Below are 230,686 nucleotides of genomic sequence, written 5' to 3' on the forward strand. Positions count from 1 at the left end.
CTGGACTGAGTGCGCACCGTGCGCCCCATGGGCCTGTACGCCGGGGTGTGCCAGGGCGTGCAGGCGCCCCAGCAGCGGCGCTGCCAGCAGTGCACACAGCAGCCAGGCCAGCAGCACGCGCCCGCCACCCCACCCAGGCGCGCGGCGTGGTGCCGCAGCGCTGGCGCGGGTGTGCCGCAAGGCGTGCGGCAGGGTGCGGGCGGGCAGATGCATGCCTTAGAACGTGTTCATGGTCTTACTTGACGGGCACCGCGTCCACCAGCCGGTAGAACAGGCCGTAGGGGTCGTCCTTGAGCAACTGCAGGCGCCCCTGCACCACTACGGGCTCCAGCCCGTAGCGCACGGGCAGCTTGGCGCGCACTTCGATCATGCTTTCGGGCCCGCCGGGTATGCAGAACGAGCAGGTCAGCGGCACGGTGGTGAGCAGGAAGTGCACCTGCAGCTCCTTGGCGTCCAGCGGCACCATGAAGCCCTGCACGCGCTGCACCGTGCCGTGCAGGGCCTGCTGCTCAGCGCTGAACTGGGGCACGACGCGGGTCTTGGTGGTCTTTTTCTCCAACTGCGTGAGCGTGGACCAGGGCAGCACGTCCTCGCGCTGGGGCAGCGGCTTGATGGGGCTTTGCGGGCTGTGGTAGCCCGCGCCGGTGCCCTGCGGCAAGCCCGCCGCACCCGGCTGGGCGGTGCCGCTGGGCACGGGCGAGGTGAGCACAGGCGCCCCGCCCTGCCCCGCTGCGGGGGCCTGGGCGGCGGCGGGCAGCGCGCCCAGGGCCAGGGCGGCGGCGCACAAGGCACGCCACAGCGCACCCAAGGGGCTACCAGGGCACCCGTGGATCAGGCTCCGCCCGTCCACCGGGTGCGTCCCCCCTCCCGCATCGCGCAGCGGTGCGAGAGAGGGGGGAAGGCGCGCAGCGCCACAGGGGGGTGCTCCCTCAATGCGCATGTTTCATCCCGCAGTATTTGCCAATGGCCAGCCCTTTGCACGCGGCCTGCAGCTCCTTCATGCACTGGTCGTGGCCCTTGCCAGCCTTCAGGCACTGGGCGGCAGCCTCGTGCGCAGCGGCCATGGCGCGGTGGCGTTCGATGTCTTCCTGGGTTTCCTTGTCCTTGTGGGCTTGTGCCTGGGCCGCAGTGGCACCCAGCAATGCCAGGGCCAGGGTGATGAGGTACTGGCGTTTGAACATGGTGTTTCCTTTCAAGGGTTGGAGGTCAGGCGTGGGCCAGCAGTTCGGCCACATCGGCGCGGTAGGCCTGCAGCGCAGGCAGCAGCGCAGCCAGCAGGGCCACGCCGGTGGCCAGTGCGGGCACCAGCCATTCCGTGGCCAGCCACAGGCGCCCGGTCACGGGCAGCAGGCCCTGGGCCTGCAGCAGGTAGCCCATAAGTTCGGCCAGGGCATGGCCCAGCAGCAGGCCCAGGCCGGTGGCCAGCAGGGCCAGCCACAGGGCTTCGCACCACAGCAGGCCCGCCACGCGGCGCGGCGGAGCGCCCAGCATGCGCAGCATGGCCAGGTCGGCGCGGCGCTCGCGCACGGCGTTCCACAGCGCAATGAACACGCTGAGCGCGGCCACCACCAGCAGCACGGCGCCAAAGGCGCGCAGCACGTCGGCGCCCACGCCCAGCAGGCGCAGCAGGCGCGTGATTTCCATGGCCGGGGCGGCGGCCTGCAGGGCCGTGTCGCTGTTGATGAGGCGCGGCAGCGTGACGGCGGCCAGCGGCGTGCGGTAGCGCAGCAGGGCCACGGTGACTTCGCGCTCCTCGCGCAGGGCCTGCAGGTCGTCGGGGGTGTCGGCATGGCCGCTTTCGTGCACCTGCCAGACCGATTCGGTGCCGGTGAGGATGAGCCGGTCCAGCACGCAGCCGCAGGGCGCCAGCACGCCGGTCACGGTGTAGGGGTGATCGCCATGCGCGTGCCCGCCGCCGCCCAGGCCATGGCTGCCCACAAACTGCGCGCCCAGCAGGCGGGCATCACCCTGCCCGCCGAGTGCCAGCGCCTGCGCGGCGCTGGCGCCCAACACGGCCTCCATGGGTTGCTGCCACAGGCGGCCGTGGGCGGGCGTGGCGGCGTAATGCGCCACGTAGGTTGGCTCGGTGCCCACGATGCGGTGGCCCAGGTAGCTGTCGCCCAGGCTCAGCGGGATGACCTGCTCCACCATGGGGTGGGCCTGCAGGCGCTGCACTTCGGCCAGGGGGATGTTGCCGGTGGGCACGTCGATGTGGAACACCCCCGCCAGGATGAGCTGCAACGGGCTGCCCTTGGCGCCCACCACCAGGTCGATGCCGCGCAGGTCGCGCTCGAAGGCCCGGTCGATCTGCGTGGCCACCAGCAGCACCAGGGTGATGGCGGCCAGGCCCAGCGTGAGCAGCAGCAGGTTGAGTGCCGTGGCCAGCGGGCGCGACCACAGATAGCGCCAGGACAGGCGGGCCAGTTGCGCTATTGTTTTCATAGCTGCTTGCGCCCGTCCTGATTGCCTTGGAGGCCGATTTCATTCAAATCCAGCACCTGGGCGCCGGGCAGTGCCTGGTGCACGCGCCGGTCGTGCGTGGCCACCACCAGGCTGGCGCCGCAGGCGCGGCAGCATTGCTGCAGCAGGTCCAGCGCCTGGGCGGCGGCTTCGTCGTCCAGGCTGGCGGTGGGCTCGTCGGCCAGCAGCACCGCCGGGCGCAGCAGCACGGCACGGGCCAGGGCCACGCGCTGCGCCTGCCCGCCCGACAACTGCGCCGGATAGCGTGCGCCCAGGTCGCCCACGCCCAGGGGGTGCAGCGCCTGGGCGATGGCTGCATCGTCGCGCGGCAGGCCGGCGGCAAAGTAGGCCAGCGCCAGGTTGTCGTGCACGCTCAGGGCGTGGCTCAGGTGCAGGCGCTGGGGCAAGAAGCCAATGGCCCTGGCACGCCAGGCGTCCAGCGCGCTGCCGCGCAGATCCGTCAGCGCCTGGCCCGCCACGCACACCTGCCCGGCACTGGGCGTGCGCAGCCCGGCCACCAGCGACAGCCAGGTGGACTTGCCGCTGCCCGAGCGCCCCTGCACCAGCAGGCGGCCGCCCTGGGGCAGGTCCACATCGGGAAAGCGCAGCGGCTGGGCGCCAGCGTAGTTGCACGCCAGGCCCTGGGTGCGGATCATGCGCCGCGCTCCGGGTGGGCGCAGCCCGCGCACAGGCCGTGCACGGCAATGTCCACGCTCTGCCCCTGGTGGCCCGAGCGCGCCAGGGCGCGCAGCACCTGCTGCAGGGCGCCTTGCAGGCGGTCGGCACCCTGGTCGAGGCGGAACTGGCGGTGGCAGCCGTCGCACTCAAAACGCGGTGCGCCTTCCTGCTGCGCCGGGTCGGCCAGGTGGTAGCGCGTAACGCGGGCACTGTCGATCTGGCGGTGCAGCAGGCCTGCGGCAGCGCAGCGGTCCAGCAGGCGGTACACGGTGACGCGGTTGACCGCCACCCCGGCCTGCACCAGTGCGGCCTGCACTTCGGCGGGCGACAAGGCCGCCTCGGGCCGTGCGCGGTACAGCGCGGCCAGGGCGCGTGTGGCCTTGGTCGCACGCATGCCAGCGGGCAAGGTCCAGGCGGTGGAGGAAGGTGCGGAGGGGGTCGGCATAATGCAATCGGGTTGCATTATGCCGTGGCGGCGCAGCCCGGGCTTTACTTCAGGTACTGCGCAAAGGTCTTGCGGAATTTTTCGACCTTGGGACCGACCACGTAGGCGCAGTAGCCCTGGTGCGGGTTGTGCGCAAAGTAGTCCTGGTGGTAGTCCTCGGCGGCGCTGTAGTTGTGCAGCGGCAGCACCTCGGTCACCACGGGGGCGCCCAGGCCGCCGTCACGCTCCAGGGTGTGGATGATGTCCCGCGCCAGTTCGGCGTGCTGAGGGTCTTCAAAGTACACCCCGCTGCGGTACTGCGGGCCCACGTCGTTGCCCTGGCGGTTGGGGGTGGTCGGGTCGTGGATGCAGAAGAAGATCTCCAGCAGCTCACGCGCGCTCACCTGGGCGGGGTCGAACTGCAGGCGCACCACCTCGGCATGGCCGGTATCGCCACGGCAGACCTGCTCGTAGCTGGGCTGCGGCACATGGCCGTTGCAGTAGCCCGACTCCACCGCCACCACGCCGCGCACGCGGCGGTACACCGCGTCCAGGCACCAGAAGCATCCGCCGCCCAGGGTGAGGGTTTGCAGAGGCTGGGCGGTGGCGGCGTGGGTCATGGCGGTGCTCCTTGGTCTATGTCAGGCGACATTCAAGTCTGACACCTGCACCATGGCGGTGTCGGCAGCGTGCTCAACCACCATTTTTCGCACACGGTCTTGCCACAGCGCGCCAAAGCGGGCCAGTTCTGCGGCGCTGGCCTGGCCGGAGATGGCCTTGGGCATCAGGGCTTTCATTTCATCGGGCCAGGGCACCATGCTGCCATCGAGCCGGACCTGCACGGCCTGGCCTGTGTCCTTGCGGCGCAGTCCCAGCACGCCTTGCAGGCTGCCCGCGCCAAACACCAGCAGGTTGTTGCGCGCAAAGCGGTGCGCGGAGCCGATGCCCTGAAAGCCGGTTTCGGGCGCCGCGCCGGTGATCAGTTGCGCCACGGAGGCGATGACGCCGGTCACGCCGCTGTCGCGTGCGTCGCGCATCAGCACCTCGACCTCGCCACGCACCGGCATGTCGCTGCCGTACAGCGCACGCAGGCCGTGCAGGGTCATCAGCCAGGCGCCTGCCACCGTGGGGCAGGAATGGCCTGCCAGGCGCACGGCGTCGGCATAACGGTATTCCATGACGCCATCCTGCGCCGCACCCAGGAACTGGGCCAGCGGGTCGCGCAGGCTGATGCTGGGGGCTTGGGCATAGAAGGCGGGCATGCCCTGGTCGCGGGTTTCGGTGGTCATTTCGGTGGCTCCTGCGCCGCCACTGGCTGGCATTCCCAGCGCCGCGATGACCGCCAGGCCCGTGCCTGTCTTGGTCCAGTCGCGCCGCCGAAGCCGTGCCTGGACGGATGGTTCGGTGTTCAAAGAGTGCATGCTGTGGCTCCCTAAGCTGAAAACCCGCATGCCAGTGCGAACGATTGTCAACCATTCGCATTCCTGGGAGGGCAATCCGGTTTTGACGCGGCGCAACCCTGGGGCCGATGATCGACTTGGCGTGCTGCCATCACCCTCCATTGACCCACTGGAACGCATTTGCTACATTACTAACCAGTCAGTCATTAACTTGGTTCCGATTTGCCCGATTCTGCTCTCCCCTCCTCCCACAGCAAACGCGAGCGTCGCAAGGAAGCGCGCCCCGGCGAGTTGTTGGACGCCGCGCTCGACCTGTTCGTCGAGAAGGGCTATGCCGCCACGCGGGTGGAGGAAGTGGCCGCACGGGCCGGGGTGTCCAAGGGCACGCTGTTTCTGTACTTCCCCAGCAAGGAAGAGCTATTCAAGGCCGTGGTGCGCGAAAACATCGTGGGCCGCTTTGCCGAGTGGCGCAACGAACTGCTGCACTACGAGGGCAGCACCGCCGACATGCTGCGCTATGGCTACCGCACCTGGTGGGAATCCATCGGCTCCACACGCGCCTCGGGCATCACCAAGCTCATTCTGAGCGAGGCCTGCAACTTCCCCGACATCACGGCCTTTTACCAGCAGGAAGTCATCCTGCCAGGCCAAGAAATGATCCGCGCGCTGCTGCAACGCGGCATCGACCGGGGCGAATTCCGCCCGGTGCCATTGGAATATGCGGTGTTCACGGTGCTGGCGCCCATGATCTTCCTGATGCTGTGGAAGCACTCGGTAGGCGCCTGCGTGCCGGTGGACATGGAATTCGATCCCGAGCGCTACATCGCCAGCCAGGTCGAGACCCTGCTCCATGGGCTGCTGGCCAACCCTCCCTCCCCTACCCAACCCTGAGTTCCCCCATGAAACGCTGGATTCCCTGGACCGTCGCCGCCGTTGTTGTCGTCCTGGTCGGTGCGGGCACGCTGCGCGCCCTGGGTGCGCGCAAGGCACAGCAACAAGCGCTGGCAACCGCCGCTGCCCCGGAAGTGGTGATGCAGATCGCCAGCAACGAGTTGTGGGTGGCGCGGCGCCAGAGCCTGCCGCTGACCGTGCCCCTGACCGGCACCGTGCGTGCCGTGCAGACGGCCTTCATCAAGGCGCGGGTGCCGGGCGAGGTGCAGGGCCTGACCCTGCGCGAGGGCGACAGCGTGCGCAGCGGCCAGGAGGTGGCGCGCATCGACCCCACCGAGTTGCAGGCGCGCGTGCGCCAGGCGCAGCAGCAGGCCGACGCCGCACGCGCCCAGGTGGACATTGCGCAACGCCAGTTCAGCAACAACCGCGCCTTGGTGGACCAGGGCTTCATCTCGCGCACGGCGCTGGACACCTCGCAGGCCAACCTCGGCGCCGCACAGGCCAGCCACCAGGCCGCACTGGCCGCCGTGGACGTGGCCCAGAAGTCGCTGGCCGACGCCGTGCTGCGCAGTCCGTTGGCCGGACAGGTGGCGCAGCGCCTGGTACAGAACGGCGAGCGCGTGGCCGTGGACACACGCATCCTGGAGGTGGTAGACCTCTCGCGCATGGAGCTGGAAGCACAACTGGCACCGGCCGATGCGCTGGGCGTGCGCGTGGGCCAGAAAGCGCAACTGGTCATCGAAGGCAGCGGGCAGACCGTGCAGGCCACGGTGCTGCGCATCAGCCCCAGCGCGCAGAGCGGCAGCCGCGCCGTGCCGGTGTACCTGGGCGTGGAGCGCGGCCCCGACACGCCAGCGCTGCGCCATGGCCTGTTTGTGCAGGGACGGCTGGATGTGGGCCAGGCGGAGCGCCTGGTGGTGCCGCTGGAATCGGTGCGCATCGACCGGCCCGTGCCCTATGTGCAGGTGGCCGACCAGGGCCGCGTGGCCCATGTGACCGTGCAGCAGGGCGAACGTTTCGAAGCCCAGGGCCAGACCTTGGTAGCCGTGCAGGGCGTGCCCGAGGGCGCGGCCGTGCTGGCGGGGCGCGTGGGCGCGTTGCCCGTGGGCACGCGGCTGCGCCTGCCCGAAGCGGCTGCAGCGCCCTCTTCTGCCCCAGCGGCGACTCCCGCTGCCAGCGCAGCAGCACGCTAAGGACGCAGCATGTGGTTCACCAAGGTCAGCCTCAAGAATCCGGTGTTCGCCACCATGGTCATGCTGGCCATCGTGGTGCTGGGAGCGTTTTCCTACCAGCGCCTCAAGGTGGATCAGTTTCCGGAGATTGATTTTCCGGTGGTGGTGGTCACGGCGGACTACCCCGGTGCCTCGCCTGAAATCGTCGAGAGCGAGGTCACAAAAAAGATCGAGGAAGGCGTCAACTCCATCGCGGGCATCAACGCGCTGACCTCGCGCAGCTACGAGGGCTCGGCCGTCGTCATCATCGAGTTCGAGCTGCACATCGATGGGCGCCAGGCCGCCGAGGACGTGCGCGAGAAGATGGCCACCGTGCGCACGCAGTTTCGCGACGAGGTCAAGGAGCCGCGCGTGCTGCGCTTCGACCCGTCCAGCCGCCCGGTGTGGTCGCTGGCCGTGCTGCCCGATGGCGACGCCGCCACGCGCCAAAGCGCCGTGGAGCTGACCACCTGGTCCGACCAGACCCTGAAAAAGCGCCTGGAGAACGTGCGCGGCGTGGGCGCCGTGACGCTGGTGGGCGCCACCAAGCGCGAGATCAACATCTACCTGGACCCCAAGGCGCTGGAGGCCTACGGCATCACCCCCGAACAGGTGGCGCAGGCCGTGCGCACCGAGAACCAGGACCTGCCGCTGGGCTCGGTGCGCTCGCTCACGCAGGACCGCATGGTGCAGATCGACGCCCGCATGCAGCGGCCCGAGGACTTTGGCCGCATCATCGTGGCACGCCGGGGCGGCCAGCCGGTGCGTGTGGACCAGATCGCCCGCGTGCAGGACGGCCCGCAGGAGGCCGAAAGCCTGGCCCTGTACAACGGCGAACGCACGCTGCTGCTGCAGGTGCAAAAGGCCCAGGGCGAAAACACCATTGACGTGGTCGATGGCCTGAACGCCGCCGTGCAAACGCTGCGCAAGGAACTGCCCCCTGGCGTGCGGCTGGAGACCATTGGCGACAGCTCGCGCCCCATCCGCGTGGCCGTGAACAACGTGCGCCAGACGCTGATCGAGGGCGCCATCCTCACGGTGCTGATCGTGTTTCTGTTCCTCAACTCGTGGCGCTCGACCGTCATCACGGGGCTGACGCTGCCGATTGCGCTCATCGGCACGTTCTTGTTCATGCACATGTTCGGCTTCACCATCAACATGATCACGCTGATGGCGCTGAGCCTGTGCGTGGGCCTGCTGATCGACGACGCCATCGTGGTGCGCGAGAACATCGTGCGCCATGTGCAGATGGGCAAGGGGCCCTACGCAGCGGCCATGGACGGCACGCAGGAGATCGGCCTGGCGGTGCTGGCCACCACGCTGTCCATCGTGGCGGTGTTTCTGCCCATTGGCTTCATGGGCGGCATCATCGGCAAGTTCTTCCACGAGTTCGGCATCACCATCGTCGCGGCGGTGCTGATCTCGATGTTCGTGAGCTTCACGCTCGACCCCATGCTGTCGAGCGTGTGGCACGACCCCAGCATCCATGCCCACGGCCAGAAGGTGACGCCCGTCACCTTCTACGACAAGACCATAGGCCGCGTGACCGGCTGGTTTGACCATGCCACCGAAGCACTGGCCGAGTTCTACCAACGGCTGCTGCGCTGGTCGCTGGTGCACAAGCTCAAGACCCTGGCGTTGGCGCTGGGCATCTTCGTGCTCAGCGTGTTCATGGTGCCCATGTTGGGCACGGAGTTTGCGCCCAAGGCCGACTTTTCCGAGACCATGGTGAACTTCTACGTGCCGGTGGGCGCCTCGATCGAAGCCACCGAAATGAAGACCCGCCAGGTCGAGGCCGTGATCCGCGAAATGCCCGAGGTGCGCTACACGCTCTCGACCATCAACACCGGCACCACGCAGGGCAAGATCTACGCCAGCATTTACATCCGGCTGACCGACCGCAAGGACCGCCAGCGCAACGTGGACGAAATGTCCGCCGTGCTGCGCGAGCAATTGCGCGCCATCCCCGGCATCACCGTCACGCACGTGGGCCTGCTCGACCCCGTGGGCGGGCAAAAGCAGATCGAGTTTTCGCTCCAGGGCCCGGACCAGCAGGAGCTGGCACGCCTGACGCGCGAGATCAGCGCCAAGATCCGCGACATCCCCGGCCTGGTGGACCTGGATTCGAGCGTCAAGCCCGACAAGCCGGTGATTGCGCTGGACGTGCGGCGCGATGCAGCCTCGGACCTGGGCCTGTCGGTCATGTCGATGGCGCAGTCGCTGCGCACGCTGATTGCCGGGCAGACGGTGGGCAACTGGAGCGCGCCCGACAACCAGACCTATGACGTGAACGTGCGCCTGGCGCCCGAAGCCCGCGACAACCCACAGGACCTGGAATACCTGCCCTTTGCCCTGAGCGCCGCCGATGGCAGCAGCCGCATCGTGCGCCTGGGACAGGTGGCGCAGGTGCGCGAATCCACCGGCCCCAACCAGATCAACCGGCGCAGCCTGACGCGCGAAGTGGCCGTCAACGCCAACGTGCACCAACGCTCGGCGGGCGAGGTATCTGCCGACATCCGCAAGGTGCTGGACAGCACGGCCTTCCCGCCGGGCTACCGCTACCAGTTTGGTGGCTCCACCAAGAACATGCAGGAGTCGTTCACCTACGCCGTGTCGGCCCTGGCCATGGCGATCATCTTTATCTACATGATCCTGGCAAGCCAGTTCAAGAGCTTTTTGCAGCCGCTGGCACTGATGACCTCGCTGCCGCTCACGCTCATCGGGGTGGTGCTGGCCCTGCTGATGTTCCGCTCCACGCTGTCCATCTTCTCGGTCATCGGGGTGGTCATGCTCATGGGGCTGGTGACCAAGAACGCGATCCTGCTGGTGGACTTTGCCATCCGCGCCCGTGACGAGCACACCGACGACCAGGGCCGCACCGTGCCCGGCCTGCCGCGCGCCGAGGCCCTGCTGCTGGCGGCCCGCGTGCGCCTGCGCCCCATCCTGATGACCACGCTGGCCATGATCTTCGGCATGGTGCCGCTGGCCTTTGCGCTGAGCGAAGGTTCCGAGCAGCGCGCCCCCATGGGCCAGGCGGTGATTGGTGGGGTGATCACCTCGTCCCTGCTCACCCTGGTGGTGGTGCCGGTGGTTTATTGCTACATGGACGATCTGGCGCAATGGGCGCGCCGCCATTGGGGCAAAAACCAGGCAAGCCCGACTTAAAATCAAGGGTTTGTCCCGATCCGCCCCCCCTATTCCTCTTTGGAGCCCCGCCATGAACATGCCTCTGAACACGACCGCCGACACCAGCTGCCCCATCACGCAGGCACGCTACAACATGATCGAGCAGCAGATCCGCACCTGGAACGTGGTGGCCTCTGCCGTGCTGGAGACGCTGGACCAGGTGCACCGCGAGGAATTCGTGCCCGAGGCCTACCGCGCCATGGCGTTCGTGGACATGGAAATCCCGCTGCAGGGGGAGCCCCAGGCCGCGCTGCGCAGTGGCCAGTGCATGCTCAAGCCCAACGTCGAAGCCCGCATGCTGCAGGACCTGCAACTGACCAAGGACGACCGCGTGCTGGAAATCGGCGCCGGTTCGGGCTACATGGCCGCGCTGATGGCATACCAGGCCGCCCAGGTGGTGACGCTCGAACTCGACCCCCAACTGGCCCAGATGGCACGCGACAACCTGGAGCGCGCGGGCATCACCAACGCCAGCGTGCGCCAGGCCGATGGCGCCGTGGACTCCCTCCCTGAAGGCCCGTTCGACGCCATCGTGCTCAGCGGCTCGGTGGCCGAAGTGCCTGCGCGCCTGCTGGCCCAGCTCAGCGACCGTGGCCGCCTGCTGGCCATCACGGGCCAGGAGCCGGTGATGCGCGTCACGCTGGTGCGCCGCAAGGGTGACCGTTTTGAAGTCTCCTACCCCTGGGACGTGAATGCTGCCCGCCTGCAGCATTTCGAAGAGCCCTCGACCTTCCAGTTCTGACCCCCGGCGCATCCCACAGCTTTATGGTTGATCTGGTCCGGCCCGCTGAACTGCTCTCCTGGTTTGCCCAGGAAGGGGACGCCCGTCCGCTGGTGCTGGATGTGCGCGAACCCTGGGAATGCGCCCTGGCCAGTGTGTCGGCGCAGGGCTTCGAACTGCTGGCCATCCCCATGGGCAGCCTGCCCGCACGGCTGGCTGAACTGGACCGGGACCGCCCCATCGCCTGCCTGTGCCACCATGGCGTGCGCAGCATGCACGTGGCGGCCTGGCTGGCCCAGCAGGGGTGGGATTGTGTGGCCAATGTCGAAGGCGGCATCGACGCCTGGGCCCGAGAGCACGATCCCCAGGTGCCCCGGTATTGAAAGGCCGTCTGTCCCCAGGCCCCGTCTCCTTCTCTTGCAGGCAACCCTAGAAAGACCCATCCCATGCAGCTGTTCCGGATGCTCCCCCTGACCCTGGCGCTCGGCGCCGCACTGGCCGCCCCGGCACAGGCCCAGAGCCTGATCGAACTGGTGGAATCGGCCCGCGCCTACGACTCCTCCTGGCAATCGGCCCAGGCCCAACTGGAGGCGGCCCGGCGCCGTGCCGACCAGGCCCGTGCCGGCTTGCTCCCCTCGGCAGGCCTGTCGGCCGGTGTGAGCCGCTCCAACACCGAGATCACCGTCCCGCCCGTGGACCGCAACACCAGCGCACAGAACCTGGCGCTCAGTGCCTCGCAACCGCTGTACCGCCCGGCCAACCGCATTGGCTACGAACAAGGCCAGCGCGGCGTGGACGTGGCCCAGGCCCAGCTCGACGCCGCGCAACAGGACCTGCTCGTGCGCGTGAGCCAGGCGTATTTCGACGTGCTGGCCGCACAGGACACCCTGACCTTTGTGCAGGCGCAAAAGTCGGCCGTTTCCGAGCAACTGGCCGCTGCCAAGCGCAATTTCGAGGTGGGCACCGCCACCATCACCGACACGCGTGAAGCGCAGGCCCGGGCCGACCTGGTCACGGCCCAGGAAATCGCGGCCGAAAACGATTTGCGCGTCAAGAAGCTGGCGCTGGACCAACTGGTGGGTATCCAGGGCACCAAGCCGCTGGCGCTGGCGCAGCCCGTGCAGCTGAGCCCGGTGCAGCCCGACAGCGTGGACCACTGGGTGCAAACCGCCCATGACCAACAACCTGGCGTGCGCCAGGCCGCCCTGGCGCTGGATGTGGCCCGCCTGGAAACCCAGCGCGCCCAGACCGGCCACCTGCCCACCGTGGACCTGCAGGCCAGCTACAGCGTCACGCGCAACCCCAACGGCACGGTGACCACCCCCAACGTCAACACGCGCACCAACAATGCCACCGTGGGCGTGGCCCTGAACCTTCCGCTGTTTGCCGGTTTTGCCGTGCAGAACCGCGTGAAGGAAACCCTGGCGCTGGAACAAAAGGCCGAGGCCGACCTGGAAACCGCCCGCCGCAACGTGGCCCAGGCCACGCGCAGCGCCTTCTTCGGGGTGCAGTCGGGCATGGGCCAGGTCAAGGCCCTGGAGGCCGCCGAGCAATCCAGCCAGAGCGCATTGGACGCCAACAAGCTGGGCTACCAGGTCGGCGTGCGCATCAACATCGATGTGCTCAATGCACAAAGCCAGCTGTTCCAGACCAAGCGCGACCTGGCTGTGGCACGCTACAACGTGCTGCTGGGCCAGCTCAAGCTGCGCCAGGCCGTTGGCACGCTCACGCTGGACGATGTGAAAGCGCTGAACCAGCAGCTCGTCAAGTAACGGCGTCGGGCAGGCCCTCGCCCTGCCCTGCGCCCGTCATGGCGCCCATCCATCCAGGGCCTGCGCCAGGTCGGCCACCAGGTCGTCAGGGTGCTCGATGCCCACGCTCAGGCGCACCAGGCCCTCGGTCACTCCGGCCGCATCGCGAGCCTGCTGCGAGACAAAGCTGTGCGTGGTGCTGGCCGGGTGGCATGCCAGGCTGTCGGTGTCGCCCAGCGAGACGGCCTGGGTGAACAGTGCCAGGCGGTTGAGCACCGCCGCCACGGCACTGCGCTCGCAGCGCTGGAGTTCAAACGCCACCATGCCGCCAAAGCCGCCCTGCATCTGGCGCTGGGCCAGGGCGTGTTGAGGGTGGCTCTCCAGTCCGGGGTAGTGCACCACGCGCACGGCAGGATGCTGCTGCAGAAAACGGGCCACCGCCAGGGCACCCTCGCAGTGCGCCGCCATGCGCAACGGCAAGGTCTTGATGCCACGCAAGAACAGGAAGGCCTCCTGCGGCGCAAGGTTGCCGCCGACCTGGCCCAGCCCGGTTTTGCGCACCGGGGCCACCAGGGCATCGGCACCAGCAACGATGCCGCCCGTGGCATCGCCATGGCCGCCCAGGTACTTGGTCATGGAATGCATCACCAGGTCGATGCCGCACTCCAGCGGGCGCACCAGGCACGGGGTGCAGAAGGTGTTGTCCGCCACGGTGGTGATACCGCGTGCACGCGCCATGGCAGCCACGTCCGCCAGGTCGTGCAGGCGCAGGGTGGGGTTGGTGAGCGTTTCGACCCAGACCATGCGCGTGGCGGGCGTGAGGCTGGCCTCCAGCCCGGTGGCCGTGGCATCGACCACACGGATGCCCCAGCGTTCGCCCAGATTGCGCAGCAGGCCCTCGGTGCCGCCATACAGCGGGCCCAGAAACACCAGCTCATCACCGGGGCGCAGCAGGCCCAGCACCAGCGACGCCGTGGCCGCCGTGCCACTGGCAAAGGCCACGGCTGTCTGCGCCCCTTCCAGGTCGGCGAGCTTGGCTTCCAGCGCAGCCACCGTGGGGTTGGCGAAGCGGCTGTAGCGGTAGCCTGGCACCTCGCCCGCAAACAGGGCCGCGCCCCGCTCCAGCGTGCCATAGCCAAAGGCCGTGGTCTGGGTGATGGGCGTGGCGATGGCGCCGGTGGTGGGGTCGGGCTGCTGTCCGGCATGGACGGCGCGGGTTCTGAGGTGGGTCATGTGTCTTCCTGGGTGCGCAAGGGCCGGGTCAGTGCCCGTGGCCCAGTCCTTGGTGGCAGGGCCGATGCGCTACCAAAAGTGTAGCTACTAACGCAAGCGCATCAAGCCATAGAGGCATTTTATTTATTGACATTTTTTCGCCTGGGGAGTCGCTTCGCCATTATGCGCTCCGCTATACTGCCTTTTTTTCACCCCTGTCCTGCGGACCCCGGTTCGCCAGCGAATTCCAAGCAAAGGTGACTCATGCAAGCAGTCAATGTGCTGTGCATCAAGTGGGGCAACAAGTACGGCCCCGAATACGTCAACAAGCTGCACAGCATGGTTCGGCGGCACTTGCATCGCCCTTTCCGTTTTGTCTGCCTGACCGACGACGGCGCGGGCATCGACCCGTCCATCGAAGTCAAGCCGATTCCGATGATCGGCTTCGACGAGTTCGATCAGCGCAAGCCCTGGACCTTTGGCCACGGCTGGCTCAAGCTGACCAGCTTCGCACCGCAGTTGTACGACCTGCAGGGCACCACCTTGTTCCTGGACCTGGACATCGTCATCCTGGACAGCCTGGACCCCTTCTTCGACCAGGCCGGCGAGTTCATCGTGATCAAGGAGTGGGACAAGAAGGACGGTACGGGCAACACCTCGTGCTACCGCTACACCATCGGGGCCCACGCGGATGCGCTGGAACACCTGAAGAACAACTACCCCGCTTCCATCGGCGACGTGCGCAACGAGCAGGAGTTCATCACGCACTACCTGTCGCGCCAGGGCAAGCTGAGCTATTGGCCAGACTCCTGGTGCCGCAGCTTCAAGCGCCACTGCCTGCAACCGGGGCTGATGGGCTGGTTCAAGCCACCGCAGATCCCTGAGGGCGCCCGCATCATTGCCTTTCATGGCAAGCCCAACCCGCCCGATGCGATTGCCGGGGAAAGCGGCAAGTGGTACCGCAAGGTGCTTCCCACCCAGTGGGTGGCAGACCATTGGCAGTGAGATTTCCGGCACCTGCCCAGGTGGCGTACAGGCTGCTGCTGTGGGCGCTGAGCCCCGTGCTGCTGGCATGGCTGTGGTGGCGTCACCGCAAGAGTGATGCAGCCAATGGCCACGTCGGGCAACGTCGGGGGTACATCCACCCCGCGCCCGGCAGCATCCATGGCCTGTGGATCCATGCGGCCTCCGTGGGCGAAGTGCAGGCCGCGGAGCCCTTGATCCGGGCCTTGCTCGCGCAGTGGCCTGCGGCCAGCATCACTGTGAGCACGCAGTCGCTGACGGGCGCCCAGCAACTGCGCCAGCACTGGGGCGCACAGGTGCAGCACCTGTTTCTGCCCATCGACACCCCTGGCGCCACCGCGCGCTTTCTGGACCGCCTGCAACCCCGCCTGCTGGTGCTGATCGAGCGTGAACTGTGGCCTGAACTGCTCCTGCAGTGCCGCCAGCGCAGCATTCCTGTGGCACTGGTCAACGCCCGCCTGTCGGAGCGCTCGGCCCAGACCTACCAGCGCTTCCACGCGCTGATGCGCCCTGTCTGGAACCAACTGGCCCTGGTGGCCTGTGCGGACAAGCCCAGCCGGGAGCGCCTGGCAGGCCTGGGCGTACCCGCCCACCGGCTGATGGACACCGGAAATCTCAAGTTCGACCTTCCCACCGGCACCGCCCTGCCCCCTTCGCTGGATTGGCTGGCAAGCCGCAGCGCTGTGCTGGTGGCAGGCAGCACCCATGAGGGTGAAGAATCTGCACTGCTGGCCGCCTGGCCCGCTTTTGCCCAGCAGCACCCGCGCTGCACGCTGGTGCTGGTGCCGCGCCATCCCGAACGTTTTGACGCCGTAGCCCGGCAGATCGCCAGCGCCGGATTTCCCGTGCGTCGGCGCAGCCTGGGCGACAGCCTGGGCCCCGACGATTCCGTGTACCTGGCAGACACCATGGGCGAGCTGCGCACCTGGTACGCCCACGCCACGGCATGTTTCATTGGCGGCAGCCTGGCGCCCATCGGAGGCCACAACGCCCTGGAAGCCCTGGCCTGCGCCAAGCCCGTGCTTTTTGGCCCGCACACCCACAACTTCCAGAGCCTTTACGAAGCCATCCAGGCACAGGGCATCGGTGCCTTGGTGGCCAACGCCAGCGAGGCACTGCACCAGCTATCGCGCTGGCTGTCCGATCCCCAGGCGCTGGCGCAGCTCGGCCATGCGGCCTCCGCGTTTGTGCAAAGCCAGCAAGGCAGCAGCGCCCGCACCATGGATGCGCTGATGCCTCTGTGGTCACCGCTGGCCCCCAGGCAACTCGCACCAGTGCAGGCGGTCGAGCTTGCGGGCCAGTCCATCTGGTTCAACCCGGCCTGGATGCCGGCTGCATCTCCCGAGGTGTTCGAACCCCCACCCGAGGCCGTGACCCTGGCCACCGGCAGCGGGCGGGGACAGGCACACCGCGTCCGCCTGCAAGGGCGCGAAGCCGTGCTGCGCCACTACCGGCGCGGTGGCGCCATGGCCCGCATCAGCAAAGACCGATTTGCCCCGCAAGCCCCGGTCCAAAGCCGTGCCATGGCCGAATACAGCCTTCTGCGTCTGATGCACGCGTGGGGCTTGCCCGTGCCGGAACCCGTGGCGGCAAGGCAGGTGCGCCACGCCTGGGGCTATGGCGCCGATATTCTGGTGGCCATGATTCCCCAGACACGCAACGTCGTGCAGGCACTGGCACAGGCCCCACTGCCGCCAGCGGCCTGGCAGGCCCTGGGGCGTGCCATCCGCCAACTGCATGACCACCAGGTTTTCCATTCCGACCTGAATGCCCACAACCTGCTGATCGACGACCAGCAACATGCCTGGGTCATCGACTTTGACAAATGCGGGCTGCGCTGCGGCAACGAATGGAAAGCCGCCAACCTGCAGCGTTTGCTGCGCTCCCTGCGCAAGGAGCAGCAGCGCTGCCATCCATTCCATTGGGACGAGTCGCAGTGGCCCCTGCTGCTGGCGGGCTACGAAGCCGGTGCTGCCACAACCCCCCCGCCCCTTTTCCACAACGGACCCGCGGGCTGACCGGCGCTTGCGGCTGCTTTCAGCCGCCGGGTGTGCCGCTCAATGCGCGGCCGCGCCCACCTGGGCGTCGGGCTTGACGCGTTGGAGCAGCGCCAGCATCGCCGCCTCGATGCGGTGCAGTGCCTCGGGCGTGTGGCCCTCGAAGCGCAGCACGAGCACGGGCGTGGTGTTGCTGGCGCGGATCAGGCCGAAGCCGTCGGGCCAGTCCACGCGCAGGCCGTCGATGGTGTTGATCTGAGCGGGTGCCGCGAAAGTGTCGGGCGCCAGGGCCTGCAGCTCGGCGGTCAGGCGGTGCGGCTCGCCCTCGGCGCAGGCCACGTTGAGCTCGGGCGTGCTGTGGCTGGTGGGCAGGCCTTGCAGCACGGCGCCGGGGTCGGCATGGCGGCTCAGGATTTCGAGCAGGCGGCAGCCAGCGTAGGTGCCGTCGTCAAAGCCGAACCAGCGCTCCTTGAAGAAGATGTGGCCGCTCATCTCGCCGCCCAGGGGGGAATCAAGCTCCTTCATGCGCGCCTTGATGAGCGAGTGGCCGGTCTTGTACATCAGCGGCTGGCCACCGGCCTGCGCAATGGCGGGCGCCAGGCGCTGGGTGCATTTGACGTCGAACAGAATGGTGCCGCCGGGCACGCGCGAGAGCACGTCCTGGGCAAACAGCATCATCTGGCGGTCGGGGAAGATGTTTTCGCCGCTGCGCGTGACGATGCCCAGGCGGTCGCCGTCGCCATCAAAAGCCAGGCCCAGTTCGGCGTCGCTTGCCTGCAGTGCGGCAATCAGGTCGCGCAGGTTTTCGGGCTTGCTCGGGTCGGGGTGGTGGTTGGGGAAGTCGCCGTCCACCTCGGAGAACAGCTCCGTCACCTCGCAGCCAATCGCACGCAGGATTCCGGGTGCCGAGGCACCGGCAATGCCGTTGCCGCTGTCCACCACGATCTTCATGGGGCGGGCAAGCTGGATGTCGGAGACGATGCGCTCGCGGTAGGCAGGCAGCACGTCGGCCTGTCGGATGAAGCCGCCCTGGGCCAGTGTCCAGCTTTGCTCCTCGATGCAGCGGCGCAGACCCTGGATCTCGTCGCCATAGATGGCGCGGCCGTTCAGCACCATCTTGAAGCCGTTGTAGTCCTTGGGGTTGTGGCTGCCCGTGACCTGGATGCCGCTGTTGCACAGCGTGCTGGCCGCAAAGTACAGCATGGGCGTGGTGCTCAGGCCAATGTCGATGACCTCCATGCCGCTTTCGGCCAGGCCCAGCATCAGCGCCTGCGACAGCAGCGGGCCGGACAGGCGCCCGTCGCGCCCGACGGCGACAACGGATTCGCCCTCGATGCGGGCCGCCGTGCCAAAGGCGCGGCCCAGGCAGCGGGCCACATGTTCGTCCAGGGTGCTGGGGACAATGCCCCGGATGTCATAGGCTTTGAAGATGGCGGGAGCAACTTGCACGGTGGGGGGCTTTCTGCACTGCGTGGATTTGGCGCCGATTGTAGGCGGCCCCAGTGGTCAGACCGGGCGCAAAGCACATGTCCGAAAACGGCCAGCCAGCGCACCCCCAATCCCTATGATGTGCCCATGCCCGCCCCAGCCCCGCTCCCCGCACCCGACGACAGCCGCTACCTGGCGCTGTGCTCGCGCGATGCCCGCTTTGACGGACAGTTCTTTACCGGTGTGACCAGCACCGGCATCTACTGCCGCCCCGTCTGCGCCGTGCGCACACCCCGGCGCGAGCACTGCCGCTTCTTCACGCTGGCAGCCCAGGCCGAGAGTGCGGGTTTTCGGCCCTGCCTGCGCTGCCGCCCCGAGGTGGCGCCACAGGCGCTGGCCTGGTCGGTGCAGGACGCGAGCAGCATCCTCGTGCAGCAGGCGCTGCGCCTGATCGACACCCCCCAGGCCTGGGACACGCCCGAGGGCCTGGGCGTGGCCCGGCTGGCGCAGCGCCTGGGCGTGAGCGACCGGCACCTGCGCCGCATTTTTGAAGCGGCGCTGGGCGTGTCCCCCCTGCAATACCTGCAAACCCGGCGCCTGCTGCTGGCCAAGCAGTTGCTGACCGATACCCGCTTGCCCGTGACCCAGGTGGCGCTGTCCAGCGGATTTGGCAGCGTGCGTCGCTTCAACGCGGCGTTTGCGGCGCATTACGGCCTCAACCCCAGCCAATTGCGCCGCGCGGGCGCGCCAGCAGCCCCCGGCGATGCAGGGCTGTGCGGCAGCATCCGCCTGGCGTACCGGCCACCGCTGGATGTGCCAGCGCTGCTGGCCTTTTTTGCGCAGCGCCAGTTCACCGGCGTGGAATGCGCCGCCCCCGCCAACGGCACCTTGCGGCGCACCGTGCGGCTGCAGGCCGGTTCCCGGGAGCTGACCGGCTGGATGGCGGCACGCTTTGACACCGCACGCCACCAGGTGTGGCTGCAGACCAGCGAACACCTGGCCCCCGCACTGGCCCAGGTGATTGCACGGGTGCGCGCCATGCTCGACCTGGACGCAGACCCTGCCGCCATCCATGCGGTGCTGGGCGCGGCCTTTCCGGGCACCGAGGGCCTGCGTGTGCCGGGTGCCTTTGATGGCTTCGAACTGGCCGTGCGCGCCGTGCTGGGCCAGCAGATCACCGTAGCGGCCGCGCGCACGCTGGGCCAGCGGCTGGTGGAGCGCCTGGGCGAACCCGTGGCCACGCCCTGGCCCGATCTGCAACGGCTGTTTCCCTCCCCCGCCACGCTGGCGCAGGCCGAAGGCGAGGTGCTGGGGCAGCTGGGCATCGTGCGCCAGCGCCAGGCCGCCATCGTGGCGCTGGCGCGCGCCGTGGACAGCGGCCAGCTCGCCCTGCACCCCGGCGCCGACGTGGCCGCCACCATCCAGGCGCTGTGCCAATTGCCCGGCATTGGCGACTGGACGGCGCAGTACATCGCCCTGCGCGCGCTGCGCTGGCCGGACGCCTTTCCGGCGGGCGACGTGGCCCTGCACAAGGCCCTGGGCGTGCAAGGCCAGCCACAGCCGGCACGCGCCGCCACCGCGCTGGCGCAGGCCTGGCGCCCCTGGCGCGGCTATGCGGTGCTGCGGGCCTGGGCGACGGGCTGCATCAGTTCCGCTTCACTATCAAAAGCATAGCTGCTTGCGCTTACCCCGCAAGCGTAAAAGCCAAAAATCGCTTTTAATCAGGGCCCATCACCATGCGCTTCCATCCTTCCACCGTGCAATCCACCACCGACACGCCCCTGGGCCAGGTCTGGCTGGCGGCGTCGCCCCTGGGCCTGTGCGGTCTGTGGTTCGATGGCCAGCGGCACCTTCCCAATGCACTCCCCACCTGGCCCCAGGCGCCGCAGCACCCGGTGCTGCGCGAAGCCGCCCAGCAGGTGCAACAGGTGTTGCGTGGCGAGCGGGCAGGCTTTGACCTGGCCTTGGACCTCGGCGGCGGCACGCCCTTCCAGCAGGCGGTGTGGCAGGCCCTGCTGCGCATTCCGCGCGGCCAGACGGCCAGCTACGGCGCGCTGGCACGCTCCATCGGCAAAACGCAGGCCGTTCGTGCCGTGGGTGCGGCGGTGGGGCGCAACCCGCTGAGCGTGGTCGTGCCCTGCCACCGCGTGCTGGGGAGCGACGGCAGCCTCACGGGCTATGCCGGTGGGCTGGAGCGCAAGCAGGCGCTGCTGCGCCTGGAAGGCATTGCCATGAAAGTCTCTGCATGAGTTCTGCTGCATCCACCACCCGCCCCGTGTCCGAATGGATCGGCGAGTTTCTGCTGCTGTCCGCCCTGTGGGGGGCATCGTTCCTGTTCATGCGCCTGGGCGCTGCGGAGTTCGGGCCGCTGCCCACGGCGGGCCTGCGCGTAGGGCTGGCCACGGTGTTCCTCTGGCCCATCCTGCTGCACCAGGGCCAGTGGCCGGCCTTGCGGCGCCACTGGCGGCCGGTGTTGTTGTCGGGGCTGCTCAACTCGGCCATACCGTTTGCGCTCTATGCCTGGGCGGTGCTGCACATCACCACCGGGCTGGCGTCCATCCTCAACGCCACGGTGCCGCTGTTTGGCGCACTGGTGGCCTGGGTGTGGCTGGGCGACCGCATCCAGCGGGTGCGCTGGCTGGGCCTGGGCATTGGCTTTGTGGGCGTGGCGCTGCTGGCCTGGCGCGCGCCCGGCGGTGCGGGCATCAAGTCGGCAGCGGCGCCCTGGGCCATTGCCGCCTGCCTGGGTGCCACCACCTGCTATGCCCTGGCGGCCAGCTTTGCGCGGCGCTACCTGCAAGGGGTTCCGCCCCTGGCCACGGCCACCGGCAGCATGCTGGGCGCCGCACTGGCATTGCTGGTGCCCATGGTGTGGTTCTGGCCCGCGGTGATGCCGGGGCTTCGGGCCTGGGCGGCCATTGTGGCGATTGCGGTGCTGTGTTCGGGCATTGCCTACATCCTGTATTTCCGGCTGATCGCCCATGCCGGGCCCAGCCGGGCACTGGCGGTCACCTTCATGGCACCGGTGTTTGCCGTGTTCTACGGCGCGGTGTTCCTGGGAGAACCGGTCACCGGTTGGATGCTGGGGTGCGCCGCGGTGATCGTAGGCGGCACACTGTTGTCAACAGGACTCATCCGGAGGCGCTCCAAGGCTGCACAAGGGGTGGAACGGCCCTAAACTCGGGGGCATGTCCGCCGCGCCGTTTCCGCCCAGTCCTGCTCCGCTGTCTGCGCAGGCCTCTGGCATGGAGCACGGCACTACGCCATCCGCACCCCGCCCGGAACATTTCAGAGCCATCTACGATGCGTTGCCGGACCCGGCGGGCATTACCCGCGTGGCCGACGGCATGTACCTGGAGGTCAACCCAGCGTTTTGCCAACTGCTGGGCCTGTCGCGCGAGCAGATCCTGGGGCGTACGTCCACCGAACTCAGCATCTGGGCCACCAACCAGGAACGCAGCAAGCTGGTGACCACGCTGCAACGCGAAGGCAAGGTGCTGAACCTTCCGCTGAACGCACAGCGCAATGGCGAACTCATCCCCGGCCAGATGTCGGCCCAGCCGGTGCGCATTGGAGACGAAGACTGCCTGGTGTTCGTCTTCCACGACACCAGCAAGGAATTGCGCATCCGTGATGAACTGCTGGCCAAGAACGCCGCGCTCGATCAGGCCGGGCGCATGGCGCAGTTGGGTTACTGGGTGGACGAGCGCGGCAAGGGCCTGGTGTTCTGGTCGGACGTCTGCTACGACATCCACGGCCTGCCCAGGGGCTCCGCCCTGCCCAAGGACTACATCAACACCTGCGTGACGCCGCGCTGGCGTGACGAAATGCGCCGACGCATTATCGACTGCCTGCGGCACCACACGCCCTGGAGCATGGACGTGGAGATCCAGCGGCCGGACGGCACGGTCATCTGGGGCCGCGCCCGGGGCGAACCCGTGATCGAGAACGGCCGCGTGCTGTGCATCCGCGGGGTGATGCAGGACATCGACGAACAAAAACGTGCTGAACAGCGCCTGCGCCAGTCCGAAGAGCGCTTTTCGCGCATCTTCCAGATGCTGCCCTATCCCATGGGAATCTCTCGGCGTGACGACGGGGTGTACCTGGAGCTCAACCCCGCCTGGGAGGCCATGTTTGGCTACTCCCGCCAGGAAGCCCTGGGGCGCAGCGTGACGGAGTTGGGCATTCTGGGTGCACAAGACCGCGCAGAACTCTTGGTCGCAGCGCAGAGCAGCCAACTGCTCGAGTCCTACGAACTGCAAGTCACCCTGCGCAACGGCGAGCGGCGCACCTGCCTGCAGTCCATGCGCGCCACCGAGTTCGACGGCCAGCCCTGCTGGCTGTTTGCCTTGCAGGACATCACTGGCCGCAAGCACCAGGAAGAGGAAGTGCGCGAGCGCGAAGCCTTGCTCTCGCTGACCTTGTCCACGGCCGCGGTGGGCCGTTGGGACTGGAACCTGCACACCGGCATGATCTCCGGAGACGAGCGCTGGCGCAGCATGCACGGTCTTCCTGCGGGGACCATGAAAGGCCCCGCCTTCCTGTGGACCGAGCCGCTGGGCCCCGAAGAAGTGCTGCGCGTGACCACCGAAGTGACGCGCCACGTCAACCAGCCCGAGACCCCGTTCGACACCACCTTCTGCATCCGCAGACCGCACGAAAAAGAGCGCTGGATACGCAACCTGGGCAAGGTGGTGAGCCTGGACGCCGAAGGCCAACCCGAGCGCATGCTGGGCATTGCATTGGACGTCACCGCCCAGCACGAGCAGGAAAACCTGCTGCGCCGCCTGGCGCACTACGACACGCTCACCGGCCTGCCCAACCGCGTGATGCTGGCGCGCAAGCTGGCCGACGCCATGGATCAGGCCCATTCCGTGGGCGCGCTGCTGGGCGTGGCCTACCTGGATCTGGACGGCTTCAAGCCCGTGAACGACCGCCTGGGCCACGATGCCGGTGACCGCCTGCTGGTGGTGGCCGCACAACGCATGGTCCGCTCCTTGCGCCCGCAGGACTGCGTGGCCCGCCTGGGGGGCGATGAATTCGCCATCCTGCTGCCGCAGGTGCACAGCGTGCAGGAGTGCCGCCAATTGCTCCAGCAGGCCATGCAAAGCATTGCCTCGCCCTACCAGTTGGGCAGGCACCGCGTGGGCGTGACGGCCAGCATTGGCTACACGCTGTACCCGCAGGACGATGCCGACGCCGACACCCTGCTGCGCCATGCAGACCAGGCCATGTACGCGGCCAAACAGGCCGGACGCAACCGGCTGCACGAGTTCGACACCTCCCAGGAGCGCCAGTCGCGCAAGGTGCGCGAACAGATCCAGCGCCTGCGCGAAGCGCTGGTGCGCGGCGAGTTCGAGCTGTTCCTCCAGCCCAAGGTGGACATGCACCGGGGCACCGTGGTGGGTGCCGAGGCACTGGCCCGCTGGCGGCACCCGGAGCAAGGCGTACTGGCGCCCGGAGCCTTTTTGCCCCAACTGGAAGGCACCGAGCTGGAAGTGCCCTTTGGCGCCTGGGTGCTGCAGGCAGGCCTGCTGCTGGCGCGGGCCTTGCAGAACCAAGGCCTGCCTTTGCCCGTGAGCGTGAACGTGTCCGCACCCCACCTGCAGCAGCCGGGGTTTGCACGCTGGGTGGCGGCCGAACTGGCGCGCCACAGCGATGTGCCCCCCGACATGCTGGAGATCGAGATCACCGAAACCGCCGCGCTGTACCACATCGATGCCGTGGCACAGACCCTGGCCGACCTGCGCCAACAAGGCGTGGGCGTGGCGCTGGACGACTTTGGCACCGGCTACTCTTCGCTCACCTACCTGCGGCGGCTGCCGCTGTCCACGCTCAAGATCGACCAGAGCTTTGTGCACGGCATGATGGACGACGCGGGCGACCTGGCCATCGTGCAGGGCGTGATCGGGTTGGCACGCTCCTTTGGCTACCGCGTGATTGCCGAGGGCGTGGAAACCGTGGACCAGGGCCAGATGCTGACGCAGATGGGCTGCCACCTGGCGCAGGGCTACCACATCGCCCGCCCCATGCCGCTGGGCGAATTTGTGGCCTGGAACCGCCACTGGCAGTGCCCGCCGGAATGGAAGCGCTGACGCAGCGCCACACTCCCACACACACAAAAAAATAGCTGCTGGCGCCCGTGCATAGGACGCAAGCAGCTATTGATTTGATAGCAAAATCAGGCTTCGACCAGCGCCTTGACCTGTTGCAGTGCGGCGGGGTCTTCCATGGTTGTCAGGTCGCCGGGGTCACGCCGCTCGGCCACGGCCTGCAGGGCACGGCGCAGCAGCTTGCCGCTGCGCGTCTTGGGCAGCGTGGTCACGAAGTGCACACGGGCCGGGCGGGCCACGGCGCCCATCTGGCTGTCCACCAGCTTCATCACCTCGGCTTCGAGCTGGGCGCGCGCCTCGGTGGATTCCATCGCGGCCGCGTTCTTGGGCACGGCAAAGGCCATGGCCACCTGGCCCTTGAGCTGGTCGGCCACGCCCACCACCGCCACCTCGGCAATGTTGGCGTGCGAGGAAATGCACTCCTCGATCTCGCGCGTGCCCAGGCGGTGGCCGGCCACGTTGATCACGTCGTCGGTGCGGCCCAGGATGAAGTGGTAGCCGTCCGCGTCGCGGATACCCCAGTCAAAGGTGCTATAGACCAGGCGGCCGGGAATGCTCTTCCAGTAGGTGTTGACGAAGCGCTCGTCGTCGCGCCACACGGTCTGCATGCAGCCGGGGGGCAGCGGCCCCTCGATGGCGACCACGCCCTTCTGGTTGGCGCCGGTCAGCTCCTCGCCCGTGGCCTCGTCGATCAGCTTGACGTTGAAGCCGTACACCGCCTTGCCGGGGCTGCCAAAGCGCGTGGATTGCTGCTCCACCCCGTTGCACAGGGTGAGGATGGGCCAGCCGGTCTCGGTCTGCCAGTAGTTGTCGATGATGGGCACCTGCAGCGCATCGCTGATCCACTGCGCCGTGGGCTCGTCCAGCGGCTCGCCCGCCAGCCACAGGGCCTTGAGGCTCTTGACGTTGTACTTGGCCAGGTAGGCCGGGTCCTGCTTCTTGAGCACGCGCACCGCCGTGGGTGCCGAGAACATGTGCGTGACCTGGTACTTCTCGACAATGCTCCACCAGATGCCTGCGTCGGGGCGGATGGGCAAGCCCTCGTACATGATGGTGGTCATGCCCGCCAGCAGCGGGCCGTAGATGATGTAGCTGTGCCCCACCACCCAGCCGATGTCGCTGGTGGCAAAGTAGGTCTGGCCCGCCTGGGCGTTGAAGATGTGCTTCATGCTGGCCGCCAGCGCCACAGCGTAGCCGCCCGTGTCGCGCTGCACGCCCTTGGGCTTGCCGGTGGTACCGCTGGTGTACAGCGTGTAGCTGGGGTGCGTGGCGTCCACCCACTCGCAGGGCACGGTCGCATTCAGGTGCTGCTCGCGCAGCGTGGCCCACAGGTGGTCGCGCCCCTGCACCAGATCCATGGGCACCAGGCCCCGGTCCACCAGCAGCACGCTGCTGGGTTTGTGTTTGGACAGGCGAATGGCCTCGTCCAGCAGCGGCTTGTAGGGCACGCCCTTGCCGCCGCGCGAGCCCGCGTCGGCACTGACCACCACCACAGGCTCCGCGTCTTCGATGCGCGAGGCCAGCGAACCCGAGGCAAAGCCGCCAAACACCACAGAGTGCAGCGCGCCAATGCGCGTGCAGGCCAGCATGGCAAAGGCGGCCTCGGCGATCATGGGCATGTAGATCAGTACGCGATCACCCTTTTTCACACCCAGCGACAGCAGGCTGGCGGCCATGCGCTGCACCTCGGCGTGCAGCTCGGCAAAGCTGTAGCTGCGCTCGGAATCGGTTTCGGTGGAAATGGCCACCAGGGCGGCTTGGCCGGCGCGGTCCTTCAGGTGCCGATCCACCGCGTTGTGGCACAGGTTGGTGGTGCCGCCCACAAACCAGCGTGCAAACGGCGGGTTGCTGTAGTCGCAAATTTGCTGGGGCGGCGTCTGCCAGTCGATCAGGCGGGCCTGCTCGGCCCAGAAGGCGTCGCGTTGGTCGATGGAGTTGCGGTGGAACTCGGCGTAGCTGCTCATGGGTGGGGTCTCCTTGGCCTCGAATCCTGCCGGTGACGCAGGTTTTGAATTCATAATTATTCATGACGGGCTTGCGGGAATCTGACGGGACAGGGCCAGCGCCCTGCCCATCCGCACCCTCAATCGCCCAGACAAATGCCCAGGTCGCGTGCGGTCTGTACGGTGTCGCCGTCCAGCGGTACGCCTTTCATGCGGCCGGCCACCTCGGCCAACGGCACATACTCCACGTTGGGGAACGCGAGCGACACCATCACGCCGGACAAGCCCTCTTCGAGCGCGCGCACCGCCGCCGTGCCAAAACGCAGCGCCGCCAGCCGGTCGAACGAGGTGGGCGAGCCCCCGCGCAGCAAATGGCCCAGCACCACCACGCGCGCATCCTTGCCGGTGCGGTGCGCCAGTTCGCGCGCCACCTGCTCGCCCATGCCACCCAGGCGCTCGGCATGCCCGGCCTCCGCAGGTGCACTCAGCGCCCGCTGCCCATCGCGCGGGAAGGCCCCTTCGGCCACCACCACCAGCGAATACATGCGGCCCAGCGCATCGCGGGCCTGGATCTGATCGACCACACCCGCCAGGTCGAACGGGATTTCGGGCAGCAAAATGGCATGCGCCCCCCCGGCAATGCCCGCGTGCAGCGCAATCCACCCGGCATAGCGCCCCATCATCTCGACCACCATGATGCGCTGGTGGCTCTCGGCCGTACTGTGCAGGCGGTCCAGGCATTCGGTGGCAAACGACACCGCCGTGTCAAAGCCAAACGTGGTGAAGGTCTTGTCCAGGTCGTTGTCGATGGTCTTGGGCACGCCCACCACACGCAGGCCCTTGCGGTGCAGCTCGTGCGCAATGGAGAGTGAGCCATCGCCGCCCACGGTGACCAGCGCATCAATGCCGTTTTGGGCAAAACACGCCACCAACTCATCGGAGCGGTCGCGCTCGCCCATGCTGCCGTCGGGATTGCGCACCGGAAAGTGGAACGGATCGCCCTTGTTGGTCGTGCCCAGAATGGTGCCGCCCAGGTGTGAAATGCCGCGCACCCGCTCGTGCGTGAGCGGCACCAGCCCGCCCTGCGGGTAGCGCTCGGGCACCAGCAGGCCGTTGTAGCCGTCGCGGATGCCCACGCACTCCCAGCCCCGGCGCAGCGCAGCCGACACCGTGGCGCGGATCACGGCATTGAGGCCCGGCGCGTCCCCGCCCCCGGTGCTGATGGCAATACGCCGGATCGGTGCGCCCGTCATCGCTGTTGCCGCGCCCAGAACCAGCGCAAAAAGGCCACGGCCCCCAGGTCAGCCGCCCCAGTCAGGCCCAGCGCCAAGGCAAAAAACGGCGCCGTCTGCGCATCCAGCCACGCCGGCGGTTGCAGCCAGAACCACAGGGCGCCAGCGCACATCAGCACCGCGCTGATGACCAGCACCCCCAGGATGAGGCGGTACTGCGGCGCCAAAGCGGGCTGCTGCATCTGCAACGCAGCGCGCGGGTCACGAAAATCCACTGTCATACCTGCTCTCCCCTGGTGATCCTTGGACAGGTTCACACGGTACAACGCCCGGCCTTATTTGACCAGCGCCAACACGTCCTTGAAAGCCGGGTGCTCACACGAGCGCAGCCACTCGAAGCACACCATCTCGGTGGTCACCAGCTCGGCGCCCGCACCGGCCAGGCGGTCGTAGGCCGCGTCGCGGTTGCGCTCGGTGCGCGAGCCGCAGGCGTCGGTCACCACCCACACCTCGAACTCGTCCTCGATCAGCTCCAGCGCCGTCTGCAGCAGGCACACATGGGCCTCGCACCCGGCCAGCACGATGCTGGGGCGCTCGGGCTCGCTCTGCGCGGTTTTCTGCAAATGCTTGGGCAGGCTGCGCGCATTGCCCGCGGGCGGACGCGCCGGGGGGCGCAGCAGCGCGGCCAACCCGTCGGGCGCGGCGCTGAAGTGCATCTTGGGCAGCGTCTTGCGGCACAGCGCGCGCAAGTCTGCGTCGTTGGGCCCAAGGCGCGTGGGGTTCTGCTCCGTGCCCCACACGGGCACATCCAGCAATTGGGCCGCCTGCGCCAGGCGCCGCGCATTGGTCAGCACCGCCGCACCATCGTGGATGGCGGGCATGAGCTTGGCCTGAAAGTCCACCAGCACAAGCTGGGATTCGGTGGCATCGAGAAGCATGGCAGGTTCTTTCTGTCAGAAGGTGCAATGGGACGATTGTCGCAGCCAAGGCGCCCCGCCCATGGCCTTGCGCCTGCTGCGCACCCGCCGCGCACGCTACATGGCCCAGCGGAACGGCGCCTGGATGCGCCTGCCAGCCACCTCCAGCGAGGCGCGGCTGCCGTGCACGGTCAGCGTGAAAGGCTCCACCCGCCCGTCGCCACCGCCATAGACCAGCACCAGTTCCTGGCGGCGCGGGTCAAACACCTGGACCCTGAAATTCCCACGCAGGACAACGCCTTGCGCGTCCCCCAGCCTGTGGAACGTGACACTGGCCACCACGGGGCGGTCGGTATCGCCGATTTCCAGATCCAGCCCCCGCCGTCAAACGAGAGGGACGAAGTCGCGTGGGCCGCCAGGCAGAAGGTGGCGATGGCGGTTATCCAAAGGTGCTTGCGTGTGAGAAACAGAGCGGCCTCCTGTCCGGCACGTTTACAAACACGACCTGCCAACGTCGAAGCTCAGCGGGCGGCGAAGCCGTCCGCTGGAGCGAAAGGTTGAAGCGTATGTCAGCGGAGGCGTGTGCCATCTGGGTTGATCGCATCTTCATCGCGCCTTGTTGGGTAGTACCGCTTCTTGTGATCCATCTCGTAGAAGAGAACTCCGTGGATTCCATTCACCTCGGCCTTGGCAACTCGACGCTGCCAAATTGCGGCGAACGCATGGTCCAGCTCCCTCCGTGATGCACGTGCCATCACTTCGTCAATGAACGCCACATCTTGCCCGGCCAGAAAAATCATTGCGAACTCGTCATCGGTCGCAGCAAAGATGTCGTAAACCGCGTTGTCCGCGCCGTCGATGACTTGGATGTTCTTCATACGCTTCAACTTTGATGTAAACGGCAATTCACCGGATATACCCAGCAGCCGCCGGATAACGTGGCGCCGAGAAAACCGAAAAATCTTTTGATTTCATGCGTTTACGCTCGCAAGCTGGATACATGAACAGGCAACACAAAACCACCAAAGTCGCCGCAGCGCCGCCCTTGAAGTCCACACATTTGCTGGATCAGATTCACGAGCGCATCGGTGATCTGCACTATAGCCCCGAGACCGAAAAAACCTGCGCCACCCCCCGCGCCAGTTCCGTCGCCATAGGCACGGTGTTGGTCGGATGCGCCACGCAATCCGTGCTCCAGAACTGCCCCACGCCCGCCGCATGCAGCGCGGCCAGGGCGTCGGCGTCGATGAGGGCATGGGTGACCGCCACGTCCACCGAGGCCGCGCCCGCCTGCAACAGCAGGCGCGTGGCCTGGGCCAGGGTGTGGCCGGTGCTGGCCATATCGTCGAGCAGCACCACCGCCCTGCCCTGCACGTCCAAGGGCGGTAGGTGGATGGTGACGCTGCGGTCGCCGTGGCGTTCCTTGGTGCAGACGGCGTGATCCAGGCCGTGGCGGGCGGCGGCCTGGGCCACCCATTGGGCGGATTCGCCATCAGGCCCCACCAGCAGCGCGCCGGGGCGCTGCTGCACGATCCAGTCGGCCAGCAGCGGTGCGCCGCTGAGCACCACGGTTTGCGCGGCGGGCACGGCCTCTTGCAAGGTGGCCACGCGGTGCAGGTGCGGGTCCACGGTGACCACGGCGTCGAACAGGCTGGCCAGGAAGGGGCCGACGATGCGCTGGCTGACCGCCTCGCCGGGGTGGAAGGCGATGTCCTGGCGCATGTAGGCCAGGTACGGCGCCACCAGTGTGAGGTGCTGCACGCCCAGGCCGCGCGCGGCGCGGGCGGCGAGCAGCAGTTCGATGAGCTTGTCGTTGGGCTGGTGCAGGCTGCGCAGCAGCACGGCGCGCTCGGGCAGGTGGCCGCTGGCGTCCACGGGCAGGGTGAGCTTGAGTTCGCCATCAGGAAAGCGGTGGCGGGCGATCTCCAGCGCTGGCAGGCCGCAGGCCTGGGCCAGGCGCTGGGCGGCGGCGCGCTCGTCGTCAAAGTGCAGCAGGCAGGCGGCTGGGGCAGTGGGTGACGGAACCATGCTCAGAACTCCACAAAGACGTGGGGCACCTCATCGGCGCCGCCAATGCGGTAGCCGTTGGCGCGGTGGCAGGCCTGGCGGGCAAATTCCAGGTCGGCGGGGAAGTCGGCGTGCACGCGGTACAGGGGCTGGCCGCTCTGCACGGTGTCGCCCAGCTTGCACAGCAGGTCCACGCCCGCGCCCTGCACCTTGGGCGCACCGGCCAGGCGGGCGATGCGGGCGATCTGCTGGTTGTCGATACCGGCCACCACACCGGCAGCGGGGGCGCTGATCTCAAAATGCAGCGCGCCCAGGCGTGGGGCGTTGTGGTCGAACTCCTTGGCGCCCTGTGCGGCGATGATGGCCTCCATGCGCGCCAGGGCGCGGCCGGAGTCGAGGATGTCGCGTGCGATGCCGTAGCCGTCGCCGCCGCGCACGTCGGGGTCGCATTCAATCAGGCGGCCCGCCAGGCGCAGGGCTTTCTGGCGCAGGTCGTTGGGGGCGCGGGGGTCGTTTTCGAGCACGCGCATCACGTCGCGCGCCTCCAGCACCGGGCCGATGCCGTTGCCGATGGGCTGGCGCCCGTCGGTGATCACCACGTCCAGCGACAGCCCCAGGCGGTGCGCCACGTATTCGAACAGGCGGCGCAGGCGCTGGGCCTCGGGCATGGAGCGCACCTTGGCCGTGGGGCCGATGGGGATGTCGAGCACGAGGTGGGTGGAACCCGCCGCGATCTTCTTGGACAGGATGGACGCCACCATCTGCCCCGGCGAGTCGATGGACAGGGGCCGCTCCACGGAAATCAGCACGTCGTCGGCGGGCGAGAGCTGCGCCGTGCCGCCCCAGGCCAGGCAGCCGCGGTGGTCGCGCACCAGGGTTTGCAACTGCTCCAGCGGCAGTTCCACATTGGCCAGCACCTCCATGGTGTCGGCCGTGCCCGCGGGCGAGGTGATGGCGCGCGACGAGGTTTTGGGGCACAGCATTCCGTGTGCCGCCACGATGGGCACCACCAGCATGGAGGTGCGGTTGCCCGGAATGCCGCCAATGCAGTGCTTGTCCACCACCAGGGGCTCGTGCCAGTCCAGCCGCTGGCCCGTCTGCACCATGGCGTCGGACAGGAAGAACACCTCCTCGCGGTCGAGTTCGTCGCGGTTGCAGGCCACGACGAAGGCGGTGAGCTCGATCTTGGAATAGCGGTGGTCGGCAATGTCGCGCACGATGGCGCGGAAGTCCTCGCGTGCCAGGCGCTCGCCGGCAATCTTGCGGAACAGCGCGCCCATGGATTCGGGCGGCTCGGCCTGCGCCACGGCCACCTTGTAGCCCGGCTCCACGCCCAGTTGCGCAAAGGCGTCTTCCGACAGACCCAGCTCGTGGCAGCCGACGATGGCCGGGTCGTCCACCACGTTCACCGTGGCCAGGATACGCCGACCATTGGCGCGCACCTCGATCTTGGACAGGGCCTGGAAGCCCTCGGCACGGTACACGGCGCAGTCGCGGTTCAGGTAGGCCACGTTCTCGCGCCAGGTGTCTATGGCCACGCGGCGCACGGCCAGGCGCGAGACTGCGGCGCTCTCGCCATTTCCATTGCCGGAGGCTGCTGGCGGGGGGGAATTCACAGGGGTCGTCATACGGCAAGCCTACACCCGAAATCCCCCCTGGGCACCCCTTGGGTACCCCTGGAGCCCCCCTCGAAACCCCCAGGATATGCTGAGTCTGCTATATTTTTAATAGCTGCTTGCGCAATACACATAAGCGCTGAAGCCATATTTTTATCAGTATGCGTTTACCCTGTCTGGAGCCTCCGCGCAGTCGTGGTACCCTTGCGCCCCATGTCACGCTGGCTTTACATCCTGGTGCTCGCCCTCAGCACCACCGCCCATGCAGCCCCCGGTTCCGCGCCCACAGAGGCGCAAGAGCCCTTCCAATGGGACAAGAATCTGCGCAGCCAACTCGCCGAGTTGGGCCACAACGTGGCCGACCAGGCCCATGTGGTGGCAGACCGCACCACAGACTTGGTGACCACCGCCATGGGTTTCCTGGGTGTGCCCTACCGCCGTGGCGGCAACAGCGCCGAAACGGGTTTTGACTGCAGCGGCTTTGTGCGCAACATCTACCAGCAGACGCTGGGCCTGTTGCTGCCGCGCCAGGCGTCCGAACAGGCCGCCAGCACCGAAAAGATCGACAAGAAAGACCTGCAGCCGGGTGACCTGGTGTTCTTCAACACCATGCGCCGCGCCTTCAGCCATGTCGGCATCTACGTGGGGGACGGCAAGTTCATCCACTCGCCGCGCAGCGGCGGCAAGGTGCGCGTGGAAGACATGCAGGAAAGCTACTGGCAAAAGCGCTTCAACGGCGCCCGCCGCGTGGCACCCGAGGCCCAGGCGGGCAATGCACAGGCCGCCGCGCTGCAGGCCGCAGCAGCCGAAATCCAGGCCACCCCCACCCCGCGTTAAGGCGCTGTGTGCGCCGCCTCCCCACTGTGGCCTCGCACAAGACTCCCCCAGCGCTCTCTGGCGGCATTGCCCCTCGCGCACACGACCGCCAGACCCTGCAAAGTCTGCTGACCCAACGCAACCAGCAACCCGAGCAGCGGGCGCAGATCGACGAGGCCATCACCCAGGCCTTTGTGCGCCCGGTGGCCATGCTGGTGCTGGACATGTGCGGCTTCTCGCGCATCACAGCCAGCCACGGAATCATCCACTTCCTGGCGCTGATCCACCGCATGGAGCATGCCGCCCGCCCCGCCATTGCGGCCAACGGCGGCGAAGTGGTCAAGCAAGAAGCCGACAACCTGTTCGCCGTGTTCACCCACCCCCAGAACGCCCTGGAAGCGGCACTCGACATCCTGCGTGCGCTGGACGCCATGAACACGGTGCAGCCACCCGAATCGCAGCTCCTGGCCAGTGTGGGCATTGGCTACGGGCCCACGCTGGTGGTGGCGGGCAAGGACCTCTTTGGCCACGAGATGAACATGGCCTGCAAGTTGGGCGAGGACATCGCCGGCCCCGGCGAGGTGTTGCTGACCCAGGCCGCCTGCCGCGACCTGGAGCCTGGCCGCTATCTGCTCTACCCGCTGCAGGAACGCATGGGCGGCATGGACATGCCTGCATTCCGCTATGTGGCCAGCCTGCACGAAAGACCCTTGCCCGGTGCGCCCATCAGCGACGCCTGACGCGCACATGTCGCAAGGCTGCGCTACGCTTGAGTCTCTTTTTGAAAGGACGCTCCATGCTCTCTGTGATTGGTTCCCTGCTCATCGGCCTGGTGGTGGGCTTCATCGCACGCGCGCTCAAGCCGGGGGACGACAAGCTGGGCTGGATCATGACCGCGCTGCTGGGCGTGGCAGGCTCCTTCGTGGCCAGCTACGCAGGCCAGGCCCTGGGCTGGTATGGCCCAGGCGAGGCGGCGGGATTCATCGCCTCGGTGGTAGGTGCCATCGTGCTGCTGGTGGTGTACGGCCTGGTCAAGGGCAAGGGCTGAACCACAGCCTCCACCACCCATGGCCCTGAAACCCCGCACCCGCAAACCGTCGCGGCAAGACGGCCCGCCGGACGACCCGGTGGAGGCCTCTGCCGACCCCGCCCTGCTGGCCGCCGCCCAGCGCGCCCGCAAGCTGCTGCACCGGCGCGCGCTGACCGCCGCCGCCGCCAGCGTGGTACCCGTGCCGGGCCTGGACTGGGCGGTGGATGCCGCCCTGCTCTCGCGCCTGCTGCCGCGCATCAATGCCGAGTTCGGGCTCGCGCCCGAGCAGATCGACCGGCTGGACCCCAGCCAGCGCGAACAGGTGCACAAGGCCGTGGCGCTGGTGGGCTCGGCACTCATCGGCAAGCTCATCACGCGCGACATGGTGCTGCGCCTGACCAGCGCGGTGGGCATGCGCCTGACCACCAAACAGGCCGCCAAGTACGTGCCGCTGGCGGGCCAGGCACTCTCGGCCACACTGGGCTACGCCACGCTGCGCTACCTGGGCGAGCAGCACATCCGCGACTGCATGCAGGTGGCACAGGCGGCGCATCTGCAACTGCCAGCGCCAGATGCTACAAAATAAATAGCACCCAGCGCTTGCTGAATAAGCGCCAGATCCTGATTTTTAATACATTGCCATGTGCCGTACGCGGCGCATAAAACCGGCGCGGCCCAGGCCAGCAGCCGCCGTGCAAGGGCCGCCCCGCCGCACGGGCGGCGTCCCCCTTCCCGGCGACAGCCGAGAGAAGGGGGAAGCAGCGCAGCCGCTCAGGAGGTTGTTCGCTTCTTCAAGCCCACTCACACTCGCAGGTGAAGTGGCGCAGGAACTTGGGCTGCTTGGTGATCTTCACGCCGCGGATGCTGGCGGCCTTTTCCTTCACCTCGGCGATCACCTCGGCGGCGTAGTCGAAGTGGCTCTGCGTGTACATGCGGCGCGGGAACGCCAGGCGCACCAGCTCCATGCTGTGGAAGGTTTCCGTGCCGTCATCCAGCCGCTTGCCGAACATCACCGAGCCGATCTCCACGCCCCGAATGCCGCCTTCGAGGTACAGCGCATTGCAAAGCGCCCAGGCGGGGTATTGCTCCACCGGCATGTTGGGCAGCACGGTCTTGGCGTCGATATAGACGGCGTGGCCGCCCGTGGGCTTGACGAAGCCCACGCCCGCCGCCTCCAGGCGCTCGCCCAGGTACTCGGCAGTGCGCAGGCGGTAGCGCAGGTAGTCCTCCTCCATGCCTTCCTCCAGGCCCACGGCCAGGGCTTCGAGGTCGCGCCCGGCCATGCCGCCGTAGGTGGGGAAGCCTTCCATCATGATCAGGCCGTTGCGCACGGCGTCCAGCCATTCCTCGCTGCGCAACACGATGAAGCCGCCGATGTTGACCATGCCGTCCTTCTTGGCGCTCATGGTGGCGCCGTCGGCGTAGGAGAACATTTCCTTCACGATGTCCTTGATCGGCGTGTTCTCGTAGCCTGGCTCGCGCATCTTGATGAACATGGCGTTTTCCGAGAAGCGGCACACGTCCATGATGAAGGGCTTGCCGTATTTCTTGAGCAAGGCGGCGTAGGCGCGGATGTTGGCCATGGACACCGGCTGGCCGCCGCCCGTGTTGTTCGTCACGGTGATCATGCCGAAGGGGATGCGGTGGCCCTGGTCCTTGAGCACGGCTTCCACGCGCGCCAGGTCGATGTTGCCCTTGAACGGATAGTCCAGCGCAGGCTGCAGGCCCTCGGGGATCACCAGGTCCACGGCCTCCACGCCCATGTATTCGAGGTTGCCGCGCGTGGTGTCGAAGTGGCAGTTGTTGGGCACCAGGTCGCCCGCCTTGCAGGTGGCACCGAACAGCACCTTCTCGGCCGCGCGGCCCTGGTGCGTGGGCACGAAATACTGCATGCCGGTGATGTCCTGGATCACTTTTTCAAGGCGGTAGAAGCTGCGCGCGCCGGCGTAGCTTTCGTCGCCTTCCATGATGGCGCCCCACTGCCTGGAGGACATGGCGCCGGTGCCGGAATCGGTCAGCCAGTCGATCAGCACGTCCTCGGCGCGCAGCTTGAAGACGTTGAGCTTGGCCTCTTCGAGCAGGCGCTCGCGCTCGGCACGGGTGGTCATGCGGATGGGTTCCACACTTTTGATGCGGAAGGGTTCGATCAGGGTTTTGGGCATGTGTGCTCCTGGTTTGTCTTGGTCAGGGGCGCAAAGTTATCACCGCGAAAAAACCCATGGTGTCGGTTATTTCCAACGCCCACCAAAAAATTTCGGGCCCTGCCTCCACCGAGGTCAGCGCCCGAAAAATCAAGATCAAAACCCGCCGAAAAGCTCGCAAATATTGCGCAAGCAGCTATCAATAGTATAGCAATCAGGCCGCGCCGCGACGGCACTGGCCTATGCCAGTGGTTGTGCCTGCGGCTGGCCCGTCATGCGTTGCACCAGCCCTTGCGCGAGCCGGTTGACGATGCCGTAGATGGACAGTTGCGGGTTCGCGCCCACGCTGGTGGGGAACAGCGAGCCGTCGTGCACCGAGAGGTTTTCCACCTGCCAGTGCACGCCATCGGGCCGCACCACGCCCCGCTTTTCGTCAGCGGCCAGGCCGCAGCCGCCCATCACATGGGCGCTGACCACCTTGGTCAGCAGCGGCTTCATGGGCAGTTGATCGATGGCGGCCTTGGCCTGCGCCCAAGTGGAGTAGAGCGTGGCCATTTCGTGCACCGGCAGCACCTGCTGGGCCCCGGCAGCAAACTGGATTTCGGCCATGGCCAGCATGGCGCGGCGGGCGCCGTCCATCACGTAGTCGGTCAGCGGGTAGTCGAGCACGGCCGAGCCGTCGCCGCGCAGCTTGACGCGCCCGCCCTGTGCCTGCTCGTGGAAGCCGTCGCGCAGCAGCGCCAGCAGCACATGGGTGTGCGGGAACTGGCGCAGCAGATCGGCCTGGGGCTGCCCCATGCCGGGCATGGTGGTGGCCAGGATCAGGGGGTGCAGTGGCGGCGCCTCCAGCTTGAAGCCCATGGGGCCGTCGATGGCCTGGGCTTCCAGAAAATGGTCGGTGCACAGCGACTGCGGGGCACCGGTCCAGCCCTCCACGCGCTGCTGCATCAGTGCGGCGGTCATCACCACCGGGTGCAGGAAGGTGCGCTGGCCCAGGCGGCCATGCGGGTCGGGCGCCTGGGAGCGCAGCAGCACGGCGGGCGAGTTGATGGCCCCGCCCGACAGCACGTAGTGCTTGGCCGTGATGCGCGTGCGTGCTGCATCGCCCGCCACGGTGCTGTTGAGCTGCACGCCCACGCAGTGCAGGGCCTGCACCTTGCCCGAGGCCACCTCCAGGCGCTCGGCCCTCGTTTGCACCAGCAGCGTGGCGCCCTGCTCCAGCGCCACGGGCAGCGTGGTGACCAGCATGGACTGCTTGGCGTTGGTGGGGCAACCCATGCCGCAGGAGCCCAGGTTCCAGCAGCCCTGCACGTTGCGCCGGATCGATTCGACCGGAATGCCCAGCTTGACCGCCCCGGCGCGCAGCAACTCGTTGTTCTCGTTGGGCGGCATCTGCCACGAAGACACGTTGAGCCTGCGCTCGGCCTGCTCGAAGTACGGCTCCAGCGCCTGCTCGTTGTAGTCCTTGAGCCCAAAGTGCTGCGCCCAGAAGCCCAGGGTGGAAGGCGGCGTGCGGAAGGAGCTGGTCCAGTTCACCGTGGTGGAGCCGCCCACGCAGCGCCCCTGCAGGATGGAGATGGCCTTGTCCTCGGTCTTGCGGCTGGCGCTTTCCTGGTAGAGCTGGGGGTAGGCTTCGGACTCGCGCTGGCGGAAGTCGCTGCTGCTGCGCAGCGGGCCTTCTTCGACGATGACCACGGACAGCCCGGCACGCGCCAGCAGTTCCGCCGTGATGCCCGCGCCCGCGCCGGAGCCGATGATGGCCACGTCACAGCTCAGCGTTTCGGGCACCGCGCCGTGCGGACCGCCGCGCACTTTCCAGCCGCGCTGCAGCCCCTCGCGGATGGGGTCAGGTAGTTTGCTCATGGGATGAAAGGCTCAGATGTCCTGGGGACCGGGGTAGCCGACCACGGCCCAGGTGGTTTCTTCGGAGAAATACGCGCCGCCCACGATCTCGTGCAGCGCCTGGTAGGCCTGCTGGCGCAGGGTCAAGCGCGAATAGCGCATGTCGTTGAGGGCCGCCATCACCTGCTCGGGCGTGGCCTCAAGCCAGCCCGTGGAGAGCCCGGCCAGCGCCACCCGCCCGGCACTGCTGCCCAGCAGGCCCACCAGTTGCGACAGCTCGTCCACCACATGCGGCGGCAGGTTCTGCGCCAGGATATCCACCCGGTCGGCCATGCCCTCCAGGGCTTGCCGCTGCTCCGCTGGATCTGGCGGCAGCGTGCCCTGCAAAATGGCACGGCCCACACCGATGAACAGCGCGCGCCCGGCGTCCGTCAGGCGCCGCTGCACCAGGCCAGGCTGCACCAGCATGGCGGCACCACCCGCGAGCGCCAGCACCGTGCCCGAGACCAGGCCCAGCTTCAAAAGGGTTCGTCTTTGCATCGTTCGACTATCGCACGCACCAAAGCCAAGGCTCTAGACGCAGGCGCCTAGAGGGGATTGGGGTTTTCATCGATGACGCAGCCATGGCCTGGGGAAGCCCACGACCCTCTGAAAAGCCCATCGCACCATCGCTTGCGCCGCGCCATGCACAATGGGACACCCGCAGTTCTGTTGCCCTGCGGCATGTCACCCACACCCCATGCTTGCTTCAGACCGACCACGCCATTGGCTCATGAAATCCGAGCCTGCCGAGTGCTCCATCGACGACGCGCTGGCCGCCCCGCAGGCCACCGTGCCCTGGATCGGCGTGCGCAACTACCAGGCCCGCAACTTCATGCGCGATGCCATGCGCGTGGGCGACGGCGTGCTGTTCTACCACTCCAGTTGCGCCTTGCCCGGCATTGCGGGCATGGCCCGTGTCGCGTCGCTCCCGCGGCCCGACCCCACGCAGTTCGACCCGTCATCTACCTACTTCGACCCCCGGTCCAGCGCCGAGAAGCCACGCTGGGTGCTGGTGGACGTGCAGGCCCTGCGCAAGACGCGCACCATCGGCCTGGCCGAGCTGCGCAGCATCCCGTCACTGGCGGGCATGGGCGTGCTGCAAAAAGGCAGCCGCCTCTCGATCACCCCGGTCAGCCCACAGGAGTGGGAGACCATCGTGGCACTGGCAGACCATGGCTGAAGACTTGTCCAAGTCGCTGCTCGTGGTGTACCACTCGATGACCGGCGGCACCCGCCAGATGGCCCAGGCCTTGTGCGACGGCGCGGCGCAAGAGAGCGGCGTGGCCGTGCGCCTGCTGCATGCCTCGCAGGCCCATGCGGCGGATGTGCTGGCCGCCGATGGCCTGGTGTTTGCCACACCGGAGAACCTGGCCGCCATGAGCGGCCAGCTCAAGGACTTTTTCGACCGCTGCTACTACGACGTGCTCGACCAGGTGAACGGCCGCCCCTACGCCACCCTGGTGTGCGCGGGCAGCGACGGCCAGGGCGCCGTGCGCCAGATCGAGCGCATTGCCACCGGCTGGCGCCTGCGCGCGGTGGCACCCGCACTGGTGGTGTGCACGCACGCACAAACGCGCGAAGCCATTGCGGCCCCCAAGCACATCGCGTCAGACGACCTGGCGCGCTGCCAGGCGCTGGGCGAAGCGCTGGCGGGCGGGCTGGCACTGGGCGTGTTCTGATCGGCGTGCTCTGATCGGCCAGGCGGGCTCTACCCCGGCATGCCCGTCCACTGCCTGCGGCTGGTGCGCAAGCGAAAGCGCTGGCGGTAGGCACCCGGCGTGACGCCCGCCACGCGCGCAAAAATGCGCCGAAAACTCCCCACGTCGCCATAGCCACACTGCTGCGCCACAGCCTCCACCGTGAGGTAAGTGACCAGCGCCGAAACCCAGGCCCTGGCGCACGGCTATGTGGCGGGCTACAACCGCTACCTGACCGACCATGGCGCCCAACTGCCCGAGGCCTGCCGGGGCAAGGCCTGGGTGCAGCCCATGACGCTGGCCGAATACCGCCGCATGGCCGAGATCACCGCCGTACAGGCCGGCGCTGCCGCACTGGCCGACGGCCTGCTGGGCGCGCAGCCGCCGCAGCCCGCAGCCAAGGCCGCGCAGGCCAGCACCCAGCCGGTGGACCTGGCCGACGCCGCCCAGGCCATGCGCGAGCTGGGCCTGCTCGACTCGCCCCTGGGGTCCAATGCCTGGGCCTTTGGCAAGGAGGTGACCGCCAACGGCAACGGCATGCTGCTGGGCAACCCGCACTTTCCGTGGAGCGGGCCCAACCGCTTCTACCAACTGCACCTCACCATTCCGGGCCAGATCGATGTGATGGGCGCGGGCATTGGCCCCTACCCCATGGTGTCCATCGGCTTCAACAAGGACGTGGCCTGGTCGCACACCGTGTCCACCGGCAAGCGCTTCACGCTGTACGAGCTGCAACTGGCCGAGGGTGACCCCACCACCTACCTGGTGGACGGCAAGCCCGAGAAGATGACATCGCGCACCATCGCCGGGCGCACGCTGTGGTCCACCCGCTGGGGGCCGCTGGTGGTCATTCCACGCGCGGGCCTGACCTGGAACGCCCAAACCGCCTATGCCCTGCGCGACGCCAACGTCGGCAACACCCGCATGGTGGACGCCGCCCTGGCCTTTGCGCGCGCCCGCTCGGTGGAGGACATGCGCCAGGCGCACGCAGGCCTGGGCCTGCCCTGGGTCAACACCCTGGCCGCAGACCGCCACGGCCGCGTGCTGTACGCCGACGTGAGCGTGGTGCCCGATGTGGACGCGGCACAACTCGAACGCTGCACGCCCAGCAAGCCCGCCGCCGCGCTGCGCATGGCCGCCGGGCTGGTGGTGCTCAATGGCGCGCGGGCCGACTGCGCCTGGCAACAAGACCGCCGCTCGCCCGTGCCGGGGCTGATCCCCATCGAGCGCATGCCCATCGCCCTGCGCACCGACTGGGTGCACAACAGCAACGACAGCTTCTTCTACACCCACCCGGCGCAGAAGTTCGAGGGCATCTCGCCCCTGGTGGGCGACGCCCGCCTGACGCGCCCCCGCACGCGCGCAGGCCTGGCCGAGATCCCGGAAATGCTGGGCCGGGGCAAGGTCACGCTGCAGGGCATGCAGGAGCAACTGTTCCAGAACCGCAACTTCATGGCCTCGGTCATCGTGCCCGACCTGCGCGCCGCCTGTGCCCAGGCGCCCAGCAGCGAGGCGCGCGAAGGCTGCGCCGCCCTGCAGGGCTGGAACCTGCGCAACGAGGTGGACGCGCGCGGCGCCCATGTGTTCCGTGAGTTCTGGCGCAATGCACGCAACATTCCGGGCGTGTACCGCGTGCCTTTCGACCCCCAACAGCCCGTCGCCACCCCCGCCGGGCTGAAGATGGACGATGCCGCCGTGGCGGCCAAGGTCTGGGGTGCGCTGGAGACTGCGGTCAAGGCCATCAAGGCCGCAGGCTTTGCGCTCGATGCCCCGCTGGGCAGCGTGCAGCGCCCAGCCATCACCGAGGCGCCCATTGCGCTGCACGGGGGCGACGAATTCGAAGGTGTGCTCAACAACCTGGGCCGCCAAGAACCCGCGCCCATCAACGCCCAGGGCCTGCGCATCGACTACGGCAGCAGCTATGTGCAGACCGTCACTTTTGACGCGCGCGGCCCGGTGGCACAGGCCATCCTGACCTACGGACAGTCCACCAACCCGGCATCGCCCCATGCCACGGACCAGATGGAGCTGTTCTCGCGCAAGCAGTGGCACACCCTGCCCTTCCACCGCGAAGACGTGCTCAAGGCCCGCGTGGGTGAACCGCTGCGGCTGACTGTACGGCCCTGAAGCCCGTCCCCAGCGTGCGCGGTGTCAGGCTGGCACCGCGCCGCCACTGCTGGCACGCAGGTGCTGCACCAGCGCGCTGGCAAAGCCCGACAGCTCTACCCCCTGGCGCACGCAGACCTGCAGGTCGCGCTGCGCCCAGGCTTCGTCCAGCGCCACCACCACCGGCGGCTCGCTCAGGCCCGCACGCGGCACGGCACTGCGTGGCACCAGGCCGATGCCCACGCCCGCACCCACCATGCGGCACACCGCCTCGAAGCTGCGCACCTGGATGCGCACATCCAGGTGCCGCCCCAGCGCCGCCGCCGCGTTCATGGTGAAGGTGTGGATGGCCGAGCCCGAATGCAGCATCACAAAGGCCTGGTCCAGCACCTCGGCAAAGGCCACTCTGGCGCGCTGCGCCAGGGCGTGGCCCTGCGGCACGACGAGCACCAGCCGGTCCTGCCGGTAAGGCCACAGCACCACGCCCGCGCCCTGGGCGCCTGCGTCGGCCAACACGCCCACGTCAATCTCGCCATGCGCCACGGCCATGGCAATCTCGGTGCTGGTGCGCTCCTCCAGGCTCACGCTCACCTGAGGGTGGCGCTTGAGAAAGCCCGCCAGATCGTCGGGCAGATAGCTGTGCGTGGCATGCGTATTGGCCCACAGGCTCACCTGGCCGCGGATGCCGCTGGCATAGGGCGACAGCTCGGCATGCATTTGTTCGATGCAGGCAAACACCTGGCGCGCATGGCGCAGCAGCGCCTCGCCCGCACGCGTGGGCTCCAGCCCGCGCGGCTGGCGGTCGAACAAGGGGGTTTGCAGCGCATCTTCCAGCCGCCGCAAGCGGTGGCTGGCCGACGATGGCGCCAAAAAGGCCCGCGCCGCGCCGCGCGTGAGGTTGCGCTCCTCGGCCATGGCCACGAACAGGCGCAGATCGGTCAGGTCGTAGTCCACGGTACACCATTCGTTATAGACGAACACAGGCTTGTATTATCAGCGATGGTGCGCCGCCACAAAACGCGCCATGATTGCAGCCATGCTTTGTTGGCCTTGGCGCGTGGCGCCAAAGCGTTCGTCCCTACCGCACACGCCCCACCCATGCCCTGGAAACACTGGTCCTCCGAACGCATCGGCTTTGCCCTGGCCCTGCTGGCGGCGGCAGGCTTTTCGTTCAAGGCCATTTTTGTGAAACTGGCCTACGCCGTGCCGCAGGCCCAGCCGGTCGATTCGGTCACCCTGCTGGCGCTGCGCATGCTGCTGGCGCTGCCCGCCTTTGTGTGGGTGGGCTGGCGCTCCAGCCAGGGGCTGGCACCGCTGACGCGCCGGGACTGGGCGCTGCTGGTGGCGCTGGGGCTGCTGGGCTACTACGGGGCCAGCATTCTGGACTTCATGGGGCTGCAATACATCAGCGCCAGCCTGGAGCGGCTGATTCTGTTCACCTACCCCACCATCACGCTGCTCATCGGTGTGCTGTTCATGGGCAAAACCGCCTCGCGGCGCGAGATAGGCGCGCTGCTGCTGTCCTACGCAGGCATTGGCCTGGCCTTCACGCACGACCTGCACCTCGCCAGCGACATGGGCCCGGTGCTGCTGGGCGGTGCATTTGTGCTGGGCTCGGCCGTGTCTTATGCGTTTTACCAGGCGGGCAGCGAGCCGGTGATCCGCCGCCTGGGCGCGGCGCGCTTTACCGCTCTGGCCATGCTGGTGTCCACCGTGGCCACGCTGGCGCACTTTGCCGCCACCCAGCCGCTGCAGGCCCTGGTGCAGCCCGCAGCGGTGTACGGCCACGCACTGGGCATGGCCCTGCTGTCCACCGTGCTGCCGGTGTTCATGACATCGGCCGCCATCCGCCGCATTGGCGCGGCGCCCACGGTGCTGATTGGCACCCTGGGCCCCATGCTGACCATCGTGTTCAGCTACTGGCTGCTGGGCGAGCCGCTCTCACTACCCCAAATGGTGGGCGCCGGGCTTGTGCTGGCGGGGGTGCTGCTGGTGGGGCGGCGCTAGCCCGCACCGCGCCCTACAGCCAGTGCTGCCCAATCCAGCCTGCCACCGCATCCAGCGGCTGGGCCTGGGCCAGTGCTTCCATGCGGCCCAGCTTGTCCACGGCGTCCAGCGCAATGGTTTCGGTGGGCGGAAACACCAGTTGCAGCCGGTGGTAGCGCTGGCCCAGCAACTGGCGCGCCTGGTAGTCGGCAATGCCTGCGGTGCCGTCCATCAGCACATTGATGAGCGGTTGCGCCCACTGGGCGTAGCCCCAGTCCAAGGTTTGGCCCTTGATGTAGGTGAGGCTCACGCCCGTACCCACCGACAGCATCACCACGTCGTCTAGCGCAGCGCGCTCGTGGGCCGCGTTGCGCGCTGAAATCGCCTGCACCAGCGCCACGATGCTGGGGTTGTTGGCAAACACACCGCCGTCGATGTAGCCGTTGGCCGACGGAAAGTACGTGGGCGCCGCACTGGTGTACAGGGCCACATCGGCCACACGCTGCGCGCCGTCGGAGTCGGCCCCGGTGAAGTTGTGAAAGATCTTGGGCTTCCAGGTGCGCTCGGCGGGACTGGCCTCGTTGTCCAGGTCAAAGGCCGGAATGGCCACCTTGCGGCCCAGGTCCTGCAGGCGCTGGTCGCCAAACACACGGCGCAGCTCCGCCTTGAGCCCCTTGGCTGAATAGTCGGCCCCCACGGTCTTGCCCAGGTCGCGCAGGTTGTCCCAAATGCTGTCGTCAAAAATGGCCCCGCCGCGCTGGCTGTAAATATCGCCCATGGCCTGCGGCGACTGCCCCGCTGCCAGCCCCAGCGCCAGAATGCCGCCCGTGGAAGTACCCACCAGCAAATCGGCCCGCCCCAGCCAGCCCGCAATACCGGGCATGGCATCGAGCCGCTGCAACAACCGCGCCGTGATCAGGCCACGCAGGCCACCGCCATCGAGGCTGAGAATGCGATAGGTTGGCATGGGTGCCCTCCGGCGGCTGTGTGGAAACGCAGCATGCTAGGGGCAAGCGCCTGTCAGGTGTGTAAGCAATGGATTCGCGCCTCTGCGAAATCCAGGGTGGTTCAACCACAACAAGGCCACCTGCGCGCTGGCGAACAAGCTGGCGCGCATTTGCTATGCGACGCTGCGCGATCACAAGCTGTTCGATGAAGCAGCCCGGTTGAACCGAAAAGAGAATCGCCAGAGCTTTGCGATGCCCGACTGAACCGGTACAGCCAGTCAGCACGCCAGACCAGAAATTCCTTCACCACTTGCGATGGGTTTGATCGACCATCATGGCTAATCGGGTTCCTTCCACACCGCACGACGCCGATAACTCTTCCGGTAGCTTGCCTGCCGCTTGCAACGTGTAGCGACGCGGTGACGCAGATTCCATGTCGGCACGGACCACCACAGAGTCCACAACAGATGCCGGATATACGACTGCAGGTTCTTTACCCCTTGGTCCCCAATCGGTCAGGCTCTTGCTGTTGTGGGGGAGTCCATATACGACAGTTAGACCAAGGCCTATGCAGTTGTATTGAGATCACGCCAGAACTCCAATGCGGATGCGGTTCTGTAATCAACGTGCCTACGCAAGGACTTTTCAAGAGCGAAGCTGTAAGGCGCTTCGAGCGTTAAGGCAAGTTCTCTTGGGGCTCCAGCCAAGACCTCTTCACGAGTAAACGTATGTGGCCGACCGAGCAAGATTTGAAGGAAAAGCAACCCACAGTGATAAATGTCCATTCGGTGGTCCATCGCACCAAATTTCGCCGGATTGATTGACTCTGGGGCGCGCATCCAGTCGGCTAGGACTGTGTTCTCTGCATCCATTTCTGCCGCCAACTTGGCAAGCCCTAAGTCACCAAGCATGTACGTGAAGATCATGTCGTCAGGCGAAAGATCATCCTTCGCCGCTTGAATGAAAACATTGCCGCCGTGGATGTCTTGATGAGCAAAGTGGTTGCAGTGAATATAGTGAACCGCTTGTAGAAGTTGGCGCGCGATAGGGCGAAGCCATACGCGCCCATTGAAGCCTTCCGACTGCATAAATTCGTTGATCGGCTTCCAGCATTTTTCGCAAACGATGTAGAACGTGTGCTGGAACTCGAAGGCGTCGAACACGAAGGTGATATTCGGATGTCGAAATAGCTTCAGCTTCTCGAACTCTGCTACTGCAGCGTCTCTCACCTCTTCATAGGTGCCCTTGGGTTTAAGGATCTTGACTGCAAGCTCATTTTCCCAAGTATCTGAGCAATGGTAGACATAGCCGAAGTTGCCTTCACCAATCAATTCGCCAATTCGATAGGTGTTGCCAGTAGCTTCGCTGGTAATCCTTGCGCCGACTTCCGGAAGTGTAAAGACTGCCTCGGGGACTGTAATCTGCTCTGGTGCGATGGCAGCTAGATGTTCAATCTGCTCATTCTCATTCGGCATGCGATCGGTCCTGATATATGTGTGGGTCTAACGATGTATCCCGTAAAACCCGCGGGATAAGCTGGACCGTGGGGGATATTCTGGACATTGGTTTCGCCTGGAAGTGGCTTGCAGCATAGGTTTGCAGGCGGCTGCCCGATTAAACATCCAAGTGTAAAAACTCGCGAAACCCGGCAGGCGTCAACGAGGCAAACTATAGCTCGCTACCAAACAAGGATCGCGCACTCAGACAGCACGTTTGGGCTGTCAGGCAGCGGGTAGCGGCTGAACTGCGGCTTTGCGGTCATGCTGCCCAACGGCGGCTCAGGGTCGATTTCACCTCACCCCGCCAGGTCCGATGCGCACCAAAACAGCACCACCAGGCCGAATATGAACAAAATTCATCCCCAGAGCCCACCCATCAAACGCAAGCAGCTATCAAACCAATAGCACTTACGCCGGATTCAACACCCCCTGCCGCTGCCCCACCGCCTCGCGCAGGTAGGCCCAGGTGGCCTGCATGCGGGCCATGTGCTTGTTTTCGGCGGGCATGCTCATCCAGAAGGTGCGTGTAAAGCGCGCCTGGCCGGGCAGCACGGGTTGCAGGGCGGGGTCTTGCGCGGCCACAAAGGCGGGCAGTACGGCCAGCCCGGCACCGGCTCGCACGGCTTCGAACTGGGCCAGCACGCTGGTGCTGCGCAGGGCAAACTGTGCGGGGCGGTGCAGTTCGTCCAGGATTTGCAGTTCCTTGCTGAACAGGAGGTCGTCCACATAGCTCACAAAGCTGTGGCCGCGCAGGTCTTCGGGGGTGGTGATGGGGGCATGCTGGGCCAGGTAACTGCGGTTGGCATAGAGCTGCAGCACGTAGTCGGTGAGCTTGACGACGATGACGGCGCCGCGCGCCGGGCGCTCCAGCGAGATGACGATGTCGGCCTCGCGGCGCGACAGGTGCACCAGGCGCGGCAGGGCCAGCAGGTCCACCACCAGGCCGGGGTGCGACTGGGCAAACCGCGCCAGGGGCGCCGCCAGCACCAGGTTGCCAAAGCCTTCGGTGGTGCCGATGCGCACCACGCCGTGCAGGCCGGTGCCCACACCGGGGGCGGCGCTTTGCACGGCGAGGAAGGCGGCCTCCATGGCCTCGACCCTGGGCAGCAGGGCACGCCCGGCTTCGGTCAGGCGGTGGCCACCGGCTTCGCGGGCAAAGAGTGCGGCGTCCACCTGCTTTTCCAGACCCTGGATGCGGCGCGCCACGGTGGTGTGGTCCACCCCCAGGCGGCGGGCGGCGCCCACCAGCGTGCCGGCGCGGGCCAGTTCCAGAAAGAAGCGCAGGTTGTCCCAGTCCATGGGGGCCGATCGGTTGTTGTGCATATTTGCAAATCTCGTGCGCAATGTTGGCTATTGTGCTTACAAAATCGCAAAGCTACGATGCGTGCCATCCGGGCATGGTGCCCGTGCCCTTTTCAGGAGACTACCCCCATGGATGCTGCCGTCAAAGTTGCCACCGTCAAACTGCTGATCAACGGCGAGTTCGTTGAATCCAAGACCACCGAATGGCGCGATGTGGTCAACCCCGCCACGCAGCAGGTGCTGGCCCGCGTGCCCTTTGCCACGCAGGACGAGATCAACGCCGCCGTCGCTGCCGCCAAGGAGGCCTTCAAGACCTGGCGCAAGACGCCCATCGGTGCGCGCGCGCGCATCTTCCTGAAGCTGCAGCAGCTCATCCGCGAGAACATGGCCGAGCTGGCCGCCACCCTGACGGCCGAGCAGGGCAAGACCCTGCCCGACGCCGAGGGCGACGTGTTCCGCGGCCTGGAGGTGGTGGAGCACGCCAGCGCCATCGGCAACCTGCAACTGGGCGAGCTGGCCAACAACGTGGCCAACGGCGTGGACACCTACACCGTGCTGCAGCCCCTGGGCGTGTGCGCGGGCATCACGCCGTTCAACTTCCCGGCCATGATCCCGCTGTGGATGTTCCCCATGGCCATTGCCACGGGCAACACCTTTGTGCTCAAGCCCTCCGAGCAGGATCCCATGGTCACCATGCGCCTGTGCGAGCTGGCCCTCGAAGCCGGCGTGCCGCCCGGCGTGCTGAACGTGATCCACGGCGGCGAGATGGCCGTGAACGCCATTTGCGACCACCCCGACATCAAGGCCATCAGCTTTGTGGGTTCCACCAAGGTGGGCACGCATGTGTACAACCGCGCCAGCCTCAACGGCAAGCGTGTGCAGTGCATGATGGGCGCGAAGAACCACGCCATCATCCTGCCCGACGCCAACAAGGAGCAGACGCTCAACGCCATCGCAGGTGCCTCGTTCGGCGCGGCCGGCCAGCGCTGCATGGCCCTGCCCGTGGTGGTGCTGGTGGGCGAAGCGCAAAAGTGGCTGCCCGACTTGGTGGCCAAGGCCAAGACGCTCAAGGTGTCCGGCGGCACCGAGAAGGGCACGGACGTGGGCCCGGTCATCTCGTGCGCCGCACTGTCGCGCATCGAAGGCCTGATCGAGCGCGGCATTGCCGACGGCGCCACGCTGGAACTCGACGGCCGCAAGCCCAACGTGCCCGGCTATGAGAAGGGCAACTTCGTCGGCCCGACCATTTTCAGCGGCGTCAAGCCCGGCATGGCCATCTATGACCAGGAAATCTTCGGCCCCGTGCTGAGCGTCGTGGCCGCCAAGGACCTGGACGAGGCCATCGAGTTCATCAACGCCAACCCCAACGGCAACGGCACCGCCGTGTTCACGCAGTCCGGCGCTGCCGCGCGCAAGTTCCAGGAAGAGATCGATGTGGGTCAGGTCGGCATCAACGTGCCGGTGCCCGTGCCCGTGCCGCTGTTCTCGTTCTCCGGTTCGCGCGCCTCCAAGCTGGGCGACCTGGGCCCCTACGGCAAGCAGGTCATCCTGTTCTACACCCAGACCAAGACCGTGACCGCGCGCTGGTTCGACGACAGCACGGCGGGCCAGGGTGTGAACACCACGATTAGTCTGAAGTGACACCCCCCTTGAGGCGCTGCACGCCTTCCCCCCTCTCTGCTTCGCTTCGCTCGCGGAGGGGGGACGACGCCAGCGCGGCGGGGCGGCCCTTGCACGGTGGCTGCTGGCCTGGGCCGCGCCGGTTTCATGCGACGCGCCCGCAGACAAGAATTTTGAGAAAAATCGGCTCCAGCGCTTGCCAGGCAAGCGCCATCAGCTATAAAAACAAAAGCACACCCGACCCGGAGACCAGCCCATGGACTTTGAACTGACCGAAGACCAGCGCGCCTTTGCCGACACCGCGCGCCAATTCGCCCTGGCCGAGCTGGCCCCGCACGCCGCGCACTGGGACGCCGAGGGCATTTTCCCGCGCGAGGCCATCGCCAAGGCCGGCGAACTGGGCTTTTGCGGCCTGTATGCGCCCGAGGCCGCTGGCGGCCTGGCCCTGCCGCGCCTCGATGCCACGCTGGTGTTCGAGGAAATGGCGGCCGTGGACCCCTCCACCACCGCCTTCATCACCATCCACAACATGGCCACGTGGATGCTCGGCACCTGGGCCCAGCCCGAGGTGCGCGACCACTGGGGCCCGCTGCTGACCAGCGGACAAAGACTAGCCTCCTACTGCCTGACCGAACCCGGCGCGGGCTCGGACGCCGCCTCGCTCAAGACGCGCGCCGAGCTGGTGGGCAATGAATACGTCATCAACGGCTCCAAGGCCTTCATCTCCGGCGCGGGCAGCACCGACGTGCTGGTGCTCATGGCCCGCACGGGCGATGCAAACTCCGGCGCCTCCGGCATCAGCGCCTTCGCCGTGCCGGCCGATGCCCCCGGCATCAGCTACGGCAAGAAGGAAGAAAAAATGGGCTGGAACAGCCAGCCCACGCGCCAGATCAGCTTTGACAATGTGCGCATCCCCGCCAACCACCTGCTGGGCCGCGAGGGCGAAGGCTTCAAGATCGCCATGAAGGGCCTGGACGGCGGGCGCATCAACATTGCCACCTGCTCGGTGGGCGCGGCCCAGGGCGCGCTCCAGCAGGCGCAGCAGTACATGCACGACCGCAAGCAGTTCGGCAAACCCATCGCCAGCTTCCAGGCGCTGCAGTTCAAGCTGGCCGACATGGCCACCGAACTCGTCGCCGCGCGCCAGATGGTGCGCCTGGCCGCCAGCAAGCTGGACGCGGGCGACCCCAACGCCAGCACCTACTGCGCCATGGCCAAGCGCTTCGCCACCGATGCGGGCTTCAACGTCTGCAACGAGGCACTGCAACTGCACGGCGGCTACGGCTACATCCGCGAATACCCGCTGGAGCGCCTGATGCGTGACGCGCGCGTGCACCAGATCCTGGAAGGCACGAACGAGATCATGCGCGTCATCATCGCCCGGCGCATGCTGGACGGCGACGCGCCGGACACTATTCGCTAGGTTTTTGATAGCTGCTTGCGCTTCACCGCCAGGCATCGGCAGCCCATTCGACCTTCAAGACGCCACCATGCCCGCCCGCCCCCTGGCCGACGAAACCCTGCACCTCATCGCCGCGGTGCGGGACGCGCTGGCCGAGCGCCTGGGCGCGGATGCCACGGTGGAGGAACGCCCCCTCTTCGGCTGCCACGCCTTCATGGTGGACGGCAAGCTCTGCCTGGCCGTCAAGGGCGAAGACCTGCTGGTGCGCCTGCCGCCCCAAGAACACGCCGCCACGGCCGAAACGCCCGGCGTGCGCGAGCTGGACCCGCGCGGCGGCATGCCCGGCTACTTCTGGGTGGAGCCCACGGGCTACGCCACGCGGCCGCAGTGGCTGCACTGGGTGGAAACCGCCCTCGCCTACAACCCCCAGGCCAAGGCCTCGCCCCGGCGCACCAGGGCCCGCAAACAAACAGCGGCATGAGAGTTCAAGTCTTTTTACTCCCTGGGGCTTATGCAGCAAGCGCAAGTAGCTACTAAAACAATAGCTAACCCCTCCCCTTTTCCAACCCTTTCCAACCGACCAGGAGACAGCACCATGCAAATCGCATTCATCGGCCTCGGCAACATGGGCGGCCCCATGGCCATCAACCTGCACAAGGCCGGCCACAGCGTCAAGGCCTTCGACCTGAGCCAGGACGCGCTCGCCAAGGCCAAGGCCGAAGGCCTGAGCGTGGCCACCAGCGCCCAGGACGCCGTACAGGGCGCCGAAGCCGTCATCACCATGCTGCCCGCCAGCCAGCACGTGGAAGGCCTGTTCCTGGGCAAGGGCAACCTGCTCGCCAGCATCGCCAAGGGCACGCTGGTGATCGACAGCTCGACCATCGCCGCCGCCACCAGCCAGAAGGTGGCCAAGGCCGCTGAAAGCCTGGGCATCGACTTCATCGACGCGCCCGTCTCCGGCGGCACCGGCGGCGCCATCGCCGGCACGCTGACCTTCATGGTCGGCGGCAGCGAAGCCCAGCTGGAACGCGCCCGCCCCCTGCTGGAAAAAATGGGCGCCAACATCTTCCACGCAGGCAGCGTGGGCGCCGGCCAGACCGCCAAGATCTGCAACAACATGCTGCTGGGCATTTTGATGATTGGCACCAGCGAAGCCATCGCCCTGGGCGTGGCCAACGGCCTGGACCCCAAGGTGCTCAGCGAAATCATGCGCCGCAGCTCCGGCGGCAACTGGGCGCTGGAAAAGTACAACCCCTTCCCCGGCGTGCACGAGAACGCCCCCGCCTCCAAGGGCTACGCCGGCGGCTTCGGCACCGACCTCATGCTCAAGGACCTGGGCCTGGCCCAGGAAAACGCCATGGCCACCAAGGCCAGCACGCCCCTGGGCGGCCTGGCCCGCGCCATCTACGCCGCGCACAGCATCGCGGGGCATGGCGGCGAGGATTTTTCGAGCGTGATCAAGATGCTGCAGAAGAAGGGCTGATCTGCGCGGCTGAGGCCTTTACCTGCTGAAACGGGCGCTGTGGCTGGCCGCTGCAGCGCCCGTTGCTTTTCACACTCTCTGGCCACACGGTGCTGGAAGATCCACAGACAGGCACCCACACCGGTTAAAAAGACAAAAGGCCTGCAGCGGAAAACCACTGCAGGCCTTGTCATGATTGGTCGGAGCGGCGGGATTCGAACTCGCGACCCTCTGCTCCCAAAGCAGATGCGCTACCAGGCTGCGCTACGCTCCGACAAGCTGGCATTCTAACCCGACTTGCACCCTGTTTCGGGCTTGGACGGGCAAAACGCCGTTTAAATCACTGGTCAGCGAGCAGCGCCCGGGCCGGGACGGCCCGCCAGGTGACGGAAGGTGATGCGGCCCTTGCTCAGGTCGTAAGGAGACAGCTCCAGGGACACCTTGTCGCCCGCCAGAATGCGGATGTGGTGCTTGCGCATCTTGCCGCCGGTGTAGGCGATGAGTTGGTGCCCGTTGTCCAGCGTGACGCGAAAGCGCGAGTCTGGCAGCACTTCGGTCACGCTGCCCTGCATTTCAATCAGTTCTTCTTTTGCCATGTTCAATCTCTAAAAAACAATTCAATCCGTGTACGGCGCCTGCGAAATCGGGTTAGCCACAGGCGCAAACGCCTGTCCGGTGGAGCAGGCGCAGTGTGCTTTGCGTGCTGTGGGGTTCGCTGCACCCGGGGCGCAGTTCAGAAAGAATGCCGGGAGAGACGGCTCCAATGGACAGGCAAGGCGCTGTGCATGAGCCCGCTGATTGTACCGCGATGTGGCCACGTTGACTATGGTGCAGCGGTGCCCGCTTCACCCGTGGGAAGCGCCAGGGCCAGGGCACGCACCAGGTCCGACTGCGTGATGACACCCACCAGCCGCGCCTGCGCATCCACCACGGGCATGTGGTGGTGCCCGCCGCGCGAGAACAGGGGCACCAGGTCCATGACATGCTGCCGGGCATCGACCACCTGCACTTGCTGGCTCATGATGTCCTTCACCCGCGATGGCCGACCCGAGCGCCCTCGGATCAGGGTGCGCAGACGCTGCCCCAGGCCCTCGTGGGTATCGAGGCTGGCCAGCCGCACAAAATCCGCCACCGTGACGATGCCCAGCACGGCTCCCTGCGCATCCACCACGGGCAGCGCCTTGATCTGCTCGCGCCGCATCATGGCCCAAGCCTCCTTCAGCGCCACGCCGGGTTCCACGGCCATGGGTGGCCGCGACATGATGTCGGCGCAGCGCAGTTCGCCCAGCGTGCGCTGGAAGGCGGCCCGGCCGGCCATGTGCAGCAATCCGGCCAGATCGGCGCGGCTGATGTCCAGCACCTGGTTGTAGTGCGCCAGCGCTGCATCGAGGTCCGCCGTGCTGAACTGCCCGGCACCCACGGCCCGATCATCGCGCTGCGGGCGCTGGGGATGCGGGTAGCTGCGCCCGGTGGCGTTGTTGTAGGCAATGCCCACCAGCACCAGCACGAGCACATTGAACAGCACCGGAAACAGCAGCAGGTGCGCGTCTTCGCCAGGGTTGAGCACCACGAACAGCGCCATCGCCGCGCCCGGCGGATGCAGGCAGCGCAGCGGCACCATCACCAGCACGGCGGCCGCAACGGCCAGCGCCGCAGCCACAGCGGGTTCGGGCACCAGGGCGGCACAGGCCAAGCCGACCCATACCGACAGCGTATTGCCCCCCAGCACCGGCCAGGGCTGCGCCAAGGGGCTGGAAGGCATGGCGAACACCAGCACGGCGCTGGCGCCCAGCGAGGCCACCATCCAGTGCCCGCCAGGGTGCGCGTGGCTCCACCAGCGCGCCAGCAGGGCCGCCAACAAAACGCCCAGGGCCGCACCCAGAGCAATACGCGCCCGTTCGCGACCCGTGATGCCCACGGGTGCAGGCCAGAAATTGCGCAACCAGGCGCCACGCACCGCGTGCGCCGGTTCGGATTCAGGAGAGGGGAATGGCATTCGACAACATCCGGACCTGCCGGGCAAAACACATGCACCCAGGCAGCGCGTGGCGCGGGGGAATGCAGGGGCCGCATTGTGCCTGCGCGCGCCATGGCCCGCGGCTGCACGCCGATTGACCCTGGCACACAAAGGGCAAGGCGCCGATAGAATGGCGCGCTTCCCCCACTCCAGCCTTCCCACCGTGTCCGACCGCCTTGCCGTCCTGCCGCAGTACCTGATGCCCAAACGTGCCCTCACCGTCGCTGCGGGCCGCATCGCCTCGGCACGCGCCGGCGCTTTGACCACGGCGCTCATCCGCCGCTTCGTGGCCCGCTATGGCGTGGACATGACCGAGGCCGCCAATCCGGACCCGGCCAGCTACACCAGCTTCAACGAGTTCTTCACCCGGCCGCTCAAGCCTGGTGCCCGCCCGCTGGCCGCCGCCGATCTGATCTGTCCGGTCGATGGCGCCATCAGCCAGTTTGGCCCGGTGCAGGGCGATCAGGTCTTCCAGGCCAAGGGGCACCACTACAGCACCACGGCACTGGTCGGCGGCGACGCACAACTGGCCGCGGAATTCGAGGGCGGCCATTTCGCCACGCTCTACCTGAGCCCGCGCGACTACCACCGCATCCACATGCCTTGCGAGGGCCGGCTGCGCCGCATGGTGCATGTGCCCGGCGACCTGTTCTCGGTGAACCCGACCACGGCGCGCGGCGTCCCCGGCCTGTTTGCGCGCAACGAGCGCGTGGTGTGCGTGTTCGACGGCGCCCACGGGCCGTTCGTGCTGGTGCTGGTGGGCGCCACCATCGTGGGCAGCATGGCCACGGTGTGGCACGGCCTCGTGAATCCGCCGCGCCCCGGCACCGTGCGCCAGTGGGACTATGCGGACCAATCCATCGTGCTGAAACAGGGCGATGAGATGGGCCGCTTCCTGCTCGGATCGACCGTCGTCATGCTGTTCCCGCACGGGCCCTTGCAGTTCAACCCCGCCTGGGGCCCCGCCCGCCCGATCCGCATGGGCGAGGCCATGGCCCACCTGGGCACCCGCTGACGCGGGCTACCGTGTCACGCGCCTCAGCGTGAACACAGCGGGCTCCACTGTCAACACATCGGCGTTGACAGGGGCTTCATAGCCCACCAGATGCACCAACAGCACGCTGCGGCGAATGATGATGTGGCTGACGGTTTCCCGGTTGGCCCCGAAACGCACCACGGTGCCGGGCTTGAAGATAGGCATGCGAAAACAAGCTGCGCTGTGCATGGTCTGCAGTCTGCGTACGATGTCTGAAGGGTGAACTCAATGCCGCCTGCCAGGGCGGCAGACGCTATCGTAATCATAGCAACATGTTCCCCCACCTGCCGGGAGCAGCCCTACGCGTTTTGGTGCTTCCCCGGATAATCACACCCATGTCACTGTTGCCCCACCAGATTGAACTGCTGTCCCCCGCGCGCGATGCCGACATCGGCATCGAGGCCGTCAACCATGGCGCCGATGCCGTCTATATCGGCGGCCCGGCCTTCGGCGCGCGCGCCGGGGCGGGCAACGACATCCGCGAGCTGGAACGCCTGATCACGCACGCCCACCGCTTCCACAGCCGCGTTTTCATCACGCTCAACACCATCCTGCGCGACGACGAGCTGGAAGGCGCGCGCCAGATGGCCTGGCAGGTGTACAACGCCGGTGCCGACGCGCTCATCATCCAGGACATGGGCCTGCTGGAGCTCGACCTGCCCCCCATCCAGCTGCACGCCAGCACCCAGACCGACATCCGCACGCCCGAGAAAGCGCGCTTCCTGCAGGACTGCGGTCTGTCGCAGATCGTGCTGGCGCGCGAGCTGACGGTGCAGCAGATCGCCGCCGTGCGCGCCGCCACCGACCCCCAGCGCTGCGCCATCGAGTTCTTCATCCACGGCGCGCTGTGCGTGGCCTACAGCGGCCAGTGCTACATCAGCCACGCCCAGACCGGCCGCAGCGCCAACCGGGGCGACTGCAGCCAGGCCTGCCGCCTGCCCTACCAGGTGACGGACGCGCAGGGCCGCATCGTCGCGCACGACAAGCATGTGCTCTCGATGAAGGACAACAACCAGAGCGACAACCTGCGCGCCCTGATAGCCGCCGGCGTGCGCAGCTTCAAGATCGAGGGCCGCTACAAGGACATGGGCTACGTGAAGAACATCACCGCCCACTACCGCAGGCTGCTCGACGAGATCCTCGACGAGCGCGAGGCCTCGGGCGACCCGCTGGCGCGCGCATCGAGCGGCCGCACCACGTTCACCTTCACGCCCGACCCGCTGCAGAACTTCAACCGCGAGTTCACCGACTACTTCGTCAACGGCCGCAAGGAAGACATCGGCGCCTTCGACACACCCAAGAACCCGGGCCAGGCCATCGGCTGGGTGACCAGGCTGGGGCCCAACTTCGTCGAGCTGGAAGTGAGCGACACGGCCACCGTCCTGCACAACGGCGACGGCCTGTGCTACTACGACCTGCAGAAAGAACTGGTGGGCCTGCAGATCAACCGCGCCGAACCCGTGTCGCCGCGCGGCGGCCGGCAATGGCGCGTGTTTCCGAAAGACCCGATGGAGGGTTTCAAGGACCTGCGCAAAGGCACCGAGGTCAACCGCAACCGCGACATGGACTGGGTGCGCACGCTGGAGAAGAAATCGAGCGACCGGCGCATCGCCCTGTGGGCGCAGTTCGCCGAGACCCCAGACGGCTTTGCCCTCACGCTGACCGACGAGGACGGCTTTACCGGCTCCGCCCAGGCCGCCCTGCCCCATGAGGCGGCGCAGGACGCGGCCAAGGCAGAGGCCAGCCTGCGTGAGCAGCTCGGGCGTTTCGGCGCCACGATCTTCAGTGTGAACGACATCACGCTGCAGCTCTCGCGGCCCTGGTTCGTGCCCGCCTCCAGCCTCAACGCGCTGCGCCGCGATGCGCTGGCCGCGCTCGAAGCCGCCCGCGCCGCGGGATTCGAGCGCCTGCCGCGCGCCACCCCCGTCGAGCCGCCCGTGCCCTACCCCGAGGACACGCTCTCCTACCTCGCCAACGTGTTCAACCACAAGGCGCGCGATTTCTACGCGCGCCACGGCGTGAAGGTGATAGACGCGGCCTACGAGAGCCACGAGGAGGAAGGCGAAGTCAGCCTCATGATCACCAAGCACTGCGTGCGCTACTCCATGAGTCTGTGCCCCAAGCAGGCCAAGGGCGTCACGGGCGTGCAAGGCACCATCCGGGCCGAGCCGCTGCAGCTCATCAACGGCAAGGAGCGGCTCACCCTGCGCTTCGACTGCAAGCCCTGCGAAATGCACGTGGTGGGCAAGATCAAGCGCCAGGTGCTGAACCAGGCGCAGGAGCAGCCGCTGACCTTCTACCGGGCACGCCCCACGGCGGCACGCTGAAGGCACGGCGAAAGGGCGAGTCGGTCTTTCAAGGAAAAAAGGCCTCCGGCGCCCGTCAATAAAGCGCGATAAGCTATTATTTTTATAGCGCCATATCGCCGTCATTCTGGCCTGTGACACCAACGCCGGGCCGTACACTGGGGCGGCCCCTTCCGCAAACCCTGTTGGCAGACTGCTCCGCATGGCGACCGAAACCATCCCCACCACCGCCACCCACGACGCCCACGACGCCCACCTGCGCGACGCGCAGGAACTGGCGCAAGCCCACGGCGTCGATCCCGATACCGGCCTGCACGCCGATGAGGCCACGCGCCGCGCCGCGCAGCATGGCGCCAACGAGCTGCAGGACCATGCCCGCCGGGGGCTGCTGGCGCTGTTGATCGAGCAGTTCAAGGACTTCATGGTGCTGGTGCTGCTGGGCGCAGCGGTGGTCTCCGGGCTGGTGGGAGAAGCCACCGACACCGTGGTCATCCTGGTGATCGTGGTGCTCAATGCGCTCATTGGTTTTATGCAGGCCTGGCGCGCCGACCAGGCCATGGCGGCGCTGCGCCAACTGGCAGCGGCGCACGCCACCGTGCTGCGCAGCGGCGAGGTGCAGGTGGTGCCTGCCAGCGCGCTGGTGCCTGGCGACATCGTGCTGCTGGAAGCCGGCAACCAGATCCCGGCAGACCTGCGCCTGATCGAGATCGCGCAGCTCCAGGTGGACGAATCGGCCCTCACGGGCGAATCCGTCACCGTGGCCAAGCAGACCGGCACCCTGGCCGCACAGGACGCGAGCGCCCTGGGCGACAGGGTGAACATGGCCTTCAAAGGCACCACCGCCACCCATGGCCGCGCGCGCGGCCTGGTGGTGGCCACCGGCATGCACACCGAACTGGGCAAGGTGGCCCGGCTGCTGGGCGGTGAAGACCGCAGCACCCCGCTGCAACTGCGCCTGGCGGCGTTCGGCAAGCGGCTGGCGCTGGCGGTGCTGGGCATTTGCGCCATCGTCTTCGTGGTGGGCGTGCTGCGCGGCGAGGCGCCGCTGCTCATGGCGCTCACGGCCATCAGCCTGGCCGTGGCCGCCATTCCCGAGGCGCTGCCCGCCGTGGTCACCGTGCTGCTGGCGCTGGGCGCGCGCCGCATGGTGGCCGTCAACGCGCTGGTGCGCCGCCTGCCCTCGGTGGAGACACTGGGCTCGGTCACCACCATCTGCTCGGACAAAACCGGCACGCTCACACAGAACCGCATGCACGCCGAGCTGCTGCTGGCCCAGGGTCAGCGCTGGACACCGGGCGACGCCCTGCCCGGCCCGGTGCACCGCGAAGCCCTGCGCGCGGCCGCGCTGTGCAACGACGCCACCGGCCACACCGAGAGCGATGGCGACGAAGCCGCCACCGTCTGGCTCGGCGACCCCACCGAAACCGCCCTGGTGCTGGCCGCGCACGCCGGCGGGCTGGACAAGGCTGCGCTCGACGCTGCCAGTCCGCGCGTGCAGGAGCAACCCTTTGATTCGGACCGCAAGCGCATGACCACCTTCCACCGCGTGGCGGGTGGCTTTGTGGCCTATACCAAGGGCGCGCCCGAGTCTGTGCTGCCGCGCTGCGCCGCACAGTGGACGCCCGAGGGCCGCGCTGCGCTCGACACCACCGCGCTGCTGACCCAGGCCCACCAGCTCGCCGCCCAGGGCCTGCGCGTGCTGGCCCTGGCGCGGCGCGGCCATGCCCGCCTGCCCGACACCAATGCCCTCGAAGCGGTGGAGAGCGAGCTCGAACTGCTGGGCCTGATCGCCCTCATCGACCCGCCCAGGCCAGAGGCGCAGGCGGCCGTGCGCGACTGCATCAGCGCGGGCATCACCCCGGTGATGATCACGGGCGACCACCCTGCCACGGCGCGCGCCATCGCGCACCGCCTGGGCATCGCGGCGCAGGCCGACGCCCCCGTGCTCACGGGCGCCGACCTGGCCACGCTGGACGACACCGCGCTGCGCGAGCGCGTGGAGCAGGTGCGGGTGTATGCGCGCGTCGATCCGGCGCAAAAGATCCGCATCGTGCAGGCCCTGCAGGCACGCGGCCACTTTGTCGCCATGACCGGTGACGGCGTGAACGATGCCCCCGCGCTCAAGCGCGCCGACATCGGCGTGGCCATGGGCAAGGGCGGCACCGACGTGGCACGCGAGGCCAGCAGCCTGGTGCTGCTGGACGACAACTTCGCCACCATCGTGGCGGCTGTCAAGGAAGGCCGGCGCATCTACGACAACATCCGCAAGTTCGTGCGCTACGCCATGACGGGCAACTCGGGCGAGATCTGGACCATCTTCCTCGCGCCCCTGCTGCTGCTGCCCATTCCGCTGCTGCCCATCCACATCCTGTGGGTCAACCTCGTCACCGATGGCCTGCCCGGCCTGGCGCTGGCGGCCGAACCGGCCGAGCGGGGCATCATGCAGCGCCCGCCGCGCGCGCCCACCGAAAGCATGTTCGCTGGCGGCATGTGGCAGCACATCCTGGGGATTGGCCTGCTCATCGGTGGGCTGTGCCTGGCCGTGCAGGCCTGGGCCCTGTCCACAGGCAACGCGCACTGGCAAACCATGGTGTTCACCGTGCTCACCCTGGCCCAGATGGCACATGTGGTGGGCATTCGTTCCGAGGTTGATCCCGTCTGGCGCCTGGGGCGCAACCGCCCGCTGTGGGGTGCGGTACTGCTGACCTTTGCACTGCAGATGGCAACCATCTACGTGCCCGCCCTCAACCCCATCTTCAAGACCGAGCCGCTGGACCTGCCCGACCTGGCCGTGTGCCTGGGCGCAGCGCTGATCGTGTACGTGGCGGTGGAACTGGAGAAAGCCTGGCGACGCCGCAATGCCGCCGCGCTGGCGATGGACGAACCTGTGCGCTGAAGGTGCACAATGCGCCGTGCGGGCCCCGCAGTGGTGCGGGGCCTTGGCGCACTTTCCATCGACAGAGGGACATCCATCCATGCAATTCGAAACCCTGGCCGTCCACGGCGGCTACACGCCCGAGCCCACCACGCATTCCGTCGCCGTGCCGCTCTACCAGACAGTGGCCTACTCGTTCGACAGCGCCCAGCACGGCGCCGACCTGTTCGACCTGAAGGTGCCGGGCAACATCTACACCCGCATCATGAACCCCACCACCGACGTGCTGGAAAAGCGCGTCGCGGCGCTGGAAGGCGGCGTGGCCGCGCTGGCCATGGCCTCGGGCATGGCGGCCATCACCGCGGCCATCCAGACCATCGCCGAAACCGGTGACAACATCATCTCGGCCAGCACGCTCTACGGCGGCACCTACAACCTGTTCGCCCACACCTTCCCGCAGCAAGGCATCGAGGTGCGCTTTGCCGACCCGCGCGACCCGGCCAGCTTTGCCAAGCTGATCGACGCGCGCACCAAGGCCGTGTACTGCGAATCCATCGGCAACCCGCTGGGCAACGTGACCGACATCGCCGCGCTGGCCAAGGTGGCGCACGACCATGGCGTGCCGCTGATCGTGGACAACACCGTGCCCAGCCCCTACCTGTGCCGCCCCATCGAGCACGGCGCCGACATCGTGGTGCACGCGCTCACCAAGTACATGAACGGCCATGGCAACAGCATCGGCGGCATCATCGTGGACAGCGGCAAGTTCCCGTGGGCCGAGCACAAGGCCCGCTTCAAGCGCCTGAACGAGCCCGACGTGAGCTACCACGGCGTCGTCTATACCGAGGCCCTGGGCCCGGCGGCGTTCATCGGCCGCGCGCGCGTGGTGCCCCTGCGCAACATGGGCGCGGCGCTCTCGCCGTTCAACGCCTGGCTCACGCTGCAGGGCATCGAGACCCTGCCGCTGCGCATGGACCGCATCTGCGACAACACCCTGGCGCTGGCCAAGACCCTGCAGGCCCACCCCAAGGTGGAATGGGTGCGCTACGCCGGCCTGCCCGACCATGCCGACCACGCCGTGGTGCAGCGCCAGATGGGTGGCCGCGCTTCGGGCATCCTGTCCTTCGGCCTCAAGAGCAGCGATGCCGACCCGCGCGCCGCCGGCGCGCGCTTCCTCGACGCATTGCAGCTGTTCACCCGTTTGGTGAACATCGGCGATGCCAAGTCCCTGGCCACGCACCCGGCGTCCACCACACACCGCCAGCTCAACCCCGAAGAACTGGCCAAGGCCGGTGTGAGCGAAAACATGGTACGCCTGTCGGTGGGCATCGAGCACCTGCAAGACCTGCAGGCCGACCTGGCCCAGGCGCTGGACAAGGTCTGAGCCTTGCCCTGCCACCCGGGCCTGCACAGGCCCGGGTGATTTTGGGTGTTTTTGGCCTCCAGCGCCCATCCATCAAGCGCAAACAGCTATTGTTTTGATAGCTTATTCGACGCTACGCCCCAGCGCTCGGGCGTATCCATAAGCCCCTGTCAGGTCAAGGTTGGCGCAGCGCTGCAAGAATGCGGCGCAACAACCGCGCCCTTCCTCCTGCCGACACCCCATGGACTCCATCAGCCAGGCTGCCCTGGGCAGCGCCGTCGTTCTTGCCACCCTGGGGCGGCGCACGGCTGCCTGGAAGGCCGCACTGTGGGGCGCGGCGGCGGGAACGCTGCCGGACCTGGACGCCTTCATCGACCATGGCGAACCACTGCTCAACATGGTGCGCCACCGGGCCGAGAGCCATTCCCTTTTTTTCCTGGCGCTGGCCAGCGCACCGCTGGGCTGGCTGGTGGCCCGCCTGCAGGGCGAGCGGCAACTGTGGCGCCGCTGGTGGCTGGCCCTGGCCCTGGCGCTGCTGACACACCCCTTGCTGGATGTGCTGACCGTCTATGGCACGCAATTGCTGCAACCGTTCACAGACCACCCCTACGGCGTGGGCAGCATGTTCATCATCGACCCGCTCTACACCCTGCCCCTGCTGGTGGGCGTGGTGGCGGCGCTGCGCCACCCGCAGGGCCTGCGCTGGAACCAGGCCGGGCTGGTGCTGAGCACGGCCTACCTGGGCTGGAGCCTGCTGGCGCAGCAGCATGTGCGCGGCATATTGGAAGAGGCTCTGCGTGCCCAGGGCCTGCCCGCCAACCAGGTGCTGGTCACGCCCGCCCCGTTTTCCACCGTGCTGTGGCGCGCCGTGGCCATGGGCCCGGAGCACTACCATGAGGCCTATTACTCGCTGATCGACGGCGGCGCCCCAGTGCAGTGGACGCAGCATCCCCGTGGCAGCGCCCTGCGCGCCGCCCATACCGCCCACCCGCACGTGCAGCGGCTGGAACGCTTCAGCCACGGCTTCATGCGTGTGCAGGCCAGCCCTGAGGGGCGGCTGCAGATCACCGATCTGCGCATGGGGTTGGAGCCCTGCTATAGCTTCCACTTTGACGTGGGGCCGGCCATCCCCGCCGAGGGCGCGGCAGCGGTGGAAGGCGACCTGCCAACCCAGCAATGGCAGCGCCCCGACCTGCGCACCGGCCTGGCCTGGTGGTGGCAGCGCCTGTCCGATCCGTCTGCGGGCCCTCTGTCGCGCGTGCCTGGCGTGTCGTCCTGCGGGCGCTGAAGCGCGGCCGGGCAAGGTCCAACCACCAGGGCTGCCGCTCTTGCCTTGCCCCCCACTTGTGCAAAAAAAAGACCGGCGCACGCGGCGCCGGCCGTCAAATTACCTTAGAGAGTATGAGAGACGCTACGGACTGGCTCAGAAGCGCCAGCCCAGACCTACGCCCACGAGCACAGGATCGACCTTGAAGCTACCCAACTTGGCACCGTTGGCGGTGACATCGGTCTTGATGAAAACCTTCTTGATATCGAAGTTCAGGTACAGGTTCTTCTGCAGCGGAATGTCCACACCGACCTGCAGCGCGGCACCGAAGCTGTTGCGGTCGATATCCACGCCGGCAGGCGCCTTCACGCTGGAAAAGCGCGTGTAGTTCAGGCCCGCGCCCACATAGGGCTTGATGCCGGAGGTGTTGAAGTGGTACTGCAGCAGCAGCGTGGGCGGCAAGTGCTTGAGTGAGCCAATCGCCGCGCCGCCTGCACGCAGTGTGTGCTTTTGCGGCACGGTAAGGATCAGTTCGGCCGCCACGTTGGGCGTAAAGAAATAGGAGACATCCACTTCCGGGATGGTCTTGTTGTTGACCGTCAGGCCCAGGGGGGTGCTGTCCTTGTTGGCGCTGTCCAGATGCACGGCACGGGCACGAACCATCCAGGGGCCTTCCGACTGCTGCGCCAGCGCAGCACCAGAAGTCAGAGCACAGAGAACGGCCACAGCCAGCAGGTTCTTTTTCATGGTGATTTCAATCAGGTTTCACGGGGACGACCCCCGTGAACGCATTAGGCCTACTTTGAAAGTGGTCTTTTTTGCTCTGCATCAACCGTCCGTATTAACCCTAATTCCAGTGGTTGATTCATATCAACCATTTTTCAACTATGGTTATTGAGCGCCGTTTGCCCGCCGTCGATGGGCTCATTTCCAGCGCCCGTGTCATCTCGGTTACAGCCCCCACGACCAGGCCTCTTGAATTTTAAGACGACCGGTCATATTATTCATCCATGGCCCGCACCGCTGACAAAACCGACATCCCCCTGCGCCTCACCCAGGCAGGCCGCGACCTGTTCTCGCGCCAAGGCTACAACGCCACGGGCATCCAGCAGATCACCGACCACGCGGGTGTGCCCAAGGGCTCGTTCTACAACCACTTCGAAAGCAAGGAAGTGTTTGCCGTAGCCATCATCGAGCAGTACGCCGAGCACCTGCAGCGCTCCTGGGAGGCCATGATGGCCGCCGCGCCCGCCCAGCCCATGGCCGCCATCCGCTACGTGTTCGCCGAAATGATGGCCTACCACGAACGCAAGGAGCTGCAGGCCGGCTGCCTGGTGGGCAACTTCGCCGCCGAGATGGCCCTGGCCAGCGACGCCTGCCGCCAGGGCCTGCTGCAGGCGCAACTGGCCTGGCGCGAGCGCCTGGCCGGCATGATCGAACGCGCCCAGGCGGCGGGCGAGGTCCGCGCCGACCTGCCCGCCCCCGTGCTCTCGGCCCTGGTCTGGGACACCTGGGAAGGCGCCCTGCTGCGCATGAAGCTCGAAAAATCCACCACGCCGCTGCGCGACAGCATGGCCCTGGTGCTCGACCACCTGTTCCAGCCCGCCGCACCCGCGACGGGCATTCCCCCCACCACCAAGGAGTAAGCCCCCATGGGTATCCCCGCAGAAACCTTCGCCACCGACGCCCTGTTCCAGCCCCTCAAGCTGGGCCGCATCGAAGTCGCCAACCGCATGGCCATGGCGCCACTCACGCGCAGCCGCGCCAACGACGCACTCGAACCCACCGACATGGTGGTCGAGTACTACCGCCAGCGTGCCAGCGTGGGCCTGATCATTGCCGAGGCCACGCAGATCTCTGCCACCGCCCAGGGCTACACCCACACCCCCGGCATCTACACGCCCGCACAGATCGCCGCCTGGAAGCAGGTGACCGACGCCGTGCACGCCAAGGGCGGCAAGATCTTCGTGCAGCTCTGGCACACCGGCCGCATGTCGCACAACGCCTTCCAGCCCAACCAGCAGGCGCCCGTGGCCCCCTCGGCCATCGCCGCCAAGGCCAAGACCTACATCGTCGGCCAGGGCTACGTGGACTGCGCCGTACCGCGCGCGCTGGAAACCGCCGAAATCGCCGGTGTGGTGAACGACTTCCGCCAGGCCGCCGCCAATGCCATCCAGGCAGGTTTTGACGGCGTGGAAATCCACGGCGCCCACGGCTACCTGATCGACGCCTTCCTGCGCGATGGCTCCAACCACCGCACCGACCAGTACGGCGGCAGCATCGAGAACCGCGCCCGCTTCCTGCTCGAAGTGATGGCCGCCGTGACGCAGGAGATCGGCGCCGACCGCGTGGGCATCCGACTCTCGCCCGTTTCGCCCGTCAACGACTCGTCGGAGAGCAACCCCCAGCCGCTGTTCGAGCAAGTGGTGCGCGAGCTGGAAAAGCTCCACCCGGTGTACATCCACGTCGTCGAAGGCCACACCGGCGGCCCGCGCGACAACGCCCCGTTCGACTACGAGGCCCTGCGCCGCCTGTACTCCGGCGTGTGGATGGTCAACAACGGCTACACCAAGGAAATGGCCGTCGACGCCCTGCGCAGCGGCCGCGCCGACATGGTGTCGTTTGGCCGCGCCATGATCACCACGCCCGACCTGCCGCGGCGCTTCCGCGACAACCTGCCGCTGAACGAGCCCTTTGCCGACGCCCCCGTGTACGGCGGCACCGGCCCGCACGGCTATACCGACTACCCGGCCCTTCCTTGACCCCAGGGCAAACTGCGCGGCGTCTCAGAGGCTGAGAGCCTCTCAGCGCTTGCGCAGCTTCTGCACCACGGTGACGGCGCCCAGCACCAGGGCGCCAGCCACGATGCCGGCCACGCCGTTGAGCCCGTTGGTGGCCAGTGCCTGCCACAGGCCGCCCAGCGCACCCTGCGCCACGGCGGCGCCCGCGCCCTCGATGGCGTGGTGCAGTGGCGCAATGCCGTGCACCAGGATGCCGCCGCCCACCAGGAACATGGCGGCCGTGCCCGCCACCGAGAGGAATTTCATCAGCCAGGGCGCCGCCGCCAGCAGCCCTCGGCCCAGGGCCTGCGCGGCGCTGCCGGTCTTCTGGCTGAGCCACAGGCCCAGGTCGTCGAGCTTGACGATGCCGCCCACCAGGCCATAGACGCCCACCGTCATGAGGACGGCGATGCCCACCAGCACCGCCACCTGCTGCAGGAAGGGCGCGGACGCGACCGTGCCCAGCGCGATGACGATGATTTCCGCCGAGAGGATGAAGTCGGTACGCACCGCGCCCTTGATCTTGTCCTTCTCGAACGCCACCAGGTCCACCGCCGGGTTGGCGTTGGCCTGCACATGGCTCTCGTGCTCGGCCGCCTCCTCGGCTTCGCTGTGCAGGAACTTGTGCGCCAGTTTCTCCACACCCTCGAAGCACAGGAAGGCGCCGCCGAGCATCAGCAAGGGCGTGATGAGCACGGGCACGAACGCACTGATGGCCAGCGCCGCCGGCACCAGAATGGCCTTGTTCACCATCGACCCCTTGGCCACGGCCCAGACCACGGGCAGTTCGCGGTCTGCCCGCACGCCCGTGACTTGCTGCGCGTTGAGCGCCAGGTCGTCGCCCAGCACCCCCGCCGTCTTCTGCGTGGCCACCTTGGTCATGGCCGCCACATCGTCGGCCACGGCGGCGCTCTTCTTGGCGGCCACCTTGGTCATCACAGCCACGTCGTCGAGGATGGTGGCGATGTCGTCAAGCAGCGCGAGCAGACTGGCTCCGGCCATAGATGGGACTCCTGGAATCGTTGGAAGCGCAGATTATGAATAAAAAAAGCTTCCAGCGCTTGTGCATCAAGCGCTGGAAGCTATTGTTTTAGTAGTGAACTGTGACTAAACCGCGTCAACCCACCCACTTGCGCGCATTGCGCCACAGGCGCATCCAGGGGCTGAAGGCGCCCTGGCCACCGGCGGCGGCATGATCCATCCAGCTCATCTGGATGTTGCGGAACACGCGCTCGGGGTGCGGCATCATGGCCGTGAAGCGGCCGTCCGCGGTGGTCACCGCCGTCAGGCCGCCGGGGCTGCCGTTGGGGTTGAACGGGTACTGCTCGGTGGCCGCGCCCGTGTGGTCCACGAAGCGCATGGCGGCGATGGCCTTGTCGGCGTTGCCACGGTATTTGAAGTTGGCGTAGCCCTCGCCGTGCGCCACGGCGATGGGCAGGCGGCTGCCCGCCATGCCTTGCAGGAACAGGCTGGGGGATTCGAGCACTTCCACCAGCGACAGGCGCGCCTCGAAGCGCTCGCTCTGGTTGGTGGTGAAGCGCGGCCAGTCCTGCGCGCCGGGGATGATGTCGGCCAGTTCGGCGAACATCTGGCATCCGTTGCACACGCCCAGGCCAAAGGTGTCCTGGCGCGCGAAGAAGCCCTGGAACTGCTCGGCCAGCACCTTGTTGAAGGTGATGGAACGCGCCCAGCCGATGCCCGCGCCCAGCGTGTCGCCGTAGCTGAAGCCGCCGCAGGCCACGACGCCCTTGAAATCCTCCAGGCGTGCGCGGCCGCTCTGCAGATCGGTCATGTGCACGTCGTGCGCCTCGAAGCCCGCCTCGGTGAAGGCGTAGGCCATTTCCACGTGCGAGTTCACGCCCTGCTCGCGCAGCACGGCCACCTTGGGTTTGGCGAGGTTCAGGAATGGCGCGGCCACGTCCTGCGCGGGGTCGAACGTCAGGTGCACATGCAGACCGGGGTCGGCCGGGGCGCCAGCGGCGGCGTGCTCGGCGTCGGCACAGGCCGGGTTGTCGCGGCGCTGGCAGATCTTCCAGCTCACGGCGTCCCAGACCTGGTGCAGGTCTTCCAGCTTGGCGCTGAACACGCTCTTGGCGTCGCGCCACACCTGCAGCTCGCCCTTGCCCGCAGCGATGGGGCTGGACAGCGGCCGCGTCTTGCCGACGAAGTGGCTGCAGATGGACAGGCCGTGCTCACGCAGCGTCTGCATCACCTCGTTGCGCTCGCTCGTGCGCACCTGCAGCACCACGCCCAGTTCCTCGTTGAACAAGGCCTTGAGCGTGAGTTCCTCGCGGCGCGCGCTCACCTGGCCGGCCCAGTTCTTGGCATCGCCCGTGTCCATGCGGCTGTCGTGGATGCCGTCGCCCTCGGTGACCAGCATGTCCACGTTCAACGCCACGCCCACATGGCCGGCGAAAGCCATCTCGGCCACGGTGGCGAGCAGGCCGCCGTCGCTGCGGTCGTGGTAGGCCAGGATCTGGCCCTTGGCGCGCAGCGCGTTCACGGCGTTCACCAGGTTCACCAGGTCCTTGGCGTCGTCAAGGTCGGGCACGGTGTCGCCGGCCTGGTCGAGCACCTGGCCCAGGATGCTGCCGCCCATGCGGTGCTTGCCCCGGCCCAGATCGATGAGCACCAGGGTGGTGTCTTCCTCGGCCGCGTCGAGCTGCGGCGTGAGCGTGCCGCGCACATCCTGCAGCGTGGCGAAGCTGCTCACGATCAGGCTCACGGGCGAGACCACCTTCTTCTGCGCGTCACCATCCTTCCACTGCGTGCGCATGGACAAGCTGTCCTTGCCCACGGGGATGCTGATGCCCAGTTGCGGGCACAGCTCCATGCCCACGGCCTTGACGGTTTCGTACAGCGCGGCGTCTTCGCCGGGCTCACCGCAAGCGGCCATCCAGTTGGCGCTGAGCTTCACGCGCGGCAGTTCGATGGGCGCGGCAAGCAGGTTGGTGATGGCTTCGGCCACCGCCATGCGGCCCGAGGCCGGGGCATTGATGGCGGCCAGCGGCGTGCGCTCGCCCATGGCCATGGCCTCGCCGGCGAAGCCCTTGTAATCGGCCAGCGTGACGGCGCAGTCGGCCACGGGCACCTGCCAGGGGCCGACCATCTGGTCGCGGTGCGTGAGGCCGCCCACGGTGCGGTCGCCGATGGTGATGAGGAAGCGCTTGGACGCCACGGTGGGGTGGCTCAACACGTCGATCACGGCCTTCTGCAGCGGCACGCCGGTCAGGTCGATGGGCTGAAGCGGACGCTGCACGGTGGCCACGTCGCGGTGCATCTTGGGCGGCTTGCCCAGCAGCACGGACATGGGCATGTCCACGGGGAGCTTCTGGTCGGCGGCCTGGGCGGCGGGGTCGTGCAGCACCAGCTGGCGCTCCTCGGTGGCGGTGCCGATCACGGCAAAGGGGCAGCGCTCACGCTCGCAGAAGGCGCGGAACAGCTCCAGCGACTCGGGCGCGATGGCCAGGACGTAGCGCTCCTGGCTTTCGTTGGACCAGATTTCCTTGGGCGCCAGGCCGGATTCTTCGAGCGGCACGGCGCGCAGGTCGAAGCGTGCGCCCCGGCCCGCGTCGTTGGTCAGCTCGGGGAAGGCGTTGGACAGGCCGCCCGCGCCCACGTCGTGAATGGCCAGGATGGGGTTGTCCGTGCCCAGCGCCCAGCAGTGGTTGATGACCTCCTGCGCGCGGCGCTCGATCTCGGGGTTGCCGCGCTGCACGGAGTCAAAGTCCAGCTCCGCCGCGTTCTGGCCCGTGGCCATAGAACTGGCGGCGCCGCCGCCCATGCCGATGCGCATGCCGGGGCCGCCCAGCTGCACCAGCAGCGTGCCGGCGGGGAATTCGATCTTCTGCGTGAGCCGGGCGTCGATGCTGCCCAGGCCGCCCGCGATCATGATGGGCTTGTGGTAGCCGCGCTGCACGCCGCCCACCTGCTGCTCGTATTCGCGGAAATAGCCCGCCAGATTGGGCCGCCCGAACTCGTTGTTGAACGCGGCGCCGCCCAGCGGACCCTCGGTCATGATCTGCAGCGGGCTGGCGATGTGGCCGGGCTTGCCGCCGGGCAGGTCGGACGCGCCGCCCCAGAGCTTGGACACCGTGAAGCCCGTCAGGCCCGCCTTGGGCTCGGAGCCGCGCCCGGTGGCGCCCTCGTCGCGGATCTCGCCGCCAGCGCCGGTGGAGGCGCCGGGGAAGGGCGAAATCGCCGTGGGGTGGTTGTGCGTTTCCACCTTCATCAGCACATGCTGCAGAATGCTTTCCTTTTGATAGCTACTGGCGCTTATTTCTTGGGCGCTGGAGGCCATTTTTGCTACAAACCGCTCGACCTGGTGGCCTTCCATCACCGAGGCGTTGTCGGAGTAGGCCACCACGGTGTGCTGCGGGCTGGTCTGGTGCGTGTGGCGGATCATGCCGAACAGGCTTTTCTCCTGCGGCACGCCGTCGATGGTGAACTGGGCGTTGAAGATCTTGTGGCGGCAGTGCTCGCTGTTGGCCTGCGCAAACATCATCAGCTCCACGTCGGTGGGGTTGCGCTTGAGCCCCTGGAAGGCGTTGACGAGGTAGTCGATCTCGTCGTCGGCCAGCGCCAGGCCCCATTGGGTGTTGGCGGCCTCCAGCGCGGCGCGGCCACCGGCCAGCACGTCCACATGCTCCATGGGCTGGGGCGGCAGCTCGGAAAACAGCGCCTGCGCGTCGGCCAGGTCGAACAGCACGGACTCGGTCATGCGGTCGTGCAAGAGCGCGGCCACCTGGGCCAGTTGCTCTTGCGACAGCGTGGGGCGGCTCAGCAGGCCGTGCTGCATCTGCACGCGGTATTCCACGGCACGTTCCACACGGCGCACCTGCAGGCCGCAGTTGCGCGCAATGTCGGTGGCCTTGGAGGCCCAGGGCGACACCGTGCCCAGGCGCGGCGTGACGACGATGGCGGCGCCATCCAGCGGGCCCTGGTACGGGTCACCGTAGGTCAGCAGCGCGGCCAGGCGCTGGTGCTGCTCGGGCGTGGGGGGGGCATCCGTGGCCACCAGGTGCACGAAGCGCGCCGCAATGGCGGCAATCTTCGGGTGGATGGCTTCGAGTGCGGGCTGGAGTTGCTGGGCGCGAAAGGGGCTGAGGGCGTTGCCGCCCGCAATCGTGGTCAGGTGCAAGGTCACTTTGACGGCCTGGGTGGGTGGTGTGGGAGAGGAGGCGCCTGCAGGCAGGCGGTTTTGCGGCGTTGCCACGGGAACCCGCGATTTTACCGGGCGGTGCGAAGGGCTTGGGGCCGACACCAGCGTATCGCACGGGCCGATGGGATAATCCTGCCGCATGAGCATCACCATCAAAGACGCCGAGGGCATCGCTGGCATGCGCAAGGCCTGCCGCCTCGCCTCGGAAGTTCTGGACTACATCGCCCCGCACATCAAGCCGGGCATCACCACCGCTGAGATCGACCGCCTGGGCGCCGAGTGCATGGCCCGCCAGGGCACGCGCTCGGCCACCATTGGCTACCAGCCGCCGGGCTACCCGGCCTACCCGGCCTCGCTGTGCACCTCGGTCAACCATGTGGTGTGCCATGGCATTCCCAACGACAAGCCGCTCAAGAAAGGCGACATCGTCAACGTGGACGTCACCGTCATCACCGACGAGGGCTGGTACGGTGACAACAGCCGCATGTACCTGATCGGCGAATGTTCCATCGCCGCCAAGCGCCTGTGCGCCATCACCTTCGAGGCCATGTGGCACGGTATCGTGCAGGTCAGGCCCGGCGCACGCCTTGGCGACATTGGCCATGCGATCCAGAAGTTTGCCGAAGGGCACGGTTTTTCCATCGTGCGCGAATTCTGCGGCCATGGCATCGGCAAGAACTTCCACGAAGAACCGCAGGTGCTGCACTACGGCCGCCCCGGCACGCTCGAAGAGCTCAAGCCGGGCATGGTGTTCACCATCGAGCCCATGATCAACGCCGGGCGCCGTGACATCAAGGAGCTGGGCAATGACGGCTGGACCATCGTCACCAAGGACCACAGCCTGTCGGCCCAGTGGGAGCACACGGTGCTGGTCACGCCCACGGGCTACGAGGTGATGACGCTTTCCGAGGGCTCGCCTGCACTCCCCTCCTTCGTTACAGCCACAGCAACCTAAGATTCGCGCGCACGCTTCTTGCATGGGGTGACGCCATGACCGAACTCCAAGCCCTGCGCGACGCCTACCGCCAACACAAAGCCGCCCTGCTGGCCAGCCTGCAGGCCCAGGGCGCATCGACCCGTGGCATCCATGTGCTGCTGCGCAAGTTCTCGCGACTGGCCGACGGGTTGCTCACCACCCTGTGGCAGCGCGCCGGTCTGCCGCCCGGCCTGACCCTGGCCGCCGTGGGCGGCTTTGGGCGCGAGCAGTTGTTTCCGCACTCCGACATCGATGTGCTGGTGCTGCTGCCCACCGACCTGCCCGCACCGGACACGGTGCGCGAGCAGGTGGAGGCCTTCATCCGCAGTTGCTGGGATGCCGGGCTGGAGATCGGCTCCAGCGTGCGCAGCGTGGAAGAATGCCTGAGCGAGGCCGCCAATGATGTGACGGTGCAGACCTCACTGCTCGAAGCACGGCGCATTTGCGGCGACGCCGCCCTGTTTGCACGCTTTGAGCACCAATTTGGTGCGCAGCTCGACCCGCACGCCTTTCTGGTGGCCAAGACGCTGGAGATGCGCCAGCGCCACACCAAACACGAAAACACCCCTTACGCGCTCGAGCCCAACTGCAAGGAATCGCCCGGTGGCCTGCGCGACCTGCACCTGATCCTATGGGTGGCGCGCGCCGCCGGCCTGGGCAAGCGCTGGGACGAACTGGCCCACAGCGGACTGGCCACACCGTACGAGGTGCGCCAGATCCAGCGCAACGAGGCACTGCTGTTTCTCATCCGCGCACGCCTGCACGCCATGGCCGGGCGACGCGAAGACCGGCTGGTGTTCGACCTGCAGACCGCCGTGGCCGAATCCTTTGGCTACCGCTCGCAAACCCCCGAGGGCGCGCGCTTTCCGCTGCGCGCCAGCGAGACGCTGATGCGGCGCTACTACTGGGCGGCCAAGGCGGTCACGCAACTGAGCCAGATCCTGTTGCTCAACATCGAAGAACGCCTGAACCCGCCCACGCAGGCGCCCCAGCCCATCAACGCGCGCTTTCTGGACAAGAACGGTCTGATCGAGGTGGCCAGCGACGACCTGTACCAGCGCGACCCGCACGCCATCCTCGAAACCTTCCTGCTCTACCAAAGCTCCACCGGGCTGCAGAACCTCTCGGCGCGCACGCTGCGCGCGCTCTACAACGCGCGCGGCGTGATGGACGCCGCCTTCCGGCGCGACCCGGTGAACCGCGCCGCCTTCCTGCGCATCCTGCAGCAGCCCTCGGGCATCACGCACGCCATGCGGCTGATGAACCAGACCTCGGTGCTCGGGCGCTACCTCTGGCCGTTCCGGCGCATCGTCGGGCAGATGCAGCACGACCTGTTCCACGCCTACACCGTGGACCAGCACATCCTCATGGTGCTGCGCAATGTGCGGCGCTTCTTCATTGCCGAACATGCGCACGAGTACCCGTTCTGCTCGCAGCTCGCGGGCGGCTGGGACAAGCCCTGGGTGCTGTTCGTGGCCGCGCTGTTCCACGACATCGGCAAGGGGCGCGGCGGCGACCATTCGCAGATCGGCGCCATGGAGGCGCGGCGCTTCTGCCGCCAGCACTGCGTGGCGCGCGAAGACGCCAAGCTCATCGAATTCCTGGTGCGCGAGCACCTCACCATGAGCAACGTGGCGCAGAAGCAGGACCTGTCGGACCCCGACGTGATCACCGCCTTCGCCCAGCGCGTGGGCAACGAGCGCTACCTCACGGCCCTGTACCTGCTCACCGTGGCCGACATCCGGGGCACCAGCCCCAAGGTGTGGAACGCCTGGAAGGGCAAGCTGCTCGAAGACCTGTACCGCGCCACGCTGCGCGTGCTGGGCGGCCGGGCACCCGACGCACAGGCCATGATCGAGGCGCGCAAGCGCGAGGCCCTGGTGCTACTGGCCCTGAGCGCCCTGCCCTTCGAGGCGCACAAGAAGTTGTGGGACACACTGGACGTGAGCTACTTCATGCGCCACGAGGCCGCCGACATCGCCTGGCATACGCGCCACCTGTCACGCCACGTGGGCACGCAGCAGCCTGTGGTGCGGGCGCGCCAGTCGCTGGCGGGCGAAGGGCTGCAGGTGCTGGTGTACGCTCCCGACCAGAGCGATCTGTTCGCACGCATCTGCGGCTACTTTGACCGCGCGGGCTTCTCCATCCTGGATGCGCGCGTGCACACGGCCCACAACGGCTATGCGCTGGACACCTTCCAGGTCGTCAGCGCCACACTGCAGGGCCACTACCGCGAACTCACGCACATGGTGGAGAACGACCTCAGCCACGCCATCGTGCAGGGCGGACCCCTGCCCGAGCCGGGGCGCAAGCGGGTGTCACGCCGCGTCAAGAGCTTCCCCATCACCCCCCGCGTGACGCTGCGCCCCGACGAAAAGGCGCAACGCTGGCTGCTGGGCATCTCGGCCAGCGACCGCGCCGGCCTGCTCTACCTCGTGGCACGGGTGCTGGCACGGCACAACCTGAGCGTACAACTGGCCAAGGTCAGTACCCTGGGCGAGCGCGTGGAAGACACCTTCCTCATCCAGGGCGCCGAGCTGCAGAACAACCAGCGCCAGATCGAGATCGAGACCGAAGTGCTGGAGGCGCTGGCTGCTTGATGCGCAGGGACGGCGCTAGGGCCTGTTCACACTATTTTTACCAGATGCGTTGCGATCAAAAAGGGCCAGGCGCAAGATGCCAAACCCACGCCTAGATTGGCGCGGTTTGCACCGTGTTCGCACTGGTAATAATAGTGTGAACAGGCCCTAAGGCTGTACCAGCCCGTCCATGCGCACCACCTCGAAATTGCGGCCGGCCACCTGGCGCAGCTCGGACACCAGGCGGTCGTTGTTCCAGCGCTCATCCGGTGCACCACTGAGATACCAGTTCGAGCCGTTGTCCGCGACCATCATTCCGTAGGTCTTGAGGGCCGTGAGGATGGCGCGGGTTTCGCTCGAATAGCCCGCCGGAATGGCATAGCTGGCCTTCAGGCGCACGCGCATGCCCATGGGCGGCAGATCGGGGCTGGTGTTGCTCGACGCCCAGTGCGTGGCAGGCGGTACATACGCGCGGCGCGTGCGGCTGACCGTGAAACGCAGCGCGTGGCGTATGCCACCCGGGCCCAGCGAGGCCTCGTCGTAACGCACCAGCCCCGGAAAGATGGGCAGGCCCGCCGCATCGGCGCTGGTCCAGCGCGGCTGCGCCGTCGGGCGCACGTTGTTGCTGTCGAGGTGAAACACGGCGCCACCCGATGCGCGCCAACTGCCGTCGGGCTGGGGGTAGCTGTTGCCGGTTTCGTACAAGCGGTTGTTGTCGCGGTCGATGACGATCACATGCCTGTCGCCGCTGCTGGCCGGGCCGCCCTCGATGGGCGCGTTGGGCGGAAACGGATAGGGGCCCGGGTCACTCTCCGAAGCGTAGTCGGTGAACTGCACTGCCACACGCGCCTGCGTGCCCGCCACCACCACATAGGGAATGCCAATGGGTTGCCCCTGGTACAGCCCCGCGCCAAAGTCAGGATGCAGACCCCGGTCCAGGCCGATGCTGGCAATCAGCGCGTCGGAATTCGGATCGATGGGCCGGGCGCTGATGTCCGCATTCCATGCGTTGCTGGCAGGAAATGGCACGGCGCCGTTGAGCGATGCCCCCACCCCCAGCGCTGCGGCCCGCAGATCGCCATAGATCACGCCCGCAGGCGCCACAGGCCCTGGGGGATTGGTCGGCACCGTCGGCCCCGGAGCCGCAGGCGACTGCGGCTCCGCATCCTCGCTCCCCCCTCCACAACCAGCGAGCACCGCCCCAAGGCAGAGCCATGCAAGGTATTGGGGCAGGCAGCGCCAGCGCTGAACGGTGGGGGATGCGAAAATCTGCGTCACGGTGCACTCCTGAACGAACGGGCAGTGTGCCGCAAACCAGCCCCGCTGCGTAGGTGCTGCGCGCGTGCAAATTGTGCAAAAGCGTTTCAGCACCGGAGCGCAGAACAGGTCGCCTCGCCTGGCGCAGCAGCGCTACAACAGCACGATGTCGTACTGCTCTTGCCCCATGGACGCCTCGGCCTGGAGCGAAATGGGCTTGCGGATGAAATCCGACAACCCGGCCAGGTGCGTGCTTTCCTCGTCCAGCAGCAGCTCGATCACCTGGGGCGCGGCCACCACGCGGAACTCGCGCGGGTTGAACTGGCGGGCTTCGCGCAGGATCTCGCGCAGGATGTCGTAGGCCACGCTGCGCACCGTGCGCACCGCACCCCGGCCCTGGCAGCAGGGGCAGGGTTCACAGAGCATGTGGGCCAGCGATTCGCGCGTGCGCTTGCGCGTCATCTCCAGCAGGCCCAGTTGCGAGAAGCCCCCGGCCATGGTCTTGACGCGGTCACGTGCCAGGTGCTTGCGCAGTTCGGCCAGCACGGCATGCTGGTGGTCTTCACGCGCCATGTCGATGAAGTCCACGATGATGATGCCGCCCAGGTTGCGCAGGCGCAATTGGCGGGCTATGGAGCCCGCCGCCTCCAGGTTGGTCTTGAAGATGGTGTCGTCGAAGTTGCGCGCGCCCACGTAGCCGCCGGTGTTCACGTCGATGGTGGTGAGCGCCTCGGTCTGGTCAATGATGAGGTAGCCGCCGGACTTCAGATCGACACGCCGGCCCAGCGCGCGGGTGATTTCCTCGTCGATGGCAAAGAGGTCGAAAATCGGCCGCTCGCCTTTGTAGTGCTGCAGCTTGGCCGCCGCCTGGGGCATGAATTCCTGACCAAAGGCACGCAGGCGATGGAACTGCTCCATCGAGTCGATGCGTATGCTTTGCGTGTGCTCTCCGACCAGATCGCGCAGCACGCGCTGCAGCAGGTCCAGGTCCTGGTGCAGCAGCGAGCCTGCACTCTGGCGCAGCGCCGCCTCCTTGGTGCGCGCCCAGGTCTTGCGCAGGTAGGCAATGTCTTCGGCCAGTTCGGCGTCGGTGGCGTCTTCACCGTTGGTGCGCAGGATGAATCCACCCCCACCGCCGGTGGATTTGTCACCCACCAGCGCCTGCAGCCGCTCGCGCAGGGCCTCCCGGTCGGCCAGGGGGATTTTTTGCGAGACGCCCACATGGTCGTCCTGCGGCAGGAACACCAGCAGCCGCCCGGCGATGCTGATCTGCGTGGACAGGCGCGCACCCTTGCTGCCAATGGGGTCCTTGATGACCTGCACCATGAGCGGCTGGCCCTCGAACACCTGCTTTTCGATCGGCACGGGCGGATCGTTGCGGCGCGCAAACAGGGGCGGCTCGCCCCCCTCCTGGCGTTGCCAGACATCGGCCACATGCAGGAAGGCGGCGCGCTCCAGGCCGATGTCGATGAAGGCCGACTGCATGCCCGGCAGCACGCGCGAGACCTTGCCCAGATAGACGTTGCCCACCAGGCCGCGCTCCAGCGTGCGCTCGATGTGCAGCTCCTGCACGGCGCCGTGCTCCACCACAGCCACGCGGGTTTCCTGGGGCGACCAGTTGATGAGGATGTCTTGTTGCATGGCGGTGGGTTCAGAAGCGCAGGCCCGCCTGGCGCAGGAGTTGCGCCGTTTCATACAGCGGAAGGCCCATGATGCCTGAATAACTGCCGCTGATGTGGGCAATGAATGCGGCTGCCGGGCCCTGGATGCCGTAGGCGCCCGCCTTGCCCAGGGGTTCGCCCGTGGCCACGTAGGCGTCGATCTGTACGGAGTCCAGTTCAGCAAAGCGGACATGCGATACCGACAGCGCCGCAAAGCGCTGCGCCCCCGCCTGCACCGCCACCGCCGTGAGCACGCGGTGCTCCTGGCCCGAAAGCTGGGCCAGCATGTGCCGGGCGTCGTCAGCGTCCAGCGGCTTGCCGAAGATGCGATCGTTCAAGGCCACGGTGGTGTCCGAGCACAGGATGGGCGCCGTCGGCAGCCCCCGGCGCGCCAGGCGTTGCACGGCGGCGTCCAGCTTGAGGGCAGTGACCCGCTCCACATAGGTGGCGGGCGGTTCACCGGGCAGCACGAGCTCCAGGGCCTCGGTGTCCTCTGCCACATCGCCAGGCGCGTTGGGCACCAGCAGGCGGTGGGGCACACTGATCTGTTCCAGCAACTGGCTGCGCCGGGGACTTTGCGAGGCGAGGTAGATGAAATCAGGCATGGGCCAATTCTAGATGAAATATGCCTCCAGCGCCCGTCCGACAAGCGCCTATAGCTATGATTTTTATAGCACACAAGGCCTGTGCGCCGGTGCTATTCGCGGTGGTACGGGTGTCCTGCGTTGACGGACCAAGCGCGGTAGAGCTGCTCGATCAGCAGCACGCGCACCATGGCGTGCGGCAGGGTCAGGTCGGACAGGCGGATGCGCTCGTGCGCGACCTGGCGGAACTCGGGCTCCAGGCCATCCGGGCCGCCGATGACCAGGGCCACGTCGTCGCCCTCCAGCTGCCAGCTTTGCAGCCGCGCTGCCAGGGCCTTGGTGGTAAGGGCCGTGCCACGCTCGTCCAGCACCACCGTGCGTGCACCGCGGGGAATGGCGGCTTCGATGCGCTCGCGCTCGGCCGCCATCAGCGCGGGCACCGACTTGGAGCCGCGCGTTTCGGTCTTGACGGCCTTGAGCTCCACCTTCAGCTCGGGCGGAAAGCGCTTGGCGTAGTCGTCGTAGGCGGTTTGTGCCCAGTCGGGCACGCGCTGGCCCACGGCAACGATCAGCAGCCGCATGCGGGCGCTCGATCAGCGCTTGTCTGCGCTCTTGCGGGCGGGTGCCTTGCGGGCCGGGGCCTTGGCAGCGGTACCCGTCTTGCCCGTGGACTTTGCAGCGGACTTGGCAGGTGCGGCGGCCTTGCGTGGCTTGACCACCAGCTTCTGCACAGGGGTGCTGTCGGCCTGCGGCTTGGCGCTGCGCGGGGCCGCTGCCTTTTTGGCGGGTGCCTTCTTGGCTGAGGCTTTGCTCGCGGGCTTGGATGCCGTGGCCTTGGCAGCCGACTTGGCGGCGACAGGCGCTGCCGATTTGGCGCTGCGCTTGGCCGGGGCCTTGGGCTCTGCCGCCAACTGGGCGGCGGCCTTCCTGGCTGCGGCTGCCGGGCTCAAGGCCTTGGCTGCGGTCTTGGTGGCAGCGGTGGTCTTGGCAGCAGCCTTCTTGGCTGGGGCTTTTTTCACCGCCACAGGCTTGGGCGCGCCGAGTTTGAGTCGCACCGGCATTTCGCCCCACAGTTCTTCGAGCCGGTAGTACTGGCGGATGGTGGGCTGCATGATGTGCGCCACGGCGGCGCCACAGTCCACGATGATCCACTCACCGTTGTCCTCGCCTTCGACGCGCGGCTTGGGAAAACCGGCATCCTTGACCTTGTCGCGCACGCTGGCGGCCAGGGCCTTGGTCTGGCGGTTGGAGGTGCCCGACGCCACAATGACCCGCTCGAACAGAGGCGACAGATGCTCGGTGTTGAAGACCTGGATGTCTTGCGCCTTGACGTCTTCGAGCCCGTCCACAATGGCCCGTTGGAGTTTGACGATGTTCTTTTTGGCAGCGGATTCCGAGGTGGTGGTAGTGGTCATCAGGCGATGGTGGGTGAAGTGATGGGGGTCAATATAGCGCGCATTGGCGGGGGTCACCAGCGCAATGGCCCGCAGGTGTTGCGCATGCGCGCCGCTGGATTTTTGAGGTGTTTTTGGCCTCTGGGGCAATAGACACGAGCGCTATAAGCTACTGATTTTATAGTGATCGCCATAGAACCTGTTCACGGTCTTTTCATGGGGTACGCAAGGCAGCAAACCGCCACGATCCAGGCGCCTGCCGCAGCCCATGCTGGCAGCCTGGGCAAGGCGGGCAACAACGAGCGTGGCGGTTTGCTGCCTTGCCCGAAGGGTTGCCCCGCAACGTACCTCATGAAAAGACCGTGAACAGGTTCTCACAACCAGTCGCGCCGCACCAGAAAGCGCTGGGTCAGCTCGGCTTCGGGCGAGCCTTCGGCCGCCTCGCGCCGGTAGCTCCAACCCGCCAGCGGCGGCATGGACAGCAGGATGGATTCGGTGCGCCCGCCCGACTGCAGGCCAAAGTGCGTACCCCGGTCCCAGACCAGGTTGAACTCGACATAGCGGCCGCGCCGGTAGAGCTGGAAGTCGCGCTCGCGCTCGCCGTAGGGCGTGCCCTGACGCCGCTCCACGATGGGCAGGTAGGCGCTCAAAAAGGCATCGCCCACGGCTTGCGTCATGGCCAGGCTCTGCTCGAAGCCCAGTTCGGCGAAGTCGTCGAAGAACACACCGCCCACGCCGCGCTGTTCGTCACGGTGCTTGAGGTAGAAGTACTCGTCGCACCACCGCTTGAAGCGCGGGTATTTGTCGTCGCCGAACGGCGCCAGCGCGTCGCGGCAGGTGCGGTGGAAGTGCACCGCATCCTCCTCGAAGCCGTAGTACGGCGTGAGGTCCATGCCGCCACCGAACCAACAGGTGGGTTCCTGGCCCGGGTGGCCGGCGGCGATCATGCGCACGTTCATGTGCACCGTGGGCACATAGGGGTTGCGCGGGTGGAACACCAGCGAGACGCCCATGGCCTCGAACGGCGCGCCGGCCAGCTCGGGGCGGTGCTGGGTGGCCGAAGGTGGCAGCTTGGGGCCGCGCACATGCGAGAAACCGCAGCCCGCGCGCTCGAACACGCGGCCGCCCTCGATGATGCGGGTGATGCCGTCGCCCTGCAGCGCCTCACCAGGCTCCTTGCGCCAGGGATCGGTCACGGCGCGCGCCCCGCCCTCGCCTTCCAGGTCCTCCAGCGCGGCGATGATGCGCGCCTGCAAGTCCATCAGCCAGGCGCGCACGCGCGGCACGGCGTCACTGTGCGGTGCGGTGCTCATGGGTTCTTGATCGCGCGGTGGCCGATATCGTGGCGGTACTGCGCACCGTCGAAATGGATGCCACGCGCCACATCGTAGGCGCGCTGCTGGGCCTGCTTGACGCTGTCGGCCAGCACCGTCACGCACAGCACGCGGCCGCCGCTGGTATGCGGCACGCCGTCCTTGAGCTCGGTGCCGGCGTGGAACACCATGGCATCGTCCGCATCCTGCGGCAGGCCGGTGATGGCATCGCCCTTGCGCGGCGCCTCGGGGTAACCGTGCGCGGCCATCACCACCCCCAGGGCGGGGCGGCGGTCCCATTCCAGCTCGACCTGGTCGAGCTTGCCATCAATGGCCGCACCCAGCACGTCCACCAGATCGCTTTTGAGGCGCATCATGATGGGCTGGGTTTCAGGGTCGCCCATGCGGCAATTGAACTCCAGCGTCTTGGGATGGCCCTGGGCGTCGATCATGAGGCCGGCGTACAGGAATCCGGTGTAGGGAATGCCGTCTTTTTCCATGCCACGGATGGTAGGCAGGATGATCTCGCGCATGGCGCGGGCGTGCACATCGGCCGTGACCACGGGCGCGGGCGAATACGCGCCCATGCCGCCGGTGTTGGGGCCCTGGTCGCCGTCCTTGAGGCGCTTGTGGTCCTGGCTGGTGGCCAGGGCGGCGACGTTCTTGCCGTCGCACAGCACGATGAAGCTGGCTTCCTCGCCTTCGAGGAACTGCTCGATGACGACACGCGCGCCGCCTTCGTTGTGCGTCACGCCGTACTTGTTGTCCACCAGCATGAAGTCCACGGCGTCGTGGGCCTCCTGCAGGGTCATGGCCACCACCACGCCCTTGCCGGCCGCAAGGCCGTCGGCCTTGATGACGATGGGCGCGCCCAGGCGGTCCACGAAGGCGTGGGCCGCAGCCGGGTCGGTGAAGGTGTCGTAGTCGGCCGTGGGGATGCCGTGGCGGCGCATAAAGGCCTTGGAGAAGGCCTTGGAGCTTTCCAGTTGCGCGGCGGCCTTGGTGGGGCCGAAGATGCGCAGGCCATGGGCGCGGAACTCATCGACCACGCCCGCGGCCAGAGGCGCCTCGGGGCCCACAACCGTGAGCGCAATCTTTTCCTTCTGCGCCCACTCGCGCAGCGCGCGCACGTCGGTGATGGCGATGTTTTCGAGGTGGCTGGAGAGCGCCGTGCCGCCGTTGCCCGGCGCCACGAAGACGCGCGTGACCTTGGGCGACTGGCTGAGCTTCCAGGCGATGGCGTGTTCGCGGCCACCGCCGCCAATGACGAGTACTTTCATGGGGGGCTTTATTTACAGTGCGGCGTTGTGGAAGACGTCCTGCACGTCGTCCAGGTCTTCCAGGATATCCAGGAGCTTTTGCATGCGGGCGGCGTCGTCGCCCGTCAGTTCGATGGTGACATCGGGGCGCATGGTCACGTCGGCCGCATCGGGCGTGAGGCCGGCAGCCACCAGGGCGTTCTTCACCGCCTCGAACTCGGCGGGTGCGGTCAGCACCTCGATGGCGCCATCGTCATCGGTGACCACGTCGTCAGCGCCGGCTTCGAGCGCCACTTCCATGACCTTGTCTTCATTGGTGCCGGGGGCGAAGATGATCTGGCCCACGTTCTTGAACTGGAAGGCCACCGAGCCTTCGGTACCCATGTTGCCACCGTGCTTGCTGAAGGCGTGGCGCACTTCGGCCACGGTGCGCACACGGTTGTCGGTCATGGTGTCCACGATGATGGCCGCGCCGCCGATGCCGTAGCCCTCGTAGCGGATTTCCTCGTAGTTCACGCCTTCGGCATTGCCCGTGGCCTTGTCGATGTTGTACTTGATGCGATCGGCCGGCATGTTGGCGGCTTTGGCCTTTTCGATGGCCAGGCGCAGGCGGGGATTGGCCGAGGGGTCACCGCCGCCGGTGCGCGCGGCGACGGTGATTTCACGGATGATGCGGGTCCAGATCTTGCCGCGCTTCTCGTCCTGGCGGCCCTTGCGGTGCTGAATATTCGCCCATTTGCTGTGTCCGGCCATGGGAAATCCTTTGTATTGATTTAATCTACCGGCCAAGATTTTACTTTTGCCTGCGCTCATACCCCCGAGGAAACCCGAAATGGCCGAACCCCTGCTGATTGCCAAGCACGCCTCCATCGAATGCCACCTGCTGCCTGGCCTGGCCAACCGCCACGGCCTGATCACGGGCGCCACCGGCACGGGCAAGACGGTGACGCTGCAAACCTTGGCCGAGAACTTCTCGCGTATTGGCGTGCCCGTGTTCATGGCCGACGTGAAGGGCGACCTCACCGGCATGAGCCAAACCGGCCACATTCCCGAAAAAATGGCGGCCGTGCTCAAAGACCGCGGGCTGGAGCAGCCCACCACACAGGCCTGCCCCGTCACCTTGTGGGACGTGTTCGGCGAACAGGGCCACCCGGTGCGCGCCACCGTGTCGGACATGGGCCCGCTGCTGCTGGGCCGCATGCTCAACCTCAACGAAACGCAGTTGGGTGTGCTCAACCTGGTGTTCAAGATCGCCGACGACAACGGCCTGCTGCTGCTGGACCTGAAGGACCTGCGCGCCATGCTCCAGTACGTGGGCGACAACGCCAAGGAGTTCACCACCGAATACGGCAACATCAGCGCCGCCAGCGTGGGCGCCATCCAGCGCGGTCTGCTGCAGATCGAGCAACAGGGCGGCGACAGGTTCTTCGGCGAGCCCATGCTCGACATCCAGGACTTCATGCAGACCGACACCCACGGCCATGGCGTCGTCAACATCCTGGCGGCCGACAAGCTCATGAACTCGCCGCGCCTGTATGCCACCTTCCTGTTGTGGATGCTGTCCGAGCTGTTCGAGACCTTGCCCGAAATCGGCGACCCCGAGAAGCCCAAGCTGGTGTTCTTCTTCGACGAGGCCCACCTGCTGTTCAACGAAGCGCCCAAGGTGCTCATCGAGCGCATCGAGCTGGTGGTGCGCCTGGTGCGCTCCAAGGGTGTGGGGGTTTATTTCGTCACGCAGAACCCGCTCGACATCCCCGACAGCGTGCTGGCCCAGCTGGGCAACCGCGTGCAGCACGCGCTGCGCGCCTTCACGCCACGCGACCAGAAGGCCGTGAAGGCCACCGCCACCACCATGCGCCAGAAGCCGGGCCTGGACATCGAGACCGCCATCACCGAACTGGCGGTGGGTGAAGCGCTGGTGAGCTTTCTCGACGCCAAAGGCCGCCCCAGTGTGACCGAGCGCGTGTACGTGCTGCCACCGGGCAGCCAGATCGGCCCCATCACGCCCCAGCAGCGCCAGGCCTTGATGGCCGGCTCGCTCGTCGCGGGCGTGTACGAGAAGGTGGTGGACCGCGAATCGGCCTACGAAAAACTCAAAGGCCGCGCTGAGCAGATGGCCGCACAGGCACCCGCCAACGGCAAGGGGGCCGCCACGGCTCCCCAGGAAGAAGGCGGTCTGCTGGGTGGGCTCAACGACGTGCTGTTCGGCTCCACCGGCCCGCGCGGCGGTCGGCGCGACGGGCTGGCCCAAACCATGGCCAAGTCGGCCGTGCGCACCATGGGCACCACCCTGGGCCGCGAGATTTTGCGCGGCGTGATGGGGAGCATCTTCGGTGGGCGCAAGCGCTGAAAGCCCACATGACCGGCTTTGAATGGCTGCTGTTGCGCTGCGCGCGCTGGCTCTGGCCTGCGTTTGCGGGGGCCTGGGTCCTGGGCCTGCTGTGGGGTCTGGCGGGGAGCGCCCAGCCTGGAGGCGACTGGCTGCTTCCCTTTGCACTCAGTGCGTTGGCCACCCTCGCGCTGACCCGCTGGGCCGACGCCGTGCGTGAGCGCTTCATCCGCGAAAGTGCCCTGCCCCATTCGCTCAAGCGCAAACTGCGCGAGGCTTTCCCCCACCTCACCGCCAAGGACGTTGAACTGGCCGAACGCGCATTGCGCCAGTTCTTCATTGCCACCCTGCGCAGCAAGGGCCAGTACACCGCAGTACCCACACGGGCCGTGGATGTGATTTGGGCTATGTTTGCCCACAACGCTGCGGCCTATGCGACCTGGTGCCGCTCGGCACTGGGGTATGTGCCCGAGCATTCCCCAGCGCAGGTTCTTGGCAAGAAAGCGCACTACAACGACGGCCTGCGCCGTACCTGGTACTGGGCCTGTTGCGACGAATCCATCGACCCGCGCAACCCCAGCCGCCTGCCGCTGCTGTTTGCCATTGACACCAAGCTCGACATGCCCGATGGGCTGCGCTATGCAGCGCGCCCTCCCGCTGGCCCCTTGGCGTCCGCCGCACAGGCGTTTCACTATGGCACCAGTTTCTCTGAAGGCGGATTCAGCGGCCGCGCCGAAGATTTTGCGGGCGTGGAGCCGCAGAGAAAGTTTTCCAGCCTGTGGAAAGGCCGCCAAGAGGCCGACGGTGTTGCCTGGGGTGACAGCGACCACGGCGATGGCAGCGATGGCAGCAGCGCGGACGGAAGTGGCGCGGACTGAGGCCCCGCCACGGGCCCCATCGTCAGTCCAGGCCGCCAGCATTCAATTGCTATTTTTTTGATAGCTATTGCCGCTTATTGAATGGGCATTGCAAGCCATTTCTTTGCAAAATCTCTGCATGCAGTCTAAGATGGCCCACATCGGCACCACCACCCTGTTTCAGGGATCAGACGCCATGGACGCTTTGTTTCCTATCGCTCCTCCCAGCCCTGCATCCGTGCTGCAGGCGGCCAATCGCCTCAAGGGGCTGGTTCACCGCACACCCATCCTGCGGTCCACGGCCGCAGATGAGAAGTACAGCGCGCAGTTTTTCTTCAAATGCGAAAACCTGCAGCGCACGGGCTCTTTCAAGTTCAGAGGTGCATTCAACACCTTGGCGCAGTTGAGCGACGCGCAGCGCGAGCGTGGCGTCATCACCTTCTCGGCGGGCAACCATGCCCAGGCACTGGCCTTGGCCGCGCGGCTGCTGGACATGCCCGCATTGGTGCTCATGCCCGAGACGGCGCCCAGTTCCAAAATGGCTGCAACGCGCGAATACGGTGCCCAGGTGCTCACCTACGATCCCATGACCGAAGACCGCCAGGCCATCTGTCAGCGCCTGGCGCTGGAGCGCGGAATGACGCTGGTACCTCCCAGCGAACACCCCGAGGTCATTGCAGGCCAGGGAACTGCGGCGCTGGAGCTGCTGGAAGATGTCCCCTGCCTTGACATCTTGCTCGTACCTGTCGGAGGGGGTGGCCTGATTGCAGGCAGCCTGCTGGCGGTGCAGGCGGCAAACTCCAACTGCCGCGTTGTGGGCGTGGAACCCGAGCATGCCAATGACGCCCAGCAATCCCTGCGCACCGGCCAGATTGTGCAAATCCCCTTGCCGCGCAGCACGATCGCCGATGGCGCACAGGCACAGGCCTTGGGACCACTGGCCTTCGGCCTGATCCGCAAGCATGTGGAAGACATCGTGACCACCAGCGACGCGAGCATGGTGCAGGCCATGCGCTTTTTTGCGGAGCGCATGAAGCAGGTGGTCGAGCCAACGGGCGCCCTGGCCTTTGCCGCTGCCAACGCTGCCGGATTGGATCTGCACGGTGCACGGGTGGGCGTTTTGATCAGCGGTGGCAACGTCGATTTGCCGCGCTATGCACGCTTTCTGGCAGACTGACGGTTTATCGCATTCTGTAACACCTGTTTCCCCATGCCTTCCATGAGCAACGTCCACGTCATCGACCACCCGCTGGTGCAGCACAAGCTGACCCTCATGCGCAAGAAAGACGCCAGCACCAACAGCTTCCGCCGCCTGCTGGGCGAGCTCTCCACCCTGATGGCCTACGAAGTGACACGCGACATGCCGCTGCAGGACATCGAAATCGAAACCCCGCTTGAGCGCATGACCGGCAAGGTCATTGATGGCAAGAAGCTGGTGCTGGTCTCCATCCTGCGCGCGGGCAACGGCTTCCTCGACGGCATGCTCAACGTGGTGCCCGGTGCCCGCGTGGGCCACATCGGCCTGTACCGCGACCCGGCCACGCTGCAGCCCGTGGAGTACTACTTCAAGATGCCGTCCGAGATGGACGAGCGCGACATCATCGTGGTGGATCCCATGCTGGCCACCGGCAACTCGGCCGCCGCCTGCGTGGACCGGCTGAAAAAGCTCAACCCCCGTTCGATCAAGTTTGTCTGTCTGCTGGCCGCGCCCGAAGGCATCGCCACGCTGCAAAAAGCCCACCCCGACGTGCCGATCTACACCGCAGCCATCGACCGCGAACTGAACGACCACGGCTACATCCTGCCCGGCCTGGGCGATGCGGGCGACCGCATCTTCGGCACCAAATAGGTACCAGGGCCCCAGAGCCTTCCGCATGGTGTGCACCATGCGCCTGTGGGGCACTGACATCCACGCTCCACCCATGAACACCCTGCTCCGCTCCCTTTCTGCCGTCCGCTCGACCGCCCCCCTGCCCGGAGTACGCGGATGGCTGGGCGCCACCGCCCTGCTGCTGGCCACCAGCGTGCCCGCGCATGCCGAATCCCCCGCCGCGCTTTTCCAGCAGCACTGCGCCGCCTGCCATGGCGCCGGTCGGCTCGGCCAGTCGGCCCCTGCGCTGCTGCCCGAGAGCCTCACGCGCCTGCGCAAGGCCGAAGCCCTGAAGGTGATCCGCGAAGGCCGCGCCGCCACACAGATGCCCGGCTTCGCTGGTCAGCTCACCGAGGCACAGATTGCCGCGTTGGCAGAGCACATTTACACCCCCGTGGTACCCGCACCGACGATTACCGAGGCCGACATCAAGGCCTCGCGCATCGTCCAGCATGCGCCGGGCAGCCTGCCCGACAAGCCCGCGCCCGTGTTCCAGGGCGTGGACATGATGAACCTTTTCATCGTGGTGGAAACGGGCGACAACCATGTCACCGTGCTCGACGGTGACAAGCTCGAACCCATCCACCGCTTCGCTTCGCGCTTCGCGCTGCATGGTGGGCCGAAATTCACGCCCGATGGACGCTATGTGTTCTTCGCGTCGCGCGACGGCTGGATCACCAAGTTCGACATCTGGAACCTGCAGGTGGTGGCCGAGGTGCGCGCGGGCATCAACACGCGCAACCTGGCGGTCTCGGGCGATGGCAAGTACGTGGCCGTGGCCAACTACCTGCCGCACACGCTGGTGCTGCTCGACGCCGATCTGAACCTGCTCAAGGTGCACAAGGTGTTGAACAAGGACCGCACGCAAAGCTCGCGCGTCTCGGCTGTGTACGACGCCGCGCCGCGCCAGAGCTTCATCGCAGCGCTCAAGGACGTGCCCGAGGTCTGGGAGATCAGCTACAACCCCAAGGCCGACGACGTGCCTATCGGCGTGATCCACGATTTCCTTTACAAGGAAGGCGCCTTCATTCCGGGCTTCCTGAACCCGCGCCGCACCTACCTGTCGGAGCCCATCGACGATTTCTTCTTCACCCAGAGCTACGACGAGCTCATGGGCGCGAGCCGCGAGGCCGGCAAGGGCCAGGTGATCCACCTCGACGTGCGCAAGAAGATCGCCAACCTGCAGCTGCCCGGCATGCCGCACCTGGGCTCGGGCATCACCTGGAAGTACCGTCCCGAGCCCGGCGCACCCGAGCGCACCGTGATGGCCACGCCCAGCCTGCACGAGAGCCAGGTCACGGTGATCGACCTGGAGACCTGGAAAACCGTCAAGACCATCCCCACGCTGGGTCCCGGCTTCTTCATGCGCAGCCACGAGAACACGCCCTACGCCTGGACGGACTCGATGATGTCGCCCAAGGCCAAGGACACGCTGCAGGTGATCGACAAGCGCACCCTGGAACGCGTGGCCGACATCCGCACCGACCCGGGCAAGACCCTCGCACACGTGGAGTTCACGCGCGACGGCAAGTACGTGCTGGCCAGCCTGTGGGAGCGCAAGGCCGACGGCGGCGCCATCATCGTCTTCGATGCCGCCACCTTCAAGGAGGTCAAGCGCATCCCCATGGACAAGCCCGTAGGCAAGTACAACCTGCACAACAAGATCACGCGCTCCGAAGGGACCAGCCACTGACGAAAGGCACCCACCCACAAAAAAACCGCACCCCAAAGGGTGCGGTTTTGCATTGCATGGGGCCCCACCTTGGCAGGTGGGACGCACAGTACATCAATACACGTCGTGCTGCGTGTTATAGACGTTGAAGTGGCCCGTGGGGGTGATCAGGCGCGGATCCTTGATGACCTTCTTGAGCTTGAGGGTCTTGTCGTCCACCACCACAATGGCGCTCTCTTTGTTCTTGGCAGACCAGACAGAGAACCACACTTCGTCGCCCGCCTTGTTGTACTCGGGCTGCACCACGCGCTTGGCACCGTCGTCCTTCAGGCCAGCCCATTCGGCGATGGGCAGCGTCTTGTAGCCCTTGTCCAGGTTGTTGATGTCGTACACCACAATGGACTGGGACACGGCGGGATCCGGATTCAGCGGGGCATCAGACCACAGGTTCTTGGACTTGGGATGGCTCTTGACGAACAGCGCACCACCGCCAGGGCCCTTGAGCTTGGCCACTTCCTTCCAAGCGTACTGCTTGTGCTTCTTGGGGTCGGTGCCGATCAGGGAAATGGTTTCGTCACCCAGGTGGCCTGTAGCCCAGACGGGGCCAAACTTGGGGTGGTCGAAGTTGGCACCACGCCCAGGGTGCGGAATCTTGCCCACTTCGACCAAGCCTGCCAGTTTGCCATCCTTGGTGTCAATGGCAGCAATTTTGTTGCTCTGGTTGGCAGCCACCATGAAGTAGCGCTTGGACGAATCCAGGCCGCCATCGTGCAGGAACGGGGCAGAGCCGATTTCGGCGATCCGGAGCACGTCGATGTTGGAGTAGTCCACCAACAGGGTCTTGCCCGTCTCCTTCACGTTCACGACAAACTCGGGCTTGTAGTGGGATCCCAGAATCGAGGCCACACGGGGCTCAGGATGGTATTCCTGCGTGCCCACCACCATGCCGCGGGTGGACACGATCCGAAGCGGCTCCAACGTGTCGCCCTTCATGATGGTGAACTGGGGCGGCCAGTAGGTACCGGCGATGGCCAGTTTGTCCTTGTAACCCTTGGCCTTGGAGGTTTCCACGGAGCGGGCCTCCAGACCAACACGGATTTCGGCCACGTTATCGGGCTTCTCCATCCACAGGTCGATCATGTTGATCTTGGCGTCACGACCAATCACGAACAGGTAGCGGCCCGATGCCGACATGCGCGAGATGTGCACCGCGTAGCCAGTCTTGATGACGTTGATGATTTCCTTGGTGTCGCCATCGATCAGCGCAATCTCACCCGCATCGCGCAGCGTGGTCGAGAAGATGTTCTCGATGTTGTAGTTGTTCATCTTCTTCGTGGGACGCTTTTCGGGCGGCACGATGACTTTCCACGATTTCTTGGCGTCGGCCAGGCCCCACTCGGGTGGCTGGGGCGGCTCGTGCTGGATGTAGCGCGCCATCAGATCCACCTGCTCTTCGGACAATTCACCCGAGGTTTGCCAGTTGGGCATGCCTGCGGGCGAACCGTAGGCAATGAATACCTTCAGGTAGTCGGTGCCCTTGGCGACCGTCAGATCAGGGGTCAAAGGTTTACCAGTGGCGCCTTTGCGCAGCACTCCGTGGCAACCTGCGCAGCGCTCAAAGTAAATTTTGCGCGCAGCCTCAAACTCCACCAGCGACATGGGCGGCGCCTTGGGGTTGGTGCTTTGCACCATCGGGGTGGCAGTCAGCGGGGACGTACCAGCCTGGTAGTTCCGCTCAACCTCAGAAACACCCTTTTGCTCTTGTGCAGACGCACCAAGCGCAAAAGTCGCGAGCACAACAGCCGCGACACTCGTGGGTCGGAAATATTTCATGCGATAGCTCCAAATACTCAGTTGTTGGGTTGACCACTGGCGCAGCCAACATCTCACCGGCTGATGTTCCCCCGCCGCAAGACATTCGGGAATATAGAAAGGCCAGCACAAAGCGGGCTGATCTGCATCAACCGAGTAAACAACTCAGATAATTTTGTCGCTCTCTGCCTTCAATTCAAAAAAAGGCTAGGAGCTAGCGCTGAAGAACTAAGGTGCTACCACCTCCACCACACCCTTCATTTCGGGGTGTGGGCCGCAGGAATAAACATAGCGGCCAGGTGCGTCAAACTTTCGCTGCCAAGATTCACCTGGGAAAAACCTCTCTGATTCCCCCCCTTGCTCCGGAGCAAAGAGCACGGAGTGGCTGGTACGTTTTTCCTGGTTGATCCACTTGACGGTGTCTCCCGCACGGATCTGAACCTCAGCCGGCTCAAAGCGGTATTTCTGGACCACCACTTCCACCGTCTGCCGCGCAAAGACCGGCGGGATCGCAGCGAAAGAGAAGACGAGTGCCGAACAAAGCGCCACCCGTCTTCCACAGTGCATGACCGAGAACATGATGCCCTCTGTCATCCCATACCAGTTACTGCTTGAGCGCCTTCACGTCACCATCGGCACCCACGCCCAGCGTGTAGCCGAGAGAGACATGGTGGAAGCGGCCGGAAGCATGATCGCCGTGGATGGCGATGCCAAACGGAACCGCCTTGCCTTCGCCAGGGTTCTTGCTGGTGAACGTGACGGTGTAGGTATCACCAGACTTGGAGCCTTCGGCCTGTGCACCCAGGGTACCGCCATCCATCTTGCGCTCTGTGGTCACCGAGCCGTTCGCTACCTTGGCGCCCTTGGCGCTCTTCCACTGCATCAGCTGGTACGAACCTGCTTTGACGTACTTGGTCTTCTTGTCATCCGCACCAGGCATGGTCCGTGCATCGTTGTGGCAAGACGCCCAGCAGCCGGCCTGGTTTGCCAGTTGCACTTGTGCATCCGGGAACATCACGGTCGCCTTGACCTCGTTTTCCTTGTCGCTCTGGTCGGCGCCGCCAGTGGGAGCCTTGAAGGTCAGACGGATGTAGAGGTTGCTGGCGTCATAGGCAGCCTGCACCGCAACGGGGTAGTTCATGGTCTTGGGAGCGCCCTTGGGCTCCATGTCCTTGCCCGCCAGACGCTTGAAGTCGAAATTCAATGCGCCCTTCTCTTCGTGGCAACCAATGCAGGTCTCGCCCTTTTTAAGACCGGCGGTACCGCTGTGGTCGGACTTCTTACCCACCCACTCCATGGGCGAGACGCCTGGGTGGAAAACATGGATGTCGCGCTTGGGCACTTTGGACCAATCAGGTGCTGCGAAAGCGGCCTGCGAACCCACAGCCAGCAGCGAGCCCAAAAGCATCATGGAAAGCGTAGTCTTTTTCATCGATAACTCCTAGTAGGTAACTCAGAGGCAGCCGACTCCCTTGCGGAAGCGGCTGCCATATAAGCTTACAGATCTTCGTCCGAATCTTCCTTCATGCCTTTGGGCTTGGTGTGCGCAATACCCTTGTGGCAATCGATACAGGTCTGCTTCTCTTCCTGTGCGATCTTGTGCATCTTAGCGCCGCGCGCTTTCTGCCTCTCGGTGTCCATGCCCTCGAAACTATGGCAGTTGCGGCATTCGCGCGAGTCGGCGGCCTTCATCCGCGCCCATTCCCGCTCAGCCAGAACCAAGCGCTTGGCTTCGAATTTTTCCTTGGTGTCGATCGTACCGGTCAGCTTGCCCCACACTTCTCGGCTGGCCTGGATCTTGCGGATCATCTTGTGTGTCCAGTCCTTGGGCACATGGCAATCCGAGCAGGCAGCACGCACACCCGTGCGATTGCTGTAGTGGATCGTCTTCTTGTATTCCTGATAGACGTTATCGTGCATCTCATGGCACGAAATACAGAAGTCCATCGTGTTGGTCGCTTCCATCCCGGTGTTGAAACCACCCCAGAACAGAATGCCAGAGATAAAACCCGTCATCAGCAGACCAAGAAGCGAATACTTCGCACTCGGCTTTTTCAGCGTGGCCCACAGGGTTGCAAGTTTTCCAGCCATTCAATCTCTCCCCACTTTATGCATCACATCGGAGACGCGTGGGTCGAGGGGCTTGCGCCCCTCGACCCTTGCCTCAGATCAAGGCTGTGTTATCAGTAAATGTCGTGCTGCGTGTTGTACACGTTGAACTTGCCGGTGGGGGTGATCATCTTCGGATCGGTAATCACCTTCTTCACCTTCAGAGTTGCATCGTCATACACCACGATGGCGGACTGGTCGGTCTTGCCGCCCCACAGGGAGATCCAGACTTCCTTGCCGTCAGCCGAGTACTCGGGGTGCACAGCGCGCTTCACGGCCTTGGTTTCGGGCAGGCCCGAGTCCTTGGCCACGTTCAGCACAGCCTTGGGCTTGGACAGGTCGGCCATGTCCCACACTGCCACGGACTCAGCCAGATCCTTGTCGGGGTTCTGCGGAGCGTCAGCCCAGAAGTGCTTGGACTTCGGATGGGTCTTCACGAACAGGTTACCCGGCACGTGCTTCATTTCCTGAACAACCTTCCAGTTGTACTGCTTGAACTGCTTGTGCTTCGGATCTTCCGAGGGCGTGGAAATCAGCGTCACGACATCAGCACCCAGGTGGCCGGTAGCCCAGACGGGACCGAACTTGGGGTGAACGAAGTTGGCGCCACGACCGGGGTGAGGGATCTTGGCCGTATCGACCAGAGCCGCCAGCTTGCCGGTCTTGGTGTCCACCGCAGCGATCTTGTTCGAAGCGTTGGCCGCAACCAGGAAGTAGCGCTTGGAAGCGTCCCAACCGCCGTCGTGCAGGAACTTGGCAGAACCGATGGTGGTGGTCTTCAGGTTTTCGATGTCGGAGTAATCGACCAGCAGGATCTGGCCGGTTTCCTTGATGTTCACCACCCACTCAGGCTTGATGAACGATGCCACGATGGAAGCCACACGGGGCTCGGGGTGGTATTCGCCGTCCACGGTCATGCCGCGGGTCGAAACGACCTTGCGGGGCTTGAGCGTATCGCCGTCCATGATCACATACTGCGGGGGCCAGTAGGACCCGGCAATCGCGTACTTGTCCTCAAAGCCCTTGAATTTGGAGGTATCCACCGAGCGTGCGTCAAAGCCGATCTTGACTTCCGCGACCACTTCGGGCTTTTCCATCCACAGGTCGATCAGCGACAGACGGCCGTCGCGGCCGATCACGTACACATAGCGGCCGGAAGCAGACAGGCGCGAAATGTGCACGGCATAGCCGGTCTTGACGATGCTGCGGATTTCCTTGGTGTCGCCATCGATCAGGGCCACTTCGCCCGTGTCGCGCAGCGTCACAGAGAACACGTTCTTCAGGTTGATCTTGTTCATCTGCTTGGTCGGACGCTTGTCCACCGGCACGATGACCTTCCAGGAATCCATCGTTTCCTTGAAGCTGTACTCTGGCGGCACATCCGGCGTGTTCTGGATGTAGCGTGCCATCAGGTTGATTTCTTCCTTGGTCAGGATGTCATCAAAGTTCACCATGCCGCCATCGGTACCGTAACCGATGATCTTTTCCAGACGCGATTGACCCAGGGCCAGCGTACCACCTTCAGTGGTCTTGCCTTCCTTGTCGGTCTTGCTCCAATGCGGCTCAAGGTTCTTGCCGGTGGCACCCTTGCGCAAGACACCGTGGCAACCAGCGCAACGCTCGAAGTAAATCTTCTTGGCGGTTTCCTTTTCAGCGGCCGTCATGGTGGGCGCCTGAGGTTTGTCTTGAGCCATTGCAGGAACTGCAAGGCCCGTCAGCATCACCACTGCAGCAATGCTCGAAAGGCGGGGAAATGTCATCGTTCTTACTCCAAAGGTACCTTGCAGCCATTCCGCCCGCAGGCGGCGGTCGAAACCCGGTGACGGCTACAACAAGTCGATCCGGGCAAGACCATTATGCGGGCGTTGTCTCTACCGTCAACTTGATCTATGTTAAACAGCCATTCCAAATGCCTCAAAGAGTTAAAAAATGTACGCACAATCCAACCATTGCTGATGAAGGCATGCACCCGCAAACCACACGCCCCACTCGCGTAAGATTTGCGCCCGCGACTCGAAAGCCCCGAATTGAAACCACTATCTACACTGCGCTTTGACTCGCTGGGGTGCAGCAAAGGCGGCCGCAAGCTGTTCCAGAACATCCACTGCACCCTTGAGGCTGGGCGCTGGCTGCATGTGGTGGGGGTCAATGGTATTGGCAAAACCAGTCTCTTGCGCATGCTGTGCGGCCTGGCGCCCATCGAATCCGGCGCCATCTTGTGGAACGACGTGCCGATCCAGAAGCAACGGGCCGACTTTCAGCGTGATCTGTGTTACCTGGGGCACCTCAACGGCCTGCAAGAGTCCATGACGGTGCGCGAGAACCTGGCGTTCACCGCCGCATTGGGTGGTTTTACGACCGATGAGGGCTCCATTCGCAACATTCTTGCCAGGTTTGGAGTTCCCGGCCGGGGAGAACACCTCGTTCGTCATCTGTCTCAAGGTCAAAAAAGGCGCGTGGCCTTGTGCCGACTGGCGCTGAGTCAGGCGCCACTGTGGGTATTGGATGAGCCCTTCGTGGCCATGGATGACACCGGAATACAGATGCTGACGGAGCTGATTGCAGAACACCTTGCCAATGGTGGCCTCACGGTTCTGACCAGCCATCAGGCCGTCGAGATCGGCGCCATCCCAGTTCAACTCTTGGAGTTGCGCGCATGAAATTGACGCATGTCAAGCCCATCGGACTGGGAAGCGTCATGCTTGCGGTCCTGCGCCGCGAGATTTCGCTGGCAATGCGCCAGAAGGGTGAAGTGCTGACGCCATTGGTGTTTTTTGCCGTGGTCGCCAGCCTCTTCCCCCTGGGCGTCGGGCCGGAGTCGGCGCTTTTGTTGCGCATGGCTCCCGGTGTTTTGTGGGTGAGTGCCTTGCTTGCTGCCATGCTTTCTCTTCAGCGCCTTTTTGCCAGCGACTACGCCGACGGCTCCCTGGAGCAAATGGTGTTGTCGCCAGCTCCGCTGCAGTTGCTGGTGGCCGCGAAGGCCCTGTCCCATTTCTTGCTGTCGGGCGTTCCTCTGGTGCTGATGGCGCCAGTTCTCGGCCTGCAGTTCGGGCTGGATGCGTCATCCCTGGGAATTCTGATGCTGACACTGCTTCTGGGCACACCGACCTTGAGCCTGATAGGAAGCATTGGCGCCGCATTGACACTCGGTGTTCGGGGTGCCGGGGTTCTGCTGTCGCTCCTGATCCTGCCGCTGTACATTCCCGTCCTGATTTTTGGCGCGGGGGCTGTGGAAGCCTACACCTCGGATCTGGGTGTCCATGGGCACCTGTCCCTGCTGGCTGCGCTATTGGTTCTTTCCCTGTTTTTCGCCCCCTTCGCCACAACGGCTGCACTGAAGATATCCCTGGAATGAAAACAAACAGCATTCACTGGTTCAAGTACGCTGCCCCCCAGAACTTCTACTTTCTGGCAGGCAAGATGTGGCCATGGTTCGCAGCACTGGCCGCCCTGCTGATGGTGGTGGGTTTGTGGATCTCCTTCTTTGTGGCGCCCGTGGATGCCCAGCAAGGGCAAGGCTACCGCATCATCTTTGTGCACGTGCCGTCATCGCAGATGTCGATGTTCATCTACATCGTGATGGCCGCCTGGGCGGGTGTCGGTCTGGCGTTCAATACGCGTCTCTCGGGCATGATGGCCGCCGCCCTTGCCCCCACAGGGGCCTTGTTTGCGTTTCTTTCGCTGCTGACGGGGTCGCTCTGGGGCAAACCCATGTGGGGCACTTGGTGGGTATGGGACGCACGACTCACCTCGACGCTGATCCTGCTCTTCCTTTACCTGGGATTTCTGGCATTGCAATCGAGCATTGACGATCCCCGCCGAGCAGACAAAGCCTGCGCTGTGCTCGCCCTGGTAGGGGTGGTCAACGTCCCCATCATCTATTTTTCCGTGAACTGGTGGAATACCTTGCACCAGGGAGCATCGGTCTCGCTGACCCGGGCGCCCTCGATGGCGACACCCATGCTGTGGGGCATGCTGATCATGGTGCTGGCGTTCTGGATGTACGCCATCGCGGCTGCGCTGGCTCGGGTGCGCAACATCATTCTTGAGCGGGAACGCCATACAGACTGGGTGAAAAATGCAGTGGAATAGTCTTTCCGAATTTCTTGCCATGGGCGGCTACGCACTCTATGTGTGGGGCAGCTTTGGTGCGACCGCCCTGGTCATGCTGTGCGAATCCTTGCTGATTCGCAGCCAGCGCAAACAGATCTTGCGAAACCTTCGCAACGGTGTTGACTCCCATCACGAATCATGAAACCACGTCACAAACGCGCAGCCGTCATTGCGGGCGGTCTGGCCGCCCTGTCGCTGGCGGCCTATCTGGTACTGAACGCCTTCGAAAGCAACCTGGTGTTCTTCTTCAGTCCCAGCCAGGTCGCTGCGGGCGAAGCACCCAAGAACCGCACCTTTCGGGTGGGCGGCATGGTCAAGGAAGGCTCCGTTGAACGCAAGGACCTCACGGTGAAGTTCATCGTCACCGATACAGCCAAGGAGATGACGGTGACCTACACCGGCATCCTTCCCGATCTGTTCCGCGAGGGCAAAGGGGTCGTAGCCCAGGGCAAGCTCGGAGACAACGGACTGTTCACGGCCACGGAGGTGCTTGCCAAACACGACGAGAACTACATGCCTCCAGAGGCACAGCATGCCGTCGATCAGGCCCAGAAGACCATTGAAACGCTGAAATAACATGATTCCCGAACTAGGCCATTTCGCGCTGATCCTGTCGCTTTTTGTTGCGCTCGCGCTGGGGGTTTTGACCGTGGTTGGTGGTCAGACCGGCCGCAGCGATTGGATCGCTCTGGCCCGCCCCGGCGCACATGCACTATGGCTGCTCACCGCCATCGCCTATGGCTGCCTGACCTATGCGTTCTACTCCAACGACTTCTCCGTCGTTTATGTGGTCCAGCACTCCAACTCCAGCCTGCCCGCCCTGTACCGCATCGCTGGTGTGTGGGGGGGGCATGAAGGCTCCTTGCTGCTGTGGCACTTCATGCTCACCTCGTGGATGCTGGCAGTGGCATTTTTCTCCCGGCAATTGCCCGATGCCATGGTGGCCAAAGTCCTGGGGATTCTCGGCCTGGTCGGGGTCGGCTTTTTGCTCTTCATGCTGCTGACGTCCAACCCATTCCTGCGGCTGACCGATGTCCCTGCGGACGGGCGTGATCTGAACCCCTTGCTGCAAGACCCCGGCCTCGTGTTTCACCCGCCCATGCTTTACATGGGTTACGTTGGCCTGGCCGTGCCGTTCGCCTTTGCCATTGCCGCACTGCTGGGCGGACGCCTGGACGCCGCATGGGCCCGTTGGTCGCGCCCCTGGGCCACGGTGGCCTGGATGTTTCTCACCCTGGGCATTGCATTGGGCTCCTGGTGGGCCTACTACGAGTTGGGCTGGGGCGGCTGGTGGTTCTGGGATCCGGTGGAGAACGCATCCTTCCTTCCCTGGCTGGTGAGTGTGGCGCTGATCCACTCATTGGCGGTGACCGAAAAGCGCGGTCTGTTCCGCAACTGGACCATCGTGCTGGCCATCACGGCGTTCTCGCTCAGTTTGCTGGGCACCTTCCTGGTGCGCTCCGGGGTGCTGACTTCGGTCCACGCTTTCGCCACAGACCCTCGGCGTGGCGTTTTCATTCTGGTGTTCCTGATCGCTGTCGTCGGCAGCTCCCTGACCCTTTTTGCCATGCGTGCCAGCAAGGTGCGCGCTGGTGGTTCGTTCAAGCTGGTCTCACGCGAAACCTTCCTGTTGCTCAACAACGTTCTGATGACCACCGCGGCCGCCACCGTGCTGCTGGGAACCTTGTATCCGCTGATCGTCGATGCGCTGAACCTGGGCAAGCTGTCGGTCGGCCCGCCCTACTTCAACGCCGTCTTTGTGCCAATCATGGTGCCTGTCCTGCTGTTCATGGTGGTGGGCACCTTTGCCCGCTGGAAAAGTGACGGCATCGCCGAGCTGTGCAAAAAGCTGGGCGCCACCGCCCTGATTTCCGTGGCATTGGGATGCACTTTGCCGATTCTGGCTGGCCATTGGTCGGCTGCAGTGGCCTTGGGCATGAGCCTGGCGCTGTGGATCGTGCTGTCTTCGGCACAGCACATCTACCGCCAGCTCCGAGACACGGCGCGCTGGCGCTCCACTCCCTGGTCGTTCTGGGGCATGCACATCGCCCACATCGGTGTGGCGGTCAGCACCCTCGGCGTTGTCATGGTCACCAACTACGAAACCGAAAAAGACGTACGCATGACCGTGGGAGACACTGTCTCCGTGGGTGGCTATACCCTGCGGCTGACCGGCATACGCCAGGCCCAAGGCCCTAACTACCGTGCAGACGTGGGTGATGTCGAGCTGATCCAGGATGGAAAGGTCTTGCGCCATCTGCACCCCGAAAAGCGCGCCTACTTCTCCAGCACCATGCCCATGACCGAAGCCGCCATCGACACCGGGCTGGCCCGTGATGTGTATGTTTCTCTCGGAGAGCAGTTGGAAGGTGGAGCGAACCCGGCGTGGGCTGTGCGCGTGTACTACAAGCCCTTCGTGAGCTGGATCTGGGGTGGTGCGTTGCTCATGGCCCTGGGTGGCACCCTGGCGGCACTGGATCGCCGCTATCGCAAGAAAAAGGCCGCGACAGCATCGGATGCGCTGGTTTCGGGTGCAACAGCATGAAAAAAGCACTGATTCCCCTGGGCGTATTTCTGGTTCTGGTGGTGTTTCTGGCCATCGGCCTGACCCGCGACCCCCGCGTGGTTCCCTCGCCCCTGATTGACAAGGCTGCGCCCGTTTTCGTCGCTCCCTTGCTCCACACGCCCGAAAAACAGTTCTCGGCCCAGGACATGCGCGGCAAGGTGTGGTTGCTGAACGTCTGGGCGTCCTGGTGCACTGCCTGCCTGCAGGAACACCCGGTGCTGATGGAATATGCCAAGAGCAAAAACATTCCGCTGATCGGCCTGAACTACAAGGACCAATCTGCCAACGGGCTGAAATGGCTGGCCCGCCATGGTGACCCCTATGACCTGTCGGTGGTGGACCCTGAAGGGCGCATTGGTATTGACTTTGGCGTCTATGGCGTGCCCGAGACCTTTTTGATCGACAAGGAAGGCAAGATTCGCTTCAAGCAGATCGGCCCCGTGACCGAGGAAGCCCTGCTCAAGACCATCCTGCCGCTGGCACAGGAACTGCAAAAATGAAATTCTGGCTTGCCCTGTTGCTGGCGTTGCAGTTCGCTCTGCCTGCCCACGCCAATGAAGCCCCTCCGCTGGCGCAAGATCCGGTGGTGGAAAAACGCATGGTCGCCATCTCGGCGGAGCTGCGATGCCTGGTCTGCCAGAACGAATCGCTGGCGGGCTCGCGGGCCGATCTGGCCATGGACCTCAAGCGCGAGATCCGCTCCCAGATCCAGGCCGGAAAAAGTGACGCCGAGATCATGGACTTCATGGTCAGCCGCTATGGCGATTTCGTACGCTACCGCCCGCCCGTCAATCCGGTGACCTGGCTGCTCTGGTTTGGCCCCTTTGTATTGCTGGCGGGTGCAGTGTATGGGCTCGTGCGCATCGTGCGCACCCACCAGCGTGACGCCAAGCCTCAACCGCTTGACGAAGCCCAACGCGCCAAGGCGCAGTCAATCCTGCAAGCTCCGGACCGCCTTCCATGACCCTTTTCATTGCCCTCGCAGCGGCCTTGACCGTGCTGATCATCGTTTGGATGGTCTGGCCCCTGCTGCGTCCAACGCCGCTCAACAACGTCTCCAGCCTGCGACTGAACGCCGCCATCTACCGCGAACAGCTCGATGCCCTGGAGCGCGACCTTGCCAATGGCACCATGACACCGGCCGACTATGAGGCCACCCGCGACGAGCTGCAGCTGCGCCTGCTGGACGACACCGCAGAACCCGATGCCCCTGCCGCACCGACCGCCACACCCTTCTGGAGCGCACGACGCACTTCGGCATTGCTGGCCTTGGTATTGCCCCTGGGCGCCGCAGGCATGTACCACTTTCTGGGCAACCCTGCGGCGCTGAGTCCTGCACTCGCGCAGGCCGCAGCGCAAGAACAGGTGATCCAGATGGTGGAGTCCCTGGCCGCCAAACTCCAGGCCAATCCAGACAACCCCAAGGGCTGGGCCATGCTGGCGCGGTCCTACAAGGTCATGGGCCGACTGGACGAGGCCGCGCAGGCCTATGCCAAGGCCAGTGAAGCCATTCAGAACCACCCCGACTTCCTGGTGGACTATGCCGAACTGCTGGCCCTGCGGGCAGGCAATCGCATGGAAGGCCAGCCGCAGGAACTGGTTCGACAGGCCCTGAGTGTGGATCCCGAACACCCCAGCGCACTCATGATGTCCGGCGTTGCCGCCTATCAACAGGGGGACTTCGATCGCGCCGCAGCAGACTGGGAAAAACTGCTGGGGCTCTTGGAACCGGGCTCCGAAGACGCCAAGGTCACCCAAGAATACCTGGAAGACGCACGCCTCCAAGCCTCCAAGGCCAAGAAGCCATAGCCAGCCATAGCCGACCCTGGTCTGGGGATGTGCGCAGGCGGCTCAGCCCGCGCTCCCCCTTCCTGCGAAGCTGTCAGACACCTACCACCCACGCAAAAAAACAACCAACATGCAGATCCACCGTTCGACAGACCCTTCCCGACCCCAGGCACGTACCTTGGCCGTCCTGGTATCCCTGGCTTGTCTGCACATGGTGCCGGCACATGCCCAAAGCACGGCCCCACGCAACGCCCATGCGGCACTGCCCGAGGTGGTGGTCAGCGGCTCGCGGCAGGAGCAGGCGGCAGACGAACTGCCGCTGTCCTACGATGTGATCAACGCCAACACCCTGAGCAACCAGCAAAGCCGCAACCTGCGCGAAGCGCTGGAGAACCTGCCCAACACCTCGGTCAAGCGCTCGCCGGCCCGGTTTTCCGTGGGCGGTGCCACCGCCAGCGCCGGGCGCGATGGCAACGTAGGCATCAACATCCGCGGCCTGGGTGGCAACCGGGTGCTGCTGATGACCGATGGCGTGCGCATGCCGCGCAGCTACGCCTTCCGCACCACCACCTTTGACCGTGAATACCTCTCGCTCGAACTGCTCAAGCGCATCGAGGTGGTACGTGGCCCGGCGTCCGCCCTGTACGGCTCCGACGGCATGGCGGGGCTGGTCAACTTCATCACGCACGAACCGGCCGACTTCCTGGCCGTCGGCAAAGGCGAAACACCCAAAACGCTCGGTGGCCGCATTGCGGCGGGCTGGAGCGGTGACGACAACGGCCACACCCTGGCCGGTACCGTGGCAGGCCAAGCCAGCGACACCCTGCAGTGGATGCTGACGGCCACCACCCGCGGCGCCCACGCCATGGACAACATGGGCACCAACAACGAGCCCAATCTCAACCGCACCAGCCCCAACCCGCAGGACGACCGCGACAACGCGGTGCTCGGCAAGATCGTGCTGCGCCCCCATGCCACTCAGCGCCACGTGTTCACGCTGGAGCATGTGCAGAAGAAATCGGATGTGGACCTGCTCTCCAGTCGCAACCCCCTGCCCTTGCGCGGCACCCCGGCGCAGATTGCCGGTGCCATCGTCGATGAATACTCCTCGCGCGCCATGGAGCGCAACCGCCTGACCTGGGATGCCCGGTTTGGCCTGGGTACCGACTGGGCAGACCACGTGCGCACCGTCGTGGCGTACCAGGATGCGCAATCGCGCCAGGTCGGCACCAGCGTACGCAACACCCTGCCCCTGCGCGTGCGCGACAACTCCTATGGCGAGAGCACCTGGCAGGCCGGCGTGCAGGCCGACAAAATTTTGCGCAGCGGTGGCTGGGCGCACAAGATCACCTACGGACTGGACCATGTGCGCAGCGACATCTCCAACCTCTACACCGGCCTGGCCCCCCTCCCACCGGAAGTGTTCCCGCTCAAGCGCTTCCCCGACACACGCGAGACCACCAGCGCGCTCTATGTGCAGGACGAATCGGTGCACGGCAACTGGAGCCTGACCCCTGGCCTGCGCTTCGACCATTTTTCACTTGACGTGACCAGCCAGGCGGGCTTTTACCCACCCGCCAAGCAGCCAGGGCAGTCGCTCTCGGGCTCGGCGCTGTCGCCCAAGATCGGCGTGCTGTACCGCGCCACGGAACAGTGGAGCGTGTTCGGCCAGTATGCAGCGGGCTTTCGCGCCCCCGATGCAGGGCAGGTCAACGGCTACTACGAAAACGCCGCCGAACAGGTCATCATCATCCCCAACCCCGACCTCCGGCCCGAAAAGAGCCGCGGCGTGGAACTGGGCGTGCGCGGACGCCTGGACCGCCTGAGCCTGGACGCCGCCGTGTTTGGCAGCCACTATTCCAACCTGATCATGGACACGGTGCTGATCCGCGGCACGGGCACAGCGGCGGATCCGCGCATCTTCCAGACCATCAACACCGAGCGCGCACGCATCACTGGCTTTGAGCTCAAGGGCCAGTACGACTGGGGCCGCGTGGCGGGCGGACGCCTGGTCACGCCGTTCAGCTACGGCAAGGCACGCGGTGTGAACCGCGCCACCGGCAAACCCATCAACTCGGTGGACCCCGCCCAGCTGGCGCTGGGCGTGCAGTACGACACGGCGGCCTGGGGCCTGCGCCTGGATATGCGCCACCATGCTGCCAAGACGGCCAAGGACATCGACAGCGCCTCGTCCGTCAAGCCGCCCAACACGCAGTTCACCGTTCCCTCGGCCACCACGCTGGATGTATCCGCGCAGTGGCGCCTGCGCAAGGACCTGCGCCTGAACTTCGCCGTGCACAACCTGACCAACCGCAAGTACTGGCTCTGGCCCGACGTTTATGGCCTGGCGGCCTCATCCGCCACCAATGACGCCTACACCCAGCCAGGACGCAGCGTCCATGTGTCGCTGGTCAAGGATTTCTGAGGCCACCTTAAAATTCGATGAAAAATAGGCTTTGAGCCCATAGATAAAGCGCAAACAGCTATCAAAACAATAGCGTTTTTGCGCTGTATCCTTGGGCTGCCGCAACGCCACGCTGCCCGACGGCCGCACCCAGATGTCCGTTGCCGTTCAGGACGGCCGCATCGCGGAAACGCGCCGGGGCATGACGCGCGTGCCCGAACTACTGGCCGCAGGTCTGACCGTGGCTTTCGGCCAGGACTGCGTGATGGACCCCTGGTATGGACTGGGCAGTGGCGACAGCAGGAACTGGCACACATGGCCCTGCATGTGGGCCAGATGACCAGCCAGGCCACCATGCGCCAATGCTTCGAAGCCGTCACCACCCAGCCAGCGCAGCTGCTGGGACTCGAAGGCTACGGGCTGGCGACGGCGGCCCGTGAGCCGCCCGGAACGGGCTCTGGCTGCCACACCTCGACCCGGTTGCGCCCGCGCTGCTTGGCCTGGTACATGGCCGCATCCGCACGGTGCAACACCCCTTCGGGGCTTTCGCCGGCAGCGCACAGGGTCACTCCGACGCTCACTGTGAGCGCGATCGGCCCATGCTCGGTCATCGCGGGGTGCTGCCCCACCAGAGAACACAGGCGCTCGGCCACGGCCCTGGCACCCTCGCGGGTGGCAAGGGGCAAGGCGATTGCGAACTCCTCGCCACCAAGCCTGCCCATGAGATCCTCCCTGCGCAGGCAACTGGCGGCCAGGCCCACGAAGTGGCGTAGCACCTCATCCCCGCACTGGTGGCCCCAGGTGTCGTTGATCTTCTTGAAATGGTCCAGATCGATCACCAGCACGGGCAGTTCGGCCCGGCGGCGCCGCGCCTGGCTGATGGCCTTGTCCAGCAACGTCAGAAAGGCGCGCCGGTTGAAGACGCTGGTCAGCGGGTCCATCTCCGCCAGCCGCCGCAAGGCGCTGTGGGTGAACTCGTTGGCCAGCATCAGAATGCCAAACGCGATCAGCACCAGCGCCATGATCGCCTCCAGGATGACGAACTGCGACAGGGCCGGGACCATGTCGGCATCCTGCACGAGCGACATCTGCAACTTGAACAGCAGGGTCCGCAACAGCACAAAAGCGCCATGCGCGCCCATGACGATCGCCGTCAGGTAGCGGGCTGGATAGGCCTGCATGCCCCCATGCGCAAGGGTGGCGGCCGACAACCCGTAGAACACGCCAGGCCCAAGGCTCGCGGCCAGAAAGCGCATGCCCGGATGGGGCTGCACCAGCGTGAAATACAGCGCCATGCCAACCAGTACCGCGATGAACACCACCGCCCGTCCATGGCGGGGCGGCGGCCGACCCATGTAGGCATGGCAACCCATCAGGCAGAGGTAGCCCGTCAATGACACCGCGCATTGGGTCAGCACGACGGACAGGGCGGGCGGCAGTCGCGTCCATTGCAGAAAGCTGATGCTGAACAGCAGGCCGAACAGGTACGACAGCGTCCACAGCCGCAGGCCAGGGATCTGCCGGTTGAAGTACCACACTGCAAACAGCACTGCGGTGACCATGGCCATGAGGATGGCCGTGAGAGTCAGGAGGGTTGGACTGTGCACTGTGCAGAAACTCTACCGTGGTGCGGTGACCCATGCAGCGGGTTCAGAATATCCCACGCATCCAGCACCTCCACGAGGCGCGGGGGACCGGCTGACACGGGTTGGATCCAGGCTCCCTCAGCCCGCCAGTGCGACGTACACGTTCTGCACGTCGTCGTTGGCATCGATGGCGGCGAGAAAGGACTCCACTTCCTCCAGTTGCTCTGCGCTCAGGCTCGCGGGATTGACGGGGTTCTTGGGCTTGTAGCCCAGCTTTGCCGTCAGTACGGTGAAACCCTGCGCGGGCAGCGCACGGCTGACCAGATCGAGGTCGGTCGGGTCGGTGATGAACAGGGTGGCGCCCTCCTCGTCCGCTGGCTCGAAATCCTGCGCACCGGCCTCGATGGCAGCCACCTCGGGGTCTGCGCCTGCGGTGGCGGGCTCGGCCTCGATCAGACCCACATGGTCAAAGTCCCAGGCCACCGAGCCCGAAGTACCCAGCTGGCCTTTGCGGAACAGCACGCGCATTTCAGGCGCTGTACGGTTCACGTTGTCCGTCAGGCACTCGACCATCACGGCCACACGGTGCGGCGCGAAGCCTTCGTAGATCACATGCTCGTAGTGCACCGCTTCGGTGCCCGTGCCCGAGCCCTTCTTGATGGCACGCTCCAGCGTGTCCTTGGGCATGGAGGCCTTGCGGGCCTGCTCCACCACGAGGCGCAACCGCGAATTCGTGGACGGGTCCGCACCGCCGCGCGCGGCGACCAGGATTTCCTTGACCAGCTTGCCAAACAGCTTGCCCTTGGCGTCGGCCACCTGTGCCTTGCCTTTTGCCTTCCACTGCGCGCCCATCTTGCGTGTTCCTTGGTGTTGTGGCGCGCCAATGTGGCGGGCCGTATCGGAGGATGGGCCACGCACATGCGCGAGACCCAAGGGGTGTGGTTATACACCGGCCAGAAGCCACGCAGAGCAGGCCAATGCGTGCAAAACCACGCCGATCGCACGGGTGCTGATCCAGGGGAGTCTGGACATCAGAATGGGTGCCGCCGGCCATTATTGGCAGAACCAAGAAAAAGTGGCTTTAGCGCTCACCCATAAAGCGCAAACAGCTATAAATTTAATAGCAATCAAGCCCCATTGATGCCCCGTGGGGCCGCCACGATTTCCCATTCCGCCAGTTGCTCGTTGGTGGCAATGAGCCTGCCCACCAGCAGCCGAATGAAAGCCTTGTCAAAGCGCGACTGCAATTCCTCGGACGCTTCGCGCAGTGCGGGGTTGCGGATCTTGAGCACCAGCACCTCGGTTTCGGCCACTGCCGTGGCGGTGCGGATGCGGTGCTCCGGGCGCAGGTAGGTCATCTCGCCCAGCGTCACGCCGGGGTCCAGGGTGCTCAGGTGCCAGCCCTGGCGGCTGACGCTCACCTGCCCTTCGATGAGCACACAGAACGAATCACCCGGCGTGTTCTCGCGCATCAACACCGTGCCGCGGTCCAGGCGGCGCCACTTGCCCAGGCGCATCAGTTCCCACAGCACGACGTCGTGGAAGTCGTCAAAGAAGGACAGCGCGCGCAAGCGGGCAAAGCGTTCGGACTCGGTGTCCTGCGAGCGTTGGCGCGGCAGGCTTTTGCTCAGCGCCATGAGTGACTGGCACCAGTCTTCCCACTGGAGGTAGCGCTGTTGCGGGTGCTTGGCCAGCGCGCGCAGCAGCCACTGGTCCAGCTCTGTGGGCAATGCGGGCCGCAGCAGGCTGGGCGGCACAGGCACATCGTTGCCGATGCGGAACATGGTGGCGTAGTCGGTGTCGCCATCGAAGGGGCGGCGGCCCGTCAGCAGCTCATACACCACCACCGCGAGCGAAAACATGTCGCTGTGGTGCGTGAGTGGCTCTTCACGCACCTGCTCGGGCGACATGTACGAGGGTGATCCGACCAAGCCGGCGATCTGCGTGGCCTCGCTGCGCACCGACAGGGCTGCGCCAAAATCCGCCAGCTTGACCTCCCCCTCCTCGGACAACAGGATGTTGGCGGGCTTGATGTCACGGTGCACCAGACCCTGGCGCTGGGCATGCTCCAGCGCCTGGCCACATTTGAAGGCGATGTCCAGCACCTGGGCCACGGGCAGCAGGCTGTCGGCCTTGGCAAAGTCCGACAAGGGGCGGCCCTGCACATATTCCAGCACCAAGTAGGGCGGAACGGCCTCTTCGTCGGCATCCAACAAGCGCACGATGTGCGGGTGACGCAGGCGTCCGGCCAGCATGGCCTCGTTGCGCAGCAGGCGGCGGTAGCGCTGGGCCTGCGCCGGATCGGCCAGCAGGTGGGCATGCATCTGCTTGATGGCCACCTGCTTGCCCCGAAAGCCGTCCAGCCCCAGGTACACCACGCCGCTGGCACCGCGACCGATTTCGCGTTCGATGCGGTATTTTCCAATGCTGGCGGGTGGTGGGGCTTCAGGCATGGTGCCGGCTCAATGTTCGGGGACGATGGCCTCGGCCCAATCGTACAGGGCACCCAGAATCTCCTCGGCGCGCTCGTCGGCGGTCTCGGAGAGTTGGTCGATCTCGGCAAAAAACTGGTCCACGGTCCGCATGCCGCCCTGCCCTTCCAGCAGCCGGGCTGCGCGGTGCGCTTCCCAGCGTTGCGCCTCCTCGGGCGTCAAGGTATCGGGAAACGAGCGCGCGCGGTAACGCCAGAGCAACTCGTCCAGCCGTGGATCGTCGAAACCCGTGCGTGCACGGGCAAGCTGCTCGCCCGACAGGGTGCGCAGCTCGTTGAGGCGACGGCGGTCGTTGTTGCCCACGAAGCCGCCGTACAAGTCCTGCTCCACATCGGGCGCGGGTTCGGGCGGGCGGGCAAACACCGCGGGCCAGATGGCACTCATGTCCGGCAGCGCGCGCGCCACCTCGGCGTGCGCTGCCGCCAGGGCCAGGTCGATGCCCCAGCGCTGCGCCAGCGCAGGCGTGAGCGTGTTCACATTGCCCACCACCATGGGTGATTTGTTCAGGTGCACGGTCTTGATGGGCAGGCGCGTGACGCCTTCGGGCAGGTCGGCCGTGCGCGTGAACATGCGCAAACGCAGTTGCTCCACATCCAGCAGGGCCAGTTCACGCGGGTCATGCGCAAGGTCCCAGGCGATGATCTCGTTCTTGTTCGTGGGATGGCTGGCCAGCGGCCACATCACGGCCAAACAGCCGCGTTCGGCAGGGAACATGCCCGACACGTGCAGAAAGGGCCGCGCCGTCTGCGCCGTGGCGGGCAGGCGCAGCTCGGCAGCCACGCGGTCCTTCTTGTGCAGGCCGAAGGCGAAATCGAACAGCCGGGGGTTGTGCTGGCGCAGCAACCGCGCCAGCGCGATGGTGGCTCGCACATCCGACAGCGCATCGTGCGCGGCCTCGTGCTGCAGGCCGTTGGCCTTCGTCAGGTGTTCCAGCTTGAAGCTCTGCGAGCCGTCTTCTTTGGTCGGCCAGACAATGCCGTCGGGCCGCAGCGCATAGGCCAGGCGCACCACGTCGAGCAAGTCCCAGCGGCCACATTGGTTCTGCCACTCGCGCGCATAGGGGTCGATGAGGTTGCGCCAGAACATGAAGCGCGTGATTTCATCGTCGAACCGGATGGTGTTGTAGCCCACGCCAATGGTGCCGGGCTGCGCCATTTCGTCGGCGATTTTCTGCGCAAATTCACGCTCGGGCAGGCCCCGCTCCCAGGCCTGCTGGGGGGTGATGCCGGTGATCAGACAGGACGTGGGATCGGGCAGATAGTCGTTGGCCGGCTGGCAATACCACATGAGGGGTTCGCCGATTTCGTTGAGTTGCGCATCGGTGCGAACAGCCGCAAACTGCGCCGGTCGATCACGCCGGGTGTCTGCCCCGAAGGTCTCGTAGTCGTGCCAGAGAAAGGTGTGCGAATCCATGGAGTTCCAGAAGACAAGGCAACTGCGTGCACTGTAAACCCGGCGAAGCAGCGCACGGGCCCGGTCGAAAAACAAAAAGCCCCGCAAGCGGGGCTTTTTGAGGTGCGCGTTGCGCAGAAGATCAGTTGGCGCGGGTGCCGACCACTTCGATCTCAACGCGACGGTTCTTGGCGCGACCTTCCTTGGTCTTGTTGTCGGCCACGGGCTGCTTCTCGCCCTTGCCTTCGGTGTACACGCGGCTCTTGTCGATGCCCTTGGACACCAGGTAAGCCTTCACGGCTTCGGCGCGGCGGATCGACAGCTTCTGGTTGTAGGCGTCAGAGCCGACGGAGTCGGTGTGACCCACAGCAATGATCACTTCCAGGTTGATGGCCTTGACCTTGGAGGCCAGGTCGTCCAGCTTGGCCTTGCCTTCGGGCTTCAGAACAGCCTTGTCGAAGTCGAAGAAAGCGTCGGCAGCGTAGGTCACCTTGGAAGAGGTGGGCGCAGCGGGCTTGGCAGCAGGTGCAGCGGGAGCTGCAGCGGGAGCTGCAGGCGCAGCAGCCGGAGCGGGAGCAGGAGCAGCCAGAGCGCCGTCGCAGCCAGGGGCAGCGGTGGCAGGCGTCCAGTTGGCATCGCGCCAGCACAGTTCGTTGGTGCCGTTCTTCCAGACCAGCTCGTTGGAGCCGTTCTTCCAGTTGTCGATGGTTTGGGCGCCAGCGGCAGTTGCGAGCGCTGCGGAGGCGATGAGCATCGCCACTTTGTTCAGTTTCTTCATGGTTCTCCTCTTGGGGAAAAAGGCGCAGCAGCAGCGCTGCGTGATCGGACGCAATTGGCATCAATCACCAAAAACGTTCGATCGATTGTGCCATAGCCGTGCTTTACTCGTGGCACAAGGCACCCGGAAGGCGTTCCACCCCTCCGGATTCGCCCCAGGATGTTGCTCAACAGCAACAGGCGCTTGCGCCTAAAATGGGTGCCCCTAGCCTTAGCCTCGACTGCCGCACCCATGACCCAGTTCGCCAAAGAGACCCTGCCCATCAGCCTGGAAGAGGAGATGCGCCGCAGTTACCTGGATTACGCCATGAGCGTGATCGTGGGCCGGGCGCTGCCCGATGCGCGCGATGGCCTCAAGCCCGTGCACCGGCGGGTGTTGTTTGCCATGCACGAGCTGGGCAACGACTGGAATCGGGCGTACAAGAAATCGGCCCGTATCGTCGGTGACGTGATCGGTAAGTACCACCCGCACGGCGACAGCGCGGTGTACGACACCATTGTGCGCATGGCACAGGATTTCTCGCTGCGCCACATGCTGGTGGACGGTCAAGGCAACTTCGGTTCGGTCGATGGCGACAGCGCCGCAGCCATGCGTTACACCGAAATCCGCCTGTCGAAAATTGCCCATGAAATGCTGGCCGACATCGACAAGGAAACCGTCGATTTCGGCCCCAACTACGACGGCAGCGAGAAGGAGCCCCTGGTGCTGCCCACGCGCCTGCCCAACCTGCTGGTCAATGGCAGCGCAGGCATTGCCGTGGGCATGGCCACCAACATTCCTCCGCACAACCTGAACGAGGTGGTGGACGCCTGCTTGCACCTGCTGCGCAACCCACAGGCCAGCATTGACGAGTTGATGGAAATCATCCCGGCGCCGGATTTCCCCACGGCTGGCATCATTTATGGTATTCAGGGCGTCAAGGAAGGCTACCGCACCGGCCGCGGCAAGGTGGTGATGCGCGCCAAGTGCCACTTTGAGGACATCGACCGGGGCCAGCGCCAGGCCATCATCGTGGACGAGCTGCCCTACCAGGTCAACAAGAAGACGCTGCAGGAGCGCATGGCCGAGCTGGTGCACGAGAAGAAGATCGAGGGCATCAGCCACATCCAGGATGAGTCCGACAAATCGGGCATGCGCCTGGTGATCGAGCTCAAGCGCGGCGAGGTGCCCGAGGTGGTGCTCAACAACCTGTACAAGCAGACGCAGTTGCAGGACACCTTTGGCATCAACATGGTGGCCCTGATCGACGGCCAACCACGCCTGTGCAACCTCAAGGACCTGGTCGAAGTCTTCCTGCAGCACCGCCGCGAAGTGGTCACCCGCCGCACCGTGTTCGAGCTGCGCAAGGCGCGCGACCGTGGCCATGTGCTTGAAGGCCTGGCCGTGGCCCTGGCCAACATTGACGACTTCATCGCCATCATCCGTAACGCGCCCACACCGCCTGTGGCCAAGGCCGAGCTGATGGCCCGCCCCTGGGACAGCAAACTGGTGCGCGAGATGCTGACGCGCACGCGCGCAGACGGTGGCGTGGTCAATGCCGACGACTACCGTCCCGAAGGCCTGGAACGCGAATTCGGCCTGCTGCAGGACGGCCTGTACCGCCTGTCGGAAACCCAGGCGCAAGAAATTCTGCAAATGCGTCTGCAGCGCCTCACCGGGCTGGAGCAGGACAAGATCGTCGCCGAGTACAAGGACATCATGGCGCACATCGAGGACTTGCTGGACATCCTGGCCAAGCCCGAGCGCGTCTCCACCATCATCAGCGACGAGCTGACCAGCCTGCAGCAGGAATTCGGCCAGACCAAGCTGGGCGCGCGCCGCAGCCAGATCGAGCACAGCGCACAAGACCTGTCCACCGAAGACCTGATTGCGCCCACCGACATGGTGGTCACGCTGAGCCACTCGGGCTACATCAAGAGCCAGCCGCTGAGCGAATACCGCGCGCAAAAGCGCGGCGGGCGCGGCAAGCAGGCCACGGCCACCAAGGAAGACGACTGGATCGACCAGCTCTTCATCGCCAACACGCACGACTACATCCTGTGCTTCTCCAACCGTGGGCGGCTGTACTGGCTCAAGGTCTGGGAAGTGCCCTCGGGCTCGCGCGGCTCGCGCGGGCGCCCCATCGTCAACATGTTCCCGCTGCAGGACGGCGAAAAGATCAACGTGGTGCTGCCGCTGACCGGGGACATGCGCAGCTTCCCGGCCGACCGCTACGTGTTCATGGCGACCAGCATGGGCACGGTCAAGAAGACGGCGCTGGACGAATTCAGCAACCCGCGCAAGGGCGGCATCATTGCCGTGAACCTGGACGATGGCGACTACCTCATCGGTGCCGCACTCACCGACGGCCAGCATGACGTGATGCTGTTTTCCGACGGCGGCAAGGCCGTGCGCTTTGACGAAAACGATGTGCGCCCCCTGGGCCGCCAGGCTCGCGGCGTGCGCGGCATGATGCTCGAAGAAGGCCAGAGCGTGATCGCCATGCTGGTGGCTGAAGACGAGACCCAAAGCGTGCTCACCGCCACCATCAACGGCTACGGCAAGCGCACCAGCATCACCGAATACACGCGCCACGGCCGGGGCACCAAGGGCATGATCGCCATCCAGCAAAGCGAGCGCAACGGCAAGGTCGTGGCCGCCACGCTGGTGCATGCCGACGACGAGATCATGCTCATCACCGACAAGGGCGTGCTGGTGCGCACCCGTGTGAGCGAGATCCGCGAACTGGGCCGTGCCACGCAGGGCGTGACGCTGATCGCGCTGGACGAGGGTGCACAACTCAGCGGCCTGCAGCGCATTGTCGAAAACGACGCCAACAACACCGACGCTCCGACGCCCGACGAGGACGCCTCAGCCGCCGAATCCTGATGCCAGGCGCCGCAAGGCGCTTTGCTATTATTTTTGTAGCTGCTTGCGCTCTATTGATGGGCGCTGAAACCGTTTTTTATTCAAACCATGCAACGCCCCTACAACTTCTCTGCCGGCCCGGCTGCCATTCCTGCCGAAGTTCTGGAACAGGCCGCCGCCGAAATGCTGGACTGGCATGGCAGCGGCATGGGCGTGATGGAGATGAGCCACCGGGGCAAGGAATTCATCTCCATCTGCGAACAGGCCGAGGCCGACCTGCGCGAGCTGCTGGCCATCCCGCCGCAGTTCCAGGTGTTGTTCATGCAAGGCGGTGGCCTGGCCGAAAACGCCATCGTGCCGCTGAACCTCTCCCGGGCCGGGACGGTCGATTTCGTGGTGACCGGCGGCTGGAGCCAGAAGTCGGCCAAGGAGGCGCGCAAGTACGCCGCCGAGGTGAACGTGGTGGCCACCAGCGAGGACAGCCAGTTCACCACCCTGCCCGCCCCGGCGCAGTGGCAGCTGAGCAAGGGCGCTAGCTACCTGCACCTGTGCAGCAACGAAACCATCCACGGCATCGAGTTCCATGAACTGCCCGACCTGAAGGCCCTGGGCTCAGACGCGCCGCTGGTCATCGATTTCTCCTCCCACGTCGCCTCGCGCAGCGTGGACTGGTCGCGCGTGGGCCTGGCCTTTGGCGGCGCGCAAAAAAACCTGGGCCCGGCGGGCCTGACGCTGGTCGTGGTGCGCGAGGATTTGCTGGGCCACGCCCTGCCCATCTGCCCCAGCGCGTTCAACTACCAGACGGTGGCCGAGAACCGCTCCATGTACAACACGCCGCCCACCTGGGGCATCTACATCGCGGGCCTGACCTTCCAGTGGCTCAAGCGCCAGCGCGAAGGCAGTCTCAGCGGCATTGCCGCCATCGAGCAGCGCAACATCGCCAAGGCGCAGATGCTGTACGACACCATCGACCAATCCGCGTTTTACTTGAACAAAGTGGCTGCCCACTGCCGTTCGCGCATGAACGTACCCTTCTTCCTGCGTGACGAATCGCGCAACGATGCCTTCCTGGCCGGCGCCAAAGAGCGCGGCCTGCTGCAACTCAAGGGCCACAAGTCCGTGGGCGGCATGCGCGCCAGCATCTACAACGCCATGCCCATCGCAGGCGTGCAGGCGCTGGTGGACTACATGCGAGAATTCGAGCAGCGCCACGCCTGAGCCGCGCCCCACCCATGAACACCCCACAAGCCACCCCTGAACTGGCCAGCCTGCGCGTCCAGATCGACAACATCGACCAGCAACTGCTCACCCTGCTGAACCAGCGCGCCCTGGTGGCCGAGCGTGTCGGCGAGGTCAAGAAACGCGAAGGCACCCCCTTCTTCCGCCCCGACCGCGTGGCGCAGGTGATCGAAAAAATCACACGCGCCAACCCTGGGCCGCTCAAGAGCGCGCATGTCGCCGCCATCTGGCGCGAAATCATGTCGGCCTGCCTGGCGCTCGAATCGCCCCAGCGCGTGGCCGTGCTGGGGCCTGCGGGCACCTTCTGCGAGCAGGCGGCGATCGAGTATTTCGGCGGGGCTGCCGACATCGTCTATTGCGCCAACTTCGACGAAGTGTTCCACGCCACGGCCTCGGGCAGCGTGCAGTTCGGTGTGGTGGGCGTCGAGAATTCGGTCGAGGGCGTGGTCACGCGCTCGCTCGATCTGTTCCTGCACTCACCCACGCATGTGGTGGGCGAAGTGAGCCTGCTGGTGCGCCACAACCTGCTGCGCCAGACCAATTCGCTCGACGGCATCGAGGCCGTGCTGGCCCACCCGCAGGCCCTGGCGCAGTGCCAGGCCTGGCTGACCAAGCACCTGCCGCACGCCGAGCGCCGACCCGTCTCCAGCAACGCCGAGGGTGCGCGGCTGGCCGCCACCAACCCAACCTGGGCGGCCCTGGCCAGCGAACGCGCGGCCACGCAGTTCGGACTGCACATCGTTGCGCACGCCATCCAGGACGAGGCCTACAACCGAACGCGCTTTGCCATCATCTGCCTGCCCCACACGCTGGCCATGCCTGCGCCCACGGGCAAGGACTGCACGAGCCTGATCGTTTCGGTCCCCAACGAACCCGGCGCGGTGCACGACCTGCTGGTGCCGCTGAAGAAGCACGGCGTCTCGATGACGCGCTTCGAGTCGCGCCCTGCACGCACGGGCCAGTGGGAATACTATTTCTACATCGACATCGACGGACACCCCTCGCAGCCCCATGTGGCCGCTGCGCTGGAGGAGCTGCGCTCGCTGTGCGCGTACTACAAGATGCTGGGTGCCTATCCGGTCACGCCCTGAACGCGCGAAAGCCGCCATGCACCGCAACGCAACAAGGACATTGCATGTTTGAACAACTCGGGCTCATCGGATGCGGACTGATGGGTGGATCGTTTGCCCTGGCGCTCAAGCAGGCCGGGTTGGTACAGCGCGTGGTGGGCTACAGCAAGTCCCCGTCCACCACCGACCGCGCACGCCAGCTGGGCGTGATCGACGTGGAAGCCCCCTCGGCCCTGCTGGCCGTCGCCGGCGCCGATATCGTGCTGCTGGCAGTGCCAGTGTCGGCCACCGAGGCCACGCTCAAGGCCATCCGGCACCTCGTCACGCCGCAAATGCTCATCATGGACGTGGGCTCCACCAAGGCCGACGTCGTGCAGGCCGCCGAAAGTGCGCTGCGCGAAAAGGTGGGCTCCTTCGTGCCCGCGCACCCCATCACGGGGCGTGAAGTCTCGGGCGTGGAACACGCCGAGGCCGAACTCTACAGCGGCCGCCAGGTCATCCTCACGCCCACCGAGCGCACCTACACCGCACAATTGCAGCGCGCACAAGAGGTTTGGACGCAACTGGGCAGCCGCGTCACCAGCATGTCGCCCGAGTCGCACGACGCCGCCTTTGCCGCCGTGAGCCACCTGCCGCACCTGCTGGCCTTCACGCTGATCAACAGCATCGCCGGGCAGGAGGATGCCGACACCTACCTGTCGCTCGCCGGCCCGGGCTTTCGCGACTTCACGCGCATTGCCGCCAGCGACCCCAAGGTGTGGCGCGACATCCTGCTGTCCAACCGCGAAGAGTTGCTGCGGCAGTCCGACCTGTACAAGCAGACGCTCGAACGCATCGAGCACGCCATGCGCCAGGGTGACTCGCAGTCCATCGAGGACATGCTCACCTTCGCCAGCGAAACCCGCAAGCACTGGCGCATGGGCGCCCAGCGCAGCAAGAAGTAACCCGGGGATTTCCTGCGGCGCGGCCCCACACGGGCGGCGTCTTGAGCGAATCCCGCGCGGCGCATGCCCATGGGCCGATGCGCCGCGTGCACCGGCCCCAGGGCCATGGACGAACGACACCGATGTACCGCACCGCCTTCCTCGATCTGCCGCCCCTGCACGCTGTGGCGGGCGAAGTCCAGCTCCCCGGCTCCAAGAGCATTTCCAACCGTGTGCTGCTGCTGGCCGCACTGAGCGCAGGCCGCACCACGGTGCACGACCTGCTGGCCTCGGACGACACCCGCGTGATGCTGGACGCGCTGCGCCAATTGGGCTGCACCGTCGAAGAGGATGGCGCACAGGTACACATCACCGGCCTGGGCGGCCGGGCGCCACACTCGCCGGCCCAACTGTTCCTGGGCAACGCGGGCACGGCCATGCGCCCGCTGACGGCGGCACTGGCGCTGCTGGGTGGTGCGTTTGAACTCAGCGGCATTGCGCGCATGCACGAGCGCCCCATTGGCGACCTGGTCGATGCGCTGCGCCAACTCGGTTGCCAGATCGACTACCTGGGCAACGAGGGTTATCCGCCGCTGCGCATCGCCCATGCAGGCGGTGTACCGCCCCTGAAGCTCGACGCGCCCATCCGCGTGCGCGGCGACGTGTCCAGCCAATTCCTCACCGCGCTGCTGATGGCGCTGCCGCTGGCCAGCGCGCAGCAGGACGTGGTGATCGAGGTGGTGGGCGAGCTCATCTCCAAGCCCTACATCCACATCACGCTGCGCCTGTTGGAACGCTTTGGCATTGCCGTGGTGCACGACCAATGGCAGCGCTTCACCATTCCTGCCAACAGCCGCTACCAATCGCCCGGCGACATCCATGTGGAGGCAGACGCCTCCTCTGCTAGCTATTTCATAGCTGCTGGCGCAATAGCAGCGGGCGTCAGCGGCCAAAATGGCATCAAAATTCTGGGGGTGGGGCTGGATTCCATCCAGGGCGACATCCGCTTTGTCGAGGCCGCGCAAGCCATGGGTGCGCAGGTCACCAGCGGCCCCAACTGGCTGGAAGTGTCGCGCGGCGCCTGGCCGCTGCGCGCCATCGAGCTGGATTGCAACCACATCCCCGATGCCGCCATGACCCTGGCCGTCATGGCCCTGTACGCCCAGGGCACCACGGTGCTGCGCAACATTGCCAGCTGGCGCGTCAAGGAGACCGACCGCATCGCCGCCATGGCCACCGAGCTGCGCAAGCTGGGCGCCAGCGTGGAAGAAGGGCCGGACCTCATCCGGGTGACGCCACCTGCCAGCCCGGCGCACTGGAAGGCCGCGTCCATCCACACCTATGACGACCACCGCGTCGCCATGTGCTTCTCGCTCGCCAGCTTCAACCCGGCTGGCCTGCCCGTGCGCATCGAAGACCCGCAGTGCGTGGCCAAGACCTTTCCGGACTACTTCGAAGCCCTGTTCTCGGTGGCGCAGGTGGCGCCAGAACACATCCCGGTGCTGTGCATCGACGGCCCCACCGCCTCGGGCAAAGGCACAGTGGCGGCCGCAGTGGCGCAGCGCCTGGGCTACGGCTTTCTCGATTCGGGCGCCATGTACCGCATCACGGCCCTGGCCGCCACGCGTGCCGGGCTGGCCATCGACGCCGCCCACGAAAAAGCCATTGCGGACCTGGCACGCCAGCTCCCGGTGCACTTTGCAGACGGCAAGGTCTGGCTGGGCCACGACGACGTGACCGAAGCCATCCGCACCGAAGATGCAGGCATGAACGCCTCGCGCGTTTCGGCGCTGCCCGCCGTGCGCGAGGCCCTGGTTCATCTCCAGCACAGCTTTCGCCGCCTGCCTGGCCTGGTGGCCGACGGGCGCGACATGGGCACCGTCATCTTCCCCGGCGCGCCGCTCAAGGTGTTCCTCACCGCCAGCGTGGAATGCAGGGCGCAGCGGCGCCACAAGCAGTTGATTTCAAAGGGAATCGACACTACAATCGACAGTCTTCGTGCGGACCTGCAGGCGCGCGACGCCAGGGACATGTCCCGCAGCGTTGCCCCTTTGAAGCCCGCACAGGATGCTCTGGTGCTGGACAGCTCCCACCTCACGGTCGAACAGGCCGTGGATCAGGTGCTCGTCTGGTGGCAAGAGCGCCAGCCCTTCGTGCCCCGCACGCAGGGCTGAAAAGCAGCAGGGCCGCAAGGTCCTGCAAAAGGCCCACCCGGCCCCCATCGCGCAGCAGCGCACGGCCAGGTGGTTCACAACTTAACCCGCGGAAACACCCGCAAAACCACCGCAAGCAGCTATAAAAACGGTAGCAATGGTGCTGCCGGAATCCTGTTTGTGGCAAGGAAACACATGTCCGAATCTTTTGCCGCCCTTTTTGAAGAATCCCTCCAGCGCACCGAAATGCGCCCGGGCGAAGTCATCACCGCCGAAGTCGTGCGCGTGGAACACAACTTCGTCGTGGTCAACGCAGGCCTCAAGTCCGAAGCCTACGTGCCTATCGAGGAATTCAAGAACGATCAGGGCGAAGTGGAAGTCCAAGTCGGTGACTTCGTTTCGGTGGCCATCGGCTCCATCGAAAACGGTTACGGCGACACCATCCTGTCGCGTGACACCGCCAAGCGTCTGGCTTCGTGGATGAGCCTGGAAAAGGCCCTGGAATCCGGCGAATTCGTCACCGGCACCACGTCCGGCAAGGTCAAGGGAGGCCTGACTGTCCTGGTCAACGGCATCCGCGCCTTCCTGCCCGGCTCGCTGATCGATACGCGTCCGATCAAGGATCTGACGCCGTACGAAAACAAGACCATGGAATTCAAGGTCATCAAGCTCGACCGCAAGCGCAACAACGTGGTGCTGAGCCGCCGCGCCGTGGTGGAAGCCTCCATGGGCGAAGAGCGCGCCAAGCTGATGGAGACCCTGAAGGAAGGCTCCATCGTTCAAGGTGTGGTCAAGAACATCACCGAATACGGTGCGTTCGTGGACCTGGGCGGCATCGACGGCCTGCTGCACATCACCGACATGGCATGGCGCCGCGTGCGTCACCCCTCCGAAGTGGTGACCGCTGGCCAGGAAATCACGGCCAAGATCCTCAAGTTCGACACCGAGAAGAACCGCGTGTCCCTGGGCCTCAAGCAGATGGGCGACGATCCCTGGATGGGCGTGGCTCGCCGCTACCCCCAGAGCACCCGCCTGTTCGGCAAGATCACGAACATTGCCGACTACGGCGCGTTCGTCGAACTCGAGCCCGGCATCGAAGGCCTGGTGCACGTCTCCGAAATGGACTGGACCAACAAGAACATCGCTCCCGCCAAGCTGGTTTCGCTGGGCGACGAAGTCGAAGTCATGGTCCTGGAAATCGACGAAGACAAGCGCCGCATCAGCCTGGGCATGAAGCAGTGCCGTGCCAACCCCTGGCAAGAGTTCGCGCAAAACACCAAGCGCGGCGACCGCGTCAAGGGTCCGATCAAGTCGATCACCGACTTCGGCGTGTTCGTGGGCCTGGCTGCCGGTATCGACGGTCTGGTGCACCTGTCCGACCTGTCCTGGAACGAACCCGGCGAAGCCGCCGTGCGCAACTACAAGAAGGGCCAGGAAGTCGAAGCCATCGTGCTGGCTGTCGATGTGGACCGCGAGCGCATCTCCCTGGGCATCAAGCAGCTCGACGGCGACCCGTTCACCACCTTCGTGACCGTGAACGACAAGGGCCAGACGGTGACCGGCAAGGTCAAGACCGTGGACGCCCGTGGCGCCGAGATCGATCTGGGTGAAGATGTCATCGGTTACCTGCGCGCTTCGGAAATCTCCCGCGATCGCGTGGAAGATGCCCGCAACGTGCTCAAGGAAGGCGACGAAGTCACCGCCGTGGTGGTGAACGTGGATCGCAAGACCCGCAACATCCAGCTGTCGATCAAGGCCAAGGACATGGCCGACCAGAACGAAGCCATGCAATCGCTGAGCCAGCAATCGGCCCGCGAAAGCGCTGGCACGACCAGCCTGGGCGCCCTGCTGCGCGCTAAGCTGGACAACTCGGACAAATAAGGCCCAAGGCGGCGCTGACGTTCAGCGTCGCCCCACGCCCCTTGTTCCATCAAGGGCCGGGCGGGTGCACAATGTGCCCTCCCGGCCTTTTTCACGCCTTTTTTTCATCCCATGACCCGATCCGACCTCGTTGAAGCGCTTGCCGCACGGTTCAGCCACCTCACGCAGCGCGATGCGGAATACGCCGTCAAGACCCTGCTCGACGCCATTGGCCAGGCCCTGGTGCAAGGCCACCGCATCGAAGTCCGGGGCTTTGGCAGCTTTTCGGTCAGCCACCGCCCACCGCGCATGGGACGCAATCCGCGCAGCGGTGAATCCGTGGCCATTCCGGCCAAGCGTGTGCCCCACTTCAAGCCCGGCAAGGCCCTGCGCGAAGCCGTGGACCAGCGCACCGCCGAACTCGAAAGCCAACAGCACGAGCCGTCAGGCGCGCCCCGCTGAGGTTTTTGCGCCGCCAGCGGCCAAGCGCAGGGCGGCGGCCCGTAGAATTCCTCCACCACGGGGGAGATCCATGAAATACCTGCTGTGGCTGCTCAAGGCAGCCATTTTTTTCACCCTGTTTGCCTTTGCCCTCAACAACCAACAGGACGCCACCGTGCACTTCTTCTTTGGCACGCAGTGGCGCGCGCCCCTGGTGCTGGTGGTGCTCACCGCCTTTGCCGCCGGGCTGGTGACCGGTGTGCTGGGCATGGTGCCGCGCTGGTGGAAGCACCGCGCCGCGGCCCGCCAGGCGCAGGAGCAACTGAGCCTGCGCGAGCGCCAAGCGCCCCTGCCACCCCAACCCGCCCCCACCAACGACAGCGCATCGCCCCATGGAATCTGATTACGTCTGGCTCCTGCTGGGCCTGCCCGTGGCCTTTGTGCTGGGTTGGGCCGCTTCGCGCATCGACCTGCGCCAGCTGCGCGCCGAGAACCGCAGCGTGCCCAAGGCCTACTTCAAAGGCCTGAACTTCCTGCTCAACGAGCAGCAGGACCAGGCCATCGACGCCTTCATCGAGGCGGTGCAGAACGACCCCGACACCTCGGAGCTGCACTTTGCCCTGGGCAACCTGTTCCGCCGCCGCGGCGAATACGACCGCGCCGTGCGCGTACACGAGCACCTATTGCAACGCGGCGACTTGAGCCCCAAAGACCGCGACCGCGCCCAGCACGCACTGGCGCTGGACTTCCTCAAGGCGGGCCTGCTGGACCGCGCCGAACAGGCCCTGGCGCGGCTGGAAGGCACCGACTTCGAGCAACCCGCGCGACTGGCCCTGCTGGCCATCTACGAGCGCTCGCGCGACTGGCCCCAGGCCGCCGCCATGGCGCACAAGATGCACGGCAGCCAGGGCGACTTCAGCGCTCGCCAGGCCCACTATCTGTGCGAGCAGGCCAGCGAACGACTGGCCCAACAAGACGCCGCCGCCGCGCTGGACCTGTTGGCCCAGGCCCAGGCCATTGCCCCGCAGGCCGCCCGCCCGCGCGTGGAACAGGCCCGCCTGCACATGCAGCTAGGCCGGTGCGACGCCGCCTGCGCCACCCTGCGCACGCTGACCAGCGAAGCCCCCATGGCCCTGCCCCTGGCGGCTGCGCTCTGGGCGCAGGCCGCCCGTGGCTGCGGCAAGGTGGACCAGGCCCGCGCGCTGCTGGAACAGCACTACGCCCAGGCCCCCTCGCTGGACGTGCTGGACGCCATCGTCAGCCTCAGCCAGGGCACAGACGCCGCACCCAACACCCAGGCCGGGCGCGACTGGTACCTGCGCCATCTGCAGACGGAACCTTCGCTCGTGGCCGCCGCCAAATGGCTGGCGGGCGAGCGACTGGAACACGAAGAACACCACCGCGCCGTGCAACGCGCGCTGGATCACGCCACCCTGCCCCTCACGCGCTACCGCTGCGCCGCCTGCGGCTTTGAGGCACGCCAGCACTTCTGGCAATGTCCCGGTTGCCAGTCCTGGGACAGCTACCCGGCCCGGCGTATCGAAGAACTCTGAACCATTCTCAGGACACCGCCATGCTGAAAAAACTCCTCGTTCTGCTGTCCCTGTGCTGCGCCGCACTGGCCTACGCCGCTGTGGATGTGAACCAGGCCAGCGAGGCCGAACTCGACGGCATCAAGGGCATTGGCCCGGCCATGTCGGCCCGCATCCTGCAAGAACGCGAGAAGGCCCCGTTCAAGGATTGGGCCGATCTGATCGAGCGTGTGCAGGGCGTGGGCGAAGGCAGCGCGGCCAGGCTTTCGGCCGAGGGCCTGCGCGTCAACGGCCGCAGCTTCAAGAAGGCCAAGGCCCCCAAGACCCCGCGCAAGCAGCGTGAGGCCCAGCAGCCCTCCGCAGCACCAAGCGCCCAGCCGCCCGCAGTACCGGCCAGCGCAGCCCAGTAGGCCCGCATCCATTGCTATATTTTTAATAGCTGCTAGCGCTTACTGGACGGGCGCTGCAGGTCATTTTCATTTGAATTTTTCTTGCTCGGCAGAACCGCTCAGGTGCTGCCGAACCCACCCCCTCCGGGGGTCTGGATCTCGAACACATCGCCTGCGCCCATCTCCACCTGGGCGATGTGGCCCAGCTTCTCTACCCTGCCATCGGCACGCAGCACGCGGTTGATGCCCGGCTGGCCGCTGCGCCCCCCGGCCATGCCAAAGCCGCCCTCGCGGCGGCCGTTGGACAGGATGCTGGCCGTCATCGGCTCCAAAAAGCGGATGCGGCGCACGCCGCCATCGCCCCCGCGCCAGCGCCCTGCCCCGCCCGATGCCTGGCGCAGCGCGTAGCTCTCCAGCCGCACCGGAAAGCGCCACTCCAGCACCTCGGGGTCGGTCAGGCGCGAATTGGTCATGTGCGTCTGCACCACACTGGTTCCGGCAAAGCCGCCCACCAGCGCGCCCTGGGCGTCGAACACGCCCCCGGCGCCACTGCCGCCGGCAATGGTCTCGTAGTACTGGTAGCGCTCGTTGCCGAAGGTGAAGTTGTTCATGGTGGGCTGGCTGCCCGCCATCACGCCCAGGGCACCGAACAGCGCGTTGGTGACGGCGGTGGAGGTCTCCACATTGCCCGCCACCACGGCCGCCGGGTGGCGCGGGTTGAGCAGCGAGCCTTCGGGGATGTGCACACGCAGCGGCTGGAGGCAGCCCGCATTGAGCGGAATGTCGTCGTCCACCAGACAGCGGAACACGTACAGCACCGCCGCCATGCAGACGGCACGCGGGGCGTTGAAGTTGTGGTCGTCCTGTTGCGCACTGGTGCCCGCAAAGTCGATGTCGGCGCTGCGGTCTTCGGGGTGCAGGCGCACGGCCACGCAGATGCGCGCGCCGTTGTCCATGGCCAGCTCAAAGTGGCCGTCGTGCACATGCGCCGCCAGGCGCGCAATGGCGCGGCGCACGGCCTCCTCGGCGTTGTCCTGCACATGCCGCATGTAGGCCTGCACGGTGGCCAGGCCGAACTCCTGCACCATGCGGCGCAGTTCCTGGGCGCCTTTCTCGTTGGCAGCGATCTGGGCGCGCAGGTCGGCCAGGTTCTGTTGCGGGTTGCGGCTGGGGTGGGGGCCGGATTTCAGCAGGGCCAGCATTTCTGCATCGCGCAGCACACCGCCTTCGACCAGGCGGAAATTGTCGATGCGCACGCCCTCCTCTTCGATGTGCCTGGAGAACGGCGGCATGGAGCCCGGCGTGGTGCCTCCCACGTCGGCATGGTGGCCGCGGCTGCCCACATAGAAGTGCGGGGTGCGCGCGGTGCCTGCGCCTGCGCTGTCCTCGTCCAGATAGACCGGCGTGATCACCGTGATGTCGGGCAGGTGCGTGCCGCCCTGGTAGGGGTCGTTGAGCACGTACACATCGCCCGGCCGCATGCAGCCCGCGTTGCGCGCCATCACGGCCCGAATGCTCTCGCCCATGCTGCCCAGATGCACCGGCATGTGCGGTGCATTGGCGATGAGCTGGCCCTGTGCGTCGAACAGGGCGCAACTGAAGTCCAGCCGCTCCTTGATGTTGACCGAGTGCGCCGTGTTCTGCAGTTGCAGGCCCATTTGCTCGGCAATGTTCATGAACAGGTGGTTGAACACGGCCAGCAGCACTGGGTCGGCATGGGTGCCTGCGGCCTGCCGGGCGGGGCGCGGGGTGCGTCGCTCCAGCAGCAGGTCGTTGAGCGCCGTGACGCGCGCCTGCCAGCCGGGCTCGACCACCGTGGTAGCGGTCTGCTCGGCCACGATGGCCGGGCCCTCCAGCAGATCGCCGGGGCGCAATTCCTCGCGCTGGTACAGGGCGGCGTCATGCCAGGCGGGCTGGCCGTCGGTGCCGGTGCTGAACATGCGCACCGTGGCGCGCTGTGGCGCCTGGCGCGGCGGGTGCAGCACCGCCGGGGGCTGCGCGGGGCGATCACCCGCCTGCACGGCCTCGACCGACACCGCCTCCACCACCAGGGCCCGGTGCTGCATCAAAAAGGCGAAACGCTGGCGGTAGGCTGCCTCGAAGGCTGCGCTGAGTGCCGCCACGGCGGCATGTCCGTCGTGCAGCAGGCCGGAGGGCGCATCGACGACCAGCGCGGTGTCCGAGCCTTCGTAGCGCACATGCACGCGGCGCAACACCTGCACCGCACCCTGCCCGCCCTGTTGCTGCGCCAGTTCGGCCTGCGCGGCATCGGCCAGTGCCTGCAAGGCCGCCTGCACGGCAGGCCAGGCCTGGGCGGACAGCGGCAACTCCACGGTCTGCTCGCGCAACAGGCTTTGGTCCGCCAGGCCCATGCCGTAGGCCGACAGGACGCCCGCCATGGGGTGCACCAGCACCTGCGACATACCCAGTGCATCGGCCACCAGGCAGGCGTGCTGGCCGCCCGCGCCACCAAAACACTGCAAGGTGTAGCGCGTGACGTCGTAGCCCCGGGCAATGCTGATCTTCTGGATGGCGCCTGCCATCTGCTGCACGGCAATCTGGATGCAGCCGTGGGCCGTGTGTTCGGGCGATAGGCCGGTCTGCGCTGCCAGCGCCCCCATAAGCTGGCGCACAGCCTGGGCATCCAGCGCCTCGTCGGCCCCAGGGCCAAACACCTGCGGAAAGTACGCGGGCTGGAGCTTGCCCACCAGCAGGTTGGCATCGGTCACCGTGAGCGGGCCGCCGCGCCGGTAGCAGGCCGGGCCGGGCTGGGCGCCAGCGCTGTGCGGCCCCACGCGCAGGCGTGCACCGTCGAAGGTGAGCAACGAGCCGCCGCCAGCGGCCACGGTGTGGATGGCCAGCATGGGGGCGCGCATGCGCACCCCGGCCACCTGGGTCTCGAATGCGCGCTCGAACTGGCCTGCGTAGTGGCTCACGTCGGTACTGGTACCACCCATGTCAAAACCGATCACGCGATCGTGCCCGGCCAGCTCCGCCGTGCGCGCCATGCCCACGATACCGCCCGCTGGACCGGAGAGCACGGCGTCCTTGCCCTGGAAGCAGTGGGCATCGGTCAGGCCGCCCGAGGACTGCATGAACAGCAGGCGCACGCCCGGCATGTCGGCAGCGACCTGCTCCACATAGCGGCGCAGGATGGGCGAGAGATAGGCATCGACCACGGTGGTGTCGCCCCGGCTGACGAACTTCATCAGCGGGCTGGTGGCATGCGAGGTGCTCACCTGCGTGAAGCCCGCGGCACGCGCCAGCCGCGCCGCCGCCTGCTCGTGCTGGGCAAAGCGATAGCCGTGCATGAAGACGATGGCCACGCTGCGCAGGCCCGCGTCGTAGGCGGCCCACAGACGTTCTTTCAGGTGCTCTTCATCGAGCGGCTCCACCACCTCACCGCGTGCGCCCAGGCGCTCCTGCGCCTCGATCACCCGTGCGTACAACAGTTCGGGCAGCACGATGTGGCGATCGAACAGCCGGGGGCGGTTCTGGTAGGCGATGCGCAGCGCGTCGCGAAAGCCCCGCGTGGTGACCAGCAGCGTGGGCTCGCCCTTGCGCTCCAGCAAGGCGTTGGTGGCCACGGTGGTGCCCATCTTCACGCACTCCACCAGCGCGGGGGTGATGGGCGCATCAGGCGCCAGGCCCAGCAGGTGGCGCATGCCCGCCACGGCCGCGTCGCGGTAGTGGCCGGGGTTTTCGGACAGCAGCTTGTGCGTGACCAGGCTGCCATCGGGCCGCCGCCCCACGATGTCGGTGAAGGTGCCGCCCCGGTCGATCCAGAACTGCCAGCGGGCTGCGAGGGACTGAGTTTCCATGGGCATAGGTTGCTATGTTTTTTGTAGCTTATCGCGCTTACAGAATGGGCGCTGCAGGCCATTTTCATTCAGAACCGCCAAGCACCGTGCGTCGCCATGGACAATAGCGCCATGCTGAACGTTCTGTCCATCTGCATTGGCGCCAGCCTGGGGGCCTTGGCGCGCTGGCGTCTGGGGCTGTGGCTGTCCACGCCGGGCAGCCTGCTGCCCTGGGGCACGCTGGCGGCCAATCTGGTGGGCGGCTACCTCATTGGCGTGTGCGTGGCGGTATTCCAGGCCCTGCCACACCTGGACCCGGCCTGGCGTCTGGCACTGGCCACGGGCTTTCTGGGAGCGCTGACCACCTTCTCCAGCTTTTCGGCCGAGGTGGTAGCCATGCTGCAGCAGCAGCGCTACCTGCTGGCCTGCACCACGGTGGGCCTGCACCTGGCGGGTTCGCTGCTGATGACGGTGCTGGGACTGCACAGTGCTGCGTGGGCGCTGTCGGCGGCCGGCCGTTGACCCGCAAAGTACCCTGCTGCGCTCAAGCCCAGCGCAGTTGCAAAGGCAGGCGGGCAAAGCCAATGGCCGGGTAATGCGCAGGCTCTGGCGCCTGTGTGGTCGGTGCGAGTGAGGCCACCGCCGCCAGCAAGGCGCGCAGCGCCACACCCAATTCCATGCGCGAGAGCGCCGCACCAGGGCACACGTGGATGCCCGCGCCGTACAGCAGGTTGTCCTGCGGGTTGCGGCCCCAGCGGAATTCACCGGGCGCCTCGAACACGCGCGGGTCGCGGTTGGCCGATGTCCAGTGCAACGTGATGCGCCCCCCGGCCGGAATCTGGCGCCCCGCCACTTCCACCGGGCAGGTGGCCACACGCCGGTTGGTCACCAGCGGGCCATGCAGGCGGAGGATTTCGTCGATGGCTTCTGGCTGCCGGGCGGGCTCGGCGCGCAGGGTGGCCTGCAGGTCGGCATGCTCGGCCAGCCACTGGGCCAGGATGCCCACCGCAGCAGCAATGGTGCCGATCTCGCCCACCGTCCAGTTGCGCAGGATGCTGGCAATGGCATCGGCCCCCAGGGGCTGGCCCAGCACCGTGGCGTGCATGAGCGAGGCCGTCACATCCTGCTGCGGATCGGCGCCGCTGGCACGGCGCTCGTCCAGCATGCGCGCCACAATGCCCTCAAACTGCGCCGCCAGCGCATCGAGCGCGGGCCGATCCTGCGCCAGCGTGGCCGCGTGGCTGCGGGCCGACCATTCGGTCAACTCGGCCTCCAGATCCATGGGCCAGCCCATGAACGCGCACTGGATGCGCACAGCAAACGGCAGCGCAAAGGCAGCCACCCAATCCACCTCCCGCCGCCCTTGCAGCGCCTGCAACAGTTCTGCCGTGATGCGCTCGCACACGGGGCGAAAAGCCTCCACCCGTTCCTGCGTGAAGTAGGGCTCGATCAACGCACGGTACGCCGTGTGCTCGGGCGGATCCATGCCGTTGGGCACCGCCACATGGCGCGACACCACGTTGCTGAAACGCTCATGGTCTTGCAGGATGCGCAGCACATCCGCATGTCCCAACACGGACCAGTGCAGCATCTCGCTGTAGGCCGCACCGTGCTGGTCACGCAGGTGGTCGTAGGCAGCGATCTGGTCTTGCTGAACGGCGTCGCTGCGGGGGTTCCAATCGGGGGTGGGGGCTATGGTCATGGTGTGGGTGGGGTCTGCCGGAGGGTGCACACATTCGGTGACAAAGTATGACCCAATTCCCACTGCAGACGACACCGGTCCCTGCACTGGGATGAGGGACATGGCAGCGCACTCCCCCTCCATTCATCGCTATGTTTTTAATAGCTAATAGCGCATGGTGGAAGGGCGCTGCAAGGCATTTTGTGCCTAGAATGCCATCACCATCAACCACCAGACCGCTGGGCTGTAGAACCTACCCGTTGGCAGCCCCATAAGAAACACGGAGTCCCACCATGGAAGCGAACACCCAACTCAATGAACGCCGTCTGGCCGATGCCTGGGAAGAACTGCACGCCCACGCCAACAACGGCAACCCCTTGCTGGCCGATTCCAACCGCATGGCCTTTGCCGATCCGGAGTTTCTGTTCCGGCGCGAAACACGCGGCATCCGCTTTCAGTTGGAGATGCTCAAGCCCGACATCGGCCAGAGTGCCCAGGGCATAGAGAACACCATCGTCGTCTATGGCAGCGCACGCTTTCAGTCCCCAGAGGACGCCGCAAGCGCCCTGACGGCCGCCCAGGCCAGCGGCGATGCCGAGCGCGTGCGCCTGGCCGAACGTGCCGCGCGCAACGCCCGCTACTACGAGCAGGCTCGCCAGTTCGCCCGCCTGGTGGCGCGCTACAGCAACGCACAGGAACCCGCCAACCGCATCCACATCTGCACCGGCGGCGGCCCCGGCATCATGGAAGCCGCCAACCGAGGCGCGCACGACGAAGGCGCACCCAACATCGGCCTGAACATCACCCTGCCACACGAGCAAAGCGGCAACCGCTTCATCACGCCCACGCTGAGCTACAAGTTCCACTACTTCGCGCTGCGCAAGATGCACTTCATGATGCGTGCCAAGGCACTGGTGGCGTTTCCGGGTGGTTTTGGCACCCTGGACGAATTGTTCGAGGTGCTCACCCTCGTGCAAACCCGCAAAACCAAGCCAGTCCCGGTCATCCTGTTCGGCACCGAGTTCTGGAAGCGGCTGATCGACTTCGACTTCCTGGTGGAGCAAGGCACCATCTCCTCCGCAGACTTGGGCCTGTTCCAGTACACCGACGATCCGCAGGAGGCCTGGGATCGGATTCGGGGGTTCTATCAGCTCTGAGTCAACGGATGGGCGTGGTCGGGATGATGATGATAGGGCCGATAGGAATGATAGGAATGATGGGACGGATCGGCCGTATCGGTACAACCGGTGTTGTGGGTGTTGTGGGTGTCGTCGGATCCACGGGGCCCGTGGGAGTACCGGGCTGACGCCCTCCTCCTGGATTGGTAGGCACCACTGGAACACCCGGGGTTGTAGGGTCCGTCGGTTGCCTGCCTCCACCAGGATCGGTGGGGATCAATGGATCGCGCGGCACGACAGGATTGGGCTGTTGTGGAGTGGTGGGCAATGGGCGGTTCTCCAGCAACACCGCGCCATAGGTGCCATCCGGCAATATTTGCTCCCCCACTTGCAGAGACGCTCTCGGCAACGGCAACGGCAGCAGCGCCCGCGTATGGATGTACACAGGCAACTGATGCGCAGACAAAACGCGTACTGCTTCACGCGGTTTGACCTCGACACAGCCAGCCTCGGTGCACACATCGATGGTGTTGTGCTCGCCAGAGATCTCCACTTCACCCTCGGCATTCAGGTACACCTTGAAGGCCGTACCACGAATCCCCACCACTGCAGTGGGAGTTGTTACCTGGTAATTTTGTGGGTTGCGCTGGCCAATCTTTCCTGTCACGGCACGCAGCGCACCCTGCAAAAAGCGAACAGCCAAACGATCTTCACCGCCTCCCGCCTGAGCGCTGTCGCTGTACGCACCAATGGATATTTGCGACTGAGGATACAGCGCCATGATCCCGCCATCGGTGTAGCGAATCTGCGCCTGCCCGGCCGGCCCACTGCGCAGCACATCCCCAACCTGAACCTCTGCACCCTTGACCACGTCCTGTGCACGGCCACCGCGATCGAGCTGTACCTGCCCTGCCACAAACTGCACCTGCCCAGCCGCTGCAGCCAGGGCGCGGTGACCTGCCAAACCCAGCACAGCCACCAGCACCAAAACGATGGGGGCTCTGGGCATCAATCGCTTTTCCGCGGTCATGTCGTGTCTCCGGGTAGGGTCCAGCGCAAGCGGTCAGAATTCTCGGCGCACGGTGATGGAAACTTGTCTGCGTTGGTAGGCGAAGATGGGCACGGTGGAGTCCACATCCGTCCACTCCACCAAAGGTGTGACGCGCCACCCGGGTGCGGGAATCCACGACAACCCCAGAGCAAGCCTCCATTGCACGTCCCTGCGCTGGAGTGTAAAAAACGGATCCACCGACCCAAAACGCCGCCGCTCGGCATCCACATTGGCAAACGCGGCCCAACGCGGGTGCAGCATCCACTGCCCACCCAAACGAGCGCCCATCAAACGGTGCCCAAGGTCATCCACACCGTCTCGGCGCGGTGATTCCTCGCCTCCAAACACCCCCAGGTACAGGGTGCTGCCGCTGCGCAGCACCATCGCATGGCTCACGCCAGCCACGGTGCGGCGCACATCCCGCAGACGCTGACCGGGGTAACGCATCTCCAACGACTGGACGAATGCGCCCCACTGGCGCAGACCATCCAGCCGGTAGATCCATTCCCCCTGGATCCCCGCCGTGCCGCGCACCTGCCGACCATCGCGTGCCTCGTGCACACCGCGCGCACTCACAATCCATTCGTGCCGGTTGGAGCGCCAGGCCACGCCCAAGTGGCCGTCGGCATCGCTGGGTTCGAAGGCCTTCGCCGCGCTGCCGTAGTGGCGTGCAGCGAGGTATCCCCCCCCCACCACAGACCATTGGGGTGTGAGGTGATAGCGTCCTCGCAAGGTCAAGCCCAGCGCTACATAGCTTGCCGAGCGCTCCCAGGCGGCAGGATCAACGATCCAGGCGGGTACACCGGGAATCTGCGGTGCGCCCACGCTGCGATCCAACCCCGCGTTGACATTGGAATCATGCCCAAACCCCAGATCGAGGCTGCCATGCCACGAAGAACGTCCGCCATGGCCCGGTCGGTCGTACGAATACAGGTGCTGGTCGATGCTGCGCGCCGCATCCACCGCCATGCTGCGCTGGCGAACGGCTTCGGGCAAGGCTTGCAAGCCATGCCTGTCTCCCAGGATCTGCAACAAGCGCGCATGCGCATCCTGAGCCAGCAGGTTGTCGGGCTGAAGCAACAACACACGCTCCCAGGCAAGCAAGGCACGGGTGTAAAGCCCCGCAGCTTCGGCTGCGGATGCCAAGGCCTGGTCAAATGCGGTGTCTCCCGCACGCACCGCCTCCTGCGCATCCAGCAAAGAAAGAGCCTCCTGCGCTGCACCTTGTTGCTGCAGTGCATGGGCTTGGTCCAGCAACCCATCGGCCAGAGCCCCCCCGGCGGCCACCAGTGCCACACTGCCCAGCGCTGCGGCACGCAACGCGCACCACAGATTTTTCTTCCACTTGGTTTGCCTCATGCGGCCCCCTTTCGCAAGGACTTTGCCAATCTACTCCGATTGGGTCATTTCGCAAGCCCCCCATACCCTGCTGTTCAGCTGTTTTACGCACTGTGTGTCAACTCACGCAGGCGGCAGGGTTTCTGTGGATTCCTCCTTGGCCCTGTCCACCAGCGCCGCTGGCAAGGCCTTGGTCGGCTTGACGCCCAGTTCACGCAGCATCTCGGCCTGGCGGATCACGTTGCCGCGGTTCTGGCTCAGTTTTTTGTGGGCATTGGAGTAGGCGTCCTGGGCCTGGGTGAGGTTCTTGCCCACGCGCTCCAGGTCTTCGACAAAGCCTACCAGGCGGTCGTAGAGCTCGGCGCCACGCTGGGCGATTTCCTGCGCATTGCGGCTCTGCGCCTCCTGGCGCCAAAGGTGGGCCACGGTGCGCACCACGAACAGCAGTGTGGATGGGCTCACCAGCAGCACATTCCTGTTCCAGGCGTCGCTGTAGAGCTGGCTGTCGGACGTGACGGCGAGCATGAACGCGGGCTCGATGGGCACGAACATGAGCACGAAGTCGAGCGATTGCAGGCCGTAGAGCTGCTGGTAGTTGCGCTCGGACAGGCCCTTGATGTGCTGGCGCACCGATTCGAGGTGGCGGCGCTGCGCGGCGGCGCGCTGAGCCTCGTCATCGGCGCTGGCGTATTCCTCGTAGGCCAGCAGCGAAACCTTGGCGTCCACCACCAGGTGCCGGTCCTCGGGCAGATGGATGACCACGTCGGGCTGGGCGCGCGTGCCGTCGTCGCGCAGGTGGTTTTCCTGCACGTCGTATTCCACGCCCCGGCGCAGACCAGCGAGTTCCAGCACGCGCTCCAGGATCAGCTCACCCCAGTTGCCTTGCGCCTTGGTGGAGCCTTTGAGCGCCTGCGTGAGGTTCTTGGCATCCTCGCTCAGCACCTGGTTGAGCCCCATGAGCTGGTGCACCTGCTGGCTCAGGGCCGAGCGCTGCTTGCCCTCGGCGTCGTAGAACTGCTCGACCTTGCCCTGGAACTCCTGCAGGCGCATGCGCAGCGGGTCGAGCAGCAGGCCCAGGCTCTGCTGGTTCTGCTCGGCAAAGCGCTTGCCTTTTTCTTCGAGGATGTCGTTGGCCAGGCTTTTGAACTGGTGCGTGAGCGCCTCGCGCGCCTCGTTCAGGAGCTGGAGCTTTTCCTGGGCGGCGCGGCGTTCGGCGTCGAGTTGCATGGCCTGGGCGGCGAGCTGGCTTTGCAGGTCGGCCACCTGCTGGCGCGCGGCCTGCGTGAGCGCTGCCTGCTCATGGCACTGGGCTTCGAGCCCCGGCACGCGGGCGGCCCGCTCGGCGAGCTGGGCGCGCTCATCGCGCGCGGCATCCAGCGCCTCGCGCCAGCTGTCGGCCTGGGTACGCAGGTGCTGCAGCTCGGCCAGCAACCCGGCGCGTTCGGCCTCCAGCCCGCGTACGCGCTCCTGCGCGGTGGCGATCTGGGTGTTGGCCGTGGCCTGGGCTTCCATCAAGGCCTGGGCTCGGGCTTGCGCGACGGCCTGCTCCTGCTGCGCCTGGGCCTCGCGCCGGGCGCGGGCCGCACCCCAGAACCCACCCAGGCCCAGGGCGGCCAGAACCAGCAGAGCAGCGGCCAGCACGGCCAGGGTTTCAATGGTCACGGATTTGCTTCCAATTTGATAGCTGATGGCGCTTGCTATATGAGCGCCGGAGCCCATTTTCGCCTAAATTGATGGCGTGATGGTGCGCACTGCGGGTGTGTTCACGGGAGTCAGCGGCCCGCGCCCGTCGAAGAAGGCAATCAGGTTGTCTGCCGCCAGGTTGGCCATGGCCAGGCGCGTGCCGACGGTGGCGCTGGCGATGTGCGGCGTGAGCACCACATTGGGCACCTCCAACAGGCCCGGATGCACCTGGGGCTCGCCTTCGAACACATCCAGACCGGCTGCCGCGATACGCCGCTCGCGCAGCGCCTGGGCCAGCGCAGCGTCGTCAACGATACCCCCGCGAGCAATGTTCACCAGCGTGGCCGTGGGCTTCATCTGCGCCAGCTCCGCCGCGCCGATGGTGTGGTGCGAATCGGCCGTGTAGGGCAGCACCAGCACCACATGGTCGGCCGTGCGCAGCAGTTCTTCCTTGGCAACGTAGCGCGCCTTGCACTCGGCCTCCAGCGCCGGGTCCAGGCGCGTGCGGTTGTGGTAAACCACGTCCATGCCAAAGCCGTGGGCGCCACGCCGCGCAATGCCCTGCCCGATGCGGCCCATGCCAATGATGCCCAGGCGCGTGCCGTGCACCTCGGCACCCGCGAACATGTCGTAGCTCCACTTGTTCCAGCGGCCCGCGCGCAGGAAATGCTCGCTCTCTGTCACACGCCGCGCCGTGGCCATGAGCAGCGCAAAGCCGAAGTCGGCCGTGGTTTCGGTCAGCACGTCGGGCGTGTTGGTGCCCTGCACGCCGGCCGCCGTCATGGCGTCCACATCGAAGTTGTTGTAGCCCACGGCCATGTTGGCCACGATGCGCAACCGCGGGCAGGCAGCCAGAAGGCTGCGGTCGATGCGCTCGCTGCCGGTGGTAAGGGCTCCGTCCTTGTCCACCAGGCGTGCCGCCAATTCAGCCGGTGACCGGAGGACATCTTCCTGGTTGGACTCCACCTGGAAATGGAGCGAGAGGTGCTCGACCACTTCAGGAAAAACGGCACGGGCAATCAGGATGCGGGGCTTGGACATGGGCCGCCTTGCCTTCAGCGGAACCAGATGAAGGTGATAAGCACAAAGAGCGGCACCAGAATGGCCCCAGACCACAGCATGTAGCCAAAGAAGCTGGGCATGTTGACGCCACGGTCTTCTGCAATGGCCTTGACCATCAGATTGGGCGCATTGCCGATGTAGGTGTTGGCACCCATGAACACCGCGCCCGCAGAAATGGCCGCCAGCGTAGGGGCCAGCGTGGTCATCAGCACCGCAGGATCGCCCCCGGCCGTGTTGAAGAACACCAGATAGGTCGGCGCGTTGTCCAGAAACGAGGACAGCGCCCCCGTGGCCCAGAAGTACATGGCCGGGTCGGGCGAGCCATCGGGCCGCGTCACGGCGCTCACGATGGCGCCGAACGGCCCGTTCACACCGGCCTTGAGCATGGCAATCACCGGGATGATGGTCAGGAAAATGCCCGCAAACAGCTTGGCCACTTCCTGCATTGGGCCCCAGCCAAACTGGTTGCTTTCATGCACCGCCTTGGGCGTGAGCCAAAGCGACAGTAACGTCACCGCCACCAGACCGAGGTCGCGCACGATGCCGGGCAGGCCCACTTCCGTTCCCGCTATGTTGAACACCACCGAAGATTTCCAGAAGCCGCTCATCAGCACCAGCGCAACGACCACGCCCAGCAAGCCGAAGTTGTGCTTGCCCTCGAAGCCGATGCCCGGTGTATCGGGCGTGGGGTCACGCGGCAGCATTTCCTCGCGCTTGTGGTAGTACCACCAATCCATCGCATAAAAGATACCCAGCAGCGCGCCCAGCAGAAACAGGGTTTCCGGAAAGATATGCGAAAGCGTCCAGAAGAAGTCCACGCCCTTCAGGAACCCCAGGAACAGCGGAGGATCCCCCAGCGGCGTAAGGGAACCGCCCGCGTTGGACACGATGAAGATGAAGAACACCACCACATGGGCTTTGTGCTTGCGGTTGTCGTTGGCACGGATCAGAGGACGAATCAGCAGCATCGACGCCCCCGTCGTTCCCATGAAGCTGGCCAGCACTGCGCCAATGGCCAACAGCCCCGTGTTGAGCCCCGGGCTGCCATGCAGGTTGCCCTTGATGTAAATGCCGCCCGCCACAGTAAAAAGTGCCGTCAGCAGGATCACAAAGGGGATGTACTCCGCCAGGAGTGCATGCACCAGGCTTGCCCCCGCCAACCCGGGACCAAAGGCCACGGCAAAGGGAACCAGGAACAACAACGCCCATCCCGCAGCCACCTTGCCAAAATGGTGGTGCCAGAAGATGGGCGCCACCAGCGGCATGACGGCGATGGACAGCAGAATCCCGGCGAACGGAATGCCCCACCACAGAGGCAACGCACTGCCGTCAATATCCGCTGCCAGGGACAGCTCGGGAAGAATGCACAAAGCGGCCAGCAACAGCCCGCGAAAACGCAGCATGGGTTTGTCTCCCTCTTTTTGGAAATCTACAACGCGCCCTGCTCTGCATGGACGCTCTGCCGATCGAGACAGCAACTATGCCATCCCACACAGGCCTTTGGCAGTGTAGGAGAGACTTCGTACGTTGAACTGACGGGAACTTGAACGCAGCGGCGCAGCCTCACGCTCACACCACCAGCGGCTCCAGCACCTGGCGCAGAGCCTGAGGAACATGGACCGGGCGCCTGGTGTCCCGATCCACATACACATGAACGAAGTGCCCTGCCGCAGCACAATGCTCTTCCCGGGCGTCAAACAACCCCACCTCATACCGCACACTGGAAGTACCCATGTGCGCCACCCGAATGCCTGCATGCACATCCTGAGGAAAGGCCAGCGGAGCAAAATAATTGCACTGGGTCTCGATCACCAGGCCAATGGTTGACCCGGCGTGGATGTCGAGAGCCCCGTGCTCGATCAGGTAGGCATTCACCGCCGTATCGAACCAGCTGTAATACACCACGTTGTTCACGTGGCCATAGACGTCGTTGTCCATCCAACGGGTCGTGATGGTTCGAAAGACCGGAAATGCGCTGCGAGGTAAAGGCTTGGGACGTTGCGGTGCGTTCATGGGGCCGCATTCTGCGCGTGCAACGCGTGTAGCGCCAAGCCAGAACAGTCACCTCTGTGAAAGCGCACAAACGGCAACAGTTTGTAAGGTTTGACCACTATTTTGCTGCATCGCAACATTTTCACTTGATTTTCACAGATGCAGACCTACAATAAAGACCATGCTGCACTGCAACATGATTGGAACGCATGGACAGAGCAGACAAATCCTGAAACCCGAGGCCAACCACCTCACAGCAATGGAGATATCTCATGTCCCTGACGAACGAACAAATTCTGGCCGCCCACAAAGCCAACATGGAAACCCTTTTTGGTCTGACGACCAAGGCCTTTGAAGGCGTGGAAAAGCTGGTGGAACTCAACCTCACCGCCTCCCGCGCAGCCCTGAACGAAGCCGCCAGCCACACCCAGGCCGTGCTGAGCGTCAAGGACGTTCAGGAGCTGATGGCTCTGCAGGCCGGCCTGCTGCAGCCTCTGGCTGAAAAGACCGCGTCCTACAGCCGCCACCTGTACGACATCGCCTCGGGCACCGGCACCGAGTTCAGCAAGGTTGCCGAAGCCAAGGCCAGCGAAGCCCAGAAGAACTTCGCCAGCATGGTGGACGCCGCTGCCAAGAACGCCCCCGCTGGCTCCGAGACCGCCGTCGCCGTGATGAAGAGCGCCGTGTCCGCCGCCAACAATGCTTTTGATTCGGTGCAAAAAGCCGTCAAGCAGGCTACCGACGCCGCAGAAGCCAACTTCAACGCCATGGCCACCACGGCGGCCGACGCCGCCAAGACCGCCACGCCCCGCAAGCGCTAAGTCTGTGGTTTTGGAGCACACACTCTAGCCAAACTTCAGGGAATACCCTGATAATTGCGGCATCGGTTCTGCAAACACAGGACTCTCCAGTTGTCTCCTTGGATCCTCTCGAAACCCCCCGTTTCTTGGATCCTTTTAAAGCCCGGTTTCGACCGGGCTTTTTTTTTGCCCCGCTCAACCCCAACATCAGCCCGGCTCCGCCCTCGCAATCAATTGCGAATTGTTCGTGTTTGCTTTATGATCGGCATTTCCTGACATCCGCAGAAAGCCCCGATCCATGACCCGAAAATTCGCCCCCGCCTTGCTGGTTGGCGGTGTGCTTGCCATGACCCTGGGCGCCGCCTCGGCGCAAGAACAAGTCGTGAACCTCTACTCGGCGCGCCACTACTCGACCGACGAGGCGCTCTACAACGATTTCACCAAAGCCACGGGCATCCGCATCAACCGCGTGGACGCCGACGACGCAGGCATCCTCGCGCGCCTCAAGGCCGAAGGCTCGGCCTCGCCCGCCGATGTGATCCTGCTCGTGGATGCCGCGCGCCTGCACAAAGGGGAAGTGGACGGCCTGTTCAAACCCATCCAGTCCAAGGTGCTGAACGACGCCATTCCGGCCCACCTGCGCAGCCAGCCCGCAGCAGATGGAGGTATTTCCTGGTATGGCCTCTCCACCCGTGCCCGCGTGATTGTTTACAACAAGACCAAGGTGCAAAAAGACGATGTGGACACCTACGAAGAGCTGGGTGACCCCAAGAACAAGGGCAAGCTGTGCATCCGCTCGGGCTCGCACCCGTACAACCTGAGCCTGTTTGGCGCCGTGACCGAGCACCTGGGCGACGCCAAGGCCGAAGAATGGCTCAAGGGCGTGGTGTCCAATCTGGCACGCGCCCCCAAGGGGGGTGACACCGACCAGATCAAGGCGGTGGCGGCTGGCGAATGCGATGTCGCCGTGACCAACAGCTACTACCTGGCCCGTTTGCTGCGCTCCACCAAGCCGGAAGACACTGCCGTGATCAGCAAGGTGGGCGTGGTGTTTCCCAACCAGCAATCCTGGGGCACGCACATGAACATCGCCGGTGGTGCCGTGGCACGCCATGCGAAGAACCAGGAGAACGCGGTCAAATTCCTGGAATACCTGGCCAGTGCCTCTGCCCAGAACTACTTTGCCAACGGCAACAACGAGTGGCCAGCCGCCAAGGGTGTGGCGGTGGACAACCCGGCGCTCAAGTCCATGACCGGCGGCGCACCGTTCAAGAGCGAGACCATCCCGATCAGCGCCGTGGGCGCCAACACGGTGAAGGTGCAGCAAATGCTGGACCGCGTCGGCTTCAAGTAAGTCCCAGTTTCCCCGTGAAAACCCGGCCTGGCCGGGTTTTCATTTCTGGGGCATGCATCGGCGATAATTGACGTTTACGTTACGTCACTCATTGGAGCAGCACATGGACATCAAAGGCAAGGTATTCATCGTCACGGGCGGGGCTTCCGGTCTGGGTGAAGGCACGGCACGCATGCTGGCAGCACAGGGTGGCAAGGTGGTCATCGCCGACATGCAGGCCGACAAGGGCGAGGCCGTGGCCAAGGAAATTGGTGGCGCCTTCGTGCGCTGCGATGTCAGCAGCGAAGCCGACGGCCAGGCCGCGGTGGCTCAGGCAGTCTCGATGGGCAAGCTCATGGGCCTGGTCAACTGCGCAGGCATTGCACCGGCCGAGAAAACCGTGGGCAAAAACGGCGCCCACGCACTGGCATTGTTCAGCAAGACCATCACCGTCAACCTCATCGGCAGCTTCAACATGATCCGCCTGGCCGCCGAGGCCATGTGCAAGAACGAGCCGGAGGCCACCGGTGAGCGCGGAGTGCTGATTTCCACCGCCAGCGTCGCTGCCTACGACGGCCAGATCGGCCAGGCCGCCTACAGCGCCTCCAAGGGTGGCGTGGTGGGCATGACCCTGCCCATCGCCCGCGACCTGGCACGCAACGGCATCCGCAACATGACCATTGCACCGGGCATCTTTGGCACGCCCATGCTCTTTGGCATGCCCAAGGAAGTGCAGGACGCCCTGGCCGCTGGGGTGCCCTTCCCCAGCCGCCTGGGTACGCCGCAGGACTACGCCAAGCTGGTTCAGCACATCTTTGAAAACGACATGCTCAACGGCGAAGTGATCCGTCTGGACGGGGCCATCCGCCTGGCGCCGCGCTGAGCGCTCCCCTGCCCAAGGGCCGCGCAAGCCACTCAGGGCTGGCGCGGCCAGCGCTCTCCATCAACAAACCCTTGAGCACGCGGGCGCCTCGGGCGCGAGCGATGTCCGCGTCTCCGGCGTCTGTTTGGATCATCAAATCCGCTCAGCGGACCCAGTCCGGAAAATAGCCCAAGCCGTCCTGCACCACACTGTCGTGTGCCGGAATCACCACCAGTCCCGGCTCCGCATGCATCAGCGCGCGCACCTTGGCCAGGCTGGCCTGCGTCTGCTGCGCATCGCCGTCCACCAGCTTGCCTGCCACCCAGAATTTGGCCGCGCCCTGACGCAGTGCGGCCACGGTCCAGGCCACATCACCGATGAAGAAATACTGCCTCCCGGAATCCACGGTGACGAAAAGCCCCAATGAGCCCGGCGTGTGCCCCGGCATGGGGACCAGCACCACCGTGCCGTCCTGATAGACGTCCAGACTTTCCGCGTAGCCCTTGTATGGCGTCTGCTGAAACACCAAGGGCTCCCACTGGATGGAGTCCGCTCCAATTTGCGACGCCCAGGTGCCCCCAGGCCCCGTGCTGGGTTTGCGTACCAATTCCAGTTCAGCGGCAGCAACCCCCACCCGCGCCTGCGGGAAGTCCAGCACCCCGCCAGCATGGTCCCAGTGGCTGTGGCTCAGAATCACGCGCTGCGGAAGCGCCATGCCCGCCTTGTCCAATTGCGCACGCGCACTGACCACCGGCTTGTCGTACTTGAAGAACAAGCGCCACCACATCGGCATACCCTGCTGGTACTGATCGTCGATCTGGTTGCCCATGCCGGTGTCGAACAGCAGGTAGTCATCATGGTGCTTGATCAGGAAGGCCGAGAAATTCGAGTCCACCTGTTGGGTGACGCTGCCGCCCGGCACCAGCAACGCCTGGGCCACGGCCACCTGGGATGTTTTGATGATCGCAAAGCCCACCTTTGGAAGACTGTCGGACTGCGGCGGCGCCGTCTGGGCGTGCAACAAAGCCACCGGAAGGGTCGCTAGAAAGAAAGCAAAGAAGCAGGTGCGAAGAAGCAGCATGGTGGGTCCTGTAGAGCAAGGGAGCCGAGCGTAAAGCTTGGTCTATGCTCCAATGTCAAGCACCCATTGCACGGCCTTGTCTGCCCCCACCACCATGAACATCAGTCAGCTCGCTAAAGCGGTCGGGGTCTCCACCGATACCGTGCGTTACTACGAGAAGCAAGGCCTCATCAGCGCACCTCAGCGCCAGGCCAATGGCTATCGCCGCTACACCGACACCCATGTCGATCTGGTGCGCTTTGTGCGGGGCGCACAGGCGCTGGGGTTCTCGCTGGCAGAGATACGGGCCATCTTGCCGCAAGTGGTGCAAGGCACGTTGGGCCGCACCGAGATCGAGCAGCAGCTCAAGGCCAAGATGGCGCAGATCGATGCGCACATGGCGCAGCTCAAGACCTTGAAGAAGGAGTTGGCGGCCACCTTCAGCGCGCTGCGCTGCGCCCCCCACCAGCCAGTGGCCGCAGCCCATGCAACGGCACCGGACAGTGGCAGCGGCGCGGGAGTCGCAGTGGCGCGGCGTGCATTTGCCAAGCGCCAGCCGCAGTCCACTTGATGTGCAGGCCTGGCATGCCGACACAGCGAGCCATGCGCATAAAAATGCCGCGCAGTCCCTGCGGAACCTGCGCGGCGCACTATTGAATTGATAGCAATTCAGCGCTACCCGGATGTCACTTCCTCACCTATCCGGGGCTTTTGGGTACAAAGCCTCCACCTGATGCGGCACGGTCGGCAGCGCAGCGCCAGCCTGCGGCTCCGACGCTGCCGTACCCCACTCCTCCCAGTCATCCCCAAACAACTCCGCCGGGTGCTGCGTACGGTCTGAGCCGTTGCCGCAGCGCATGTCGTTGGCGGGGCAATACAGATCGCAGCCCCAGCAGATGCGCTCGGGGTGTGCCGGGGCCTTGGGGAACTTCTTGGCGGCCATGGCTGCGTCTGTATTGCCGTGGATGTTGGCAAGGGGCTATTTGCGCGCTGGCGGCACGTCGGTGCAGCTGCCGTGTGCCACTTCCGCCGCCATGCCAATGCTCTCGCCCAGCGTGGGGTGGGGATGGATGGTCTTGCCGATGTCCACGGCGTCGGCACCCATCTCGATGGCCAGGGCGATCTCGCCGATCATGTCGCCCGCGTGGGTACCGACGATGCCACCGCCCAGGATCTTGCCGTGGCCGTGCGCCTCGGGGCTGTCGTCGAACAGCAGCTTGGTGAAGCCTTCGTCACGCCCGTTGGCAATGGCACGGCCCGAGGCGGCCCAGGGGAACAGGCCCTTCTTGACCTTGATGCCCTGCTGCTTGGCCTGGTCCTCGGTCAGGCCCACCCAGGCCACTTCGGGGTCGGTGTAGGCCACGCTGGGGATCACGCGGGCGTTGAAGGCGGCGCTGGCCAGCTCCTTGTTGCCCTGCAATTCGCCGGCGATGACTTCTGCCGCCACATGCGCCTCGTGCACCGCCTTGTGCGCCAGCATGGGCTGGCCCACGATGTCGCCAATGGCGAAGATGTGCGGCACATTGGTGCGCATCTGGATGTCCACGTTGATGAAGCCACGGTCCGTCACCGCCACACCGGCCTTGTCGGCAGCGATCTTCTTGCCGTTGGGCGTGCGGCCCACGGCCTGCAGCACGAGGTCGTAGGTGCCTTCGCTCTTGGTACCGTCCAGGCCCTCGAACTGCACCTGGATGCCTTCGGGCGTGGCCTGGGCGCCCACGGTCTTGGTCTTGAGCCGGATGTTGTCGAAGCGGTGCTTGTTCATCTTCTCCCAGACCTTGACGAGGTCGCGGTCCGCACCCTGCATCAGGCCGTCCATCATCTCGACCACGTCCAGGCGTGCGCCCAGCGTGCTGTACACCGTGCCCATTTCCAGGCCGATGATGCCGCCGCCGACAATGAGCATCTTTTGCGGCACGCCCTGCAGGGCCAGTGCGCCGGTGGAGTCCACCACGCGCGGGTCGTCGGGCATGAAGGGCAGGCGCACGGCCTGGCTGCCTGCGGCGATGATGGCCTTCTTGAACGCCACCACCTTTTTGCTGCCGGTCTTGTCCTGGCCGGTGCCGGTGGTTTCTTCCACCTCGAGGTGATTGGCGCCGACGAAGGCACCGTAGCCGCGCACGATGGTGACCTTGCGCATCTTGGCCATCTGGCCCAGGCCGCCGGTGAGCTTGGCGATGACCTTTTCCTTGTGGCCACGCAAGTTGTCCACATTGACCTGGGGCGCGCCAAAATCGACACCCGCTGCCGAGAGGTGCGCCACTTCATCCATCACCGCCGCCACATGCAGCAGAGCCTTGCTGGGAATGCAGCCCACGTTCAGGCACACGCCACCGAGCTGGGCATAGCGCTCCACCAGCACCACCTTCAGGCCCAGGTCGGCCGCGCGGAACGCGGCGCTGTAGCCGCCGGGGCCGCCGCCCAGCACCAGCACGTCGCAGTCCAGATCGGTCGAGCCGGTGTAGCTGGATGCTTCGATATTGATAGCTGCTTGCGCAGATTCTACGGGCGCTGCGGCCTCATTTGGCTTGGATACTGGCGCCGCAGGCGCAGACGCGGCTCCCTCACCGGCCACTTCCAGCGACAGCAGCACGCTGCCCTCTGCAACCTTGTCGCCGAGCTGAACCTTGAGCTCCTTGACCACGCCCGCGTGGCTGGAGGGAATCTCCATGGAGGCCTTGTCGGACTCCACGGTGACCAGGCTCTGCTCGGCGCGGATGGTGTCACCCACCTTCACGAGCACCTCGATCACGCCCACTTCGTCGAAGTCGCCGATGTCGGGGACCTTGATATCAATCACTGCCATGTCCAGGCTCCTTTCACAGCAGGATGCGGCGGTAGTCCGCCAGCAGTTGGCCCAGGTAGGCATTGAAGCGCGCAGCGGAGGCGCCGTCGATCACGCGGTGGTCGTACGACAGCGACAGCGGCAGCGTCAGGCGCGGCACGAACTGCTTGCCATCCCACACGGGCTTCATCTGGCCCTTGGACAGGCCCAGGATGGCCACTTCCGGCGCGTTGATGATGGGCGTGAAATGCGTGCCGCCAATGCCGCCCAGCGAGCTGATGGAGAAGCAGCCGCCCTGCATGTCGGCCGCGCCCAGCTTGCCGTCGCGGGCCTTCTTGGCCAGCTCGGCCATCTCGGCGCTGATCTGCAGGATGCCCTTCTGGTCGGCGTCGCGCAGCACAGGCACCACCAGGCCGTTGGGCGTGTCGGCGGCAAAGCCGATGTGGAAGTACTGCTTGTACACCAGGGTGTCGCCATCGAGGCTGGTGTTGAACTCCGGGAACTTCTTGAGCGCCGCAACCACCGCCTTGATGACGAAGGCCAGCATGGTGACCTTGACGCCGCTCTTTTCGTTCTCCTTGTTGGTGGAGACGCGGAAGGCTTCCAGCTCGGTGATGTCGGCCTCGTCGTTGTTGGTGACGTGCGGAATCATCACCCAGTTGCGTGCCAGGTTGGCGCCGCTGATCTTCTTGATGCGCGAGAGGTCCTTGCGCTCCACCGGGCCAAACTTGGTGAAGTCCACCTTGGGCCAGGGCAGCAGGTCCAGGCCCACACCCGTGCCACCACCGGCCGGGGCCTTGGCGGCCTGGGCCTTGGTCTGCACGCTGCCTGCCATCACCCGCTGGGTGAAGGCCTGCACGTCCTCGTGCGAAATGCGGCCCTTGGGGCCGGTACCCTGGACTTCGGCCAGCGGCACGCCCAGCTCGCGCGCAAACTTGCGCACCGAGGGGCTGGCGTGCGGCAGGCCGCCGGTGGGCGTACCAGGCTGGTGCGCAGGCGCAGCCACCGCCGGTGCGGCCGCAGCGGGTGCCGGGGGCATTGCGGCGGCAGGGGCAGCCACCACAACCGCGGGCGCTTCTGTTTTGATAGCTGCTGGCGCTTGTTCTGCGGGCGCTGCAGCCGTTTTTTGCTCAAATGCCTGGGCGGGTGCGCCTGCGGCGTCGAGCACCAGCACCACCGAGCCCTGCTTGACCTTGTCGCCCACCTGCACGCGCAGTTCCTTCACCACGCCGGCGTGGCTCGATGGGATCTCCATCGACGCCTTGTCCGACTCGACCGTGATGAGCGATTGCTCGGCCTTGACCGTGTCGCCCGCCTTGACGAGCAACTCGATCACGCCCACTTCGTCGAAATCCCCGATGTCCGGGACCAGGATGTCCATCAGTGCCATGTTTGTCTCCGGTTCTGTTTACGCGTACAGCGGGTTGGTCTTGTCGGCCTTGATGCCGTACTTGGCAATGGCCTCGGCCACCTTGGCGGCGGGCACCGTGCCCTGCTCGCTCAGGGCCTTGAGCGCGGCCACGACGATGTAGTGGCGGTTGATCTCGAAGTGCTCGCGCAGGCGGTAGCGGAAGTCGCTGCGGCCGAAGCCGTCGGTGCCCAGCACGCTGTAGGAGCGCCCTGCGGGGATGAAGGCGCGGATCTGCTCGGCGTAGTTCTTCATGTAGTCGGTGGACGCCACCACCGGGCCCGGGCGGCCGCCCAGCTGCTGCGCCACGAAGGACACGCGCGGTGTCTCCAGCGGATGCAGCAGGTTCCAGCGCGCCACGTCCTGGCCCTCGCGGGTCAGCTCGTTGAAGCTGGTGCAGCTCCACACGTCGGCCTGCACGCCCCAGTCGGCGGCGAGCAGCTTCTGCGCCTCGATCGATTCGCGCAGGATCGAGCCCGAGCCCAGCAGCTGCACGCGCTTGTCGCCGTCCGCGCCGGCCTTGCACAGGTACATGCCCTTGATGATCTGCTCTTCCGTGCCCGGCTGCAGGCCCGGCATGGCGTAGTTCTCATTGAGCAGCGTGATGTAGTAGTAGACGTTTTCCTGCTTCTCCACCATGCGCTTCAGGCCGTCCTGCATGATGACCGCCACCTCGTGCGCGAAGGTCGGGTCATAGCTCACGCAGTTGGGAATGGTGTTGGCCAGGATGTGGCTGTGGCCGTCCTCGTGCTGCAGGCCTTCGCCGTTGAGCGTGGTGCGGCCCGACGTGCCCCCCAGGATGAAGCCGCGCGCCTGCATGTCGCCCGCGGCCCAGGCGAAGTCACCAAAGCGCTGGAAGCCGAACATCGAGTAGTAAACATAGAACGGGATCATGATGCGGTTGTTCGTCGAATACGACGTCGCCGCAGCGATCCACGAGCACATGCCGCCCGCCTCATTGATGCCTTCCTGAAGAATCTGACCGGCCTTGTCTTCCTTGTAGTACATCACCTGGTCGCGGTCGACCGGGGTGTAGAGCTGGCCCTTGGGGTTGTAGATGCCAATCTGGCGGAACAATCCCTCCATGCCGAAGGTACGCGCCTCATCCACCAGGATGGGCACCACGCGCGGACCCAGGGCCTTGTCGCGCAGCAGCTGCGTGAGAAAGCGCACGTAGGCCTGGGTGGTGGAGATCTCGCGGCCCTCCGCGGTGGGCTCCAGCACGGCCTTGAAGGTCTCCAGCGCCGGCACGGTGAAACTCTCGTCGGCGTGCGTGCGACGCTGCGGCAGGTAGCCGCCCAGGGCCTTGCGGCGCTCGTGCAGGTACTTCATTTCCGGCGTGTCGTCGGCCGGCTTGTAGTAGGGCAGCTTGTCCAGCTCGCTGTCGGGGATCGGGATGTTGAAACGGTCGCGGATGTACTTGATGTCCTCGTCCGACAGCTTCTTGGTCTGGTGCACGGTGTTCTTGCCCTCACCGGCCTTGCCCATGCCATAGCCCTTGACGGTCTTGACCAGCAACACCGTAGGCTGGCCCTGGTGTTCATTGGCCGCATGGAAGGCGGCATACACCTTCTCGGGCTCGTGGCCGCCGCGGCGCAGCTCCCAGATTTCATCATCGGAGAGGTGCTCGACCAATTTTGCCGTCTCGGGGTGCTTGCCGAAGAAATGCTTGCGGATGTAGGCGCCGTCCATGGCGCGGTAGGTCTGGTAGTCGCCGTCCAGCGTTTCCATCATGAGCTGCTTGAGCTTGCCGCTCTTGTCGCGGCGCAGCAGCTCGTCCCAGCCCTTGCCCCACAGCAGCTTGATCACATGCCAGCCCGCGCCGCGGAAGTCGCCTTCGAGCTCCTGGATGATCTTGCCGTTGCCGCGCACCGGGCCGTCCAGGCGCTGCAGGTTGCAGTTGATGACGAAGATCAGGTTGTCCAGGTTCTCGCGCGCCGCCAGGCTGATGGCGCCCTTGCTCTCGGGCTCGTCCATCTCGCCGTCGCCGAGGAACACCCAGACCTTGCGGTTGTCCGTCTTGGCGATGCCGCGGGCATGCAGGTACTTGAGGAAGCGCGCCTGGTAGATCGCCATCATGGGCCCCAGGCCCATGCTCACCGTGGGGAACTGCCAGAAGCCCGGCATCAGTTTGGGGTGCGGGTAGCTCGACAGGCCCTTGCCACCGACCTCCTGGCGGAAGCTCTCGAGCTGCTCCTCGCTGATGCGGCCCTCGAGGTAGGCGCGCGCATAGATGCCGGGGGCGCTGTGGCCCTGGAAGTAGATGCAGTCGCCGCCGTGGTTTTCGCTCTCGGCGTGCCAGAAATGGTTGAAGCCCGCACCCCACATGCTGGCGAGCGAGGCGAACGAGCCGATGTGCCCGCCCAGGTCGCCACCGTCGGGCGGATTGAGGCGGTTGGCGCGCACCACCATGGCCATGGCGTTCCAGCGCATGTAGGCGCGCAGGCGCTTTTCGATCGCGATGTTGCCGGGGCAGCGCGCCTCTTGCTCGGGCTCGATGGTGTTCACATAGCCCGTGTTGGCCGAAAACGGCAGGTCAATGCTGTTCTGGCGCGCATGTTCCAGCAACTGCTCCAGCAGGTAGTGGGCGCGTTCGGGACCCTCTTTCTCGATGACGGCGGCCAAGGCCTCCATCCATTCGCGGGTTTCCTGTTGGTCGGCGTCGTTGGCGGCGGGGGCCCCTGTGGCAGTGTCTTGCTGGGCGGACATGCGCGTCTCCTCGGGTTGTGGTGGTGGCAATTTAGTGGGTTCACTCCATTTTTGCACATTTTTTTAATTTTTCAAATAGCGCCACTCAATTTTGTATTGTGAAATTCAGAGAAATTCATGCCTCGGCTTCCAAGGAGGCAAACACCCCCTCCCCTACACTTGAGGACATGGCACAAACCACGCCGCAGCCCCTTTCTTCCAATGCCCCCGCGACCCTCGTTCAACGCTGGCGCGCCTGGTGGCGCAGCCTGTCGCCGGTTCGGCAAGACCGCTTTGCCGCCCTGGCCCCCCTGGCGGCCGTTCTTTTGTTCATGGCGGCCATCGTGGCGGCGTTCTGGTACCTGCGCGTGGAAGAAGGCGAGCGCGAGCAGGAGGCGCTGCGCCGCGATCTGGAATACGCCCAGCAGCGTGTGCGCCTGCGCCTGCTGGAGCGCCAGGAACAACTCATGCGCATCGCGCGCGACCTGGCCAACCAGGACATGGAACGCACGCAGTTCGACCAGCGCGCGGAAACCTTGGTCAGCCAGTACCCCGAGCTCCAGTCCGTCACCTGGATCGACGATCGTGGCCAGGTCCGCGCCACCCATTCCGCACCCACCATTGCAGGCAGCCAGGTGCGCGTGGCGGGCGAGGCATTGCAGGCCGGCAGCCTGACCGCCGACACCTACGCCCTCACGCGGGACCTGCAACAGCCGGTGTACGTGCAGCCCGAATCCAGCGCCAACGCCCCGGCCCCCTTGCTGCAGTTGCATGTGCCCATGAACGTGCAGGGCAAGTTTGCGGGCGTGGTGCTGGGCGAATACTCCATCGACAGCCTGCTGCGCTACGCGACCCCCACCGAAGTGCTGGCGCGCTACGCCGTCACGCTGATCGACCAGAACCGCCAGGTGCTCGCGGGCACGCCCTTGCAGCCGCGCGGCCGCGCCGCGCAGTGGATGCCCTGGAGCGCCAAGGCCAACGAGTACGAAGTGCCCGTGTCCCCCGTGGGCAATGGCCTGGTGCTGCGCGCGCAGGCCTACCGCACCTCCCTGGGCGTGGTGGGCAGCGGCCTGTTCTGGCTGGTGGGCACGCTCAGCGCCATGACGGCCTGGATGCTGATTGCCACCTGGCGCCACACACGCCGGCGCATGCAGGCCCAAAACGCGCTGGTGATGGAAACCAACTTCCGCCGTGCCATGGAAAACTCCGTGCTCACCGGCATGCGCGCCCTGGACCTGCAAGGCCGCATCACCTACGTCAACGCTGCGTTCTGCCAGATGACGGGCTGGAGCGAAGCCGAGCTGGTGGGCCAGCTGCCACCGTTCCCGTACTGGCCCGAATCGGAGTACGACAACCTGCACGCCCGCCTGAAGGAAGAACTCAGCGGCAAGACCGTTCCCGGCGGCTTCCAGGTGCGGGTGCGGCGCAAGAACGGCACCTTGTTCGACGCCCGGCTGTACGTGTCGCCCCTGATCGACGCCCACGGCCAACAGACGGGCTGGATGACATCGATGACCGACATCACCGAGCCCAACCGCATCCGTGAGCAGCTCAGTGCCTCGCACGAGCGCTTCACCATCGTGCTCGAATCGCTGGATGCCTCGGTCTCGGTGGCACCGCTGGGCAGCGAGGAGTTGCTGTTCGCCAACAAGCTGTACCGCCAGTGGTTCGGCTCGCACACCGGGGGCCATCTGCAACTGGTTGCCCAGGCCGGCGTGCTGCCCACGGCCCCATCGAGCGCGGAAGACGAGGACGGCCTCATGGGCCTGCCCACCACATCGCTGACGAGCGCCACCTCCGAGAACGCCGAGATCTATCTGCCCGAGCTGGGCAAATGGCTGGAGGTGCGCTCGCGCTACCTGAGCTGGGTGGACGGGCGCCTGGCGCAGATGGTGATCGCTACCGACATCACCCCGCGCCGCCTGGCCGAGGAGCAAAGCGCACGCCAAACCGAGCGCGCCCAATCGGTCAGCCGCCTCATCACCATGGGCGAGATGGCCTCCAGCGTGGCGCACGAGCTGAACCAGCCGCTCACGGCCATCAGCAACTACTGCAGCGGCATCATCTCGCGCATCCGCTCGGGCAACATCACCGAGGAAGCCCTGCTCACCGCGATGGAGAAAACCGCGCACCAGGCCCAGCGCGCGGGGCAGATCATCCAGCGTATCCGGGACTTCGTGAAAAAAAGCGCCCCCAACCGCCAGCTGGCCGATGTGCCCACCATGGTGAGCGAAGCCGCGGAGCTGGCCGAAATCGAGCTGCGCCGCCACAACGTGCGCCTGACGCACTACGTGGCCGCGCGCCTGCCGCAGGTGATGGCGGACTCCATCCTGATCGAGCAGGTGCTCATCAACCTGATGAAGAACGGCGCCGAATCCATCGCCCAGGCCCAGCGCCCGCTGTCCAACCGCAGTGTGGAGCTGCGCGTGGTGCCGCGCCAGGTGGAAGGCCAGGACGGCGTGGAGTTTTCCGTACAGGACACCGGCAAGGGCCTGCCCCAAGAGGTGCAGGACCGGCTGTTCGAGGCCTTCTTCTCGACCAAGACCGAAGGCATGGGCATGGGGTTGAACCTGTGCCGCAGCATCGTCGAGTCCCACCAGGGCCGGATGCAGGCAGAGAACCTCTACAATGGGCCGGAGGTCACGGGCTGCCGGTTTTCCTTCTGGCTGCCCCTCGCTGCGCCTGCCAACGACACGGCAGACACCGTGGCAAACGCACACCCCCCAAGGACAAACGCATGAGCTTGATTCCCAAAAAAGGAACTGTGTATGTCGTCGATGACGACGAGGCCGTTCGCGATTCGCTGCAATGGCTGCTGGAAGGCAAAGATTACCGGGTGCGCTGTTTTGATTCGGCCGAGTCCTTTCTCTCGCGCTACGACCCGCGCGAAGTCGTCTGCCTGATCGTGGACATCCGCATGGCCGGCATGACTGGCCTGGACCTGCAGGATCGGCTGATCGAGCGCAAATCCCCCCTGCCCATCGTCTTCATCACCGGCCACGGCGACGTGCCCATGGCGGTCGATACGATGAAGAAAGGCGCGCTGGACTTCATTCAAAAGCCCTTCAACGAAGACGCGCTGGTCAACCTGGTGGAGCGCATGCTCGACGTGGCGCGCCAGTCCTTTGCGGGCTACCAACAGGCCGCCAGCCGCGAAGCGCTGCTGGCCAAGCTGACCAGCCGCGAGGCGCAGGTGCTGGAGCGCATCGTCGCCGGGCGCCTGAACAAGCAGATCGCCGACGACCTGGGCATCAGCATCAAGACCGTGGAAGCGCACCGCGCCAACATCATGGAAAAGCTGGGCGCCAACACCGTGGCCGACCTGCTCAAGATCGCCCTGGGCCAAGCCGCAGCCAAGGCCTGATTTGCTATTGTTTTAATAGCTGCTTGCGCTTGATTCATAAGCGCCAGCAGCCATTTTTATTGATAATTTCACCATGACCGCCCAACTGATCGACGGCAACGCCCTCTCCCGCCAACTGCGCTCCGACGTGGCCGAGCGCGCCCTCGCCCTGAAGGCCAAAGGCGTGACCCCCGGCCTGGCCGTGGTGCTGGTGGGGGACAACCCGGCCAGCCAGGTCTATGTGCGCAACAAGGTCAAGGCCTGCCATGACGCCGGGCTGCATTCGGTGCTGGAGCAGTACCCCGCCGACCTGAGCGAAGCCGAGCTGCTGGCGCGCGTGGAGGCCCTGAACAACGACCCGGCCATCCACGGCATCCTGGTGCAGTTGCCGCTGCCCGCGCACATCGACGCGCAAAAGGTCATCGAGGCCATCTCGCCCGCCAAGGACGTGGACGGCTTCCACATCGCCAGCGCCGGCGCGCTGATGACCGGCATGCCCGGCTTCTGGCCCTGCACGCCCTATGGCTGCATGAAGATGCTCGAATCCATTGGCTACGAGCTCAAGGGCAAGCACGCCGTGGTCATCGGCCGCAGCAACATCGTGGGCAAGCCCATGGCGCTGATGCTGCTGGCCCAGGACGCCACGGTCACTGTCTGCCATTCGCGCACCAAGAACCTCAAGGCGCAAACGCTGCAGGCTGACGTGATCGTGGCCGCAGTCGGCAAGCGCAACGTGCTGACGGCCGACATGGTCAAGCCCGGCGCCGTGGTGCTGGACGTGGGCATGAACCGCAACGACGAAGGCAAGCTCTGCGGCGACGTGGACTTCGACGGCGTGAAAGCGGTGGCCAGCCACATCACCCCCGTACCCGGCGGCGTGGGCCCCATGACCATCACCATGCTGCTGGTCAATACCCTGGAAGCCGCCGAACGCGCGGCGGCCTGATCGCCACGATTCACAAATTCCATGGCCCTGCGCCTTGAAGCGGGCGCAGTCGGCCGTACCATCAGGGCCATGAGCAATCCTCTTCTCGACTTTTCTGGCCTGCCCCTGTTCGACCGCATCCGGCCCGAGCATGTGGCACCTGCCATCGACACCCTGCTGGCCAAGGCCAATGCCGCGCTGGAGACGGTGACGGCCAGCGACTTCCCCGCGCGCTGGGACGCCATTGCCAAGGTCTTGGACGTGGCCACCGAGGAGCTGGGCCGCGCCTGGGGCGCCGTCAGCCACCTCAACAGCGTGATGGACACGCCCGAGCTGCGCGCCGCCTACAACGAGGCCCTGCCGCGCATCACCGAGTTCTGGACCCGCCTGGGTGCCGACGAGCGCCTGTATGCCAAGTACAAGGCCATCGATCCGAACAGCGTGAACGCCGAACAGGCCCAGGCGCTCAAGAACGCCATCCGCAACTTCGTGCTCTCGGGCGCCGAGCTGACCGGCGCCGCCAAGCAGCGCTACGCCCAGATCCAGGAGCGCATGGCCGAGCTGCAGCAGAAGTTCAGCGAAAACACGCTGGACGCGACCGACGCCTTTGCCTATTACGCCACCGAACCCGAGCTGGATGGCATCCCCAACGACGTGCGCCAGGCCGCCCATGCAGCCGCCCAGGCCGAAGGCAAGGACGGCTTCAAGCTCACGCTCAAGATGCCCTGCTATCTGCCGGTGATGCAGTTCGCCCAAAGCAGCGCACTGCGCGAGCGCCTGTACCGCGCCTACACCACGCGCGCCTCCGACCAGGCCGAGGGCGATGCCACGCGCTTTGACAATGGCGCACTGATCCGGGAAATCCTGGCACTGCGCCAGGAAGAAGCGCAGCTGCTGGGCTACGTGAACTTTGGCGAAGTGTCCGTGGTGCCCAAGATGGCCGATTCGCCCTCCCAGGTGGTCGGCTTTTTGCGCGACCTGGCCCGCCGCGCCCGCCCCCATGCCGAGAAGGACGTGGCCGACCTGCGCGCCTTTGCCGCAGAGCACCTGGGCCTCTCCAACCCGCAGGCCTGGGACTGGCCCTACATCTCCGAAAAGCTCAAGGAAGCGCGCTACGCCTTCAGCGAACAGGAGGTCAAGCAGTACTTCACGGCGCCGCGCGTGCTCGCCGGGCTGTTCCACATCATCGAGACCCTGTTCGACGTGACGATCCGCCGCGACCAGGCGCCCGTGTGGCACCCGGCCGTGGCGTTCTACCGCATCGAACGCGGCGGCCAGCTGGTGGGCCAGTTTTACCTGGACCAGCCCGCCCGCCCCGGCAAACGCGGCGGTGCCTGGATGGACGACGTGCGCACACGCTGGCTGCGCCCCGACAACGGCCAATTGCAAACCCCGGTGGCCCACCTGGTGTGCAATTTTGCCGACGGCGTGGATGGCAAGCCTGCGCTGCTCACGCACGACGACGTCATCACCCTGTTCCACGAGTTTGGCCACGGCCTGCACCACCTGCTCACGCAGGTCAGCGAGCGCGATGTCTCGGGCATCGGCGGCTTGGAGTGGGACGCGGTCGAGCTGCCCAGCCAGTTCATGGAGAACTTCTGCTGGGAATGGAGCGCACTGCAGCGCATGACGGCGCATGTGGACACGGGCGCACCGCTGCCCCGTGCGCTGTTCGACAAGATGCTGGCGGCCAAGAACTTCCAAAGCGGCATGCAGACGCTGCGCCAGATCGAATTTGCGCTGTTCGACATGCTGCTGCACACCGAGCACGACCCGGCGCAGGACTTCCTGCCCCTGCTCGACCTGGTGCGCTCGGAGGTTGCCGTGCTGCAGCCGCCCGCCTTCAGCCGCACGGCGCACACCTTCAGCCACATCTTTGCCGGGGGATACGCCGCCGGGTACTACAGCTACAAATGGGCCGAGGTGCTCTCCGCCGACGCCTATGCCGCGTTCGAGGAAACCGCCCAACCCGACGGCAGCCACCACCCCGACACGGGCCGCCGCTACCGCGAAACCATCCTCGAAGCCGGTGGCAGCCGCCCGGCCATGGAATCCTTCAAGGCCTTCCGTGGTCGCGAACCGAGCTTGGATGCGCTGCTGCGCCACCAGGGCATGGCATGATAAAAAGTGAGCTGGCTGCGCTTGTCATCATTGGTTCTCAGGCACTTTTGTGCCTTGAACACCCGTGAATCAAGCGCAAGCAGCTATCCATATTGAAGCAAACCCACCGGAGGCCCCATGTCCGTTGCCCGCCTTGCCGCCCTCGCCGCCTGCGCCACCGGCGCATTGCTAGCCACCGCCACACAGGCCCAGCAGGTACACCGCATCGTGGGCCCTGACGGCAAGGTCACCTTTTCGGACCGTGCGCCCGAAGACAAGAAGGCCCAGAGCACCGTGCTCTCCACCGCGTCCGGCGGCGCCGCCAGCAACCCAGCCCTGCCCACGGAACTGCGCCAGATAGCCAGCCGCTTTCCGGTGACGCTGTACACCGGTGAGAGCTGCAGCCCCTGCCAGCAAGCCCGCCAACTGCTGGTGCAGCGCGGCGTTCCCTTCACGGAGCGCAGCGTCAACACCAACGACGACCTGGACGCCCTGCGCCGCCTCAGCGGGGAATCCGCCCTGCCCTTTGGCACCATCGGGCGCCAGCAGCTCAAGGGCTTCTCCGACGCCGAATGGACGCAGTACCTCGACGCCGCCGGCTACCCCGCACAGTCGCGTCTGCCCCGCGGTTACACGCAGCCCGCCGCCACGCCCCTGGCACCCGCCAAGGCCCCGACAGCATCGGCGCCCGACGCGCCGCAGGAAGCTGCGTCGGCACCCACCGGTCGCCTGCGGCGCCAGGCACCGCCACCTCCGCCCCCAGGTGGGCCGACGCCCTCCAATCCAGCGGGCATCCGCTTCTGACGACTCCGTTCAGAAGGTCAGGGTCTTGACGCCCTGGGCCGTGCCCAGAAGGCAGACCTGCGCCTTCTGGTGCGCAAAAATGCCGACCGTCACCACACCGGGCCACTGGTTGATCTCCGATTCCAGCGCCAGCGGGTCGGTGATGGACAGGCCCGTCACATCCAGAATGTGCTGGCCGTTGTCCGTCACCAGGGGTTGGCCGTCCTTCAGGCGCAGCGTGGCCTGGCCGCCCAGCGCCGCAAAGCGCCGCGCCACATGGGCCGTGGCCATGGGGATCACCTCCACGGGCAGCGGAAAGCGGCCCAGCGTATCCACCAGCTTGGACTCGTCGGCAATGCAGACAAACTGGCGCGCCAGCGCCGCCACGATCTTCTCGCGCGTGAGCGCCGCACCGCCGCCCTTGACCATATGGCCCTGGCCGTCGATCTCGTCGGCGCCGTCGATGTACACGCCCAGTTGCTCGACCTCGTTGGCATCCAGCACAGCAATGCCGATGGCGCGCAGGCGCTCGGTGCTGGCCACCGAACTGGACACCGCGCCGCGCACCTGGTCCTTGACCGTGGCGAGCGCATCGATGAACTTGTTGACCGTGGAGCCCGTGCCCACGCCCACAATGTCGCCAGGCACCACGTAGCGCAGTGCAGCCTGGCCCACCAGGGCCTTGAGTTCGTCTTGGGTGAGGGGGGTAGATGTCGTCATGGGAGAAAATCGGGGGTGAACCCTCAATTATCCCCATGTCACTGATCCCCTACGCCCTCACCCGCCCCTTTCTGTTCGGCCTGGACCCCGAAGCCGCCCACGACCTGACCATGGACATGCTCGCGCGTGGCCAGGGCACGCCGCTGCAATGGGCCTGGTGCAATGAAACGGTACACGACCCCATCGAGCTGGCAGGCCTGCGCTTTCCCAACCGCGTGGGCCTGGCCGCCGGGCTGGACAAGAACGCGCGCTGCATCGACGCGCTGGGTGCCATGGGCTTTGGCTTTGTCGAGGTCGGCACCGTCACGCCCAAAGGGCAACCCGGCAACCCCAAGCCGCGCATGTTCCGCCTGCCCGAGGCACGCGCACTCATCAACCGCCTGGGCTTCAACAACGACGGGCTGGACGCCTTTCTGCACAATGTGCAGCAGGCCCAGTTCCGCCGCCAGCAAAAGCACCCCATGCTGCTGGGCCTGAACATCGGCAAGAACGCCGCCACGCCCATCGAGGACGCCACGCGCGATTACCTCACCTGCCTGGACGGCGTGTACCCACATGCCGACTACGTCACCGTCAACATCAGCTCCCCCAACACCAAGAACCTGCGCGCGCTGCAAAGCGACGCAGCGCTCGACGGCCTGCTGGAAGCGATTGCCGAGCGCCGCGAGCAACTGGCACAGCAGCACGCCCGCGCCGACGGCACGCAGCGGCGCGTGCCCTTGTTCGTGAAAATCGCTCCCGACCTGGACGAAGACCAGGTCGCCGTGATCGCCGCCACCCTGATGCGCCACGGCATGGACGGCGTGGTGGCCACCAACACCACCATCGGCCGCAGCGCCGTGCAGGGCATGCGCCACGCCGAGGAAACCGGCGGCCTGAGCGGCGCCCCGGTGCTGGAGCCGAGCAACAAGGTGATCCGCCTGCTGCGCGCCACGCTGGGCAACGGCTTCCCCATCATCGGCGTGGGCGGCATCCTGAGCGCAGAAGGCGCACTGAGCAAAATCCGCGCGGGCGCGGACGTGGTGCAGATCTACACCGGTCTGATCTACGAAGGCCCGGCGCTGGTGCAGCGCGTGGCCATGGCGATCAAGGCGGCAGGTTAACGCCCGCCCCGCAACTGCATCAACAGCGGCAGCACCACACCCGCCCAGCGCACCAGGCGGCGCGGGCCGGCCACGGCGGCGCCAGCGGCCACCAGGGCCAGGGCCAGGGGGTGGTCCTTGGCAAAGGCGAATGCGCGCTGGGCCAGGGGTTCGGCGGCATTCATGGCGGCTTGCTGGCGAGCCAGTTCGCGTTCTTGCTGCCGCTCCTGGCGGCGCGCGCGCAGGCGCTGGCGCTGGGCAGCCATGCGTTCGCGCAGTTGGCCCTTGCGCTCGGCAATGCGCTGGGGCGTGAGTGGGAGGCTGGGCTCGGTCACAACTGCTCCTTGATCTCGCGCCAGTCGCGCACCAATTCCTCACGCGTCAGCGCAAAGGCATTGCTGGCGGCGTTGGCCACACGCACCAGGGCCGCCAGCGCCACCCCCCAGGCCAGCAGCCAGCCCACGGCCAGCAGCCAGGCCACCAGGGTGCGGTGCGGGCTGTCCCAGAACTGCACCAGTAGCGCCACGGACAACAGCGTCAGCGCCACCACCGTGAGTCCACCCACGGCCAGCGTGAGCAGCAGCAACTGGCGCAGGCGGGCCTTTTGCTCATGCCATTCCAGCCGTGCCAGTTCGGCGCGGTCCTCGATGGCGATGGCGCCTTCCAGCGCGGCGGCCCGCCAGCGCAGGACGAAGGCTTCCAGACCCAGCAGCGAGATCCAGTTCATGCGTTCAGCGGCGTGCCAGGAGGAAACCCACCAGCGCGCCCACAGCCAGCGCAGCACCGGCCACGCGCCAGGGTTCGTCGTGCGCATAGCGGTCGGCGGCACGGGCGGCGTCCTTGGCCTGGTTGGCGGCTTCCTGGGCGGCGCGGATGGCGGCATCGCGCACGTTGTGCATGCCCTCGTCCAGGCGGTCACGCAGTGCCTTGATCTCGGGCACGCTGTCCAGGTTCTTGTTGGCCATGAGCGTGCGCATTTCGGAAACAAGCTTTTCCAGTTCGGTCTGGGTGCTGTGCAGGGAATCGGTGGTCTGAGTCGTCATACATGCCTTTCGGTGGAACGTTGGAAACTATGCATGCCACACAACACAGGGCTGTGCGCCAGAGTGGCTCATCTTAACGATCCCCACAGCACCCAGCGTAAAAAACTGTGGCCCACGCAAGGACATCAGGCCACGATTTGCGCCACGTGCTCACCCAGGGCCAGTGCGCTGGTGAGCCCCGGCGACTCGATGCCAAACAGGTTGACCAGGCCCGGCACGCCATGCGCGGCAGGCCCCTGGACCACGAAGTCGGTGATGGCGGCCCCTTGCGCATCGAACACCTTGGGCCGTATGCCCGCGTAACCAGGCTCCAGCGCCCCGTCGCGCAGACCGGGCCAGTACTTGCGCACCTCGGCGTAGAAGGCCTGGCCGCGTGCCGGGTCCACGGCCAGGTCGTCGGGGGTCTCCACCCACTGCACGTCGGGCCCAAAGCGTGCCTGGCCGCCCAGATCCAGCGTCAGGTGCACGCCCAGACCAGCGGCCTCGGGCACGGGGTAGATCAGACGCGAGAACGGCGCACGGCCTGCCAGCGTGAAATAGTTGCCCTTGGCGTAGCGCGGCTGCGGCACATGCACAGCGTCCAGCCCCTGGGTGCGCAGCGCCAGTGCGGGCGCCGCCAGCCCGGCGGCGTTGACCACCGTGGTGGCCTGCAGGTGTGCACCATCATTCGCTATTATATTGATAACACCTTGCGCACATTCCATATGCGCTACCGTCGAATTGACGGCCAAGATTCCGCCGGCTTGCTCTACATCTGCCAACAGGGCCAGCATCAGCGCATGGCTGTCCACAATGCCGGTGTCGGGTGAATGCAGCGCAGCCACGCATTCGAGGGCGGGCTCCAGGGCACGCGCTGCGTCGCACTCCAGCCATTGCAGCGCCACGCCATTGCCCAGGGCATGCGCCTGTACGGCGCGCAGGGCCTCGCGCTGGGCATCGGCCGTGGCGACCACCAGCTTGCCGCAGCGCTGGTGGGGAATGGCGCGCTCGGCGCAGTAGGCGTACAACAACCCGCGCCCCTGCACGCACAGCCGCGCCTTGAGCGAGCCCTGCGGGTAGTACAGCCCGGCGTGGATGACCTCGCTGTTGCGCGCGCTGGTGCCTGTGCCAAAGGTGGGGGCGGCCTCCAGCACCAGCACCTCGCGCCCGCGCAGCGCCAGTGCGCGCGCCACGGCCAGGCCTACCACGCCTGCGCCCACCACCACGCAATCGACCTTGTCCACCATGGCTTGTCCGTTCAGGCCTGCTCAAAGCCCTCGAGCACGTTGACCGCGTTGGTGCCCAGCTCGGCCGCGGCGTAGCCGCCTTCGAGCACGAACACGGTGGGCAGGCCCAAGCGTTCCAGCCGCTGCCCCAGGCGCAGGAAATCCGCCGAGGCCAGGGCAAATCGCGAGATCGGGTCGCCCTCGAACGTATCGAGCCCGAGCGAGACCACCAGTGCTTCTGCGCCATAGGCGGAAATGCGCGCACAGGCCTGCTCCAGCGCGCCGAACCACGCCTGCACGCTGCTGCCCGCCGCCAGCGGCAGGTTGAGGTTGCAGCCCGCCCCGGCGCCCGTGCCCGTCTCGTCGGCGTAGCCCAGGTAGAACGGGTATTCGGTGCGCGGGTCGCCGTGGATGCTGACGAACAGCACGTCCGCACGGTCGTAGAAGATGCTTTGCGTGCCGTTGCCGTGGTGGTAGTCCACGTCCAGCACGGCCACGCGGGCCGCGCCCTGGTCGCGCAGCCACTGGGCGGCCACGGCGGCGTTGTTGAGCAGGCAGTAGCCGCCCATGAAGTCCGGCCCCGCATGGTGGCCCGGCGGGCGCGTGCAGCAGAAGGCCGCGCGTGCACCGGCCGCCACGCGCGCCGCCGCGCTGGCAGCGGCATCGGCACCGGCCTTGGCGGCCTGCCAACTACCCGCAGCCAGCGGCGTGCCGTTGTCCATGGAATACAGCCCCAGGCGGGCGACGAAGTTGTCCGGCTCGATGTCGCTGCGCAGGGTGCGCACAGGCCAGACCGAGGGGAAGGGTTGCACCTGGGCATTGGCCGGATCCAGCGCCAGCCATTGCGCCCACGCCGTCTGCAGAAACTGCAGGTAGCGCGGCGCATGGATGCGCGCGAGCACGGTGCTGCTGTCCTGGTCGGGCGCCAGCAGCGCGTGGCCGCGCTCGGTCAGGCGGGATTCGACGTAGTCGGCGCGCGCGGGCTTCTCGAAGCAGGGCACGCGCTCGCCCCGGAAGAACTCATGCACCGGGGCGTGCAGGTGGTGCAGCGGGTTGTGGAAGGTGATCATGCGCCGAGTGTAAAAGCCGGCGCCAACCACTTACGCGATTTCAGCCCAAGGCTGGGGCCGCGCGCCATCTGCAAACAGCGGGTGCGCCTGCGCCTCCTCCAGCGTGAGTACCGGGGTCACGCAGGCATCCGCCTGCGCGAAGCGCTCGCTCCACATGGCCAGCGGCTGCGAGGCGACGAGCTGCGCCACCTCGGCGCGCAGGGCTGCGCAGTCGGGCGAGCCCGGCAACTGGCCGCGCTGCCAGTGGCGCTGCACCCAGTCGGGGCGGCCGAAGACCTCGCAGGCCGCCTTCCAAAACTTGAACTCCAGCGCCCCCACGGCCAGGTGGCGGCCATCCTGCGTGGCGTAGAGGTTGTAGCAGGGCAGCACGCCGTTGAGCAGGTCCTCGCCCGCGCCGGGGCGGCGCCCCAGCAGCGGTGCCAGCATGGCGCCCGTGGCCTGGGGCATGACCAGCTGGGCGTGCAGGCCATGGACCATGCTCACGTCCAGGTGCCGACCCTGCCCCGTCTTCTGTGCCTCGAACACCGCGGCCAGCACGGCGATGCAGGCCATGGCGCTGCCGCCCGCCAGATCACCCCACTGCACGTTGGACAGGGCCAGTTCGCCCGTGGGCGCGCGCATCTGGTCCAGCACGCCCGACAGCGCCATGAAGTTCAGGTCGTGCCCCGCCTTCTGCGCCCAGGGGCCGTGCTGGCCGTAGCCGGTGATGGACACCATCACCAGGCGCGGGTTCGGCGCGTGCAACGTGGCCGCATCCAGCCCCAGGCCCTGCAGCACACCGGGGCGGAAGCTGTCGAGCAGCACGTCGGCCTCCTGCACCCAGGCGCGCAGACGGTCCAGATCAGCGCTGCTGCGGAAGTCGATGGTGCGGCATTCCTTGCCGTGGTTGAGCGCCTCGAACAGCGCCGCCAGCGGTCGCGCCGGGTCGCCCTCGGGCGGCTCCACCTTGACGATGGTGGCGCCCAGGTCGGCCAACAGGCGGGTGGCAAACGGCCCGGGCAGATTGCGCGTGAGGTCGAGCACGCGCAGGCCGGACAGCAGTGGAGGTATGGCCATGTCCGTCACAACCCGAGTTGTTTGGAAATGATCTCGTTCATGATCTCGTGCGTGCCGCCGCCGATCGAGAGGATACGGTTGTCGCGGTACAGGCGCTCGACCAGCGACTCGCGCATGTAGCCCATGCCGCCGAAGATCTGCACCGCCTCATCCGTGACCATGGTGGACACCGAGGTAGCGAAGTTCTTGGCCATGGAGACCTCGGCGATCGCCGACTCGCCCGCCTGCATGCGCGCGGCGCAGCGGTAGGTGTACTCGCGCGCCACGTTCACCTGCGTGGCCATCTCGGCCAGCTTGTGGCGGATGACCTGGTGCTTGGACAGCGGCTTGCCGAAGGTGGTGCGCTCCTTCACGTAGGCCAGGCATTGCTCCAGCGCGAGCTGCGCCGTCATGGTCGCCATGATGGCCAGGCTCAGGCGCTCGGCCTGGAAGTTGGCCATGATGGTGAAGAAGCCCGAGTTCTCCGGCCCCAGCAGGTTTTCCGCCGGCACGCGGCAGTCCTGGAAGAACAGCTCGGCCGTATCCGAGGCCCACCAGCCCATCTTCTTGAGCGTGCGCCCCACGGTGAAGCCCGGCGTGCCCTTCTCGATGAGCAGCAGCGAGACGCCGCCAAAACCCGCCTCGCCCGTGCGCACGGCCACGGTGTAGTAGTCGGCGCGCGCGCCCGAGGTGATGAAGGTCTTGGAGCCGTTGACCACATAGTGGTCGCCATCACGCACCGCGCGGGTCTTGAGGTTGGCCACGTCCGAGCCGCCGCTGGGCTCGGTGATGGCCAGGGCGATGATCTTCTCGCCCGCGAGCACCTGCGGCACGATGCGCTGCTTGAGCTCGTCCGAACCCGTGCGCCAGACCGGCGGCAGGCCGATGTCCAGCGAACCCAGGCTGGCGACGAAGCCACCCGAGCCGCTGCGCATCAGTTCCTCGCTGGCGGCTACCTTCAGGAACACGTCCTGCTCGCCCGAGCCGCCGAACTCGGTGGGGTGGCCTATGCCCAGCAGGCCCAGGCTGCCGGCCTGCTGGTACACCTCGCGCGGGAAACCGCCCGCCTCTTCCCATGCGTCGATGTGCGGCTTGACGGCCTCATTGACGAAGCGGCGCATGGTGTCGCGCACCATGCCGTGCGTTTCGTTGAAGTAATCGACGTAAACGCCGCTCAATGCCTTGTCACGCATCCTCGAACCTCCGGTTTTCCTGTGCCATCTGGACCAGAATTGCCGCGGGCTCGAAGCGCGCGCCATGCTGCTGCGCCAGTTCACGCGAGCGCGCTACGAAGCGCTGCACGCCCATGGCGTTGATGAACTGGAGCGCGCCACCCTGGTGCGGCGCGAAGCCCCAGCCGAAGATGGAGCCGATGTTGGCGTCGGCCACCGAGCGCACCACGTTTTCCTCGAAGCAGCGCGCGGCCTCGTTGGCCTGGATGAACATCAGCCGGTCCACCAGCTCCTGCTGCGTGGGCTGGTCGGCGCGCGGCGGGTACAGGGTGGTCAGCTCCGGCCACAGGCTCTTTTCCTTGCCCTGGTAGTCGTAGAAGCCCTTGCCGGCCTTCTTTCCGACGCGGCCCAGCTCGGCGCACAGCTTGCGCAGCACCGCTTCGCCGGGGTGCGTGGGGTAGCTCTTGCCCTCGGCCTCCAAGTCGCGGCGCGTCTGGTCGCTCACGTGCAGCGACAGGCTCAGCGACACCTCGTCCTGCAGGGCCAGCGGCGGCATGGGCATGCCGGCCTTGACACCCGCCACCTCGATCGAGCGCGGGTGCACGCCCTCGGCCAGCATAGCGATGCCCTCCATCACGTAGGTGGCGAACACGCGAGAGGTGTAGAAGCCCCGGCTGTCGTTGACCACGATGGGCGTCTTGCCGATCTGCAGCACGTAGTCGAAACCGCGTGCCAGCGTCGCGTCCGACGTCTTCTCGCCCACGATGATCTCGACCAGCGGCATCTTGTCCACGGGCGAGAAGAAATGCAGGCCGATGAAGTGCGCCGGGCGGCGGCTCACCTGGGCCAGGCCGGTGATGGGCAGCGTGGAGGTGTTGGAGGCGAACACCGCGTCCTCGCCGATCACCGCCTCGGCCAGTTGGGTGCAGTCGGCCTTGATGGCGCGGTCCTCGAACACGGCCTCGACCACCAGGTCGCAGCCCTGCAGGTCTTCGTAGCGCGTGGTGGGCAGGATGCGTGCCAGCAGCGCATCGCGCTTCTCCTGTGTGGTCTTGCCGCGCGACAGGGCCTTGTCCAGCAGGCCCTGCGAGTAGGCCTTGCCCTTGTCGGCGTTTTCCTGCGTGGTGTCGAGCAGCACCACGTCAATGCCGGCCTTGGCCGACACATAGGCAATGCCCGCACCCATCATGCCCGCGCCCAGGATGCCGACCTTTTTCACCTTGCCCTGCGGCTGGTTGGCGGGGCGTGACTGGCCCTTCTTGATGGCATTGAGCTGGTACCACAGCGTGCCGATCATGTTCTTGCTGACCTGCGAGACGATGCAGGCCGCGAAGTAGCGCGACTCGACCTGCAGCGCGTTGTCGATGTCGAGCAGGCAGCCCTCGAACAGGCAGCTCATGATGTGCGTGATGGCCGGGTAATTGCCATGGGCCTTGGCGTTGGCCATGGAGGGTGCGATGGCCAGCATCTGCACCACGGACGGGCTCTTGCTGTCGCCACCGGGGATGCGGAAGCCCTTGGCGTCCCAGGGCTGCACGGGCTTGGGGTTGGCCAGGCACCAGTCACGCGCCTTTTGCAGCAGCTCCTCGCGCGAGGCCGCCAGGTCGTTGACGATGCCCAGGCCCTTGGCCTTGGCGGGGCTCAGCTCCGTGCCCTGGGTGATGAGTTCAAAGCTCTTCTGGATGCCGATCAGGCGCGGCAGGCGCTGCGTGCCGCCGGCGCCGGGCAGCAGGCCCAGCTTGACCTCGGGCAGGCCGATCTTGGCCTTGGGGTCGTCGATGGCGAAGCGGGCGTGGCAGGCCAGCGCCAGTTCCAGGCCACCGCCCAGCGTGGTGCCGTTGAGGGCGGCCACCACGGGCTTGCTGCATTTCTCCATGCGGCGCAGCAGGGCCTTGAGCTCTTCGCCCAACTGGAAGGCCTGCTCTACGGTGGTGATCTGGTTGAGCTGGTCAATATCGGCGCCCACGATGAAGGTGGGCTTGCCGGAGGTGATGACCAGGCCTTTGAGAGCGTCTTCCTTCTCCAGCCGTTCCAGGAGGGTGGCAAAACCGCCCAGCAGTTCGGGGGTGAGCACGTTCATCACACGGCCGGGTTGGTCGAAGCTGACCAGGCCGATGCCGCTGGCGTCGACGTCGAACGTGACGGTGTTGTTCTGGGTCATGGGTGGGCCTTTCCTCAAACGCGTTCGATGATGGTGGCGATGCCCATGCCGGCACCGACGCACAGGGTGGCCAGGGCCGTGGATTGGCCGGTACGCTCCAGCTCGTCCAGCGCCGTGCCCAGGATGATGGCGCCCGTGGCGCCCAGCGGGTGGCCCATGGCAATGGCGCCGCCGTTGACGTTCACGCGGTCGAGCTGCACGCCCAGGTCGCGCGCCGTCTTCATGGGCACGGTGGCAAAGGCTTCGTTCACTTCCCACAGGTCGATGTCCGACACCGCCATGCCCGCCTTGGCCAGGGCCTTGCGCACGGCGGGCGTGGGGCCGGTCAGCATGATGGTGGGTTCGGAGCCGATGACGGCGCACATGCGCACCTTGGCGCGGGGCTTGAGGCCCGCCTTCTCGCCCGCCGCCTTGCTGCCCAGCAGCATCAGCGCCGCGCCATCGACGATGCCCGAGGAGTTGCCCGCGTGGTGGTGGTGGTGGATTTTTTCGATGGTGGTGTACTTGTCCAGCGCGGTGGAATCAAAGCCCATGCTGCCCATCATCTCGAACGAGGGGTTGAGCTTGGCCAGCGATTCGACCGAGGTGCCGGGGCGCACGGTTTCGTCGCGGTCCAGCATCACCATGCCATTGATGTCCGTGACCGGCACGATGGAGCGCGCAAAGCGCCCTTCGGCCTGCGCCCGCGCGGCGCGGCGGTGCGACTCGGCGGCGAAGGCGTCCAGATCGGCACGGCCAAAGCCTTCCAGCGTGGCAATCAGGTCGGCGCTGATGCCCTGGGGAATGAAGGCCGTGCCACTGTTGACGCGCGGGTCCATGACCCAGGCGCCGCCGTCGCTGCCCATGGCCCAGCGGCTCATGGACTCCACGCCGCCCGCGACGACCATGTCTTCCATGCCCGACATGATCTTGGCCGTGGCCAGGTTGACGGACTCCAGGCCCGAGGCGCAGAAGCGCGACTGCGTCACGCCCGCCACGGTTTGCGCCCAGCCCGCGTCCAGCACGGCGGTGCGGGCGATGTCGGCGCCCTGCTCGCCCACAGGGGTCACGCAGCCCAGCACCAGGTCATCGACCAGCGCGGTGTCGAGCCGGTTGCGCGCCTGCAGCGCCTGCAGCAGCGTGCGCAGCAGCCACACGGGGGTGGCCTGGTGCAGGCTGCCGTCCTTCTTGCCCTTGCCGCGCGGCGTGCGCACGGCGTCGTAAATATACGCTTCGGTCATGGAAGCTCCTTGGTGAATGGTTGGATGGACAGGACTGGCGTCACAGGAAGCGCGAGGCCAGCTCCTTCATGATTTCGTTGGTGCCGCCGTAGATGCGCTGCACACGGGCGTCGGCATACAGGCGGGCGATGACGTATTCCTTCATGTAGCCATAGCCGCCAAACAGCTGCAGGCATTCGTCGATCAGCTTGCACTGGTTGTCGGAGATCCAGTACTTGATGAGCGCGGCACGGTCCACGCCCAGCTCGCCTTTGAGGTGCGCCACCATGGCCGCATCGACCAGCGCGCGCGATGCCATCAACAGCGCCTGGCATTCGGCCAGCTTGAAGCGCGTGTTCTGGAACGCAAAGATGGGCTTGCCGAACGCCTGGCGCTCCTTGGTGTACGCCAAGGTTTCCTGCATGGCCAGCTCCATGGCGGCGATGCCGGCCACGGCGACGATCAGGCGCTCCTGCGGCAGCTCCTGCATCAGCTGGATGAAACCCATGCCCTCGTGCGCGCCGAGCAGGTTGGAGGCGGGAACGACCACGTCATCAAAAAACAGTTCAGACGTGTCCTGGGATTCCATGCCGAGCTTGTCGAGGTTGCGTCCACGGCGAAAGCCCTGCACCTGCTCCGTTTCGACGACCATCAACGACATGCCCTGCGCGCCCTGGTCCTTGTCGGTCTTGCAGACCACGATGACGAGGTTGGCGAGCTGGCCGTTGGTGATGAAGGTCTTGCTGCCGTTGATGCGGTAGCTGTCGCCCTCCTTGACAGCCGTGGTGCGCACGCCCTGCAGATCGGAGCCGGTGCCGGGCTCGGTCATGGCGATGGCGCCAATCAGCTCGCCCGTGGCCAGGCGCGGCAGCCAACGCTTTTTCTGTTCTTCGGTGCCGTGGTGCAGGATGTAGGGCGCCACGATGCCCGAGTGCAGCGAGCCGCCAAAGCCGGAAATGCCCGCCGCGCCCTGGGCCAGGATCAGCACCGCCTCGTGGCCGAAGTCGCCACCTGCGCCACCGTATTCCTCGGGCATGGACGCGCACAGAAAGCCGTTGGCCCCCGCCTCTTCCCAGGCACTGCGGTCCATCATGCCGGCCTGGCGCCAGGCTTCATCCTTGGGAGCCCACTGCTCCTTGAAAAAACGGCTGGCCGTGTCGAACAGCATCTGGTGCTCGTCGGTCATCCAGGCGGCGGCGAAGTTGTGAATGGCCACAGAAAGGCTCCTTGCAAATAATCGGTTCCAAAACGCTTGCCTGCAGGCAGACCAGGGATCTACGGTAATCAGCATTACCCACCTGATTACCAAGGGAAAACCATGGTCTTTGGCCTGATTCGGCAGGTGTGCGATCCGTTTTTGTGAGTCAATGAACAGGTAACGCAACAGTTCGCATGGTGACCAATACGGAACCATCGCGCAAGGTGACGCAACTGCGTTTCACTGGCAACATCACCATTTGGTAATATCAATTACCATGTCGGAAAGCCATCGTCCCGAAGCCAGCCCAGGCACCGCAGAGTTCTCCCCCAAGGCACCCCTGACTGCCATGCGCAGCGACACGCTCGCCCGCGTGGAAAAAGCGGTGCTGGACCTGTTTTCCAGCCGCGACTTCCACGAAGTGAGCCTGCACGACGTGGCCCGCAGCGCCAACGTATCGCTGCAGACCATCTACAAATACTTCGGGAGCAAGGAAGCGCTGGTGTACAGCATGCTCGACATCATGCTGGGACGCCTGGCAGAGCGCATGATCGACCACCTGCAGGGCATCGACGACGCGCGCGAGCGCCTGCGCAAAACCTGCTGGGTCACGCTGGACTACATGGACAAACACCCGGCCGTCATGTTGCTGATGTTCACCGCCGTGCCCGTGTCGCGGCACAAGAACATCGGCATTTACGAGAGCCCGGAACTGATGAGCGCCTTTCTGGGTGTATTCAAGGACGGCCAGGCACGCGGCGTGCTGAACGACCGGGTGTCCAGCAAGGTGTTGCTGGACGTGTTCATGGGCATCGTCGGCCGCGTGGTGCTGATGCACATCGTGCGTGGCGAAAAACGCCCATTGACCGCACAGTTCGATGAGCTGTTTCACATCCTGTGGCGGGCGATGTCAGCCGACTGAATCCTCCTTGGCCACTCCTGCCGGCCCCCACAGTGAACGCCGGGGCGTTTGCCAACACCCGCTAAAAGTAGAATCTCGCCCTCATGCCCGCTCCAGACGCCAGCCCTCAGCATTCCCCCAGCACCAGTTCTGCGGCCCCTGACGAGCCATTGCGCGCGCGGCTGGCGCGCCTGTCGGTGTATTTCGGTCTGCACCACCGATGGGCCTGGACGGCTGCCGTGCTTGCCACATTGGCCGTGGGCATTACCGAACCCCTCATTCCCGCGCTCCTCAAACCTTTGCTGGACCAAGGCTTTACCCAGGGCACGCTGCAGCTCTGGATGGTTCCAGCGGCCATCATGGGCATTTTTCTGGTGCGCGGGCTGTCCCAGTTTGTCGGGCAATACGCCCTGGCCCGCATTGCCAACGAAGGCATGCTGGCACTGCGCCGGCAGCTTTTTGACCGTTTGCTGGCGGCCGAACTGGGACTGTTCACGCGCCAGTCAGCCAGCAGCCTGTCCAACACCGTGGTCTATGAAGTTCAGACCGGTGCGTCCCTTATCGTCCAGGCGCTGCTGAGCATTTCGCGCGATGGCTTCACCCTGGTCGCGTTGCTGGTGTATCTGCTGTACCTGAACTGGCAGCTCACGCTCATCGTCGCGGTGGTCGTGCCCGGCGTGGCGTGGATCATGAAGACCCTCTCGCGGCGCCTGTACCACCTGACCAAGAGCGGCCAACAGGCCACCGACGAACTGGCCTATGTGGTCGAGGAAAACGTGCTCGCCCACCGCATGGTGCGCCTGCATGGTGCGCAGCCCGCACAGGCCAAGCGATTCGATGCGCTCAGCCGCCGGCTGCGTGGTTTGGCGATCAAGTCCACCATCGCCTCCTCGGCCATGACGCCGCTGACCCAACTGCTGGCCGCTGCAGCCCTGTCCACCGTGATTTGCGTGGCCTTGTGGCAAAGCCGCGGTGTTGGCGCTGCCGCCCAGGACGTGACCGTGGGCGGCTTTGTGGCCTTCATCACGGCCATGCTGATGCTCATTGCCCCTATCCGCCGCCTGGCAGACGTTGCCAGCCCCCTGACACGCGGCGTGGCAGCGCTGGAGCGCGGCCTGAACCTGCTGGGCCACGCCCCTGCCGAGACTGGCGGCAGCCACGCCCCCGGCCACGCGCGCGGTGCCATCACGCTGCGCGGGGTGCGCGTGGCCTTTGCAGCCGACCAGGCGCCCGCGCTGAGTGGTGTCGATCTGCAGGTGCAGCCCGGTGAGGTGGTGGCCCTGGTCGGCCCCTCTGGCGCAGGCAAGACCACGCTGGTGAACCTGCTGCCACGCTTTGTGCAGCACAGCGCAGGCGAGGTGCTGCTGGACGACCACCGCGTGCAGGACTGGGACCTGACGGCGCTGCGCGCGCAGTTCGCCCTGGTGAGCCAGGACGTGGTGATGTTCAACGACAGCATTGCCGCCAACGTGGCGCTGGGTCAGGATGTGGATCTGCAACGCGTGCACGAATGCCTGGCAGCCGCCAACCTCTCGGCCTATGTGGAAGGCCTGCCCCAAGGGGTGAACACCTTGGTCGGTCACAACGCCACACAGCTCTCAGGCGGCCAGCGCCAGCGCCTGGCGATCGCGCGTGCACTGTACAAGAATGCCCCGATTCTGATCCTGGACGAAGCCACTTCGGCTCTGGACACCGAATCCGAACGCCTGGTGCAGGACGCCCTGCAACGGCTCATGCAGGGCCGCACCACGCTGGTGATTGCGCACCGGCTGTCCACCATCGAACATGCCGACCGCGTGGTGGTGATGGAGCGCGGCCGGATTGTGGAACAAGGCACGCACGCAGAGCTGCTGGCCCAGGGCGGCCTGTATGCCCGCCTGCAGGCGCGCCCGCAGGACGAATGAAACGCAGCCGCTGAAAAGCGATCTACCAGCGCCCCCGGTTGGGCTGACGCTGGCGGATGGCTGCGGCGATGAGGTCGGCCATGTCCTTGCGGTTGGCGCGCAGGGCAAAGTCGGCCGCGCTGAGCCCCAACTTGTTCTTGAGCGCCGGGTCGGCCCCCTCCTTGAGCAGCAGCTCTGCCGATTCACGCGTGCCGTAGTGCACCGCCATCATCAGCGGCGTGGTTCCGTTGGGGGATTCCGCATCGATGTAGGCATGGTGCTCCAGCAGCAGGGCGATGACCTCGGGTTGCTGCGGTGTGGTGCCCGTGGCCGCGTAGTGCAGCGGCGTCCAGCCGGCTTTGTTCACGTCGGCCTCGCGCTCGATCAGGCTGCGCACGGCCTGCACCTGGCCGCGCAGGGCAGCGATCATCAAGGGGCTCTCGTCCTGCGTGTTGCGGGCATCCACCTGCAGGCCACGGGCCTGCAACAGGGCATCGAACACCTTGAACGAACCGTTCTGCAGGGCGAGCGTCAGACCGACATGCCCCTTGGGATCGCGCGTGTTGGGATCGAAGCCACGTTGCAGCAGCGCATTGATGGCGCCAGGATCATCGCGCACCACGGCAACAAAGAAGTCTTCGTAGGAACCGGCCCGCACCGGCAGGCAGGCCGCACAGGCCAGAGCCAGCAGGCTGCGGCGCGCCAAGGTCAACGCGCTCATGGCTGCACCACGCCCTTGAACAGGCTCTCGAAGTTGCGGCCCGTGGCCTCGGCCACGGTCTCCACGGCCATGCCGCGCACGGCGGCGATCTGGCGTGCCACTTCGGGCACGTAGGCGGGGCTGTTGGTCTTGCCTCGGTAGGGCACGGGCGCCAGGTAGGGGCTGTCGGTTTCGATGAGCATGCGATCCATGGGAACAAAGGCGGCCACATCGCGCAGGTCTTGCGCGTTGCGGAAGGTAATGATGCCCGAGAACGAAATGTAGTAGCCCAGATCGAGTGCTGCGCGCGCCACGGCGGCGGTTTCGGTGAAGCAATGGAACACGCCGCCCGCGCTGGCAGCGCTGCCATCCTCGCCCTCTTCGCGCAGGATGCGCAGCGTGTCGTCCGAGGCACTGCGCGTATGGATCACCAGGGGCTTGCCACAGGCGCGCGCGGCGCGGATGTGGGTGCGAAAACGCTCGCGCTGCCACTCCAGGTCGGCCACGCTGCGCCCTCCCTTGCGGTCTTCCATGCCGTAGTAGTCCAGCCCGGTCTCGCCGATGGCGACCACGCGCGGCAGGGCCGCGCGGTCCAGCAGGTCTTGCACCGTGGGTTCGGTCACCCCCTCGTTGTCGGGGTGCACGCCCACCGAGCACCAGAAGTTGTCATACCCCGTGGCCAGCGCATGCACGTCGGCAAATTCTTCCATCGTGGTGCAGATGCACAGGGCCCGATCGACCTGCGCCGCCTGCATGGCGGCGCGGATGGCAGGCAACTGCTCGGCCAGTTGCGGAAAGGTGAGGTGGCAATGCGAATCGGTGAACATGACTGGCCAGTGTAGTGTTTCACTCTGATTGGCACTTTCAGAGCCCCGAAAAAGCTGCCCGGCTAGGCGCAGCGCGCAGGCAATGGTGGTGCCCTTGCCAAGCGCTGCAACGACGCTGGGCAGCTTTTTCAGGGCTCCCTTCGGGCCAGTGGCCAAGGGGCCATCTGCGTTGTTGCAGTGGCTTGACGTAACCCGTTATGCCTGCGCCCCTGCGCCTAGCAGCTGACCCCTTGGCCACTGGCTGAAAGTGCCAATCAGAGTGAAACACTACACTAGAAAAACAAAGCCGACCCGCGCGGACACGGATCGGCAAACAAACAATGCAACGCTCAAATGGTCTGCGTCGGGCGGTCCGAACCCAGCGCTGCGCCGAGGATCTGCTCGATCTTCACCTTGAGCTGGCGCGATTTTTCGTCCTTGGGAAACTGGATGCCCACGCCCTGCGTGCGGTTGCCCCCGGCACGCGCTGGCGTGACCCAGGCCACACGGCCCGCCACCGGGTAGCGCTGTGGGTCGTCAGGCAGCGTCAGCAGCACATACACGTCATCGCCCAAGCGGTATTCGCGCGTGGTGGGCACAAAGATGCCGCCCTCTTCAAAGAACGGAATGTAGGCTGCATGCAAGGCGCCCTTTTCCTTGATGGCCAGCTGCATGACGCTGGGACGGGGCGCTGTGGAGGGGGTGCTCATGGTCTAGCGGACGGTGACGTTGAGGGCGAGTGTAGGGTGTTTCGTGCCTGGGCGACAAGCGCCTCCAGCATCAGGCCTGTGTTGTAGGGATGCTCTGCTGTGCGCGCAGCCTGCAAGAGCGCGCGCGACCACCGGGTCAGCGCTGCCAGCGGAGGCGCGGGCGGCAGGTCGGCGGCGGCAAAGTAGCGCGGCGCGGCACCCACTTGCACAGCCATGAGGTCATGGCAAAGCTTTTGCAGCGCGGTGATGGCCTGCGCCGGGCTGGCCTGCGCCAGCACGGTGGGCACACCGCGCAGCAAGCCCTTGGGAAAGTCGGCCCAGGCCTGCGGCTCCAGGCTGCTGTGGGCCAGTTGCAGTGCATCGTAGGGACGCCCGCCTGCAGCGCGCAACCAGGCCTGCGCGGCTGGGCCGGACACGCCCTGCGCGGCCAGCCAGGCTTGCATCTGCGCATCATCGGGCCAGGCCATGGCATGGCCCAGGCAGCGGCTGCGGATGGTGGGCAGCAACTGGTGCGCCGCCTCGCTGGCCAGCACAAAACGCACGTCACCGGGCGGCTCCTCCAACGTCTTGAGCAAGGCGTTGGCGGTCACGTGGTTCATCTGTTCGGCCGGGTACACCAGCACAGCCTTGCCCCGGCCGCGTGCACTGGTGCGCTGGGCAAACTCCACGGCGTCGCGCATGGCCTCCACGCGGATCTCGGCGCTGGGCTTGCGCTTCTTGTCGTCGATCTCGGCCTGCGCCTTTTCGGGCAAGGGCCAGCCTTGGGCCAGCATCTCGGTTTCGGGCATGAGCACGCACAGGTCGGCGTGGGTGTGCACGTCGATGGCGTGGCAGCTGGCGCACTGGCCGCAGGCGCTGCCATCCGTTGCCGGGGATTCGCACAGCCACGCGCGCACCAGCTCCAGAGCCAAGGGAAACTGCCCCAGGCCCGAGGGCCCGTGCAGCAGCCAGGCATGGCCACGCTGGGCCAGCAAGTGCGCGCGCTGGGCGGCAATCCAGGGCGGTGGTGCAGCGGTGCTGCCCGAACCCTGGCTCACGCCCCGCCCTCCTGCCCCGGCATGGCGGCCTGTGCCAGCCAACCACGCTGCGCCAGCACCTGCAGCAATTGGGCCCACACCGCATCGCGGGGCTGTGCCGCATCCAGGCGGGCAAAGCGCTGCGGTGCCGCCTGGGCGCGCCGGGCATAGCCCTGGGCCACGCGCGTGAAAAAGGCCTCGTCCTGCGACTCGAACCGGTCGGGCGTGCGGGCCGCGGCCAAGCGCTGCGCCGCCGTGGCCGGGAGCAGATCAAACCAGAAGGTCAGGTCAGGTTCACGCATCAAATCGGGCTGCATGGCAAGCCCCGTCTGCGCCATGCGCTCCAATATCGATAGCAAATCCCAATCGAAGCCACGCCCACCGCCCTGGTAGGCAAAGGTGGCATCGGTGTAGCGGTCGCACAGCACCACTTCGCCTCGGGCCAGCGCAGGCTCGATGACCTGGCGCAGGTGGTCGCGCCGGCCGGCAAACACCAGCAGCGCCTCGGTGAGCGCATCCATGGGTTCGCCCAGCAGCAGCGTGCGCAGCTTTTCGGCCAGCGGGGTGCCGCCCGGTTCACGTGTGACGGTGACGCTGCGCCCAGCGCTGCGCAAGGCGGCCGCCAGTGCCTCGATGTGCGAGGACTTGCCCGCGCCATCGATCCCCTCGAAGGTGATGAACAAACCTGGGGTCATTTCTTTTGCAGTTGGTAGCGCTGGACGGCGCGGTTGTGTTCTTCGAGCGTGGCGCTGAAATGGCTGCTGCCATCGCCACGCGCCACGAAGTACAAGGCCCGCGTCGCCTGGGGCTGCACCGCTGCCATGAGCGAGGCCTTGCCCGGCATGGCGATGGGCGTGGGTGGCAGGCCCGTACGGGTGTAGGTGTTCCAGGGCGTGTCGGTCTGCAGGTCACGCTTGCGCAGGTTGCCGTCAAACTTCTCGCCCAGGCCGTAGATCACGGTCGGGTCGGTCTGCAGCAGCATGCCGGTGCGCAGGCGGTTGGCAAACACCCCGGCGATCTGCGGCCGGTCGGCCGCCTGGCCGGTTTCCTTTTCGACAATGCTGGCCAGGACCAGTGCCTCATCGGCGCTCTTGAGCGGCGTGTCGGCACTGCGCTGCGCCCAGGCGGCTTCCAGGTGGCGATCCATGGCGTGCAATGCGCGGCGCAGCACGGCCAGATCGCTGGAACCCTTGGCATAGGCGTAGGTATCGGGGAAGAAGCGCCCCTCGGCGGGCACGCCGGGGCGGCCGAGCTGCTGCATGATCTCAGCGTCCGACAAACTGGCGGTGTCGTGGCGCAGCTCCTCGCGGGCCAGCGCGGCGCGCATCTGGCGGAAGGTCCAGCCCTCCACCAAGGTCAGACTGCGCAGCGACTCCTCGCCGCGCACCAGCTTGTCGAGCAGTGCGATGGGCGTGGTGCCGGGCGGAATCTCGTAGTTGCCCGCGCGTATCTCGCGCACCTTGCCCGACAGGCGGAACCAGGCAAACAGCAGGCGCGCATCGACACGCACCCCTGCGCGCTCGATGTCACGCGCAATGGTGCGCGGCGGCGTGCCGGGTTCGATGGCCAGCTCCAGCGGCTCGCTGCCCATGGGCAGCGGCGCATGCAGCCAAGCCCATGCCGCAGCCCCCAGCGCGGTGGCCACTATCAATGCCAGAACGAGAAGTCGGCGCACAACCCTGATGCCAGTAGAGTGAAGAACCGGGCATCATAATGGAGGGATGACTGCGATGCTCCAGGGCGTAGCCCCACTCGACCACCTGGGCGTCATTCGCGCCGAAGGCGAAGACGCCGCCAAATTCCTTCACGGCCAGCTCACCCACGACTTTGCCCTCCTCGACCTGGCGCACGCGCGCCTGTGCGCCTTTCTGTCGGCCAAGGGCCGCATGCAGGCAAGCTTCATCGGCTTCAAGCGCAGCCCCACCGAGGTGTGGCTGGTCTGCCAGCGCGACCTGCTGGCCGCCACCCTCAAGCGCCTGAGCATGTTCGTGCTGCGCGCCAAGGTGCGCCTGAGCGACGCCAGTGCTGAGCTGCGCATTGCTGGGCTGGCCGGAGATGCTATCAATTCAATAGCTGATAGCGCACAACCGATGTGGCTCAAGGCCGATTTTGGCTCTGCAAGCGTGGTGCACCTGCCTCCGGCAGCGGGCCAGCCGCGCGCACTGTGGGTGGCCCCGGCCGCCGAAGCCCTGCCGGCAGGCGCCCCACTCGACCCCGCACTGTGGGCCTGGGGCGAGGTGCACAGCGGCGTGGCCACGCTGAGCGCACCGCTGGTGGATGCCTTTGTGCCGCAGATGCTCAACTACGAGTCGGTCGATGGCGTGAGTTTCAAGAAAGGCTGCTATCCCGGCCAGGAGGTCGTGGCGCGCAGCCAGTTCCGCGGTGCCATCAAGCGCCGTGCCTACATCGCCCATGCCGAGGCCCCGCTGAACGTGGGCGCCGAGGTGTTCAGCCCCCAGGACGCCGAGCAGGCCTGCGGTACCGTGGTGCAGACAGCGGCTGCGCCAGGCGGCGGGTGGGACGCCATCGTTTCGCTCCAGATCGTCGCAGCCGAAGCGGGTGACCTGCATGCAGGTGCCCCCGATGGCCCCGCTCTGACCCTGGGCACCCTGCCCTATCCCTTGCGCGACGACCTCTGATGCAACCGCCAGCCTCCGCGCCGGGCGCCAGCCCCTGGCGCATGTCCGTGGCGCCCATGATGGACTGGACGGACCGCCACTGCCGCTACCTTCATCGCCTGCTCACGCGCCACACCTTGCTGTACACCGAGATGATTAATGTGGGTGGCATCCTGTTTGGTGGTACCGAGCGGCACCTGCGCTACAACGCCGAAGAACACCCCGTGGCGCTGCAGCTGGGCGGCAACGAGCCCGGCAAGCTGGCCCAGGCCGCACGCCTGGGCGAACAGTGGGGTTACGACGAGATCAACCTCAACTGCGGCTGCCCCAGTGACCGGGTGCAGCGCGGTGCTTTTGGCGCCAGCCTGATGAAGTCGCCCACGTTGGTGGCCGACTGCGTGAAGGCCATGGTGGACGTGGTGGAGGTACCCGTGACGGTCAAGCACCGCATCGGCATCGACAAGGAGGAGAGCTACGCTTTTGTGCGCGACTTCATCGGCACCGTGCAGGACGCCGGTTGCAAGGTGTTCATCGTGCATGCGCGCAATGCCTGGCTGCAAGGCCTCTCTCCCAAGGAAAACCGCGACATCCCGCCGCTGCGCTACGAAGTGGTGCACCGGCTCAAGCAGGACTTCCCGCACCTGACCATTGCCATCAACGGCGGCATCTGCACCGACGAGGTCGTGCAGGAACAACTGCAGCATGTCGATGGTGTGATGGTGGGCCGAGAGGCCTACCACAACCCCTGGTGGCTGGCGCGCTGGGACAGTCTGTACTTTGGCGCACCCGAACGCCAGCTGAGCGTGGAGGCCGTGGAAGACGCCATGGTGGACTACATGGAGCGCGAAGCCGCGCAGTACGGCACGCCCTGGTACGCCATCGCACGCCACATGCTGGGCCTGCGCCACGGATTGAGCGGCGCCCGGCGCTGGCGCCAGGTGTGGAGCGACCACCGCCTCAAGGACCTGCCTGCGCGCGAAGTGGCAGCGCAGGCCCGCGCTGCCGGCACCGCTCGCGCCTGAGTTCTTGGTCCGCACACGTGCGGCAGGGCAATCAAGAATCCAGGTGGCGCTGCAGCCAGCCCTCCAGCGGCTCGGGGCGACCAAACAGGTAGCCCTGCAGGCAATCGCATCGGCTGGCGGTCAGAAAGTCGGCCTGTGCACGCGTCTCTACCCCTTCCGCCACCACGCGCAGGCCGAGGTGGCTGGCCATGGAGAGTATCGACTGCACGATGGCTGTGTCGTTGGGGTCGTCCGGGGTGTCCTGCACAAAGCTGCGGTCGATCTTGAGCTCGAACAGGGGCAATCGCTTGAGGTAGGCCAGGCTGGAGTAGCCGGTACCGAAGTCGTCGATGGAAAAGCGCACGCCCATGCGCACCAGTTCGGTCATGCGGGAAATGGTGTGCTCCAGGTCCTCGATCAACAGACTTTCCGTCACTTCCAGGATCAGATGGTCGGCCGGAGCGCCGGTGAGTTCGAGCACGGCGCGCACGCGCTCCACGAAGTCGTCCTGGCGGAACTGGCGCTGACTCACATTCACCGACAGCGATACCAGGCGCTGCGCCGACTGCAGTCGCGCCAGCGCCTCGCAGGCCTGCTGCAGCATCCAGTCCCCCATGCGCAGGATCAGGCCTGAGGATTCGGCCACCGGAATGAAGCGCGACGGTGGCACGCTGCCACGTACCGGGTGGCTCCAGCGCATCAGCAATTCACCCCCGACCACCCTGCCATCGGGCGCGACCTGCGGCTGCAGATAGGCCGTCAATTCGCCGGCGCCCATGGCCTTCTTCAAGTCCTGCTCCAGCGCCAGGCGCTCCTGCACATTGGCCTGCATGGCTTCTTCGTAGAAGCAGATCCGGTTGCGCCCAAGGTCTTTGGCGCGGTACATGGCGGTGTCCGCCTCACGCAGCAGGTCTTCCACGCCTTCGGCGTGCTTGGGAAACAGGGTGATGCCGATGCTGGCGGTGCTGCTGTAGTGGTGCGCCTCGATGTTGTAGGGGGGCTCCAGTGCGGTTCGGACCTGCTCTCCAACCAGCAAGGCTGCGCGTCCTGCGCTCTCCATGTCGGGCGCCACATCGTTGAGCAGCAGCACAAACTCATCTCCGCCCAGGCGCGCCAAGGTATCGCCTGGGCGCAGCAGCCCCTCCAGCCGCAGTGCCACCTGCAACAGCAGCGCATCACCCAGCCGGTGGCCCCGCGCATCGTTGATCTGCTTGAAGTTGTCCAGGTCGATGAACAGCAGCGCGCCCACTTCGTGGGAATTGCGCGCCCAGGCCAGGGCGTTGTCCAGCCGATCGAGCAGCATGCGCCGGTTGGCCAGACCCGTCAACGGATCGAAATATGCCAACTGGTGGGTACGTGCCTCGGACTGCTTGCGCTCGGTGATGTCGCGCGAGAGTGCCACCAGGCGTTGGGCATGGGGCGCCCCCTCATCCCCCTTGCGCGCCAGGGACAGTTCAAACCAGCGCGTCTGCCCTCCCAGGTTCAGCGCAAACTGGTGCCCGGTGGAATGGCCGGTACGCTGTGCCGCCTCCAAGGCGGCTCGGCAACCGGCGGCCGCTTCCGGCCCGACCACGTCCTGCAGCAGGCGGCCTTCGAAGAGTTCTGCCGGGGCCGCCAGCAGGTCGGCGCCGCCAGGACGATAGCTCTGGATGCGCCCGTCCGGGTCCAGTTCAAACAACAGGTCGGGGATGGCGTTGAGTGTGCTCTGCAACTCGTCACGGGTACTGCGCAGGTTCTCCGTCATGCGCGTGGCCAGCGCCAGCGCACGTTCGCGGGCCGTGGACAACACCCAGGCCATACCGCTCACCAGCAGGCTCAGCGCTCCACCCAACAAGGCAACCAAGCCCGGGCCCGTGTCGCGCCAGCGCTGGTCAAATCCGGGCAAGGCGCGCATGACCAGAGTCCATTGCCGCCCCCCCGGTTCAAGCCACCGAACCTCTTCAAGCGCACCACTGGGCACATCCACGGGCGGTGTCAGCCGCAGGGCCGCATCGACCGCAGGACCGTCATAGATGGCCAGGTCAATGTCCTTGTCCAATTGTTGGCGCATTCCCTGCAACAGATCCTGCATCCGAAAAGGCGCGGCAACCCAGCCCACCAGGCGATCGCGCCGCTGCGGCACCGTCTCCGGCAAGGTGCCGCCCTGGTACAGCGGCAGGTACAGCACCATGCCCAGGGGTTGCGATGTGCCTTCAAACTGGCGCAGGGGCACCGCGGCCGTCAGCGCGAGTTCACCCGTATCGCGCGCACGCTCCAGCGCCTGGACTTCGGCGGCCATCGTGCCCACATCAACACCCAAGACCAACTGGTTGAGGCGATCCGCCGGCTCGATGTGGGTGATCAGGGAATACTCTGCGCGCTCACCCTCGGGCCAGATGCGGTACTGCAGGTTGCCCTGGGCGCGCACCTGTCGCACATGGTCCAGGGCTTGCTCGGCCTTCAGCCGCTTGACATACGCAATGCCTTGCAGCCCCGGCACGGTGTCTTGCAGATTCAGCGCCGCCACATAGGCCTGAAACTCGCGCAGATCAATCTGTTCCGAGCCGTCGTGGTAGCCCTTGACGCCGCGCAACACCATCTTGTAGGTGTCCATGCGGCTCTTGAAACTGAAGGCCATCCGATCCACCGCCATGGCAAAGGCCTGCTGCTTGCGGTGCTGGTGCGCCAATCGTTCGGTGTACCAGTACAGCGCCGTCAAGCACAGAAAAAACAGCATCAACCCCAATGACACCCAGGCAGGCCGACGCCAACCGCTGACGGCGGGTGTGGTTTGGAGCGGCAATTGCGCGGTTTCGTGCATGAAGGCGAAGTCCCTGCGTCAGGGCTGGTAGGGGTCCAAGGCGGCAAGGCCTATTAGTCGTGACCAGAACATTATGCTGAACTGTCACGATACCTTATGGCACTGTCGCCTGAGTGACCAGAAGTTGGTGATTTCACTGCATGCACCCGTAAGCAAATGCTGCTATATTGCACTGCAACATTTTCGGAATCGCCCCATGCTCTACAAGATCTACGAAACCCAGCGCTCCTTCATGGAGCCCTTTGCCGATTTCGCGCTGGCGGCTTCCAAGTTCTACAGCAACCCGCTGTCACCACTGCAGAAAACGCCCCTGGCCCAGCGCATCGCTGCGGCTTACGACCTGATTTACCGCCTCGGCAAAGACTACGAAAAGCCCACGTTTGACATCAAGACCGTTCCGGTCGATGGGGTGGAGGTCGCCATCCACGAGCGCGTGGAGGTCAACAAGCCCTTCTGCGAACTGCGCCGTTTCAAGCGCTTCTCCGACGACCCCAAAACCTTGGAAAAGCTCAAGGGCCAGCCCGTGGTGCTGATCGTGGCGCCGCTGTCCGGCCACTACGCCACCTTGCTGCGCGAGACGGTGCGCTCCATGCTCAGCGACCACAAGGTGTACATCACCGATTGGCTCAATGCGCGCACAGTGCCGCTGACCGAGGGGGATTTCCATCTGGACGACTACGTGAACTACGTCCAGGAGTTCATTCGCCACCTGCAAAAGACCTACGGCAACTGCCACGTGGTCAGCGTGTGCCAGCCCACGGTGCCCGTGCTGGCGGCGGTTTCGCTCATGGCCAGCCGGGGGGAAATGACACCCCTGTCGCTCACCATGATGGGCGGGCCCATCGACGCTCGCAAGTCGCCCACCGCAGTCAACAACCTGGCCAGCGAACGCAGCTTCGAATGGTTTGAGAACAACGTCATCTACCGCGTGCCCGAAAACTTCCCCGGTGCGGGCCGCCGCGTGTACCCCGGCTTCCTGCAGCACGCTGGCTTTGTGGCCATGAACCCCGACCGCCACGCCGTCAACCACTATGACTACTTCAAAAACCTGATCAAAGGTGACGGCAGCAGCACCGAGGCCCACCGCAAGTTCTACGACGAGTACAACGCCGTGCTCGACATGGACGCACATTACTACCTGGAAACCATCCGGACCGTGTTCCAGGAATTCCGCCTGGTGTACGGCACCTGGGATGTGCGCTCGCCTGAAGGCAAGCTCGAACGCGTGCGCCCACAAGACATCACCCAGGGTGCACTGCTCACCATCGAGGGCGAGCTGGACGATATCTCCGGCGCCGGCCAGACCCGCGCCGCGCACGACCTGTGCACGGGACTGCCTTCCAAGGAGCAGCGCCATATCGAAGTCAAGGGCGCAGGCCACTACGGCATCTTCAGCGGCCGGCGCTGGCGCGAGTCCGTCTATCCCCAGGTTCGGGATTTCATCCGTGAACACCAGGCTCGCCATTCCAGCGCCCCTGTGGCAGCGATCGCCCCCGCCGCTCCCGCCAGCCCCGCCAAGGCCCAACCACCCAAACCGGCGAAACCTCCAGTCAAAGCCAAGCCTGCAGCACCTGTGACCACCCGGTCGGCACGCAGTGGCACGCCCAAAGCGAGCAAGCCCGCCCCCGTTGCAATCCAAGCCAAAGCACCAGAGAACGCACCGGCGGCCAAAGAGGTGCTTGCCGCACCCGCCACACGCTGGGCTGGCGCGGAGGCACCTGCAGCCCTGGCGCAAGCCGCGACCGTAGCGGAGAAAGCGCCTGCCAAGAAGCCCCCCCGCAGCACCAAGCTTGCCTGACCGCCTTGCTTGACACCACGTCATCTACCGCGCTCTCCCAGCGCTTGCTGGATGCGCTTCCGCAGACGCAGTGCCAGCGCTGCGGCTACGAAGACTGCGCCGCATATGCCCAGGCCATGGCGGTGGGAGAAGCGGACATCAACCGCTGCCCGCCTGGCGGAGCCCAGGGTGTGGTGAGGCTTGCCGCGCTGACCGGACGGCCCGTGCGGGCTCTGGATGCCGAATGCGGCACCGAAGAACCGCGCAGCGTGGTGGTCATCGACGAAGACTGGTGCATCGGCTGCACACTGTGCATCAAGGCCTGCCCGGTCGACGCCATCGTGGGAGCCAACAAACTGATGCACACCGTGCTGGCCGAGGACTGCACGGGCTGCGGCCTGTGCATTCCCGCCTGCCCGGTGGACTGCATCATTCCCGTCAACGCCAGTGGCAGCGCCACGGGTTGGGACGCCTGGTCAGCGGAGCAGGCGCAACACGCTCGACAGCGCTATGCGCAGCACCAGCAGCGGCTTGCACCCCAAGCCCGGGCCGAAACCAGCGCCATCTCCACAACGCCCCAAAAACCGGTTCAACACACCGCAACGACGGATACCAGTGTCGATCCCCAGGCCGCTCGCCAGGCTGCCATTGCTCAGGCCCTGGCACGCGCCCGAGCCATGCGCAAGCCCACACCGCGATAGAGCGGCTTACCTGCTGGCCAACGTCTTGTAAACGCCGCAACCGACGTACAAATCATCCAGCTGGCACACAAAGGACATCTTGGTCTGCACCTTGCCGGTGCTTGGATTTTGGATGTCGTATTCCACCCAGCCAGGCTCTCGCTCGGCCTGGGCGACGATGTCGTTCACCAAACGATCTCCGGCGATGCCTGGGATGTCCTGCACCCGCGTGCCCACCTTGGCTGGATTGCCGCCAAAGGCCAGGTAAGTGCCTGCGCGGTCCAGGGCAAAAACGTACATGTCGCGGTCGTGGTAAGGCTGCGCCGGGTCGGTGATGGTGCGCAAGAATTGCTCGCGCCCTGTCCGCCGGTGCAGGTGCGCTGCCTGCGTGACCAACGCCACCGCTTCGTCTGCCGTACCCTGCTGCAACCGGAAGGAAGCCACGGCCTGGGCCAGCGTGCTGGCACGGCCCTGCAGGTTTTCTGTCTGGGCAACGGCGTATTCCACCATTTGCGCGTTCTGCTGGGTGATCTGGTCCAGCTGGCCTACCGCCGTGCTGATCTCCTGCAAGCCTGTGCTCTGTTCGGCCGCAGAGGTCGCAATCTCCGACATGGTATGCGCCAGCGTACGGATGGCATCGGTCATCTGGCTGATGCCCTGCCCCGCTGAGCCGATCAGTCCGGCGCTGGTTTCCACCTGTTGGACCGTGGTGCCAATGAGGGCGCGGATTTCACGCGCCGCTTCGGCCGATCGCCCGGCGAGCGTACGCACTTCAGAGGCCACCACGGCAAAACCTCGGCCCTGTTCGCCCGCACGTGCGGCCTCCACAGCGGCATTGAGCGCCAGGATGTTGGTCTGAAAGGCAATGCCATCGATCACGCCGATGATCTCGTTCATGCGCCGCGCACCCTGCTGAATACCCTGTACCGACTGCACCGCCCGCTGCATGGCCTGTGCACCCTCGGCGGCGTCGCGGCTGACCCGGCTGGCACGCTCGTCGGCAGATCGTACGCTTTGCTGGTTGTTCTGAACCGTGCTGGACAATTCCTCCACACTGGCAGCCGTTTGCTCCAGATTGGCGGCCTGTTGCTCAGTGCGCTCTGCCAGAGCCCGGCTGTCGCGCCCCAGACTCTGACCTGCCTGGCTCACCAAAGCAGCGTTGCTGCGGATGTCGGCGACCATGGAGGACAAGGTCTGCACCATACGGTCAAGCATGCGCATCAGCTCGGCCACCTCGTCCTGACCTTGGGTGTTGACGCGCACCGACAGGTCACCTTGGGCCGACCGTTCCATGGCATGGGCCAACTGCCGCAACCCCACGCTCAGGTTGGCATGCAAGGCCAGCAACAGATACAGCACCACCACTGCACCCACGCCCAATACAGCCCAAAACCAGGCTGTATCGGCACCCGTGCTGGCCAATAGCGCAAGCGTCAGCAGCAAGCCCACCACCACCGCACCGAGCAGGGTGAGCTTTCCTGCAAAGTGCATGCGCTGCATGAGCCAGAGCCCTGGCTGCAACAGCACTGGGGATTGCCGGGGGTCCATGGTCGTCCTTTCCGTTACGAAAAAAAGCGTTGCCGCGGCGGCCCGTACACATGCGTCGCGTGGGCGGTGGCTCACCCGCGTCGGGACAACGTGCATCTATTTTGATAGCGCTCGCGTTCACTTTACTTACAACAACCTACAAAAGCCATCCTGCACCGCAACAACGGGCAAAGAAAGCCTTCGCCGATAATCACGCCCCATGAATCCCCTGCTTTCCCGATTGCAGCCCTACCCCTTCGAGCGGCTGCGGCAGTTGTTTGCCGACATCACCCCCTCCCCCGCACACCGCCCCATCAGCCTGGGCATCGGCGAACCCCGCCATGCCACGCCAGCGTTCATCCAGCAGGCGCTGATTGAAGGCCTGGGTGGCCTTTCGGCCTATCCAGCCACCGCTGGCGAACCGCGCCTGCGCCAGGCCTTTGCCGATTGGATGCAGCGCCGCTACGGCCTGCAGGTGGATGTCGCAACGCAGGTCTTGCCCGTCAACGGCTCGCGTGAGGCCTTGTTTGCCTTTGTGCAAACGGTGATCGACCCCAGCGCGGGCGAGCCCCTGGTGGTGCTGCCCAATCCCTTCTATCAAATCTACGAAGGCGCCACGCTGCTGGCGGGTGCCACGCCGTACTACGCCCCGAGCGACCCGGCACGCAACTTTGCGGTGGACTGGGACAGCGTGCCCGAGGCGGTGTGGCAGCGCACACAATTGCTGTTTGTCTGCTCACCAGGCAATCCCACGGGTGCGGTGATGCCGCTGGCCGAGTGGGAAAAACTGTTCGCCCTGGCAGACCGGCACGGCTTTGTGATTGGCTCCGACGAGTGCTACAGCGAAATCTATTTCCGCGACGAGCCCCCCCTGGGTGGCCTGGAGGCCGCGGCACGCCTGGGCCGCAAGGACTTCCGCAACCTTCTGGCCTTCACCAGCCTGTCCAAGCGCAGCAACGTGCCGGGGCTGCGCAGCGGCTTCGTCGCGGGCGATGCACAGCTCGTCAAGGCGTTCCTGCTCTACCGCACCTACCATGGCAGTGCCATGGGGCCGGCCGTGCAGGCCGCCAGCGTGGCGGCCTGGAACGACGAACAGCACGTGGTGGAAAACCGTGCTCTCTACCGTGCCAAATTCGCCCAAGTCACCCCCCTGCTCACACCGGTGATGGACGTGCAACTGCCCGATGCCGGGTTTTACCTATGGGCCGGTGTGCCGCCCGCGCTGGGCATGAGCGACACCGACTTCGCACGCGCCCTGCTGGCTCAATACAATGTCACGGTGCTGCCCGGCAGCTACCTCGCGCGTGATGCGCAAGGCGGCAACCCCGGTGCAGGCCGCGTACGCATGGCGCTGGTGGCCGAAACCGCCGAGTGCGTGGAAGCCGCGCAGCGCATCGTCCAATTCATCCAATCGCAAACCGTTCAGCATCCATGACCCAGAATCTCCAGAGCACCATCGAATCCGCATGGGACAACCGCGCCAGTCTCTCTGCCAGCACCGCCCCCGCCGAGGTGCGCGATGCCGTGGAACATGTGATTGCCGAGCTCGACAGCGGCCGCCTGCGCGTGGCCACGCGCGAGGCCGTGGGCCAATGGACTGTGCACCAGTGGATCAAGAAGGCGGTGCTGCTGTCCTTCCGCCTGCGTGACAACGAAATCATGTGCGCGGGTGACCTGCATTTCTACGACAAGGTGCCCCCCAAGTACACCAACCTGAGCGCCGAGGAAATGGCCGCCACGGGCGTGCGCGTGGTGCCGCCCGCCATGGTGCGTCGCGGCAGCTACGTGGCCAAGGGCGCGATCCTGATGCCCTCGTTCGTGAACATCGGTGGCTACGTCGATGAAGGCACCATGGTGGACACCTGGGCCGCCGTCGGCTCCTGTGCGCAGGTGGGCAAGAACGTGCACCTGTCGGGCGGCGTGGGCCTGGGCGGCGTGCTCGAACCCCTGCAGGCCAACCCGACCATCATCGAGGACAACTGCTTCATCGGCGCGCGCTCGGAAATCGTCGAAGGCGTGATCGTCGAGGAAAACAGCGTCATCAGCATGGGCGTGTTCATCGGCCAGAGCACCCCCATCTACGACCGCGCCAGCGGCGAAATCACCTACGGCCGCGTCCCTGCGGGCTCGGTGGTGGTTGCCGGCAGTCTGCCCAAGGATGGCGGACGCTACAGCCTGAGCGCAGCCATCATCGTCAAGCGCGTGGATGCCCAGACCCGCGCCAAGACCAGCCTCAACGACCTGCTGCGCGACTGATACACGCCCGATCACGCCGGAACCACGCACCACGAAGGGACAACCGCATGAGCACGATGGAACGCATCCTGCGCCTGATGGCCGAAAAAAAAGCCTCGGACGTGTACCTGTCGGCCAATGCGCCGGCGCTGATCAAGATCAATGGCGAGTGTGTGCAGATCAACAACCAGATCCTGCCGCCCGAGGCCCCCAAGAACCTGCTGGCCGAAGTCGTTTCACCGGACCGCATCGAAGAACTGGAAGAAACCGGCGAGCTCAACATGGGTGTTCCGCTCACAGGTGTGGGGCGCTTTCGCGTCAGCGCCATGCGCCAGCGTGGCAGCTACGCGGTGGTCATTCGTTTCATCAGCCAGCACATTCCGGAGTTGAGTGAACTGAGCCTGCCAGCCGTGCTCGGCGATCTGATCATGGAAAAGCGCGGCCTGATCCTGGTGGTGGGGTCCACTGGCTCAGGCAAGAGCACCTCGCTGGCCTCGATGATCGACAAGCGCAACGGGCTGCTCACCGGCCACATCCTGACCATCGAAGACCCGGTCGAATACCAGTTCCGCAACCGCAAGTCCATCGTCAACCAGCGCGAGATCGGCAGCGACACCCAGTCGCTGCAGATCGCCCTGAAGAACGCGCTGCGCCAGGCACCGGACGTGATTCTGATCGGCGAAATCCGCGACCGCGAGACCATGTCTGCCGCCATCGCCTACGCGCAGTCGGGCCACCTCTGCTTGGCCACGCTGCATGCCAACAACAGCTACCAGGCGCTCAACCGCGTGCTGAGCTTCTATCCCGTCGAAGTGCGTCCCACGCTGCTGGGCGATCTGGCTGCAGCGCTCAAGGCCATCATCTCGCAGCGCCTGGTGCGCACCACCGAAGGCCTGCGCTTGCCCGCCGTGGAGGTGATGCTCAACACCAAGCTGGTGGCCGATCTGATCGAAAAAGGCGACTTCTCCGGTGTGCGCGAGGCCATGGAAAAATCCATGGCCGAAGGCTCGCAAACCTTCGAGGAAGACCTGGCGCGCCTCATCCTGGAAAACCGCATCGACCGCAAGGAGGGCCTGGCCTATGCCGATTCGCCCACCAACCTGATGTGGCGCCTGCAAAACGACTTCTCGCTCGCCGCCAAGGCCGCCCAGGCCAGCAAGGACGCGCGAGATGCCCAACAACAGGACGACGCACCGTCGTTCACCGAAATCGTGCTCGACATCAAGCCCGAGTCCTGAAGCTTTTCATGTCCCCCACCCTGCAACTGGCGCAAGCGCTCATTGCCCGCCCTTCCGTCACCCCCAGCGACGCCGACTGCCTGGACCTCATCGCCCAGCGCCTGCAGGCCCTGGGTTTCATCAACGAGCGCATGGACAGCGGCCCCGAATCCTTCCGCGTCAGCAATTTATGGTCAAAAAGGCCATCAGGGCACGCCAATGCTGCGCAAGGCGCTATCAAAACAGTAGTGTTTGCCGGCCATACCGATGTGGTCCCCACCGGCCCGCTGGCCCAATGGGGCAGTGACCCCTTTGTCCCCACGCTGCGCGACGGCAAGCTGTACGGCCGGGGCGCCAGTGACATGAAGACCTCCATCGCCGCCTTTGTGGTCGCGGTCGAGGAGTTTCTGGCCCACACCCCCGCGCCCCTGCTGGACATCGCCTTTTTGCTGACCAGCGACGAGGAAGGCCCTTCGGTCGATGGCACCAAGGTGGTGGTCGAGCGCCTGGCCGCACGCGGCGAGCGGCTGGACTACTGCATCGTGGGCGAGCCCACCTCGGTCAAGCGCACCGGCGACATGATCAAGAACGGGCGCCGCGGCACCCTCAGCGGCAAGCTCACCGTGCGTGGCATTCAAGGCCACATTGCCTACCCGCACCTGGCGCGCAACCCCATCCACCAGGCGGTGCCCGCACTGACCGAACTGGCCGCCATGCGCTGGGACGAAGGCAACGCCTTCTTCCCGCCCACCAGTTGGCAGATGAGCAACATCCACGGCGGCACGGGTGCCAGCAACATCATTCCGGGGGAAGTCACGATCGACTTCAACTTCCGCTTCTGCACCGAATCCACAGCCGAGAGCCTCAAGCAACGCGTGCACGCCGTACTCGACCGACACGAACTCGAATACGAGCTGCAATGGACGCTGGGCGGCCAGCCCTTTCTCACGCCCCCGGGCGAACTGGTGCAGGCCGTGCAGGAGGCCATCGCCCAGGAGACCGGCCTGGGCACCGAACTCTCCACCACCGGCGGCACCAGTGACGGGCGCTTCATCGCCACGCTGTGCCCGCAGGTGATTGAACTGGGGCCGCCCAACGCCAGCATCCACAAGATCGACGAGCACATTGCGCTGGCAGACATCGAGCCACTCAAGAACATCTACCGCCGCACCCTCGAACTCCTGGAGGCACAGGCCCGCGCCGGTGCTGCCGCATGAGCACACCCTCGCACCCTGCTTCCTCCTTGCCGCCACTGACCGGCGCCACCGTGGGCGCCCTGGTTCACGCCGGCGAACAACTGCTGCTGGCATCGGGCGTCGGCTTTGGCCACGGCACCACCAACGCCCGCGACGAGGCCGCCTGGCTCGTGCTCTGGCGCCTGGGGCTGCCACTGGACAGCCCTTTGGACGACGGGCCGGAATCCATAGCCAACCAGCCTGTAGCGCCCGCCCAGCAAGCGCTGACAGCTACACTTTTTGAAGAACGCATCGGCACACGCAAGCCCGCCGCCTACCTCACGCGCGAAGCCTGGCTGCAAGGCGTGTCCTTTTATGTGGACGAACGCGCCATCGTGCCGCGCAGCTTCATTGGCGAGCTGATCGTGGATGGCGGTTTTGACGATTTTCTGGGGGAGCACACCCAGCAGGTGCTGGACCTGTGTACCGGCAACGGCAGCCTGGCCGTGCTGGCCGCCATGGCCTGGCCCGAGATCCGCATCGACGCTGCCGACATCAGCGAGGACGCGCTGGCCGTGGCCCGCATCAACGTCGATCGCCACGGCCTGCAAGACCGCATCCGCCTGCTGCACAGCGACGGCCTGGCCGCCTGCCCTGGCCCCTACGACCTGATCCTGTGCAACCCCCCCTACGTCAACGCGCAAAGCATGGCGCAGCTCCCGCCCGAATACCGCGCCGAGCCCGCCCTGGCCCTGGCCGGCGGCAGCGACGGCATGGACTTCATCCGCCGCCTGCTGCGCGAGGCCCCGGTAGTGATGAGCGAAGACGCCGTGCTGGTGCTCGAAATCGGCAACGAGCGTGCGCACTTCGAGGCTGCGTTTCCCCAGCTCCCCGTCTTCTGGCTGGACACCAGTGCCGGATGCGACCAGGTGCTGCTGATCGAGCGCGCCGCCCTTTCCCGCTTTTTCCCTTCCTGAATGATCATTCTCAAAAACATCACCTTGCGCCGCAGTGCCAAGGTGCTGCTGGACAGCGTCAGCGTCACCATCAACCCCGGCGAACATGTGGGCCTGATCGGGCGCAACGGCGCGGGCAAATCCAGCCTGTTTGCCTTACTCAATGGCTCGCTGCATGAAGACGGTGGCGACTTCCAGGTGCCCGCACACTGGCGCATGGCGCAGGTGGCGCAGAACATGCCCGAGACCGACGAGTCGGCCACCGATTTCGTCGTCGCCGGCGACACCCGCCTGGGCGAACTGCAGGCGCAATTGGCCCGTGCCGAGGCCGACGACGACGGCATGGCCATCGCCCATGCCTACACCGACCTGCATGATGCCGGGTCCCACGACGCCGTGCCCCGTGCCCAGGCGCTGATCCTGGGCCTGGGGTTCAAGGTGTCGGAGCTGGACATGCCGGTCAACAGCTTCTCCGGCGGCTGGCGCATGCGCCTGCAACTGGCGCGCGCGCTCATGTGCCCGAGCGATCTGCTGCTGCTGGACGAGCCCACCAACCACCTGGACCTCGACGCCCTGGTCTGGCTGGAGGCCTGGCTGCAGCGTTATGCCGGCACGATGATCGTCATCAGCCACGACCGCGAATTCCTCGATGCGGTGACCAACGTCACCCTGCACATCGACAACGCCCAGCTCACGCGCTACGGCGGCAACTACAGCAAGTTCGAGGACCTGCGCGCCGAGCAGCTCGAACTGCAGCAGGCCAGCTATGCCAAGCAGCAGGAAAAGATCGCCCACCTGAAGAAGTTCATCGACCGCTTCAAGGCCAAGGCCAGCAAGGCCAAGCAGGCGCAGAGCCGCGTCAAGGCGCTGGACCGCATGGAGAAGATTGCGCCCGTGCTGGCCGAGGCCGAGTTCACGTTTGAATTCAAGGAGCCGACCAATCTGCCCAACCCCATGCTGGCCATCACCGACGCCTCTTTTGGCTACCGGACCGAGGACGGCAGGGAAACCACCATCCTGCGCCAGGTGAACCGCTCGGTGCAGGCCGGCCAGCGCATCGGCATCCTGGGCGCCAACGGCCAGGGCAAGTCCACGCTGGTCAAGACCATCGCCCGCGAGATGAAGCCGCTGGCCGGCACCATCACCGAGGGCAAGGGCCTGTCGATCGGCTACTTCGCCCAGCAGGAACTGGACGTGCTGCGCCCCTCCGACAACCCGCTGGAGCACATGGTGCGCCTGGCCAAGGAGCTGGGGCCCAACGCGCGCGAATCGGGGCGCGAGCAGGACCTGCGCAACTTCCTGGGCACGTTCAACTTCACCGGCGACATGGTCAAGCAGGCCGTGGGCACCATGAGCGGCGGCGAGAAGGCGCGCCTGGTGCTGGCCATGATTGTTTGGCAGCGCCCCAACCTGCTGCTGCTGGACGAGCCGACCAACCACCTGGACCTGGCCACGCGCGAAGCGCTGTCGATGGCGCTCAACGAGTTCGAGGGCACCGTCATGCTCGTCAGCCACGACCGGGCGCTGCTGCGCGCCGTCTGCGACGAGTTCTGGATGGTGGGCCGGGGCGCGGTCGGGCCGTTTGACGGCGACCTGGACGACTACCAGCGCTACCTGCTCGACGAAGCCAGGCGCCTGCGCGAGGAGGCCCGCGCCGCAGGTCTGGCGGAAGGCGAAGCCACTGCAAACGCTACTCAAACCATAGCGCCCAGCGCACCATCTGCAAGCGCTGAGGGCCAAAACAGCTCGGAAATTTCGGCACCTCCGCCCATGCGCGATGCACGAGAGCAACGCCGCCAGGACGCCCAGGCCCGCCAGGCGTTGGCGCAAAAGCTGCGCCCCCTCAAGCAAGAGCTCGAGCGCATTGACCGCCGCCTGGCCGAACTGGCCCAGGAACGCCAAACCCTGGAGCAGCGCCTGACCGAACCCCTGGCCCCGGCCGACATCGCCGACTGCGGCCGCCGCCTCAAGGCAGCCAGCGACGAAACCGCCACGCTGGAAGAGCGCTGGTTGGAGCTTTCCACCGAGCTGGACGGAGCCAGCGCCTGAGTTTTTTGGATGTTTTTGGCGTTTAACGCATTAAACACAAGTGCTGCCAGCTATTATTTTGATAGCGAAAATGCGGTGCAAGCCTCTGATAAATTTTTTTGCACCGCACTGTCAACCATGGCGCAAAGCCCCGCGTTGTAGAACCATCAACGGAGCTTATTGCCATGAACACCTTCTCCATCCTGACCGCCTGGCCCGAAGACGAACGCGATCGCAAGCGCGCACCCGCACGCTTCTGAGTTCAGCGCCCCAGGGCCTGGAGCTGGCAACAGCTCCCACAAAAAAACCCCGCAAATGCGGGGTTTTTTTGTGGTGCGGGCCGTAATCAACCCATGTGCAATCCGCCGTTGACCGAGAAGTCGGCTCCCGTGGCATAGCCGCCCTCTTCCGAGGCCAGCCAGGCGATGATGGACGCGATCTCGCTGGGCTCGCCCAGGCGCTTGACAGGCACAGTGGCGACAATCTTCTCCAATACGTCTGGGCGGATGGCCTTGACCATGTCGGTGCCGATGTAGCCCGGGCTCACGGTGTTCACCGTCACGCCCTTGGTGGCCAGCTCCTGCGCCAGGGCCATGCTGAAACCGTGCATACCGGCCTTGGCGGCCGAGTAGTTGGTCTGGCCGGCCTGGCCCTTCTCGCCGTTGACCGAGCTGATGTTGATAATGCGGCCCCAGCCCTTTTCCACCATGTCGGCCACCACCTGCTTGGTGACGTTGAACATGCTGTTGAGATTGGTCTCGATCACCTGGTCCCAGTCCTCGCGGGTCATCTTGAGGAACATGCGGTCGCGCGTGATGCCGGCGTTGTTCACCAGCACATCAATGCTGCCGTGCTCGGCCTTGGTCTTGGAAAAGGCCTCGACGGTGGAGTCCCAGTCGCCCACGTTCCCCACCGATGCGTAAAAGGTGTAGCCCAGGGCCTTTTGTTCATCCAGCCATTTTTGGAAGTCGCGCGTAGGGCCGCAACCTGCGATGACCTTGAAGCCTTCCTTGTGTAAACGCTGGCAGATGGCGGTGCCAATGCCCCCCATGCCGCCCGTGACATACGCTACTTTCGTGCTCATCTGACTTTCTCCTTGTTGCTTCGCGGTACTCGATTCGACTCTACCCAACATTTGCGCCCATGCGGATGAGGAAAACACCAACACCGCATTTTTTGGTAAAGATTTGTCATGGGTATGACTCTGCAAAGACCGTGCACCGACAAGGCGCACATTGCGTCCCCAGATCTACAACCCGCCCGCGAGAGGAAGCGACTCCCAGCCCGGCCGGGCAAACAGATAGCCCTGCTGATAACGGATTCCCAAAGATTGCAGGTATTGCGATTCAGCCTCGGTCTCGATGCCCTCGGCAATGATGACGATCCCCAATCGCTTGCAGACCAGTTCAATGCCACCCGCAATGGCCTGGCGTACCGGGTCCTGGTCGATGTTTCGGATCAGTTCCATGTCGATCTTGAGCACATGGGGCTGGAACCTCGTGAGCATGTTCAGTCCTGCATAACCCGCCCCAAAGTCATCAATCGCCGTGATCAACCCCTGGCGGCGATACTCGCTGAAGATGGCTTTGAGATGCTCACCATGGTTCAGGGGCTCGTTCTCCGTCACCTCGAACATGATGCGGCCGTGCGGAAACGAAAACTCCCGCGCCGCTTCCAGGGTGGCCCGAATACAGGTTTCAGCCCGATACACCGCATTGGGCAAAAAGTTAATGCTCAGACGGCAATCGGGCAGCGCTGCCAGGCCCAGACGGGACGCAAGTTCAATGGCTTTGACACGACAGGCCTGGTCGAAACGATAGCGGTTGCCGTCATCGACCCACGACAACACGCTGGCAGCCGATTCGCCATTGACTCCGCGCACCAGCGCCTCGTAGGCAAACGGACAGCCCGTTTCCATATCCATGATCGGCTGGAAAGCCATGGTGAACGCGAAGGGCAGCAGCGACTTGTCCTTGCACGCCGCACAACCCACCGGATCAAAGGGCTGGGCAAAAATGGTGGTGGTCATGTGCGATCGATCGTAACGCAGTGTCACGCACAGCGATACCATCACGCCCCACAAAAAAGCCGCGTCACAACGCGGCTTTTCTCGTGAGCAACAAAGAGACGGCTCAGCGTTCCAGCGCCAGAGAAACCCCCATGCCTCCGCCAATGCAGAGCGCAGCCAAACCTTTCTTGGCGCCGCTGCGCTGCATTTCGTGCAGCAGTGTCACCAGAATGCGGCAGCCCGAGGCGCCAATGGGGTGGCCGATGGCAATGGCGCCACCGTTCACGTTGACCTTGGCCGGGTCGATGCCCAGCTCCTTGTTCACCGCGCAGGCCTGGGCGGCAAAGGCCTCGTTCAGCTCGAACAGATCCACATCGGCCGCGTTCCAGCCTGCGCGCTGCAGTGCCTTGCGCGACGCGGGCACCGGGCCCATGCCCATGGTGGCCGGGTCCAGGCCGCTGGTGGCATAGGCGGCAATGCGCGCCAGCGGGGTCAGGCCCAGGGCTGCGGCTTTCTTGGCGCTCATCACCACCACGGCAGCGGCGCCGTCATTGATGCCGGAGGCGTTGCCCGCCGTCACCGTGCCCGCCTTGTCGAACGCAGGGCGCAGCCCGGCCAGCACGTCGGCGTTGGTCTTGCGGTTGAGGTACTCGTCCACATTGAAGACGATGGGGTCGCCCTTCTTCTGCGGCAGGCTCACACCCACGATTTCGTCGGCGAACTTGCCAGCGTCCTGCGCAGCAGCGGCCTTTTGCTGGCTGGCCAGGGCCAGTGCGTCCTGCATCTCGCGCGTGATGCCGTACTGCTTGGCCACGTTCTCGGCGGTGATACCCATGTGGTACTGGTTGTACACGTCCCACAGGCCGTCCACGATCATGCTGTCCTGCATCTTCCAGTCGCCCATGCGTTGGCCATCGCGCGAACCCATCAGCACGTGGGGCGAGAGGCTCATGTTCTCCTGCCCGCCAGCCACCACGATCTCGCTGTCGCCCGTGGCCACCGCCTGGGCGGCCAGCATGACGGCCTTGAGGCCGGAGCCGCACACGGCGTTGATGGTGAGCGCCGGGGTTTCCTTGGCCACACCGGCCTTCATCAGCGCCTGGCGCGCAGGGTTCTGGCCCACGCCCGCAGCCAGCACCTGGCCCATGATGACTTCACCCACCTGGTCCAAACCCACGCGCGCGCGCGCCAGGGCTTCCTTGACGACGATGGCACCCAGTTCGGTGGCCGGCGTCTTGGCCAATGCGCCGCCAAACTTGCCCACAGCGGTGCGGGCGGCCGAAACGATGACGATGTCTTCCATGGTGATTCCTTCTTGCTGCTACTTCAAAATGGGCCTACTGCGCACAGCGAACCCGATAGGGGTGACACACCGATTGTGACGGCGTCGCGTGTCAGGATTTTTGCTTCACGTAACGACCGGGCGCAGGTTCAATGGCCTTGAACTGCGCGCCCTTGCCGTAGGTCTTGGGCGCGGCCACCTGCTTGCCCGCATGGCTGCGCAGCCAGTCGGACCAGTCGGTCCACCAACTGCCAGGGTGCTCGGTGGCGCCGTCGAGCCAGGCGTCCAGCGTGGCGGGCAGTTTGCCGTCGGCGCGGATCCAGTGGCTGCGCTTGCCCTTGGCCGGGGGGTTGATGACGCCCGCAATGTGGCCAGAGGCCCCCATCACAAAGCGTTTCTTGCCCGGCAGCACCTGGGTGGAGGCATACGCGGCCTTGATGGGCACGATGTGGTCCTCGCGCGAGCCGTAGATGTATGCCGGCAGGCGCACCTGGCCCAGGTCGATCTTCTCGCCGCACACCGTCAGCGCACCCGGTTTGACGAGCTTGTTCTCCAGGTACATGTTGCGCAGGTACCAGGCATAAAACGGCCCAGGCAGGTTGGTGCTGTCGCTGTTCCAGTAGAGCAGGTCGAACGGGGGCGGCGTCTCGCCCTTGAGGTAGTTGCCCACCACGTAGTTCCAGACCAGGTCGTTGGGCCGCAGGAAGCTGAAAGTGGACGCCAGCTCCTGCCCGCGCAGCAGACCACCTTCGCCCATCTGCATTTCGCGGAACTGCACGAAGGCCTCGTCGATGAACACATCGAGGATGCCGGTATCGGTGAAGTCCAGCAGCGTGGTGAGGAAGGTCGCGCTGGCCACCACGTCCTGCCCACGCGCGGCCAGCACCGCCAGCGCGTTGCCCAGGATGGTGCCGCCCACGCAAAAGCCCAGGGCGTTGATCTGCGGCGCACCGCTGATCTTGCGCACCACCTCGATGGCCTCGATGGCGCCGTGCTCCACATAGTCGTCCCAGGTCTTTTTTGCCAGCGATTCGTCGGGGTTGCGCCAGCTCACCACAAAGGTGCGGTGGCCCTGCTCGACGGCGTAGCGGATGAGCGAGTTGTCAGGCTGCAGGTCCAGGATGTAGAACTTGTTGATGCACGGCGGCACCATCAGGAAAGGCTTTTCAAACACCTTGGCCGTGAGCGGCTTGTATTCGATGAGCTGGAACAGCTCGTTCTCAAATACCACCGCGCCCTCGGTGGTGGCCACATTGCGGCCCACCTCGAAAAGGCGCTCGTCGGTCATGGACACATGGCCCTGGCGCAGGTCGTGCAGCAGGTTGGCCATGCCCTGGGCAATGCTCTCGCCCTGGGTGTCCAGCGCTTTCTTCTGCGCCTCGGCATTGAAGACCAGGAAGTTGCTCGGCGCCATGGCGGCGATCCACTGCTCCACGGCAAAGCGGATGCGGGCACGGGTCTTGGCGTCGGTCTCCACCGCATCGGCCAAGCCCATGAGCGTGCGTGCGCTCAGCAGGTAGGCCGCCGCCGTGTAGGCCGCCATGGGGTTGGCGGCCCAGCCGTCTCCCGCAAAACGCTTGTCACTCCCAGGAGCCTGCGGCGCGCCCTGCAGGGCCTGCTGCCAGAGCTTGCCGGCTTCTTGAACATATTCCTGCTGCAAGGCCTGCAGCTTGTCGTTGGAAAAGCGGATCTCGGGCAACTTGGCTCCCGGTGCAGCGCCTGCCCCGGTGGGTTGCAGGGTTTGCAAGGCCTGCGCCCAACCCTCGCCCCACATCTTTTGCCATTGCTGAGCGCCTTGCGCCCAGAGCGATTCCTGGTCCATGCTGTCTCCTGGTGCGGTTCCACGGCCCCGCCGTTGCAGGGCCATTGTGCGGATGGTGCAACCCTCACAGGTTGTGCTGGTATGGTAACGCGCCATCGCTTACACCATCTGACAGCTGCTGCAGCCCATGTACCTCGTTCTCATCGCCTGGCTTTACGTGACCCTGATGATGGCCCTGGCAGAGGCCACCAGCCCCACCGGCTCTGTGTTGGGCGCAGTGGTCACGTTTGTTTTGTACGGGCTGCTGCCCATGGGCATCGTGGGCTACATCCTGGGCACCCCGGCGCGCAAGCGTGCACTGCGTGCCAAGGCCCTGGCCGAACAGGCTTCTGAACAGGCTCCCGCCGATGCTCCTGCCTCAGCCGAGCCAGATGCAGGCAGCCATGCGCCCGCTGCCGCCCAGGGCAGCGCTGTCGCGCCGGTGCGAAAAGAACCGTGAGCCCTGTGCCACCGTGCACCAGGCGGCGCTGGAATCGTTGCCGTAAATGTGCGCGATGCCCAGCGCCTGCAGCCGCTGGCGCGCCAGGCCCGCCAGGTCGGCCAGGTACTTGCCCGCACCGTGGGGCTGAAAATACGCCGCCGCCGCTGGGTTGTGTGCGCAGAACGCAGCCCGCACTTCGGCCCCCACCTCAAACGCCTGCGGCCCAATGCACGGCCCCAGCCAGGCCAGGGTCTGGCTTGCGCACGCACCAGCGCCCTCGTTTGCTATTTTTTTGATAGCTGCTTGCGCTTGATAGACGTGCCTTAGAGCCGAAAATCGTTCAAAAACCGCCTCCAGCACCCCCACACCGCCCTGCCCCGCCAGCCCGCGCCAGCCCGCATGTGCAGCCGCCACCACGGTACCCGCACCGTCGGTCAGCAGCACGGGCAGGCAGTCGGCCACCATGATCGTGCAGGCCAGCCCAGGCTGCGTGCTCACGCAGGCATCGGCCACCACGCCATCGGCGGTGCCGGGCTCCAGCACCACCACCTGCGTGCCATGCACCTGCTGCAGAAACACGGCCTGCGCCTGCGGCGTGACGCTTTGCAGCGCCGCCTGCAACACACCCCGGTTGGCGGCCACGGCGTGCGGGTCGTCGCCCACATGGTCGCCCAGGTTCATACGGTCGTACGGCGGCTGGCTGTGGCCCCCGGTGCGGGTGGTGCACAGCGCGTGCACATGGGCGGGTGCAGGCCACTGCGGCCGCAACCAGTCGGGGGGAAAGTGCGTCATGCGTGCCAGTGTATCGGGGGCATGGCACACTCAAGGGCACTCCCTGGTCCCGCCTGAAATGCCACCCGCCATGAGCTTTGTCTTTGTCCCGCCCCCCGTACCCAGCGTCCCCGTGCACGGCAGCGCCCAGCGCTTTGCGGTGCACCGCATCTACTGCGTAGGCCGCAACTACGAAGATCACGCCAAGGAGATGGGCTTCACCGGCCGCGAGCCACCGTTCTTCTTCCTCAAGCCCGCCGATGCCGTGCTGCCTGTGGACGCCGGCCAGACCGGCCTGCTGCCCTACCCCAGCCTGACCGCCAACCTGCACCACGAGGTGGAACTGGTGGTGGCCATTGGCCAGGGCGGGCGCGACATCCCCGCCGCGCAGGCGCTGCAGCATGTGTACGGCTACGCCGTGGGCCTGGACATGACCCGGCGCGATCTGCAGAACGACATGAAGAAGCAAGGCCGCCCCTGGTGCATTGGCAAGGGCTTTGAGCACAGCGCCCCCATTGGCCCCATCACGCCCGCCACACAGGCAGATGGTGTTGCCAAGGCCGCCATCTGGCTGCAGGTCAATGGCCAGGACCGCCAGCGCAGCAGCACCAACAAGCTCATCTGGAACATTGCCGAAACCATTGAGCACCTCTCCCACGCCTGGGAGCTGCAACCCGGCGACCTGATCTACACCGGCACCCCCGAAGGCGTGGGCGCCGTAGTCAGCGGCGACCTGATCGAGGCGGGCATCGACGGACTGGAAGGCCTGCGCCTGCGCGTGCAATGACCAGCGCCAGCGCCCCCACCGGCTTTCACAGCCAGATCAAGCACTGCCGCGCCTGCGGTACCGCCGTGGTGTACCGCGTGCCCGACGACGGCGACACCCGCACCCGCGCCATCTGCCCGCAGTGCCACACCGTGCACTACGAAAACCCGCTCAACGTGGTGGGCACCGTGCCCGCGCTGCCCGACGGCCGCGTGCTGCTGTGCAAGCGCAACATCGAGCCGCGCTGGGGCAAATGGACCCTGCCCGCAGGCTTTATGGAGCTGAACGAAACCACCGCCCAGGGCGCCGAGCGCGAGACCGACGAAGAAGCCGGAGCCCACATCGCCATGGGCCCGCTGTTTGCCGTGCTGAACGTGCGCCGCGTGGGCCAGGTCCACCTGTTCTACCGCGCCACGTTGCTGAGCGAGGCCTTCAACCCCGGCTTCGAAACCCAGGAGGCCCGCCTGTTCACCGAAGCGGAAATCCCCTGGGACGAACTGGCGTTCCGCACCGTGAAGGAAACCCTGCTGCGCTTCTTTGCAGACCGCAAGGCGGGGGCGTTTGGCATGCATTGCGTCGATATCGAATAGCGGCGCGGCGCCCCCTCCTCAAGGGCGCGTTTCCACAAAGAACGGCGGGTTGCCCTGCACCGGCCCAGGCACCACCACGCCAGGCTGCACCGGCATGTCCAGCACGATGCCCGGCTGCGGCGCAGGCGCTGCGTCGGGGGCTTCGGGCACGTTGCCGTAGGAGCCCGGCACAAAAGGCGGCGCCTGGGGCGTGGCGCTCTCCAGCGGCACCAAGGGCGCTTCGGTGATTTCGGGCTGCTGCGCTGCGGTGGGCGGCGGCGGGGCTGACGCGGTGTCGGGGCTGTCCGGCCCGCCAGTGCGGCGGCCGAACAGGTCGTACACCCAGTTGCGCACACCGGCCACGGCGGTGCCCACCCAGCTGGACTCTTCCTCGTCGATGAAGCGTTCGCGGGCGTCGATCACCTTCTGCCGCAGCGCCTGCTGGAACACCTCGCCCACCATGGGCAGCGCGCTGTGCGCGCCCTGGCCCCAGTAGTCGCTGCGCAGGGTGATGCGCCCGTCGTTGAAGCCCACCCACGCACCGGCCACCAGTTGCGGGTGCATCAGGATGAACCAGCCGTCGGTGTTGTCCTGCGTGGTGCCGGTCTTGCCCGCCACGTCGGCGCTGATGCCGTAGCGGCTGCGGATGGCCACGCCCGTGCCCTTGTCCACCACGCCGCGCAGGGCGTCGCGCAACTGCTGCGCGGCCGTCAGGCCCAGCACGCGCTCGGGCGCGGCGGGGGCGAAGTCTTCCAGCACCTTGCCGTTCTTGTCCTCGATGCGCGTGATGACGCGCGGCGCGTGGTAGCTGCCGGCGCTGGCAATGGCGCCGTAGGCCGCCACCATTTCCTTGAGCGTGACCGGGCTGGTGCCCAGGGCCAGCGAGGGCACCACGTCCAGCTTGGATTCGCGCACGCCCATGGCCCGCGCCAGTTGCGCCACGCGCATGGGGCCCACCTGCTGCATGAGCTGCGCGGTGATGGTGTTCTTGGAATACGCCAGGCCGTCGCTCAGCGTCATGGGCATGTCGCTCGGCGGCCTGTTGCCGTCCGTGGGGCGCCACACCTGCCTGTTGCCCAGCGGGATTTCCACGGCGGTGTCCATCAGCGTGTCGGTGGGCAGCAGGCCCTGGTCGAACGCGGCGCCGTACACAAAGGGCTTGAAGGTGGAGCCCGGCTGGCGGCGCGCGGCCTGCACGTGGTCGAACGGGTCCTGCGCGAAGTCGCGGCTGCCCACCCAGGCGCGCACCTCGCCCGTGCGCGGGTCCATGGCCATGAAGCCGGCCTGCACGCGCGTCTTCTCTTGCCGCAGCGTGCGCAGGAAAGCCGGGTCGGCCAGCAGGTCCTTCAACGCATCGTCGGGCGCCGCGCCCTTGGCCACGGCGGCTTCGTAGCGCGCCGATTCGCGCACCAGTTGCCGCACCAGCGGGTTCTTGGGGTTCCAGGCATTGCGCGCGGCCCAGGCCCCGTCGGCCACGCCCTGCAGCGCCCTGCCCTGGCGCGCCACGGCCTGGTTGGCCAGCTGCTGCAGGCGGGAATCGATGGTGGTGCGGATCACCAGCCCATCGGCATACAGGCTGTAGCCGTTGCGGTCGGCCCAGTCGATGAGCTGCTTGCGCAACTGCTGCGCTAGGTGCGGCGCGGGGCCGGCCGTCTCTACCTGCCGCTCGAAGCGGATACGCAGCGGGCGCTTGATGAGCGCGGCGTATTCCGCCTCGGCCAGCTTGCCGCGCTTCTTCATCTGCGCCAGCACGGTGTTGCGCCGCGCCTGGGCACGCTCGGGGTTGAGCACCGGGTTGTAATAGGCCGTGCCCTTGAGCATGCCGATGAGCGTGGCGCTCTCCAGCACGTTGAGCTGGTCGGCCGACTTGTCGAAGTAGGTGCGCGCCGCCATCTCGATGCCGTAGGCGTTGTAGAGGAAGGGCACGGTGTTCAGGTAGGTCTCCAGGATCTCGTCCTTGGAGTACAGCGCCTCGATCTTCAGCGCCGTGATGGCCTCCTTGACCTTGCGCGTGAGCGTGGGCGCCCGGCCAATGTCCTCGGGGTACAGGTTGCGCGCCAACTGCTGCGTGATGGTGGAGCCGCCCTGCTTGTCGCCCCCCAGCGTGCGCACCAGCGCCGACGCCGTGCGCCGCCAGTCCAGGCCCCAGTGGCCATAGAAGCGGTGGTCCTCGGTGGCGATCAGCGCGTCCACCACCGGCGGGGCGATCTCGGCAAGCGGCACCCAGGCGCGGTTCACCCAGCGGTACTCGGCCAGCAGCTTGCCATCCGCCGCCACCAGTTGCGCCGGCTGCTCCGTCTTGGCCTTGCGAATGTCGCGGATGCCCGGCGTGAAGGGAATCAGCACCAGCACATACAGCAGCAGCGCCAGCCCGGCCGCCATCAGCGCCCAGAGCAGGCTGTGCAGCGAGAGCAGCTTCTCGGGCCGCTGCAACGCACGCGCCCACACCGGCCGCAGCGCGGCCCAGCGCGTGCGCAGGAAAGCAGGGAAAGACATGGGGTTTGGATTCAAAAGTGGCTCAAGCGCTTGATGGGTAAGCGCTAGCAGCTATCAAATTCGGAGTTTGCAGGCGGAATGGATGGCTTGCAGGCCCCTCGCATGGAGGGCGAGAGGTGCGCTGTTATACCGCCAATCGGCGGGAATTGCGGTTTGGGGTTGTAGCTGCCGAGGGCGGTGTCGGGATGCTTGCTGACGACTGTGCTTTGTGCAGCTTCGATATGTGCTGCATGCGCTACGCAGGGTCGAATCGATGCGAGCTTGCCCGGTGCCCAACACTCCTATGCACTGCGAAAACATTCTTGGCGACATCGGTACCAATGGTAACAATGGCGTTCATGGACTTTCCCCTCCACAAAACAGGATAATGAACGAGACATTTCCATTCCATCACGGCGCATGGTGTGGCGCATCGCGTAACAATTCGCATCACCGAACTGGAAACGCAAAATCATTTCACTCATCAGATAAATATGAAATCATTCGCATGGGGGCTATTTTTAAACACGATATTATTTTTTAGCTTGAAAATTCTTGCGTTGGCAAAAATATCGAAACCTATATTTCTCTACATGGAATCAGGGGGATGGCTCACGAAAATAATGATCACAAATCTCCCCACCCCTGTAATTTCACTAATTACATCCAATAGCAATGATTCCCCAGGAGTAACCCTGTTATTACTCGGCGCATTTCTTCAAAATTCGGTCGTAATAATTTTATTAACGTTTTTATTTATCAACACAAATCCAGCAATCAAAATTTCAAATAAATCCACACGCAGAGTATCAAACAAATAGCTACAGCACTTACAATCCAGTGCAAAGTGCTTGTAAGCATGCCACAAACAACCCCTTCAACCTTCAAATTTAAAATCAGCAGAAATCATGAAAAAATCGATCTTTTTTTGCTCAATACTTCTTGCATCCCTCGCCGCACATTCTCAATCTACTGAGCCTGCCAATATGACAACAGAGGAAGTTCTGGCCTTGATAAAGGGAAAAACCATTCAAACCCAAAACACCCGGTGGGGAAGCGTTCGACTGAATTTTCAAGAGAACGGCATAGTTTGGGCCAGCGGCAACGGCTTTAATCATAAAGGCGCATGGAAAGTGGAGGAGGGAAAACTGTGCTTGGACGGGCAAAAATTTGATTTTGAAGGATGTGGGGCAATGCGTAAAGTCGGAGGAGAAATTCAACACCTCTGGCCAAAAGGCGAAGTACATTTCACTCATCAATTACCCTGATCCATGGAATATGGACCGCCCTACAACAGCAAGCGCCTGATCTGTTGGAGACCCGCGAGGGAAAACACCCGCAGTCGTATCTCCGACATCTGTTGAAAACTCTGTGGTGGTCCATCCGCAATCGAATCCGCGCCTCTGCATCACCAAGTGTTGCAGGAGGCTGCGGATCCGCCGGAAGAGCTTTCTGCGCAACGCGACCCGGCTGGCTGTGATAGCCAGTCCAATCCGGCGCACTGGCACTACACGGCCGTACCCAACCCCAACTGCTGCAAAAACGGCAACGTCTTCTCCGCCGCCCGCTGCCCCTCGGCAATAGCCTCCTCGGCCCGGTAGAAGTCCATCAGCCCCAGGTGCGCCAGTTGCGGCGCAATCACCACCTCGGGTGGGTCGCCGGCCATGCGGCTGCGGGTGATGCGCACCTGCATGATGTTGACGCTGGCCAGCACCACTTCCAGCAGCGATGGCGTGGGCACGCGGGCCGGGTCGGGCGTGGGCAGCAGGGAGGCAAAGCCGTCCTGCAGGCGGCCCAGCCAGCCGGCCGCTTCCTCATCGTCCTCCGGTGCCTCGGCGGGCGGCTTGGCCGGGCCGTTGGCGCCGGGTTTGCGCAGGTGGCGGCCCAGGATGTCGGCGTTCAGGTCCACGGCGATCACGATGTCGGCGCCCATGGCGCGCGCCAGCGACACGGGCACGGGGTTGACCAGCCCGCCATCGACCAGCAGGCGGCCTTCACGCTGGGCCGGGGTGAACAGGCCGGGCAAGGCCATGGAGGCGCGCACGGCGTCGGCGGTGGAGCCGGTGCGCAGCCACACTTCGCTGCCCGAATGCAGGCCGGTGGCCACGGCGGCGAAGGGAATGTCCAGCGCCTCGATGGGGCGGTCGGAGAAGCGGCTGCGGAAGAACTCGATCACCCGCTCGCCCTTGAGCATGCCGCCCGCCAGCTTGAAGTCCATGAACGAGAACATGGTGCGCCCGGTCAGGCCGCGTGCCCATTGCTCGAAGCGGTCCAGCTCGCCCAGCGCGTAGGCCGCGCCCACCACGGCGCCAATCGACGCGCCGCACACCAGGTCGGGCTGGATGCCCGCCTGCTGCAGCGCGCGGATCACGCCGATGTGTGCCCAGCCGCGCGCCGAACCGCTGCCCAAGGCCAGGCCGATTTTTGGGGCGTGAAGGGGCAATGGCATAAAAGTTTAGACTTTTATTTCACCAGTTTCGAGAAACGTCAAAAAATCCTCTTTAGACATTACCGAGACGCCTTGATCTACAGCCTTTTTCAACTTCGACGGACCAGCACTCTCTCCCGCCACCAAAATCATCAAATTCTTTGTGACCGAGGTCGCAACATGCAATCCGTTTGCCTTGGATATTTCTTCCAGTGCAATCTTCTCAGAAGCAGACAAGCCAGTAAAACAAACCTCAGGACCTTTTTTCTGCTTTTTCTTCTGATTTGAATAGACTATAGCCCAGCCCTCTCCTTCATCCAAGAGTGAAATCTGATCATCATTCAAATCAGTTTTTGATTTTAATATTCTCCGAAGTTTTTCGGACACCAACCTCCGAGGAGCACCGGAGGATTCCTTGAAGAAATCCACATTCATGCGCAATAACTCCTTGATCGACTCATCCCAACCCTCAGAAAAAATAGCTTTCTGAATCGCTTTTCCAACCGAATTTGAAATAGGACCGTCAATAATTTCACTGATACTTTTCAAGTTTTCGGCCCATGACAACAATGATTTTTCGCCAATGCCAGAGAGTATATTTTTTTTACCCGCCAAATCAGAAAGATCAACCTGCTTGACTCTAGACAATAATAATTTTAAGTCTACAATTTCATTAGCATTCGAGGTCAATTCTTGCGGCAGAACACCAGCATCAAGAAGTCGGTCGATCACAGATTGATTGCTCGATTGTGATAAAAATTTTGCGATTGATTTTGAAACCTCGATTCCAACATCATTCAAAAACAGCGGCGTCCATTTTTTTGTATTTCTAAAATTCTTGATATTTCCGTAGAACTTCGCCAGTATTCTTGCAGTCGCCTCTCCTACATGAGGAATTCCTAACGCAAAAATAAAACGATCAAGCAGTGGCTTTTTAGATCTATTTATGGCCTTCAATAGATTGTCTGAAGACAGCTCCTGCAATGTTCCGCCGCCGCTCAGTTGCAATCCAATAAAATCATTCTTATCCAGGTAAAATAGATCAGATGGGTAATTAATTTTCCCTGACTCCACAAGCGCGTCAATTATTTCTTCGCCGAGTCCATCAATATCCATCGCACCTCTTTTTGCAAAGTGCCAAATGGCTTCTTTCCGCTGCGCAGGGCAGAATAATCCAGCAGTACAACGATAATTTTTTTGATGCTTTTCTCGCACAACATCACCACCACAAATAGGGCAGTGAGTTGGCATTCTGAAATTGGGAACATACGGGCGACGCGGCATTAAGCCACCTCCCTCGCCCAGAGCCGACTGCACGCAACCCACCACTTCCGGAATCACATCCCCCGCACGGCGCACGATCACTTGGTCACCTACGCGCACGCCCTTCTTGCGGATCTCGAACAGGTTGTGCAGCGTGGCGTTGGTGACGGTGACACCGCCCACGAACACCGGCGCCAGCCGCGCCACAGGCGTGATCTTGCCGGTGCGGCCCACCTGCACGTCGATGGCCTCGATGCGCGTGGCCATCTCTTGCGCCGGGTATTTGTGCGCCACGGCCCAGCGCGGCTCGCGCGTCTTGAAGCCGAGCTGGCGCTGCAGTGCCAGGCTGTTGACCTTATAGACCACGCCGTCGATGTCGTAGGGCAGCGCATCGCGGGTGGCGCCGACTTGCCGGTGGAATGCTACCAATTCAGTAGCGCCTAGCGCAGTCCGCACCTGCTCAGCAACCGGAAAACCCCATTGTTTGAGGGCCTGCAGCAGTTCAAAGTGCGTGGCAAACGCCGGGCCGCCCTCGGCCTCGGGCGTGATGGCGCCCAGGCCATAGGCAAAGAAGCGCAGCGGGCGTTGCGCGGCGATGCCCGAGTCGAGCTGGCGCACGGCGCCTGCGGCGGCGTTGCGCGGGTTCACGAAGGTCTTGCCGCCCTGCGCGCGCTGGCGCTCGTTGAGCGCATCAAAGTCGGCGCGGGGCATGTAAACCTCGCCGCGCACTTCCAGCAGGGGCGGCGTGCCGGCCGGCAGCGTAAGCGGAATTTGCCGGATGGTGCGGATGTTGTGCGTGACGTCCTCGCCCACCTCGCCGTCGCCGCGCGTGGCGGCCTGCACCAGCTTGCCGTGCTCGTAGCGCAGGCTCATGGCCAGGCCGTCGAACTTGGGCTCGGCCACGTATTCCACGGGTGGGTCACTCTCGGCCAAGCCCAGCTCGCGGCGCACGCGCGCGTCGAAGGCCTGGGCGCCACTGGCCTCGGTGTCGGTTTCGGTGTGGATGCTGAGCATGGGCACCGCGTGGCGCACGGGGGCCAGGCCGTCCATCACGGCGCCGAGCACGCGCTGCGTGGGCGAGTCGGGGGTGATGAGGTCGGGGTGCTCGGCCTCCAGGGCCTGCAGGCGCTGGAAGGCACGGTCGTACTCGGCGTCGGGCACGCTGGGGGCGTCCTGCACGTAGTACTCGTGCGCCCAGGTGTTGAGCTGCTGGCGCAGTGCTACTATTTCGATAGCTGCTGGCGCCCGTCCATCAGGCGCTGGAGGCGGAAAAAGCTCCAAGTTTTCAGTCATGGGCGGCAGGCCCCATCAACTGAAGAGGCGGCGCGCTTGGGGCGAGCCAGCGGAGAGGTCGCGGCCGTCGAGCTGGTCATAGAGCTGCTCCAGGTCGGCGGCGATGGGGTCCATGGCCATGGCGGGCAGCGGGTTGCCGTTCTGGTCGCAGAGCACGCCGTCCATGCTCTCGCACAGGGCAGCGGCCACCTGGCGCAGGCGGGCAAAGGGCTGTTCGGCGCGGGCCACATGGGCCACGTCCAGGCTGAGCGACAGCTCGCGGATGGCCGATTGCTCGGGGTCGTCCGACAGGGCGGCCTGGGTGTCGTAGCCCAGGCCCAGCACCGGGGGCTGGCCGGCAGTGCCTGCGGGCAGCACCAGGCGGCCAGGCAGCGCACCGGGCACAAAGCCAAGACGCGCGGCGTTTTGCTGCACGTAGCCGGGGCTCCAGGCGGCCTGGCGGGCGCGTAGCTGGAAGGCGAGCTGCGCGTCGTGGTCGCTGGCGAACTGGTCCAGTTCGCGGGCGCGGGCCACTTCCTGCAGCATGTCGGGGAACTCGGGCGCGGCGTTGATGGCGTCGGCAAAGGCCTGGGCCTTCATGACGAATTCAGAAAACTCGATCTCGTTGAGCGCACCCATGCGGTTGGCCAGTTGCACCCCGGCCTGGAAGGCGCGGTAGCGCTGGCCAGGCACGGGGGTTTCCCACTGGCCGCTGGCGTCGTTGAAGGCTTCGATGGCAAAGGGCTTGCTGCCCGCGCGCCGGGTGGGCGGCAGCGCGGCCAGCGCGGCTTCGCCGGAGACGGGCTGCTCGGGCACGATGGGGGCGATGGCGTCGATCAGCGGGTCGAGCTGAAACCAACGCTCGGGGCTGGCGTGTGCGGGCGGCACGGGCAGGTGCAGGGCGTCGTCCACATCCACGCCGTGGATGCTGGGCTCGGGGCCGCGGTCCAGGCCGTGCACGGGCGATACGGTGGGCACGCTGGCTTCAGATTCGTCCAGCGCGGGCTCCAGGCGCTGCGCGGGTTCGGCGGACGCGTCGCGCTCGGGCGGCTGGGCCTTGCGCGGGGCGTTGCGGTGGGTGGTCCAGGCGTTGTAGGCCACGATCAGGGCCAGCAACACGGCGCCAATGACGGCCAGGCTGATTTGCAGGTTGCTCATGGTTTGGTGTGATTCGATATCTCAGTATTCCATTGCCCAGCCCGACACCCGCAACCTATGAAACGGGCGCGGCCCAGGCCAGCGGCCCCCGCGCAAGGGCCGCCAACATGTCCATACCCGGGCGCTGGGGGCGTCCCCCTTCCGCATCGCGCAGCAATGCCAGAGAAGGGGGAAGGCGCGCAGCGCCACAGGGGGTTGTACCTCATGTCATGCGTCCGCCATCGACAAAGCGGACTCCATGTCCACCGCCACGATGCGCGAGACGCCCTGCTCCTGCATGGTCACGCCGATGAGTTGCTCGGCCATTTCCATGGCGATCTTGTTGTGGCTGATGAACAGGAACTGGGTGCCCTGCTTGCTCATGCTGGTGACCAGCTTGGCGTAGCGCTCGGTGTTGGCGTCGTCGAGCGGCGCGTCCACCTCGTCCAGCAGGCAGAACGGTGCGGGATTGAGCTGGAAGATGGCGAACACCAGCGCGATGGCGGTGAGTGCCTTCTCGCCGCCCGAGAGCAGGTGGATGGTCTGGTTCTTCTTGCCCGGCGGCTGGGCCATGACCTGCACGCCGGAATCGAGGATTTCGTCGCCGGTGATGATGAGCCGCGCCTGTCCGCCCCCGAACAGCTCGGGGAACATGCGCCCGAAGTGCTGGTTGACGGCGTCGAAGGTGCCCGAGAGCAGGTCGCGCGTCTCGGCGTCGATCTTGCGGATGGCGTCTTCCAGCGTCTGCATGGCCTGCTGCAGGTCGGCGGTTTGCGCGTCCAGGAAGACCTTGCGCTCGCGCGCGGCGGCCAGTTCTTCCAGCGCGGCCAGGTTGACGGCGCCCAGCGCGGCAATGTCGCGCTGCAGGCGGTCGATCTCGCCCTGCAGGCCCGCCAGGCGCACGCCGCCTTCGGCCACCGATTGCGCCAGCGCCTCCAGGTCGGCCTGCGCATCTTGCAGCAGGGTGCTGTACTGCTCCAGCCCCAGGCGGGCGGCTTGTTCCTTGAGCTGCAGTTCGGTAATGCGCGTGCGCTGGGGCTCCATGGCGCGCTCCAGTTGCAGGCGGCGTTCGTCGCTGGCGCGCAGGCGGGCGGTCAGGTCGTCGTACTGGCTGCGCTGGGCAGCAAGCTCTTGCTCGCGTTGCAGCTTGAGTTCCAGCACCTGCTGCAGCCCGCCCTGGGCGGCGGCGTCGGACAGGCGCTCCAGCTCGCCCTGGGCGCGCTGGCGTTCGTCCTGCAGGGCCTGGGTTTGCTGGGCGGCGGTGTCCAGGGTGCGCGAAAGCTCGGAACGTCGGGCCTCCAGGCTGCGCTGCGAGAAGGTGGCCTCCTGCGCCTGGCGCTCCAGGCTGCGCTGCTGCTCGCGGCACTCCTGCAGGCGGCGTTCGGCCTCGATCACGCGGTCGCCCAGTTGGGCGTGGCGCTCCTGGCTGTCGGCCAGTTGCATGTCGAGTTCTTCAAAGCGCGCTTCGGCGGCCACGCGGCGCTCTTGCAGGTCGTCCAGCTGGGCCTGCACTTCGGCCAGGTCGGCACCAATCTGCTCGCTGCGCGCGCGCGCCTGCTCGGCCAGTTGCGACTGGCGCAGGTGCTCCACCTGCAGCTCGTGGGCGCGCGACTGGGCCTCGGCGGCCTCGCGGCCCAGCGTGGCCAGGCGCTGGGTGGCGTCGGCGTAGGCGGCTTCGGCGCGTACCAGCGCGGTGCGGGCCTCTTCGCCGATGAGGGCCTGGGCGCGCAGTTCCTTGTCGAGGTGCTCGATCTCCTGGGCGCGCGCCAGCAGGCCCGATTGCTCGGAGTCCTGCGCATAAAAACCCACGCTGTGCGCGGTCACGCAGTGCCCCTGCGGCACGTAAATGGCGCTGCCGGGCGCAAGCTGGGCGCGGCGGTCCAGCGCCTCGTCCAGCGTGGGGGCGGTGTGGCAGCCCACAAGCCAGTCTTCGAGCACGGCGCGCAACCCTGCGTCGTGCACACGCAGCAGGTCCGACAGGCGCGGCAGGCCGTTTGCTGCGTTCGGCGTGGGTGCCTGCGGCGGCGTGAAGAAGGCCAGCTTGGCGGCGGGCGCATCGCCCCCGCCGGCGCCCAAAAAGCCGCGCACCATGTCCAGGCGGCCCACTTCGAGCGCGCCCAGGCGCTCGCGCAGCGCGGCTTCCAGCGCGTTTTCCCAGCCGGGTTCGATGTGGATGCGGCTCCACAGGCCCTGCAGGCCGTCCAGGCCGTGCTTGGCCAGCCAGGGGCGCAGTTTGCCGTCGGTTTTGACCTTTTCCTGCAGCGCCTTGAGGGCCTCCATGCGCGCCGAGAGGTCGGCCTGGCGGGCGGTCTCCTGGTTCACGGCCTGCTGGCGGGCGCGGCGGTCTTCGTCCAGGCGGGGCACGGCTTCCTGCAGTTCTTCCAGTCGGGCGGCGGCCAGTTCCTGGGCCTCGGTGGCGGCCTCGCACTGGCTGCGCAGGTTGGCCAGGCGGGCTTCGTCGGGCGCGGCCAGGGCGTTGCGGTCGGCGCGCAGGCGCTCGAAGCGGGCATCCGCCTGGCGGCTTTGTTCGTCGATGCTGCGCTGCTCTGCCGCCAGCACCTGGATTTGCTGCTGCACCTGCACCACGCTGGCACGCTGGGCGTCGGCCTGGCCCTGGGCCTGGCGCAGGGCTTCTTCCAGGTCGGGCAGGCGCATGGCCTGTTCTTCGACCTGGGCAGCCAGCAGCTCGGCCTTTTCCTCGGCATCGACCCCGGCCCCGGCCAGGTGTTCCAGTTCGGCGTCGGCCTCTTCGCGGCGCGCCTGCCACTGGGTGATTTGCTCTGCGAGTTGCACCAGGCGCTGCTCCACGCGCTGGCGGCCTTCGAGCACGTAGCGGATTTCAGCCTCCAGGCGGCCGACTTCGGCACTGGCCTCATAGAGCTTGCCCTGGGCCTGGTTGACCTGGTCGCCTGCGGCGTAGTGCGCCTGGCGGATGGTTTCGAGCTCGGCCTCGACATGCCGCAGGTCGGCCATGCGCGATTCCAGCTCGTTGACGGCGGCCAGCCCTTCGCTGCGCACGCGGGCCTGCTCAGCCTCGGCCTCGGTGCGCTTGAGGTACCACTGCTGCTGCTGGCGCAGCGTGGCCTGGGACTGCAGTTGCTTGTAGCGCTCGGCGACCTCGGCCTGCTTTTCGAGCTTTTCGAGGTTGCTGCCCAGCTCGCGCAGGATGTCTTCCACGCGGGTAAGGTTCTCGCGCGTGTCGTGCAGGCGGTTTTCCGTCTCGCGGCGGCGCTCCTTGTATTTGGAGACACCGGCGGCTTCTTCGAGGAACAGACGCAGTTCCTCGGGGCGCGACTCGATGATGCGGCTGATGGTGCCCTGGCCGATGATGGCGTAGGCGCGCGGCCCCAGCCCGGTGCCCAGGAACACGTCCTGCACGTCACGGCGGCGCACGGGCTGGTTGTTGATGTAGTAGCTGCTGTTGCCGTCGCGCGTGAGTACGCGCTTGACGGCGATCTCGGTGAACTGGTTCCACTGGCCACCGGCGCGGTGGTCGGCATTGTCAAAGACCAGCTCCACGCTGGAGCGGCTGGCGGGCTTGCGCGAAGTGGTGCCGTTGAAGATCACGTCCTGCATCGACTCGCCGCGCAGTTCGCTCGCCTTGGACTCGCCCAGCACCCAGCGCACCGCGTCCATGATGTTGGACTTGCCGCAGCCGTTCGGCCCCACCACGCCCACCAGTTGCCCTGGCAGCATGAAGTTGGTCGGTTCGGCAAACGACTTGAAGCCGGAGAGTTTGATGGAGTTGAGACGCACGGATCACCCTGTCAGACGCCAGCACCCGCTGCCCCTGTGGAGGCAGGGCTGGCTCATACGCCGGGCCGGGGCAGTGAAAGCCCCGCCGGCAAGGCGCAGATGTTACCCGAGCGCCGTGTCCCGGTGCGGGTGTGGCTTGGGTCTGTAAACAATTGAAACAACCACAGGTTTGCGTCACCAATATCCCCGACATGCGCATGGGCATGACAGACTTGTACACACCGTCAAGAACCCCTTGGAACGCACCCATGAACGCCCCACCCACGCCCCAGGAAACCCAGGCACTGACCACAGCCGAAGAAGCTGCCAACCTCCCCCTTCCCGGCCGCAGTGCCGCCCTTTCGGCACTGGGTGCAGCAGCACTCGCGGCCTGCGGCGGTGGCAGCGACGACAGCCCCTCCACACCCGGCACGCCGGGTAGCCCTGGCTCACCGGGCGACCCCGGCGATGGGCCAGGCGACAACCCTGGCACCCCGGCCACCCCGCTGACGCACGAGGAAAGTGCCCGCTTTCTGGCGCAGGCGACGCTGGGCGCCAGCCGCGCAGATATTGAAGCGCTGACCAGCAAGGGCCTGGGCACCTGGCTCAACGAGCAATTCGCCATGCCGGTCAGCATGCGCATGGTGGACTGGCTCTACGCCAAGGGGCTGGATGCGGAAGAATTCCGCTTCAGCCAGCGCGGCCTGGACAACGCACTGTGGCGCACACTGATCACCAGCCCCGACGCCCTTCGCCAGCGCGTGGCGCTGGCCCTGTCGGAGATCTGCGTGGCATCGGTGCTGGGCGTGGACAGCAGTTACCGCCAGTTTGCGCTGGCGTATTACTACGACATCCTCCAGACCCATGCCTTTGGCAACTACCGACAGTTGCTGGAAGACATCTCGCTGAGCCCGGCCATGGGCTACTACCTCACCTACCGGGGCAATTCCAAGGCCAACCCCAAGACCGGCAGCCAACCCGACGAGAACTACGCGCGCGAACTGATGCAGTTGTTCACCATCGGCCTGGTGCAGTTGCGCGCCGACGGCACGCCCGTGGTCAACAACGGCCAGTTCGTGGAAACCTACCGCTCCGACGATGTGATGGGCCTGGCCCGGGTGTTCACGGGCTGGGACCTGGACACGGCAGGCCTGTCCAAACCCTACCCTGCGGCGCAGATGTGCCGGCCCATGGCACAGGTGGCCTCGCGCTACGAGACCGGCGCCAAGCAGTTCCTGGGCACCACCATCCCTGAGGGCACCGATGCCCTCGCGGCCCTGCGCCGCGCGCTGGACGCCCTGTTCGTCCACCCCAATGTGGCGCCGTTCATCAGCCGCCAGCTCATCCAGCGGCTGGTCACCAGCAACCCCAGCGGGGGTTATGTCGCCCGCGTGGCGGCCGTGTTCGCCAACAACGGGCAAGGCGCGCGAGGTGATCTGCGCGCCGTGGTGCGCGCCATCCTGCTGGACCCCGAGGCGCGCGATCGCGGCCAGTTGCAAAACCCCAACTGGGGCAAGCTGCGCGAGCCGGTGCAGCGCTTTGTGCACTGGGCGCGGGCCTTTGGCGCCACGTCCACCGGCGACGCCTGGGACGTGGGCGACCTGTCCGACCCCGGTTCGCGCCTGGGCCAAAGCCCGCTGCGTTCGCCCTCGGTGTTCAACTTCTTCCGCCCTGGCTACATACCGCCCAACACGGCACTGGCGGCACAGGGCCTGGTGGGGCCGGAGTTCCAGCTCACCAACGAGTCCACCGTGGCGGGCTATGTGAACTTCATGCAGAACGCCGTGGCCGGCCGCAGCGTGGGCGACCTGCGCGCCAACTACGCCGCACTGCTGGCCAAGGCGGGCGATCCCGCCGCGCTGGTGGCCGAGCTGCAACTGGTGCTGGCCGCTGGCCAGCTCTCGCCCGCCACCGTGGCCACACTCACGGCGGTGCTGGGCGGCATGCCCGGCAAGACCACCACCGAACTGCAAAACCGGATGTATGCCGCACTCACGCTGGTGCTGGCCTCGCCCGAATACATCGTCCAGAAATGAGGCCTCGCATGTCTGCACTCCCCCCCATCAGCACCCACGACGCATCGCGCCGCGCCTTTCTGCGCCGCAGCAGTCTCTTGTCCATGGCAGCGGGGGCCGCTCCGTGGGCGCTGACGCTTTCGGCCATGGGCGACGCCGCCGCCCAGACGGCCGACGACTACAAGGCCCTGGTCTGCGTGTTTCTGCAAGGCGGCAACGACAACTGGAACACCCTGGTGCCCTACGACAGCACGCACCACGCGCTGTACCAGGGCCTGCGCAGCAACATCGCCTTCACGCGCGAAGCGCTGGCGGGCAGTGTGCTGACGCCTGCGGGCGGCAGCACCGACGGGCGTGCCTTTGCCCTGGCCCCCAACCTGGGCACAGGCCTGCTGCCACTGTTCCAGCAAGGGCGCATGGCCGTGCTGCACAACGTGGGCACCCTGGTGCAGCCCACCACGCGCGAGCAGTACATGGCACGCTCGGTGCCGCTTCCGCCCAAGCTGTTCTCGCACAACGACCAACAGTCGTACTGGCAGGCATCGGCCGCCGAGGGCGCCACCACCGGCTGGGGCGGGCGCATGGGCGACCTGTTCATGTCGGCCAACAGCACCTCAACCTTCACCTGCATCAACGTGACGGGCAACGCGGTGTACCTGTCGGGCAACACCGCCATTCCCTACCAGGTCACCCCCAGCGGGGCGGTGCCGGTCAATGGCATCAAGAACCGCCTGTTCGGCTCGGCTGACGCATCCCAGGTGCTGCGCCAGTTCATGACGCAAGGCTCCTCGCACTGGCTGGCCAACGAGCATGCGCGCGTGGCGCAGCGCTCCATCGAGGCGGGCGAGCGCATCACTGCGGCGCTGGCAGGCAACCCAGCGCCCGTCACCTTTCCCACCAGCAACCGGCTGGCCGACCAACTTGCCCTGGTGGCGCGTCTCATCAGCGCCCGTGGCAGCCTGGGTACCAAGCGCCAGGTGTTTTTTGTGTCGCTGGGCGGGTTCGACACACATGACAGCCAACTGGGCGCCCACGCCACCTTGATGACCAACCTGGGCAATGCGCTGGCCGCGTTCTACCGCGCCACCGAGGCGCTGGGTGTGGCCTCGAAAGTCACCACCTTCACGGCCACCGACTTTGGCCGCACGCTGGTGAGCAACAACGACGGCACGGACCATGGCTGGGGCTCGTCGCAGTTCGTGATCGGTGGCGCCGTGAAAGGTGGCAGCTTTGTCGGCGCCGCCCCGCTGCCCGCCAACAACGGCCCGGACGACGTGGGCCGGGGCCGCCTGCTGCCCTCGGTGTCGGTCGAACAATACGCCGCCACGCTGGGCCGCTGGTTCGGCATCTCCGCCACCGACCTGCCCCTGGTGCTGCCGCGCCTGGGCAATTTTGGTTCTGCCGACCTGGGATTCATGCAGATTTAGGCGCCAAACGCCCGTGGAATAAGCGCAACAAGCTATTGATTCGATAGCAAAACTCCCTCTCCCCTCGCGGGAGAGGGGGTCAATACAGGCACCGCAAGCGATCAATTCGATAGCACCCGCTGCAACACCGGGTACGGCGCCAGAGTGCTGCGCCGCTCGTCCACCTCCAGCGCGCGGCCCACGGGCGGGAAGGCGCGCTGCGGGCAGCTGGTGCGCTCGCACACCTTGCAGCCCATGCCGATGGGCACGGCAGCGGCCGGATCGGCCAAGTTCAGGCCCTTGGAATACACCCAGCGCGGGGCGTGCTCGATGTCGCAACCCAGCGCCACCGCGTGCAGCTTGCCCGGCGCGCCCCAGGCGCCGCCGCCGTGCTGCACGGTGCGCGCCACCCAAAGGTAGGTGCGCCCGTCGGGCATGCGCGCCAGCTGCGTGACGATGCGACCAGGTTGCGCGAAGGCCTCGTACACGTTCCAGAGCGGGCAGGTGCCGCCGATGCGCGAGAAGTGGAAATGCGTGGCCGACTGGCGCTTGGAGATGTTCCCTGCGCGGTCCACGCGGATGAAGATGAACGGAATGCCGCGCGCCTGCGGCCGCTGCAGCATCGACAGCCGGTGGCACACCGCCTCGAAACCCACGCCGAAGCGCTGGCCCAGGCGCTCGATGTCGTAGCCCTCTTCCTCGGCGGCGCGCAGGAAGGCCGTGTACGGCATGAGCAGCGCCCCGGCGAAGTAGTTGGCCAGGCCGATGCGCGCGAGCTGCCGCGCCTCGCGGCTGGACAGGCGCGCGTCCTGCGCCAGGCGGCGCAGCACGGGTTCCATCTCCAGGAAGGCCAGTTGCGTGGCCATGTGGAAGTTGCGCTGCCCGCCCTCCAGCCGGTCCGACAGGTAGAGCACGTTGGAGGCCGCATCGAACAGGCGCAGCGTGCCGCCTTCAAGCACCGGCATCTCCGGCCCCGGCGTGACCACGCGCACGCCGTGCTGCTGCTCCAGCCGCTGCAGCAGCAGGCTTTCGGCGCGGCGCGGCTCCATGCCCCACTGCGCGGCGCAGTGCTCGGCGGCGGCGTCCAGCTCGGCCATGTGGTTGTGGTGGGCGAAGAAATAGTCGCGCACCTCCTCGTAGGCCATGGGCGGCGGCGCCTCGCCGCCCTGGCCCGCGCGCTCGTCGCCCCAGGGCGCGGCGAGCGCATCAAGGCGTTCGAGCGCCTGGCGGTAGCGCCCGTGCATGCCGATGAGGGTGCGCGCCACGGCGGGCATGCTGGCGGCCAGCTCGCGGATCTCGGCCAGCGACACCTGCTCCTGCCCCGCGCCGCCCGGCGGCTGGTCGGCCAGCACCTCGTTCAGGCCGGCAATCAGGCGCGCCTCCTCGTCGTCGGAAAAGCGCTGCACGTCCACGCCCAGCGCGGCGCTGATCTTCAGCAGCACCGGCACCGTCAGCGGGCGCTGGTTCTGCTCGATCTGGTTCAGGTAGCTGGCCGACAGGCCCAGCGTGCGCGCCAGCGCCACCTGCGTGAGGCCACGTTCCTCGCGCAGGCGGCGCAGCTGCACGCCCATGAAGGTCTTGCGCATGGGGTTGTCTCCGGGTTATTCGCAAACTTCGCAATTTGCAGGTTTTTAATTCGCAAACCTTCGCCAATTCAGGGCTTACATAGGGAACGTGGCTTGCGTACATTGCGAATCATGCACCAGGAAACCCGGGTGCACAACCGCAAAGCAAGGAGAACAACGCCATGAGCGAAACCGCCACCCCCGCCGTCAAGGCCAAGAAATCCGTCGCCCTCTCGGGCGTGACCGCCGGCAACACGGCCCTGTGCACTGTCGGTCGCAGCGGCAACGACCTGCACTACCGGGGCTACGACATCCTCGACATCGCCGAGGTCTGCGAATTCGAGGAAATCGCCCACCTGCTGGTGCACGGCAAGCTGCCCACGCGCGCCGAACTCAAGGCCTACAAGGCCAAGCTCAAGGCCCTGCGCGGCCTGCCCGCCAGCGTGAAGGACGCGCTGGAGAAGCTGCCCGCCAGCAGCCACCCCATGGACGTGATGCGCACCGGGGTCTCGGCCCTGGGCTGCGTGCTGCCCGAGAAGGACGACCACAACACGCCCGGCGCGCGCGACATCGCCGACCGCCTGCTGGCCAGCCTGGGCTCCATGCTGCTCTACTGGTACCACTGGAGCACGCAGGGCAAGCGCATCGGCGTCGAGACGGACGACGACTCCATCGGTGCGCATTTCCTGCACCTGCTGCACGGCCAGAAACCCAGCGCCGCCTGGGAGCGCGCCATGCACACCTCGCTGAACCTGTACGCCGAGCACGAGTTCAACGCCAGCACCTTCACCGCCCGCGTGATCGCCGGCACCGGCAGCGATATGTATTCCAGCATTGCCGGCGCCATTGGCGCGCTGCGCGGCCCCAAGCACGGCGGCGCCAACGAGGTGGCCTTCGAGGTGCAAAAGCGCTACGACACGCCCGACGACGCCGAGACCGACATCCGCCGCCGCGTGGAGGCCAAGGAGGTGGTGATCGGCTTCGGCCACCCGGTGTACACGGTGAGCGACCCGCGCAACGTGGTCATCAAGCGCGTGGCGCTCCAGTTGTCCGAGGAAGCAGGCAGCACCAAGATGTACGACATCGCCGAGCGGCTGGAATCCGTCATGTGGGAAACCAAGAAAATGTTCCCCAACCTCGACTGGTTCAGCGCCGTGAGCTACCACATGATGCAGGTGCCCACGGCCATGTTCACGCCGCTGTTCGTCATTGCGCGCACCAGCGGCTGGGCCGCGCACACCATCGAGCAGCGCATCGACAACAAGATCATCCGCCCCAGCGCCCACTACACCGGCCCCGACGACCTGGCCTTCGTGCCCATCGAGAACCGCACCTAACCCCTCGCAGCGCTCCACGCCATGAACACCCTCTACCGCAAGAACCTGCCCGGCACGCTGCTGGACTATGTGGATGCCCGCGCCGCCGTCGAGCACCTGCGCCCCGGCGCCTGGGCCGAGATGCCCTACACCGCGCGCGTGCATGCCGAGAACATCCTGCGCAAGGCCGACCCGGCCATAGTGGTCGACTGCCTGCGCCAGCTCATCGAACGCCGCCGCGAGCGCGACTTTCCGTGGTACCCGGCGCGCGTGGTCTGCCACGACATCCTGGGCCAGACGGCCCTGGTGGACCTGGCCGGCCTGCGCGACGCCATTGCCGCCGAGGGCGGCGACCCGGCGCAGGTGAACCCCGTGGTGCCAGTGCAGCTCATCGTGGACCATTCGCTGGCCGTGGAGTGCGGGGGCTTCGACCCCGAGGCCTTCGCCAAGAACCGCGCCATCGAGGACCGCCGCAACGAAGACCGCTTCCACTTCATCGAATGGACGAAAAAAGCCTTCGCCAACGTGGAGGTGATCCCGGCGGGCAACGGGATCATGCACCAGATCAACCTGGAGAAAATGTCGCCCGTGGTGCAGGTGCAGAACGGCCTGGCCTACCCCGACACCTGCGTGGGCACCGACAGCCACACGCCACACGTGGACGCGCTGGGCGTCATCGCCATCGGCGTGGGCGGCCTGGAGGCCGAGGCCGTGATGCTGGGCCGCGCCTCCTGGATGCGCCTGCCCGAGATCGTGGGCGTGAGGCTCACCGGCCAGCGCCAGGACGGCATCACCGCCACCGATGTGGTGCTGGCGCTCACCGAATTCCTGCGCAAGGCCAAGGTGGTGGGCGCCTACCTGGAGTTCCATAGCGAGGGTGCGCGCAGCCTCACCATTGGCGACCGCGCCACCATTGCCAACATGGCGCCCGAATACGGCGCCACCGCCGCGCTGTTCGCCATCGACGAGCAGACGCTGGACTACCTGCGCCTTACCGGCCGCGCCGCCAGCCAGGTGGAGCTGGTCGAAACCTACGCCAAGGAGGCCGGCCTGTGGGCCGACACCCTGCAAGACGCCGTGTACGAGCGCATACTGGAGTTCAACCTCTCCAGCGTGGTGCGCAACCTGGCCGGCCCCTCCAACCCGCACGCCCGCGTGGCCACCGCCGACCTGGCAGCCAAGGGCATCGCCGGCCCCTGGACCATGCCCGCGCCCGGCGCAGGCACCCTGCCCGACGGCGCCGTGGTCATCGCCGCCATCACCAGCTGCACCAACACCAGCAACCCGCGCAACGTGATCGCCGCCGCCCTGTTGGCGCGCAACGCCCGCCGCCTGGGCCTGAACCGCCAACCCTGGGTCAAAACATCCCTCGCCCCCGGTTCCAAGGCCGTGGAGCTGTACCTGCAGGAAGCCGGTTTGCTGGGCGACCTGGAGGCCCTGGGCTTCGGCATCGTGGGTTTTGCCTGCACCACCTGCAACGGCATGAGCGGCGCATTGGACCCCGCCATCCAGCAGGAGATCATCGACCGCAAGCTCTACGCCACCGCCGTGCTCTCGGGCAACCGCAACTTCGACGGGCGCATCCACCCCTACGCCAGCCAGGCCTTCCTGGCTTCGCCGCCTCTGGTGGTGGCCTACGCGCTGGCCGGCACGGTCCGCTTCGACATCGAGCGCGACGTGCTCGCCGTGGTGGACGGCCGCGAGATCCGCCTGCAAGACCTGTGGCCCAGCGACGCAGAGATCGACGCCGTGGTGCAAGCCGCCGTCAAGCCCGCGCAGTACCGCGCCGTGTACGAGCCCATGTTCGCCCTGCGGCGCAACGACGGCCAGCGCGTGAGCCCGCAGTACGCCTGGCGCGCGCAGTCCACCTACATCCGCCGCCCGCCCTACTGGGACACCGAGGGCGTGGGCGCGCTCGCCGCCCACCCGCGCACGCTCAAGGGCCTGCGCCCGCTGGCGATCCTGCCCGACAACATCACCACCGACCACCTCTCGCCCTCCAACGCCATCCTGACGGACTCGGCGGCGGGCGAATACCTGGCGCGCATGGGCGTGCCGGAGGAAGACTTCAACTCCTACGCCACGCACCGGGGCGACCACCTCACCGCCATGCGCGCCACCTTCGCCAACCCGCAGCTGGTGAACGAAATGGCCGTGGTGAACGGCCAGGTGCGCAAGGGCTCGCTGGCCCGCGTGGAGCCCGAGGGCCAGGTGGTGCGCATGTGGGAGGCCATCGAAACCTACCTGGGCCGCCGCCAGCCGCTCATCGTCATCGCGGGCGCCGACTACGGCCAGGGTTCCAGCCGCGACTGGGCCGCCAAGGGCGTGCGCCTGTCGGGCGTGGAGGTGGTGGTGGCCGAGGGCTTCGAGCGCATCCACCGCACCAACCTCATCGGCATGGGCGTGCTGCCGCTCGAATTCCAGCCCGGCACCACCCGCCACACCCTGCAGCTCGACGGCACCGAAACCTTCGACGTGGCGGGTGCACTGCAGCCGTGCGCCGTGCTGTCGCTCATCGTGCGCCGCAAGAATGGCGAAGTGCTGCAGGTGCCCGTGCAATGCCGGCTCGACACCGCCGAGGAAGCCTCGGTGTACGAAGCGGGCGGTGTGCTGCAGCGCTTTGCGCAGGATTTTTTGGCCAAATCAGCCTCCAGCGCCCCACCAGCAAGCGCTGTCAGCTATGAAAACTGAAGTGAAAGCCATGGCACCGCAAACCAGGATTCCCGCCCTCTACATGCGCGGCGGCACCAGCAAGGGCGTGTTCTTCCACCTGCCCGACCTGCCCGAGGCCGCCCGCCACCCCGGCCCTGCACGCGACGCGCTGCTGCTGCGCATGCTGGGCAGCCCCGACCCGTATGGCAAGCAGATCGACGGCCTGGGCAACGCCTCGTCCAGCACCAGCAAGGCCGTCATCCTGAGCCGCAGCACGCGGCCCGGGCACGATGTGGACTACCTCTTCGGCCAGGTCGCCATCGACCGCCCCTTCGTGGACTGGAGCGGCAACTGCGGCAACCTCTCGGCCGCCGTGGGGCCCTGCGCCATCCACTGGGGGCTGGTGGACCCAGCGCGCATCCCCCGGCAAGGCAGCGTGGCGGTGCGCATCTGGCAGGCCAACATTGGCAAAACCATCGTGGCGCATGTGCCCATCGTGGGCGGGCATGTGCAGGAAACGGGCGAATTCGAGCTCGACGGCGTGGCCTTCCCCGCCGCCGAGGTGCCGCTGGAGTTCATCGCACCCGCCGATGAAGGCGAAGGCGGCGCCATGTTCCCGACCGGCAACGTGGTGGATCAGTTGGACGTGCCTGGGGTCGGCACATTCGCCGCCACCCTCATCAACGCCGGCATCCCCACCATCTTCCTCAACGCGGCGGACCTGGGCTACACCGGCACCGAGCTGCAGGGCGCCATCAACGGCGACGCGCAGGCCCTGGCGCGCTTCGAGGCCATCCGCGCGCGCGGCGCGGTGAAGATGGGGCTGATCCGCGATGTGGGCGAGGCCGCGCAGCGCCAGCACACGCCCAAAATCGCCTTCGTGGCCCCGCCCATCAGCTACACCGCGTCCAGCGGCAAGCACATCGAGGCCGACGACATCGACCTGCTGGTGCGCGCCCTCTCCATGGGCCAGTTGCACCACGCCATGATGGGCACGGCGGCCGTGGCCATTGGCACCGCCGCAGCCATCCCCGGCACGCTGGTGAACAAAGCCGCAGGCGGCGGCACGCGCAACGCCGTGGTGTTCGGCCACCCTTCGGGCACCCTGCGTGTGGGCGCCGAGGCCGCGCAAGCCAACGGCCAGTGGCAAGTCACCAAAGCGTTGATGAGCCGCAGCGCCCGCATCCTCATGGAAGGCTGGGTGCGTGTTCCGGCAGACAGTTTTTAAGCAAAATCAGCCTCCAGCGCTGATGCAGAAAGCGCCAGCAGCTACCAATTCAATAGCATTTTGATCGGCACCCCATGAACACCAAGCAACAACTCAAGGCCCTGGCCCATGCCCGCCGGGGCGTCATCGTGCCCGGCGCGTTCAACGCCCTCTCCGCCCGCGTGGTGGCCGACCTGGGCTTCGAGGCCCTCTACGTCACCGGCGCTGGCGTCACCAACATGTGGTTCGGCCTGCCGGACCAGGCCTTCATGGGCCTCACCGACATCGCGGACCACACCGCCCGCATCCGCGACGCCGTGGACCTGCCCCTGATCGTGGACGCCGACACCGGCTTTGGCAACGCGCTCAACACCTACCACGCCGTGCGCACCCTGGAGCGCGCGGGCGCCGACTGCATCCAGCTCGAAGACCAGGTTTCACCCAAGCGCTGCGGCCACTTCGCCGGCAAGGATGTGGTGGAGGCCAGCGAAATGATCGGCAAGATCAAGGCCGCGTGCGATGCCCGCCGCGACAAGGACCTGCTCATCATGGCCCGCACCGACGCCGCCACCGTGCACGGCTTCAACGCCGCCGTGGAGCGCGCCCAGCAATACGCCGAGGCCGGCGCCGACCTGCTGTTCGTCGAGGCCGTGACCGAGCTGGAGCATGTGCGCGCCCTGCCCCAGCGCCTGAGCACACCCCAGCTCATGAACATGGTCATCGGCGGCAAAACCCCCATCACCAGCGCCCAGGAACTGGGCCAGCTCGGCTACGGCCTGGTGCTGTACGCCAACGCGGCGCTGCAGGGGGCTCTGGCGGGCATGCAGCGGACGCTGACGCAATTGCGCGAGACGCAGCGGATTGATGAAGACCCGGCGCTGGTGACGCCGTTTGCGGAGAGGCAAAGGCTGGTGGGCAAGGAGGTTTGGGATGGGTTGGAGAAGAAGTACTTGGGGTGGTGAGGTCCCTGCTGAAAGGCACCCGGTATGCGGAGTCATTTGCATTCACTGGTGCCACAAGCGAAGACAGGATTCGACCCAAGGCAGCCGCTCGGTCACTCGCTTAGCGGCCACTCAGGCCGTTGCTGGGTTACAAAGCATGAATCGTCACTCTAGCCGCTGAGCCCTTTAGGGCGAACCTACCATGACAACCAAGTCGACCGGCGTCACTGCGACCGAGAGAATGCTCGCTGATTTTTGCGAGCGATCCTTCCTAAAGCTCTGGAGCTATCCGAATCCATATAAAGACGATGGCCATGAGCTGTGCGACCTGCTTGCCGTCTTTGGCAACGACGTTTTCATCTTCTTCGACCGCGAGGCTGCGCTGCCCGACGATCCCGAAAAGGATCCCCTGGTCCTATGGAACCGCTGGAAGCGCAACGTTATCGACCGGCAGGTGAAAACTGCTCATGGAGCAGAACGGTACATCCGCAGCGGACGGCCAATCTTCTTGGACGGGAAGCGGGCGCAGCCTTTTCCTTTTGAGTTCGACAGGGGAATCGTCACCGTTCACAAGATCATCGTCGCTCACGGAGCCAAAGAGGCCTGTGAGCGTGCATCACCGGAGAACGTCTACGGCAGTCTTGCCATCACCTATTCCGAAAGCGATTGCGAGCCCACCGCGCCTTTCCACATCGAGATCAACAAGCTATGCCCCGTCCACATACTTGACAGCCACAACATGCCGATCGTGTTGAGCGAGTTGGACACTGTCAGCGACTTCGCCTCATACCTGCGCGAGAAGGTGCGCGCGATCTCGGCTCTGGATTACCTCAGCTACTGCGGAGAAGAAGACCTACTCGCCCACTACCTTCTTAACTACGACGACACAACGAAGCGGCACGTCATCGGCTCAACCAAACAAGAGGTGACTGGCGTCATGATCGGCGAGGGAGAGTGGCGCGGGTTCTATCAGAGCGAGCTTTACAAGAATACGAAGAAGGAGGATCGCATCTCCTACTTCTGGGACGAGCTAATCCAGCGCACATGCCAAAACAGCCTCGACGGGACGCTTGGCGGCAACTCGGACATTTTGCGTGGACAGAGTGCCATCTACGAGATGGTGAAAGAGCCGCGCTTCATGCGCCGCGGCCTCGCCGACAAGATGCTAACCGCCGTCCAGCGGTTCCCGGACACTGGAGCCTTCACGCGGCAAGTCACCCTTCTTCCTTCGTTCGAGATAAACGTCGCCTACGTCCTTCTGCAACTCCGTGTGCCCGAGCCGCTCCGATCCGCGCCAGATTTCCGCGAAAAGCGACAGGCGATCCTTGAAATCGCGTGCGGCGCATCCAAGAATAAATTCCCATACCTTGTGAAGGTAATCGGGATTGGCATCGAAGCACCAAAGTTCGCAGGAGGCAGTAGCGCCGAAGATTTCATCTTAATGCCGTGTGAAAGGTGGTCTGCGGAGCAACAAAACCACTACGCGGAACTGAACAAGAATTGGAACTTTTTCGAGACTCCAAACTTGAAGCAGCACAAGGACCGGGTCACCCAGTTTGTGCACCCTCCCCATGTCAGCCAGCGGGCGACTGGCGAGAAGGTTGGCCGCAACGATCCTTGCCCATGCGGCTCCGGCAAGAAGTACAAGAAGTGTCACGGCTAGCCATGCTGTGTCCGAGCTTGCAGTCTACTAACTGACCGGATTGCGGCGTATTCTTGTGGGATCGCTCCTGGCCGAAAAGAGCCAGTAATCACAGCAGAAGTACAGCGCTACCATTCCAGGGCAGCCCAACTCCCTCTCTCGCCCGCCATGACCACCCGCCCCCTGACCCTGACGATGCCCACCCCCACCGGCGACCAACTCAAGGCCGCACGCATGGCCGCCGGGCTGAGCCAGGCGCAGGCCGCCGAGCTGATGGGTTACCCGCTGCAGACGGGCAGCCGGGGCGGCTTGCAGTCGCGCACCTGGCAGGCGCTGGAGAGCACGACGGACGAGCGCAACATGCAGGGGCCGGTGTTCGCCATGTTCCTGTTGCTGACGGGGCAGCACCCCGAATACACGCTCACACCCCGATCCGGGCAGACGCTCTAGCCCCACGCTCCGCCGCTGTGCGCCAACCATGGGCGCACAAACCACGCGGCAAATCGGCCTATAGCGCTTACGTGGCAAGCGCAGCAAGCTCCATATTTCATAGCATTTTCACACCCTTGCTGGGCACGTAAAACCCTGCGCAAAAGCAGGCCTATTCACTAATTGCAACGACAATCATTGTCTAGTCAATTAAATTACGACCCATGCCAGATACCCCCCAGCCCGCCGCTTCCGCACGGTTCTACGACGCCACCCGCCTCTCGCCCGAGGACAGCGTGGGCTACCTCATGCGCAAGGTGATGTCGTCCATCCGCACGCAGGCCGACGCGCAGCTCTCAACGCACGACATGACCTATGCGCAGTGGCTGCCGCTGTTCAAGCTGTCGCTGTGCAGCAGCGCCACCACCGTGGCCGGGCTGGCGCGCGACCTGGAGACCGACCCGGCCGCCATGACGCGCGTGCTCGACCGGCTGGAGGCCAAGGGCCTGGTGGCGCGCGAGCGCTCCACCACCGACCGGCGCGTGGTGCAGATCGCCCTAACGCCCGAAGGCCAGGCCGTGGCGGCGCGGGTGCCGCCGGTGCTGGCCGAGGTGCTGAACGGCCACCTGAGCGATTTCACGCACGACGAATGGCAGCAACTGCTGCACCTGCTGCGCCGCATGCTGGCCAACGGCGAGGCCCGGCGCCAGCAGCAGTCGCAAAACACCTGACTCCATCGCCTTACGCACCCCTCCCATGACGCCCTCTTCCCTCCCCCCTGCCGCCGGCACGCGCCGCCTGCTTCCCCTGGCCGCCGCGCTGGCCACGGCCCTGCTGCTGGTGGCCTGCGCCAGCCCCGGCCCGGCGCACCAGCCGCGGGCCGCGTCCACGGCCCAGGCCGCCGGCTTGGCCGACGCGGGCCAGGATGCCAGCGCCGCCCCCGCCCAGTGGTGGCGCGCGCTGGGCGACAGCCAGCTCGACGCCCTGGTGGAACGCGCGCTGCAAGACAACCCCAGCCTGGCCGTGGGCCGAGCGCGCCTGGCCCAGGCCGTGGCGCTGAGCCAGGTGCGCGAGGCCGCCAACGGCCCGCAGGCCACGCTGGGCGTGGATTTTTCGCGCCAGCACTACACGGCGCACGGCCTGGTGCCCGCGCCGGTGGCGGGCAACAGCTATTCCACGGGCAACATCCAGGCGTCGCTGAGCTGGTCGCCCGACTTCTTCGGCCAGCACGCCGCCGAGCTGGAGGCCGCGCTGGGCCAGGCCCGCGCCGCCCAGGCCGATGCCGCCGCCGCCGCCAACCTGCTGGCCGCCAATGTGGCGCGCGCCCATGTGGGCCTGGCGCGCCTGCTGGCCCAGCGCGCCGTGGCCGAGCGCGCGCTGGCGCAGCGCCAGGAACAGGTGTCGCTGACCCAGCAGCGCGTGGGCGCGGGGCTGGACAGCCAGGTGGAACTGACGCAGTCGCAGGCCGCCGTGCCCGACGCGCGCACGCAGATCGAGGCGCTGGACGAGCAGATCACGCTGGCGCGCCGCCAGCTCGCCGTGCTCAGCGGCCAGGCGCCCGGTGCGCTGGCCGGGCTCACGCCCCGGCTCGACGCGCTGCAGCCCCCGGCCGTGCCGCCCACGCTGGGCACCGACCTGCTGGGCCGCCGCCCCGACGTGGTGGCCGCGCGCTGGCGCATCGAGGCCGCCACGCAGGGCGTGGCCGTGGCGCGCAGCGAGTTCTACCCCAACGTCAACCTCACGGCCTTCGTGGGCCTGAACGCGCTGGGGCTGGATCGCCTGTTCAACGCTGGCTCGCGCCAGCTCGGCGTGGCGCCGGCGCTGCGCCTGCCGATTTTTGATGGCGGGCGCCTGCGCGCCCAACTGGGCGGCCGCCAGGCCGAGCTGGACATGGCCATTGCCCAGTACAACGGCGCCGTGCTTGACGCCGCGCGCGAGGCCGGCGACGCGCTCGCCTCCATCGCCTCGCTGGCGCGCCAGCAGGAGCAGCAGGCCGAGGCTGCCGCCAGCGCGGAAAAGGCCTACCGCTTCGCCCAGGAGCGCTACCGCGCCGGCCTGGGCACCTACCTCGTGGTGCTGAGCACCGAGAGCCAGGTGCTGGCCCAGCGCCGCCTGGCCGTGGACCTGCGCGCCCGCCAGCTCGACACCCGCATCGCGCTGATGAAGGCCCTGGGCGGCGGCTGGCAGGACGACACCGCCATGCTGCAGACGGCCGCGCGCTGACCACGGCCCTCCCCCGACCGCACCGAACACAACGCACACGAAAGAAGAACACCATGAGCGCACCCCTGACCGCCACCGAAGCCAACACCGCGCGCCGCCGCGGCCTGACCCTGATTGCCGCCGCCGTGGCGCTGGCTGGGCTGGGCTGGGGCGGCTGGCACTGGATGAACGGCCGCCACTTCGAGAGCACCGACAACGCCTACGTGGCCGGCAACGTGGTGCAGATCACGCCCCAGGTGGGCGGAACCGTGGTGGCCATTGGCGCCGACGACACCGACTTCGTGCGCACCGGCCAGGTGCTGGTCAAGCTCGACCCGGCCGACGCCCGCGTGGCGCTGGAGCAGGCCGAGGCGCAGCTGGCGCAGACGGTGCGCGAGGTGCGCCAGCTCTACGCCAACACCGCCACCCTCAAGGCCCAGGTGAGCCTGCGCCAGGCCGACCTGGCGCGCGTGCAGGCCGACGCCGCCCGCCTGCAGGACGACGTGAACCGCCGCGCGCCGCTGACGGCCAGCGGTGCCGTGGGCAAGGAAGAATTCCAGCACGCCACGGCCCAGCTCAACGCCGCCAAGAGCAGCGTGGCGGCGGCCCAGTCCGCCGTGCTGGCGGCGCAGGAGCAACTGGCCGCGAGCCAGACGCAGACCGACGGCACCACCGTGGAGCAGCACCCCGGCGTGCAGCGCGCCGCCGCCCGCGTGCGCGAGGCCTACCTGGCGGTGCAGCGCGCCCAGCTGGTGGCGCCGCTGGACGGCCATGTGGCCAAGCGCGGCGTGCAAGTGGGCCAGCGCGTGCAAGCCGGCGCGCCGCTGATGACCATCGTGCCGCTGTCGGACCTGTGGGTGGACGCCAACTTCAAGGAAAGCCAGCTCAAAAACCTGCGCATCGGCCAGAAGGCCGAGCTGGTGGCCGATGTGTACGGCACGCAGGTCACCTACCACGGCACCATCGCCGGCCTGGGCGCGGGCACGGGCGCGGCCTTTGCGCTGCTGCCGGCGCAAAACGCCACGGGCAACTGGATCAAGGTGGTGCAGCGCGTGCCGGTGCGCATCGCGCTCGACCCCAAGGAAGTGGCCGAGCATGCGCTGCGCGTGGGCCTGTCGATGGAGGTGAAGGTGGACATCCGCGACCAGGGCGGCAAGGCCCTGGCCGACACCCCGCGCAGCGCCCCGGTGGCCGCAACGCCGGTGTTCGACGAGCAGCTCCAGGCTGCCGACGAAGACGTGCAGAAGATCATCGCCGCCAACCTGGGCCGCAAGCTGGCCCTGGCCGGCGCCGTGCACTCCCCCGTGGTGCGCTGAGAAGGTGACCCGGTAGCCGCATGACCACCGCCAACCCCACCGCCGGGCCGGCCCCGGCCTCCCCACCCGCCAGCGCGCCGCCGCAGGCGGTCGCGCACGCGCCGCTGCGCGGCACGGCACTATTGCTGGGCACGCTGTCGCTGTCGCTGGCCACGTTCATGAACGTGCTGGACTCGTCCATCGCCAACGTCTCCATTCCCGCCATTGCCGGCAACCTGGGCGTGAGCCCGGGCCAGGGCACCTGGGTCATCACCAGCTTTGGCGTGGCCAATGCCATTTCGGTGCCGCTCACGGGCTGGCTCACGCAGCGCTTTGGCGCGGTGCGGCTGTTCACCATGAGCGTGCTGCTGTTCGTGCTCACGTCGTGGCTGTGTGGCTTTGCCTCGTCGCTCGAAGCGCTGGTGTTCTTCCGCGTGCTGCAGGGCCTGGTGGCCGGGCCGATGATTCCGCTGTCGCAAACGCTGCTGCTGGCCAGCTACCCGCGCGCGCTGGCGGGCACGGCCCTGGCCCTGTGGGGCGTGACCACGCTGGTGGCGCCCGTGGTGGGGCCGCTGCTGGGTGGCTGGATCACTGACAACATCTCCTGGCCCTGGATCTTCTACATCAACGTGCCCGTGGGCCTGCTGGCCGCGCTGCTCACCTGGGGCATCTACCGCGACCGAGAGACGCCGATCCGCAAGCTGCCCATCGACACGGTGGGCCTGTCGCTGCTGGTGCTGTGGGTGGGCGCGCTGCAGCTCATGCTGGACAAGGGCAAGGAGCTGGACTGGTTCGCCTCGAACGAAATCATCCTGCTGGCCGTGGTGGCCGTGGTCGCGTTCGCCGTGTTCCTGGTGTGGGAGCTGACGGACAAGCACCCGGTGGTGGACCTGCGCCTGTTCGCGCGGCGCAACTTCGCCTTTGGCGCTTTGGCGCTGTCGGTGGCCTATGCGCTGTTCTTCGGCAACGTGGTGCTGCTGCCGCTGTGGCTGCAGCAGTGGATGGGCTACACCGCCACCTCGGCCGGCATGGCGCTGGCGCCGGTGGGCGTGTTCGCCATCCTGCTCACACCGCTGGTGGGCAAGAAGGTGGGCCAGTGGGACCCGCGCCGCATGGCCACGGGCGCGTTCATCGTGTTCAGCGCGGTGCTGTGGATGCGCTCGCACTTCACGGTGCAGACGGACTTCATCCACATCCTCATTCCCACACTGCTGCAGGGCGCGGCCATGGCGTTCTTCTTCATCCCTCTGACCACGCTGACGCTGGCGGGCATTGCCCCCGACCGCATTCCGGCTGCTGCGGGCCTGAGCAACTTCGTGCGCATCACCGCCGGTGCCATGGGCACGTCCATCGCCACCACGCTGTGGGACAGCCGCGCCGCCATGCACCACTCCCACCTCACCGAAGGGCTGGTGCAGGGCCAGGGGGTGTTCGCCCAGACACTGAACCAGCTCACGGCCTCGGGGCTGTCGCAGGCGCAGGCGCTGGCGCAGCTCAATCGGCTCATCGACCAGCAGGCCTTCACGCGCGCGGCCAACGACATCTTCCTGGGCTCGGCGGTCTTGTTCCTGCTGCTGATCGGGCTGATCTGGCTCACGCGCCGCCCCGGGCCGGTTGCGGGCGCTAGCGCAGCAGACGCTGGTGGCGCACACTGATACGCTCAGCGCTGCGATCAAGGGCCGTCCACCGTAACGGCCCTTTTCTTTTGTCTGCCGCCCCCCCGCGCGAGACGCACAAAACAAAAAGCCGCTGCAGCGTGAACTGCAGCGGCTTACGTTAATGGCGGAGTGGACGGGACTCGAACCCGCGACCCCCGGCGTGACAGGCCGGTATTCTAACCGACTGAACTACCACTCCGCGTCGGTGTGACTTTCGCTCCCTGCTTGCGCAAAGAGCCAAGTGCCACAAAACTTGGCGACCCTACGGGGATTCGAACCCCGGTACTCACCGTGAAAGGGTGATGTCCTAGGCCTCTAGACGATAGGGTCAAAACCTGGACTGACTGACAACCGACCGTTCTGGTGGAGGTAAGCGGGATCGAACCGCTGACCTCTTGCATGCCATGCAAGCGCTCTCCCAGCTGAGCTATACCCCCAGAAATCTTGGCGGAGTGGACGGGACTCGAACCCGCGACCCCCGGCGTGACAGGCCGGTATTCTAACCGACTGAACTACCACTCCGCGTCGGTGTGACTTTCGCCCCCTGCTTGCGCAAAGAGCCAAGTGCCACAAAACTTGGCGACCCTACGGGGATTCGAACCCCGGTACTCACCGTGAAAGGGTGATGTCCTAGGCCTCTAGACGATAGGGTCGTAACCTGGACTGTTCTGATGTTGGTGGAGGTAAGCGGGATCGAACCGCTGACCTCTTGCATGCCATGCAAGCGCTCTCCCAGCTGAGCTATACCCCCCTGCATCGGCCTTTGTTATTCACTCTTGCCGTTGCCATCAGAGCCTCAAATTATAGACTGATTTTTAGCGACTTTTCAATCTCGCGACAACTTTTTCGCGTCCCATGAGTTCAAGCACTGCATCGACCGATGGCGTCTGTGCCGTTCCCACGACCAGAACGCGTGCAGGCATGGCCAGTTGGGGCATCTTCAGGCCGTGCTCAGCCAGCACTTGCTTGAGTGCGGTGCCGATGGATGCCTTGTCCCACGCACAGGCGGCCAGCGCTTCGGCCAGGGCGTCCAGTGCGGGCGCAATGGCGGGCGTGACGTGCTGCGCACGTTCAGCCTCCTGGGGCGTGACCTCGGCGTAGAACACACGAACCCAGTCAGCCAAGGCCACCAGGGTGTCGCAGCGGTCTTTGAACAGTTCGCACAGTGGTAGCAAACGACCGTCGGTCAGATCGGTGGCTGCAATGCCACGCTGCACCAGGAAAGGCTGCACCAGCGCTGCCAGCACATCACCAGACAAGGCCTTGAGATGCTGGGCATTGACCCAGCGCAGCTTGGCCTCGTCAAACTGCGCGGCGCTGCGGCCCAGGTGGTCCAGGTCGAACCACGCGAGGAATTGCGCACGCGAAAAGATCTCATCGTCACCATGGCTCCAGCCCAGACGGGCCAGGTAGTTGACCATGGCGTCGGGCAGGAAGCCTGCGTCGCGGTACCAGGTCACAGGCTTGGCGCCGTGGCGCTTGCTCATCTTCTCGCCCTGCTCGTTGAGCACGGTGGGCAGGTGGGCGTACACCGGCGGTTCCTTGCCCAGGGCACGGAAGATGTGGATCTGGCGCGGCGTGTTGTTGACATGGTCGTCGCCCCGGATCACGTGGGTGATGTCCATGTCGATGTCATCCACCACCACACAGAAGTTATAGGTAGGCGTGCCGTCGGGCCGCGCGATGACGAGGTCGTCCAGTTCGTCGTTGCTGAACTCGACACGGCCTTTGACCTTGTCATCCCAAGCCACGGTGCCGCCCTGGGGCGTCTTGAAGCGCAGCACGGGCTGCACACCCTCCGGGATGGGCGGAAGTTGCTTGCCGGGCTCGGGCCGCCAGGTGCCGTCGTAGCGCGGCTTTTCCTTGGCGGCCATCTGGCGCTCGCGCAGCGCGTCCAGCTCGGCCACGCTCATGTAACATGGATAGACATGGCCACTGGCCTGCAACTGGGCCAGCACCTGCTTGTAGCGGTCCATGCGCTGCATCTGGTAGAAGGGGCCTTCGTCCGGCTCCATGCCCAGCCACTGCATGCCCTCGAGGATCACATCCACAGCCGCCTGGGTGGAGCGCTCCTGGTCGGTGTCCTCGATGCGCAGGATGAAGTCGCCCTGGCTCGCCCTTGCAAAGGCCCAGGGGTACAGCGCGGAGCGGATGTTGCCCAGGTGGATGAAGCCCGTGGGCGATGGGGCAAAGCGGGTGCGCACGCGGGCTGCGTGCGAAGGGTTCGGTGCTGCGGTCATGACAGGGTGTCCAGGCCTCGTGCGAGGTCGTTCTTGAGATCGTCGATGTGTTCCAGGCCCACGGCCACGCGGATCAGGCCCTGGCCGATGCCTGCGGCCTGGCGCTGCGCTTCGGTGAGGCGCCCGTGGGACGTGCTGGCCGGATGGGTGATGGTGGTTTTGGTGTCGCCCAGGTTGGCGGTGATGCTGCACACGCGGGTGCTGTCGATCACATGGAAGGCGCGTGCGCGCCCCTCTTGCGGCCCGTTGGCCCGCACATCGAACGACAGCACGGCACCACCCACACCCGA

193 protein-coding genes, 7 tRNA genes and 1 pseudogene (2 of these 201 running past the window's edge) are annotated in these 230,686 nt (G+C 65.9%); 99 read left to right on the forward strand and 102 right to left on the reverse strand.

Annotated features, from left to right (window positions below; translation table 11 throughout):
* From GWK50_RS09635 to GWK50_RS09670, 8 genes are all read right to left on the reverse strand, one after another.
* Positions 1-213, reverse strand: partial view of a hypothetical protein gene (locus GWK50_RS09635; RefSeq protein ID WP_162016310.1) — the 5' end (the start) only. It extends 258 nt beyond the left edge of the window; only the first 213 of its 471 coding nucleotides appear in the window; the start codon lies at positions 211-213; its stop codon lies beyond the left edge, outside the window.
* 22 nt (positions 214-235) lie between these two features.
* The gene (locus tag GWK50_RS09640; RefSeq protein ID WP_347339509.1) at positions 236-808 is read right to left on the reverse strand and encodes a DUF3299 domain-containing protein; all 573 of its coding nucleotides are present in this window, start codon (positions 806-808) and stop codon (positions 236-238) included.
* A 121-nt stretch (positions 809-929) separates the two neighbouring features.
* Positions 930-1,181, reverse strand: coding sequence for a hypothetical protein (locus tag GWK50_RS09645; protein WP_162016312.1), 252 nt, complete (start codon positions 1,179-1,181; stop codon positions 930-932).
* A gap of 25 nt (positions 1,182-1,206) precedes the next feature.
* Positions 1,207-2,442 (reverse strand): FtsX-like permease family protein, encoded by a 1,236-nt coding sequence (locus GWK50_RS09650; RefSeq protein ID WP_162016313.1) that lies wholly within the window; start codon positions 2,440-2,442, stop codon positions 1,207-1,209.
* A complete protein-coding gene (locus GWK50_RS09655; RefSeq protein ID WP_162016314.1) occupies positions 2,439-3,116 on the reverse strand; it encodes an ATP-binding cassette domain-containing protein in 678 nt (225 codons plus the stop codon). Before GWK50_RS09655 ends, GWK50_RS09650 begins: the two co-directional genes overlap by 4 nt.
* Positions 3,113-3,532, reverse strand: coding sequence for a Fur family transcriptional regulator (locus tag GWK50_RS09660; protein ID WP_162018070.1), 420 nt, complete (start codon positions 3,530-3,532; stop codon positions 3,113-3,115). The genes GWK50_RS09655 and GWK50_RS09660 overlap by 4 nt, the downstream gene beginning before the upstream one ends.
* A gap of 95 nt (positions 3,533-3,627) precedes the next feature.
* The gene (gene msrA / locus GWK50_RS09665; protein WP_162016315.1) at positions 3,628-4,182 is read right to left on the reverse strand and encodes a peptide-methionine (S)-S-oxide reductase MsrA; all 555 of its coding nucleotides are present in this window, start codon (positions 4,180-4,182) and stop codon (positions 3,628-3,630) included.
* A 21-nt stretch (positions 4,183-4,203) separates the two neighbouring features.
* Positions 4,204-4,983: a hypothetical protein gene (locus GWK50_RS09670; RefSeq protein ID WP_197904997.1), complete on the reverse strand. Its 780-nt coding sequence runs from the start codon at positions 4,981-4,983 to the stop codon at positions 4,204-4,206.
* 201 nt (positions 4,984-5,184) lie between these two features.
* On the opposite strand from GWK50_RS09670, the gene GWK50_RS09675 reads away from it, so the two are divergent.
* From GWK50_RS09675 to GWK50_RS09700, 6 genes are all read left to right on the forward strand, one after another.
* Positions 5,185-5,853, forward strand: a complete 669-nt coding sequence (locus GWK50_RS09675; RefSeq protein WP_162016316.1) for a TetR/AcrR family transcriptional regulator — start codon at positions 5,185-5,187, stop codon at positions 5,851-5,853.
* An 8-nt stretch (positions 5,854-5,861) separates the two neighbouring features.
* Positions 5,862-7,046 carry an efflux RND transporter periplasmic adaptor subunit gene (locus GWK50_RS09680; RefSeq protein ID WP_162016317.1) on the forward strand — a complete coding sequence of 395 codons (1,185 nt, stop codon included), beginning with the start codon at positions 5,862-5,864 and terminating at the stop codon, positions 7,044-7,046.
* A gap of 9 nt (positions 7,047-7,055) precedes the next feature.
* Entirely contained in the window at positions 7,056-10,229 is a 3,174-nt protein-coding gene (locus GWK50_RS09685; RefSeq protein WP_162016318.1) for an efflux RND transporter permease subunit, read from the forward strand.
* A 52-nt stretch (positions 10,230-10,281) separates the two neighbouring features.
* Positions 10,282-10,992, forward strand: coding sequence for a protein-L-isoaspartate O-methyltransferase (locus GWK50_RS09690; protein ID WP_162016319.1), 711 nt, complete (start codon positions 10,282-10,284; stop codon positions 10,990-10,992).
* A 23-nt stretch (positions 10,993-11,015) separates the two neighbouring features.
* A complete protein-coding gene (locus GWK50_RS09695) occupies positions 11,016-11,354 on the forward strand; it encodes a rhodanese-like domain-containing protein (protein WP_162016320.1) in 339 nt (112 codons plus the stop codon).
* A gap of 63 nt (positions 11,355-11,417) precedes the next feature.
* Positions 11,418-12,743, forward strand: a complete 1,326-nt coding sequence (locus GWK50_RS09700; protein ID WP_162016321.1) for a TolC family outer membrane protein — start codon at positions 11,418-11,420, stop codon at positions 12,741-12,743.
* A 36-nt stretch (positions 12,744-12,779) separates the two neighbouring features.
* Here the strand turns inward: GWK50_RS09700 and GWK50_RS09705 are convergent, their stop codons facing one another.
* Positions 12,780-13,955, reverse strand: a complete 1,176-nt coding sequence (locus GWK50_RS09705) for a PLP-dependent aspartate aminotransferase family protein (RefSeq protein WP_162016322.1) — start codon at positions 13,953-13,955, stop codon at positions 12,780-12,782.
* A 243-nt stretch (positions 13,956-14,198) separates the two neighbouring features.
* Here GWK50_RS09705 and GWK50_RS09710 point away from each other — a divergent pair, with 243 nt between their 5' ends.
* Together GWK50_RS09710 and GWK50_RS09715 are read left to right on the forward strand one after the other, a co-directional pair.
* Positions 14,199-14,939: a glycosyltransferase gene (locus GWK50_RS09710; RefSeq protein ID WP_162016323.1), complete on the forward strand. Its 741-nt coding sequence runs from the start codon at positions 14,199-14,201 to the stop codon at positions 14,937-14,939.
* Positions 14,936-16,975, forward strand: a complete 2,040-nt coding sequence (locus GWK50_RS09715; protein WP_242455472.1) for a 3-deoxy-D-manno-octulosonic acid kinase — start codon at positions 14,936-14,938, stop codon at positions 16,973-16,975. Before GWK50_RS09710 ends, GWK50_RS09715 begins: the two co-directional genes overlap by 4 nt.
* 39 nt (positions 16,976-17,014) lie before the next feature.
* Here GWK50_RS09715 and GWK50_RS09720 read toward each other — a convergent pair whose 3' ends face one another.
* Positions 17,015-18,403 (reverse strand): phosphomannomutase/phosphoglucomutase, encoded by a 1,389-nt coding sequence (locus GWK50_RS09720; RefSeq protein WP_162016325.1) that lies wholly within the window; start codon positions 18,401-18,403, stop codon positions 17,015-17,017.
* A 126-nt stretch (positions 18,404-18,529) separates the two neighbouring features.
* On the opposite strand from GWK50_RS09720, the gene GWK50_RS09725 reads away from it, so the two are divergent.
* The 4 genes from GWK50_RS09725 (at position 18,530) to GWK50_RS09740 (ending at position 24,477) form a co-directional block, all read left to right on the forward strand.
* Positions 18,530-20,056, forward strand: coding sequence for an AlkA N-terminal domain-containing protein (locus GWK50_RS09725; RefSeq protein WP_162016326.1), 1,527 nt, complete (start codon positions 18,530-18,532; stop codon positions 20,054-20,056).
* Positions 20,057-20,118: 62 nt separating this feature from the next.
* Complete coding sequence (locus GWK50_RS09730) at positions 20,119-20,631, forward strand: methylated-DNA--[protein]-cysteine S-methyltransferase (RefSeq protein WP_162016327.1); 513 nt, start codon at positions 20,119-20,121, stop codon at positions 20,629-20,631.
* On the forward strand, positions 20,628-21,560 hold the full coding sequence (locus GWK50_RS09735; protein ID WP_162016328.1) for an EamA family transporter: 933 nt from the start codon (positions 20,628-20,630) through the stop codon (positions 21,558-21,560). The genes GWK50_RS09730 and GWK50_RS09735 overlap by 4 nt, the downstream gene beginning before the upstream one ends.
* A gap of 10 nt (positions 21,561-21,570) precedes the next feature.
* A complete protein-coding gene (locus GWK50_RS09740) occupies positions 21,571-24,477 on the forward strand; it encodes an EAL domain-containing protein (RefSeq protein WP_162016329.1) in 2,907 nt (968 codons plus the stop codon).
* Positions 24,478-24,563: 86 nt separating this feature from the next.
* Here the strand turns inward: GWK50_RS09740 and GWK50_RS09745 are convergent, their stop codons facing one another.
* The 8 genes from GWK50_RS09745 to GWK50_RS09780 all read right to left on the reverse strand — a co-directional run bounded on the left by GWK50_RS09745 (position 24,564) and on the right by GWK50_RS09780 (position 32,147).
* Positions 24,564-26,513 carry a propionate--CoA ligase gene (locus tag GWK50_RS09745; protein WP_162016330.1) on the reverse strand — a complete coding sequence of 650 codons (1,950 nt, stop codon included), beginning with the start codon at positions 26,511-26,513 and terminating at the stop codon, positions 24,564-24,566.
* A 65-nt stretch (positions 26,514-26,578) separates the two neighbouring features.
* Positions 26,579-27,691 (reverse strand): ATP-dependent 6-phosphofructokinase, encoded by a 1,113-nt coding sequence (locus GWK50_RS09750; protein WP_162016331.1) that lies wholly within the window; start codon positions 27,689-27,691, stop codon positions 26,579-26,581.
* Entirely contained in the window at positions 27,688-27,951 is a 264-nt protein-coding gene (locus GWK50_RS09755) for a hypothetical protein (RefSeq protein WP_162016332.1), read from the reverse strand. The genes GWK50_RS09750 and GWK50_RS09755 overlap by 4 nt, the downstream gene beginning before the upstream one ends.
* Positions 27,952-28,005: 54 nt before the next feature.
* On the reverse strand, positions 28,006-28,608 hold the full coding sequence (locus GWK50_RS09760; RefSeq protein WP_162016333.1) for an isochorismatase family protein: 603 nt from the start codon (positions 28,606-28,608) through the stop codon (positions 28,006-28,008).
* 96 nt (positions 28,609-28,704) lie between these two features.
* Positions 28,705-28,854: a hypothetical protein gene (locus tag GWK50_RS09765; protein WP_197904998.1), complete on the reverse strand. Its 150-nt coding sequence runs from the start codon at positions 28,852-28,854 to the stop codon at positions 28,705-28,707.
* Positions 28,855-29,156: 302 nt separating this feature from the next.
* On the reverse strand, positions 29,157-29,465 hold the full coding sequence (locus GWK50_RS09770) for a hypothetical protein (protein WP_162016335.1): 309 nt from the start codon (positions 29,463-29,465) through the stop codon (positions 29,157-29,159).
* Positions 29,466-29,685: 220 nt separating this feature from the next.
* Complete coding sequence (locus GWK50_RS09775; protein WP_162016336.1) at positions 29,686-30,615, reverse strand: ribose-phosphate diphosphokinase; 930 nt, start codon at positions 30,613-30,615, stop codon at positions 29,686-29,688.
* A 2-nt stretch (positions 30,616-30,617) separates the two neighbouring features.
* Positions 30,618-32,147, reverse strand: coding sequence for a thymidine phosphorylase family protein (locus GWK50_RS09780; protein WP_162018072.1), 1,530 nt, complete (start codon positions 32,145-32,147; stop codon positions 30,618-30,620).
* 276 nt (positions 32,148-32,423) lie between these two features.
* Between GWK50_RS09780 and GWK50_RS09785 the strand changes: the two genes are divergently transcribed.
* From GWK50_RS09785 to GWK50_RS09800, 4 genes are read left to right on the forward strand one after another with little or no spacing between them, the layout of a single operon-like run.
* Positions 32,424-33,047, forward strand: a complete 624-nt coding sequence (locus tag GWK50_RS09785) for a C40 family peptidase (protein ID WP_162016337.1) — start codon at positions 32,424-32,426, stop codon at positions 33,045-33,047.
* 8 nt (positions 33,048-33,055) lie between these two features.
* Complete coding sequence (locus GWK50_RS09790; RefSeq protein ID WP_242455341.1) at positions 33,056-33,766, forward strand: adenylate/guanylate cyclase domain-containing protein; 711 nt, start codon at positions 33,056-33,058, stop codon at positions 33,764-33,766.
* Positions 33,767-33,822: 56 nt separating this feature from the next.
* A complete protein-coding gene (locus GWK50_RS09795) occupies positions 33,823-34,074 on the forward strand; it encodes a GlsB/YeaQ/YmgE family stress response membrane protein (protein WP_162016338.1) in 252 nt (83 codons plus the stop codon).
* A 19-nt stretch (positions 34,075-34,093) separates the two neighbouring features.
* A complete protein-coding gene (locus GWK50_RS09800; protein WP_242455342.1) occupies positions 34,094-34,642 on the forward strand; it encodes a hypothetical protein in 549 nt (182 codons plus the stop codon).
* A 205-nt stretch (positions 34,643-34,847) separates the two neighbouring features.
* Here GWK50_RS09800 and GWK50_RS09805 read toward each other — a convergent pair whose 3' ends face one another.
* The 3 genes from GWK50_RS09805 to GWK50_RS09815 form a co-directional block, all read right to left on the reverse strand.
* Positions 34,848-36,218, reverse strand: a complete 1,371-nt coding sequence (locus GWK50_RS09805; RefSeq protein ID WP_162016339.1) for a tryptophanase — start codon at positions 36,216-36,218, stop codon at positions 34,848-34,850.
* 219 nt (positions 36,219-36,437) lie between these two features.
* Positions 36,438-38,060, reverse strand: a complete 1,623-nt coding sequence (locus GWK50_RS09810) for a GMC family oxidoreductase (RefSeq protein ID WP_162016340.1) — start codon at positions 38,058-38,060, stop codon at positions 36,438-36,440.
* A 12-nt stretch (positions 38,061-38,072) separates the two neighbouring features.
* On the reverse strand, positions 38,073-38,579 hold the full coding sequence (locus tag GWK50_RS09815; RefSeq protein WP_162016341.1) for a hypothetical protein: 507 nt from the start codon (positions 38,577-38,579) through the stop codon (positions 38,073-38,075).
* Positions 38,580-38,778: 199 nt separating this feature from the next.
* On the opposite strand from GWK50_RS09815, the gene GWK50_RS09820 reads away from it, so the two are divergent.
* Positions 38,779-39,261 carry an EVE domain-containing protein gene (locus GWK50_RS09820; protein WP_162016342.1) on the forward strand — a complete coding sequence of 161 codons (483 nt, stop codon included), beginning with the start codon at positions 38,779-38,781 and terminating at the stop codon, positions 39,259-39,261.
* On the forward strand, positions 39,254-39,760 hold the full coding sequence (locus GWK50_RS09825; protein ID WP_162016343.1) for an NAD(P)H-dependent oxidoreductase: 507 nt from the start codon (positions 39,254-39,256) through the stop codon (positions 39,758-39,760). Before GWK50_RS09820 ends, GWK50_RS09825 begins: the two co-directional genes overlap by 8 nt.
* Positions 39,761-39,789: 29 nt before the next feature.
* Here GWK50_RS09825 and GWK50_RS09830 read toward each other — a convergent pair whose 3' ends face one another.
* Entirely contained in the window at positions 39,790-39,930 is a 141-nt protein-coding gene (locus GWK50_RS09830; protein WP_242455343.1) for an AraC family transcriptional regulator, read from the reverse strand.
* 19 nt (positions 39,931-39,949) lie between these two features.
* Here GWK50_RS09830 and GWK50_RS09835 point away from each other — a divergent pair, with 19 nt between their 5' ends.
* The gene (locus tag GWK50_RS09835; protein WP_242455344.1) at positions 39,950-41,905 is read left to right on the forward strand and encodes a penicillin acylase family protein; all 1,956 of its coding nucleotides are present in this window, start codon (positions 39,950-39,952) and stop codon (positions 41,903-41,905) included.
* Between the two features lie 24 nt (positions 41,906-41,929).
* Here the strand turns inward: GWK50_RS09835 and GWK50_RS09840 are convergent, their stop codons facing one another.
* Positions 41,930-42,865, reverse strand: coding sequence for a LysR family transcriptional regulator (locus tag GWK50_RS09840; RefSeq protein ID WP_242455345.1), 936 nt, complete (start codon positions 42,863-42,865; stop codon positions 41,930-41,932).
* Positions 42,866-42,982: 117 nt separating this feature from the next.
* On the opposite strand from GWK50_RS09840, the gene GWK50_RS09845 reads away from it, so the two are divergent.
* Positions 42,983-43,891 (forward strand): DMT family transporter, encoded by a 909-nt coding sequence (locus GWK50_RS09845; protein ID WP_162016344.1) that lies wholly within the window; start codon positions 42,983-42,985, stop codon positions 43,889-43,891.
* A gap of 13 nt (positions 43,892-43,904) precedes the next feature.
* Here GWK50_RS09845 and GWK50_RS09850 read toward each other — a convergent pair whose 3' ends face one another.
* The 3 genes from GWK50_RS09850 to GWK50_RS09860 form a co-directional block, all read right to left on the reverse strand.
* On the reverse strand, positions 43,905-44,837 hold the full coding sequence (locus GWK50_RS09850; protein WP_162016345.1) for a patatin-like phospholipase family protein: 933 nt from the start codon (positions 44,835-44,837) through the stop codon (positions 43,905-43,907).
* A gap of 546 nt (positions 44,838-45,383) precedes the next feature.
* Positions 45,384-46,292 carry a protein kinase gene (locus GWK50_RS09855; RefSeq protein WP_162016346.1) on the reverse strand — a complete coding sequence of 303 codons (909 nt, stop codon included), beginning with the start codon at positions 46,290-46,292 and terminating at the stop codon, positions 45,384-45,386.
* Positions 46,293-46,724: 432 nt separating this feature from the next.
* Complete coding sequence (locus tag GWK50_RS09860) at positions 46,725-47,615, reverse strand: LysR family transcriptional regulator (RefSeq protein WP_162018076.1); 891 nt, start codon at positions 47,613-47,615, stop codon at positions 46,725-46,727.
* Positions 47,616-47,747: 132 nt separating this feature from the next.
* On the opposite strand from GWK50_RS09860, the gene GWK50_RS09865 reads away from it, so the two are divergent.
* From GWK50_RS09865 to mmsB, 4 genes are all read left to right on the forward strand, one after another.
* Positions 47,748-49,259 (forward strand): CoA-acylating methylmalonate-semialdehyde dehydrogenase, encoded by a 1,512-nt coding sequence (locus GWK50_RS09865; RefSeq protein ID WP_162016347.1) that lies wholly within the window; start codon positions 47,748-47,750, stop codon positions 49,257-49,259.
* 235 nt (positions 49,260-49,494) lie between these two features.
* Positions 49,495-50,661 (forward strand): acyl-CoA dehydrogenase family protein, encoded by a 1,167-nt coding sequence (locus GWK50_RS09870; RefSeq protein ID WP_162016348.1) that lies wholly within the window; start codon positions 49,495-49,497, stop codon positions 50,659-50,661.
* A 67-nt stretch (positions 50,662-50,728) separates the two neighbouring features.
* A complete protein-coding gene (locus tag GWK50_RS09875) occupies positions 50,729-51,121 on the forward strand; it encodes a TfoX/Sxy family protein (RefSeq protein ID WP_162016349.1) in 393 nt (130 codons plus the stop codon).
* A gap of 114 nt (positions 51,122-51,235) precedes the next feature.
* Positions 51,236-52,123: a 3-hydroxyisobutyrate dehydrogenase gene (gene mmsB / locus GWK50_RS09880; protein ID WP_162016350.1), complete on the forward strand. Its 888-nt coding sequence runs from the start codon at positions 51,236-51,238 to the stop codon at positions 52,121-52,123.
* Positions 52,124-52,299: 176 nt separating this feature from the next.
* On the opposite strand, the gene GWK50_RS09885 is transcribed toward mmsB, so the two are convergent.
* The 3 genes from GWK50_RS09885 to GWK50_RS09895 form a co-directional block, all read right to left on the reverse strand.
* Positions 52,300-52,376: transfer RNA gene (locus tag GWK50_RS09885), tRNA-Pro, on the reverse strand.
* Positions 52,377-52,449: 73 nt separating this feature from the next.
* Positions 52,450-52,698: a translation initiation factor IF-1 gene (gene infA / locus GWK50_RS09890; RefSeq protein ID WP_162016351.1), complete on the reverse strand. Its 249-nt coding sequence runs from the start codon at positions 52,696-52,698 to the stop codon at positions 52,450-52,452.
* Between the two features lie 227 nt (positions 52,699-52,925).
* Complete coding sequence (locus GWK50_RS09895; RefSeq protein WP_162016352.1) at positions 52,926-54,098, reverse strand: HPP family protein; 1,173 nt, start codon at positions 54,096-54,098, stop codon at positions 52,926-52,928.
* Between the two features lie 184 nt (positions 54,099-54,282).
* Here GWK50_RS09895 and asd point away from each other — a divergent pair, with 184 nt between their 5' ends.
* Positions 54,283-55,134 (forward strand): archaetidylserine decarboxylase, encoded by an 852-nt coding sequence (gene asd / locus GWK50_RS09900; protein ID WP_162016353.1) that lies wholly within the window; start codon positions 54,283-54,285, stop codon positions 55,132-55,134.
* A gap of 6 nt (positions 55,135-55,140) precedes the next feature.
* Here the strand turns inward: asd and GWK50_RS09905 are convergent, their stop codons facing one another.
* Entirely contained in the window at positions 55,141-55,320 is a 180-nt protein-coding gene (locus tag GWK50_RS09905) for a hypothetical protein (RefSeq protein ID WP_232828908.1), read from the reverse strand.
* 170 nt (positions 55,321-55,490) lie between these two features.
* Here GWK50_RS09905 and GWK50_RS09910 point away from each other — a divergent pair, with 170 nt between their 5' ends.
* The 4 genes from GWK50_RS09910 to GWK50_RS09925 all read left to right on the forward strand — a co-directional run bounded on the left by GWK50_RS09910 (position 55,491) and on the right by GWK50_RS09925 (position 62,987).
* Positions 55,491-57,482 (forward strand): U32 family peptidase, encoded by a 1,992-nt coding sequence (locus GWK50_RS09910; protein WP_162016354.1) that lies wholly within the window; start codon positions 55,491-55,493, stop codon positions 57,480-57,482.
* A gap of 181 nt (positions 57,483-57,663) precedes the next feature.
* Positions 57,664-60,357 carry a cation-translocating P-type ATPase gene (locus tag GWK50_RS09915; RefSeq protein ID WP_162016355.1) on the forward strand — a complete coding sequence of 898 codons (2,694 nt, stop codon included), beginning with the start codon at positions 57,664-57,666 and terminating at the stop codon, positions 60,355-60,357.
* Between the two features lie 79 nt (positions 60,358-60,436).
* Positions 60,437-61,720, forward strand: a complete 1,284-nt coding sequence (locus GWK50_RS09920) for an aminotransferase class I/II-fold pyridoxal phosphate-dependent enzyme (protein WP_162016356.1) — start codon at positions 60,437-60,439, stop codon at positions 61,718-61,720.
* Positions 61,721-61,940: 220 nt separating this feature from the next.
* Entirely contained in the window at positions 61,941-62,987 is a 1,047-nt protein-coding gene (locus GWK50_RS09925; RefSeq protein ID WP_162016357.1) for a metal-dependent hydrolase, read from the forward strand.
* Positions 62,988-63,122: 135 nt separating this feature from the next.
* Here GWK50_RS09925 and GWK50_RS09930 read toward each other — a convergent pair whose 3' ends face one another.
* Positions 63,123-63,713: an OmpW family outer membrane protein gene (locus tag GWK50_RS09930; protein WP_162016358.1), complete on the reverse strand. Its 591-nt coding sequence runs from the start codon at positions 63,711-63,713 to the stop codon at positions 63,123-63,125.
* 263 nt (positions 63,714-63,976) lie between these two features.
* On the opposite strand from GWK50_RS09930, the gene GWK50_RS09935 reads away from it, so the two are divergent.
* Both GWK50_RS09935 and GWK50_RS09940 read left to right on the forward strand, forming a co-directional pair.
* Positions 63,977-64,612, forward strand: coding sequence for a TetR/AcrR family transcriptional regulator (locus GWK50_RS09935; protein WP_162016359.1), 636 nt, complete (start codon positions 63,977-63,979; stop codon positions 64,610-64,612).
* A gap of 6 nt (positions 64,613-64,618) precedes the next feature.
* Positions 64,619-65,728 (forward strand): alkene reductase, encoded by a 1,110-nt coding sequence (locus GWK50_RS09940; RefSeq protein ID WP_162016360.1) that lies wholly within the window; start codon positions 64,619-64,621, stop codon positions 65,726-65,728.
* Between the two features lie 42 nt (positions 65,729-65,770).
* On the opposite strand, the gene GWK50_RS09945 is transcribed toward GWK50_RS09940, so the two are convergent.
* Both GWK50_RS09945 and purL read right to left on the reverse strand, forming a co-directional pair.
* Entirely contained in the window at positions 65,771-66,748 is a 978-nt protein-coding gene (locus GWK50_RS09945) for a DUF808 domain-containing protein (RefSeq protein ID WP_162016361.1), read from the reverse strand.
* Between the two features lie 115 nt (positions 66,749-66,863).
* Positions 66,864-70,892 carry a phosphoribosylformylglycinamidine synthase gene (gene purL / locus GWK50_RS09950; RefSeq protein WP_162018077.1) on the reverse strand — a complete coding sequence of 1,343 codons (4,029 nt, stop codon included), beginning with the start codon at positions 70,890-70,892 and terminating at the stop codon, positions 66,864-66,866.
* A gap of 154 nt (positions 70,893-71,046) precedes the next feature.
* On the opposite strand from purL, the gene map reads away from it, so the two are divergent.
* Positions 71,047-71,862 carry a type I methionyl aminopeptidase gene (gene map / locus GWK50_RS09955; RefSeq protein WP_162016362.1) on the forward strand — a complete coding sequence of 272 codons (816 nt, stop codon included), beginning with the start codon at positions 71,047-71,049 and terminating at the stop codon, positions 71,860-71,862.
* Between the two features lie 35 nt (positions 71,863-71,897).
* Positions 71,898-74,483 carry a [protein-PII] uridylyltransferase gene (locus tag GWK50_RS09960; protein ID WP_162016363.1) on the forward strand — a complete coding sequence of 862 codons (2,586 nt, stop codon included), beginning with the start codon at positions 71,898-71,900 and terminating at the stop codon, positions 74,481-74,483.
* A gap of 147 nt (positions 74,484-74,630) precedes the next feature.
* On the opposite strand, the gene GWK50_RS19865 is transcribed toward GWK50_RS09960, so the two are convergent.
* The 8 genes from GWK50_RS19865 to GWK50_RS10000 form a co-directional block, all read right to left on the reverse strand.
* Positions 74,631-75,740, reverse strand: coding sequence for a hypothetical protein (locus GWK50_RS19865; protein ID WP_242455346.1), 1,110 nt, complete (start codon positions 75,738-75,740; stop codon positions 74,631-74,633).
* A 132-nt stretch (positions 75,741-75,872) separates the two neighbouring features.
* A complete protein-coding gene (gene rng, locus GWK50_RS09970; protein ID WP_162016364.1) occupies positions 75,873-77,360 on the reverse strand; it encodes a ribonuclease G in 1,488 nt (495 codons plus the stop codon).
* A gap of 10 nt (positions 77,361-77,370) precedes the next feature.
* Positions 77,371-77,985 carry a Maf family protein gene (locus GWK50_RS09975; protein WP_162016365.1) on the reverse strand — a complete coding sequence of 205 codons (615 nt, stop codon included), beginning with the start codon at positions 77,983-77,985 and terminating at the stop codon, positions 77,371-77,373.
* Between the two features lie 92 nt (positions 77,986-78,077).
* A complete protein-coding gene (gene rlmH / locus GWK50_RS09980; protein WP_162016366.1) occupies positions 78,078-78,545 on the reverse strand; it encodes a 23S rRNA (pseudouridine(1915)-N(3))-methyltransferase RlmH in 468 nt (155 codons plus the stop codon).
* 12 nt (positions 78,546-78,557) lie between these two features.
* Entirely contained in the window at positions 78,558-79,379 is an 822-nt protein-coding gene (gene rsfS / locus GWK50_RS09985) for a ribosome silencing factor (protein WP_162016367.1), read from the reverse strand.
* A gap of 353 nt (positions 79,380-79,732) precedes the next feature.
* Positions 79,733-80,671, reverse strand: coding sequence for an oxygen-dependent coproporphyrinogen oxidase (gene hemF / locus GWK50_RS09990; RefSeq protein WP_162016368.1), 939 nt, complete (start codon positions 80,669-80,671; stop codon positions 79,733-79,735).
* On the reverse strand, positions 80,668-81,951 hold the full coding sequence (purD, locus tag GWK50_RS09995; RefSeq protein WP_162016369.1) for a phosphoribosylamine--glycine ligase: 1,284 nt from the start codon (positions 81,949-81,951) through the stop codon (positions 80,668-80,670). Before purD ends, hemF begins: the two co-directional genes overlap by 4 nt.
* Positions 81,952-81,963: 12 nt before the next feature.
* Positions 81,964-82,683, reverse strand: a complete 720-nt coding sequence (locus GWK50_RS10000; RefSeq protein ID WP_162016370.1) for a YebC/PmpR family DNA-binding transcriptional regulator — start codon at positions 82,681-82,683, stop codon at positions 81,964-81,966.
* Between the two features lie 79 nt (positions 82,684-82,762).
* Between GWK50_RS10000 and GWK50_RS10005 the strand changes: the two genes are divergently transcribed.
* From GWK50_RS10005 to GWK50_RS10025, 5 genes are all read left to right on the forward strand, one after another.
* The gene (locus tag GWK50_RS10005) at positions 82,763-84,280 is read left to right on the forward strand and encodes a helicase HerA-like C-terminal domain-containing protein (protein ID WP_162016371.1); all 1,518 of its coding nucleotides are present in this window, start codon (positions 82,763-82,765) and stop codon (positions 84,278-84,280) included.
* 8 nt (positions 84,281-84,288) lie between these two features.
* Entirely contained in the window at positions 84,289-85,137 is an 849-nt protein-coding gene (locus tag GWK50_RS10010; protein ID WP_162016372.1) for a hypothetical protein, read from the forward strand.
* Positions 85,138-85,312: 175 nt separating this feature from the next.
* Complete coding sequence (locus GWK50_RS10015) at positions 85,313-86,293, forward strand: threo-3-hydroxy-L-aspartate ammonia-lyase (RefSeq protein WP_162016373.1); 981 nt, start codon at positions 85,313-85,315, stop codon at positions 86,291-86,293.
* 42 nt (positions 86,294-86,335) lie between these two features.
* Positions 86,336-86,965, forward strand: coding sequence for a uracil phosphoribosyltransferase (gene upp / locus GWK50_RS10020; RefSeq protein WP_162016374.1), 630 nt, complete (start codon positions 86,336-86,338; stop codon positions 86,963-86,965).
* A 73-nt stretch (positions 86,966-87,038) separates the two neighbouring features.
* Positions 87,039-88,679, forward strand: a complete 1,641-nt coding sequence (locus tag GWK50_RS10025; RefSeq protein ID WP_162016375.1) for a nitrite reductase — start codon at positions 87,039-87,041, stop codon at positions 88,677-88,679.
* A 93-nt stretch (positions 88,680-88,772) separates the two neighbouring features.
* On the opposite strand, the gene GWK50_RS10030 is transcribed toward GWK50_RS10025, so the two are convergent.
* The 5 genes from GWK50_RS10030 to GWK50_RS10050 form a co-directional block, all read right to left on the reverse strand.
* Positions 88,773-90,491, reverse strand: a complete 1,719-nt coding sequence (locus GWK50_RS10030; protein WP_162016376.1) for a nitrite reductase — start codon at positions 90,489-90,491, stop codon at positions 88,773-88,775.
* A gap of 207 nt (positions 90,492-90,698) precedes the next feature.
* On the reverse strand, positions 90,699-91,064 hold the full coding sequence (locus GWK50_RS10035) for a plastocyanin/azurin family copper-binding protein (RefSeq protein ID WP_197904999.1): 366 nt from the start codon (positions 91,062-91,064) through the stop codon (positions 90,699-90,701).
* A 10-nt stretch (positions 91,065-91,074) separates the two neighbouring features.
* The gene (locus GWK50_RS10040) at positions 91,075-91,902 is read right to left on the reverse strand and encodes an ethylbenzene dehydrogenase-related protein (RefSeq protein ID WP_162016377.1); all 828 of its coding nucleotides are present in this window, start codon (positions 91,900-91,902) and stop codon (positions 91,075-91,077) included.
* Positions 91,903-91,967: 65 nt separating this feature from the next.
* On the reverse strand, positions 91,968-92,561 hold the full coding sequence (locus GWK50_RS10045) for a NapC/NirT family cytochrome c (protein ID WP_162016378.1): 594 nt from the start codon (positions 92,559-92,561) through the stop codon (positions 91,968-91,970).
* Between the two features lie 92 nt (positions 92,562-92,653).
* Positions 92,654-94,300 carry a nitrite reductase gene (locus GWK50_RS10050; protein WP_162018080.1) on the reverse strand — a complete coding sequence of 549 codons (1,647 nt, stop codon included), beginning with the start codon at positions 94,298-94,300 and terminating at the stop codon, positions 92,654-92,656.
* Positions 94,301-94,579: 279 nt separating this feature from the next.
* On the opposite strand from GWK50_RS10050, the gene ccmA reads away from it, so the two are divergent.
* The 11 genes and pseudogenes from ccmA to GWK50_RS10105 all read left to right on the forward strand — a co-directional run.
* Positions 94,580-95,239: a cytochrome c biogenesis heme-transporting ATPase CcmA gene (gene ccmA, locus GWK50_RS10055; protein WP_162016379.1), complete on the forward strand. Its 660-nt coding sequence runs from the start codon at positions 94,580-94,582 to the stop codon at positions 95,237-95,239.
* Positions 95,236-95,934, forward strand: coding sequence for a heme exporter protein CcmB (gene ccmB / locus GWK50_RS10060; protein WP_162016380.1), 699 nt, complete (start codon positions 95,236-95,238; stop codon positions 95,932-95,934). Before ccmA ends, ccmB begins: the two co-directional genes overlap by 4 nt.
* Positions 95,931-96,671 (forward strand): heme ABC transporter permease, encoded by a 741-nt coding sequence (locus GWK50_RS10065; RefSeq protein WP_162016381.1) that lies wholly within the window; start codon positions 95,931-95,933, stop codon positions 96,669-96,671. Before ccmB ends, GWK50_RS10065 begins: the two co-directional genes overlap by 4 nt.
* A gap of 19 nt (positions 96,672-96,690) precedes the next feature.
* Complete coding sequence (gene ccmD, locus GWK50_RS10070) at positions 96,691-96,834, forward strand: heme exporter protein CcmD (protein WP_242455348.1); 144 nt, start codon at positions 96,691-96,693, stop codon at positions 96,832-96,834.
* A complete protein-coding gene (gene ccmE / locus GWK50_RS10075; RefSeq protein ID WP_111868578.1) occupies positions 96,831-97,268 on the forward strand; it encodes a cytochrome c maturation protein CcmE in 438 nt (145 codons plus the stop codon). The genes ccmD and ccmE overlap by 4 nt, the downstream gene beginning before the upstream one ends.
* Before the next feature lies 1 nt (position 97,269).
* Positions 97,270-99,237, forward strand: a complete 1,968-nt coding sequence (locus GWK50_RS10080) for a heme lyase CcmF/NrfE family subunit (RefSeq protein ID WP_162016383.1) — start codon at positions 97,270-97,272, stop codon at positions 99,235-99,237.
* A complete protein-coding gene (locus tag GWK50_RS10085) occupies positions 99,234-99,758 on the forward strand; it encodes a DsbE family thiol:disulfide interchange protein (protein WP_111868575.1) in 525 nt (174 codons plus the stop codon). Before GWK50_RS10080 ends, GWK50_RS10085 begins: the two co-directional genes overlap by 4 nt.
* Positions 99,755-100,222, forward strand: a complete 468-nt coding sequence (locus GWK50_RS10090) for a cytochrome c-type biogenesis protein (protein WP_162016384.1) — start codon at positions 99,755-99,757, stop codon at positions 100,220-100,222. Before GWK50_RS10085 ends, GWK50_RS10090 begins: the two co-directional genes overlap by 4 nt.
* Positions 100,219-101,067, forward strand: coding sequence for a c-type cytochrome biogenesis protein CcmI (ccmI, locus tag GWK50_RS10095; protein ID WP_162016385.1), 849 nt, complete (start codon positions 100,219-100,221; stop codon positions 101,065-101,067). Before GWK50_RS10090 ends, ccmI begins: the two co-directional genes overlap by 4 nt.
* A 157-nt stretch (positions 101,068-101,224) precedes the next feature.
* Complete coding sequence (locus GWK50_RS10100) at positions 101,225-103,471, forward strand: TonB-dependent hemoglobin/transferrin/lactoferrin family receptor (protein ID WP_162016386.1); 2,247 nt, start codon at positions 101,225-101,227, stop codon at positions 103,469-103,471.
* Between the two features lie 172 nt (positions 103,472-103,643).
* Positions 103,644-103,876 (forward strand): annotated as a pseudogene (locus GWK50_RS10105) (amidohydrolase family protein); the annotation flags it as partial.
* Here the strand turns inward: GWK50_RS10105 and GWK50_RS10110 are convergent.
* The 5 genes from GWK50_RS10110 to ompA form a co-directional block, all read right to left on the reverse strand.
* Positions 103,864-105,018 carry a GGDEF domain-containing protein gene (locus tag GWK50_RS10110; protein ID WP_162016387.1) on the reverse strand — a complete coding sequence of 385 codons (1,155 nt, stop codon included), beginning with the start codon at positions 105,016-105,018 and terminating at the stop codon, positions 103,864-103,866. The pseudogene GWK50_RS10105 and the gene GWK50_RS10110 overlap by 13 nt on opposite strands.
* A gap of 156 nt (positions 105,019-105,174) precedes the next feature.
* On the reverse strand, positions 105,175-105,888 hold the full coding sequence (locus tag GWK50_RS10115; protein WP_162016388.1) for a YebC/PmpR family DNA-binding transcriptional regulator: 714 nt from the start codon (positions 105,886-105,888) through the stop codon (positions 105,175-105,177).
* A 275-nt stretch (positions 105,889-106,163) separates the two neighbouring features.
* The gene (locus GWK50_RS10120) at positions 106,164-107,489 is read right to left on the reverse strand and encodes a protein kinase (RefSeq protein WP_162016389.1); all 1,326 of its coding nucleotides are present in this window, start codon (positions 107,487-107,489) and stop codon (positions 106,164-106,166) included.
* Positions 107,490-107,498: 9 nt separating this feature from the next.
* A complete protein-coding gene (gene sbcB / locus GWK50_RS10125; protein WP_162016390.1) occupies positions 107,499-108,941 on the reverse strand; it encodes an exodeoxyribonuclease I in 1,443 nt (480 codons plus the stop codon).
* A gap of 121 nt (positions 108,942-109,062) precedes the next feature.
* Positions 109,063-109,698 carry an outer membrane protein OmpA gene (gene ompA, locus GWK50_RS10130; protein ID WP_162016391.1) on the reverse strand — a complete coding sequence of 212 codons (636 nt, stop codon included), beginning with the start codon at positions 109,696-109,698 and terminating at the stop codon, positions 109,063-109,065.
* 231 nt (positions 109,699-109,929) lie between these two features.
* Here ompA and gyrA point away from each other — a divergent pair, with 231 nt between their 5' ends.
* The 10 genes from gyrA to GWK50_RS10180 all read left to right on the forward strand — a co-directional run bounded on the left by gyrA (position 109,930) and on the right by GWK50_RS10180 (position 122,173).
* Positions 109,930-112,566 (forward strand): DNA gyrase subunit A, encoded by a 2,637-nt coding sequence (gene gyrA, locus GWK50_RS10135; protein WP_162016392.1) that lies wholly within the window; start codon positions 109,930-109,932, stop codon positions 112,564-112,566.
* A gap of 87 nt (positions 112,567-112,653) precedes the next feature.
* Positions 112,654-113,763 carry a 3-phosphoserine/phosphohydroxythreonine transaminase gene (gene serC, locus GWK50_RS10140; RefSeq protein WP_162016393.1) on the forward strand — a complete coding sequence of 370 codons (1,110 nt, stop codon included), beginning with the start codon at positions 112,654-112,656 and terminating at the stop codon, positions 113,761-113,763.
* 14 nt (positions 113,764-113,777) lie between these two features.
* A complete protein-coding gene (pheA, locus tag GWK50_RS10145) occupies positions 113,778-114,875 on the forward strand; it encodes a prephenate dehydratase (RefSeq protein WP_162016394.1) in 1,098 nt (365 codons plus the stop codon).
* Between the two features lie 44 nt (positions 114,876-114,919).
* Complete coding sequence (locus GWK50_RS10150) at positions 114,920-115,798, forward strand: prephenate dehydrogenase/arogenate dehydrogenase family protein (protein ID WP_162016395.1); 879 nt, start codon at positions 114,920-114,922, stop codon at positions 115,796-115,798.
* A gap of 122 nt (positions 115,799-115,920) precedes the next feature.
* Positions 115,921-117,951 carry a bifunctional 3-phosphoshikimate 1-carboxyvinyltransferase/cytidylate kinase gene (locus GWK50_RS10155; RefSeq protein ID WP_162016396.1) on the forward strand — a complete coding sequence of 677 codons (2,031 nt, stop codon included), beginning with the start codon at positions 115,921-115,923 and terminating at the stop codon, positions 117,949-117,951.
* Between the two features lie 174 nt (positions 117,952-118,125).
* Positions 118,126-119,811: a 30S ribosomal protein S1 gene (gene rpsA / locus GWK50_RS10160; protein WP_162016397.1), complete on the forward strand. Its 1,686-nt coding sequence runs from the start codon at positions 118,126-118,128 to the stop codon at positions 119,809-119,811.
* A 111-nt stretch (positions 119,812-119,922) separates the two neighbouring features.
* Positions 119,923-120,252 carry an integration host factor subunit beta gene (locus GWK50_RS10165; RefSeq protein ID WP_162016398.1) on the forward strand — a complete coding sequence of 110 codons (330 nt, stop codon included), beginning with the start codon at positions 119,923-119,925 and terminating at the stop codon, positions 120,250-120,252.
* A 70-nt stretch (positions 120,253-120,322) separates the two neighbouring features.
* Positions 120,323-120,634 carry a LapA family protein gene (locus GWK50_RS10170; protein ID WP_162016399.1) on the forward strand — a complete coding sequence of 104 codons (312 nt, stop codon included), beginning with the start codon at positions 120,323-120,325 and terminating at the stop codon, positions 120,632-120,634.
* On the forward strand, positions 120,624-121,784 hold the full coding sequence (lapB, locus tag GWK50_RS10175) for a lipopolysaccharide assembly protein LapB (protein ID WP_162016400.1): 1,161 nt from the start codon (positions 120,624-120,626) through the stop codon (positions 121,782-121,784). Before GWK50_RS10170 ends, lapB begins: the two co-directional genes overlap by 11 nt.
* Before the next feature lie 20 nt (positions 121,785-121,804).
* Positions 121,805-122,173, forward strand: a complete 369-nt coding sequence (locus GWK50_RS10180; RefSeq protein WP_162016401.1) for a helix-hairpin-helix domain-containing protein — start codon at positions 121,805-121,807, stop codon at positions 122,171-122,173.
* A gap of 98 nt (positions 122,174-122,271) precedes the next feature.
* On the opposite strand, the gene GWK50_RS10185 is transcribed toward GWK50_RS10180, so the two are convergent.
* Positions 122,272-125,979 carry a hydantoinase B/oxoprolinase family protein gene (locus GWK50_RS10185; protein ID WP_162016402.1) on the reverse strand — a complete coding sequence of 1,236 codons (3,708 nt, stop codon included), beginning with the start codon at positions 125,977-125,979 and terminating at the stop codon, positions 122,272-122,274.
* A 105-nt stretch (positions 125,980-126,084) separates the two neighbouring features.
* Here GWK50_RS10185 and crcB point away from each other — a divergent pair, with 105 nt between their 5' ends.
* Positions 126,085-126,474: a fluoride efflux transporter CrcB gene (crcB, locus tag GWK50_RS10190; protein ID WP_162016403.1), complete on the forward strand. Its 390-nt coding sequence runs from the start codon at positions 126,085-126,087 to the stop codon at positions 126,472-126,474.
* 22 nt (positions 126,475-126,496) lie between these two features.
* On the opposite strand, the gene GWK50_RS10195 is transcribed toward crcB, so the two are convergent.
* Positions 126,497-127,654 carry a cytochrome P450 gene (locus GWK50_RS10195; protein ID WP_162016404.1) on the reverse strand — a complete coding sequence of 386 codons (1,158 nt, stop codon included), beginning with the start codon at positions 127,652-127,654 and terminating at the stop codon, positions 126,497-126,499.
* 272 nt (positions 127,655-127,926) lie between these two features.
* On the opposite strand from GWK50_RS10195, the gene GWK50_RS10200 reads away from it, so the two are divergent.
* Positions 127,927-128,790, forward strand: a complete 864-nt coding sequence (locus GWK50_RS10200; RefSeq protein ID WP_162016405.1) for a TIGR00730 family Rossman fold protein — start codon at positions 127,927-127,929, stop codon at positions 128,788-128,790.
* 1 nt (position 128,791) lies between these two features.
* On the opposite strand, the gene GWK50_RS10205 is transcribed toward GWK50_RS10200, so the two are convergent.
* The 6 genes from GWK50_RS10205 to GWK50_RS10230 form a co-directional block, all read right to left on the reverse strand.
* On the reverse strand, positions 128,792-129,781 hold the full coding sequence (locus tag GWK50_RS10205; protein ID WP_162016406.1) for a FecR family protein: 990 nt from the start codon (positions 129,779-129,781) through the stop codon (positions 128,792-128,794).
* A gap of 33 nt (positions 129,782-129,814) precedes the next feature.
* The gene (locus tag GWK50_RS10210; RefSeq protein ID WP_162016407.1) at positions 129,815-131,161 is read right to left on the reverse strand and encodes a surface lipoprotein assembly modifier; all 1,347 of its coding nucleotides are present in this window, start codon (positions 131,159-131,161) and stop codon (positions 129,815-129,817) included.
* Between the two features lie 102 nt (positions 131,162-131,263).
* Entirely contained in the window at positions 131,264-132,802 is a 1,539-nt protein-coding gene (gene rmuC / locus GWK50_RS10215; RefSeq protein WP_162016408.1) for a DNA recombination protein RmuC, read from the reverse strand.
* A gap of 63 nt (positions 132,803-132,865) precedes the next feature.
* Positions 132,866-133,864, reverse strand: a complete 999-nt coding sequence (locus GWK50_RS10220; protein WP_162016409.1) for a D-glycerate dehydrogenase — start codon at positions 133,862-133,864, stop codon at positions 132,866-132,868.
* Between the two features lie 14 nt (positions 133,865-133,878).
* Positions 133,879-135,288, reverse strand: a complete 1,410-nt coding sequence (locus GWK50_RS10225; RefSeq protein WP_162016410.1) for a sodium:proton antiporter — start codon at positions 135,286-135,288, stop codon at positions 133,879-133,881.
* Between the two features lie 166 nt (positions 135,289-135,454).
* Positions 135,455-135,898: a thioesterase family protein gene (locus GWK50_RS10230; RefSeq protein ID WP_162016411.1), complete on the reverse strand. Its 444-nt coding sequence runs from the start codon at positions 135,896-135,898 to the stop codon at positions 135,455-135,457.
* A gap of 251 nt (positions 135,899-136,149) precedes the next feature.
* On the opposite strand from GWK50_RS10230, the gene GWK50_RS10235 reads away from it, so the two are divergent.
* The 3 genes from GWK50_RS10235 (at position 136,150) to GWK50_RS10245 (ending at position 138,893) form a co-directional block, all read left to right on the forward strand.
* Positions 136,150-136,698 (forward strand): phasin family protein, encoded by a 549-nt coding sequence (locus tag GWK50_RS10235; protein ID WP_162016412.1) that lies wholly within the window; start codon positions 136,150-136,152, stop codon positions 136,696-136,698.
* Positions 136,699-137,023: 325 nt separating this feature from the next.
* Positions 137,024-138,031: an extracellular solute-binding protein gene (locus GWK50_RS10240; RefSeq protein ID WP_242455474.1), complete on the forward strand. Its 1,008-nt coding sequence runs from the start codon at positions 137,024-137,026 to the stop codon at positions 138,029-138,031.
* A 103-nt stretch (positions 138,032-138,134) separates the two neighbouring features.
* The gene (locus GWK50_RS10245) at positions 138,135-138,893 is read left to right on the forward strand and encodes a 3-hydroxyacyl-CoA dehydrogenase (RefSeq protein ID WP_162016414.1); all 759 of its coding nucleotides are present in this window, start codon (positions 138,135-138,137) and stop codon (positions 138,891-138,893) included.
* A gap of 142 nt (positions 138,894-139,035) precedes the next feature.
* Here GWK50_RS10245 and GWK50_RS10250 read toward each other — a convergent pair whose 3' ends face one another.
* Complete coding sequence (locus GWK50_RS10250) at positions 139,036-139,953, reverse strand: MBL fold metallo-hydrolase (protein ID WP_162016415.1); 918 nt, start codon at positions 139,951-139,953, stop codon at positions 139,036-139,038.
* 94 nt (positions 139,954-140,047) lie between these two features.
* Here GWK50_RS10250 and GWK50_RS10255 point away from each other — a divergent pair, with 94 nt between their 5' ends.
* Positions 140,048-140,503, forward strand: coding sequence for a heavy metal-responsive transcriptional regulator (locus GWK50_RS10255; protein ID WP_162016416.1), 456 nt, complete (start codon positions 140,048-140,050; stop codon positions 140,501-140,503).
* Between the two features lie 123 nt (positions 140,504-140,626).
* Here GWK50_RS10255 and GWK50_RS10260 read toward each other — a convergent pair whose 3' ends face one another.
* Genes GWK50_RS10260 through aceE form a run of 4 tightly spaced genes read right to left on the reverse strand, consistent with a single transcriptional unit; the run spans position 140,627 to position 146,834 of the window.
* The gene (locus tag GWK50_RS10260; RefSeq protein ID WP_162016417.1) at positions 140,627-140,875 is read right to left on the reverse strand and encodes a DUF3079 domain-containing protein; all 249 of its coding nucleotides are present in this window, start codon (positions 140,873-140,875) and stop codon (positions 140,627-140,629) included.
* A 36-nt stretch (positions 140,876-140,911) separates the two neighbouring features.
* Complete coding sequence (gene lpdA / locus GWK50_RS10265; RefSeq protein ID WP_162016418.1) at positions 140,912-142,738, reverse strand: dihydrolipoyl dehydrogenase; 1,827 nt, start codon at positions 142,736-142,738, stop codon at positions 140,912-140,914.
* A 13-nt stretch (positions 142,739-142,751) separates the two neighbouring features.
* Positions 142,752-144,107, reverse strand: coding sequence for a dihydrolipoyllysine-residue acetyltransferase (gene aceF / locus GWK50_RS10270; protein WP_162016419.1), 1,356 nt, complete (start codon positions 144,105-144,107; stop codon positions 142,752-142,754).
* An 18-nt stretch (positions 144,108-144,125) separates the two neighbouring features.
* A complete protein-coding gene (gene aceE / locus GWK50_RS10275) occupies positions 144,126-146,834 on the reverse strand; it encodes a pyruvate dehydrogenase (acetyl-transferring), homodimeric type (RefSeq protein WP_162016420.1) in 2,709 nt (902 codons plus the stop codon).
* Between the two features lie 167 nt (positions 146,835-147,001).
* Between aceE and GWK50_RS10280 the strand changes: the two genes are divergently transcribed.
* From GWK50_RS10280 to GWK50_RS10300, 5 genes are all read left to right on the forward strand, one after another.
* The gene (locus GWK50_RS10280; protein ID WP_162016421.1) at positions 147,002-149,554 is read left to right on the forward strand and encodes a PAS domain S-box protein; all 2,553 of its coding nucleotides are present in this window, start codon (positions 147,002-147,004) and stop codon (positions 149,552-149,554) included.
* The gene (locus GWK50_RS10285; RefSeq protein ID WP_162016422.1) at positions 149,551-150,177 is read left to right on the forward strand and encodes a response regulator; all 627 of its coding nucleotides are present in this window, start codon (positions 149,551-149,553) and stop codon (positions 150,175-150,177) included. The genes GWK50_RS10280 and GWK50_RS10285 overlap by 4 nt, the downstream gene beginning before the upstream one ends.
* Positions 150,178-150,250: 73 nt before the next feature.
* On the forward strand, positions 150,251-151,102 hold the full coding sequence (gene folD, locus GWK50_RS10290) for a bifunctional methylenetetrahydrofolate dehydrogenase/methenyltetrahydrofolate cyclohydrolase FolD (protein WP_162016423.1): 852 nt from the start codon (positions 150,251-150,253) through the stop codon (positions 151,100-151,102).
* Between the two features lie 69 nt (positions 151,103-151,171).
* Positions 151,172-153,202, forward strand: coding sequence for a M3 family metallopeptidase (locus GWK50_RS10295; RefSeq protein ID WP_162016424.1), 2,031 nt, complete (start codon positions 151,172-151,174; stop codon positions 153,200-153,202).
* Positions 153,203-153,319: 117 nt separating this feature from the next.
* On the forward strand, positions 153,320-153,985 hold the full coding sequence (locus tag GWK50_RS10300; RefSeq protein WP_162016425.1) for a glutaredoxin family protein: 666 nt from the start codon (positions 153,320-153,322) through the stop codon (positions 153,983-153,985).
* Positions 153,986-153,994: 9 nt separating this feature from the next.
* Here GWK50_RS10300 and rpiA read toward each other — a convergent pair whose 3' ends face one another.
* The gene (gene rpiA, locus GWK50_RS10305) at positions 153,995-154,684 is read right to left on the reverse strand and encodes a ribose-5-phosphate isomerase RpiA (RefSeq protein WP_162016426.1); all 690 of its coding nucleotides are present in this window, start codon (positions 154,682-154,684) and stop codon (positions 153,995-153,997) included.
* Positions 154,685-154,719: 35 nt separating this feature from the next.
* On the opposite strand from rpiA, the gene GWK50_RS10310 reads away from it, so the two are divergent.
* Positions 154,720-155,787, forward strand: a complete 1,068-nt coding sequence (locus tag GWK50_RS10310; protein ID WP_162016427.1) for a quinone-dependent dihydroorotate dehydrogenase — start codon at positions 154,720-154,722, stop codon at positions 155,785-155,787.
* Here the strand turns inward: GWK50_RS10310 and GWK50_RS10315 are convergent.
* The 10 genes from GWK50_RS10315 to GWK50_RS10360 form a co-directional block, all read right to left on the reverse strand.
* Positions 155,784-156,101: a hypothetical protein gene (locus GWK50_RS10315; RefSeq protein ID WP_162016428.1), complete on the reverse strand. Its 318-nt coding sequence runs from the start codon at positions 156,099-156,101 to the stop codon at positions 155,784-155,786. The genes GWK50_RS10310 and GWK50_RS10315 overlap by 4 nt on opposite strands.
* On the reverse strand, positions 156,098-156,493 hold the full coding sequence (locus tag GWK50_RS10320; RefSeq protein WP_162016429.1) for a phage holin family protein: 396 nt from the start codon (positions 156,491-156,493) through the stop codon (positions 156,098-156,100). Before GWK50_RS10320 ends, GWK50_RS10315 begins: the two co-directional genes overlap by 4 nt.
* A 4-nt stretch (positions 156,494-156,497) precedes the next feature.
* Positions 156,498-156,809 (reverse strand): DUF883 domain-containing protein, encoded by a 312-nt coding sequence (locus GWK50_RS10325; protein ID WP_162016430.1) that lies wholly within the window; start codon positions 156,807-156,809, stop codon positions 156,498-156,500.
* A gap of 125 nt (positions 156,810-156,934) precedes the next feature.
* On the reverse strand, positions 156,935-158,035 hold the full coding sequence (locus tag GWK50_RS10330; protein ID WP_162016431.1) for an NAD(P)/FAD-dependent oxidoreductase: 1,101 nt from the start codon (positions 158,033-158,035) through the stop codon (positions 156,935-156,937).
* Between the two features lie 11 nt (positions 158,036-158,046).
* A complete protein-coding gene (locus GWK50_RS10335; protein ID WP_162016432.1) occupies positions 158,047-159,084 on the reverse strand; it encodes a histone deacetylase family protein in 1,038 nt (345 codons plus the stop codon).
* A 30-nt stretch (positions 159,085-159,114) separates the two neighbouring features.
* Positions 159,115-160,140, reverse strand: a complete 1,026-nt coding sequence (locus GWK50_RS10340; RefSeq protein WP_162016433.1) for a CoA transferase — start codon at positions 160,138-160,140, stop codon at positions 159,115-159,117.
* Positions 160,141-160,145: 5 nt separating this feature from the next.
* Positions 160,146-161,255 (reverse strand): acyl-CoA dehydrogenase family protein, encoded by a 1,110-nt coding sequence (locus tag GWK50_RS10345; protein WP_197905059.1) that lies wholly within the window; start codon positions 161,253-161,255, stop codon positions 160,146-160,148.
* Positions 161,256-161,304: 49 nt separating this feature from the next.
* Positions 161,305-163,452, reverse strand: a complete 2,148-nt coding sequence (locus GWK50_RS10350; RefSeq protein ID WP_162016435.1) for a 3-hydroxyacyl-CoA dehydrogenase NAD-binding domain-containing protein — start codon at positions 163,450-163,452, stop codon at positions 161,305-161,307.
* 14 nt (positions 163,453-163,466) lie between these two features.
* Positions 163,467-164,672: an acetyl-CoA C-acetyltransferase gene (locus GWK50_RS10355; RefSeq protein ID WP_162016436.1), complete on the reverse strand. Its 1,206-nt coding sequence runs from the start codon at positions 164,670-164,672 to the stop codon at positions 163,467-163,469.
* 40 nt (positions 164,673-164,712) lie between these two features.
* On the reverse strand, positions 164,713-165,867 hold the full coding sequence (locus tag GWK50_RS10360; RefSeq protein ID WP_162016437.1) for an acyl-CoA dehydrogenase family protein: 1,155 nt from the start codon (positions 165,865-165,867) through the stop codon (positions 164,713-164,715).
* A gap of 259 nt (positions 165,868-166,126) precedes the next feature.
* Between GWK50_RS10360 and GWK50_RS10365 the strand changes: the two genes are divergently transcribed.
* Both GWK50_RS10365 and msbA read left to right on the forward strand, forming a co-directional pair.
* On the forward strand, positions 166,127-166,771 hold the full coding sequence (locus GWK50_RS10365; RefSeq protein WP_162016438.1) for a TetR/AcrR family transcriptional regulator: 645 nt from the start codon (positions 166,127-166,129) through the stop codon (positions 166,769-166,771).
* Between the two features lie 83 nt (positions 166,772-166,854).
* Entirely contained in the window at positions 166,855-168,654 is a 1,800-nt protein-coding gene (gene msbA / locus GWK50_RS10370; RefSeq protein WP_162016439.1) for a lipid A export permease/ATP-binding protein MsbA, read from the forward strand.
* A 22-nt stretch (positions 168,655-168,676) separates the two neighbouring features.
* On the opposite strand, the gene GWK50_RS10375 is transcribed toward msbA, so the two are convergent.
* The 6 genes from GWK50_RS10375 to mltG all read right to left on the reverse strand — a co-directional run bounded on the left by GWK50_RS10375 (position 168,677) and on the right by mltG (position 173,549).
* Positions 168,677-169,354, reverse strand: coding sequence for an ankyrin repeat domain-containing protein (locus GWK50_RS10375; RefSeq protein WP_162016440.1), 678 nt, complete (start codon positions 169,352-169,354; stop codon positions 168,677-168,679).
* Positions 169,351-170,160, reverse strand: a complete 810-nt coding sequence (locus GWK50_RS10380; RefSeq protein ID WP_162016441.1) for a TatD family hydrolase — start codon at positions 170,158-170,160, stop codon at positions 169,351-169,353. Before GWK50_RS10380 ends, GWK50_RS10375 begins: the two co-directional genes overlap by 4 nt.
* Positions 170,161-170,489: 329 nt before the next feature.
* Positions 170,490-170,849 carry a PilZ domain-containing protein gene (locus tag GWK50_RS10385; RefSeq protein WP_162016442.1) on the reverse strand — a complete coding sequence of 120 codons (360 nt, stop codon included), beginning with the start codon at positions 170,847-170,849 and terminating at the stop codon, positions 170,490-170,492.
* Positions 170,846-171,886 (reverse strand): DNA polymerase III subunit delta', encoded by a 1,041-nt coding sequence (locus GWK50_RS10390; RefSeq protein ID WP_162016443.1) that lies wholly within the window; start codon positions 171,884-171,886, stop codon positions 170,846-170,848. Before GWK50_RS10390 ends, GWK50_RS10385 begins: the two co-directional genes overlap by 4 nt.
* On the reverse strand, positions 171,883-172,560 hold the full coding sequence (gene tmk, locus GWK50_RS10395; RefSeq protein ID WP_162016444.1) for a dTMP kinase: 678 nt from the start codon (positions 172,558-172,560) through the stop codon (positions 171,883-171,885). The genes GWK50_RS10390 and tmk overlap by 4 nt, the downstream gene beginning before the upstream one ends.
* Entirely contained in the window at positions 172,557-173,549 is a 993-nt protein-coding gene (gene mltG / locus GWK50_RS10400; RefSeq protein ID WP_162018081.1) for an endolytic transglycosylase MltG, read from the reverse strand. The genes tmk and mltG overlap by 4 nt, the downstream gene beginning before the upstream one ends.
* 37 nt (positions 173,550-173,586) lie before the next feature.
* Here mltG and GWK50_RS10405 point away from each other — a divergent pair, with 37 nt between their 5' ends.
* Positions 173,587-174,504: a folate-binding protein YgfZ gene (locus GWK50_RS10405; RefSeq protein WP_162016445.1), complete on the forward strand. Its 918-nt coding sequence runs from the start codon at positions 173,587-173,589 to the stop codon at positions 174,502-174,504.
* Positions 174,504-175,505 (forward strand): tRNA dihydrouridine(20/20a) synthase DusA, encoded by a 1,002-nt coding sequence (gene dusA / locus GWK50_RS10410; RefSeq protein WP_162016446.1) that lies wholly within the window; start codon positions 174,504-174,506, stop codon positions 175,503-175,505. The genes GWK50_RS10405 and dusA overlap by 1 nt, the downstream gene beginning before the upstream one ends.
* Positions 175,506-175,536: 31 nt before the next feature.
* Here dusA and GWK50_RS20035 read toward each other — a convergent pair whose 3' ends face one another.
* Positions 175,537-178,284: an EAL domain-containing protein gene (locus GWK50_RS20035; RefSeq protein ID WP_162016447.1), complete on the reverse strand. Its 2,748-nt coding sequence runs from the start codon at positions 178,282-178,284 to the stop codon at positions 175,537-175,539.
* Positions 178,285-178,480: 196 nt separating this feature from the next.
* Between GWK50_RS20035 and phaZ the strand changes: the two genes are divergently transcribed.
* A complete protein-coding gene (phaZ, locus tag GWK50_RS10420) occupies positions 178,481-180,082 on the forward strand; it encodes a polyhydroxyalkanoate depolymerase (protein ID WP_162016448.1) in 1,602 nt (533 codons plus the stop codon).
* Between the two features lie 5 nt (positions 180,083-180,087).
* Positions 180,088-180,762: an RnfABCDGE type electron transport complex subunit B gene (locus tag GWK50_RS10425; RefSeq protein ID WP_162016449.1), complete on the forward strand. Its 675-nt coding sequence runs from the start codon at positions 180,088-180,090 to the stop codon at positions 180,760-180,762.
* A 6-nt stretch (positions 180,763-180,768) separates the two neighbouring features.
* Here the strand turns inward: GWK50_RS10425 and GWK50_RS10430 are convergent, their stop codons facing one another.
* The gene (locus GWK50_RS10430) at positions 180,769-182,289 is read right to left on the reverse strand and encodes a methyl-accepting chemotaxis protein (RefSeq protein WP_242455349.1); all 1,521 of its coding nucleotides are present in this window, start codon (positions 182,287-182,289) and stop codon (positions 180,769-180,771) included.
* Between the two features lie 199 nt (positions 182,290-182,488).
* Between GWK50_RS10430 and dapC the strand changes: the two genes are divergently transcribed.
* The 6 genes from dapC to GWK50_RS10460 are packed head-to-tail and all read left to right on the forward strand — an operon-like array spanning position 182,489 to position 189,900.
* Entirely contained in the window at positions 182,489-183,703 is a 1,215-nt protein-coding gene (gene dapC / locus GWK50_RS10435; protein WP_162016450.1) for a succinyldiaminopimelate transaminase, read from the forward strand.
* The gene (gene dapD, locus GWK50_RS10440) at positions 183,700-184,524 is read left to right on the forward strand and encodes a 2,3,4,5-tetrahydropyridine-2,6-dicarboxylate N-succinyltransferase (RefSeq protein WP_162016451.1); all 825 of its coding nucleotides are present in this window, start codon (positions 183,700-183,702) and stop codon (positions 184,522-184,524) included. Before dapC ends, dapD begins: the two co-directional genes overlap by 4 nt.
* A 47-nt stretch (positions 184,525-184,571) precedes the next feature.
* Positions 184,572-185,741: a PilT/PilU family type 4a pilus ATPase gene (locus GWK50_RS10445; RefSeq protein WP_162016452.1), complete on the forward strand. Its 1,170-nt coding sequence runs from the start codon at positions 184,572-184,574 to the stop codon at positions 185,739-185,741.
* A gap of 8 nt (positions 185,742-185,749) precedes the next feature.
* On the forward strand, positions 185,750-186,937 hold the full coding sequence (gene dapE, locus GWK50_RS10450; RefSeq protein WP_162016453.1) for a succinyl-diaminopimelate desuccinylase: 1,188 nt from the start codon (positions 185,750-185,752) through the stop codon (positions 186,935-186,937).
* Entirely contained in the window at positions 186,934-187,872 is a 939-nt protein-coding gene (prmB, locus tag GWK50_RS10455; RefSeq protein WP_162016454.1) for a 50S ribosomal protein L3 N(5)-glutamine methyltransferase, read from the forward strand. Before dapE ends, prmB begins: the two co-directional genes overlap by 4 nt.
* Positions 187,873-189,900: an ATP-binding cassette domain-containing protein gene (locus tag GWK50_RS10460; protein WP_162016455.1), complete on the forward strand. Its 2,028-nt coding sequence runs from the start codon at positions 187,873-187,875 to the stop codon at positions 189,898-189,900.
* 325 nt (positions 189,901-190,225) lie between these two features.
* Here GWK50_RS10460 and phbB read toward each other — a convergent pair whose 3' ends face one another.
* From phbB to phaC, 4 genes are all read right to left on the reverse strand, one after another.
* Positions 190,226-190,963, reverse strand: a complete 738-nt coding sequence (gene phbB / locus GWK50_RS10465; RefSeq protein ID WP_162016456.1) for an acetoacetyl-CoA reductase — start codon at positions 190,961-190,963, stop codon at positions 190,226-190,228.
* 165 nt (positions 190,964-191,128) lie between these two features.
* Positions 191,129-191,908: an EAL domain-containing protein gene (locus GWK50_RS10470; protein ID WP_162016457.1), complete on the reverse strand. Its 780-nt coding sequence runs from the start codon at positions 191,906-191,908 to the stop codon at positions 191,129-191,131.
* A 103-nt stretch (positions 191,909-192,011) separates the two neighbouring features.
* Complete coding sequence (locus tag GWK50_RS10475) at positions 192,012-193,190, reverse strand: acetyl-CoA C-acetyltransferase (RefSeq protein ID WP_162016458.1); 1,179 nt, start codon at positions 193,188-193,190, stop codon at positions 192,012-192,014.
* A 91-nt stretch (positions 193,191-193,281) separates the two neighbouring features.
* Positions 193,282-194,991, reverse strand: a complete 1,710-nt coding sequence (gene phaC, locus GWK50_RS10480) for a class I poly(R)-hydroxyalkanoic acid synthase (RefSeq protein ID WP_162016459.1) — start codon at positions 194,989-194,991, stop codon at positions 193,282-193,284.
* Positions 194,992-195,118: 127 nt separating this feature from the next.
* Here phaC and GWK50_RS10485 point away from each other — a divergent pair, with 127 nt between their 5' ends.
* Entirely contained in the window at positions 195,119-195,430 is a 312-nt protein-coding gene (locus GWK50_RS10485) for a hypothetical protein (protein ID WP_162016460.1), read from the forward strand.
* Here GWK50_RS10485 and pgeF read toward each other — a convergent pair.
* Positions 195,350-196,204 carry a peptidoglycan editing factor PgeF gene (gene pgeF / locus GWK50_RS10490; RefSeq protein WP_162016461.1) on the reverse strand — a complete coding sequence of 285 codons (855 nt, stop codon included), beginning with the start codon at positions 196,202-196,204 and terminating at the stop codon, positions 195,350-195,352. The genes GWK50_RS10485 and pgeF overlap by 81 nt on opposite strands.
* A 70-nt stretch (positions 196,205-196,274) precedes the next feature.
* On the opposite strand from pgeF, the gene GWK50_RS10495 reads away from it, so the two are divergent.
* Together GWK50_RS10495 and GWK50_RS10500 are read left to right on the forward strand one after the other, a co-directional pair.
* Positions 196,275-196,970, forward strand: coding sequence for a fumarylacetoacetate hydrolase family protein (locus GWK50_RS10495; RefSeq protein ID WP_162016462.1), 696 nt, complete (start codon positions 196,275-196,277; stop codon positions 196,968-196,970).
* Positions 196,967-197,539 carry an NUDIX hydrolase gene (locus GWK50_RS10500; protein ID WP_162016463.1) on the forward strand — a complete coding sequence of 191 codons (573 nt, stop codon included), beginning with the start codon at positions 196,967-196,969 and terminating at the stop codon, positions 197,537-197,539. The genes GWK50_RS10495 and GWK50_RS10500 overlap by 4 nt, the downstream gene beginning before the upstream one ends.
* A gap of 18 nt (positions 197,540-197,557) precedes the next feature.
* Here GWK50_RS10500 and GWK50_RS10505 read toward each other — a convergent pair whose 3' ends face one another.
* Entirely contained in the window at positions 197,558-200,014 is a 2,457-nt protein-coding gene (locus GWK50_RS10505; RefSeq protein ID WP_162016464.1) for a transglycosylase domain-containing protein, read from the reverse strand.
* 887 nt (positions 200,015-200,901) lie between these two features.
* On the opposite strand from GWK50_RS10505, the gene GWK50_RS10510 reads away from it, so the two are divergent.
* A complete protein-coding gene (locus tag GWK50_RS10510; RefSeq protein WP_162016465.1) occupies positions 200,902-201,261 on the forward strand; it encodes a DUF995 domain-containing protein in 360 nt (119 codons plus the stop codon).
* Positions 201,262-201,500: 239 nt separating this feature from the next.
* On the opposite strand, the gene rssA is transcribed toward GWK50_RS10510, so the two are convergent.
* The 4 genes from rssA to smc all read right to left on the reverse strand — a co-directional run bounded on the left by rssA (position 201,501) and on the right by smc (position 209,849).
* On the reverse strand, positions 201,501-202,442 hold the full coding sequence (rssA, locus tag GWK50_RS10515; protein ID WP_162016466.1) for a patatin-like phospholipase RssA: 942 nt from the start codon (positions 202,440-202,442) through the stop codon (positions 201,501-201,503).
* 6 nt (positions 202,443-202,448) lie between these two features.
* Positions 202,449-204,977, reverse strand: coding sequence for an NAD-dependent DNA ligase LigA (ligA, locus tag GWK50_RS10520; RefSeq protein WP_162016467.1), 2,529 nt, complete (start codon positions 204,975-204,977; stop codon positions 202,449-202,451).
* A gap of 15 nt (positions 204,978-204,992) precedes the next feature.
* A complete protein-coding gene (locus tag GWK50_RS10525) occupies positions 204,993-206,114 on the reverse strand; it encodes a cell division protein ZipA C-terminal FtsZ-binding domain-containing protein (protein ID WP_162016468.1) in 1,122 nt (373 codons plus the stop codon).
* Positions 206,115-206,321: 207 nt separating this feature from the next.
* Entirely contained in the window at positions 206,322-209,849 is a 3,528-nt protein-coding gene (gene smc / locus GWK50_RS10530) for a chromosome segregation protein SMC (RefSeq protein WP_162016469.1), read from the reverse strand.
* Positions 209,850-210,097: 248 nt separating this feature from the next.
* On the opposite strand from smc, the gene GWK50_RS10535 reads away from it, so the two are divergent.
* Both GWK50_RS10535 and GWK50_RS10540 read left to right on the forward strand, forming a co-directional pair.
* Positions 210,098-211,864, forward strand: a complete 1,767-nt coding sequence (locus GWK50_RS10535) for a DUF1800 domain-containing protein (protein ID WP_162016470.1) — start codon at positions 210,098-210,100, stop codon at positions 211,862-211,864.
* An 8-nt stretch (positions 211,865-211,872) separates the two neighbouring features.
* Positions 211,873-213,270 (forward strand): DUF1501 domain-containing protein, encoded by a 1,398-nt coding sequence (locus GWK50_RS10540; protein WP_162016471.1) that lies wholly within the window; start codon positions 211,873-211,875, stop codon positions 213,268-213,270.
* A 101-nt stretch (positions 213,271-213,371) separates the two neighbouring features.
* On the opposite strand, the gene GWK50_RS10545 is transcribed toward GWK50_RS10540, so the two are convergent.
* Positions 213,372-214,835: a short-chain fatty acyl-CoA regulator family protein gene (locus GWK50_RS10545; protein ID WP_162016472.1), complete on the reverse strand. Its 1,464-nt coding sequence runs from the start codon at positions 214,833-214,835 to the stop codon at positions 213,372-213,374.
* Between the two features lie 161 nt (positions 214,836-214,996).
* On the opposite strand from GWK50_RS10545, the gene prpC reads away from it, so the two are divergent.
* The 10 genes from prpC (at position 214,997) to GWK50_RS10595 (ending at position 228,153) form a co-directional block, all read left to right on the forward strand.
* Complete coding sequence (gene prpC, locus GWK50_RS10550) at positions 214,997-216,151, forward strand: 2-methylcitrate synthase (RefSeq protein ID WP_162016473.1); 1,155 nt, start codon at positions 214,997-214,999, stop codon at positions 216,149-216,151.
* A 21-nt stretch (positions 216,152-216,172) separates the two neighbouring features.
* Positions 216,173-218,821: a Fe/S-dependent 2-methylisocitrate dehydratase AcnD gene (acnD, locus tag GWK50_RS10555; protein ID WP_162016474.1), complete on the forward strand. Its 2,649-nt coding sequence runs from the start codon at positions 216,173-216,175 to the stop codon at positions 218,819-218,821.
* 10 nt (positions 218,822-218,831) lie between these two features.
* The gene (gene prpF / locus GWK50_RS10560; RefSeq protein WP_242455350.1) at positions 218,832-220,010 is read left to right on the forward strand and encodes a 2-methylaconitate cis-trans isomerase PrpF; all 1,179 of its coding nucleotides are present in this window, start codon (positions 218,832-218,834) and stop codon (positions 220,008-220,010) included.
* Positions 220,011-220,084: 74 nt separating this feature from the next.
* Positions 220,085-220,951 carry an isocitrate lyase/PEP mutase family protein gene (locus tag GWK50_RS10565; protein ID WP_162016476.1) on the forward strand — a complete coding sequence of 289 codons (867 nt, stop codon included), beginning with the start codon at positions 220,085-220,087 and terminating at the stop codon, positions 220,949-220,951.
* Positions 220,952-221,132: 181 nt separating this feature from the next.
* On the forward strand, positions 221,133-222,593 hold the full coding sequence (locus GWK50_RS19885; protein ID WP_162016477.1) for an SEC-C metal-binding domain-containing protein: 1,461 nt from the start codon (positions 221,133-221,135) through the stop codon (positions 222,591-222,593).
* Between the two features lie 147 nt (positions 222,594-222,740).
* Positions 222,741-223,022, forward strand: coding sequence for a helix-turn-helix transcriptional regulator (locus GWK50_RS10575; protein WP_162016478.1), 282 nt, complete (start codon positions 222,741-222,743; stop codon positions 223,020-223,022).
* Positions 223,023-223,225: 203 nt separating this feature from the next.
* Positions 223,226-223,732, forward strand: coding sequence for a MarR family transcriptional regulator (locus GWK50_RS10580; RefSeq protein WP_162016479.1), 507 nt, complete (start codon positions 223,226-223,228; stop codon positions 223,730-223,732).
* A gap of 25 nt (positions 223,733-223,757) precedes the next feature.
* Positions 223,758-225,224 (forward strand): efflux transporter outer membrane subunit, encoded by a 1,467-nt coding sequence (locus GWK50_RS10585; RefSeq protein WP_162016480.1) that lies wholly within the window; start codon positions 223,758-223,760, stop codon positions 225,222-225,224.
* A gap of 53 nt (positions 225,225-225,277) precedes the next feature.
* Positions 225,278-226,519, forward strand: a complete 1,242-nt coding sequence (locus GWK50_RS10590; RefSeq protein ID WP_162016481.1) for an HlyD family efflux transporter periplasmic adaptor subunit — start codon at positions 225,278-225,280, stop codon at positions 226,517-226,519.
* Positions 226,520-226,539: 20 nt separating this feature from the next.
* On the forward strand, positions 226,540-228,153 hold the full coding sequence (locus GWK50_RS10595; RefSeq protein WP_162016482.1) for a DHA2 family efflux MFS transporter permease subunit: 1,614 nt from the start codon (positions 226,540-226,542) through the stop codon (positions 228,151-228,153).
* A gap of 125 nt (positions 228,154-228,278) precedes the next feature.
* Here GWK50_RS10595 and GWK50_RS10600 read toward each other — a convergent pair.
* From GWK50_RS10600 to GWK50_RS10635, 8 genes are all read right to left on the reverse strand, one after another.
* Positions 228,279-228,355, reverse strand: a tRNA-Asp gene (locus tag GWK50_RS10600).
* Between the two features lie 55 nt (positions 228,356-228,410).
* Positions 228,411-228,486, reverse strand: a tRNA-Glu gene (locus GWK50_RS10605).
* Positions 228,487-228,517: 31 nt separating this feature from the next.
* Positions 228,518-228,593, reverse strand: a tRNA-Ala gene (locus GWK50_RS10610).
* An 8-nt stretch (positions 228,594-228,601) separates the two neighbouring features.
* Positions 228,602-228,678: transfer RNA gene (locus tag GWK50_RS10615), tRNA-Asp, on the reverse strand.
* A 55-nt stretch (positions 228,679-228,733) separates the two neighbouring features.
* A tRNA-Glu gene (locus tag GWK50_RS10620) sits at positions 228,734-228,809 on the reverse strand.
* A gap of 22 nt (positions 228,810-228,831) precedes the next feature.
* Positions 228,832-228,907: transfer RNA gene (locus GWK50_RS10625), tRNA-Ala, on the reverse strand.
* 64 nt (positions 228,908-228,971) lie between these two features.
* The gene (gene gltX, locus GWK50_RS10630) at positions 228,972-230,396 is read right to left on the reverse strand and encodes a glutamate--tRNA ligase (protein ID WP_162016483.1); all 1,425 of its coding nucleotides are present in this window, start codon (positions 230,394-230,396) and stop codon (positions 228,972-228,974) included.
* A protein-coding gene (locus tag GWK50_RS10635) for an O-succinylhomoserine sulfhydrylase (RefSeq protein WP_162016484.1) crosses the window boundary here: on the reverse strand, positions 230,393-230,686 show its end. 918 nt of this gene lie beyond the right edge of the window; only the last 294 of its 1,212 coding nucleotides appear in the window; the start codon falls outside the window, past its right edge; its stop codon occupies positions 230,393-230,395. Before GWK50_RS10635 ends, gltX begins: the two co-directional genes overlap by 4 nt.

It is taken from the genome of Acidovorax sp. 210-6 (assembly GCF_010020825.1).
In the GTDB taxonomy this organism is placed as follows: Bacteria; Pseudomonadota; Gammaproteobacteria; order Burkholderiales; family Burkholderiaceae_C; genus Simplicispira; species Simplicispira sedimenti.

Bases quoted from the DNA above. Each gene is read 5' to 3' on its own strand.
- GWK50_RS09645 (WP_162016312.1), bottom strand. From the start codon at position 1,181: ATGTTCAAACGCCAGTACCTCATCACCCTGGCCCTGGCATTGCTGGGT.
- GWK50_RS09650 (WP_162016313.1), bottom strand. From the start codon at position 2,442: ATGAAAACAATAGCGCAACTGGCCCGCCTGTCCTGGCGCTATCTGTGG.
- GWK50_RS09655 (WP_162016314.1), bottom strand. From the start codon at position 3,116: ATGATCCGCACCCAGGGCCTGGCGTGCAACTACGCTGGCGCCCAGCCG.
- GWK50_RS09660 (WP_162018070.1), bottom strand. From the start codon at position 3,532: ATGCGTGCGACCAAGGCCACACGCGCCCTGGCCGCGCTGTACCGCGCA.
- msrA (WP_162016315.1), bottom strand. From the start codon at position 4,182: ATGACCCACGCCGCCACCGCCCAGCCTCTGCAAACCCTCACCCTGGGC.
- GWK50_RS09670 (WP_197904997.1), bottom strand. From the start codon at position 4,983: ATGCACTCTTTGAACACCGAACCATCCGTCCAGGCACGGCTTCGGCGG.
- GWK50_RS09680 (WP_162016317.1), top strand. From the start codon at position 5,862: ATGAAACGCTGGATTCCCTGGACCGTCGCCGCCGTTGTTGTCGTCCTG.
- GWK50_RS09685 (WP_162016318.1), top strand. From the start codon at position 7,056: ATGTGGTTCACCAAGGTCAGCCTCAAGAATCCGGTGTTCGCCACCATG.
- GWK50_RS09690 (WP_162016319.1), top strand. From the start codon at position 10,282: ATGAACATGCCTCTGAACACGACCGCCGACACCAGCTGCCCCATCACG.
- GWK50_RS09695 (WP_162016320.1), top strand. From the start codon at position 11,016: ATGGTTGATCTGGTCCGGCCCGCTGAACTGCTCTCCTGGTTTGCCCAG.
- GWK50_RS09700 (WP_162016321.1), top strand. From the start codon at position 11,418: ATGCAGCTGTTCCGGATGCTCCCCCTGACCCTGGCGCTCGGCGCCGCA.
- GWK50_RS09705 (WP_162016322.1), bottom strand. From the start codon at position 13,955: ATGACCCACCTCAGAACCCGCGCCGTCCATGCCGGACAGCAGCCCGAC.
- GWK50_RS09710 (WP_162016323.1), top strand. From the start codon at position 14,199: ATGCAAGCAGTCAATGTGCTGTGCATCAAGTGGGGCAACAAGTACGGC.
- GWK50_RS09725 (WP_162016326.1), top strand. From the start codon at position 18,530: ATGCCCGCCCCAGCCCCGCTCCCCGCACCCGACGACAGCCGCTACCTG.
- GWK50_RS09730 (WP_162016327.1), top strand. From the start codon at position 20,119: ATGCGCTTCCATCCTTCCACCGTGCAATCCACCACCGACACGCCCCTG.
- GWK50_RS09735 (WP_162016328.1), top strand. From the start codon at position 20,628: ATGAGTTCTGCTGCATCCACCACCCGCCCCGTGTCCGAATGGATCGGC.
- GWK50_RS09740 (WP_162016329.1), top strand. From the start codon at position 21,571: ATGTCCGCCGCGCCGTTTCCGCCCAGTCCTGCTCCGCTGTCTGCGCAG.
- GWK50_RS09745 (WP_162016330.1), bottom strand. From the start codon at position 26,513: ATGAATTCAAAACCTGCGTCACCGGCAGGATTCGAGGCCAAGGAGACC.
- GWK50_RS09750 (WP_162016331.1), bottom strand. From the start codon at position 27,691: ATGACGGGCGCACCGATCCGGCGTATTGCCATCAGCACCGGGGGCGGG.
- GWK50_RS09755 (WP_162016332.1), bottom strand. From the start codon at position 27,951: ATGACAGTGGATTTTCGTGACCCGCGCGCTGCGTTGCAGATGCAGCAG.
- GWK50_RS09760 (WP_162016333.1), bottom strand. From the start codon at position 28,608: ATGCTTCTCGATGCCACCGAATCCCAGCTTGTGCTGGTGGACTTTCAG.
- GWK50_RS09770 (WP_162016335.1), bottom strand. From the start codon at position 29,465: ATGAAGAACATCCAAGTCATCGACGGCGCGGACAACGCGGTTTACGAC.
- GWK50_RS09775 (WP_162016336.1), bottom strand. From the start codon at position 30,615: ATGGTTCCGTCACCCACTGCCCCAGCCGCCTGCCTGCTGCACTTTGAC.
- GWK50_RS09785 (WP_162016337.1), top strand. From the start codon at position 32,424: ATGTCACGCTGGCTTTACATCCTGGTGCTCGCCCTCAGCACCACCGCC.
- GWK50_RS09795 (WP_162016338.1), top strand. From the start codon at position 33,823: ATGCTCTCTGTGATTGGTTCCCTGCTCATCGGCCTGGTGGTGGGCTTC.
- GWK50_RS09800 (WP_242455342.1), top strand. From the start codon at position 34,094: ATGGCCCTGAAACCCCGCACCCGCAAACCGTCGCGGCAAGACGGCCCG.
- GWK50_RS09805 (WP_162016339.1), bottom strand. From the start codon at position 36,218: ATGCCCAAAACCCTGATCGAACCCTTCCGCATCAAAAGTGTGGAACCC.
- GWK50_RS09810 (WP_162016340.1), bottom strand. From the start codon at position 38,060: ATGAGCAAACTACCTGACCCCATCCGCGAGGGGCTGCAGCGCGGCTGG.
- GWK50_RS09815 (WP_162016341.1), bottom strand. From the start codon at position 38,579: ATGCAAAGACGAACCCTTTTGAAGCTGGGCCTGGTCTCGGGCACGGTG.
- GWK50_RS09820 (WP_162016342.1), top strand. From the start codon at position 38,779: ATGCTTGCTTCAGACCGACCACGCCATTGGCTCATGAAATCCGAGCCT.
- GWK50_RS09825 (WP_162016343.1), top strand. From the start codon at position 39,254: ATGGCTGAAGACTTGTCCAAGTCGCTGCTCGTGGTGTACCACTCGATG.
- GWK50_RS09845 (WP_162016344.1), top strand. From the start codon at position 42,983: ATGCCCTGGAAACACTGGTCCTCCGAACGCATCGGCTTTGCCCTGGCC.
- GWK50_RS09850 (WP_162016345.1), bottom strand. From the start codon at position 44,837: ATGCCAACCTATCGCATTCTCAGCCTCGATGGCGGTGGCCTGCGTGGC.
- GWK50_RS09855 (WP_162016346.1), bottom strand. From the start codon at position 46,292: ATGCCGAATGAGAATGAGCAGATTGAACATCTAGCTGCCATCGCACCA.
- GWK50_RS09860 (WP_162018076.1), bottom strand. From the start codon at position 47,615: ATGGACTGGGACAACCTGCGCTTCTTTCTGGAACTGGCCCGCGCCGGC.
- GWK50_RS09865 (WP_162016347.1), top strand. From the start codon at position 47,748: ATGGATGCTGCCGTCAAAGTTGCCACCGTCAAACTGCTGATCAACGGC.
- GWK50_RS09870 (WP_162016348.1), top strand. From the start codon at position 49,495: ATGGACTTTGAACTGACCGAAGACCAGCGCGCCTTTGCCGACACCGCG.
- GWK50_RS09875 (WP_162016349.1), top strand. From the start codon at position 50,729: ATGCCCGCCCGCCCCCTGGCCGACGAAACCCTGCACCTCATCGCCGCG.
- mmsB (WP_162016350.1), top strand. From the start codon at position 51,236: ATGCAAATCGCATTCATCGGCCTCGGCAACATGGGCGGCCCCATGGCC.
- infA (WP_162016351.1), bottom strand. From the start codon at position 52,698: ATGGCAAAAGAAGAACTGATTGAAATGCAGGGCAGCGTGACCGAAGTG.
- GWK50_RS09895 (WP_162016352.1), bottom strand. From the start codon at position 54,098: ATGCCATTCCCCTCTCCTGAATCCGAACCGGCGCACGCGGTGCGTGGC.
- GWK50_RS09905 (WP_232828908.1), bottom strand. From the start codon at position 55,320: ATGCCTATCTTCAAGCCCGGCACCGTGGTGCGTTTCGGGGCCAACCGG.
- GWK50_RS09910 (WP_162016354.1), top strand. From the start codon at position 55,491: ATGTCACTGTTGCCCCACCAGATTGAACTGCTGTCCCCCGCGCGCGAT.
- GWK50_RS09915 (WP_162016355.1), top strand. From the start codon at position 57,664: ATGGCGACCGAAACCATCCCCACCACCGCCACCCACGACGCCCACGAC.
- GWK50_RS09920 (WP_162016356.1), top strand. From the start codon at position 60,437: ATGCAATTCGAAACCCTGGCCGTCCACGGCGGCTACACGCCCGAGCCC.
- GWK50_RS09925 (WP_162016357.1), top strand. From the start codon at position 61,941: ATGGACTCCATCAGCCAGGCTGCCCTGGGCAGCGCCGTCGTTCTTGCC.
- GWK50_RS09930 (WP_162016358.1), bottom strand. From the start codon at position 63,713: ATGAAAAAGAACCTGCTGGCTGTGGCCGTTCTCTGTGCTCTGACTTCT.
- GWK50_RS09935 (WP_162016359.1), top strand. From the start codon at position 63,977: ATGGCCCGCACCGCTGACAAAACCGACATCCCCCTGCGCCTCACCCAG.
- GWK50_RS09940 (WP_162016360.1), top strand. From the start codon at position 64,619: ATGGGTATCCCCGCAGAAACCTTCGCCACCGACGCCCTGTTCCAGCCC.
- GWK50_RS09945 (WP_162016361.1), bottom strand. From the start codon at position 66,748: ATGGCCGGAGCCAGTCTGCTCGCGCTGCTTGACGACATCGCCACCATC.
- map (WP_162016362.1), top strand. From the start codon at position 71,047: ATGAGCATCACCATCAAAGACGCCGAGGGCATCGCTGGCATGCGCAAG.
- GWK50_RS09960 (WP_162016363.1), top strand. From the start codon at position 71,898: ATGACCGAACTCCAAGCCCTGCGCGACGCCTACCGCCAACACAAAGCC.
- rng (WP_162016364.1), bottom strand. From the start codon at position 77,360: ATGCAACAAGACATCCTCATCAACTGGTCGCCCCAGGAAACCCGCGTG.
- GWK50_RS09975 (WP_162016365.1), bottom strand. From the start codon at position 77,985: ATGCCTGATTTCATCTACCTCGCCTCGCAAAGTCCCCGGCGCAGCCAG.
- rlmH (WP_162016366.1), bottom strand. From the start codon at position 78,545: ATGCGGCTGCTGATCGTTGCCGTGGGCCAGCGCGTGCCCGACTGGGCA.
- rsfS (WP_162016367.1), bottom strand. From the start codon at position 79,379: ATGACCACTACCACCACCTCGGAATCCGCTGCCAAAAAGAACATCGTC.
- hemF (WP_162016368.1), bottom strand. From the start codon at position 80,671: ATGAGCACCGCACCGCACAGTGACGCCGTGCCGCGCGTGCGCGCCTGG.
- purD (WP_162016369.1), bottom strand. From the start codon at position 81,951: ATGAAAGTACTCGTCATTGGCGGCGGTGGCCGCGAACACGCCATCGCC.
- GWK50_RS10000 (WP_162016370.1), bottom strand. From the start codon at position 82,683: ATGGCCGGACACAGCAAATGGGCGAATATTCAGCACCGCAAGGGCCGC.
- GWK50_RS10005 (WP_162016371.1), top strand. From the start codon at position 82,763: ATGGCCGAACCCCTGCTGATTGCCAAGCACGCCTCCATCGAATGCCAC.
- GWK50_RS10010 (WP_162016372.1), top strand. From the start codon at position 84,289: ATGACCGGCTTTGAATGGCTGCTGTTGCGCTGCGCGCGCTGGCTCTGG.
- GWK50_RS10015 (WP_162016373.1), top strand. From the start codon at position 85,313: ATGGACGCTTTGTTTCCTATCGCTCCTCCCAGCCCTGCATCCGTGCTG.
- upp (WP_162016374.1), top strand. From the start codon at position 86,336: ATGAGCAACGTCCACGTCATCGACCACCCGCTGGTGCAGCACAAGCTG.
- GWK50_RS10025 (WP_162016375.1), top strand. From the start codon at position 87,039: ATGAACACCCTGCTCCGCTCCCTTTCTGCCGTCCGCTCGACCGCCCCC.
- GWK50_RS10030 (WP_162016376.1), bottom strand. From the start codon at position 90,491: ATGAAATATTTCCGACCCACGAGTGTCGCGGCTGTTGTGCTCGCGACT.
- GWK50_RS10035 (WP_197904999.1), bottom strand. From the start codon at position 91,064: ATGACAGAGGGCATCATGTTCTCGGTCATGCACTGTGGAAGACGGGTG.
- GWK50_RS10040 (WP_162016377.1), bottom strand. From the start codon at position 91,902: ATGAAAAAGACTACGCTTTCCATGATGCTTTTGGGCTCGCTGCTGGCT.
- GWK50_RS10045 (WP_162016378.1), bottom strand. From the start codon at position 92,561: ATGGCTGGAAAACTTGCAACCCTGTGGGCCACGCTGAAAAAGCCGAGT.
- GWK50_RS10050 (WP_162018080.1), bottom strand. From the start codon at position 94,300: ATGCTGACGGGCCTTGCAGTTCCTGCAATGGCTCAAGACAAACCTCAG.
- ccmB (WP_162016380.1), top strand. From the start codon at position 95,236: ATGAAATTGACGCATGTCAAGCCCATCGGACTGGGAAGCGTCATGCTT.
- GWK50_RS10065 (WP_162016381.1), top strand. From the start codon at position 95,931: ATGAAAACAAACAGCATTCACTGGTTCAAGTACGCTGCCCCCCAGAAC.
- ccmD (WP_242455348.1), top strand. From the start codon at position 96,691: ATGGGCGGCTACGCACTCTATGTGTGGGGCAGCTTTGGTGCGACCGCC.
- ccmE (WP_111868578.1), top strand. From the start codon at position 96,831: ATGAAACCACGTCACAAACGCGCAGCCGTCATTGCGGGCGGTCTGGCC.
- GWK50_RS10080 (WP_162016383.1), top strand. From the start codon at position 97,270: ATGATTCCCGAACTAGGCCATTTCGCGCTGATCCTGTCGCTTTTTGTT.
- GWK50_RS10085 (WP_111868575.1), top strand. From the start codon at position 99,234: ATGAAAAAAGCACTGATTCCCCTGGGCGTATTTCTGGTTCTGGTGGTG.
- GWK50_RS10090 (WP_162016384.1), top strand. From the start codon at position 99,755: ATGAAATTCTGGCTTGCCCTGTTGCTGGCGTTGCAGTTCGCTCTGCCT.
- ccmI (WP_162016385.1), top strand. From the start codon at position 100,219: ATGACCCTTTTCATTGCCCTCGCAGCGGCCTTGACCGTGCTGATCATC.
- GWK50_RS10110 (WP_162016387.1), bottom strand. From the start codon at position 105,018: ATGGCCATGGTCACCGCAGTGCTGTTTGCAGTGTGGTACTTCAACCGG.
- GWK50_RS10115 (WP_162016388.1), bottom strand. From the start codon at position 105,888: ATGGGCGCGCAGTGGAAGGCAAAAGGCAAGGCACAGGTGGCCGACGCC.
- GWK50_RS10120 (WP_162016389.1), bottom strand. From the start codon at position 107,489: ATGCCTGAAGCCCCACCACCCGCCAGCATTGGAAAATACCGCATCGAA.
- sbcB (WP_162016390.1), bottom strand. From the start codon at position 108,941: ATGGATTCGCACACCTTTCTCTGGCACGACTACGAGACCTTCGGGGCA.
- ompA (WP_162016391.1), bottom strand. From the start codon at position 109,698: ATGAAGAAACTGAACAAAGTGGCGATGCTCATCGCCTCCGCAGCGCTC.
- gyrA (WP_162016392.1), top strand. From the start codon at position 109,930: ATGACCCAGTTCGCCAAAGAGACCCTGCCCATCAGCCTGGAAGAGGAG.
- serC (WP_162016393.1), top strand. From the start codon at position 112,654: ATGCAACGCCCCTACAACTTCTCTGCCGGCCCGGCTGCCATTCCTGCC.
- pheA (WP_162016394.1), top strand. From the start codon at position 113,778: ATGAACACCCCACAAGCCACCCCTGAACTGGCCAGCCTGCGCGTCCAG.
- GWK50_RS10150 (WP_162016395.1), top strand. From the start codon at position 114,920: ATGTTTGAACAACTCGGGCTCATCGGATGCGGACTGATGGGTGGATCG.
- GWK50_RS10155 (WP_162016396.1), top strand. From the start codon at position 115,921: ATGTACCGCACCGCCTTCCTCGATCTGCCGCCCCTGCACGCTGTGGCG.
- rpsA (WP_162016397.1), top strand. From the start codon at position 118,126: ATGTCCGAATCTTTTGCCGCCCTTTTTGAAGAATCCCTCCAGCGCACC.
- GWK50_RS10165 (WP_162016398.1), top strand. From the start codon at position 119,923: ATGACCCGATCCGACCTCGTTGAAGCGCTTGCCGCACGGTTCAGCCAC.
- GWK50_RS10170 (WP_162016399.1), top strand. From the start codon at position 120,323: ATGAAATACCTGCTGTGGCTGCTCAAGGCAGCCATTTTTTTCACCCTG.
- lapB (WP_162016400.1), top strand. From the start codon at position 120,624: ATGGAATCTGATTACGTCTGGCTCCTGCTGGGCCTGCCCGTGGCCTTT.
- GWK50_RS10180 (WP_162016401.1), top strand. From the start codon at position 121,805: ATGCTGAAAAAACTCCTCGTTCTGCTGTCCCTGTGCTGCGCCGCACTG.
- GWK50_RS10185 (WP_162016402.1), bottom strand. From the start codon at position 125,979: ATGCCCATGGAAACTCAGTCCCTCGCAGCCCGCTGGCAGTTCTGGATC.
- crcB (WP_162016403.1), top strand. From the start codon at position 126,085: ATGCTGAACGTTCTGTCCATCTGCATTGGCGCCAGCCTGGGGGCCTTG.
- GWK50_RS10195 (WP_162016404.1), bottom strand. From the start codon at position 127,654: ATGACCATAGCCCCCACCCCCGATTGGAACCCCCGCAGCGACGCCGTT.
- GWK50_RS10200 (WP_162016405.1), top strand. From the start codon at position 127,927: ATGGAAGCGAACACCCAACTCAATGAACGCCGTCTGGCCGATGCCTGG.
- GWK50_RS10205 (WP_162016406.1), bottom strand. From the start codon at position 129,781: ATGACCGCGGAAAAGCGATTGATGCCCAGAGCCCCCATCGTTTTGGTG.
- GWK50_RS10210 (WP_162016407.1), bottom strand. From the start codon at position 131,161: ATGAGGCAAACCAAGTGGAAGAAAAATCTGTGGTGCGCGTTGCGTGCC.
- GWK50_RS10220 (WP_162016409.1), bottom strand. From the start codon at position 133,864: ATGTCCAAGCCCCGCATCCTGATTGCCCGTGCCGTTTTTCCTGAAGTG.
- GWK50_RS10225 (WP_162016410.1), bottom strand. From the start codon at position 135,288: ATGCTGCGTTTTCGCGGGCTGTTGCTGGCCGCTTTGTGCATTCTTCCC.
- GWK50_RS10230 (WP_162016411.1), bottom strand. From the start codon at position 135,898: ATGAACGCACCGCAACGTCCCAAGCCTTTACCTCGCAGCGCATTTCCG.
- GWK50_RS10235 (WP_162016412.1), top strand. From the start codon at position 136,150: ATGTCCCTGACGAACGAACAAATTCTGGCCGCCCACAAAGCCAACATG.
- GWK50_RS10240 (WP_242455474.1), top strand. From the start codon at position 137,024: ATGACCCTGGGCGCCGCCTCGGCGCAAGAACAAGTCGTGAACCTCTAC.
- GWK50_RS10245 (WP_162016414.1), top strand. From the start codon at position 138,135: ATGGACATCAAAGGCAAGGTATTCATCGTCACGGGCGGGGCTTCCGGT.
- GWK50_RS10250 (WP_162016415.1), bottom strand. From the start codon at position 139,953: ATGCTGCTTCTTCGCACCTGCTTCTTTGCTTTCTTTCTAGCGACCCTT.
- GWK50_RS10255 (WP_162016416.1), top strand. From the start codon at position 140,048: ATGAACATCAGTCAGCTCGCTAAAGCGGTCGGGGTCTCCACCGATACC.
- GWK50_RS10260 (WP_162016417.1), bottom strand. From the start codon at position 140,875: ATGGCCGCCAAGAAGTTCCCCAAGGCCCCGGCACACCCCGAGCGCATC.
- lpdA (WP_162016418.1), bottom strand. From the start codon at position 142,738: ATGGCAGTGATTGATATCAAGGTCCCCGACATCGGCGACTTCGACGAA.
- aceF (WP_162016419.1), bottom strand. From the start codon at position 144,107: ATGGCACTGATGGACATCCTGGTCCCGGACATCGGGGATTTCGACGAA.
- aceE (WP_162016420.1), bottom strand. From the start codon at position 146,834: ATGTCCGCCCAGCAAGACACTGCCACAGGGGCCCCCGCCGCCAACGAC.
- GWK50_RS10280 (WP_162016421.1), top strand. From the start codon at position 147,002: ATGGCACAAACCACGCCGCAGCCCCTTTCTTCCAATGCCCCCGCGACC.
- GWK50_RS10285 (WP_162016422.1), top strand. From the start codon at position 149,551: ATGAGCTTGATTCCCAAAAAAGGAACTGTGTATGTCGTCGATGACGAC.
- folD (WP_162016423.1), top strand. From the start codon at position 150,251: ATGACCGCCCAACTGATCGACGGCAACGCCCTCTCCCGCCAACTGCGC.
- GWK50_RS10295 (WP_162016424.1), top strand. From the start codon at position 151,172: ATGAGCAATCCTCTTCTCGACTTTTCTGGCCTGCCCCTGTTCGACCGC.
- GWK50_RS10300 (WP_162016425.1), top strand. From the start codon at position 153,320: ATGTCCGTTGCCCGCCTTGCCGCCCTCGCCGCCTGCGCCACCGGCGCA.
- rpiA (WP_162016426.1), bottom strand. From the start codon at position 154,684: ATGACGACATCTACCCCCCTCACCCAAGACGAACTCAAGGCCCTGGTG.
- GWK50_RS10310 (WP_162016427.1), top strand. From the start codon at position 154,720: ATGTCACTGATCCCCTACGCCCTCACCCGCCCCTTTCTGTTCGGCCTG.
- GWK50_RS10320 (WP_162016429.1), bottom strand. From the start codon at position 156,493: ATGAACTGGATCTCGCTGCTGGGTCTGGAAGCCTTCGTCCTGCGCTGG.
- GWK50_RS10325 (WP_162016430.1), bottom strand. From the start codon at position 156,809: ATGACGACTCAGACCACCGATTCCCTGCACAGCACCCAGACCGAACTG.
- GWK50_RS10330 (WP_162016431.1), bottom strand. From the start codon at position 158,035: ATGGTGGACAAGGTCGATTGCGTGGTGGTGGGCGCAGGCGTGGTAGGC.
- GWK50_RS10335 (WP_162016432.1), bottom strand. From the start codon at position 159,084: ATGATCACCTTCCACAACCCGCTGCACCACCTGCACGCCCCGGTGCAT.
- GWK50_RS10340 (WP_162016433.1), bottom strand. From the start codon at position 160,140: ATGGCCATACCTCCACTGCTGTCCGGCCTGCGCGTGCTCGACCTCACG.
- GWK50_RS10345 (WP_197905059.1), bottom strand. From the start codon at position 161,255: ATGGTGCGCGACACCATGCGCCGCTTCGTCAATGAGGCCGTCAAGCCG.
- GWK50_RS10350 (WP_162016435.1), bottom strand. From the start codon at position 163,452: ATGACCCAGAACAACACCGTCACGTTCGACGTCGACGCCAGCGGCATC.
- GWK50_RS10355 (WP_162016436.1), bottom strand. From the start codon at position 164,672: ATGACCGAAGCGTATATTTACGACGCCGTGCGCACGCCGCGCGGCAAG.
- GWK50_RS10365 (WP_162016438.1), top strand. From the start codon at position 166,127: ATGTCGGAAAGCCATCGTCCCGAAGCCAGCCCAGGCACCGCAGAGTTC.
- msbA (WP_162016439.1), top strand. From the start codon at position 166,855: ATGCCCGCTCCAGACGCCAGCCCTCAGCATTCCCCCAGCACCAGTTCT.
- GWK50_RS10375 (WP_162016440.1), bottom strand. From the start codon at position 169,354: ATGAGCGCGTTGACCTTGGCGCGCCGCAGCCTGCTGGCTCTGGCCTGT.
- GWK50_RS10380 (WP_162016441.1), bottom strand. From the start codon at position 170,160: ATGTTCACCGATTCGCATTGCCACCTCACCTTTCCGCAACTGGCCGAG.
- GWK50_RS10385 (WP_162016442.1), bottom strand. From the start codon at position 170,849: ATGAGCACCCCCTCCACAGCGCCCCGTCCCAGCGTCATGCAGCTGGCC.
- tmk (WP_162016444.1), bottom strand. From the start codon at position 172,560: ATGACCCCAGGTTTGTTCATCACCTTCGAGGGGATCGATGGCGCGGGC.
- GWK50_RS10405 (WP_162016445.1), top strand. From the start codon at position 173,587: ATGACTGCGATGCTCCAGGGCGTAGCCCCACTCGACCACCTGGGCGTC.
- dusA (WP_162016446.1), top strand. From the start codon at position 174,504: ATGCAACCGCCAGCCTCCGCGCCGGGCGCCAGCCCCTGGCGCATGTCC.
- GWK50_RS20035 (WP_162016447.1), bottom strand. From the start codon at position 178,284: ATGCACGAAACCGCGCAATTGCCGCTCCAAACCACACCCGCCGTCAGC.
- phaZ (WP_162016448.1), top strand. From the start codon at position 178,481: ATGCTCTACAAGATCTACGAAACCCAGCGCTCCTTCATGGAGCCCTTT.
- GWK50_RS10430 (WP_242455349.1), bottom strand. From the start codon at position 182,289: ATGGACCCCCGGCAATCCCCAGTGCTGTTGCAGCCAGGGCTCTGGCTC.
- dapC (WP_162016450.1), top strand. From the start codon at position 182,489: ATGAATCCCCTGCTTTCCCGATTGCAGCCCTACCCCTTCGAGCGGCTG.
- dapD (WP_162016451.1), top strand. From the start codon at position 183,700: ATGACCCAGAATCTCCAGAGCACCATCGAATCCGCATGGGACAACCGC.
- GWK50_RS10445 (WP_162016452.1), top strand. From the start codon at position 184,572: ATGAGCACGATGGAACGCATCCTGCGCCTGATGGCCGAAAAAAAAGCC.
- dapE (WP_162016453.1), top strand. From the start codon at position 185,750: ATGTCCCCCACCCTGCAACTGGCGCAAGCGCTCATTGCCCGCCCTTCC.
- prmB (WP_162016454.1), top strand. From the start codon at position 186,934: ATGAGCACACCCTCGCACCCTGCTTCCTCCTTGCCGCCACTGACCGGC.
- GWK50_RS10460 (WP_162016455.1), top strand. From the start codon at position 187,873: ATGATCATTCTCAAAAACATCACCTTGCGCCGCAGTGCCAAGGTGCTG.
- phbB (WP_162016456.1), bottom strand. From the start codon at position 190,963: ATGAGCACGAAAGTAGCGTATGTCACGGGCGGCATGGGGGGCATTGGC.
- GWK50_RS10470 (WP_162016457.1), bottom strand. From the start codon at position 191,908: ATGACCACCACCATTTTTGCCCAGCCCTTTGATCCGGTGGGTTGTGCG.
- GWK50_RS10475 (WP_162016458.1), bottom strand. From the start codon at position 193,190: ATGGAAGACATCGTCATCGTTTCGGCCGCCCGCACCGCTGTGGGCAAG.
- phaC (WP_162016459.1), bottom strand. From the start codon at position 194,991: ATGGACCAGGAATCGCTCTGGGCGCAAGGCGCTCAGCAATGGCAAAAG.
- GWK50_RS10485 (WP_162016460.1), top strand. From the start codon at position 195,119: ATGTACCTCGTTCTCATCGCCTGGCTTTACGTGACCCTGATGATGGCC.
- pgeF (WP_162016461.1), bottom strand. From the start codon at position 196,204: ATGACGCACTTTCCCCCCGACTGGTTGCGGCCGCAGTGGCCTGCACCC.
- GWK50_RS10495 (WP_162016462.1), top strand. From the start codon at position 196,275: ATGAGCTTTGTCTTTGTCCCGCCCCCCGTACCCAGCGTCCCCGTGCAC.
- GWK50_RS10500 (WP_162016463.1), top strand. From the start codon at position 196,967: ATGACCAGCGCCAGCGCCCCCACCGGCTTTCACAGCCAGATCAAGCAC.
- GWK50_RS10505 (WP_162016464.1), bottom strand. From the start codon at position 200,014: ATGTCTTTCCCTGCTTTCCTGCGCACGCGCTGGGCCGCGCTGCGGCCG.
- GWK50_RS10510 (WP_162016465.1), top strand. From the start codon at position 200,902: ATGAAAAAATCGATCTTTTTTTGCTCAATACTTCTTGCATCCCTCGCC.
- rssA (WP_162016466.1), bottom strand. From the start codon at position 202,442: ATGCCATTGCCCCTTCACGCCCCAAAAATCGGCCTGGCCTTGGGCAGC.
- ligA (WP_162016467.1), bottom strand. From the start codon at position 204,977: ATGACTGAAAACTTGGAGCTTTTTCCGCCTCCAGCGCCTGATGGACGG.
- GWK50_RS10525 (WP_162016468.1), bottom strand. From the start codon at position 206,114: ATGAGCAACCTGCAAATCAGCCTGGCCGTCATTGGCGCCGTGTTGCTG.
- GWK50_RS10535 (WP_162016470.1), top strand. From the start codon at position 210,098: ATGAACGCCCCACCCACGCCCCAGGAAACCCAGGCACTGACCACAGCC.
- GWK50_RS10540 (WP_162016471.1), top strand. From the start codon at position 211,873: ATGTCTGCACTCCCCCCCATCAGCACCCACGACGCATCGCGCCGCGCC.
- GWK50_RS10545 (WP_162016472.1), bottom strand. From the start codon at position 214,835: ATGCGCAAGACCTTCATGGGCGTGCAGCTGCGCCGCCTGCGCGAGGAA.
- prpC (WP_162016473.1), top strand. From the start codon at position 214,997: ATGAGCGAAACCGCCACCCCCGCCGTCAAGGCCAAGAAATCCGTCGCC.
- acnD (WP_162016474.1), top strand. From the start codon at position 216,173: ATGAACACCCTCTACCGCAAGAACCTGCCCGGCACGCTGCTGGACTAT.
- prpF (WP_242455350.1), top strand. From the start codon at position 218,832: ATGGCACCGCAAACCAGGATTCCCGCCCTCTACATGCGCGGCGGCACC.
- GWK50_RS10565 (WP_162016476.1), top strand. From the start codon at position 220,085: ATGAACACCAAGCAACAACTCAAGGCCCTGGCCCATGCCCGCCGGGGC.
- GWK50_RS19885 (WP_162016477.1), top strand. From the start codon at position 221,133: ATGACAACCAAGTCGACCGGCGTCACTGCGACCGAGAGAATGCTCGCT.
- GWK50_RS10575 (WP_162016478.1), top strand. From the start codon at position 222,741: ATGACCACCCGCCCCCTGACCCTGACGATGCCCACCCCCACCGGCGAC.
- GWK50_RS10580 (WP_162016479.1), top strand. From the start codon at position 223,226: ATGCCAGATACCCCCCAGCCCGCCGCTTCCGCACGGTTCTACGACGCC.
- GWK50_RS10585 (WP_162016480.1), top strand. From the start codon at position 223,758: ATGACGCCCTCTTCCCTCCCCCCTGCCGCCGGCACGCGCCGCCTGCTT.
- GWK50_RS10590 (WP_162016481.1), top strand. From the start codon at position 225,278: ATGAGCGCACCCCTGACCGCCACCGAAGCCAACACCGCGCGCCGCCGC.
- GWK50_RS10595 (WP_162016482.1), top strand. From the start codon at position 226,540: ATGACCACCGCCAACCCCACCGCCGGGCCGGCCCCGGCCTCCCCACCC.
- gltX (WP_162016483.1), bottom strand. From the start codon at position 230,396: ATGACCGCAGCACCGAACCCTTCGCACGCAGCCCGCGTGCGCACCCGC.